Source organism: Calothrix sp. PCC 6303 (assembly GCF_000317435.1).
Lineage (GTDB): Bacteria > Cyanobacteriota > Cyanobacteriia > Cyanobacteriales > Nostocaceae > PCC-6303.
In genome coordinates this window covers 5,075,091-5,305,776 of the sequence record NC_019751.1, presented here as the reverse complement: position 1 = coordinate 5,305,776, position 230,686 = coordinate 5,075,091, and the positions used below count along the sequence as shown (strand labels likewise).

Sequence of the window (230,686 nt, the reverse complement as noted above, 5' to 3'; positions counted from 1 at the left end):
CCATTTCGGTGGCACCAGCACCAATGTTAATTACCAGGGTGTTACCCAATAAAGGATCTTCACTACTTCTAGCAGAACGCGCACCTTGACGATTAATAATTTTTAACTCTTCACCGTTAGCACCATCAAGCTCAGAAAGTAAACTAGCGATCGCTTCTTCGATGAAAAACACTTGTTGGGGGTGTTCGACTAATTTACTAATTAATAGGGCTTCGCGGACATTAAAGCGGTATTGCTCCAACCAACCGGATGGACAAGAGCAAATTACCCCAGCTAGGTTATCAATAATTTGCTGAAATTGATCTGGGGTTAAGCCGCTGGCAGATGCTGTTAAACCTAGGGTGGTACTATTGCGATCCGATTTTAAAGTTAGCAGCAATTTAGAAAGCGATCGCACCATCCAAACTAACGAGACAGTAGCAACTTCATTTGGTTGGAGTATTGGTGCTGTTTTTTGGTCAACTTTGCGATAGGGTAAGACTACGTTTAAATAGGGTTTCAGTTCGGCAGAAAATAGGCTGGGTTTGCTGGTATCTCCAACTTGGGTATTTTCGCTTGAGGAAGATGCGCTACTAGGTAGGTAAACCTCAGCAGGCAAACGGAACGAGCGCTTTGCCGCAACTTCCTGGTTAGGGGCTTCTACTGACCAAAATAGTGGATAAATTTCTGTTGTTGCCCGATTTAGTAATGTTGCCGAAATTCCGGTGGTACCTAAATCTAGCCCCAAATACCAAACTGACTTCAGGGTGCTAGGTGCAACTGGTGGGGGATTAGTTAAGCTAAAGTCTTCTAAGATTAACTGTGTATCAAGTGTATCCAGCGCATCCTCTTCTAAATCCTCAACAGATGGCTGGGTTTCCTCTAACTTTTGCTCCCCACTGAAATTACTTAAATCCTGCTCCAACTGCTCCAAATGTACATCATCGATATCAATATCCGGCATCCCAGCATCAATTTCTGCCGTTGCTTGGGACAATAAATCTTCCTCTGGGGAAGCTAAAATATAAGTTTCTGGGGAAGTTTCCGCTTCTATAATTGGTTCTAGGATTTCTGGAAGTAATTCTGCCAGGGATGTAATAATATCCTCACTATTAGCTGGTTCTAGTGGCTTAACAATGATTCTAGTGGGGGCGGCATCTGTTAACGCGATCGCATTCCAAGAATTTCCTATTTCTGCTGTATCTAATCCCGCTAAATCTTCTGCATTGGTACTTGGCTTTTGCTCCCAAGGATCTGGGAACGTTGCATCTTCGACAATACTAGGGTTATCTGAAAGGGTCTTTTCCTCTAAGATTTCAGAAGAAGCCTCGTTATTCACCAAGGTGTCTGTTTTAGCTATCGAATCAGCAACTACCTCACTAACAGCAATTTTAGCAGCAATATGAGCAACTTTTTGATCTTCACGAACTGCCAAATCCAACTGTTGTTCTAAAGTTGGTGTGGAAATCTCAGATATTTCTGTTTCGGGAACAATATCAGTGTCAAACAAACTTGCATACAATTTGTCTACTTCGTCGTTATTCTCTTGACTTAACTCTGTCAACAGTGCATCTAGATCTGACGTAATCCCTGAAGTTGATATATTTAAGTTGCTTTCTAAAGATTTCTCTACCGGGGTTGAGGTAGCCATTAATGACTTATCACTGTGATTTTGGTGGAGAATTTGCTGCCAATTCTGAATTAAACTTGTCAGCAATTCCTCTCCTTGCATTCCCTTATTGTGCATCCTCGCCAATGCTTCAGACAAAGAATCATGGTAAGTATGAATATTCCGCTGTAATGCCTCAAAAACTACATTCACACTGCCATCAAACGACCGCAATTTTTGATCCAACTCAGCTGCAAGACTTTTGATCTTTTCTAGTTCCTGCTGGGAAGGACTATCCCCAGAGACAATCGCTAAATCAGACTCCACAGGGGAAGTAATATATTGTTGTGGTAGTGGATTAGGTTGGGTTAGTTCAATTGTAGGGCTAATATTTCCCCCAACTCGATTCATCAATGCCTGTAAAAATTCAGAAATTACCTGTTCTTGGTTGGCTATTTGCTGCGCTAAAGAGTAATTATGTAATCGTTGTTGTTCTAAATGGCGAATCTCCTCCACAAGATTTTTTCTTTCTTGGAGTAATCCTTGGATTTCCATATGCAAAGGTTGCAGCACAGCAGCAAAATCAACACCTTCAGATGAGGGATGCGGCTGAGTCAACAATTGATTTTGAGATTCTTTTTCCGCTAAGTTGGTTAAAAAAGCCCGAATATTTTCTAAAATTCCTCTCTCTTCTTGTCCCTGATTCGATATTATCCTAGACAAGGGGTTGCCTTTGTTTGCTAACAAGCTATCAATATCAGCAATTAGTGTTTGAATTTCAGTTGCAGGAGGAGTCACTGTCATTTACCTAAGCTATAACTTTACAAAAACCTGGTTGTGGAACTGGTTACTTACAGGAGAATTAACGAGTCAGAAGTAAAAGGGCTGTTACTATGAGACTTTTAGATGAATGGTGCTGTACTTCATGTAATAAGTTATTTAATAATTTGGCTATGGGTTCCTAGCTTGAAAGGTTGATGCTGAATCAGTACTTAGTTAAGAAAGTTTAGCCTAACCAATCTAAAAATAGGGTACAGAGTAGAATATCATCCCCCGGAAATCTCAGCCGATTGACTCAAATAACGGTTCAAAATTGGACTGATAAAATCCCTGTTAGCCTTTAGACCTTAACTTTTAGCTATAGGTCTTAGAGTAAAGCTAACCGCACACACTATAAGTGAGACTTGCAATAAGGATATCTTGTTTTCTCAATTAGGGAAGCAAGAGAAGCAATATTTTCATCAGCGAAATAAGTTTTATCTAATTTTGTGATGTAATGTACATTTAGCTTGATCTTTGAAAATGTCTGTACTTTGATGTTTTAGGTTAAGTTTCCGGGGTCACAGGATCCTCGCAAGCTTTACGCTGAGAGAGTTTCTCACCTGTTGTTATGGATAACAGATCTAATTCAAAATTTTGCTATGGAAGATCGGTTGAACTCAGTCTCACCTGCCAATGCTATCCCCTGGATAATTTCAACTCCTTTTTTTCAAGGACTCCCAGAAACGGCAACCGAACTTGCCCTGAGCAATCTTGTTACCCGTTCTCATCCAGCTAATCAGGTAATTTTACTTGAAAATGATTGGGGCGGCTCACTATATTTTATTATCGAAGGCTGGGTCAAAATCCGTACTTATAATTTAGAAGGTAAAGAAGTAACACTAAATATTATTGGTAAGGGCGAATTATTTGGTGAAATGGCGGCGTTGGATGAAGTGCCTCGTTCAACCGATGTCATAACTTTGACAAATACGATTATTGCTAGTATTCCATCTCAAGATTTTGTCAATTTATTACACACTGAGCCAATGGCGGGTATGCGTTTGGCACAATTGATGGCGAGACGATTACGTCAAGTGAATCGTCGTTTGCGGTTGCGTGAATCTGATAGTCAGTCACGCGTGGCAGATGCTTTGATATTTTTAGCTGAAGGGCAAGGTAAAAAAGGCAATACGGGGACTGAAATTCCCAATTTGCCACATCGAGAGTTGAGTAGCTTGAGTGGATTGGCGCGGGAAACTGTCACCAGGGTTTTAACCAAGCTGGAGAAAAAAGGTTTGATTAAACGGGATCAAGATGTAGTTTGTATTCCCGATGTGTCGGCATTGGAACGGATGATAGTTTAGTTTAGATAAGGTTGGGATCGTTACATCTTACTTTGTTAGATTAATTACTATTGAAAATATGGGTATTTCATATACAACTTCTGATGAACCGGAAGACGAGAAAACAACTAAATCATCCACCACAGATTTACAAACACCCCATTTAAAGCCTGATGCACCACTAAGGATGGTGGAAACAGCTTTTTTGGCTAGTACTGCCAGTTTGATTTGGTTTATTAACTTTTATTTCCCTTTGGGTCCTGTGTTACGGGTGTTTTTTCCCGTTCCCATTGCTTTAGTATATTTACGCTGGGGAGTTAGGGCTGCGTGGATGTCGGCTGTTGTTTCCGGTTTGCTGTTAGCGGTATTGATGGGACCAATTCGCAGTCTTTTATTTGTGATGCCGTTTGGTTTTATGGGGGTGACGCTGGGTTCAACCTGGTATCGTCGTGTCCCTTGGCTGGTATCTATGAGTTTGGGGACGATACTGGGTACGGTGGGTGTGTTTTTTCGGGTTTGGTTGCTGTCAATCCTTGCTGGTGAAGACTTGTGGATTTATGTAATTAACCAAATGACGGATTTAATTGAGTGGGTATTTTTGAAGTTGGGAGTGTTGGCAAATCCCAGTTTATTGTGGATTCAGGTTGTAGCGATCGCGTTTATTATTTTTAACAATTTTATCTATTTATTTCTAGTCCATATCGCTGCATGGTTACTCCTAGATCGTTTGGGCAACCCAATTCCCCGTCCCCCGAAATGGGTACAGGTGATGATGGATTATGAGTGAAATCAGGGAGCAGGGGAAGGGGTAAGGGAGCAGGGGGCAGGGAGCAGGGGGAAGGGGAAGGGGGCAAAAATAGCGTTTGCTGGTATTTAGTATGAATAATGACCTAATTCGTGTTTATACCCAAGTATCTCAAGCTGAAGCATGGTTGAGGAAATATCAAGGGAAAAATCCAGTATTTGCTTGTATTTTTGGGTTTACGGAGACAGCATTAATACCGGGTATTTCTGCGGCTGGTTCCACTCCTGAAGCTCGGAAATACACAGCCTGTGCGGATGCGGAGTTTTTATATTTTGGTGTTGAGCATGAATTTAAGTATTATTTACCACCCTTGAATGCTGGGGCTTCTCCGGTATTTATCACCAGGGCAATTATAGAAGCACTAAATATTCCCATGTATTTATTTGATGCTGGCTCTTATGAGGAAGCAGGGAGCAGGGGGAAGGGAGCAGGGGAATATAGTCTTGGCTCTAATGGAGTAGCTGCGGTACCTATGATTGATTTGGGCGGGACTTCGGCTAAATGTCTGAGTTCTGGTATGGCGATGACAGTGGAGACGGTTCTGGGTTTATTTAGGCGGGGATTGGATTGGGGTGAAAAATTAGCTAACCAGAACCCTGATGCATATTTAGTTGTGGGTGAATGTGTTGTTGGTGGTACGACGACGGCTTTGGCGATTTTAACGGCTTTGGGAATTTCGGCTGCTGGAAAGGTAAATAGTAGTCATCCTGTTTGCAATCACCAACAAAAGTGGGAAGTTGTGGAGATGGGAATTGCTCGGATGCAAGCTAGGGGTATAGGGTTAGAGGGTGATCCCTTAGAAATTTTGGCGGCGTTAGGTGATCCCATGCAAGCGGTTGTGGCAGGAATGGCGATCGCATGTAGCCGCAAATGTGGAATTATGTTAGGTGGTGGAACACAAATGCTCGCTGTCTACGCTTTGATAAATGCGATCGCTAAATTCCACAACTTAGCTTGGCAACCGGAACAAATTGTCGTTGGTACCACCCGTTGGGTTGCTGAAGATCAAACTGGTGCTACGGTTGAATTGGCAAAGCTGTTAGAAGTTACCCCTCCTTTACTGGGTACTGGTTTAGATTTTACGCGATCGCGCTTCACGCAACTACAAGCTTATGAACAGGGTTTTGTCAAAGAAGGTGTTGGTGCTGGGGCGATTTCTATCGCCGCACACCTTAGTCACCAATGGCTACAGGATGATTTGTTAACCAATATTGAGTCATTGTTAGAGCGTTATTACACTCAGATTTCTATCGCAAATTAAATCATCAATAACACCATGTTCGGGCTTATCCAGCGATTTAATTATTTAGTAGCATCAGTTATTACAGTTACAGTCGGGATTTGACTCTTTACTGATAACTGTTCACTGTTAAATCGTAGAATTCATTCTTTTCAGCAATAATTGCTCTTCTAAAGCCGCAATCCGATTGTATGCGGCAGTCAATTGTGCTGTTAGTCTTTGAATTTGTATTTCTGGTGTTAATTGCTTTTCTCCCCCTTGGAAATTGCAATCAGAATAAACACCATCCGCAATGACATCCTTATGCTCTAAGTCTTGGCTTATACTGGTGCGTCTTTTTAATTGGTAGCTCATGATTTCACTCTGAATCAATAAAGTCTCACCTCCTTGGTTTGCTTCTTCGTTAGGCAACGACAAGGCTTGAGAAACTTTGCTGTCGAGTTGTTGAATAGCTTGGTAGAGAACTTCCAGCTTTTGACTCAAGATCGAGACTTGTTTTTGCAATGGTTCCATTTAAGACCCTCATGGGGTTGTTGTATTTATATGTTATGCAATCAATTGAAAACATTAAGCATACTTATGATTTTTTTAACTATTAGGATTTTTTGTTGAGATTCTACATGAAAATAATCTATTAGAAATATATCTAAATAATTAAGATTGTATTCACTTGCTAAATTCAGTAAATTATCCTGAAAATTAGCTTTAATCATGAATTTTTGCCACAATTTCTGGTTCTAACTCACTGATAAAAACAGTAGGACGTTTCACCTAGAATATCGACACAAAAAATGCTACGGTGAAGCACCTGTATAAAGTTTTTGCATCACATTACGGCGTAAATAAATAGACCATTATTTAACAAATATTTAGGCTTTAATTCCCATGCCTAGCGACGGCAGCATGTTTTGTGTCGGGAGGCACGTTTGCTTCCGTCGGATGAACCCGCAAACGTGCCTTGTTCAATCCCCGTCACAAAACATATTCATTACTCATTACTTATTTATTGCTTTCCCCCACTGCCTACTGCCTACTGCCTACTGCCTTCATTGCAATAACCAAAATCCGCTATATGTCATCCCAGAGTCATCTGGCTGAATTAGCAAGAAATGTAGTCCATGACTCTGTTGCTGACGAGATTGGTAATTTTTGGCAGCAATGGTAACTTCACTATCTTCAAAGGTGGCAATTACCCATCTATCTGCTAAACCTGCTTCTAGAATTAGACCGTCGGGTGCGCCGGCGATGTAGTTTAATGATACTGGCTGAACTTGCTTTAACCATCTGGCTATTTGCATCGATTGTCTGCCACCGTAAATAATGACACCAGGTATAGCTGTGGTTGATGCGATGCCCAGGTTGATTGGTTGGAGATAGTCAGGTATGTCCAGAATTGGGATTAAGCGATCGCTGAATTCATCCACGATACCACCAGCCGGGAAAGTTGCAAATTGCCACTTTTCACCCCAAAGTTTTTCGGGTAAAGGCATTGGTGGTAACTTTTCAACAGTAGTTGCATATTTCTCTGCTTGTAGCCATAGTTTTAATGCATCTGTTCGACGAGTTGCTTCCACTGAAATATTCAGATGACTAGCTGCTAGTTCCACCAAACTTAATGACTGAGGACGAAATACTTGAATTTTATCTGGCAATCTCTCATTACCAGCTAACTTAAATTGTGAAGTCAACCAAGTGGAATTAGCTTCCGATTGTGGACATGAAGCTTTATAGCGAAAGTCTCCATTTGCGTCACAAATAGACAAATTCCATATAATTTCGGTGGAGTTGCCGGAAAAACGATAGAAATCAACTTGCCAGATGAACATAATGCCAATTTACTTCAAAAAACTAATGTACATTTTAGATTTTAAATACATATACAAAACATACATTTAATAGGTTAAAAACTTTTTTTTGATGTAGCATTCACTTACTAAAAAAGGTTATTTTATTCTCATGTAACTGTATAAACAAAATAAATATTTCAAGAAATACTTATGATATACGGCATTTTTGGGAATAATATCCCTGTGAATAATTATGAATGCATGAAAATGAGTATGACTGACTTGTCAATTCAGATTCCCGATTACAAAATCAAAGAGCAGATTTATGGTAGCTTGAAAACTACTGTTTACCGAGGTATGCGTGAATATGATCAATTACCCGTAGTTCTGAAATTGATGAATCTGGAATATCCTAACTTCAGCGAGGTGATTCAGTTTCGTCATCAGTATACTATTGCCAAAAATCTGAATATTCCAGGCATTGTTAAGCCCTATACTTTAGAAGTATATGACAAAGGCTATATCATTGTCATGGAAGACTTTGGAGGTATTTCTCTAAATCAGTGGCAAAAACCAATATCTCTGAATGATTTTTTCAATTTTGCAATTCAAATTACAGAAATTCTTCAACAACTGCATCATCACAGAATTATTCATAAGGATATCAAACCTGCCAATATTATTGTTAATCCACAAACTCAAGAATTCAAATTAATTGACTTTAGTATTGCTTCACTACTACCAAGGGAAACTCAGCAACTACAAAATCCCAATATCCTTGAAGGTACACTGAGTTATATATCTCCTGAACAAACCGGAAGAATGAACCGGGGTATTGATTATCGGACTGATTTTTATAGTCTGGGTATTACATTTTATGAATTACTCACAGGCAATTTACCCTTTATGAGTAATGATCCAATGGAGTTGATTCATGCTCATATTGCAAAACTAGCTGTTAATCCTCATATTATCAATCCTGGTATTCCCCAAGCATTAGCGAATATTATTCAGAAGTTAATTGCCAAAAATGCTGAAAATCGCTACCAGAGCGCATCAGGGCTGAAATACGACTTAGAAACTTGCTTATTTCAGTATCAAAATACGGGTAAGATTACAAGCTTTGAATTAGGGTTGTATGACGTATGCGATCGCTTCTTAATTCCAGAGAAGCTATATGGACGAGAAAAGGAAATCGATACGATTTTAACAGCTTTTGAAAGAGTTAGTAGCGGCGAAACAGAGATGCTATTGGTAGCAGGGTTTTCCGGAATTGGTAAAACTGCTGTTGTGAATGAAGTTCATAAACCTATTGTCAAGCAAAAAGGATATTTCATTAAAGGTAAATATGACCAATTTCAGAGAAATATCCCTTTCTTTGCATTTGTTCAAGCTTTCCGTAGTTTGATTAAACAGTTATTAGGTGAAAGTGATATTCAACTAAAACGCTGGAAAACGGAGATTCTTCAAGCTGTAGGAGAAAATGGACAAATATTAATTGATGTAATTCCTGAATTAGAAAAAATTATTGGTAAACAACCCACATCTATGCAGTTGTCGGGTAACGCTGCTCAAAATCAGTTCAATTTACTATTTCAAAAATTTGTTCGGATTTTTAGTACTATTGAACACCCTTTAGTTATATTTTTAGATGATTTACAATGGGCAGATTCAGCATCTTTAAAATTACTAAAAATACTTGTGGAAGATATAGATTATTTATTAGTAATTGGTGCATACCGCGACCATGAAGTTTCTCCAACACATCCATTTATTGCCACAATTGATGATATTTATAAAACTGAAAAAATAGTGACGACAATTACTATCCAAGGTTTAAATACAGAGCATATAAATCAGTTAATTGTTGACACGATAAAATGCGAACCTGCTGCCGCTGGCTTATTGAGTAACCTAGTTTATCAAAAAACAAAGGGTAATCCATTTTTTGCCACACAGTTTCTCAAGTCTTTGTATGAAGATGGAAATATTTACTTAGAATTAGGAACCTGGCAATGTAACCTTGCTGAGGTAAAAAAATTAGCATTAACAGATGATGTAGTTGAATTCATGGCACTTCAACTACAGAAGTTACCAACGCCAACACAAAATGTCCTCAAATTAGCTGCCTGTATTGGCGCTCAATTCGATTTAGATACTTTAGCCCTTGTTAGTCAAAAATCTCCAGAAGATACTGCCACTGATTTATGGAAGGCTCTACAGGAAGGTTTGGTAATTCCCACTAATGATATTTATAAATTTTTTAGTAGTCTAGAAAACTTGGCTATGATTCCAAGTCAAGAAATTGATTTTAATCCAACTTATAAATTTTTACATGATCGAATTCAACAAGCTGCTTATTATTTAATCCCTGAAGCGGAAAAACTGATAACACATCTAAATATTGGTCAATTACTTTTGAGTAAAATTGATTTGATTGAGGATAAATTGTTTGATATAGTTAATCATCTTAATTTAGCAGTATCCTTAATTGTCGAAACAGATCGAAAGCTAGAATTGACTCGGCTTAACTTATCTGCGGCTAGGAAAGCAAAAGCATCTACAGCATATGCCAGTGCAGCGAATTATTTAAATTGCGGAATCAAAACTCTGCCAAAAAATTCCTGGGAAAGTCAATATGAATTAACCTTGGAACTATACCAAAATGCAGCAGAAATATTTTATTTATGTGGTAATTTTCAGGAATCAGATAAATTTATTCAAGTAGTTATTCAAAAAACTAGTTCAATTATAGAGCAAGTTAAGTCCTATGAGATTCAAATTCAATCTTATCTAGCTCAAAATAGACTTGAAGAAGCACTTAATATATCACTTTCGGTACTCAAATTATTAGATTTTAAGATTCCTAATAATCCCAATAAGGTTCAAACATTATTCTGTTTAGGTAAAACTAAATTGAGATTGATGGGTAAATCTCCACAGGTTCTTGCCAACTTACCAGATATGGATGATCCTAAACAACTGGCAATTATGAGAATTCTTACCAGTTCCCTATCAGCAGCATATATTAGTCGTCCGGAATTATTACCGCTGATTGTATTGAATATGGTTAATATTTCAATTACATATGGCAATTCATATCTATCATCTTTTGGGTATGCTTGGTATGGATTAATCCTTTGTGGTGTTTTGCAAGATATTAAAAATGGTTATCAATTTGGTAGGTTATCTTTAAAACTTCAGGAAAAATTTAATCATCCGGCAACCAAAACCAAGAATATATTTATGGTTTACACCTTTATTGAACATTGGTGTCAACCAGTTCAAAAAAATATTGATTTATTATTAGAATCATATCAACATGGAATTGAGTGGGGAGATTTAGAATACTCATCTTGGACAGCAGGAACAATCGTATTTAATCAGTTTTTTGGTGGCAAAGAATTATCTGATTTGGAACAACAGGCTAAATTTTATAATGCCAGTGTAGGACATTTTAAACAAAACAATGCACTCACTTATATTAAAATTTTCTATCAAGCTATCTTGAATTTGCAACAAGACTCTCCAGAACCATATCGACTAAAAGGAGTTATTTATGACCAAGATTTGCAAGTTCCTATTCAAATAGAATCAAAGGATGAATCTGGTTTGTTCTTCCTTTACTCTACTCAGGTATTTTTATGCTACTTATTTGGTGAATATAGGAATGCAATTGATAGTGAGAAATTAGGTAAGAAATATTTACCATCTGGTGCGGGGTTATTCCCAACAATTCAATTTTATTTTTATCCTTCATTGGCAGAATTAGCTTTATATGAAACCTGTTCAAAAGAAGAACAAAAACAATTTTTTACAGAAGTTAAAACTAGACAAAAGCAACTGAAAAAGTGGGCAGATCATTCTCCAAATAATTGTTTGCATAAGTGGTATTTGGTAGAAGCAGAGAGGTATAGAATTCTGGGTAAAAAAGAACAAGCGATCGCATGTTACGATCAAGCCACTAATTTAGCCAAACAACACCAGTTTAACCACGAAGAAGCCCTTGCCCAGGAACTTACTGCCAAATTTTATTTAGCATGGGGTAAGGAAAAAGTTGCTCAATCCTACATGCTAGATGCTTATTCTGCTTACAGTCTTTGGGGTTCCCAAGCTAAGATTAGAGACTTAGAAAAGCATTATCCTCAACTTTTGGCTCCGGTTTTACAACAACAATCTTTGATGTTGAGGGAAATTATTCCCAATCAAATCTACCATACCAACAGTAAAACTATATCTGCAAAATTAGGTCAAAAATTAGATTTGGCAACCGTAGTTAAAGCCTATCAAAGTCTCTCCAGTGAAATTGAACAAGAGAAATTACTCTCTACTTTGCTACTGGTGATGATTGAAAATGCAGGTGCTGATAAATGTGTACTGGTATTACCAAAAGATCAAGAGTGGGTAATTGAGGCAATTTCGCAGCTTGAAAAACCCACCATTTTAATGCAGTCAATTTCTTTAAACATAGGTGAAAATTTACCAATCTCGTTGGTTAATACCGTCAAAAATACCCTAAAAGCAATAGTAATTGAAGACGCTACAAGGGATCAATCATTAGCTGTCGATCCTTATATTATCAGTCAAAAATCTCAAAGCATCTTGTGTATGCCAATTTTAAATCAAGGTAAATTAATTGGCATTTTATATCTAGAGAATAGTCTCACGGCTGGAGTATTTACAAGCGATCGGCTAGAATTAATGAATCTTCTTTGTGCCCAAGCTGCAATAGTCTTGGAAAATGCCAAACTATATCAAGCTTTACAACAGGTTGAAATTGAACTCCGCAAGCAAACACAACAGCTAGAAAAAGCCTTACAAACTCAGCAACGCATAACAGCAACTTTAGAATCACAAAGAGAAGCAAGTTTTGATGGGATTTTAATAGTTGATGAAAATAGGAAAATCGTCTTCCACAATCAACTTTTTAGGGAGATTTTCCAAGTCCCAGATAAGATAATGCATACCTTTGATGATCACCAACTTTTACAGTATGTTATGGCACAAGCTGAAAACCCTGTAGCTTTTGTCACCAAAATTGAATATTTGTACCAAAACCCGGATTTGACAAGTCATGACGAGATAGCTTTAAAAGAAGGACGTACATTAGAGCGACGTTCTATGGGAGTGCGAACGACTTACGTCGGGGAAGCTTCGCCTGAAGGAAAAAACTATGGTAGAATCTGGTATTTCCGCGATATTAGCGAAGCAAAGCGCGACGAAGTTATTCGCAAAGAAACAGAAGTACTGCTGAAAAAACAAGCTGATGAATTACTTCAAGCTTTTCGAGAACTTCAACAAGCACAGGTACAACTAATTCAAAGTGAAAAAATGTCAGCATTGGGCAATCTTGTTGCAGGTATTGCCCATGAAATTAATAACCCAGTAGGTTTTTTGAGTGGTAACATTCAACCAGCTTTGGAATATATTCAAGATATATTTTCCTTAGTAGATTTATATCAGCAAAAGTATTCGGACTCTGATCCTGAAATTCAAGATAAAATTGAGGAAATTGATCTAGACTTTGTTCGTACTGATTTACCCAACATTATTAACTCCATGTACGAAGGTATCAGGAGAATTCAGGGAATAAGTACCAGTTTACGCACATTTTCCCGCGCTGATTGCGAACATCCAGTGGCTTATGATATTCATGATGGGATTGAAAGTACTATTTTAATCCTCAAACATCGTCTCAAGGCAAATGAATATCGACCAGAAATTCAAGTTATTTGTGAATATGGTGAATTACCGCAGATTAAATGCTTCGCTGGGCAATTGAATCAAGTATTTATGAACATTTTAGCAAACGCAATTGATGCTCTAGAAGAGTCCAACGGTGAGCGTAGTTTTGCAGATATTACTCACGAGCCTAACTATATTCACATTACAACAGCAATTAGTGAAGACTTTGAACAGGTAATGATCAATATTAAGGATAACGGTAAGGGAATGACACAAGAAGTGAAAGAACACATCTTTGAACATCTTTACACCACTAAAGGCGTTGGTAAAGGGACTGGATTGGGTTTAGCGATCGCATATCAAATTATTACCGAAAAACATGGTGGAACTATTGATGTGAAAACATCTCTGGGTGTGGGGACTGAGTTTACCATCGTGATTCCGATTCAGGCAAGTGTTAAAGAAGATTTTTAACGCAAAGTTACGCAGAGAGTAGCGCAGAGGAACGCAGAGTGTTTTTGAGGGATGGTTGGTTTCGTGTTTAAAGGGGTGTTATTGTTAGGGTGGAAGCTTTTATTGTGTTTTAGGGTTTGGTGTTATGCCGAAGCGCCTTCTTGTGGTTGAATCCCCTGGCAAAGTGAAGAAACTAAGCCAAATTTTGGGGAATGACTGGATTGTGCGGGCAAGTTGTGGACATATTCGGGAACTCAGTAATGATGGTGAGGATTCGCTGGGTTTTACCATGGATGGGGAAACTGTAAAATGTCGCTATATTCCTCGTGATCAACAAGCAAAGGAAAGAATTCAACAACTGAAGAATGCTGTGAGGCAGGTGAGTGAGGTTGTTTTAGCTACTGATCCGGATCGGGAAGGGGAAACAATTGCTTGGCATTTGCAGGAAGCTTTGGGTTTGAAAGCGCCGCAACGAGTGGTTTATACTGAGATAACTGACGCTGCCGTGCGGAATGCGATCGCACATCCCAGAAAATTGGATTTAGATTTGATTGGTGCTGGGTTATGTCGGGATTGTTTGGATAAGTTGGTTGGTTATAAGGGGAGTCCGTTGGTTTGGGCTTTGAATAATGGGGCTAAAAGTGTCGGACGTGTTCAGAGTGCCACCCTCCATCTAATTTGCCAGCGGGAACGGGAAATTTTGAAGTTTGTCCCCCAAGACTATTGGAGTGTCTGGGTGGACTACGCAGAGGGGTTTAGAGCCTTCTATCAGAGGATGCTAAATTCTGCCCAGGGTTCCCAGGAAGGAGATGGGGAAATTCACGATGATGCAGTCACCAAGAAAGTAGATGTGGCAGAATCAACCCGTGTACTTTCGGCAGCAGAAGCAGATAAATTGGTGGAAATTGCCAAAGCAAATCCCCACAAAATCATTCAATATGAGGGGAAAATCAGCAGTCGTCAACCTCCCCCAGCTTTTATTACTTCCACCCTTCAACAAGCTGCGGGTTCGCGGTTAAAGTTGGCTCCAGAGAAGACTATGCAGGTAGCACAGAAACTCTATGAGGCTGGTTTAATTACTTATATGCGGACAGATTCGGTGATGTTGAGTCCGGAGTTCTGTGATAGCGCTCGCAAGTGGTTGACAGAAAATGACCCGGAAAATGTCCCCCAAAAACTGGCGACACATCGCAGTAGTAAAACTGCTCAAGAAGCACATGAAGCAATTCGTCCCACAGATGTATTTCGTCCCTCCGCACAGTTGAGATTGGAATTAACTGGCGATGAATTCGACTTATATGTGATGATCTGGAAAAGAGCGATCGCATCCCAATGTCGTCCCGCACAACTCCGTAAAACTGTAGTAGTTATTCAATCGGGGGAAGTTCTCTGGCAAGCGAGAGGGCAAGTGGTGGAATTTTATGGGTATGCTAAATATTGGGCAAACATCAGCAAAGATACGATTTTACCGACTCTACACCAGGGACAGATTCTCACCTTAGTTGATGCCGGACATGAGAAAAAACAAACCCAACCACCCCCACGTTACAGCGAACCCAAATTAGTCCAGTTGATGGAACGCAAAGGAATTGGTCGTCCTAGTACCTATTCTCCCACCATTGCAACATTAAAAAAACGGGATTATGTGCAGTTAGTTAAGGAAAGCTTACAACCCACAACCCTGGGGATGGAAGTTGATGACTTTTTAGGCAAAGCATTACCCGACTTACTGGAAACCGAATTCACAGCAAACATGGAACAATCCTTAGACGCGATCGCATCCGGGAAACAACCCTGGCAAAAGTATCTCACCAATTGGCACCAAAGTTACTTTGCCCCAGCTTTAGCTAAAGCTAAAACTATTCCCATTACTGCATCTAGCATTCCCAAGTCTAATTTTACGGCACAGCGCAACTATGACAAATCCCGGACTCGCTGTCCCCAATGTCAAAATCACCTCGCCAAAATTCCCAGCACAAAGGTGAAAAAGAAGTACTTTCTCAAATGTGTCAGCGGTTGCGATAATGTGGTTCTATTTTGGAATGAATATAACAAAACCTGGCAAGCACCCAAAAGTCAAAGTAGTGCAACAACTAACCAAGCAGAAGTTAAAACACCAATAAATAATTCTGAGTCTCAGCCACCAGCAACCAAAAAAGTCAGAAAAACTGCAAAATCGGCAAAATCAAATACCAAAGATTTCACACATCCCTGTCCAGTTTGTCAGCAACCTTTGGAAGAATATGCATACACCAAAGATGGACAAGATAAAACCATGCTGCGCTGTTCAGATCCCAAATCTCGCAGTGATAGCAAACATAAGGAAGCAGTTTATTTTACGACTCAAAAAGGTTGGTGGAGTCCCAAGTTTGGCGAATTGAAGACGACAAAAGGTAAGTAAGAACTTATTAGAAATACGGTGATTGCTGATAAATAAAATACATATATTGGCAAGTTTAGTTTCTAAACCTCATTCATCATGAAAAGTGGAGTTTTGTCATTGCGTAGACGTGGAAACAAAGCAAACATGATTCAAAACCAAAATTTACCCTCCTCGTAAGGTGAAGTTGAGCGAATTTGGAAAACGCGAACTTACAGCAATTTTCCGGCAAATAGACCACACGTAGAGACGTTCCGGTGGAACGTCTAGATAAGGTTTTGGTATTAATGTGTGATTCCAATAGATTAAAATTATACGCAAGAGGAGGATGCGATTCGTCAGGAATTTTTGGAGAGTCAGGGGTTGTGGGTGATTAGATTCCGGAATCAAGAGGTTTTGGGGAATATTGATGGGGCGGTGAAAGAGATTGCGCGTTAGTTGGAACCCCACCCCGCTTGCGGGGTGGGCTATAGTTCTAATCCCCTAGCAGTGTCTCCTATTTCTCCAGCTAAATAAGCCATGTTGTTGAGCGTGGCAGCTTTCCCTTCCACATCGTTGATGGATTCTCTGATTTGCAACGATTGGTTATAAAGCGCGATCGCATCTTCAATTTCTCCCTGTTGTGCTTTTAATCCTGCAAGTTGGTGGAGGGTAGTTGCTTTCCCTTGCACATCATTGATGGAATCTGTGATTTGTAAGGATTGGTTGTAAAGTGCGATCGCATCTTCAATTTCTCCCTGTTGTGCTTTTAAACCTGCAAGTTGGTGGAGGGTAGCAGCTTTCCCTTGCACATCGTTGATGGATTCTTTGATTTGTAAGGATTGGTCGTAAAGTGCGATCGCATCTTCAATTTCTCCCTGTTGTGCTTTTAATCCTGCGATTTCGTGGAGGGTAGTAGCTTTCCCTTTCACATTGTTGATGGATTCTTTGATTTGTAAGGATTGGTTGTAAAGTGCGATCGCATCTTCAATTTCTCCCTGGGTTGCTTTTAATCCTGCAAGTGCGTGCAGTGTGGCAGCTTTCCCTTGGACATCATTGATGGATTCTGTGATTTGTAAGGATTGGTTGTAAAGTGCGATCGCTCCTTCAATATCTCCCTGGGTTGCTTTTAATCCTGCGATTGCGTGGAGGGTTGCGGCTTTTCCTCCCACATTGTTGATGGATTCATAGATTTGCAGGGATTGGTTGTAAAGCACGAACGCTCCTTCAATATCTCCCTGTTGCACTTTTAAACTAGCCATGTTGTGCAGGATTATGGCTTTTTTTATTAAATTATCCTCTGGGCTAAGTTCTAAGGCTGTTTGATAATGATTCATCGCATTCTCAACTAAACCTAAAGTATCTTCTGCTCTGGCAATAGTGGCTAAAATACGGTAATCTGACCCTAGTTGGAGAATTTCTCGACACAATTCCTCTGCTTCTACATAGCGATTATGACTCACCCAGCTATTCCCTATCTCATCCCCGACGGTGACGGCAATTTCTTTCTCTTCTGCCAACACCGCTAACCTGACGATTTCCCGCGATTGTTCTTCGTTGTAGGTATCTCCCGAATCTTCCCACCAGGTTTTATAAATACTCTGGGTTGCGGCTTTTTTGGTGCTTTGCCATTCCTCTGCTGTCAACACAGTTTGCAACAACGGCTCTAAAACCGTCGTCACGCGATATTCTGGCTGCTGTGTCGCGTAAACCGTGGCAGATTCCACGAGACTGAGACTGATTAACCGTCCCAACCAATTATTATGTAGAGACGCGAAATTTCGCGTCTCTTGCATGGAATTTTCGGAAAACGCCAAATCTTGCTGTAACGTGGGATTTTCGTTGGATGGGGGGTTTGGTCGATGAGACGCGATGTATCGCGTCTCTACATTTTGGATAATTGCGGATGTGACTGGTAATCGAAATACGCTCAACCGCGCTAAAAATTCCCTTTCCTCATCCTCCAACCCAGCCAAAAGCGTCTCAGCCAAAATATTCTCGCGAAATTCCTGCTGTTTCCCTTCCAATTTCACCAATAACTCATCCCCGGAAATATTTCCCAAAATTCCCGGTTGCCGCAATATATCCACCAACCACTTCAATAACCTCGGATTTCCGTCGGCAATTTTAATTATCCGATTTTTCTGTACCTGTTCCCTAACTCCCTCATCAAATTCACGATAAATCTTATCAATATCACTTTCACCCATCCCCGCTAATCTTTCCAAATGCAGATTATGCGCTGGTAAAGTCTCTTTTTCCAAATATCGACAAGTCACAATCAAGCGACTCTCTGCCTGATTTTCTGCCAAAGCCGCACAAATCGCCTCTAAAACCCGGTAAGCTTCCGTCGTCATCCGCAAACTACCATCTTTCACATTCGTTTTGGGAATATTCTGCTCGAAGTCATCCAAAACCAATAATAACGGCTTGTCTAATTCCTGCTCAATATGTTCAAAAAAGTTCTGTAATCGTCCTTGTAAACTCATTCCCGGCTCATTCAAAAGTGCCGGAACACCAGCAAATCGCTGATATTTACTCGCCAATTTCCCAATTAAACCTACCTCATCAACCACACCAACTAACACAACCCGCTCAAAATTCTCCCGTTGTGCTTGTACCCTTGTACATAACCTTGCTGCCAAAGAACTTTTACCCAATCCCCCCATCCCGGCAATAAATACCCCAGTCTCGTCGCTGGTTTCCCGCAATGCTCTTAAACACCTTTGTAAAGCGCGTCTACGTCCAACAAATTCCCCACGACTGGCAACTTTGACAATATTATTCTCATCCAAAAATTCCGATTCGGAAGCTGTAAATTTCAGCTTTTCCCGTTTCTTGGTAAACAACGATGTCACCAAACCGCCAATTTCCCGCGTATCGCGATAAACCCGCAGTAAATGCCCATCAGAACATTCCTGTGCGAGCATTTCCTGGTGTGCGGCAATTATCGCTTCCTCTATCGTCGCACCAGTTGCCAAAGCTTGATAAATCGCAGTTGCGGCAATAATACCCGTTGTATCATAAACCGGACGCGCCCAACCTAATACTACCGCAGCACCTTGTTTTACCAAAGCCTGTGCCATCGACGGAACAGTTCCCCCATCTGCCAATTGTCCGGTATGACATCCCGACAGGAAAATTACCCTGGGAAACTTTCTAGAATTACCTTTAACAAATGCTTTGCCCAAATCTTCCGCAGTCGTAAATACAACCTTGCCCAAATCATCCTCGGTAATAAAACAAGGTGTATTATCTTTGATTTTCTTACCTTTGGGTAGTAACTTTCCAAAAGCTTTTTCCGTATAAATCACCCCATGCCCAGTGAGATGAAATACATCAAAATAATCTTCAGGATACGATCGCACCAAGTTTTCCAATTCCTCAACAGAACCGCTTTCTTCCACCACCAAAGTCAGAGGTTGGTCTTTTGTCGCTTTGAGAATATTCGTCTCTTCCTGCTCAAAACCCAAAAGTGCAACACCAGGATGTTCTGGGGAAGTTGCCATAAACAACAACCGCAACGGACGATTTTGTGTTGCTAAAAAACTATTGTTGTTTCTAACAAGCGATCGCACGGGCAAAACACTGGCTTCTATCAGTAAGAACCGCGAACCATCGTGTAATAATTCCCAAGGTAAATGTGCCAACCCTAATGCCACTTTCTGAGTTTGTGGGTTTAATCCCTCTGCTTCACTAGTCTGAATTAAATCGAGATAAATTAGAGCTTGACTATCACTCTCCAAACCCCGACGCAACCAACCTTCCTTCCCATCGAACCATTGATACAATTCCCGTCCGATTTTCTTTAACTCTGCGGGTGCATCGAAATCTTTGGTATAATACTTTGCTTCACACAAATCAATCAACGTCCCTAGGGCTTCCGTATCCAAGCGACGATTACCGTAATTACAGCGCAGTTCAAAGGTTTGGTTTTGGCTTAGGGCAAAGGTGAAGGCTATGGACATAACATCAGCAAGTATATATCTAAGTCATCTTCACCGTATTATCACTTATTTCCGGAAAATGACTACTGTTTGAGCGATTCTCAAGGAATTTCAACTACAAAATTTTGATTCTGAACCTCGTCCGTCATGAAAAGTGGAGTTTTGTCATTGCGACGTTCTGCGTCTGAAAAAACCTCTATTCAAGATAAAGAAAAAAGACAAACAGAATCAGGTTGTTTCAAAAATATTTGATTTTTTGTTTGATTAAGGGTAAATAGACCACACGTAGAGACGTTCCGGTGGAACGTCTAGACAAGGTTTTGGTGTTTATGTGTGGTTCAAATAGATTAAAATTGCTGTAAGACTAAACTGTGCCAAGCTTTATGATATTTCTGAGACTTGCTAGCATAGCCTGAAAACTGGAATAGCGATCCAAATACACTAAATTTGTGTTAGCATTCACCTTAATCTCGGTTCTAGTGAGTATCATCCACTAGAGGTAACGGGGAAAGTCCGGTGTAAGTCCGGCGCTGTCCCGCAGCTGTAATCAAGGAAAAAAAGAAAAATATTAACCTTGTCAGTCAGAATGCCCGCCGATAAGTCAAAACAACCCAGCTAAATCTACGAGGTATAGATGAGCGCACATACAATTTTTGTTTGTACCACTTGTGCTAGTAAGTGGGAAAATGGTAATCGTGTCGGTGAAAGTGGTGGCGAAAAGCTGCTCAAACGCTTACAAGCAGATTATTTAAATCGTGAATCCAGCGCAGAATTCGTCATCCAAGCAGTGGAATGTATGAGTGCTTGTAGCCGTTCTTGTGTAGTTTCATTTGCTGCTCCTGGTAAAAATACGTATCTTTTCGGTGATATTTCCCCTGAATTAACTCCCGCAGAAGTTGATGGAGTATTTAGTTGTGCGACTAAATATTACCTACATCCAGAGGGTTTACTACCTTGGTCAGAACGTCCTGAGCCACTGAAAAAAGGTATCTTAGCAAGAATTCCATCAGTTTCAATTCCTCTCGAAGCTAATAATATTCAATTGGAACTGTGTAATTAATTACTTAGATTGAGTTGAGAAATCAAGCAACTTGATCTGAAACAGCTAAGAAGGTTCACACCTAGTTTATACAGACATGTTGGGGTGAATTGTTAGGGAGTCGGTAACGGCATGACCCAATATTTATGTAATAATGATTATCGTTATTTGTTGGCATCACCAATATTTGGTACTGTTTATTTCCTCCAAAGGAGAGTAATTGAATTGCCAAAAGAATTGAACTTTACCAATTTTTTGCTAATTGGTTATACAGCTTGGAAAGGTTTTTCTCAGCTAGGACGTGGGGCAGTTTTTTGCCATATTAGAAAAGTCGATTTACCCCGCATTCCTTTTTCTATTATCCGTGGGAAATATCACTGTGCAGATGAAATAGTCAGCACTCACTTTCTAGTGCAAACAGATCTCAAAGCTTATTTACATGAGTGGATGGTAGCATCAGAAACTATCGACCATATCTTAGAAGCAGTTGATACTTACAAACCTCAACAAGATGTGATTATCTTAGTTAAAGATGGTTCACAAATTGAAGTCAATATTTTACAAAACCCCCTCATGACACCATTAGAATGCTATCAGCAAGTACGCCAGCAATGGCATGAATTTTCTAGCTACGTAGAGTAAATAATTATACGCAAAGTATCAGTAGTCAAAAAATTAGAAATGTGTTACACATAGTTAATTTCAGGAACTAGACAAAAAAGATTCTCGTCACGTCGGTTAGAATCAATTCGCAATGCTAATCCTTGTACTGTTAGGAGATCTGAGTGAAACAAATATTCTCAAACTTGACAAAAAAACCTCTAGCATTTATATCTCTAGGTTCATTGTTAATGAGTGGAAAGATAGCTGTAGCTAGTGAGACAGTTAAGAATGTACAACCTGTAGAACGTCCAGATGCAACTGTCACACCAGTATCGGCAGAAAGTCAAAAAGCCTGTGTAAAACATACAAAACTCGGTAAGTTTTTCTGTGCTAACGCATCCCAATTATCTCACTTAAAGAAGGGTAATGTAGAAATCGATGCGGCTGATATGAATAATGAAAGTGCGCTGCTTGGTGTTACTGATGAAGAGAGTGATGCTGCTGTAGCAATGTTTGGTTGTGATTGTGTCGCTTCGATTAACTGTATACGTCGTCTGCGGAATAGCTTACCTTAGAAGATATTTTACTGAGTAATTTTGGGCTAATTAAAGATATAGGGTGTAACTAATTAAAGTATATATTGTAGGATATAAGGGTAGTAAACAAAGAGTTAAAAGTATAACTTAGTTTATTTACCTGTTGAACTATATCCTACATTTTGATTCCGACAAAATAAAATAACGCTCACTCAAAAGCAATTATTGTATTTTCTCAATCATAACTATATCCAAATTCTATGAATCGTCGTAAATTTCTGAATTTGTTCAGTATTAGCTTGTTTATCAATTTGTTCCCTATATTCGTTGCTGCAAGTTATGCAGCTAAACCCCAATCAAAAAAGAAGCCAACAAAATCTACAAATTGGATTTCCATCGGGACTGTTGCAGAATTAGATAAAGCAGGTCAATTATTCAAAGCTAAATCATCTTTGGGTGCGGTTTTAGTCGTTGGAACATCTAAAAGCAAAAATTTGATTGCGGTGAATCCAACTTGTACACACCTTGGTTGCAAAGTTGATTGGGAAGCAGAAGAAAAGATATTTTTATGCCCCTGTCATGCTTCCGAATTTACCACGACTGGAAAGGTTCAAAATGGACCAGCAACTAAACCATTGCCAACTTATAAAACCAAGATAGAAGGTAATAAGGTAATGGTGGGAGTTTGATGTCATGATTTTCCTAAATATCAACCATGCGTTGTTTACCACCCTAGGTATCGCATAATCCAACTAAAGCTAAATTTACTTAATCAGCACTGATTATTTGGGTTTTATATTATACATGTTTAATTTTGTCTTTAATAATAAGATAGAATTATTAAAAAATATTAAGGCTTAATTTTCATGAGTTGGTTGTTTCCTGCCCTAGGATTTATCATTGCATTATTAATACTGGGAATTGTAGTTTATTTATCCACATCTCGTCGTTACGAATCATCCAATACAGTCGCTAATTCCTACGACGAATGGACAGAAGACGGCATTTTAGAATTTTATTGGGGTGAACATATCCACTTAGGTCATTATGGTTCACCTCCACAACAAAAAGATTTTCTTGCCGCAAAATCTGACTTTGTACATGAAATGGTGCGTTGGGGTGGTTTGGATAAATTACCCCCCGGTACAACCGTTTTAGATGTTGGTTGTGGAATTGGGGGTAGTAGTCGAATTTTGGCGAGGGATTACGGGTTTGCTGTAACAGGTATCACCATTAGTCCCCAACAGGTTAAACGCGCTCAGGAATTGACTCCCCAAGGAGTTAGCGCTCAGTTTCAGGTAGATGATGCCATGGCACTTTCTTTCCCTGATGGCAGTTTTGATGTAGTTTGGTCGATTGAAGCTGGTCCCCACATGCCAGATAAAGCTGTTTTCGCCAAAGAACTGATGCGGGTCTTAAAGCCTGATGGATTGCTGGTTGTGGCTGATTGGAATCAAAGAGATGATCGCCAAATTCCTTTGAATTTTTGGGAAAAACCTGTGATGCAACAATTGTTGGATCAGTGGTCTCATCCTGCTTTTGCCAGTATTGAAGGTTTTTCTGAGCTTTTGGAAGAAACAGGATTAGTAAAGGGGAAAACAATTACAGCAGACTGGACAGAAGAAACACTTCCCTCATGGCTTGATTCTATTTGGCAGGGAATAGCTAGACCTAGTGGTTTAGTACGTTTCGGTGCATCTGGTTTCATTAAATCTTTGCGAGAAGTCCCGACCCTCATTTTGATGCGGTTAGCATTTGGTGCAGGTCTTTGCCGTTTTGGAATGTTCCGTGCTGTACGTGGATTTTCTGGTAAATAATTTGTCATGCATAAAGTCTGATTATTCTCCCAGCTTTATAATCTACACAAAGAAGAATCATCAAAAGTGGATAGAGGTGAGAGAATGTTTTTATTGGTACATCAAAAATTAAAAACTTGGTAGCTGTTAACGGATTTGAGGAAATTCCTTTTCCTCCTCTAAGTAAAGGCAAAGTATTGATATATATCCTTAATTAAGTCTCCAATCCTATTCACTAATCATAAAACTAAATGCAAAAATCAAAGTCTATTCAAGTTCCTAAACCGACTCGCTACCAAAATGCAGCGATAGATTACTATACAGGACTCACGGGTTCTTACTACCTCCACTATGGGTATTGGGAACCACTACCTTCTGTTGGAGAGGAATTGACTCTGACTAGGATGCGTGTAGCTCAAGAAGCTTACGCAGCTAAGGTTATGAGCGCTATTCCCCAGGGGATAAAAACTATACTTGATGTGGGTTGTGGGATTGGTGGTAATGCAATATACCTGACTGAAAGAGGTTTCCAAGTTGAAGGATTAGCACCTGATGCACTTCAAGAAGAAAGGTTTATTAAGAATACAAACGGTCAAGTACCTTTTTACTTAACCAGATTTGAAGATTTTCAACAAAACAAATCCTACGACTTAGTTCTGTTTAGTGAAAGCAGCCAATATATAGCTGTTGATGATTTGGCTCAAGGTGCGGCTCGTTTACTGGGTAGTGGGGGCTACCTATTAATTGCCGATATGATGCGGCTTGATGGTGATTATAAAGAAGGTATTTTCTCAAATTGTCATGTTGTTAGCGAACTCAAATTAGCTTTGGAAAAGGCTGGATTTGAATTAGTTAAAGATGAAGATATTTCTAAATCTATTGCACCAACTATAGATTTGTGTATTGATGTTTTCCAGACTTTTGGACTGACAACGATGAAATATATTGCTGAATTGGTAGCTATTGCTGTTCCACCATTACATGCGATTGGAAGTTGGGCATTTAAACGCTGGTTGGATAAACCAATTGTTGAGGGATTGGCAGCACGAGCTATTTTTGAAAAACATCTTTGTTATAAAATTCAGCTTTGGAGATTTGTCGGTGATTGAGCAAGATATAGCGGTTTTGCTGGAGTCGAACTCCGGTGAAACCAATTGATATTTTTTTAATTAAATTTAGTGATTTTAGTGAAACTTGGCAGTGTAGTTTGTGGTATACATAGGTAAGTAATGATTTTTATAATGGGAACTCGTCCCTTCATAAAAATTTTGGTCACACCCAATTATAAAATTCTTATATTCATATTTTCCCACATTGTGGCAACACAATTACAACAACCAAATATTTTTTCCAACAACGATTAAAAATTGAGACAGGATGATTCCCATCTCAACGTAATTACTGCGCTCTACAAAACTTGCGATCGCTATCATCTTCCGGGTCTTGCCAGGAATAGGCAAAGTGACTCACCCCACGCAACCGAGGGGCAAACTGTCGCAAAGCTTGCATTTGCACTTCCAAAGGAGGACGACCCTTAGCTGATTCTCCCCAATTACCAGCAATTGCTGGAATCACCTGAGTTTGTGATTTTGCCATACTCAAAACCCGTGCTACTTGCTGGGCAACGCAACCAGCATGACCACAATTAGCGTAGGACATCGCGTGCCATTCCATTGAACTAGGAAACCGATCCCAAGGCTGTAAGCGCGAATCATAACCCCGTCCCACAACTTGATTGCCATCGGGGAAAAAGACAACTCCACTGGGAATTCCTAACTGTTTTGCTGGGTTGCTTGCCATAGTGACAAAATCAATTATTCCTTGCATAGCATGTGCCACCGAAAGCTGCCATAAATCCCACTGCAATTGCGACTGCCGCAAATTAGCAGGTAAAATTGCTTTTTGACTCGGAATTACTCGACCCTGCCATAAAGGCTCGCTTTCCTGGGGATATAGCTGATCAACATCAGAAATATCAGCCTCAGAAATAAATCCCTTACTTAAAAAGCGGCGAATCAAATCTAATCCTTTATAGTTTTGCGCCCTTTTAAACAAAGCCTGCTGGGTAGCTTCGGTGTACAACCATAAATCAGTTACTTTCGTAGCAATGGAATCAGTACCACTTTGACGGGGATACCGGATGTAATCGAACAAGATTCCATCAGGACGACGACGGACTACTTCCTGCACTAAACGATAGTAGTCTGCTTTCGCTTCCGCGCTATAGGGATCGATAAATACCTGGTTTCCACCATCATTCACCACATATAAACTAGTTTGCCCTTTGCCGTTGCGCGCGATCGCACTTTCTTTTTCTCGCCGTTGAGCGTAGGAATAGCCGAAGTTAGCGGTATACATCCAAGCGTAAACTTTTAAACCCCTTTCTCGACCTTTTTGAATTCCAGCAGCCAGTAAATCGGCATTTTTAGCCTCTGGCATCTGTACCACAGAGGGCCAAGCCGTGGGATTATTAGCAGCAGGTAACATTACCCGCCCATCGTAGAAGGTTTCTAAATAAACGGCATTATAACCTTTACTCACGATTTGATCCATAATCCGATCGAGAGCACCTGGTTTGATATCACAAGGATATAATCGCAACCATACAGCTTGAACCTTTAACCAATTTCGGTTACGGCATTGTTGCACACCCTTTGCATGTTGAGCAACTTGTTCACGGTAGCGTACCTTTGCTTCTTTATTTCCTCGCATTGCCGATAATCGCAGCTTTTCTTTATTTTGAATCGCTGTAGATGATAACTGACAATAATCGTTAAGTTGGGCAACAGCAGGGCTAGCCCCTAAATAAGGTATCAATAAATTGCTGCTAAATACCACAGTTAGGAGGTATCGCCAAAAAAACATTGGTTTGGCAATATTCAATAGATGCTTAGGCATAGTTAAAAGTAGATTCCACTGAGATTCGCCATTCTCCAATTTCCAAAGATCAGATTTAGGGTGAGGCGGAAAAGATATAAAGTCAAGAATGGTAATCAGGACGACAAAATCCTAATTTCGGTTGCCGTAATTTAGTAATTCGGTTGATTTTGATGTCAAACTGTTCCGGAATCAGATTATTCCGGAAAATTTTAGGAGTATGCCTATGGTAAAATAGGAGCCTGGTTAAAGATTAATCAACAAGCTTTAAGTTGAATAATCGGATAAATTCCAACTTAAAATAGGTTTTTTGCCTGCAAAGACAAATAACTCATGAGATTTTTTAATATAAAATTTATCGATGGTAATAATAAATTCTTACTATGCATAAATACTGAAATTAAATTACTAAGTACACCTATAACTACATCAAACTTTATCCTTTGATTCATCGTCAAGGGTATTGTCCTCAATAAAATTCACCAACTCAGAGCAAGTCTAGTTGTCACACTTAGTAAGATGCCTGTTTGTCCTTAATTTTTGGGAAATTCAACACAAAACTAATCCCCAACTTGAGATAGCAGGGGATAGAGGGATTGTCCTTTATATCTGAATTTTTAAGACTTTGGACTAATATTAAATACTACCTAACATTAGCTTTGTCTAGATTTCTCTGACAAATCTCCATTTCCCAATGCCAAAAATTAATTAAGCACCACGTCGTAAAGCGGCTTCGACTTGGGCAAATTCTTGCTCTAATCTGTCTTTCAACTTTTGAGGTACGGGACGATTGGGGTATGAACTATAGTGTCCAGCAAGGGAATTAAGGGCTGTTCGCATAGTTGTGAAAGAACTCAGAGTACCGACTGAGTTACTACGTTGGTAGCGAGAGTAAAAGTCGTTAATTTTTTGACGTGCTTCCGATTGAATGGCTATTTTATTTTCTGCATCGTTGGGTAATTCTAAGGCGTTTCTTAAAGTACTGATGACTGTTAATGTATCTTGGCTATAGTCTCCCGATAGGCTACCAGGAGCGGAGGAACAACCCATTAAGCCGATGGCTACAACCAAAACCAAAGCAAGCAGACGTGACCAATAGCGCTTCATAATTATTGAGTGAAGAATACCTAAATCACCGTCTATCCTATCTTGGATTGGTATCACAGGGATCAATATTTAACAGTTAACTGTTGTTATCAAGGTTTCAAAGTTCTAATTCTTTTCTCCCCTACTTCCCCTGCTCCCTTCTCCCCATAAAGGGTATCACGTTGTTGATAGGGACGGTTGAGGGATGCGATCGCGTTTTCTAATTCTTCTACTTCCATACAGGTTCCACCTACTGCCCCTGCCATGGTACTAATATGTTCTTCCATCAAGGTACCACCAAGGTCATTACATCCCCAATTCAAGGCTGTTGTGGCTCCTTCTAATCCCAGTTTCACCCAACTTGGTTGATGGTTGGGGATATATTTTCCTAAATATATTCGGGCGATCGCTGTCAACAAAAGTGATGATTGTAACAACGGTTGGTCTCTGCCTACACGATTTCTCAGGACTTTGGGGGCTTCCTGCCCAACAAAGGGTAGCAAAATAAACTCGGTTATTCTGGCGGGATAGTTGTTTTTGATGGCAGTTTTTTGCAACTGGCGTAATTTTTCCAAATGCATAATTTGCTGTTCTGGGGTTTCAATATGTCCCGAAAGCATGGTGCTGGTGGTGGGGACACCTAATTTGTGGGCTATTTCAACGATTTCTAACCAGGTTGCTGAGTTGGTTTTTTCGGGACATAATATTTTTCTAACTTGATCATCTAATATTTCGGCGGCGGTTCCTGGCATGGAACCCAAACCAGCATCTTTTAGGGCTGTAATTACTTCTGTGTAACTAATACCATCTATTTTGGCGATAAATTGAATCTCTTGGGGAGAAAAAGCATGGAGATGGAGTTGGGGAGATGCTTGTTTAATGGTTTCCACCAACTTCAGATAGTAGGGTAAAGCTTGATTATCAATTAAAGCTTCGGGATTCAAACCACCTTGCATACAAATTTCCGTCGCACCTCTTTTTACAGCATCCGTGGCTTTTTCGAGAATTTGGTGCCAATCTAACCAATAGGCTCCTTCATCAGTGCGATCGCGTCGGAACGCGCAGAAGCTACAATGTTGGTTACAGATATTTGTAAAGTTGATATTCCGGTTGATGACGTAGGTGACAGTATCCCCAGCTTGCTGTTGCCGCAACTTATCAGCAGTCAAGCGAATTTTCTCGATTACATCGGCTTCATTCTGCTTCAATAAAGCTATCCCTTCGGCAGGTGACAAATCAACACCCAAGGCAGCATTTTCCAGAATTTGATCGATGGGGTTTGCAAGCAGCACAATGTCACCAAGTAATAACCATGATCTTCATTTTAGCGGAAACGCCAATTCCTCCCAAGGTGCAATACAAGATTACTTCTCGTCTGGCAACATAATTAATACAATTAAAGTGGCAACCAATATCTGTGGAGCTTGAGCAGTGGGACTATTCGATGATTTGAGTCGGTTTCTAGAAAATCGTTTGGAAGAGTTTCTTAAAAACAACCCACATTTGGAGTTGGAAGCACTGTTAGAACAGCTACGGGAGCAAGAAGGCGATACACTAAAGCTAATCGCTGACTTGAAAGTACAGGAGAAGCGATCGCAAGATGAAATTCTCGCTACTGCACAGGATATCCAAAGATGGCACGAACGTGTCCAAAAAGCCAAAAATGGCAATCGTCCCGATTTAGCCGCAGCAGCACAAGAAAGGGAAGCTGCTTTGCTACGTCAAGGAAATCAGCAATGGGGACAAATGCAGGGTATCAAAGAACGGATTCAACAAGCGAAGGAATTAGCCCAGAAAATTCAACTCAGACGACAGGAAGTTCAAACTAAAGCTACCGAAGCACAGGCAACACGTACCAAAAATCAGGCACAGCAAAAAATAGATAGCAATGGTTGGAACAGCCCTAGCAGCAATTATTCCAGCAATTTTGATGATTTGGAAGCAAAGTTTCAGCGTTGGGAAACTGAAGATGAACTGGAACAAATGAAGCGTAAAATGGGCAAATAGTCAATAGCTTACTGAGTAATTTCTGACTTTGACAGCACATTTTCCGACGAATGATCAAAATCAATCCCTTGATTTCCTTGAGTTGGTGCATCTAATTGTTGCCTTTGAGGTAAAATTTCGCCGACTATATTAGAACCAATCAAACGATTATAATTAGATGCAACAGCTAAGAAAGCACCACCTAAAATATAAATTGGTAAAGGTAGAGAAAAATCCTTAACCCAGTCAAAAAGCTCTGCCAGCGCAAATAAGATAAAAAAACAGGCAAGCCAAATTTTCATACTTTGATCCTTGAATTGAAAGCAACTCTACACACACTAGATAGATTGCATGATAATTGATGTTCGTCTAAACAACAATTTAGTCAGGCAGACGAGACATGTACCGTCTCTCTGCATTCTATTTCCTTAATTTCTCCTTAACCAAACATTAGCCATTTCCACTATTGAGCCAAATCCCCTAACAGCGTATACTCACGAAGTCAGAGAACCAACCGACACATTAATAATTAATTACACTTTGGGGACTAACCATGACAACTCCCGATACTGCATCACCACAACTCAACCCCGAAGAATGGGTGACAGATAGCAACGGTAGAGTTGCCCTGTCTATCCGCTTTCAGGGAGAAAGTCTTTTTAAAGAAGAATCTCCATTTCAAACTGTTGAAGTATTTAATACTCATGACAGAGGGAAAATGCTGACTATCGATCGCATGGTAATGTGTACAGAAGCTGATGAAGCTGCTTACCACGAGATGATTGTCCATGTGCCGATGCTCACTCACCCAAGTGTCAAAGATGTCTTAGTAATTGGTGCTGGTGATGGGGGAACAATTCGAGAATTGGTACTCCATGAGGAAATAGAAAAAATCACGATGGTGGAAATTGATGAAGCGGTGGTGCGTGCTTCTAAGTTATTTTTACCAACAATTTCCTCAGCTTTGGAGCATCCAAAATTAAACTTACTAATTGATGATGGGATTAAATATCTACAAAATGCGGCTGATGAGTCCTATGATTTAATAATTATCGATTCTTCTGACCCCGTGGGACCATCAGAGGGCTTATTTAGTAAGACATTTTATCAGGACGTATACCGCGCTTTACGTCCCGGTGGAGTTGTCACTATCCAAAGTGAATCACCAATTTTCCACCAACAGACGTTTGTGGAATTAAATAAATGTCTAAAGGAAGTTTTTGGTCAAGATTATGTACATTGCTACCTAGTATTTATCCCGATGTATCCTACAGGAATGTGGAGTTTAACTTACTGTTCCAAGCAGGGAGTACATCCAGTCAAGAATTTTGATTACAACAAAGCAGCACAATTTACTGAAGCTCACCAACTGCGCTATTACAATGCAGATATCCACCAAGCTGCTTTTGCCTTACCAACCCATATTAAAAAAATGCTCGAAGCTTAAATATTTGTATCGGGGGTTATCTCTCTTTCGCCATTCTTGGCAAACAAAAATCGTCGTTTATGCTCGTAACATTGATTTTTTCACAATAAATGTGGAAAGCAAAATTGTCAAAAGCCTGAGCGCGATTATTCTCTCCCAAGTTGACGAAAGAGGGTTAACCCAAAAGAAATTCAAACGAGTTTCAAAAATCAGACCTTTACATCCGTGCTAAAGCAGCAACCTTTTTTAGCTTATCTGCGTCCAGTCCTTCCAACTCTTCCAAATGTAACCAGCCATCTTTGAGTAATCCAGCAAAGACGAAGATGAGAGCGGAATATCTGTAGTCATATTTCCCATCAATTTCGTGTCTTCTAGCGCTCAAAAAATCATGCAAACGCCACATGTCTTCGATTTGCGCGATCGCACTACTGAAAGAACGCACTTCCAGTATCAAAGCATCTATTTCCCTAGCATAAGCTCTATCGAAAGCCGTCTTTGCTACTTCCTTTTCTGTCTCAGACCAATCAATTTCTGTCACTTGCATTATCTAATATTGTAAATCTATGGGTTGATATCAATTCACGCTGATTGTCTATGTAAATTTTGGCACCGACTCGAAAATGATGGAACACTCTTATTTATAGAATGCCCATCATTACTGTTTTATACTAAGAACGGTTAAAAGTTTAACTTTTAGAATAGCTATTAGCACTTAGCTATTAACTTTTGGCTAATAGCTAACCGCTCGGAGTATCCGTGAGTAGCAACAAAATACAGAATTTAAAATGACTGTTTCTGTAATTGCCTACTCATATCCAGGTTTTTAACGAGTCAGATTTAGTAACTCTTTAGGAGATGCCAATAAATCGATTGCCACAAAGAAAATCTTGTTATCTGGAGTTAGCAAAAATCTCCAAGCCATATTCATTCCTACACCAGCACCAAACCAAGGGGTTTGCACTTTACCAGTCACTTTGATTTGGGTATAGTTCTCATCTGCGGGTTCAATAATTCCCCGTTCTGGTAACAACTTCAAGTTTTGACATTCTTCGCGGAAGAAACGGAATACAGCTTCTTTCCCAACAATTGGTCTTTGGAAAGGAGGTTGCAAAGCACCATCGGCAGTAAACAATTCAATCAAGGCATCAAAATCATTGGCGTTCATGTTGTTCATGTAGCTCAACACAGTGGCATTGTCGATACCTTCGATTGTGACTTTGCTACGTTCACCAATTTCTTTAGGAACAACAACATCTTCAGAAACTCTCTCGTAACTACCCATCTTGTTGGGATCAAAGCCCATATCCAACACAGAGTTACGCAAAACTGTGATTTGTTGCCCTGCGTCTAAACCTCTAATTGCCTGTAATACTGCTGAAGCGTTAGCAGAAAGCTGATATCCTTCAGGAATTGGAGCAACAATTCCCTGTTCCATCCATTGTCCTAATTGATACCAGAAACCTAGTTTAATATTCGCAGACCACGTAGCATAGGTGCGGCAAACTGGTGTGTCAGCACGGTTTGCTAAATCACACATTGCCTGTGATTGTTCGGTAAAATTCATTTGGCGAATTTGGTTCATGGTGCCTTCGGCAAACTGCATGTTAGCAGCACCTGGTGCAGCGATGGTAATGGTTTTGCCCATTTCTAAGTAAGCAAACCAAATTAAAGCCAACTGGTCTTCTGCACTGAGTTGAACAAATCTGGCAATAGTTGCTGGCACTGCATCAGCAGATAGAGTATTTGGGAAAATACCACGGGCTGAATCAATGGTAAATGGCATAGCAGAGTCCTACCTTAAATGGATTTACGACTAGATACTAATTTAAGCCTAGTACTTTTGGGAACAAATAGTTTAACCAACCAACTTTTGGAGTTTAAACTTCAATACCAGTACTTAAATTATCACGTTTTATTAAGAAAAGTAAATAAAAATTCACAATATATCTCATAACCACCTGTAAAAATTAGTTATGGGTTCTCCCAATCCCTCATCTGACAGGGAAATAACTCATCAAGAAAAGATATATATCTTTACGGCTATTTTCAGGTAATATAGACCACACTGTAGGGGTTTAGCATTGCTAAACCAGGTTGATGTGGTTCAAATAGTTGAAAACTGCTGTAATGCAGGTTTGGCTAAATTTAGTGTCATTTTTTAATTTACGCAGGGTGTCCCAGTTTTTCGGCGTTGCTGATTTGATGTATGAAAACGATTTTGCGACTGGAGAAAACTTAAACCATCATTGCGTAAAGCCTACGGCATATAAGAAAAGCGTAGCGTCTCGTAGAGAGGGAGGAAGGACGTAGCAATCGCATAGACTTGTTCTAAGTTAAAAACCATGTGGTTGCTTCGCTCGCAATGACAGAATATTTAAAAAAGTGGGATGTTCCCTTATCCACTCAACTATTAGTGGTTCCTTCATCCTGAATTTCCACCAACAGACTATAAAAAGATTCCCAATTATCTGCTAATGTAATCGGCTCCCAAATTGATTCAATTACATTTCTCACAATTACAGTTTGCGGATTATAACGGTTGAGAGTTTTACCAACTTTTGCTAATTCATCAGGTGTCAAATTAGCCAAAATACGGTGATATATACCTGACCAATTGACAAATAATTCCGACAAACCAAAAGCCTTTTTGATTTCTGAATCAGCGAGAATTAAACCTGCATCATCACGCCATTGAATCGAAAAAGATTTAGCTATCTCAGCAAAAAAGTCATGATAACTAATGGGATAGGTTCTGAGTAATTGAAGAGTAGCAATTAATATCTCACCAGTTTCTTTTTGAGCAACGTTTTCTAAACCCAGCTTAGATAAAAATAATTTACGATATTGCAAATCATAATGTTCATCAAACTCCGCCAAAACAGTCTGCATCTGTTTTATTTCCATTACTGCTGACAAAGGTTGTTGCAACAATTCTAAATTTAACTTGCAAATTCCCGGTTGATTTGCATAGCTATAACGTCCATAATGATCAAAATAAGCTGCTGTAAATTCAGGGTCAAAGGTCGGAATAAAAGCATAGGGACCATAATCAAAACTTTCGCCAGTTATGGACATATTATCTGTATTTAACACAGCATGACAAAAACCAGCAGCCATCCACTGTGCAGCTAATTCAGCCACACGTTTAACTAACTCACCATAAAACAATAAATATTTTTCGGATTCTAACTTTAAATGGGGATAATAAACATCAATTACATGATTTAGCAATTTCCCAACTAAATCAGGACGTTTAATATGATTCAACCTTTCAAAAGTACCAAAACGGATATGTGAGCGATTCATCCGAATCATTACCGAAGAACGAGTTGGAGAAGGCTCATCCCCACGCCATAAATCCATCCCAGTCTCAATCAGACTCAAACAGCGAGATGTGTTTACCCCCATCCGATGTAAAATTTCAGCCGCCAAAACCTCCCGTACACCACCTTTGAGGGTTAGCATCCCATCACCACCACGAGAATAGGGTGTACGTCCCGAACCCTTTGTGCCAAAATCGTAGAGTTCGCCATCATTACCGCGAACCTGTCCGTACAGAAAGCCTCTACCATCTCCTAAAAACGGGTTGTATTCACCAAATTGATAGCCATGGTATCGTAGTGCCAAAAATGGCTCTCGTCCTTCAAATCTACCAAAAGCCTGGATAAAATGCTCATCACTGACATCTCCAGGGTTAAGTCCAAATCTGGGTAATAGTGCATCATTTCGCCAACGTAAGATCTGTCTAGGAAACTCTGCTGCTGGCACCTCGTCGTAGTATTCATCACCTAGTGATTCTAGGGCAGGTTCATATTTCAGGGAAAGAAGTGGGTTTTGAGAAGTTTCAGGCAAAGTCATTACGAGTGCAAGTTGATTTGTTATGTCACCATCCTACCTCTGGAGCTAGTAGTTGATCAAATTAAAGGTTAATGATTAATCATTGGTATCTGAATACATAAGTAAATAAGCAAAAATATTTACATTCATTCAAAGTAATGGGAAACATCTGTAATTTTTGTGTCCGCTATCCTTTGGGAACGGACTTATGCATAATTCCGCTGAGTCGCTTTGCAACATACCAAAGGCGAACGTTTAAGGCAATGAGATTGTGTAATTAATTTTGTTTGTTTACTTATCAGTTTGTCCTTTTATTCAATTCCAAAATAGACACTTAAACTAAACACATATCCAGTGTAATAACCTACTTTAGCCCAAGTGATTGCCGTCTGCTAATTATCAATTATTTCGGAGTAACATAATATGTTAGAAAGTTTAGAACCAGTTATCAACAGAAATGTTAAAAAATTGAACAATAAGCTGATTCACTTGAAGGAATTAGACAAAAGATGCGAATTTTTTGGCTCTGAATCCCACAAATATAAACTAAAACCCTGTCTATCTAAATTAGCAATACAACAATTTGAGGATCAGTATCAAGTTAAGTTACCAGATGACTATAGAGACTTCTTGCTAGAAGTTGGAAACGGCGGTGCTGGTCCAGGTTATGGTTTATTAGGTATAGAGATTAATTCTTTCGACAGCGAAAATCCAGAACTAAAATATTTATCTCAACCTTTTATATTGACTCACGAATGGAATGACTTAGATTTGATGCAAGCAAGTCACGAGGAAGGGAATCCAGTCTATTTTTATCCGAACTTTATTCAGGGAACTATACTTGTTGCTGAATATGGTTGTGGAGTTGAAGCAAGGTTAGTAATTACAGGTTCAGAACGCGGTAATATTTGGATTGATGACCGCACAAACGAAGCTGGTATTTATCCTCTTTCTCCCCATTGTGCAGCATTCTTTCATGATGATCCTGATATTGAAGCTGATTTGTATGAGTCTATTGAAGAGGTAAAAACAGCTTTGAGCTTCTATGATTGGTACAATGATTGGTTGAATCGCGGTATTAGTCAAGTAATTAGATTTGGATGAGATTTTATTTTAAATGTAGTGCTTCTCAGTTGATTTAAATACAATTCCTGGTGGAAGATGCTATGGGGTAAACGATTGTTTGCCCTGATGACTCTGATTTTGATTTCATCCAAGCGAGAAGCGCTATAGTGCCAAGCACCAAACCTGGATTGTGAGACTTGCGTAAGTTCTAATAAAATCTGATGCAGACAATGCCATAGGTTATACTATCTACAAATAGTGTCTAAAAATACCAACAAAAATATCATGTTCAGTATATCTAAGCTAATCAAAGCGAGTATCCTCTCCACCTTTATCTTTGGCAATGTTGCTAATATCTCCCCAGTCTTTGCACAATCAACGTCAGGGCAATCTAGCCAAGCGAAACAAGTTGATCGAAGATATAACCTGAGCTTTGAATATCGTGGTTGTCAGCGAGCTAATACAAGAGTAACTTGTGATGTTGTCGTTACCAACTTTAGTGATATCAACCGACAAGTTAGTTTTGGTGCTAGTTTCCCAGACTACCGAACAAATGTACTTGATTCTGCTGGCAACCTCTACACATCTAGTAGTATTCAAACAAATTCGTATCAGCAGGGTAAAGACAAAGCATTAATTAATTTAGCACCAGGCATTCCCACCAAACTGACTTTCAACTTTAGAATTCCGATACAAATAACTGAATTAACTGCTCTTGATTTGGGTTATCGTAATATCACCCAAATTGATACGTTTGGTAGAATTACAATTCCCAACATTGGTAATATTTCTACCACAACCGCTGCACAAAATAAATAACAAGTTTTTAAGGATTCAGCCTTCTCTGTTTACTCAGCGTTCGCTCATTTTTGACCCGAAAATTTAATTAACCCTTACAGGGGTTACAATCTAGTCTCTACAAGCAATTCCAGCATTTTGAGTTCAAACAAGGTTTTAGCCATTTTTATGGTTTATACCCTCTACGTCTTAAATAGATGCTTCTAGGAGCTTAATAAAAAGGTAATATTTATTACTTTGTATTCCCCGCTTACTTTAAAAACGTCCTTTTCCCTTTGAATTAAGGTTTTAATTTAATTTGGAGTTTAAAAATAAGCGAACGCAGAGTGTTTAGGTAACTGAGCCACTCCGTAGGGCTAATGCTATGGTGTTTTTCATTTGGATGAAATACAAATAAGGGCAAACAACCGTACTCCGAAACGGTGAATCTACATCCCTACGGTTTTATCGATACTAAACTAACCGCGATGCAAGAACCCAAGCAAAAGTTGAACGCCTTGCCGCTAAGTTAAGGAACTTGAATATTGATCCTGATAGCATTTGATCCGATTTGCTTGACACAAGGTTGATACAGAAATGAGTTTTTTTCTGGGTGTTTTTTGAATCTCCTTTTTTAACAGAATATGTAAATTTTCTTAAAGTGTTTCTAAATAACTTAACAAATCAGCCATTTCTTTTGTACTGGGTTGAAATTTTGGCATGGGTGGGGTCTCACCACTAATTACTTGGTGAATTAAAGCATACCGAGATTTGTGCTTAGAAACAGCTTGAAGGCTAGGACCAACTCGTCCTAAAGCTTCCATACCGTGGCAGCCAGCACAATTGATTTGAAATATGGCGTGTCCTTGAACTGTATCACCATCGAGGGATAAAACAGTTTTGACGTATGGATCGAAGGTACGAACCACACGCACGGTAAAAAAGCCCAAGAAAGTAGCAAGGACTATTACCAATACCACGACAATGAGTCGGGGGAGAAAAGTTTCTGGTGTGGTAATCCGGTTATCCAAAACGTCTGCTGTGAAATTAAGGTTTGCAAAAAAAGTTTTCATTTCCTACACATAGCTTAAAAGTTCTTGAAAATGTCCGCAAGTACAGACTTTTTTAAGAGTTCGGATCTAATGCCTAGAAACGTTATGGAAAGGGGTGTTGATTAATTATTTGGTATGATGGTGGGCAGAAAGAAATATTTCATGATTGCAACAAGGAGACTAGCTGTGATTGAACCTTTATTATGTGGCATTGTTTTGGGACTAATTCCCATCACCTTAGCTGGACTGTTTTATAAAGCTTATGTCCAATATAAGCGCGGTGATCAGTTAGGAATTTAGGAAACTAAGGTTTAGGAGTGGGAAATGCTGGTTTAGGAGTTATCGATGCATTCTTCTAAATTGGCAATTCCCAATTTCCTAATTGTGAGTTGGTCGGTAGAATGTTAAAGCTGTGTTTCCGTAAGTCTTTTCGCGGCAGATTTCCCAGGTATCCATGTTTAGTGCTTCCCACGATGATGGGTTATGTTCCACAGCAATTTCACCGTCTGGATGCAATAGTTGGTGAAGCGCGATCGCATTCAGGACTTGTTCGTATAAATTACTTGCATATGGTGGATCAAAATAGATCCGCTCAAATTGCTGTCCGCCAAGTTTTGGCAGATGCTGCAACACATCACCCCGTATAACTTGCAGTTTTTGCCCATCGTTGATAACTTGTTGCCAGTTTTGGCGAATTATCTCACAGGCTCGACCTGATTGCTCAATGCCAACAACTAAACTGGCTCCTCTACACAATGCCTCCGCACCCATTGAACCACTACCAGTACAGATATCGAGCCAGCGACACCCCGATATTTCACCCTGCCAAATATTAAACAATGCCTCTCTAACCCGTGCGCTAGTTGGTCGGGTTTCTTGCCCTGGTAAAGTTTTAATTAAACGATTGCCATATATTCTCACACTCATGCAGCCAGTTTTGGTTTGAGATTCTAGATTATGTTGGTGTTGTTTAAACTCAAAGACTTTAATTTTATCAAAGAAGCCATGAGGGGATATGTACAACAAAACGAGTTAGACAATCTTCAGATGAAATAACTCATGTTTTTCCCATTTTCAACCTACCACTATTCCCAAATTTGGATGGGTTATGTTAGCTGTGTACAAAATAAACTACAAAAAACTTAATCTAAAATCAAATCTTTGTTCATGCTGCAACTTCTGTCCATACTTGAGAGACAAAATTAGAGAGAATTTGCAATCCAATATTTGAGGATTTTTCAGGATGGAATTGAACAGCCATGAGATTATCACGAGCAATTGCAGCGGTAATGTTTTGACTACCATGGGTGACAGTTGCTGCTCGAATATCTAAATCTGTCGGTTCAACATAGTAAGAGTGAACGAAATAAACCCAAGGTTGTGGGGGTAAATGTTCCCACAGTGAACTTTTTGGCTGATGCAATTCCAATTGATTCCAACCCATGTGAGGAACAGTAATGCCAGGTTCGGGACGAAACCTTTTAACTTTTCCTTTAATAATTCCTAGTCCAGGTTCAGTTCCTTCCTCAGATGACTCGAAGAGAATTTGTAAACCTAAACAGACCCCTAAAAAGGGTTTGCCAGATGCGATCGCGTTTTTTATGGGTTGTTCTAAAGAACGCGATCGCAAATGCCGAACTGCCGGGTCAAATGAACCAACACCAGGTAGAACAACCGCGTCAGCCTGTTCTATTATCCTTGGAGAATCGGTAACTTTAGGAGTTGCCCCAGCTTTTTCCAGTCCTTTACAGACTGAGTGTAAATTTCCCATGTCGTAATCTACGACCGCAATTATTGCCATTGACGTGCTCCCTATAATTAAATTTATTATGGAAACTTTTCTATATTGTAATTAATATTTCTTATGACGAAAAGGTTTTTATTAACTTCTTTTGACACTTGGCTACAAAATCAGAAATCAAATTCTTCAGATGATCTATTAAAAGCAGTAAGTGAACTGAACTTTTTTCCCTATGATCTACATTTTTTGCGAAAATTACCAGTAGACATTCCCCAAGCTAGCCATGAAGTGATAGCCAAAATAGCTAAATTACACCCAGAATATATCCTTTGCTGTGGGATGGCAGCCACTCGAAGTAAGTTAAGTTTAGAAGCTAATGCACGTAGTAGTTCTGTTGTATGCCTGGATGAACCAGAAATAATTTTGTATCCAATTTTAGATTTGCAAAAATTAGTGCCAGATTCCGCCACAATTGAAATTAGTCATGACTGTGGAAAATTTGTTTGTGAAGGTCTTTATTATTCTGTATTAAATTACCTACTGCGAAGTCAAATAAATAGCCGCTGTATTTTTGTTCACGTTCCTATTTTGACAGAGGCAAATCTCCCCGGTATCCTCGAAGATTTTCTATTAGTTATTCGCCGAATGGCACTTTCATGAACTTTCCCCGTCTTGCTGATCAAATAAATATGCCGCGAAATATGTAAGTGTATGTCACCGTTCTTACTCGCTTTAGTAATTGCTCAAACCGCAGAAATCATTCAAACTCAAGAGGTGCGTCCCCTACCAGGAAAACTCGATAGTGTTCCTGTTTTCAATAGCAACAGTCCTGAAAAAGTCGTCACACCAGGGATATTACTCTCCACTTTCCCCAGTGGAGGCAAGAAAAACCCCAATGCACACCTCAACTTTGGTTTTCGTGGCAGATTTGATGTGTTTACTCACCATGTTTTTGCTGCACCCACACCCGAAGATCTCAAATCCCTTTATTTGGGTGTACTCCTCCACAACCCTGGTAAAACCCCCATCACAGTTAAGGTTCTCCAAGCTGCTACTTATTTGAGTCAACCAGATGCACCTTTTATTGAGCTTCCTAGCTTTGCTGCCAATCCCCAAGGTAATGTTTATGCTGGTCCTGGCAGTCGGGTGATGAATGAAATTCTCCGTCGGCAACGACAGGCTATTTTTCCTCGACAAATCGTGATTCCACCGGGACAAAGCCAAATGTTGTTAAATACTCCTATCCCGGTTCAAGGACTAACACCACCTTTGAATGGACGCTCTAGTTATGTACGTCTTCAAAGCAGTGGAAAAGTTTACGCTGCTAGTTTGGCAATGATGGCACCAATAAACGGGGATGGTAGTGAGCGTCCTCCTACTGTCGCTGAGTGGGAAGATATCTTGGAAAATGGCGATTTATCCGCTCCACGAGACAAAATCCCCACCCCAATAGAACAAAACAGCCCGAGAATTTACGGACGTGTAGCTGGTGTTGCTCAGGGTTCACGGTGGCGAAGCTTCATCACTGATAGCAATAAAGTTAAATATCTAACAATTCCCCAAGCAGGTCAGAGTTATTCCTATGGCATCAGTACCTTACATGGGGGGACATTGGGAACCAATCAAGTTCAGAGTGCGCCAATGCTTGCCCGTTACCCGGATACAGCGTATTTGGCACATGGTAATTATGGAGTTGAGTATAATCTCAAATTACCACTATATAATGATACATCGCAGTCCCAACAGGTAAGTGTATCGATTCAAACGCCCATTAAAGAAGATAAGTTGACCCAAGCAGGACTGCGTTTTCTTGCTAATCCAGTCAAATCAACATTTTTTAGAGGGACAGTTAGAATTGCTTATCGTGATCAAAAGGGGAAATTAAAGTCTAAATATATACATTTAGCTCAAAAACGCGGGCAGTCAGGGGAACCCCTAGCTAACTTTAATTTGCCAGCAGGAGGGAAAAAATTTGTAGAAGTGGATTTGATTTATCCCCCAGATGCAACACCACCCCAAGTGTTAACAGTGGCAACAGATGGGAAATAAAAGAGCCTACATATCGCATTTGTACAGCTCACCCATGGCATAATTCCTGTGATGAACCATCACACTTGGTCAGAATATAATGAGCGATCTACAAAATTTTCTGGATATTGCCACAGCAGCAGCTTTAGCTGGAGGTGAGATATTACAGAGTTACTTGGGTAAAGTTGAAAATGCGATCGCTCAAAAGGATCGTCCTGGTGATTTAGTCACGATTGCTGATAAAGCTGCCGAAGCTGTAATTCTGGATCATTTTCAGCGTCATCTTCCGGAACATGCAATCCTAGCTGAGGAATCGGGTGCTTTGGGTAATCAAACCAGTAAATACCTTTGGGCAATTGATCCTTTGGATGGAACGACAAATTTTGCTCACCAATACCCAGTTTTTGCTGTTTCCATTGGTTTATTAATTGATGGTGTCCCCCAAGTTGGAGTCATTTACAACCCTTGCCAAAATGAATTATTCCAAGCAGCGACAGGTTTAGGAGCAAAGCGAAATCAGCAATCCATCCAAGTTTCTCGAACATCACAGTTAGATCAAAGTCTACTGATAACTGGTTTTGCCTACGATAGACGTGAAACCACTGATAATAACTATGGGGAATTTTGTCATCTCACACACATAACTCAAGGTGTACGCCGTAGTGGTTCCGCTGCTCTCGATTTAGCTTATGTCGCCTGTGGTCGTATCGATGGTTACTGGGAACGAGGTCTTTCTCCTTGGGATATGGCGGCAGGTATTGTTATCGCTAGAGAAGCTGGAGGAAGAGTTACAGCTTACGATGGTAGTGATTTTCAAATGACATCTGGGCGAATTTTAGCTACCAATGGCTACATTCACGATTCCTTGAGCCAAGAGCTAATCAAGGTTACACCACTGACAGTACGGATAAATACTGGTAGTTAAACTTATAGCTATTTTAAAGAAGGGAAGTAAACTAGAAAGATTAATGGATACTTTTTTCTTTATGTCGTTATATGTCTTTAAAAATAGATCGCGGACTATTTAAATATGATTTCATAGATTATCACGCAATTTTGTGTGTTCCCGTGGATATAGATCCGAAAGAGCTTCGTAAACGGTATCTCAAAATTGCGCGACGTTTGCATCCAGATAGCCAGATATCTGCTGATGCACAGGAAAAACAATTGGCAAGCGATTTACTTTCTAAGTTAGTGAATCCCGCTTATGAAAAGCTTTCCCAAGAACGAATTCGATCTGAATATAATATTGTTTTGGCACAGATGGGTAAACGCCTAGTGCAAGAATCAGCTTCCATTGAATTAAACACCGAAGCTGCAAGGCAACTAGCTGCTGCACCCAATGTTGAACTTCTATATAAGAGCGCGATCGCTAAAGTTGCCCAAACCCAGTATGACAACTTATCCAAAGCCATCCCAATTATTGCCCATGTCAGTGAGTTAAATTTAGTGTATTTAATGCGAACTGCGGGAAAAAAATTTGCAGACTCTCAACTGACAAAATCTAATACTCAAAATACAAGTGCAAATACACAAGCTACGCCTCCACCAGTTCCCGAAACCCATGAAGAGTCAGTAGTATCCCAATATCTACGTCGCGCCCAAGAATTGATGACAAAGAATCAATTAGTACAAGCACGTATTGAATTACAGGATGCAATTAAGCTTTCTCCTAATAATAGTCGCTGTCATACCTTGATCGGAGTGGTCTATTTGAAGCAAAATCAAGTGACAATGGCAAAAGTACATTTTGATCGCGCCCTACAGTTAGACCCCAATGATCAAACTGCATCAGAAGGGAAACGTAAAATCGAACATGTTCTGGGAAATAAGCCTGGTGTTTCCAAGCAAACCGCTTCGGCAACTCCTGTGGCAAAACAACCAGATAAGTCCGAGGGTGGCGGTTTGTTTGGCGGTTTGTTTGGTGGAAAGAAAAAATAATTTATGGTTTACCAACCAGCAGCGGGAGCACGCGATTTGCTACCGCTCGATGTAGCTCAAAAAAGCTGGATTGAAGACAAGTTACAGCAAGTATTTCACCGTTGGGGTTATCACCGAATTATCACCTCTACTTTAGAGCGGATGGATACGCTGATGGCAGGGGGCGCAATTCAAAGCCGTACAGTCATTCAATTACAAAATTCTGAAGACGAAGAGTTAGGTTTACGTCCTGAACTGACCGCTTCCATCGCTCGTGCGGCTGTAACGCGGATGCCAAGTGCTAACTACCCTCATCGCTTATACTACAACGCTAATGTATTTAAGCGAACCCGTGAATCAAAACACAACCGTCAGCAAGAATTTTACCAATCAGGTGTAGAGTTACTTGGTGGTGGCGGTTTACTAGGTAACGCCGAAATTTTACACTTAGTCGCAGATTGTTTAAAAAATGTTGGCTTAAATGATTGGCAATTAATTTTAGGTGAAGCTGGAATTACGCGATCCCTTTTAGAAGCTTTCCCTAGTAATTTACGGTCTCAAGTCCTGAATGCGATCGCTCACCTAGACCGTATTGCGCTAGATAATCTAGCGCTAAATAACGAGCTACGACAACGAGCGCAAATCCTAATGGATTTACGTGGAGAGCCTCAGCAAGTGCTGCAAAAACTTCAACAGCTTAATCTCGATTCATCTCAGCATAAAGCTGTTGAAAATTTAAAGTCTTTAGTGGAATTACTCGCATCAGGCGAAAACATCCCGATTATTCTCGATCTGAGCCTAATTCAAACTATCGATTACTATACGGGTATAGTCTTTGAAGTTGTAAATACAACAGAAGGTAAAACACGAGTAATTGGGCGTGGAGGTAGATATGACAAGCTTTTATCACTCTATCATCCCCAATCAGAAAACATTACTGGTATTGGATTTGTCTTTTTAATCGACGATTTATATCAAGTAATATCAACATCATCCCAACTACCACAGGTAACACCCGCTACCAACTGGTTAGTAGTTCCAGAAAATACCCAAGTATATGCTGCTGCCTTTGCCTACAGTGCCAAATTACGCGACTCGACCCATCTAGTTCGCGTTGAAATAGATTTGGGAGAAAAAGACGAAGTAGATATTCGGAAATATGCACGCGATCGCAATATCAGCCAGATTGCTTGGATTCAGTCTGATGGGACTCCCAGAATTGAATCTCTATCCTGAATCAATAAAACTCAAACCTCTCGAAAAACTATCAAAGGGGAAATAGCAGTACTCACTTTCCGAGTAGACAGGTCGCTTACGTGTATTGTCTTACAACACAGTGGCTTATGTAGGGCTTGCTGTTCGCGCAGCGTTAGCTGTAAAAATCTTCTAGTGAGGGCAGGGAACTCTTAACAGGCAACAGTTTTACCCTTATTTTTTCCGTTCTTTTATACTCTAATCAATCTGAATGCAAGCTTTTTAAATCTCAAACCCTTATTTCCTTGCACTGTCCACCGAGAAAAAATCCCGAAAGTGTTGATACATAAATGTTTTATAGTTATTCAGCAAGCCCTATATAACTAGCAAACTAACACCCTATCAATACTTTCGGGCAAAGCATAACTAATTTCTGGAGATGTTCAATCAACATCAAACCCTCTTCATTAGGGTTTTCCACTCAAAATAATCGTCTAGCAAACAGGAAATTGAAAACATGCCACACACAATTGTGACAAATATCTGTGAAGGAATTGCAGATTGCGTAGATGCTTGCCCAGTAGCTTGTATTCATGACGGACCAGGAAAAAACACCAAAGGAACCGACTGGTATTGGATTGACTTCTCCACTTGTATAGACTGCGGCATTTGTTTACAGGTTTGTCCTGTGGAAAATGCAATTTTGCCGGAAGAACGACCTGATATGCAAAAAACCCCATCATAAAAAATCAACCTCCATAACTTCTACGACTACTAGTCTGACATCACCTCAAGCCTTGATATCAAAAGAATTAGGGGATTGGGAGAAAAAAAGTAAAAAAAGGGGTTGACAAGGAAATAGGCATAGGCTAAGTTAGATAGGTGCGAAACGGCAAACGCAACTGCCGAGCGCCAACCGAACCGAGAAAAAGTAATAGCTTGAAAAGAAAAGACAAATCCTCGTCAAAAAGATAATGAGAAGTCAAAAGGCAAAGCCTTGAGGACGAGAGATTCAGAAGCTTTGAAAGAAGAAAAAGAATTTCAGAAGAGCTAAACAAACGAATTTGATTTTGTTTTGAACAAAACGGAGAGTTTGATCCTGGCTCAGGATGAACGCTGGCGGTATGCTTAACACATGCAAGTCGAACGGGCACTTTAGGGTGTTAGTGGCGGACGGGTGAGTAACGCGTGAGAATCTAGCTCTAGGTCTAGGACAACCATTGGAAACGGTGGCTAATACTGGATGTGCCGGGAGGTAAAAGGCTTGCTGCCTAGAGAAGAGCTTGCGTCAGATTAGCTAGTAGGTGTGGTAAGAGCGCACCTAGGCGACGATCTGTAGCTGGTCTGAGAGGACGATCAGCCACACTGGAACTGAGACACGGTCCAGACTCCTACGGGAGGCAGCAGTGGGGAATTTTCCGCAATGGGCGAAAGCCTGACGGAGCAATACCGCGTGAGGGAGGAAGGCTCTTGGGTTGTAAACCTCTTTTCTCTAGGAAGATAATGACGGTACTAGAGGAATAAGCATCGGCTAACTCCGTGCCAGCAGCCGCGGTAATACGGAGGATGCAAGCGTTATCCGGAATGATTGGGCGTAAAGCGTCCGCAGGTGGTTTTAAAAGTCTGTTGTTAAAGCGTGAGGCTTAACCTCATAAGGGCAATGGAAACTATAAGACTAGAGTACGTTCGGGGCAAGGGGAATTCCCAGTGTAGCGGTGAAATGCGTAGAGATTGGGAAGAACACCGGTGGCGAAAGCGCCTTGCTAGGCCGTAACTGACACTGAGGGACGAAAGCTAGGGGAGCGAATGGGATTAGATACCCCAGTAGTCCTAGCCGTAAACGATGGATACTAGGCGTTGTCTGTATCGACCCGGACAGTGCCGTAGCTAACGCGTTAAGTATCCCGCCTGGGGAGTACGCACGCAAGTGTGAAACTCAAAGGAATTGACGGGGGCCCGCACAAGCGGTGGAGTATGTGGTTTAATTCGATGCAACGCGAAGAACCTTACCAGGGCTTGACATGTCCAGAATCTTGCTGAAAGGTGAGAGTGCCTTAGGGAGCTGGAACACAGGTGGTGCATGGCTGTCGTCAGCTCGTGTCGTGAGATGTTGGGTTAAGTCCCGCAACGAGCGCAACCCTCGTCCTTAGTTGCCATCATTAAGTTGGGAACTCTAGGGAGACTGCCGGTGACAAACCGGAGGAAGGTGGGGATGACGTCAAGTCAGCATGCCCCTTACGTCCTGGGCTACACACGTACTACAATGCTACAGACAATGGGAAGCTACACAGCGATGTGATGCGAAACTCAGAAACTGTGGCTCAGTTCAGATTGCAGGCTGCAACTCGCCTGCATGAAGGAGGAATCGCTAGTAATTGCAGGTCAGCATACTGCAGTGAATTCGTTCCCGGGCCTTGTACACACCGCCCGTCACACCATGGAAGCTGGTAGTGCCCGAAGTCGTTACCCTAACTGCTTGCAGAGGGGGATGCCTAAGGCGAGACTGGTGACTGGGGTGAAGTCGTAACAAGGTAGCCGTACCGGAAGGTGTGGCTGGATCACCTCCTTTTAGGGAGACCTACCCAACTTGAAGTGAATGAGGTTCAATGAATCTTCGGATGAATAGAGCCAGAGAATTCACATGAAGATGGTCATTCCTAGGTCGTTCGAGGAAAAAAGTCATATAATCTAATCAAGCTATTAACGGTATCGGTAAAAAACTAACCGAGATTGAAGTCAGCACCTAAGTTCATCAGTGACAAAGAACTAATGAATCGGAATGCTGAGTAATGACTCAGTAAAGAACCATGAAAACTGCATAATAGAAGCGAAAAAGGTAGGTAGTACGAGAAGCTTGAGAGCACTAAGGTGTGATTGAGTGAAATCGGAAACAGACAAAAGGTCAAAGGAATAAGGGCTGACGGTGGATACCTAGGCACGCAGAGGCGAAGAAGGACGTGGTTACCTACGAAAAGTTCCGGGGAGTTGGAAGCAAGCGTTGAGCCGGAAATGTCCGAATGGGGCAACCCAGAATACTGCCACCTGAATATATAGGGTGGAAAGAGCGAACCTAGCGAACTGAAACATCTTAGTAGCTAGAGGAAAAGAAATCAAAAGAGATTCCCAAAGTAGTGGTGAGCGAAATGGGAAGAGCCTAAACCAGAATGCTTGCATTGTGGGGTAGTGGGACAACGAGATGGAATCAGAAGGTTAGACGAAGCATTGAAAAGATGCACCAGAGAAAGTGAGAGTCTTGTAGTCGAAAGCTGAAAGATACTAGTTGAATCCCGAGTAGCATGGAGCACGAGAAATTCCATGTGAATCAGCGAGGACCACCTCGTAAGGCTAAATACTACTGCGTGACCGATAGAGAACAAGTACCGCGAGGGAAAGGTGAAAAGAACCCCGGGAGGGGAGTGAAAAAGAACATGAAACCGTCAGCTTACAAGCAGTGGGAGTCTGATTAAACGGATGACCGCGTGCCTGTTGAAGAATGAGCCGGCGACTTATAGGTACTGGTGGATTAAGCTATTAAGTAGCGAAGTCAAAGGGAAACCGAGTCTGAGAAGGGCGTTAATCAGTATTTATAGACCCGAACCCTGGCGATCTAACCATGTCCAGGATGAAGCTTGGGTAACACCAAGTGGAGGTCCGCACCGACTGATGTTGAAAAATCAGCGGATGAGGTGTGGTTAGGGGTGAAATGCCAATCGAGCCAGGAGCTAGCTGGTTCTCCCCGAAATGTGTTTAGGCGCAGCGGTTACGAATATAGCTTGGGGGTAAAGCACTGTTTCGGTGCGGGCTGGGAGACCGGTACCAAATCGAGACAAACTCAGAATACCAAGTGAACATGTAGCCAGTAAGACGGTGGGGGATAAGCTTCATCGTCAAGAGGGAAACAGCCCAGACCGCCAGCTAAGGTCCCCAAATCAACGTTAAGTGGCAAAGGAGGTGGGAGTGCACAGACAACCAGGAGGTTTGCCTAGAAGCAGCCACCCTTGAAAGAGTGCGTAATAGCTCACTGGTCAAGCGCTCCTGCGCCGAAAATGAATGGGACTAAACGTTGTACCGAAGCTGCGGACTTGTATTTAGGTATAAGTGGTAGGGGAGCGTTCTATAAGAAGAGAAGCATTAGCGGCAAGCAGGTGTGGATTTTATAGAAGTGAGAATGTCGGCTTGAGTAGCGCAAATATTGGTGAGAATCCAATACCCCGAAACCCCAAGGGTTCCAGAGGCAGGTTCGTCCACTCTGGGTTAGTCGGGTCCTAAGGCGAGGGCGAACGCCGTAGTCGATGGACAACGGGTGAATAATCCCGTACTAATTTATGTTTGTGCAGAGGGACGGAGAAGGTGAATGTCAGCCGGATGTTGGTTACCGGTTTAAGTGTCAAGGTGTTGAGAGACGGAGAAAACGTCTTGAGTTGAGGCATGAGTACGACCTGCTACGGCGGGGAAGTGGCATAATCTAGCTTCCAAGAAAAGCTCGGTGGCACGTTAAGCATAAATTACCCGTACCCGAAACCGACACAGGTGGGGAGGTTGAGTAAACTAAGGGGCGCGAGATAACTCTCTCTAAGGAACTCGGCAAAATGGCCCCGTAACTTCGGAAGAAGGGGTGCCCATAGCAATATGGGTCGCAGTGAAGAGATCCAGGCGACTGTTTACCAAAAACACAGGTCTCCGCGAAGTGTAATCACGAAGTATGGGGGCTGACGCCTGCCCAGTGCCGGAAGGTTAAGGAAGTTGGTCAGGGTAGAAATATTTGAAGCTGACGACTGAAGCCCCGGTGAACGGCGGCCGTAACTATAACGGTCCTAAGGTAGCGAAATTCCTTGTCGGGTAAGTTCCGACCCGCACGAAAGGCGTAACGATCTGGATGGTGTCTCGGAGAGAGACTCGGCGAAATAGGATTGTCTGTGAAGATACGGACTACCTGCACCTGGACAGAAAGACCCTATGAAGCTTTACTGTATCCTGGAATTGGGTCCGGGCTTGGCTTGCGCAGGATAGGTGGGAAGCGTAGAGTATATCCTTGTGGGGATATAGGAGCTAACGGTGAGATACCACTCTGGCGAAGCTAGGATTCTAACTGATGACCATAATCTGGTCAGAGGACATTTTCAGGTGGGCAGTTTGACTGGGGCGGTCGCCTCCCAAAAGGTAACGGAGGCGCGCAATGGTTCCCTCAGCACGGTTGGAAATCGTGCGGCGAGTGTAAAGGCAATAAGGGAGCTTGACTGCAAGAGATACATCTCGAGCAGGTACGAAAGTAGGTCTTAGTGATCCGACGGCGCAGAGTGGAATGGCCGTCGCTCAACGGATAAAAGTTACTCTAGGGATAACAGGCTGATCTCCCCCAAGAGTCCACATCGACGGGGAGGTTTGGCACCTCGATGTCGGCTCATCGCAACCTGGGGCGGAAGTACGTCCCAAGGGTTGGGCTGTTCGCCCATTAAAGCGGTACGTGAGCTGGGTTCAGAACGTCGTGAGACAGTTCGGTCCATATCCGGTGCAGGCGTTAGAATATTGAGAGGAGCCTTCCTTAGTACGAGAGGACCGGGAAGGACGCACCGCTGGTGTACCAGTTATCGTGCCAACGGTAAACGCTGGGTAGCTATGTGCGGAGTGGATAACCGCTGAAAGCATCTAAGTGGGAAGCCCACCTCAAGATGAGTATTCTTTTTACTTTAAGTAAGTAAGGTCACGGGAAGAACACCCGTTGATAGGCTCGAAGTCGAAGTTCAGTAATGGATGTAGCTCACGAGTACTAATAGACCGAGGCTTTGACCTTAACTAATTATTCGCTTCTATATGCAGTCTTCATGGTTTTTCCAAAACAGGAACAAAACCATACAGATTTCCTGGTGCTGATGGCGTGGTGGAACCACACTGAATCCATCCCGAACTCAGAGGTGAAACGCTACTGCGGCAACGATAGTTGGAGGGTTGCCTCCCGCCAAAATAGCTCGGCGCCAGGTCTATTTTTATGAGGTAAAGCTCTTATTATATATAATAAGAGCTTTATTTTTTATGCAGGGAATACAAGGTAATCAATATTATACCAATTTGAAAAAACAATGCGACAGATAGATATTTGTAGAGACGTAGCACTGCTACGTCTCTACTGTTTGATGTGTTGCAATCATTATTTGAATTGGTATTACCTTTTTATTAAGCTCCTAGAAGCATCTATTTAAGACGTAGAGGGGTATAAACCATAAAAATGGCTAAAACCTTGTTTCAACTCAAAATGCTGGAATTGTTTGTAGAGCCTGGATTGTAAGCCCTGTAAGGGTTAATTAAATTTTCGGGTCAAAAATGAGCGAACGCTGAGTATTTAATCAAGCCAGAAAGAATTATCGACTTGCTTTTTCAACTTGGGAAGGGAAGATTGGATAAAAGTTCCAATCCAAGTGGATATGGCTATACCAACTCACCAAAGCTGATTTAATTTATATTCGTCACTGTGCTAAAGACCGACTAAAACTATCTATAAATATGCATCATCGTTGGAGAATTGGTATAAACCTGCTCTATAGATTTAAAATTTAACTACAAGCTGAAATCTACAAGCTGCCAATATTTGTCAGTCCTAAAAGAATACCAGTACCAATAATATGACCAAAAGACATCGCAGCGATAAAAGCTGGAATACTAATTGGCAGTAATGGCATTTTCAATCCAACTTTTGGATTACTAATACGAAAAGATATTAGTAGAGATAAAAAGCAACAGGCGCTAATTATAATTGCAGTTGTTGGAGTCCAAGTAGGTGTTGCTGGAACGTTTGTGCTTACTGTTAAAAAAAATAATGAAACCAACTTTGAGTCTCCTTTGGGGAAAATAATTCAACTAAGAAAATTATAGAATGTATAATTATAAATTATATTATTTGTCAGATAAATTAAAGTTAATGTTAATACTGTGCAATTACTTGAAGCTTATATGAGAATTAAAATTTGTGGTATAAAATATCGTGACCAGGGAAAGTTTATTGTAGATATCGGTGCAACCGCACTGGGCTTTATTTGTGTTCCTCAATCGCCACGTTTTGTTAATGCTGAACAAATTAAATTAGTTACCGAAGTGATCCCCAAACACATTGATAAGATAGGAGTTTTTGCAAATTCATGTGTTGAAAATATTAGGAATGTGGTTATTAATTCCGATTTAACAGGTATTCAATTACATGGAGATGAATCAGTTGATTTCTGCATATCTTTGCGTGAAAGTTTACCAGGTATAGAAGTTATTAAAGCATTACGAATTCGTGAGATTGGTGATCTAGAAAAAGTAGCTATATATAAAGATTATGTAGATTATCTGCTATTAGATGCTTATGATGGACAGCAACTTGGTGGAACTGGAAAGACGATAGATTGGCAGATTTTAAAATACTTAGAGCCAGGAATTCTTTGGTTTCTAGCGGGGGGTTTAAGACCAAATAATATTGTTAAGGCTTTGATTGAGTTAAAACCTAGCGGAATCGATTTATCTAGTGGTGTAGAAAGTTCACCTGGTAATAAAGATTTAGAAAAAGTTACTCAACTATTTGAACAACTTTCTCAGGTGAACATCAGTAAGTGAGCAAGTCCTATTTATAGTGATGCTTAATAAAGGGAGTAATTACAATAGATTTTATCTTAGTGAAGTACACCCACCGACTAGGCTGTTGACTTTGATGAGACTTACCCATTTTTTATTGATACAGTTTTGGTGTCATCATCGATGAAGCAAATTAAAAAATCGCTATTAGGTATAATTGGCACGCAAAGCCTGTTGGCATTGAGTTTAATGACTATTTCAGGCGTTTTCAAGATACCTTTTTTTCCTGACGTGCCGTTTTTACTCAATAGCAAAAAATCATTTAAAGAACACCAGCGCTCGACATGATTGTCAGTTCGTCAACGACAGCTTGTTGGGGTAATAGTGCGGTATATAGAATTGATTGAGCAACAATTTCAGGGGTCAGCATATGTGAACGGTCAAAATTAGCTTTAACGGTGGGTGTATCCCACAGTTCGGTGTTAACTGAACCAGGACAAATTGCGGTGACACGAATACCGTGTTGACGTTCTTCTTGAGCAAGTGTTTGGGAAAGGGCAATTAATCCGGCTTTACTTACGCAGTAAGCCCCCCAATTTGCGAATGCTTGCTTTCCGGCAATGGAGACAATGTTGATAATTGTTCCTCCAGTAGGGTAGTCCTGTTTTAGAGAGGTTGCGCGAGCCTTACGGGAGGAAAGCCGTTCGCGCATTCCAGGTAATACACCCATGATGCACTGAAAAACACTAGTTAGATTTAGGTCAATTACTTGCTGCCAATCAGCTAAAGGAGTGTCGCACAATGCTCCTGTGTATCCGATGCCAGCATTATTGACTAGAATATCAATACCTCCAAAATCGGCTGCTACAGAACTTATCTGAGCTTCAACTTGACCAATATTACTTAAATCAACTGTATATACTTTTGCGTCTACTTCCGTGTGTTTTACGGTTTCAGCGACAGCCATTAACTTATCTGTGGAACGGCTAACTAAAGCGACGTCTATTCCGGCTTTTGCAAATGCCAAAGCCGTTGCTTTTCCAATTCCGCTAGTTGCCCCCGTAATTAAGGCACGTTGCTTGTACTCACCACTCATATGGTTTCCTTTTTTTGGCGGTTATTGGTAAATCAGGGGGTTAAAAGTTTGACTTTTCAACGTAATTAACCCGACCGAAGATAATGATAAAGAAATAGGGATTTTATTTCTAGCAACTGCTGTAGGGCATTGCCAAGAGCTAAAATCTTGGTTAAATTTGATAAAATTCTTTAGATTCAAAGAAATTGATTGGCTGAAAAAAAGACTGTTTGAAAACCGTCACGCCAAGTTTATCAAAGGTTGTGGGATTTCTATGGAAGCAGTTTTCCCGTAATTAGATAAGCTGTTAAGCGCCTAATTTGTATATCTAAAGCGGGCAAGACTTCGGCGTGAGCGCTCAGTCCTTACCTCCGGTACACTTCGTTCCGACAGGCTCAGGAAGCATCGAACGCTGTCTACACCATAAAGGTTATAGTTTTTGAATTTATATAATTTAGCTGCGTAGCAGCTTATCACTCAAGCAATGAAGTTAATCATTATGTTTAACAAAATGGAAAAATGCCTATGTTAGTTAGAGATTGTTATAAATCTTAACTAACTACAGGCAATTATAGCATTTCTATTGTGCGCTGAATATTTTCGCTGGGTGATTAATGGGTTACTTCACTAAAAACGCCGATGCGACGGAATTTTTCGTAGCGCATTTGTCTTAGTTCTTGGGGAGCATAGCGATTAAGCTGATCTAAGTTATCTAAGAGTGCTGCTTTGAGAGTTGCCGCAGCTTTGATGGGGTCGGAATGTGCTCCTCCTAGAGGTTCGGGTAAAATTTGGTCAATGATGCCGAGATTTTTGAGGTCGTGGGAGATGATTTTTAGAGCAACTGCGGCTTGGGGGGACTTTGCCGCATCTTTCCAGAGTATGGCTGCACAGGCTTCGGGTGTGGCGACTGTATAGACTGAGTGTTCAAACATCATCAATTTATCACCGACACCGATACCTAATGCACCACCTGAACCCCCTTCACCGATGACAGTGCAGATAATGGGGACATCAAGGCAAAACATCTCTCGGAGATTGTATGCGATCGCTTCTCCCTGTCCTTGGTATTCTGCCTCAACTCCCGACCAAGCACCAGGTGTATCAATAAAAGTAATGATTGGCATTCGGAATTTATTGGCATGTTCCATAAATCGTAATGCTTTACGATAGCCACCAGGAGAAGCCATACCAAAATTCCGAGCAATATTATCTTTAGTATCACGTCCCTTCTGATGACCCAACATTACCACGGGCTGACCGTTTAAACGACCGACACCACCAACTAGAGCCGGATCATCACCACCACAGCGATCGCCATGTAACTCCATCCATTCATCGCTAATCGCCTGGATATAGTCTAGAGTACTTGGTCGGCGGGGATGACGGGCAACTTGCAACCGTTGTGAAGGTGATAAACTACTAAAAATTTCCTCTCGCAGTTGCAAAGCGCGTGTTTCTAGTTGACGAATTTGACCAGATACATCAACATTGTTTTCCTCTGCTAGTTGACGAATTTGCTCAATACGGGTTGCTAGTTCGGCAAGAGGTTTTTCAAAATCAAGTAGTAGTGGTTTACGCTCGGTAGTTGCCATATTCAGGAAATTAGAATGTAGGGGGAATAGAGTATGGGAGTGTTAATAGATTAGGGTGTAGGGCTGAAAGTTGGGAACTGGGATAATTTAGGAATCATACCATTCCCTCTATCTTCATATCCCTATTTTCTACACCCGAATTATTTAAACTAAGAGTGGTCTAAAACCATGTTTCACCGAAGCCTGACCAATCTGCTCCATTTTCTCTACGGTAATCTGATTCCGCCCCCAAGAAAAGTTAGTGTACAACTTCTCAAATTCCAACAACATAGATTCTGCAAAACAAGCAAATAATTGACGAGCTGGAACATCCATGTTGACAATATTCATGATTCTCCAGTCGATATCCAAGGAATGTTCGACAATACCGCCATTGAGAACATTTATACCGGGATATTGCATCCTGGTGGCTAAATTCTTTGGATATCCTCCATCAATCAATAAACATGGCTGTCTAAGTGTGGATAGGTCGATTTCCATGCCTTTGGGCATACTTGCGACCCAAACAATAATATCAGCCTCTGGTAGTGCGTCAGCCAGATTCATGATCTTTCCGCGCCCAAGTTCAGCTTGTAAATTAATCAAGCGCTCGTGATTGCGGGCAATTAGTAAAAGCTCTTTCACGTCGGTTTTAGCATCAAGCCAACGACAAACGGCACTACCAATGTCTCCTGTAGCACCACATATGGCAACTGTTGCTTTTGATAGTTCAATTCCAAGTTGCTGTGATGCTTGTTCTACCTGGCGACAAATCACATAGGCTGTGTGGGTATTTCCCGTGGTAAAACGTTCAAATTCGAGTTTAATATTGCGGATTTCCCGAAATTGCTCTAAATTAAAGTTTTCAAAAATAATCGAGGAAAAGCCTCCCAGAGCGGTGATGTTGATGCCATTTTTTTGAGCATGTGCCATTGCGTTAAGAATCTTCCGGGTTGCAGCTTTGATCCTGCGAGTTGCTAGCATTTCGGGTAAAAAGCAAGATTCTACGTATCTGCCTTCGATTTTCTGTCCAGTGATACTTGTGACAGTAATGTTATCAACTATTTGGGGCGGGGCGCTACACCAAAAGTCAATACCTTGATCTGCGTATTCAGGGTAACCTAATTCTCTGGCTACAGATTGCGCGTGTTCTAAACTTGTGAGATGTCCGATGAGACCAAACATGAATTGTTAATTATCAGGCGTGTGCTTTAGCGAAGTGTAAAAATTAGTGGTCGCATAGTCTTGATCTGGACTTACGCAGTCGTGTTGACAACACAAGACTTTGATATTGCGTATAGTTGGACTTAAAATCAAGGGCTATGGGTTAAGACAATGACTCTGATTAAAAAGTCAGAAAGCAATTTCCAAGTTTCGGTTTTGCGTGACGATTGTATAAGTCCGATGTGGAAGTACCAAAAATTATTGGAGATAGATTTGCATCATAGTCATATTCTCCAATAACTTTTCAGTACCAAAGCCTTGTAATTTGACGACTAAGCTGCTCGAAGTCCATATGCTGATAAGCGCATGATTTCGCGGGTGTTGAAGCCAATATTACTTAATGCCTCACCGTATTGAATCATAAAGTCTTCCACTAAAGCATCTTTCTCCATTGCCAAAACTTCGGCATCATCGGCAACTTGATTGAGCATTTGCCAAACCAAGGGTAGATTTTGGCGATTTGCTTCCTCTAATTCTGCTTTTGCTGTTTCAAAGTTTGCTTGGAGCCAAACTTCTCCAAAATTTAGGTGCATATATTCTTCTTTGATGACTCCTTCAGTAATTTTACGCGCAAAGTCATCGGCGACAGGAATATAGATGTTGTATGCTGCGATCGCAAAACACTCAATAATCAAAGATTGAATCAGTAGGCAAGTTACCACTTTTCCTTCAGCAGCTGCATCTTGGAAGTTTTTGTGTAATCCGGCGAAAAATTCGCGGGCAAAACCCATATCTGGTGTCACTTTGAGGTTACGTCCACAAGCTTCAAAGCCCTTTTTATGACGGCTTTCCATTTTCGATAAACGTACTAGTTCATCCTTGCTGTCTGGTAGGAGTTCACCCAAGCTAATGTAATTTTCGTGTGCCTCTTGTTCTCCTTCAATAACTATTGCGTTAATACGGCTGTAAGCATCTTTGTAAATTTCACTGTTGAAATCTATTTTTAACTCTGCTTCTAGCTGCTGCATGATATATCACTCCCGAAGTGTCAGTCGTTATGGACGAAAAATGGTCAATAACACAACCGTGATCAAGCTAAAATTCTTGTTTTACAAGTCACTGTTATTCTTTGAGTATACTGAAATGCATTAAAGAATGCTTCCTACTCAAGACTCAGGAGTTAAAATTCAGAATTTTTCTAGTGGTTGTGCTTTAATTTAACTTAACAAGTCACTATGTTATAGATTAGCTGTTGCTGGTAGCCAATGCTCTAGTCAAATGACAACAATTGCTTGGAATCCTCCAAAACTATGACAAAACCAAGCTTAATTTCTCAAAACTCGAATCTATACGTCCTGGGAATATTACTATTCCTGATGGTGATGATAATGTTGCCATTAGTAGTAGTGTTATTCACTTCCTTGACACTACCTGGGACAGCTTCTAATTTTACATCCAAATCTGTGTGGACTCTTAGTAATTACCATGATGCATGGGAAAGGGGAAAGTTTCTTTTAGCATTTGGAAATTCGACTTTGGTAGCCCTAGCTGTAACAGCTTTGCAAATTGTGACATCTGCCCTAGCTGGATATGCTTTAGCCCGCCTGAAATTTCGTGGAAGACAAGCATTATTACTGATTGTATTAGCTACATTAGTTATTCCTTTTCAACTGTTGGTAATACCTATTTTTTTAGTTTTAAAATGGGGACACTTGATTAATACCTATGGGGCTTTAATTTTACCAACTGCGGTGAATGGTTTCGGCATTTTTTTACTACGGCAATATTTCCAGGGTGTTCCTGTGGAGTTGGAGGAGGCGGCAGCACTAGATGGTGCTAACCGACTGCAAATTCTTCTGAAAATTATGTTACCTTTATCGCGTCCAGCCTTGGTGACGCTATTTCTATTTACTTTTATTGGTGAATGGAATGATTTATTTAAGCCCTTGGTGTTTACCACAAGACCGGAATTACGCACAGTACAGTTGGCTTTGGCGGAGTTCCAGGAACAGTTTACGAATAATTGGTCGTTGATGATGGCGGCTGTGACAATTGCCACGGTTCCAGTAGTAGTACTTTTTTTAATTGGACAGCGACAGTTTATTCGGGGAATTGCGGCAACAGGAATTAAGAACTAGGGGAGTTTGATATCCCCGTAGGTTGTGGTTGCTAAGTTACTACTGGAACAGTGAAATGAAACTGGCTACCTTGATTTTTGCCACCGGATTCTGCCCAAATTTTACCGCCCCAACCGTTGACAATTTGCCGAGATATTGCTAGTCCTAATCCGGCTCCACCTGCGGTCCGTCTAAGGGCACCTTCTTCTTGATAGAAGCGGTCAAATACTATTTCTAGGCGTTTGGGTTCAATTCCTCTCCCGGTATCGCTAACTGTGACTTCCAGCATTTGCTGGCTGTATCGTTGGGCTTCAATAGTGATTTCTCCTGTGGCTGGTGTAAATTTGCAGGCATTATCAATTAGTTTGGCGAATACTTCCACTAACCAATCGCCATCAGCCCTAACCAAGGGTAAATCTTCTGGGACAAGGGCTGTAATTTTGGGTACATTGCCTGCGGCGGTGCGGGTACGTATGCGACTGAGGGCTAAATCGACACATTCTTGTAGTGGTAAAGATTCAGGATGCCATTCGATTCTGCCACTTTCCAGATTGGAGAGGATCAAAAAATCTTGAACGAGTTTTCGCATTCGTTCGGAGTCTCCCAGGGCTGTATCTAACATGACTTGGCGCAGTTCTAAGGGCATGTCTGGCTCTGTGGCAAGGCTCTCTAAACAAACTTGAATTGTGGATAGGGGGGTACGTAATTCATGTCCAGTGATAGCAATGAGGTTACTACGGGTGCGGTCTAGGGCTTCTAGTTGTTGGTTGAGATCTTCGAGGTTGGCAAAGGCTTCAGCTTGGATTAATGTGGTGCCAATTTGGGTTGCGATCGCTTTCACCAAATCTTGCTCTCCAGGATGCCAAAAGTGGGGTGATTCTCCACAATAATGGAGTTCAATTATTCCCAACAATCGCCCTTGAGAAAGCACTGGTTCCAGTAACCAGGAACGAATTCCCAGTTTTTCTACTAGTTTCCATAATCCGGGGGAGGTGATGACGCGACTATCGTTCATGGTGTCGGCGACACAAACCCCTTCATTTTGCAGAACAACTTCTTCAAACAGAGTATTATTCCCTAATTGCCAGGTTTGTCCCAAAATTGAGGTGACACCATCCGCCAAAAATTCATGCTCGATGGTGGCTTGTTCATCACTACCCTGGGCACGATAAATTACACAACGGCAAGCGCCTAAATGTTGTCCTAATTCTGCGGCTGCCACTTTGAGGACTTCTTGGGGATTAAGCGATCGCCTAATTGCTGTACTTATTGAATTTACTAGTCTTTCTTTGCGGGCTTGGGCGGCAATGGAACGATATGCTTTATGGAGTTTATACTGGCTTGCTTGTAAATATGTTACTAATCGCTGAACAAAGGGATCGGTATCAATATCGCAGGCAAATTCTCCCATCGGATTTAAAAGAGCTAACTTATCGAGTTTTTTCCCTTCTCCGATCCCAAATCGTTGTTTGACTAGAGCAACTTTATTTGCCAATTCTGGACGATAAATTAAAATTCGATTGAGTAATAAATCCGCTGCTTTCAAGCTGACACTTCGTTCTGAAGTCCAAACCCCTTCAAACCTCCGTGCTGTATCACTGTCTAGTATTGGACTTAACTCTCGTGGTTCATCCTTTTTAATTTGCGATCGCGGATACTCGTGACAAATTAAACAAGTGGCATAATTATTTGCCACAACTACTAGATGCCACTCCTGACTCAAGCCATCATCTGGTTCAAATGCTATTTTTTCATAGAATTCAGAGCTATTGACAAACTCAGTTTCTGGGGCAGATAAAACATATATCTGGCTACTAGACTGTGACAATCGCTGGTATCGATGCGCTTCCTGTCGATAAAAACGCTCGCGCTGAAAACTAGCTATGATTAACGGATCCTCTAACGTTGCTGCCAATACTTGATCTTCCATCGCGTGGGAGAGGGCAGTTAGAGAAGCCTTAAAATAGAGCTGGGGTCTCAGGTGGGGTAAGTTTTCCAGCAATTCACTCAGCAAAGAAATCGAAATGCTCATGAATATGATTTCGAGCGACAATCTAGGGGAAGTCCACGCTGCATTATGCGTTGTACCAATTAAATTCTCTCGGAAGCGATCGCTACTGGCGCAAGAGCGAGTTACAGTCAGGATCTCTCTGGTTTAGACTTAGCCTAACATTCCCCTGCGCTCCTTTGACCTAAAGCTTCAATCTTCTTGATTCTATTTTCACTGCGGTGGCTGTTTCAAGTCAAAATCAACTGGAAATATTAAGAAAATTTAAGCACTCCAATTTACCAGATTATGTGACTTATTGAGCGTAATCGAGTTTTTTAATGTCTTTTAAAGGCTACATCTGGATATGATTGCAGCCTGCCACTGATTAAAAACCCTACGTGTTAACTCTAGATTAAATGCTAAAAATATTACGTTCAAAAAATATTCTTTTCAAGTCTTGATCAAGCAAGTAGTATTTTCTCCACCCTCTTTAATAGTATTTAACTTTTCGTAATATAGCCTCAGTTATTTGTTGCGTTCTCCTTAATGTTATTATGTTGTTAATCTATAAACTTTCAAAAAACTAGAAACACGAAGCTTTAATTTCCTGAGTTAGTAACATCAACAGTTTGATATCTAACTGCGTTATCAACCTGAATCAAATAATTTTGGGCAAAATTGCTTACATCAAAATAAATAGTTCAAAAAGCTGTGACAACCATTAAAAAGATACCTCCGCCCGCTCTAATTACTGAGCATGATTAAGTTTTTTAATCGCAAAATCTAAATCCAAATCAAATCATTTAACTATATATTTCCTCGGATTGTTTGTAACTAAAACAGTGACAGAAACTTCGTCTACCTTGAAAACTGTAGTTTTCCATTAATACATTGAGTAGGCCTAGCCAGCCCTACGGGCTTATGCTAGTCTGCGACAAGCCGATTTGCGTCTACCTTACGACTCTCCGGGAAGCCGCTACGCGTCTACGTAATGAGGCATTTAAATCACTCAAAAAACTTCGGGTTTGATCATGGATAAGGTTTAACAGCAACAATCATCCAGTGGAATATGTAGGAATTTACCTTACCCAGGTGACACATGAAAATCGCCCAAATATCGCCAATCTGGGAGCGCGTACCTCCTTTACGTTATGGTGGGATTGAATTAGTTATTCAGTTACTCACAGATGAATTAGTTCGTCGAGGTCATGAAGTAACCCTATTTGCCTCCGGAGATTCCATCACATCAGCAAAGTTAAAACCATTCCACAAAAGTGCCGTCAGACTAGATCCAGATATCAAAGAACCATCTGTTTATGAACATATTTTACTGGCGGATGTTTACCAGCAGGCACATCATTTTGATATCATTCATTCACATGTTGGTTATCCGGCACTTTCCTATGCTAGCTTAGTCAAAACTCCCACCGTGCATACATTACATGGAGTTTTTTCTTCAGATAGCGAAAAAATTTATCGCCGATTTTCCTGGCAACCTTTCATCAGTATTAGTGAGTCACAACGTGAACCACGTTTGGGTTTAAATTATATCCATACAGCCTATAACGGCATTGATACATCTATTTACCACTTTCAAGCTGAACCAGAAGAACCAGCTTATTTGGCATTTGTGGGACGGATGTCTCCCGAAAAAGGACCATGGGAAGCCATCAAAATTTCCCAGGCAACAGGAATTCCCCTGAGAATGGCTGGTAAAATAGACACAATTGATCAGGAATATTGGAACGAAAAAGTAGCACCGCAGGTGGATGGCGATCGCGTAAAATATCTAGGGGAAGTTTCCCATGAAGAAAAGGTAGCCCTATTAGGTGGGGCAACTGCGACACTATTCCCCATCAGTTGGCGTGAACCCTTTGGTTTAGTGATGATTGAATCTATGGCAACGGGTACACCAGTAATTGCCATGGACTTGGGTTCAGTTCCAGAAGTGGTAGCACATGAAAAAACAGGGTTTATTTGTCATTCCTTGGAAAATATGATCGCTGCTGTTCCCAAGGTTATTAATCTTAAGCGTCAAACCTGTAGGGAATACGTCAATACTCGCTTCAGCATCAATTCCATGACTGATGAGTACGAAAAAGCCTACCAGATGGTTCTACGTTCGTAATTGATCCCAAGTTTCCAAATCCCCAATTTGTTGAAATAAGTTGGGGATCTGATCCTCGTGGATATTGTCTGCTATAATCATCAAGTTTGGCAAATAAAACCCTGATTCAAAAAAATAACACCTTAGCCAAGCTTCAATAAATACTCATCAAATATTGATATTTAATTGGATACATCAAAAATAATCCACATTTCTAACCTTGCTAATACTAAATCCAAATCGAGAATTTCTGAACTGAGTTAATAAATGTAGCCTTTGTTACTTACACTTCAACAGAGGATTTAGTTAAAATTAGTATTGCACCTGAAGGTTTATCAAACATTTTTCAATATCTCCAAATTTACATAAATTAAAAATCATATATGTAAATTATTTCCTAACCTTGATAAATAGTGACGGTTTTCCCCAGTGAACAAATTCAATTTATATGGCATCTTGTTTCCTGTTGATGCCAATTTCCTTAAGAAGAAAAATTAGACCTGTAGGTGGAATAATAGCGATGACACCGGATACCTTAACTACACCGGAAAAAATTGTGCTGGATGGAAAAACCTTTGTTCCCGCTGAACAGATACCGATTCCAGAGTGGCCCTGTGTTTTGAGTGAAAGACCTCAACCTGTGCTAACAGTTAAAGATGATGATTTATTTTTAATTACTGATACTTTAGGTAATATTGCTGGTTGCTCCATCAATGATGTCAATCCCAGTATGGGGCTATTCTGTGCTGATACCCGCTTCCTCAGCCGTTTAGAACTACAACTTGATGGACATTCACCCATATTATTAAGTAGCACAGCCGACAAAGGATTTTCACTATCTGTTCTCTGTACCAATCCCCGTATAGATGAACGTTTACCTGCTGACACGGTGGGAATTCGCCGCGAAGTGGTTTTAAATGGGGCATTATTTGAAGAAATAGAAGTATCCAATTACAGTACAACTACCCTCAGCTTTGAGTTAAGTTTGAGTTTTGATGCTGACTTTGTAGACTTATTTGAAGTCAGGGGTCATGGTAGAGATAAGCGAGGACGGTTACTACGTTTGGTGGAACCTCCGCAGGAAGAAACACCACATTTAGGTTTAGATACCACTCAGCATCAACAGCCAGAATACGTAGAAAAATCCCTAACCTTGGCTTATCAAGGTTTAGATGGTGCGGTAATGGAATCGAGAATCAAATTTCAGCACCGTCAACCTGATGATTTTCGGGGATATACAGCAATTTGGCGGTTAGAATTAGCTTCCCACGAAACCCAAAAGTTAGGCTACCGGATTAATATTTTAACTAATAATAAACTTAGTTCTACTGTAAATCCTCCAATTACACTGGTTCAAGCACGTTCAGCCGAATTGATGGAGGAAAGGGAATGGGGACAACAAATTACCCAAATTCGTTCAGATAAGAGTATATTTAATCGCGTAATTGAACGTGCTGAACAAGATATGTACTTGTTGCGGCAGTCATTTGGCAAACATCAAACTGTTTCTGCTGGGGTTCCTTGGTTTTCGACATTATTTGGGAGGGATTCGCTGATTACAGCTTCCCAAACCTTGATGTTAAATCCCAAAATCGCCAAAGAAACCTTAACTTTACTGGCATTGTACCAGGGTAAAAGTGAGGATGAATGGCGAGAAGAAGAACCAGGGAAAATTCTGCATGAATTGCGTTTGGGTGAATTGGCTCGTTGTCAAGAAATTCCCCATACTCCCTATTACGGTACAATTGATGCTACTCCACTGTGGTTAATGTTATATGCTGACTACTACAGTTGGACTCATGATGGTGAGACATTAGAGCAATTGTGGAATCATGCGATCGCGTCGATGGATTGGATTGATCGCACCATGGAAAAAACTGGCTACCTCAGCTATTTCCGCAAATCAAAGTTAGGTTTAGCTAACCAAGGCTGGAAGGATTCGGGAGACTGTATTGTTAACCGCAAAGGGGAATTAGCCAATGGTCCAGTATCATTGTGTGAAGTTCAGGCTTATGTCTATGCAGCAAAAATGCGGTTAGCAGAAATTGCCCGGATGAAAAAGCGCTTAGATTTAGCCGATAGATGGGTGGAGGAAGCGAAAAACCTCAAAGTCCGTTTTAACCGGGATTTTTGGATTGAAGATCAAGATTTCTGTGCTTTGGCTTTGGATGGAGAGGGAGAATTAGTTGACAGCATCACCTCAAATCCTGGACATTGCTTGCAATTAGGAATTTTCACCCCAGAAAAAGCTTACAGTGTTGCCGAACGTTTGCGGGCACCAGATATGTTTAATGGTTGGGGAATTCGTACCCTTAGCAGTTCATCCCCAGCTTATAACCCGATGGGATATCACATTGGTTCCGTATGGCCCCACGATAATGCAATAATTGCTATGGGATTGCGATCGCTTGGTTTAATTGATCAAGCACTGGAGGTATTCCAAGGTTTATTTGATATGACTAGCCTCCAACCTTACCAACGTCCACCAGAACTCCTTTGTGGTTACGAACGTAATGGAGATAATGCCCCCGTACAGTACCCTGTCGCATGTACTCCCCAAGCATGGGCAACTGGTAGCATTTTCCAACTTCTCCAAATGATGGTAAATTTAGTTCCCGATGCCCCCAATAATTGTCTTCGCATCATCGATCCAACTTTACCAGAATCCATTAACCGTTTATCGTTACACAATTTGCGTGTAGGTTCGACTATTCTCGATTTAGAATTTGAACGTTCAGGAAGTACCACAGCTTGTCGTGTCGCTAAAAAACGTGGCAACCTTCGTGTTGTAATTGAGGCTTAATTCAAGCCAAAGATAGCTAAAATAGTAAAATACCTCCTACATTTATGAAAACATTAGTAGGAGGTTGAAAAAATGTATTTTATGAATCTATGCATACAGCTATATACTAATTAGCCAAGACTTAAAAAGATTTCAACAAGTCTTGTAACCACTACTTCTAACTTACTATTCTTGAATTTCACCTCTACCACCTGGAGAAGCTTCAAAAATTGCATCCAACTGCTGACGCGCATCTTCAACATTAACTGAACGCATCACCAATAAAGGTTCCTTAATCAAATTTCCCGCACTATCCAACAGTTCTGGATGGGGTACAGATTGCCTCCTAGAACCAGCGTAAGCATAATTGCCTTGATTAGATCTAATTGGGTAAACTTGCTCACGATCAAAGCTAAACATGACTAAATTACGAATTAAATTCCCAACAGCGAAAAAAGCCAGAATTGTAAAAGCCAGAACGTAGAGTAAATGTAACATTATCTTATCTCCAGAAACAGTAAGTTTAAAAACTTTCTACTATGACGCTTGTAATATCAAAATAAACGTTGAATCCTTAATCCAAACCTATTCCAAAGCGGGAATACAAAAACAGAAGTCGATCTGTAAAGCTCATTCAACACTGCTTTAAAACACATGATCTACCTATTAATTGGATTTAGGGTGTCCGATGACGCGTTGCTACCTGCCAACATTCATGTACTAATTGGTGCCAAGGCATAAGCGTTGCCATCTCTATACCCACCTGTCCATCTGTGGCATTAAGTAGCATTTTTGCTGTGTTGACTTCTTCCTGCGCCTGTTTAACACGGGCTAACAAATCAAACTGCTGTTCCCTACTCATAAAACTCATCTCTTCGGTCGTCAGTAAATCATGCGATCGCCCAAACCAATACTGAAAGTCTTCCAACAAAGGTTGTAAAACTGTTTTCAGCAAATCCGAATCAGGTAAATTACAGTCCTGCATAAATGAGAAGCATACTTCTAAGTTTCTTCCTAATCTTAACGTTCTTTACGATTCTTAACATTTATTTTTAGCCATACTTCATATTTCTCAGGTATTTTGTATCTACATATACAAAACAATTATACAAATATTCATCCGGATTTGCATAGGACTGTAATGAATAAATTTTGGAGAATCATCTCATCTTCGGATTATCCACTTTAATCATGAGTTTGTATACAGTTCTAGATGATCCCTGGTTAGCAGCTAGGATTATTCATGTTATCTTTAACTTATCTTAAAAGTGGATACCAGCAATCTAAAATCTTCCTTAAGAAATAGTGATGTTTGTTTGTTGAGAGTGAGAAATTTGTAAACTTACACAACAAAAAGTGTTGAATTCTCAAAATTGATTAAACTTCACTTCATCAAAAACCAGCAGAAAATGGTGAAAAACCAATCATTCTGGTAATAAACACCAGATAAGAATGGTATTCCAAATGTTCCACTAATAGTTTGTCCCATTAATTCCGAAGGATGTAGAGACGGGAAATTTCGCGTTTCTGCAAAAGATTATTTGCGCCTTGATCTTTATATAATCTAGTGATAAAGTCTTGGGCGATTAGCGCAAGCCTGTCGTCTAATGGCGAGTCTATCAACCAAAAATCTCAGTTTCTTTAGACGTGAGAGTGTCAATTTGGTTATATTTTCTCTAAGATAAATCCAGCTAGCTAAACTAAATAATCACTTCGCCAACAGTTCAACAGCAAATGTCGCCAAACTCAACTTCCCAGCCATCAGAACAGGTTCAAAAAATTAACCTACCACGCTCCAGCGAATCTGAGGAACTCAAAAAGATTCGTCACACAGCTTCCCATGTTATGGCAATGGCAGTACAAAAGCTGTTTCCGAAGGTACAGGTGACAATTGGTCCCTGGATTGAGAATGGGTTTTATTATGATTTTGATAGTCCCGAAGCTTTTACCGAGAAGGACTTGAAAGCCATCTACAAAGAGATGATCAAAATCATCAATCGGAAATTACCCTTATTGCGGGAAGAGGTGAGTCGAGAAGAAGCAGAAACTCGAATCAAAGCAATTAATGAACCCTACAAGTTGGAAATTTTAGGGGATATCAAAACAGAACCCATCACAATTTATCATTTAGGCGATCAATGGTGGGATTTGTGTGCCGGACCCCATCTAGAAAACACCGGAGATTTAAACCCGAAAGCACTAGAATTGGAAAGTGTGGCGGGTGCCTATTGGCGTGGTGATGAAAATAAGGCACAATTACAACGGATCTATGCGACCGCTTGGGAAACTCCCGAACAATTAGCTGAATATAAACGACGTAAAGAAGAAGCCCAACGCCGTGACCATCGTAAACTCGGTAAAGAACTGGGATTATTTATATTTTCCGATTTGGTGGGACCAGGTTTACCCTTATGGACACCTAAAGGAACCTTACTGCGGAGTATTTTGGAGAACTTTCTCCAACAGGAACAACTGAAGCGGGGTTATTTACCAGTTGTGACTCCCCACATTGCCAAGGTTGATTTATTTAAAACATCGGGACATTGGCAGAAATATAAAGAAGATATGTTTCCCTTGATGGCAGAAAATGAAGAAGCTGCTGCTCAGGAAAACGGCTTTGTGATGAAGCCAATGAATTGTCCTTTCCATATCCAAATATATAAAAGTGAGCTACGCTCCTATCGGGAATTACCGATGCGGTTAGCAGAATTTGGGACAGTGTACCGTTACGAACAATCGGGAGAATTGGGTGGTTTAACTAGGGTGCGGGGCTTTACGGTGGATGATTCCCACCTCTTTGTAACTCCAGAACAGCTAGATAGTGAATTTTTGAGTGTAGTGGATTTGATTTTGTCGGTGTTCAAGAGCTTACAATTGAAGAACTTTAAAGCTCGTTTAAGCTTCCGTGACCCTAGCAGTGATAAGTATATCGGTTCCGATGAAGCTTGGGAAAAAGCCGAAGGTGCAATCCGTCGGGCTGTGGAAAAATTGGGAATGGAACATTTTGAAGGGATTGGGGAAGCTGCTTTTTATGGTCCCAAACTAGATTTTATCTTCCAGGATGCTTTAGAACGGGAATGGCAATTGGGAACAGTTCAAGTAGACTATAATTTACCAGAAAGATTCGATTTAGAATATGTAGCTGAAGATGGTTCGCGTCAGCGTCCAATTATGCTGCATCGTGCGCCGTTTGGTTCATTAGAAAGACTAATTGGGATTTTAATCGAAGAATACGCAGGTGATTTCCCCCTGTGGTTGGCACCATTGCAAGCGCGGTTATTACCAGTTGGCGATCAATTCCTCGATTTTGCCAAAGAGGCAGCGATGAAAATGAAAGCTGTGGGAATTAGGGCAGAAGTGGACACCAGCGGCGATCGCTTGGGTAAATTGATTCGGAATGCCGAAAAAGATAAAATCCCCGTGATGGCGGTTGTGGGTGCCAAAGAGGTGGAAACGGATACTTTGAGTATTCGGACTCGTGCATCTGGGGAACTGGGAAGCGTCCCCATCACGGAAATCATAGAGAAAATGAAAAATGCGATCGCATCTTTCGATAACCTCTAATATCAACAGCCTCTCTAGCATAAATAACCTCATTTATGCTAAAGTTGCAGATTGTGACTTTTTATTATAAAAATCATCTCAGAGGATCAGACTATGCAAAGAACTTTAGGCGGAACTTGCCGCAAAAGAAAAAGAACATCAGGTTTTCGCGCTCGGATGCGGACACCAGACGGTAGAAACGTCATTAGAGCTAGAAGAAGCAAAGGCAGACACCGTTTAAGCGTTTAGGTATACCCAAGCATGGCTTTGCCCAAGGCAAATCGACTCAAATCTCGGCAAGATTTCCAGGCAGTTTTCCGGGGAGGTACCCGTCGCCAGAGTCCCAATTTTACATTGAGGGCTTTACGTCCGCGTCACCGTTCCACTAGTGAATCACCAGAAAATGCCAGCATTGTAAGTTTACAGCCGACAGACAGAGCCAAGCTACCAACGAAAATCGGTATCTCCATTAGTACAAAAGTTAGTAAGCGGGCAGTAGTACGTAACCGAATCAAACGTAAAATTGCCGCAGCGTTGTATCAATTATTGGCAGAAATGCCTACGGGATGGCGGTTAGTAATAGTTGTTAAAACAATAGCAGCAGAACAAGAGTGCGTAAGCCAGCAATTTCTGCAAGAATTAAAGCAGTTGTTGGTACAAGCAGAGGTTTTAAATGGGCATTCGTGAAGAAGTTTATTATGAAGGTGGTCCCCATGTTGGGGATTTAATAACAAGCATACTGATAGGATTTACGGTATTAGGTATTCCTTTGGCAGTTGGATCAATAGTTCGAGCATTGTGGTTACGCTTCCGAATTACAGATCGTCGCATCTCCGTGACGGGTGGCTGGCAAGGACGCGATCGCAATGACGTAATATACTCCGAAATTGTCAAAGTCGTCACAGTCCCCCGTGGTTTTGGCTTGTGGGGAGATATGGTATTAACCCTCCGAAATGGAACCCGCATAGAAATGCGCTCAGTTCCCAAATTCCGCGAAGTCTACGACTATATCAACGAAAGGATTGCCGCAAAAAATCCGGCAAAAGTAGGCTTACAAAAATAACATCGGAGTTAGGAGTTATGTAAATTCATAACTCTTTTTCATACTCTGTGCGGCTATCCGTAGTCAAATACCGATTTCAGCAAATGCTGATTCAGATAAATTAGATTCAGAATTGGATTCTGCTTATTTGTAAACAGCTTCCTTTAAATTAAAAATAACTCAGGTTTAACTCAGGATCATGGATTTTGGAATCGGGTTTCTCTCGAACAACGTCATGCTACCGATTATTGACCTATTCTATAGCCTTGTACCGAGCTATGGATTAGCGATTGTAGCATTAACTTTGGTGATTAGGCTTGCCCTCTATCCGTTGAGTGCTGGCTCGATTCGCAACATGCGAAAAATGCGAATTGTCCAACCGCTAATGCAGAAGCGGATGCAGGAAATAAAAGAGCGGTATAAAGATGATCCGCCAAAGCAACAAGAAGAAATGATGAAAACGCAGCAAGAATTTGGTAATCCCTTGGCGGGTTGCCTACCATTAGTGCTGCAAATGCCCGTATTATTGGCTCTGTTTGCCACATTGCGAGGTTCACCCTTCGCAGGTGCAAACTACAGCGTTAACTTGCAAATTTTGCCAGGGGAACAAATTGAACAAATTCAACCCCAGGCTTTTGCGACTCCCCCCCAGAATATCTATATCGCCGAAAGCGATCGCGTGCAAGTCACAGCTATTCTCCCTGGCGGCAATAAACTAGCTGTCGGCGAAAAAACCAAAATCCAATACCAAACAATCAGCGGCAAACCCTTCCAAGAAGTGGCAGCCGAACACCCGGAAACCAAACTGGTTCCCACATGGAAAATCATGAAGGGTGAAGATCGGATTAAAATCGATGAACAAGGAAACATTGAGGCTTTGCAACCAGGTGATGTCACCATCCAAGGGACAATTCCCGGACTCGCAGCTGATCAAGGATTCCTATTTATCGATGCCCTTGGTAGAGTAGGAGCAATAGACCCCGATAAGACAGTTCACTGGGACATTGTAGCCATGGTGTTACTGTTTGGTATTTCCCTGTACGTGAGCCAAGCATTAAACGCCCAGGGTTCCACCAGCACCAATTCTCAGCAAGATACAGTTAACAAAATTACTCCGGTTTTGTTTTCGGGAATGTTTTTATTCTTCCCCTTACCAGCTGGGGTTTTGATGTACATGGTGATTGGCAACATCTTCCAAACACTGCAAACCTACATCCTTTCCCGTGAAGCTTTGCCAGAGGAACTACAAAAAATTGTTGATACTCAGGAAAAAGAAGAGGCTGCAACTACTAATACACAAAAAGCATTACCATTCGAGCCAAAAAGTTCCAAGAAAAAGACAGCAGGTTGAACATGAGTCAAATTGAACGCGGTCAACAGTGGTTAAAATCATTGTTGGAATTAACGGGAGTATCTACTGAAATTAAAGGGGAACTGGAAGCTAAAAACACCTCCGGTGGCAGTGATGCACCCGAAGGTGGTAGCTATTGGTTGACAATAGATGAAACCAAACTGACACCAGAACAAATCCAGATACTAATTGGTACTGATGGTTCAGTATTAGATGCAATGCAATATTTGGTTAATTCCACACTCAACCTCAACCAGGAACCCCAGCAGCAAGCCTCCTACACCATTGAATTAAATGGGTACCGCGTCAAGCGACAGGCGGAAATTCAAGCAATTGCTCAAAATGCTGCCGAACAAGTCCGAAATTATGGGCAACAAGTGGAGATAAAATCCCTTAGTTCTGCTGAACGTCGTCAAGTCCACACCTTTCTCAAGGAATTTACCGACTTAGAGACATTCAGCCAAGGAAAAGAACCACATCGTCATCTGATTGTGCGTCCAGCCGAAACACAGTGATTCCAAAATCCAAATTTGGTTGTTGAGACGCGAGGGAACGACTTATGTCGCGCAAGCTTCGCGTCTCAAATTATTATTAGGGTATATTCAGGATCTAAACCTCGTCTATTTTGAGAAGTATATTTCTAAGATTGTGGGTACGCTGCTAGTTTGTCACCAGCCATAAAACTCCACTTTTCATGATAGACGAGGTTTCATATACTTTTATTCAAATATTCAAACTTCTATGGAAGCAATTTATATTCCCCAACTCCTGACAGCACCTGAACGAACAGAGAAAGTTCAAGTTGAAGAATTTTTACCGGGCTTGGATACTTTAACACCAGTTCGCGGTGTGGTGCAGGTTAAGCATAGTGGAAATCACCTGCAAGTGTTTGCCCAAGCTGAAGCAATTATTACCTGTAGTTGTAATCGTTGTTTACAGCAATATAATCAGCGCCTGACAATTGATACTTCAGAAATTATTTGGTTAGACGATGAAGCCAATGAAGAGGATTTGCCCTTAGAAAGGGAAGTCATAGTTACGGATTTAGTGGAAACTTTACATCCTGATGGACACTTTCAACCTAGTGAATGGCTTTACGAACAGATGTGTTTGGCAATCCCCGTCAGACAACTTTGTACTCGTGATTGTCGAGGAATCCAAGTCAATACTGAAGCTGAAGAAACCGAAAGTGAAGAACAAAAACCAGTTGATAGTCGTTGGGCTAATTTAGCAGCTTTGAAAAAGAAAATTTCTAATTAGTTTTGCCAGAAAAACTATCCCAAAACACTCCTACTGCCTACTGCCTTCTTCAATTGTGGATGTGACAGCTTGAAAACTTCCTCTAATTATCTGCAACTTCTACCTTACATTCGTCCTCAGTGGCAAAGCATCATCAAAGGATTTATTGGTATTGTTGGTTATGTTTTAGCCACACTAACACTGATGTATTTGGTGCAAAAATTATCAGCACCATTTGGGCGCGGAGACGTTTATGCGATCGCGCAATTGGCTGGTATCCTAGGGGGAGTATTTTTAATTCGTGGTTTTTTTCAAGCAGTTCAAGATATCTACATGGCGAAAGCCGCACTACGTGTAGCTTTTAATGTCCGGAAACATCTGTATGCTCACCTACAAACCTTGAATTTAAGCTATTTTGAAACGGCGAAAGCTGGTGATTTATCTTACCGTGTAACTGAAGATGTAGACAGGGTTGGGGAAGCTGTCCATAAATTACTGCATGATTTCACACCCTGCGTATTGCAATTAATCGCAATCCCCATTTACATGGTTTATCTGAGTTGGCAGTTAACATTGGCAACTTTGGTAGTAGTACCAGTAATGTTGGTTGTTATCACTTGGTTTGGAGAAAAACTCCAAAAATATTCCCGTCGTAGTCAAAACCAAGTATCCGATTTATCCGCAATTTTAACCGAAATCTTCAGCGGGATTCGCATTGTTCAAGCCTTTACAGCCGAAGCTTACGAAATTGCCCGATTTAGTAAAGAAGCAGAAATAGCGATGGGTGCAAAATATGCGACAGAAAGACTCAAAGCTGTACAATTTCCCCTAATTGGTTTTCTTCAAGCTTTAAGCTTTTTGTTGCTGCTGTTTTTTGCTGCATGGCAAATTGCCGCAGGTAATCTCACTGTGGGGAAATTCTTTAGTTACCTTTCTGGTGCAGCATTATTAATCGATCCAGTTGGTCATGTCACCAACAACTATAATTTATTTAAAGAGGCTGAAGCATCAGTTGATCGAGTTTTTGAACTGTTGGCAATTCAACCCGCAGTAGATGAGAAGCCGAATGCGAAAGTTCTCCCGGTGGTAGAGGGAAAAGTAGAATATCATCGCGTCAGCTTTGGCTACAAAGCCGGAGAAACAATATTAAATCAGGTTAATGTACAGGTAATGCCGGGTGAAGTTATCGCCCTTGTGGGAGCTTCCGGAGCCGGAAAAACCACCTTTGTGAATTTACTACCACGCTTTTATGATACGACTTCCGGGGAAATATCAATTGATGGGGTTGATATCCGGGATGTCACATTAAATAGTTTACGCCGACAAATAGGCATCGTTCCCCAAGAAACTACCATGTTTTCGGGAACAATTGCTCAAAATATTGCTTTTGGGCAAACAGACTTTGACATGCAATCTGTAGAAACAGCCGCAAAAATTGCCAACGCACATCAATTTATTTCCCAACTTCCCGACAACTACTATACAGTGGTGGGAGAGAGGGGTGTAAACTTATCCGGTGGACAAAGACAAAGAATTGCCATTGCCCGTGCGGTACTATTGAATCCCAGAATTCTAATTTTAGATGAAGCTACATCAGCTTTAGATTCAGAATCAGAAGCATTAGTGCAAGAAGCATTAGAAAGGGTGATGGTGGGAAGAACAGTATTTGTCATTGCCCATAGACTTAGCACCGTGAGAAAATGCGATCGCATTCTGGTTTTAGAGAAGGGACAAGTTGTAGAATCGGGAACCCATGATGAACTGTTAGCACTACAACAGCGCTATGCCAGATTTTACACTCAGCAATTTAATAAATAAATTCAAGTTAAGTAGGTAGGTGGAAATAAACACAACTATGTAACGTAATGTAAATTGGCTTCAAACCCTTAACACTACTCACTATTCGCTACTCACTACTCACTCCCCAAAACGACGATTTTCAACACCCACCTACTTAGAATATCCTTGAGTGAATCCCCAGCTTTTGCAAAAGCCAGGGATTTTAACTAGCATTTTGAACTAATTATGCTGCGGCTAAACCGTTATGCCGTAATAAAGGTTCAGTACTGGGTTCACGTCCTCGGAAAGATTTGAAGACTTCCATGGGGTGTTTACTTCCACCTAATGCCAAAATAGTTTCGCGGTAGCGTTTACCTGTATCTTGGATGGCAGCCTCGTTTTCTAAACCGACTTCCTCAAAGGCTCCAAAAGCATCAGCACTGAGAACTTCCGCCCATTTATAGCTGTAGTAGCCAGCAGCATATCCACCAGCAAAAATGTGACCAAAAGCACATAGAAAAGCATTTTCAGGAATTGGCGGTAAAACAGTGGTTGCAGCAGCAATGCGATCGCATACTTGCTTTAATGTCTCTTTTCCACCAGGTTGGTAACGGGCATGTAGTTCGACATCTAAGGTGCTGAAATATACTTGACGCAACATTCCGGTACCGCTCATATAGTTTTTGGCAGCAACTAGTTTTTGATAGTATTCTTCTGGTAAACTTTCCCCTGTTTGGTAATGTTTTGCCATCCCCATCAAAGTTTGATGGTCATAACACCAGTTTTCCATAAATTGACTCGGTAATTCTACTGCATCCCATTCGACATTATTAATGCCAGCAGCACTACTGTAATCAACTTTGGTAAGCATATGATGTAAACCATGTCCAAATTCGTGGAACAGGGTTTCCACCTCGTAAAATGTCATCAAACTGGGTTTGTCATCAATAGGAGGAGTCTGATTACATACCAAATAGGCAACAGGTAAACGAGTAGTTACGGTGCCATTTTCGTGAATTTTTCCCCGGTTGACGCAGGTATCCATCCAAGCACCACCACGTTTTTCGGCGGGACGACTATAAGCATCGAGGTAAAAATAGGCGATGGGACTACCAGTTTCGTCAGCGATTTGGAAATAGCGGACATCTTCTTGCCAAATTGGGGCTGTTCCATCTGCGGGGGTGACAGTCACGCCAAACAACCGTTCCACCAAGCCAAATAAACCATCTAAAACTTGGGGAAGGGGAAAATAGGGGCGTAATTCTTCCTCTGTAAAGGCAAATTTTTCCTCTCGTTGACGTTCTGACCAAAAAGCAGTATCCCAGTGTTGGAGTTCGTTTGCTTCACTTGCCCCTTTACTAGCAGCAAAGGCTTTTAATTCTGCCAAGTCTTTTTCTGCCGCATCATAACTAACTTGGCGTAACTCTTCCAGTAGTTTATCAACAGATGCTACATTGGGAGCCATTTTAGTAGCGAGGCTAACTTCGGCGTAGTTGTTGTAACCCAGCAACTGGGCTAATTCTTGCCGTAATACTAAGGTACGTTCAATTATGGGGTTGTTGTCCAATTCTCCGGAGGAAGCACGGGTAATATAAGCCCTGTATAGCTTTTCCCGTAAATCTCGACGACGGCTATGTTGCATAAATGGTCCAAAGCTGGGAGCATCAAGGGTAATTACCCAGGAACCAGATTCTGGTGTTGCATTTTCATCTCCAGCCGCACGGGCAGCTTGTGCTGCTAAACTGAGTAAACTTTCTGGCAAACCGTCAATTTCAGCTTTTTCTGTTAGCTTCAAACTAAATGCTTTAGTAGCATCGAGAACATGGTTAGAAAATTTAGTAGCTAATTCTCCCAACTCCATTTGGATAGCGTTAAAACGTTCCTTAGCTTCCCCTTCCAAACCAACACCTGATAATTCGGCATCCCGGATGGAAGCTTCGATGATACGTTGTTGGGCAAGTTCTAATTTTCCCCAAGTGTCACTATTGTGAATTGCTTTGAAAGCCTTATAAATTGGTTGACTTTGACTGAGTTTATTAGAAAACTGAATTACCAAAGGTTGAACACTTTCGTAAGCTTCCCGTAACTCTGGGCTATTTTTCACACCCATCAGATGACCAATAATACCCCAACTCCAGGATAAGCGATCGCTAATTCGTTCTAACGGCTCTACTAAGTCTTGCCAAGTTGGTTTGATTTCTGTTTCTAGCTTCCTTAACTCGGCATCAAGTTCGCTAATTAAGTGATTAATAGCAGGTACAACATGTTCGGCTTTGATGTCTGCAAATGGTGGTAAACCGCTACCCTTTAATAATGGATTATAAGATGTATTCGCTGTAGTCATGAATTTGGTGTGCAAGAGAAAGATGAATTATGGCTATAGATTCGGTAATAACTTAGAACTAACGCACTATAAATATTACTTACAAAATATCCATTCTTTGAATATAGCGATAAACCTACTATTTGTGCTTTGGGCAGCGCTAAAAGAAGCAGGGGGCAGGGGAGTTAGGGGAGTAAGAAAAATAAAATCTGAATCAATTGGATAATTTATTTTCTGGAAGTCCCTAAAAATTTACGCACAATGCCTTCCTTTCCTAACTGAGTAAAATTTGCAGTGGGAAAAGTTATTTTTCAGGTACTTTAAGTAATGAGTAAATACCCATTACTCATTCCCCTGAATTATTCCGAAGCTTACAAATACTTTTGTAAAATCACTCCAAATTTCTCCTTAGTTTCGGGAGATACATTTTCCAAGCGAGTTAAAACAGCATATTTCAAAGCTGAATGTGCCTCTGATTCTACAGGATTTGCGCTCAATCTCCTCACCGCTTCCTGAATCGCTTTCTGAGCATTTACGGCATTTTTATGTAAATTTGCTACCACCATTTCCACCGTCACACTATCATGATCTGGGTGCCAGCAATCGTAATCTGTCACTAAAGCCATTGTGGCATAGGCAATTTCTGCTTCCCTAGCCAACTTAGCTTCTTGTAAATTTGTCATGCCAATAATAGTTGCCCCCCAACTCCGATACAGGTTAGACTCTGCCTTAGTGGAAAATGCGGGACCTTCCATACATACATAGGTACCACCACGATGTAAAGTGACATCCTCCAAATTCAAAGACGCGATCGCATCAGCCACCAAACCTGCTAAATTCGGACAAACTGGATCACCAAATGTAATATGTGCAACAATTCCCTCGCCGAAAAATGTGGAAATTCGGTTTCTAGTTCTATCAATAAATTGGTCTGGAACTACCATATCTAGGGGTTTTACTTCTGCTTTGAGGGAACCCACAGCACTCGCTGAGATAATATATTCCACACCCAGCTTTTTCATAGCATAGATGTTGGCACGAAACGGTAATTCTGTGGGAAGTAGAGTATGATTACGCCCATGTCTAGCTAAAAATACTACTTTTACGCCATCCAACTCACCGATAATAAATGCATCTGAAGGCTTACCAAATGGTGTTTCTATCTCCATTTCTTGGACATTCTTCAGGGCATCCATTTTGTATAGACCACTACCACCGATAATCCCAATTTTAATATCACTCATAATTTTCCCATTTCCCGTTAACTAGCCGAGAAGTATTGTAGCGGGAAATAGACTTACTCAAAAGGCTTCACCCGTAATTCTGGTAAGGTGAAAGAATTTTTTAGGTTTGCATAATACTTAAAACTATGGCTAATGCTTGAGAGATTAGTAACATCTCCGATTCTGATAATGCTCCCAACTTTCTCAATAATCTATTTTCAGAAACCGAACGTATTTGGAAAGTATCAACAGCGGAAATTTTAGCCAAATTATTTTCTGTACTAGGTTCTAATCTAACCATCCAAGTTCTGGCTGCAAAGTTATCTTTCCAATCCGTAACAGGTACAATCACTTTCAGGGGTAAAATACCGATCGCATCATCGTTAACTATTACGCATGGACGGGTTTTACTGATTTCTGTACCGACTGTGGGATTAAGATTTACTAACCAGATTTCACCTCTATGGATCATTTTTCTAGTTTAAATTTTTGTATCTGGATAATCATAAAAGTCCTCTCCCTCAATTTCCGAAAAAGCAATTAGTGAACTCCCAGCAGCATAATCTTGTATTGCTGTTTTAGCTGCTGCTGCTAAAACACGTTTTTGCTCATCTGTTGTCAGAGAATTTTGTTCTTGACTAATTATTTCCAGTGCAGTCTCTGCTATTTTTAAGCAGTCGCTTGTAGTTAATTTAGGTAGAGTGGTAAGAATTTCTTGGGTTTCCATAGTGTTATCAATAGTAAATTATTTTAATTATAGGGAAGATATGGCTGTATTTATGGCTTTGGTATGGTGGGAGAAATAGAGTTACTCAAAAGGCTTCACCCGTAATTACGGATGAAGCCTGATTTTTACTGGAGTTAGAGATGGCTTGAACTAAAAGTATTCTACCCTTGCATCAAAACCGCGATCGCGTAATTGTTTAGAAAGGCTTTCAGCGTCACCACGTTGACTAAAAGCCCCAGCATTCACATAATTACCTAACTTGGATGTACCAGGAATTGCACGGGGTACCAACTGCTGAATCCGGTTGAGGGTATCATTACTAAACATGGGGACAACTACCACATAGCGGTTAGTTGTGGAAGGATTGGGAATATTTGGTTTAGGAGCATTTGCAGTGGTTGTTAATGCTTGCCAAGTATTAAAATCTACAAAGCCTGTTGCCGCTAACCGAAAATACCGTTGAAATTGTCCTACAGCATCCCGCGTTCCCGCACCATAGTAACCGTCAATATTACCGTTATAGAATCCCCATTGATTCAGTCTTTGTTGAACTGTTGCAACCCGTTGACTACGTTCCCCTGGGCAAATTTCACCATTTGCTTGGGAACAACCATTCTTGCCATCGGAACTAAGTAAAGCTTGAGAAATTGCCCCTAAAGTTCTTGCATCAGCGACACCATTAGGAGGAAGTCCATAATTACTTTGGAAACGTGCTACAGCATCCTCAGTTACTTTGCCAAAATTTCCTGTTGAGTTTACCTTAAAGTAGCCTAATCGGCGTAAATCATCTTGGAGTTGACGCACCAAAGCACCGCTATCACCACGATTTAGGGCATTGGGAAGACTATCACCACCTGTACCAATTGGTTTTAAAGCTGCGCTAATAGTTCTGAGTGTTCTTGTTCCCGCAACTCCATCTGCGGAAATTCGATATGTCTGCTGAAAACGAATTACAGCTTGTTGAGTTAGGGTGCCAAAATTCCCATTGATGGGACCATTATAGAAGCGTAAGCTACGTAAATTTTGTTGAAGTTGGCTAACAGCTGCCCCTTTGCTACCAAATTGTAGAACACCACTACCTTTAACAGGGGGGTTGGTACGGCTTTGACATTGAGAATTCAACAGATTTTGTGTTCGTGTACCAATTTCACCATCCACCGCAAGTCCATTCTTTTGTTGATACCTGCGGACAGCAGCTTCAGTTAATGTGGCAAACTTGCCTGTAACTGGTCCGTTGTAGTAACCTAACTGTTTGAGACATCGTTGAGTAGTGGTAACATCCGCTCCAGTACTACCTAATTTTTGCAATGCGATCGCTTGTCCAGCTATATTCATAATTGCCAGCACTAAAGCCACTGGCAACAACTTCATCAAGGCAACACCAGAAAGTTTTTTCCAGTTCACTAGCTTATTTTCAACAACAGTAGCAGCCAAACCCGGATAAGTAGTAGAATTCATAATTTTTTGTCCAAAGTCCAAATGGATAGATTTATACCCTGTGGTAGTCTTGAGCCTCAAACCTGCGAAATTTATATGTATATTTAGCTGATGGAATTAAGAGCTTTCTCTTCTGAGTTTGTACTTACTCCACGGGTCAAATTGAGACATTTTAATTTATGTAACTTTTGTTCCACTATTTAGAATCAAACTTGCATAGTGAAATTCCGTAAATCTCCGAAAACTTTTTGACATTGGAACCGATTATCAGAACTATCATCCACAAACAATTGAATACCGAAATTTGTTTAGTATTTTAAGTGATTTTTACGCTGAGAGAAAGGTAAGACCAAGGTATTGCATAATACATATTTTGTTCTAAGTAGGGTCTGCTGAAAAAGTCTTCTAGTGGGGGTAGGGAACGGGGAACAGGCAACAGGGAACAGTTTTACCTTTATTTTTTCTGTTTTTTTGTATTCTAATAAATCTGAATGCAAGTTTTTTAAACCTCAAACCCTTATTTCCTTGCACTTTCCCCGCACAAAAAAGCCTGAAAGCATTGATAAATATATGTTTTATAGTTATTCAGCAAGCCCTAAGTAATTGCTGTTGCTTTAGCAATTACGACTCGAACTGCTAGGATAGAACGCAACTTGGTATCAAGAGAAAATAACGGGGTACTGGTGAAAGAATTACAGATTATTGATAGAGTTAGAAGCGAAATTGTGAAGATGGCACAAGATCCGCACTTCATTCACCATAAATGGTATGTCAAACACCATCTCAAGATAGTCGAACAAATTAGTTTAGAGCTTTGTCAAATCTACCAAGACGCAGATCAAGACTTGGTTTTGCTTCTTGTATGGATGCATGATTATGGGAAGATCACTAATCAATCAGCAACTAAATCAAAAGTTACAGGGGAAAGCTTCCTGATAGATGAAGGTGTTGGTATTGAATTAGCCCAGCAAGTAATGAATAATATAGAAGTAATAGATCGTAAAGATATTAGTGAGTTAAAATCGGCGACAGACGAAATTAAAATAGTTTCATCTGCCGATGGTGCATCTCACATGGTTGGTTCATTTTTCAGTATATATTGGTGGGAAAATAGCCATCTATCGATTGAAGAACTTCAAGCCAGAAATCTTCAGAAATTGCAGACTGATTGGGAAAAGAAAATAGTCTTACCTGAAGTCAAGCAAGCATTTGCAACCCACTATCAGTTCTTATTGAGTAATTTCCGACTTCCAACTTACCCAATATCAACCAAGATTTTACCACATTAATCAGTTATCACTTTAGTCGAATAATCGATCTTGGCGATCGCACTTTTGAACCAACGCTAGGAAAAAGGAAAGTGTGACTAAAATATTTGTCTCAATTGAACCAATCTTAACGCTGCTCTGCATCACCTTGATCATCTGTTTGATTGTTGTCATCACTTTGGCTATCATCTGGTTGCCCATCATCTTTTTTGGTATTACCAGCTTTCACCCAACCTTCTTTTTCACTACCTTCAATGCGAATTTTTTGCCAAACTTGATCGGCGCTTTCTTCAATTACAATAACTTTAGCGTCAAAACCAACTCCACCAACACTTTCCGCATCAGCACGGGGTTCAGCACGCAAACTCAAACCTTTAGACCAGGTTACACGAGCATTATATGCGTTAGCGGGTAACGCTTCTACTGTGGTTTCTGCTGTCGGGGTAGCAGTAGGTTTCGCAGCAGGGGTTTTAGTTGTATTTGCTTTTTTGCTAACTGCGGGTTTTGGCGGATTTTTAGCTGCTTTTTTAGCTAATTCCTCCTTATCATTGGCATAAATTGGCTTTGGGGGAGTAATTGCAGTTCGGTTGACAAAGTATAGGGCAGTTGCCAAACCACTCCCAGCTAAAATAGCGATCGCTAAAAAGATCCCCAGTATATATTTGATGATGTTGACAAACATGTTCTCAATCCCCGTTTTCCTAATCCTCGGTTTCTAGCCCCTAATTATAGCTGTCTGGTGGAGAAAATTATTAGTTCGGGATCACAAGCTTGTAGGTTGGACTACGTAAAGCTTCTCACTAGCGTAAGAATTGATCCTACATAGCTACATGTGAAATATTAAGACAGATGCTTATTTAAAACAAATTTACGTTGTTTCCACAATACAAAATTAGATATTAGTCGAGTAAATTAGGCTAATTATATATAAAAAATATCAGAACGAAAACAATGCTTGTATTTTTTATTCATGGTGTAGCCGAATCTAAAACCCACTTTGCAGATCCTCTAAAAACACTAATTAGGAAAGAGTTTTCCCAGAAAAATCTACCTTTGCCTTATTTCCATAGTGGTTTTCATGCTGATATTTTTAGACATCAAGGGACAGTATGGAATTTCGTTAGTCAAGACTTAGAATTAATTAAAAATGAAAGTCCACATATTAATTCGGATGAGATTTTTAGAGGTCAAGAATTTAGGCAAGGTTTTCTTTCTGCATTTGTAGGAGATGCACTTACTTATATGAACTCAGACAGAGGAGAAAAAATACGTAAATCAATCACAGAACATCTAGAAGATTATATAAATAATTATCCACAAGAAAAAGAACTTCATATAATTACTCATTCAATGGGGAGTATTATTTTCTGGGATATGCTTTTCTCCGATCGATTTAATTGTGATGACTCTGCTTATAAATTTCGTTCGATAATTGGGGAAAAAATCCAGTTAAAAAGTATTGCGACAATGGGTTCACCCATCCTATTATTTAATTTAATGTTAGATATTAAGCCAGAGATCATTAACGATAGAGTGGATGAGATTGTTGCAAAATATCCAAATGGAACTCTAAGATGGGTTAACATCATCCATGCTTCTGATTTAATCGCATATCCTATTGCTTCTAGCTTGAGAACGAATGAGCAATCTCGCCTATTGATTCAAGATAAATTCATTGCGACAGATGCAAATAATCTTGAAAAAATGATTCACAATTTGATTAAATCACCGGTTATCAAAGCTGCAACTGCGTCTATTCCTGATATCAGTCAAATTTTGTCTCTAGCAGCAGTTTCTCCCGCCGTTGCTGATGCTCATACTGGCTATTGGAACTGTAAACAAACGGCAGATATTCTTGTAAAAAATATTCTAGAATTTGAAGAAGAACTAATCAATATAGTTATTGCTAGACTACAAAAAGTTGCAGGCATGACAACTGCTTTACAAGGGATTAATAATACTTTAGAGAAAGTAATCCCCAACGCAGAAAATGTTTGGCAGTCAATTACAATCGGAGTTGATAAAGTAGTTGAAAATATTTATTTTTCAGATAAAAGTGGTATTTTGAGGCTACGCAATAATATTGCTCAAGTTCCTCATGTTAGCGTATACGACTATAAAAGCAATCCTAAATTCCGAGGCTATGTAGGTTTGATTCATGCAGAAGGCTTAATCAAAGAAATTAATTTTATTAAGCAAAATTATTGCAAGTAATTTATTGTAGCGACTGTCTTGACAGTCGCTACAATAAAATTAAAAACTTTGAATTTCAACATGGACGGAATTTAATTACTCTGTCGCCAATTATCCAAGGGACTATTTTTCGAGGCTAGTCTAGCACGTCCGGAGGCTGCCCATTCTTGGAGTTGTTGAATTTGTTCCTGTGCGGTTCTAGCTAAGGGGATAATTTGGCTAGCTGCCTCTAAAATATCATCGGTGGTGAAATCGCGGTTTTGGCTAAAGCCGATGTGCATAGCTTCAATTAGAGTTTGCTCAATTTCTGCACCAGAAAAATCGGGAGTCTCGTAGGCTAACCTATCTATATCGTAGTTTTTCAGGTTATGCGATCGCAATCGTGATAAATGTACTTCAAATATGGCTTTTCTTTCTACTTGGGTGGGTAAACCAATAAAGAATATTTCGTCAAATCTGCCTTTCCGTAACATTTCTGGTGGTAAAGCTTGAATATCATTTGCAGTTGCCACCACAAATACAGGTGAGGTTTTTTCCGCTAACCAAGTAATAAACGTCCCAAATACTCGGTTTGTAGTTCCCGCGTCACCTTTACTACCCAAACCAGCAAAGGATTTATCAATCTCATCAATCCACAATATACAGGGTGCCAAAGCTTCAGCAACTTGAATCATTTGCCTAGTGCGGGATTCTGATTCTCCCACCAACCCAGCGAACAATCTACCCACATCCAACCTTAATAAGGGAAGATGCCAATTGTGGGCTATAGCTTTGGCAGACAGAGATTTACCTGTACCCTGTATCCCCACCAAAAGTAACCCACGGGGATGGGGTAAACCGTATTGCCGAGCCTTCTCCGTGAACGAACCACCCCGACGTACCAACCAATCTTTGAGATTATCTAACCCACCAATATCAGAAATCTGTTCAGTTGCTGGGATAAAATCCAAAATTTGAGTTTGGCGGATAGTTTGGCGCTTTTCCTCCAACACCAAATCCACGTCTTCCGGTTGAATTTCGCCATGGGTAACAATTGCCTTTGCCAAAACTCGGCGAATCCTTTCCATACTCAACCCTTGGCAAGAACGGATCAAATCATCAAAAACTTTACCAGATAGTTTATTTGTTGTCCCCTGTAACAACCTTTCCACTTCCTGTTTAATTTCTCCCCCTGTAGGTAACGGGAACTCCATCACCGTCAGCACCTCAGTTAAATCATCAGGGATAGCTAAACGTGGTGACAACAAGACAATATTTTTCGGTTGGGATTTCAATAACTTCGCTAAATTCCGTAACTTCCGAGAAATCGCCACATCATCCAAAAATCGATGATAATCCCGCAAAATAAATACAGCCCCAGCAGTTGCCGGGATTTTTTCCACCAATTCCAAAGCCTGTAACGGGTTACGCTTGCCAAAACCCGCATCATTGGGGTTTCCTTGATACCCATCTACAAAATCCCAAGTATAAACAGAACGATTTCCTTGAAGTGCAGCCTCTTCCCGAATTGCCCCCTCTACTCGCTCCTCCTCATAGGTAGGAATATAGATTAAAGGATAACGCGATCGCATTAATAATTTAAACTCGTCACGGAATGCCATAGCTATATCTCCACACCTTCACCAATTAACCTCTCATAAAACAGCCTGTCGTGAATAGGGGTAAAAATATATTTTCTTCCTCTGCTATCTCTTTACCCAAATTTAAATTTCTCCTGTAACTACTGGGAATACTAGGAATAAGACTGTATACAATGTATCCCCCAACATCATGACTCCGGCTGATTTAAAAGCATATCTAGATAATCTTATCCGTAAAAACCTGCAAATTAGTACCATGATTTGGGGTGCCCCCGGCATCGGCAAGTCTAGTATTGTCAATCAAATCAGCCGTGAAAATGAGATTGATTTTGTCGATGTACGACTCTCACAACTTGCCCCCACAGATTTACGTGGTTTACCTGTGGCAGAGAACGGAATTTCCAAGTGGTTTCCCCCAGAGTTTCTTCCCCGCACTGGTAAAGGTATTTTATTCCTTGACGAATTAAATATGGCACCACCAGCAATGCAAGGAGTTGCCCAACAACTAATTTTAGATCGTCGTGTCGGCTCCTATATTGTCCCAGATGCTTGGTTTGTTTGGGCAGCAGGCAACCGCAAGGAAGATAGGGCAGCAGTATTTGATATGCCTGCACCTTTAGCTAATAGATTCCTACATTTGGAAGTACATGCCGATTTTGATAGCTTCAAAGCATATGCCTTAATCAAAGGACTACACGAACAAATTATCGCTTTTCTTTCCTTCCGTTCCACACTTTTACACAAACTAGACCCCCATCAACCAGCTTTCCCCACACCCCGTACCTGGGAAATGGCAAGTGCTTTACATCAAGTAGGGCTAGATATTTCTCCAGCAGTTGGTATTGGTGCAGCAGCAGAATTTACAGCTTTCATTAATTTATATGAAAATCTACCCAACTTAATGCCCATATTAGAAGGTAAAGGCGAGAAGGTTCCCTTCCCCACTGAACCTTCAGCAAAGTATGCCACAACTATTGGTTTAACCATGCGGGCAACAGATGCTAATCAAGCATACAACGCTTTTACTTGGTTAAATAAGCAGGCAACAGCAGAATGGGTAAAATTATTTGTCACTGATTTATTCAGATTGATGCGGAGTAAAGGACAAATGGGAGTTTTAGCAGTATTAATGAAAAAAGACCCCAATTTAGATAAATTTATCCAGGATTTACGCAAAGACTATGTACTTACTTCATTATCAAGTTAAGGAATGAGGATTAAATAAAGTGCAACAGTAGTACATAAATTGAGCGTAGGGTGTGTGACACCTTGAGCAATCATATACGCTGAATCAGGGTTTATGTACGGTGTCACGCACCAACAGTAATCCTATTTCAAATCACCCCAAATCCCAAGTTGATGGACGATAACCAAAAAATTATTAGTGATAGTATATTACGCCTCCAGCAAAAATCACCGTTTTTTGCCACTTTAGCCCTATTCACCCACTTTATCCCCACTGAAAAAATCAGTAGTGCTGCAACCAATGGTGAAAATGTTTTTTACAATCCCCAATACATACTTTCTTTGACTCCCAACCAACGAGATGGTTTGCTACTCCATGAAGTCTTGCACGCAGCACTCCTACATATACCCCGTCGAGGTGTACGTCATTCCTTACTGTGGAATTATGCAGCAGATATCGTCACCAACGGAATTATTATGCAACAAAATAACTGGGAATTACCACCAGGTGGCTTGCGTGATACCCAATTAGAAAATCTCAACGTTGAGGAAATTTATGAAATTCTCCTCAAAGATGTCAAAAAATATGAGATTCTTTGGGAAGATGCGAATGCAGATTTATTAGAAGGTGAAGGCAATAGCATTGGTGATGATAGTTTATCGACAGCACACAAAGCAGCTTTAGAAGCACATTGGCGTAACGCGCTACAACAAGCATCAGTAATTGCCAGTACATCTGGGCAAGGTAAAGTTGCGGCTGGAATCGAACGGGAATTGGGCATAGTCACTTCCCCTCAAGTCGATTGGCGCACCTATTTATGGCGCTATCTGGTACAGACTCCCACAGATTTTTCTGGCTTTGATCGTCGCTTCATTGGACAACAGCTATATTTGGAAACCTTGCAAGGTGAATCAGTTAATATCTACGTTGCGATTGATACTAGTGGTTCAGTGGATTATGAACAGTTACGGATATTTGTTGCCGAAGTTTACGGGATTTTGAGTGCTTATCCCCACTTAAGGTGTGAACTCTATTATGTTGATGCTGAAGCTTATGGACCCTATGAACTAACTCCAGATAGTATCATGCCTAAGCCCCAAGGTGGTGGTGGCACATCATTTGTACCATTTTTCCAGCGGGTAGCAGCAAATTGGTATGGACAAAATCCAGGAATATGTGTTTATTTAACTGATGGTTATGGTGAATTTCCATCACAAAAACCCGATTTGCCTGTGTTGTGGGTGGTGACACCAGGTGGTTTGCAGTTAGAAGAATTTCCTTTTGGGGAAGCGGTAAGGTTATTTAGTGTTTGATTTGGCAAAAGCAACGGTTGGATGGGTGTTAAATTCGTCTGCAAACATGGATTTGAAGATTTTCTCCGATTGTTGATGAGACAACATCTTTCCTGGTTTACCGAGAGACAAATAAGATGTAACAGAAAGACCTAAAATGGTGCTGACCACTTAGCCAGGTGGGAAATCTCAAGGCTTTATGGAACCTAAAACCAAAACCCTGGATTTTATCGACCTTTGTAGTTTAATGCTTGAACTTTAAGTGTAAAATCACTTACTAGCATAAGCCCGTAGGGCTGGATACGCCAAAACTACACTTCTCAAGATAAACGAGGTTTATATAAATATTTCAGCAATTCAACGCAGGTTACAGCAAAATATAGTGAGTATAATCGGTGACTGAAAAGACCAACATTTACAGTGAGAAGGTTTTTATGTCCGATCAATACACATTCCAAGTAACTAATAATACCGACTTAGCGATTACAGAGCTATGGGTTTCCCTTGATGATGAAGACTGGGCTGAATTTGAGTTGGGAGAATCAGGGATTCCATCAGGGGAGACAGCAACAATTGCTTGGGCTGAATACACAAATGATTCGCCTTGTGAATGGTATATATGTGCTACTTACGAAGATGAGTCAGAATCTGATTCAGCAGTCTTCAATTTCTGTGAGGAACCAGCTTTAGTATTTAGCTAATAGCGATTAGTTTCTATCAAAAACAATGTAGAGACGCGAGAGGCGATCGCACTCTTGATTTAGCGTCTCTACAAGCCTTATAGTCAAGTAGAACTTACGCACTGTACAAATCAATCGGCGGAATAATTCGTTCCTACCACTTTGCCATCTTTGAAGTAAACAGTCATAACTTCAGCATCGTAACGACCATCAGTTAGATCAAGATTATACTGTAGGCTCTGGTTTGGTGTCGCTAGAAAACGCTTCCCATTCAACTGATGATTCTCCGCATCATTCCTATTTTCGTTATGTAGTCTCCAGTCTGGTTGACGAAACTCTCCGCTTTTCGGAAAATGCTGGGTGAATAGCTGTTGAACCTTTTCAATTGTCATCCCATTATTAATATCGAGATAAAACTTTGTAAAAGGTTTAACAGGACTCAGAACTAAAAACTGTAGAGCTAAAATACTTAAATTAAAACCAAGAAAAAGCCACAACTCTTGTTTCCGCCGAGATAATAAGAATACCGGAAGAAGTAAGATTAAGGCTAAAAAAGCCATGACTAAGTAAAACTGCCAGAACAAGGAAGCAGCTAACTCGTAATCCAGTAAGAGTGCAAATATAAACAAAGCTATTAAAAAAACAACTTCGACAAACAGTTCGATCCGTTTACTGCGACGCTTAATATATTTCATGTTAGATTTCTACCGTGCTGGGTTGGTTCTTTGTGTTGTTTATATAGCAGTGGACATCTCAGTTAGGACATAAATACTTATCTCAGAGTTTGTCTAAAAGGTAACAAGGAACAGATAAATATACCAATAAAAATAGCTACAGCTATACTAACTCAGCGTTCGCTCATTTTTGACCCGAAAATTTAATTAACCCTTACAGGGCTTCCAATCTAGGCTTTACAAGCAATTCCAGTATTTTGAGTTGAAACAAGGTTTTAGCCATTTTTATGGTTTATACCCCTCTACGTCTTAAATAGATGCTTCTAGGAGCTTAATAAAAAGTAATATTTATTACCTTGTATTCCCTGCTTACTTAAAAAATGCTCTTTTCCCTTTGAATTAAGGCTTTAATTCAATTTGGAGTTTAAAAATAAGCGAACGCACAGTACTAAGTTACGTTCTGTCGCAGCAATTTCAGGATGATGAGTAAACGAAGCGGTTGGTGTGGGTGATGCTTCTAAGGGATGAGGATTAGTTTTGGTTACGACATTACCCGGATTTCAGTACGATCATGAATAATGTTACATACAATCTTCGTTTTTTACGTTCTCATTAGTCCATTTAAAGTGTCTGGACTAGTGCAACATCTATATGAATGCAATTTGATGTATGATCGTTTTCTTGTCGCATGGAGATGACATAATTAACCTCTGACAAAAAATAGTTATGATTTATATCTGTGTAAATTTGCTCTGTAATATCTTATCTAAAATCATTCATAAGATTAAATAAAAATACTTATTAAGCATGATAAAAACAAGTTAAATACCTAGTACTTTCACTTATAAAAAAATCCCTTTTCTTGATTTCCGTAGAACCACAAATGTCTTTTTCCTGAATGTGTGACACTTTAAAAGAGATACTATATCGCCGCGATTGACTCGATTTTGGCTATGGCTAACCTCTGTGAAGCTGGAAATTTAGCATTAATAATAGAAGAAGCGGCAAGTGCAACTACACTCCCGGAAAATGTGCTGGAGTTGGCACAAACAAACATTGAAATATCTCGAATTGTTGCCCAAAATACTTGTACACCACCACAATTATTAGGAGAATTAGCAGCAGCTAAAGATTATCAAGTTCGTCAAGCTGTTGTGAGTAATCCCAATACTCCCACAGATACATTATTTCAACTTGGTACCGAATTTCCTAGCGAATTATTAGAAAATCCAGTATTTACCTTACTATTTTTAGAAAATCTAGATTTATTGACTCAGATGCCGGAAGAAACGGCAGCTTGTCTATTGAAATTAGAATCAGTTCCGGATGAATTTATTCAGTGGGGTTTAAGTCGAAACCGTTTACTGATTTCCTTAGCTTTGGCAATGAATCCGAAAACTCCCAAGGATGATTTGGAAGCTATGGTAAATAGTCGTCATAGTAAGGTTGCTGCTGTGGCTAAGTTACATGTGCAACTAGCACCGAAAATGACTACAGGGTGGAAAAATGCTGTCTCTTCTGCACTGCGAAAGCGCAAGTTAACTGACGATTATTTGTATCATGAAATTTCCCAAGAGATAGTTTTATGGGAAATTGGGGCAATCTCAGAGTCTTTATTGGGGATTCTCGAAACAAATGTCCATACCCACATTGCCCGTAATCCTGATACACCAACTCACATCTTACAGTCACTCCTGGAAAATCTCAAACGGGTGACAAAAAACACCCGTCTGGCAGCTGCGGGGAATATTAATACTCCGGTATCTATTTTGGAGCAATTAGTGGGGGATAATGATCGACAAGTGCGCTTGGCAGCATTTTTAAATCCTCATACTCCAAGTCAGATTATTCAGCGTTGGTATAGTGAATCGGCTGCTGTGAATAACCCGCAAACTTCCGGCGAAAAACTCTGTGAACTGCTTCAAAGTCAGTGGTTGCCGATTCGTCGCGGTGTTGCTTTGCACCAAAATACACCAGTATCAATTCTGGAAAACTTATCCAAAGCTAAAGATTCTCAAGTGAGAATGGCTGTTGCTGAGAATAAAAAAACACCAAAGTACTTATTAGAAACACTAGCTTATGATCGCAGTATTGTGGTGCGGTATGCGATTGTGGAAAATCCGAATACTCCCTCTAGCATTATAGAAAAGTTATCTAGTTCTAAAAACCAGAATACCCGTGAACGTGCTGCCCTGAGTGGCAATGCTACACCGGAAATGCTGCAACAGTTAGCACAGGATTTCCATTACTATGTGCGACGTAATGTTGCGGCTAATCCAAAGACACCTGTAGCAGCTTTGGCACGATTAATGGATGATATAGATTATGTGCGATCGCATCTCGCCCGCAACCCTAATCTTAACGATGAAATTTTGACTCGTCTTGCCACGGATAAATATACAGAAGTTCGCGTCGCAGTGGCACAACATCCCAAAACCTCAGTATCTTTGTTGGCAAAGTTGGCTAGCGATACTGAAAAACGTGTACGTTGTGAAGTGGTGCGTAACCCCAATACACCAGAGGATATAATTACTCAGTTAGCAGATGATCCATCTGAATATATTCAGCATGAGGTGGAAAGGGCGAAAAAAGCAAGGAAGTTGCATGATATTCACAAAGAAGATAAGTTACAAACGAATCATGCAATTAAAGCTGCTTGTAGTTTAGATACACCGATAGAAAAACTCTTAGAATTAGCCCAAAGCAAAGATACTAGAATCTTGATTCCTGCTATTTCTAACTTGTGTCAAAAATTGACATTCAAAGCCGATATATCTACTACTATTTTGGAAGAATTAGCAGCCATCTCCCATGTGAACTTTTTTGAAAATGTTCTCTTGGAATTATATACCGCGATCGCTCGTCATCCAAATACACCTTCCCATACTTTAGAACAATTATCAAAACGTTCTAATGCTTCCCTCCGAAGGTTAATTATTGATAATCCTAATATTTCTGTTTCTCACCTCGAACAATTCCTCCAGGATAAAAGCCACGAAGTCAGACATGCAGCGCTACTTGCTTACAAACAGAAATCTCCCCAAATAACTACAGATTGCAACTTCCTCAAAGAATGGGAAACTATTACTAATCCCAATACCCCCATCCACAAGCTAATTGAACTCACGAGAAGTCAATGGATTTTGATCCGCGAAGCTTTGGCACAGTATACTAATTCCACTTTGATTTTAGAAATTCTTGCCAAGGATAAACTCAAAGTAATCAAAATAGCAGTTGCTAAAAATCCCCTAACTCCGCTAAATATTCTTGAAAAACTGGCTGAATGTCCTAATACTGATAAGCTACACCAAGCTGCTGTGAAAACTTTGATGGAACATTATCCACAGCAAGCAATTAAATTTATAGAAGGTTATATTAATGTTGATACGGTGCCAACTTTGGGAAGATTTTTAGTATTATCCCACCCCCTAACTTCCACTAATATGTTAATCAAACATTCCCGTTCGTTTTCTTGGTTGGAAAGGTACGCGATTAGCCAAAATCCCAACACCCCTAAATCTGTTTGTCAGCAACTAGCAGTGGATGCAAATTGGATTGTTCAGGCTGCTGCTAAAGCAAGTTTGGAAAATAAAACATGGGAGCATCCAACTTGATTTCTGCAAGCCGCACACTCGTGAGTTCAAGTCATGAGTTAGGCTCTCCATATTTCTATATTTAAATGATTGCATATTATGATAAAATTATTGTAAGCAATTATTTAAAATCAAAATGCAGAAAGCGTTTAAAATTGCACTTATTCCTAGCCACAACCAAGAAGTCTTAATTAACAAGACGATAGGTTGTGCTAGATTTGTGTACAACCGTTTTCTGGCATTAAGGAAAGAGTTATATGCGACTGAGCAGAAAACCTTAAATTACAATACTTGTAGCCAAGAGTTAACTCTTCTCAAGAAAGAGATTGAATGGTTAAAGGAAGTAGATAAATTTGCTCTGCAAAACTCGCTCAAAAATTTAGAGGCAGCGTACAAAAACTTTTTCACTGACTTGAAAAAGTCTAAAAAGAAGAAAGGTGTCGGCTTCCCCAAATTCAAAAAGAAGTACGGTTGCAAGCAATCTTACAAGACGAATCTTACCAATGGAAACATTCAAATTATAGAGAATCGTTTAAAACTCCCCAAATTAGGATGGATAAAGTTTTATAAATCACAAGATATTACTGGAAAGCTTGTCAACGTTACCGTTACTCGGACTTCTTCTGGTAAATATATTGCTAGTATCCTCTGTGAAACTGAGATAGAAAAATATCCGATTGGCACCCAAAATATTGGTTTAGACTTGGGGATTAAATCTTATCTGGTTACTAGCGAAGGTGAAGTTATAGAAAATCCTAAATATTATCGACTTCAATTAAAGAAGTTACGCAAAGCAAATAAAAAGTTATCCCGTAGTACAAAAGGTAGTAGCAATAGAGTCAAAGCGAAAATCAAGCTGGCTCGAATCTACGAACGGATTACCAATTTGAGAGATGACTTTCTGCACAAGTTGTCAACTCGTCTAATCAAGGAAAACAGTATTATCTGTATTGAAGATTTACGAGTCGTTAACATGGTAAAGAATCACAAACTAGCATTGAGTATTTCAGATGCTAGTTGGTCTAAATTTGTTACCATGTTGGAATATAAAGCTTTGTGGCATGACAGAGTTGTGCAGAAAGTTGGTACGTTTTATCCCTCATCTCAGACTTGTAACTGCTGCGGTTTGATCAACCCATTAGTTAAAGATTTAAAGTTACGTGAATGGTCTTGTCCTAGTTGCAATAGTTACAACTTAAGGGATAAAAACGCCTCACTTAATATATTAAGTGAGGGTTTAAGATTGCTAACCGCCGTCGGTACGCCGGAGGTTATAAAAAACGCCTGTGGAGAACTTGTAAGTCCTGAATTATTTCAGGCAGAGATCGTTGAAGCAGGAATCGCGTGACTTCCAGTCATGCGAAGTTCAATATAATTGGTTATAGCTAAAGTCATGCAGAAGATCACAGTTGTAGTTAAACCTAATTCTCATCGGCAAAAAATTGAAGAACTTGAGGATGGTAGCTTGAAAGTTTACCTTAAGTCTTCACCTGTGGATGGGAAGGCAAATAAGGAATTGATTCAAGTTTTAGCCGATAGATATAATGTTCCAAAATCTCATATTTTGATTAAATTGGGATTAGCTTCACGGCAAAAGGTTGTAGAAATTGATTTATAATTGGACATAAAAGAAGAGAGAGACATTCGGTTATAAATGTCTCTACAAATGTTATTTATTGTTCTATGGTTCGGTGATGTCAATATATCTTTTTTGTTCCTTTACCCTTACAATCCAACTATTAATTGCGGGGAAACCAGTTAAATCATAATCACCTTCTGGGGCAACATGGGTGTAGGCAAATAAAGCAATATCAGCGATTGAATACCTATCGTTGACAAAAAATAAGCGATTTTGGAGATGATCCTCCATTAATTGTAAAGCTAAGTAACCCTGTTTGTGTTTTTGAGCAATCGCGCTTTTATATTCTTCCCCTTTTTTCAAAGTCGAAATCCAAAATCGGGGTACAGCAATATAAGGTTCATGACTATATTGCTCAAAAAATAACCACTGTAAAACCTGAGCGCGGAAAAATCTATCATAAGGTAGATACTCTGTTCCTTCACTTAAGTATACTAGTATGGCGTTTGATTCTGCTAAGTATTTGCCTGGTTCAATTTCTAATAGGGGAATCTTGCCGTTAGGATTTTTACTCAAAAACTCAGGAGTACGTGTCGCACCTTGAGTAATATCAAGTTCTACTCTTTCAAATGGTGTCCCTAGTTGTGTTAATAAAAGACGTATTTTGTAGCCATTGCCTGAGTGTAAAAAATCGTACAAGCGTAGCGTTTCCATGCCAAAAAGAGATTAAGTATAGATTTTGTAAGTTACAATATTTGGTGACAAAAAACAAATAGATTTGTATAAATTTTAGCTATATTTTAAAGATATTTGACTTGATCAGCTGGACTGAAACCACAGCTTTAAGTAATCTCAAACATAAAACACTGCCATACCTAGAAAAAGCTAGAAAAAATTGGGATATCAGTAATAGTTAGCATCACAAGAGTTAGAGGTTTTAGTTTAGCTGAATAGGAATATGAAGTATTAATTATTTTAGGTATTTTGATGTTTTTGGAAGTTTACCGCAGAGAATTATAAAACAGCCTTAAGGAAAGCCAAAATTTTCTATCCAAAGGTTACGTTTTATGGCTAACTCAGTAATAATTGCCTCTGAGAGCGTTAAATTCTCCTATAGAATTCACTTGGGCTTTTCAAGCCTATCCTGAGACACACGCTAAAATGTAAAAGCAGCTTCAGCAATCATCAAGTAGCCAACAACACCATAATTATTAGATAATATGCCAAGAACTCAGAAAAACGATAACTTTGTTGATAAATCCTTTACCGTGATGGCAGATATTATCCTCAAAATTCTGCCAATAAAAAAAAGAGCTAAAGATGCTTTTGTTTACTATCGTGATGGGATGTCAGCACAAGCTGAAGGTGAATATGCCGAAGCTTTGGATAACTACAAGGAGGCTTTGGAGTTGGAGGAAGATCCTGTAGATCGAAGCTACACTTTATATAATATGGGTCTAATTTATGCTAGTAATGGTGATCATGAAAAAGCTTTAGACTTGTATCACCAGGCATTAGAATTAAACCCTCGTTATTCTTCAGCTTTGAATAATATTGCTGTTATCTATCATTACCAAGGGGAGAAAGCTAAGGAAGCAGGGGATTACGATGGTGGGGAAGCATTATTTGATCAAGCTACCGACTATTGGATTCGAGCGATTCGTTTAGCTCCCAATAATTATATTGAAGCTCAAAATTGGTTGAAAACTACAGGTAGAGCGCAAATTGATATTTTGATTTAATCAAATCTCTTACCCCAAACAGCTACGAAAAATCGCGGTTTTGATTGAAACCGCGATCGCATAATTTAAATGATTGGTAATAATCAGTAATAATCAATTATCGGGTTGATGGGGTGAGAGCAGAAAAATTATCCCATAAGTAATGGTGGGTTACGGACTATCGTCTGAACCCACCCTAGAAAGACTCAAATAATCCAGTTATCAAGTTTATTTGAAATCATCTTCAACCTGATAACTATTCACTGTTAACTGATTTAAGGTGCTAAAGCATTGCCACGAAGTAAGCTAGCAAGTGTTTTAGCGGTAATTTTCAGTTGGGTAATGGGATTTGCAGGGACAACTGTTTTGTACAGGTAACTATCAAAAGTTAACTTCTGGACATCCATGTCACTACACATTTCCACAAATGCTTCACGGGTAGCATCAGAACGATAGAAGACGTTTTGTAAGATATCCAATACCTTGTAAGTCAAACCGTACTTCTTATCCCAACGCTTAATATAAACCTTGAGATCTCTCTCGGTGGGGATTGTTTCACCCTTGTTGCTAAATTCTACTATTGCTTCAGCACACATCCGTCCTGACTTCGCCGCAAAGTAAATACCTTCACCTGAAGACTTAGTGACATAACCCGCAGCATCACCCACCAAAGCTACACGTCCAACTACACGACGAGGACGGGGATGTTCGGGGATGGGGTGTGCTTCCACCTTGATAATTTTACCACCTTCGAGCTTCTTAGCTGCGCGGGCGCGAATACCAGCTTGTAACTGTTTGATGCTAGCCTTGTGAACGTGCATCGTTCCAGTTCCCACAGCAACGTGGTCATATTTGGGGAATACCCATGCGTAGAAATCAGTAGAAACATCGTCACCGACGTACATTTCTGCTAAATCTTCGTAATACGCCATTTTAGCATCGGGAATCCGGATGCGTTCTTGGAACGCGATCGCGTAATTGTAATCCCCTGCATCAATTTCTTTGGCAATGCGGGAATTAGCCCCATCAGCACCAATGATTGCATCAACTTGGAGACTCTTGGCAATCCCTTGAGCGCCACTTTCAGTATGGTCTACATAGTGGATTGTGTAAGGATCAGTATCGTTAGTGGGAATATCTAGTTTATGAACAGTAGCATTTATTAAATTAGCACCTAATGCCGCCGCGCGATCGCGTAAGAAAGCATCAAGTACTTCCCGACGACACATACCGATATATTCATCTTCCTTTATTAGATTAATATCCACCTCGCGGTTCGAGGGTGAAATCATCTTCATTTTTCGCACACGACGATCGATGATATTCGCAGGTAGATCAAACTCTTCTACCATGCATAGAGGAATAGCACCACCGCAGGGTTTCGCATTATCCAGCTTCCGCTCAAATAGATAGGTCTCGATTCCAGCCTTTGCCAAGATTTCAGCAGCAGATGAACCAGCTGGACCTGAGCCAACAACAGCAACCCGAAGTGTCAAAGGTCTTCCCCCATTTCTGACATATTAACGAGAGCAATCCTACCATGGACTTTTGGTAGTTTTTGCGGTTTGCCATCACTATTGACGGGAATCGCAATATTCCTTAATTTTTCGATACAAAACCCTGTTGTTTATAGATTTTCATTTATGGGTAGTATTGACACTGAACACATTTCCTGTAACCAAAATAGTTTAAGTTTAGGAGACACAGAGCAGAGGGTGATGGAATTTTACATGTCCGAGTGCGTAAGTCTTGATCTGAATACAATTAGATGGAGACGTTTTAGGAATCGGTTTGTTCAAACATGCGATCGCTAAAATAGAAGATGTGTTGCAAATCATAGCAACATACTTAGTGATTATGTTTACCATTTAATATATTGGAAGCGATAGTTATGAATATCGGAGAAAAAGTAGATACACTCCAAGCCGAAATTGACCAAAAGAGGCAGGAAATCCGATCCGATCACTACTCAATGTCAATTGGAGAATTGATTAGTCTCTACCAACAAGAAGAAATAGAAATTCATCCAGAATTTCAGAGATTTTTTCGTTGGTCTGATTATCAAAAAACCAAATTAATCGAATCGATTCTATTAGGTATACCAATTCCACCCATTTTTGTGTCTCAACGAGAAGATGGTATTTGGGATGTAGTGGATGGATTACAAAGACTATCTACAATATATGAATTTGTAGGTATATTAAAAGATGAAAATGGCAAACAGGTTGTTCCCTTAGTTTTGCAAAAAACTGAATATTTGCCTTCGTTGACTAGTAAAATATGGGAAGATAAAGAACACCCAGATGGCTCTATCAAAGGGTTAACTCCAACTCAAAGATTATTAATTAAAAGAGCTAAAATAGATGTTAACATTCTACTAAAAGAAAGCGATACGTTTGCTAAATATGAACTTTTTCAAAGATTGAACACTGGAGGTTCCAGAGCCAATCCTCAAGAATTGAGAAACTGTATTTTAGTTAGTTTAAATCCAAAACTATATAGATGGATTAAACAGCTAAGTGCGGATGAAAATTTTCAGTCTTGTATTTCTTTAAGTGACAAAACACTGGAAGAACAGTATGACGTTGAAATTCTATGTCGATTTTTAGTGCTGCGAAATATCGATGAAAACGCTCTTAGTAAAATTCCTGATGTAGATACATTTTTTACAGACAAAATTCAAGAAATAGCTAACAATGATAATTTCGACATGGAAGAAGAAAAAGCTGCTTTTGAAAAAACATTCCAGCTTTTAGGTGAATGTATGGGTAACGACAGTTTTAGAAAATATGATGTTGCAAAACAAAAGTTTTCTGGAGGCTTTATGTTAGCCCCTTTTGAAGCAATTGCTCTGGGAATTGGCTATAACTATAAGCAATATAATGCAACTTGTTCAGATATAAAAAACAAGATTATAGAAATTTGGTCTAATCCAGAGTTTACATCTGCTTTTGGACGAGGAAAAGATGCAAAAGCTAGATTACCTCAGCTTATTCCTCTTGGTCGTAAACTCTTTGTCTCATGAAAATTCGCACGTTGGAACATTTAAATCAGCGTCTAACGGATGATTTAATCTGGAGACGAAAAGAGATATCCGACTTAAAAAGCTTGATAGAAACTAACAGTTTTAGACTTAGCAAACATAATGCTGTGTTACGTAGTGGAGTAACACTTTTATATGCTAATTGGGAAGGATATATTAAAACTGCTGCAACTAGTTATTTAGAATTTGTTGCCAGACAGCAATTAACCTGTGAGGAGCTAGCGATAAATTTTGTAGCCGTAGCAATGAAATTTAAACTCAAGGAGGCAAGTGAAACAAATAAGGCAACCATATTTACAGAAGTTGCCAATTTCATGTTGACTCAGACAAGTCAGAAAATTTCACTTCCTTATGAAGATGTAATTTCAACAAGTTCCAATTTATCTTCTGATATTTTGCGGGAAATTGTCTGTCTTCTGGGTTTGGACTATTCTTTTTATCAAACAAAGGAAGTTATCATTAACGAACAATTACTTAAACGCAGAAATGGAATTGCTCACGGTGAGTATTTATCACTTGATCGTGAAGAATATCAACAGTTGCATAATGAAATTTTGGGAATGATGGAAAATTTTCGTACTCAAGTTGAAAATAATGCTATCCAGAAATTATATTTACGCAATCCTTAGCAATGTGACTTTATTAAACAGGAAAAATCGACCCCAACTCTTAAAAAGCAAGAATTATTTAATTTACAAATTTATGAGTAAATATTATGGAAAAATCATTTTCAGAATCAGAGCAAATTAACCCTAAGCATCCTGGTGATAGTAAGTTCAGGATTGTAGCGATCGCATGTTCTGCGGGAGGGTTACAAGCAGTGAGTAAAGTCATCTCTGCTTTACCTGCCAATTTTCCTGTACCGATTGTGATCGTACAGCATCTTGACCCGAAACACCGCTCAATGATGGCGGATATTTTGAGTAGACGCACTAAGTTGCAGGTGAAACAAGCAGAGCAGGGAGAATTGATGAATCCTGGAACAATTTATATTGCTCCACCAAATTACCATTTATTGGTGACTAGTCAGGGTTCTGTGGAACTGACACAATCGGAGGTGATACATTTTGTGCGTCCATCTGCTGATGTGCTGTTTGAGTCAGTTGCAAATAGTTATGAATCGCAGGCTATTGCTGTAATTTTAACAGGAACAGGTGTGGATGGGGCAGTTGGGGTGAGGGAAATTAAGGAGAAGGGTGGAATTGTGATTGTGGAGGATAGTGAAACATCTGAATTTGATGGAATGCCTAAAGCAGCGATTAAAACAGGTATAGTAGATCAAGTTTTACCATTATCCGAAATTGCGAGAGCTTTAATTACCTTGGTAATGGGACATAAAGCTGATGGGGAATGAAGAAGATAAGGTATTTGAAACACTGTTAGATTACTTAAAATGGACAAGAGGTTTTGATTTTTCAGGTTATAAACGCTCTACTTTACAGCGACGCATCCGTAAACAAATGCAGTCGCGGGAAATTGAATCTTTTGGGGATTATTTGGATTATTTGGAAGTTCACCCAGAAGAGTTTATTGAGCTTTTAAATACAATTTTAATTAATGTCACTGGTTTTTTTCGTGATGCTTCCGCTTGGGATTATCTTCGCAATCAGTTAATACCCCAAATTATCAGTAACAAAGCAGCAAATGAACCAATTCGGGTGTGGAGTGCTGGTTGTGCTTCGGGAGAAGAAGCTTATACCCTAGCAATGATTTTGGCAGAAGCTTTGGGAGCTAGTGAGTTTCGTCAACGAGTTAAAATATATGCGACTGATGTGGATGAAGATGCTTTAACCCATGCTCGTTCTGCTAGTTATACCAAGCAAGCGATTAAATCTGTTCCTGTAGAGTTGCAAGAAAAATATTTTGAACCGATGGGAAATCGGCAAGTATTTCGGGTAGATTTGCGTCGAGTGGTAATTTTTGGTCGTCATGACTTAATGCAAGATGCTCCCATTTCCCGCTTAGATTTGTTGGTATGTCGTAACACCTTAATGTACTTCAATGCCGATGCTCAAGCAAGAATGTTGTCACGGTTTCATTTTGCCCTCAATCCTACAGGTTTTTTATTTTTGGGGAAAGCAGAGATGTTGCTTACCCACAGTAATTTATTTACACCTTTGAGTTTACAACATCGCATCTTTGCCAAAGTACCTAAGGTACATATACGCGATCGCTTACTTGGTTTAGGGCAAACTGGTGATGAGGAAGCTAGTAATCTTGTTGCTATGCATATGCAGTTGCGGGAAGCTGCCCTAAATTCCATGCCCATTGCCCAATTAGTGATAGATTGTACTGGGAACTTAGCGATCGCTAATTTAGCAGCAAGGTTAATGTTTGGTATCACTCTCCAAAATATTGGCAGTCCCCTGCGAGATTTAGAAATTTCCTACCGTCCCGTCGAATTGCGATCACGTATTGAACAAATATATAGTGATCGTCATACCATAATTATTTCTGATGTGGTTCGCAACCTCCCCGATGGCAGTATCCAATATTTGGATGTGCAACTCACACCCCTACAGGAAAATGGCGAAAATTTGCTCGGAGTGGGAATTGCCTTTAAAGATGTCACCAACTACCACAACCTGCAAACGGAATTGCAACGGGTAACTCAAGAACTGGAAACTGCTAACGAAGAATTGCAATCTAGTAACGAAGAACTAGAAACAACTAACGAGGAATTGCAATCCACCAACGAAGAACTAGAAACCACCAACGAGGAATTACAATCTACCAACGAAGAACTAGAAACAATGAACGAAGAACTCCACTCCACCAACGAAGAATTACAAACAATTAATGATGAGTTGCGAGAGCGTACCCAGGAACTCAACCAAATCAATGCTTTCCTCCAATCCATCCTCGCCAGCATTCAAGCTGGGGTAGTTGTAATTGACCCCCAATTTAACATCCTCAGTTGGAATCAAGAAACTGAAAACCTTTGGGGATTAAGAACCGAAGAAGTCAAAGGACAATCATTTTTTAATTTGGATATTGGTTTACCTGTGGGGGAACTACGGGAGGCAATCCGAACTTGTCTTGCTGGGAAGAATCACATACAGTTGGACATAGATGCCACCAATCGTCGGGGTCGAAGTTTTCGCTGTCGAGTCACCTGCAATCCCCTAATTGGCACCACAGGAGAGCGGCAGGGGGTTATCCTCGTTATGGAGGAAGCAGAATCATGAATAATATCACAGCGTTAGAGACAAAGCTCCAAAATGCTCAATTCAGAGTTGGTATCCTATCACAGAATACGAATCAGTTACTTCTAGAACCGGAATTACTCTCATCTGCTCTTGAAGAATTAGCAATAGTCTTAGAGGAACTTAATGTTCAACATGAGGAACTATTACAAACTCGCCAGGAATTGGAATTAGAACGGCAACATTATTGGGAATTATTTGAATTTGCTCCCGATGCCTACATAGTCACAGATACCCTAGGTGTGATTCAGCAAGCTAATCGTTTCGCTAGCGGATTCTTGGGGGTGCGAACAGATTTTTTGATTGGCAAACCATTGCTTGTTTTTGTTGGCAAGGCAGAGCGTACAGCCTTTCACAACCAACTTAGTCAGCCAGAAAAGTTACTCCAGTCTCAACATTGGCAGATCGAAATTCAACCCCGTCGCGGCGAAGCATTTCCAGCCGTGATTGCTGTTTCTGCTGTTTATGATACTCAAAAAAAACTAGTTGGTTGGCGTTGGCTATTACGTGACATTGCTGACTTACCACAATCGATGACAATTGTCAATTCTGTAGATTCGTCGCAGGAACTTCAGGAATTGCGTTCGCGCTACATTCAGACAATTTCCCATGAATTCCGCACACCAATGACTGTTGTCCAAACTTCAGTCGAGTTGCTAGAAAACTATGACGGAAAAATTAGCCGAGAGACGCGAGCTAGATGTTTTCAAGTCATCAGAACTGGAATTCAATCAATGCTGCGTTTGCTAGAACAAGTATCACTGTACAAAGCCGAATTAAGTCAACTCAAAGTTAATTCTAGCCAAATTAATTTACAGCAAGTTTGTGAAAATGCGATCGCACTGCATCAACCCAAAGGCGATGATTTACATACTTTGGAATTAAATTGTCACCTAACTGAATCTTGGGTTAACTTAGATGCAACAATGCTACATATTATTTTAGATAATCTGCTTAATAATGCCATCACATATTCACCCAAAGGTGGAGTAATCCAACTTAACTTACATCAGCAAAATCACCAAATTGTCCTCGAAGTCAAAGATCAAGGTATTGGTATTCCTACCGAAGACTTACCCAGACTCTACGAACCATTTCATCGAGCCAAAAATGTCGTCAACTTCCTACCTGGTATTGGCTTTGGTTTAGCAATTGTCAAAAAAATAGTGGATTTGTTAGAAGGTGCGATCGCTATCGACAGTAAACTGGGTGTTGGTACCACTGTAACTATCACCCTCCCCCTATAAAATCCTTCAAAATCAATTACTTTAGCAATAATTGAGCTATGCTTTGAGAAATCTTAAATCCGGGATTATGTTCCAACCAAAAGAATTCACCCACTGGATTTACTTCTAGAAAATAATACTTACCATCTGGAGTTAAGATAATATCAATAGCTCCATAATTCAAGCCAAAATATCTCATTAATTGTAGTAACTTAGTTTCCACATCTTCCGGCAATTGATATTCTTGCCAAGAATTGATTAAGGCTAAACCTTTTTTCCGCCAATCACTTTCAGCCTCTTTCATCACCTGTGAATCCACTGCGGCTGTAAATATCTGATTTCCAACTATAGTTACTCGTAACTCTAAAGCTTTAGGAATATTCTCTTGAAAAGTCATGGGACAGAACTGCAAACCGTCCAAGTTTTCTAAATCTTCTCGTGTCACCGGATTAGTAAAAACTACCTGATCCTCACCTTTGCTATTATAAATAGCAAAAGACGATAGAGTTTTTGTCACAATTTGATAATTACATTCAGCGGCAAACTTCCTCACAGTAGCAGGATTATTACTAATCAGAGTTCGGGGAATATTTAAACCAAAATCCCGTGCGACTTGAAGTTGTAACTGCTTATTTTCAGCCCGACGGACATTCTCCAAAGGATCTAAATGAAACCCGCGAATACTTGCCAACATCCCTTGGAAAGTAGCGCGGGATTCTCCCAGGGAAGCGTCACGAAGTTGAGAATTCATGGTTTCCGGGATTTTGGCACCTATAGCCACACGACGATACCAAACAGCAGAAACCTCATTTAAATCAACATGGTGATTACCATCAGTAATTACGTGACGTTCCTCTTTGCCACCATAATACACATCAAGGTGGATTTCAGTGGGAAAGCGATCGCTATTGAAGCGGAAACAGCTTTTTCCACCATAAGCGATAATCGCGTCCATTACACGATCAATACATTGGTTGTCTTGACTGTGGGTAATAATTAAAATCGTCATTTGCTATTTGATGTAAGGAGAACCATAACCGAATTGAGGAAATGGTAAGTTGGTAGAGAATTTGGGCATATCAAAAGGACTTTTAGGTTGTTCTGTAGAATATCCGCCATCTGCTGTATCGCTATCAGAAGGATAAGCCATAGTGACAACTTGACCATTTCCACCAGAAATCTCATTTAGTTCCTCAATCGACATATCCTCAGCTTGATTTTCCAAGTAGCGGACAAAAAATGGAAGTACTTGCTTCTCGGTTGACATAAAATTTACCTCTATATATTTTTAGTTTATTGACTAGTTACTTGCTTTCATAGAAAGCCGTGTTTTCTAGCACTATGTTTAGTCATAGGGGTAGTTATATTTTTTTATGCAAATATAGAGTTTTCCACTCCAGTAATAAGCTGTTAAGCGCCTACTTTGTATATTTAAAGCGGGCAAGATGCCCGCACCACAAAGGTTATAATTTCTGAATTTATAGGATTTAGCTGCGTAGCAGCTTACCAATTTGAAAAAATACGAGAGATACTTTACCGCTACAGCATATATCTGGCAGAGGTTCCAACCCTTTTTTTGATTGTTATCACTGGACAAATCCAAATTTTCCCAAAAAACTTTTCCCAACTGTGCATAAACCAACCCAGGCAAACCTAAAGCTGAGTGAGAGGGCAAAACCCCATAAAAAATAACTAAAATTCAAGGATTACTAACGATGAACTTCCGCAAATTAACTACTTCTTTATTAGCTGCAACAACTTTATTAGCTTCTGCACTTCCCGCTAATGCTGGTCCTTTTGATGGTGTTTCTGGTGGTGTTTTTAAACCCGGTGCAGTTTCTCCCGCTGGCAATGTTACACCAAGTAATTCCCCTGCACCAGTTGGTAACAGCGAAGTTCAAGGTTTAGGAGATCATCAATCTTGGGTTGACCCCAAAGTTTTGGCAAAAGATCCCCGCGCACTTTGTACTGATGTTGGTTTAGGTAACAACACCCGTAGCAGCGCTAGTAAGATTGCCCTTGCCAATTCTACCAGTACTCGTTCTAATTCCAGCAAAAGCCACAATGATGGTGGTGGAGGGGGTGCAAGCTTTTTAGGAATTGGTATTAGTGGTAGCGGTTCTAGTCAAGGTAGTCAAAATAGTAGTAATTCTAAAGATACTCGGAATAATACTAATGAGGAAAGGAGCAGCAATTCTTCTACCGTAGTTCAAGGCAGAAATTGTGATGCTTTTGTAAATTCAGCGGCTGCAAGAGATATGAATTATCAAGATAATTTGACCCGCCGTTATGAAATTAAAACTGGTCGTCGTGGACAACAAGTTAATCAACTTTTAGAGGATAAATCTAATCAAAAATAATTGTATCAGCTATTTAGGGTGTGTCAGTGGTAGGTTGACACACCGTTTTTTCAGAGTTTGCTTGGATACATTCAACATTAATAGAAGTTCCACCCCGAATAAAAATTCCCGGTGGAACGCCTCTACTGTTGTAAATTACTTGATTGATAGGATTTAAAATGAAAGTCGAAAAAATTACCCAGTTATTCACTATTAATCTCGTTATTTATATATCTGTTTTATCTCCAGTTTTAGCTCAAACATCTAATGCCAACTCATCAAGAAATTACAATTCAAAATCACCAATTTTTCCTTATCTAATCGAAAATCCCAATGCTGGTAATTCTCTAATTAGAATCCGTTGTCTTTCTACACAAAGACAACTAACTAGAGAAACCCAGCGACGGATAATTAGGGATACTTTATTGCGACCAGAGACTCAAAATACGGTGACAATAGAAATTGAGGGAAATTGTCATCACATAGCAGTTCCTGAATACCAGCAATTTGATGATTTTGCTCCTGATGACTATTGGTTAACTCGTCCTGGTTCGGGATGGGATTGGAAATTGCGACGGTGAATAAGGATTTTTCAATACTTAAATACATAAAAAGCAAATATTATTTGTATAATTAATTACTTTTTGTGGATAAATTATCTAAATCTGCAAAACTAATTTTTATATATCAAACTACTAGCCGGAATGACACACTAATGTGACAATAGACTGTACTCCGTAGAGACACAAAAACAATCATGACAATGCATTCTACTCTTCAACGTGCATTCGCTATTCGCCGCGCACTAAAAGTAATCAGCGGTTTAAATAATTTTGATGCATCTAGCGTTAGCGCGATCGCTAAAGCTGCCGAACTCGGTGGTGCAACGTTTGTTGATATCGCTGCCGATCCGGAATTAGTCAAATTAGTTAAAAGCTTGATTAATTTACCTGTTTGTGTATCAGCAGTTGAACCACGGAAATTTGTGGAAGCTGTGGCAGCAGGTGCCGATTTAATTGAAATTGGTAATTTTGATTCATTTTATGCCCAAGGCAGACGATTTGAGGCAGAAGAAGTATTAGCGCTAACTGTCCAAACTCGCGCTTTAGTTCCTGAAATTACTTTGTCGGTAACGGTTCCCCATATTCTAACTTTGGATAAACAAGTTGAATTAGCCGAAGAATTGGTAAAAGTTGGGGCTGATATTATTCAAACTGAAGGTGGTACCAGCAGTCATCCAACACATTCTGGTACTTTGGGAATGATTGAAAAAGCAGCACCAACAGTTGCCGCAGCTTACGAGATTTCCCGCGCAGTATCGGTTCCTGTGCTCTGTGCTTCGGGTATTTCCAGTGTAACTGCTCCCATTGCCACCGCAGCGGGTGCAGCAGGTGTGGGTGTTGGTTCTGCCATTAACCAACTCAACAGCGAAATTGCCATGATTGCCGCAGTTCGCGGTTTGGTTGAAGCTTTAGCAACCAGCAATACTTCTTCCCATAACTTTGCTTAATTTTTGAATTCCAGAACCCTGACTTCTAAATAAGTCGGGGTTCTGAGGGACTTGCTTTTTAATAAAGTACCAATCTAAACGTAGTAGTCTGTCAACTTTATTTTGACGGTTATGTACACATCTAAAATCCTGTAGAGACGTACCACTGCTACGTCTCTACAACTGTCATTTTGCTCTTGACAGACTAGTCGTTATCATCGGTGCGTGACGCTACAAATACTAATCACTCCACAATTATGTTGTCGTAGCGTCACACACCCTACATCTTGAGGTTTAACTCAAAGAATCTTTCAGTGCATAAATTACCTGTTCCTGCTGTTCTTCACTCAGTTCAGGAAACATGGGTAAAGATAATACTTCGTGACTAATTTGCTCAGAAACAGGAAGTTGTCCAGGTTCGTAGTTCAAATTGGCGTAAACTGGCTGTAAATGTAATGGCATTGGATAGTAAACCATTGTATTTACACCAAGTTCTTGTAATTTTTGCCGTAACCAATCCCGTTTCCCATCCAAAACGCGGATTGTGTACTGATTCCATACACCTTTACCCTTGGATAATTCTTGGGGGATGATGATACCGGGGATCTGAGATAAAGGGCTATGGTAGCGTGATGCGATCGCTCTCCGCTGCTGATTCCACATATCTAAATATTTCAGCTTGATTTGTAAAATTGCTGCCTGAATCGCATCTAAGCGACTATTTACACCTACTGCTTCGTAATAATACTGGTTTGATTGACCATGATTTTTAATCACTCGCATCATTGCCGCCAATTCTGGGTCGTTTGTAGTAATTGCACCTCCATCACCACAGCCGCCTAAATTCTTTGTTGGGTAAAAACTAAAACATCCAACATGACCAATACTACCTACTTTTTTCCTTCCCCAAGTTGCCCCGGTTGATTGGGCACAATCTTCAATCACAAAAATATTTTTAGCTGTAGCTAATTCCATCAGGGAATCCATATCTACAGGTTGCCCAAATAAATGTACTGGAATTACGGCTCTAGTTTTCGGTGTAATTGCGGCTGCTAACTGTCTTAAATCAAGATTGTATGTACCAGGATTAATATCGATAAATACGGGTTTTGCCCCCACAGCACTAATTACTTCCGAAGTGGCAATAAAGGTAAAAGGTGTGGTTATAACCTCATCCCCGGCACCAATTTCCAAAGCACGTAAAGCCAGATAAAGGGCATCAGTCCCAGAATTGCAGGCGATACAATTTGATACACGATGATACGCTGCAAACTGCTGTTCAAAACCTTCAATTACAGGTCCACCAATGTAGCGTCCGGAGGCTAATACATCCAGCACAGCAGCACTAATTTCGGCTTCCATACTGGCATATTGCAATTTATTATCAAAAGCAGGGATCGAATTTAGACTTGGCACCATGGTTTTGGTTAAGTAGGAAGTAAATGTGGATAGGAATTCTTAACTGATTAAATTTTTAATCAAAAAAGCTGACTGAGACTGTTGTCCGCAATACGCTTTGATGAGAGTTTTTACTGAGTTATTTTACAAAGGGCGATCATCTTGGCATTGCCAAAGATAATATATCAACACAAGATCTAATTTAGATCACATCAGTTCCCGGTGGTTTGTGTTGATGAGGTAAATTAATGCCAGAAGGAATTATCAAGTTAGATTTTATTGATTTGGCTGCTGCTGTCGCTTTGATAGCTATAACCATTGGTTTATCTGCCTGGGAAAGGTTGGGAATCGAGTTTAACCTGCTGATAGCAACGGGAAGAACAATCCTCCAATTAATGGTTTTAGGGTATATTTTAGAATTTATTTTTGCTTTAAATAGTCCTGTTGCAGTTTTCGCAATTTTAATTATCATACTGACAATTAGCGCGATCGCACTTCGCAACCGCATCGCTCCCAAGCTACCTTTATTGTTACCCTTGGTGTGGGGTGCGATGTTGGTGAGTACACTGTTAACCCTGGGATACATCAACTTGCTGATTCTTCAACCTGAACCGTGGTTTGCACCGAGGTATTTGATTCCTTTGGGGGGAATCATTTTAGCAAGTTCCATGAATGTCGCAGCAATTGCCGGGGAACGTTTGGTAAAAACTATTGATTCGAGTCACCTAGAAATTGAAACCCACCTCAGTTTGGGTGCAACCCCCCAACAAGCAGTAGCTAAATATCGTCAAGAAGCCATCAAAGCCGCAATGTCACCGACAATTAATCAAATGATGCTAGTGGGGATGGTGACACTACCAGGGGTATTTTCTGGGCAGTTGCTGGGGGGTGTGAAAGCAGAAGAAGCCGCATCCTATCAGGTTATTATTCTGTGCGCGATCGCATTCGCCAATTTATTGACTACAATCTTGCTAACACGGGGATTATCACGTCAATTTTTTAACAATGTGGCACAGCTAATTTAACCTAAGTAAGTCGGCAGAAATAAACAGAACTATATAACGGAATGTAAATAAACTTTAAACCTTTACCCCTACTGTCTTGTCCTGATGACAATTTTCAATGTCCAACCTGCTTACACCAAATTTTACCCTGTAGAGACGAGACATGTCACGTCTCTCTTTATTGATTAGTTAATTTATTGATTAATTCATCTACCTTGATTTATGCATTCTTCAAAACCCAATTCACTATCACGTCGTCAATTTCTACTTACATCCGCAACAGTTACTAGTACGATTATCGGCACAGATATTATTAATAAATTAGCATTTGCCCAAGCCCCTGCCATTATTACATCCGAAAAAAATCGCCCTCAAATTTCCTACGGTGTCATGAGTGGTGATGTTAATAGTAACTCTGCGGTGATTTGGAGTCGTAGTGATAGACCTGCCAAAATGATTGTGGAATATTCACTTGATGAATCATTTAGGAAAGTAAAGCGGTTTTTTGGGAGTAACGCCTTAACAAATACTGATTTTACAGCACGGGCAAATCTCAAAAATTTACCCCAGGGACGACAATTTTTTTATCGAGTAATTTTTGAAGATCTCAATCATAGTAATATTCAAAGTGTTCCTTATTTAGGTAAATTTCAAACTATAGGGAATAATAAAAAAGATCTCAAAAAAGATATATACTTTGCCTGGTCAGGTGATACAGCAGGGCAAGGATGGGGTATTAATCCTGAATTTGGAGGCATGAAAATCTATGAGACTATTCGCAAACTAAAACCAGATTTTTTCATTCACTCCGGCGATTATATCTATGCTGATGTACCAATTAGTTCAGAAGTAAAACTAGATGATGGGACTATTTGGAAAAACATCACCACAGCCGAAAAATCAAAGGTTGCCGAAACTATAGCAGAATTTCGTGGGAATTATATCTATAATTTGCTAGATGAAAATGTCAGACGCTTTAATGCTGAAATTCCCCAATTAGTGCAATGGGATGACCACGAAGTCAGAAATAATTGGTATCCAACCCAAATAATTGCAGATGACGAACGTTATCAAGTTAAAGATATTTCACTATTAGCTAAAAGAGCTAAACAAGCTTTTTTAGAATATACGCCGATTCAGCTAAATTCTCAACAACAACCTATTTATCGGAGTTTTGATTATGGAAAAAACTTAGAAGTCTTAATGCTAGATCAACGTAGTTATCGAGGAGCCAATTCAGCTAATCGCCAAACTACTGCTAGTGCCGAAACAGCATTTATGGGCAACTCTCAAATTAAATGGTTGAAAAACAAATTATTAAATTCCACTGCAACATGGAAAATAATTGCCAGCGATATGCCACTAGGTTTAATTGTTGGAGATGGCAAAGATAAATTTGAAAATTCTGCAAATGGGGATGGAATTCCTTTAGGAAGAGAATTAGAAATTGCTGACTTACTGCGATTTATTAAACAAAAAAACATTAAAAATATTGTTTGGTTAACAGCCGATGTACACTATGCAGCAGCACATTACTATGACCCGAATCAGGCACAGTTTCAAGATTTTAAACCCTTTTGGGAATTCGTAGCGGGACCTTTGAATTCTGGAACATTCGGACCAAATAAATTAGATAATACATTTGGTCCCCAGGTTAAGTTTAATAGTGTTCCGGCAGATATGAAACAAAACCAACCACCATCAGCAGGTTTGCAATTTTTTGGCACAGTCAAAATTGATGCTAATACAAAAGTGATGACGGTGACATTACTTAATTTAGGTGGAGAAAAATTGTATAGTGTCAATTTGCCACCGGAAAACTCAGCACTTACGCAATGACTAGGAATTTACGTCATTGCGACGTAAGGTAGACACAAAACGGCTTATCACAAGCCTACGGTGTTAAACTACACTCTTCCAATCAAACTACTTACTCCTCGTACTCCGTGTCAATCTCCACATCTAGGGTATCTTCGTCAATCCGCACATACAAAATATTCGGACGGCAACATACTTGACAATCTTCGACATATTTTTGCTGAGAACCAGCGCTAATATCGATAAAAGTTGTATTTTCCTCACCACAAAAGGCACAATAGTATTCTGCTGTTGTTTGCATCTTGATTAATCGCGGGACTTATTTAAGGATGTTCTTTGATAGTATTAGATCCCTGAATTCTCAAAGAAGTAGGGGATCTGGGTATGACATTTAAACTACTGAATATTCAAACTGGCTTGTAGCTTCAGCTAAATGCTTCAATAGTGTAGACTGTGGTAGCGCTCCTTGTAAATGATTCCACGGCAAAATTTGGTCGTGGGCAAAATTATCATAAACGTAGAAATCTAAGCTAGGAATTTTCCCTTTTAATTCTTTAAATGCTCGTTTATAGCTGCCTAGAGAATCTCCAAAGTCTCTGGTTAGGAGTAACAACTGAGAAAGTCGCCTATCTCCACGGGATAGTAATGTTTGAATAATTGACCAATTATAGCTTTCGGGGCGAAAATCGATTCCTTTGGGTTGCAAATTCTTTTGTAAAAATTGTAAGCGTTTCTCAGCTTGTTTATTCACTCCAAACCATTGGAAAGGTGTATGTGCTTTGGGGACAAAAGTGCTACAGCCAAAGGTTAATCTAAGTCCCGGTGCAGCTTTTTTCATCTGCATCATCATGGCTACAGTTTGCTCTAAATCTTCTGTTTCCTCGCCAGGAATTCCCACCATGCCATAGAGTTTTAAGCCAGATAAACCGCCAACTTTGGCATTAATTCCCGCCTGGATGATATCTGCTTGTTCTAATTTCTTATTAACTATTTTTCTCACCCTTTCTGAACCACTTTCTACGGCAATTGTCAAGGATTTTGTATCACGTTTAGCTAAGGTTCTAGCTAATTCTTCGGTGACGGTATTTGTTCTCACAGAAGCAATACTCAAACGCACATGATCGTATTTCGGCTGGTTGATATATGCCAATAAATCGGAAAATTCTGGGTGTTGTGTCACCGATGCACCCAATAATCCTAAGCGATTTGTCACCTGTAAACCGCGTTCAATTGCCGGAATTAATGAATCTTCTAAACTTGCAGTTCTAAAAGGTAAAGTGAGATAACTTGCTAAACAAAAACGGCACATTTCCGGGCAACTTCTCACCACTTCCACCATAAAGATATTTTCCCAAGCGGCTTTTTCGGTGACAACAGTAGAAGCTGAGAGGGTGTTACCGCGATAGGTTTGTTTTTGGACGGTTGCAGGGATTTCGGAACTAACAGGTTGAATAGATTTAATGGCACCATCTAAACTGTGATATTCCACTCTATATAAACTGGGAATATAGATTCCGGGTACCTGTGCAAGTGCTTTTAATTTGGTTTCGCGGTTGGCATTTCTGACTGCTTGATATGCATCAATAAAATTACCCAGAAGATTTTCCCCATCTCCTAAAAGAATCACATCAAAAAAATTCGCATAGGGTTCAGGATTTGCGGTGAGAACTGGACCCCCACCAAAAACTAAGGGATGATTATCAGTGCGGGAGTTTGCTTGAATGGGAACATGTAAAGATTCCAACAGATTCAAAATATTCACATAATCTAATTCCCAAGAAACCGAAAAACCTAAAATTTCTGGTTCCCTCGGTAGTGGTTCATGGATATCGGTAAATAACCGACTAACTTGTAAATCCTCTCGCATGACTAAAGTTGCCCATACCACTTGGTATCCCAGGCTAGTAATCCCCACTGTGTACTCATTGGGGAAGGCAAAAATTAGGGGAACTGCGTCATGTTTGGGGGTAGCAGGTTGGAAAAGTAGGGACTCGTTAGCGAATACGGATGATGTCATGCAAGTTGTAACTGGTGTGGGAATACGGAGAAGAAAATTAAGCAATATTTTTGTTCTATTTCTATTATCTAATGCTTGATTGCGATCGCACTGGGAAAATAATGCCCTAGAATCTTTTTTTTCCAGGGTACCGAGATTTTGATAAGTTAATACGTATATTCAAACTGAATGCGATCGCATAAACCACAGATGACGTTGAGTTACCAGAAAGAAGCCATTGCAGCCCACGGTGGGCAATTGATAAACCGCATTGCTACCCCCGCACAACGGGACGAATTTCTCTCAAAGGCTGATTATCTCCCCCGTGTTCACCTTGATGAACGTGCAGTATCTGATTTGGAAATGATTGCTATTGGTGCTTTTAGCCCCTTAACAGGCTTTATGAACCAAGCCGATTATAACGGTGTGGTGGCTGATATGCACCTCGCTAATGGTGTTGCATGGTCAATTCCTGTAACTTTATCGGTATCAACAGATGTGGCAGCATCTCTAAAAGAGGGTAGTCTAATTCGCCTTGATAATTCTCAAGGTGATTATATCGGCGTATTGGAACTGACTGAGAAATACACATACGACAAAAAGCGGGAAGCAATTAATGTCTACCGCACCGAAGATGATAACCACCCCGGTGTCAAAGTTGTTTATAACCAAGGTGATGTCTATCTAGCTGGTGATATCTGGTTACTGCAACGACAACCTCACCCCCTATTCCCCAATTATCAAATTGATCCGGCTGCATCACGCCAAATGTTCGCCGAAAAAGGTTGGAAAACAATTGTTGGTTTCCAAACCCGCAACCCCATCCACCGCGCCCATGAGTATATCCAAAAATGTGCCATGGAAACCGTTGATGGTTTATTTCTACACCCATTGGTGGGGGCAACGAAAGAAGATGATATTCCAGCAGATGTGCGGATGCGCTGCTATGAAGTTCTTTTAGAAAACCATTATCCGAAGGATCGGGTAATTTTAGCAATTAACCCGGCGGCAATGCGCTATGCTGGTCCGCGAGAAGCAATTTTCCATGCTTTAGTTCGCAAAAATTATGGCTGTACCCATTTTATTGTCGGACGAGATCATGCGGGTGTTGGCGATTATTATGGAACCTATGACGCGCAATATATCTTTGATGAGTTTAAACCAGGGGAATTGGGTATCACTCCCATGATGTTTGAACATGCTTTTTACTGTCTCCGCAGTAAGCAAATGGCAACATCTAAAACTAGCCCCAGTACCCCCGCTGAAAGGGTACATCTTTCGGGTACTAAGGTAAGGGAAATGTTGCGTCGCGGTGAATTACCACCTCCAGAGTTTTCCCGTCCCGAAGTTGCGGCTGAGTTGGCAAGGGCAATGCAAAATCAGTTAACAGTTAGCAGTTAATAGTTATCATGGTTGCGCTTTTTTGATTTAATCTTGGCTTTACCACATAGCTTGGAAGGTGAAGTCAGAAGTCAAGAATTCTTTATGCATGACTTTTCTGCAAGGCTGCTGTACTCTGTTAAATCAGTAGAACAGTAAACAGTTATCAGGGTTTAAGTCGGAGTCGGTGACTTCGACACATCACTCTTAGAGGTGACACCCTGATTCCCAATACAGGGCTTTGTAATCTTTGTGCTGATAACTGTTTACTGATAACTGTTTACTGATAACTGATTCCTGATAATTTTATGAAGCGGCGAACTTTCATCCGTCGTGTTGGTTCGATTTTAACGGTTTTGGGGGTAGCTGAAGCTAATTGGCTAACCCCGAAAAGTCCTTATTATCAAGCCTTAGCACAATCGAATCCTCGTAAGTTGGCTTTGCTAGTTGGGATTAATCAATACCCAGGAAATTCTTCCTTGAGTGGTTGTTTGACGGATGTGGAATTACAACGTCAACTTTTGATAAACCGATTCGGATTTGAATCCCGCAATATCTTGACTTTGACAGATGATCAAGCCTCACGCCAATCTTTAGAAGATGCATTTTTAGAGCATTTTGTCAAGCAAGTAAAAGTTGGAGATACGGTTTTTTTCCATTTTAGTGGTTATGGAAGTCGAGTAAAGTCAGAAAATGTCATAGTTCCAGTTGATGGGAACCTTGGCAACTATATTTTAGAAGATACATTGCTTTTGATGTTGCGATCGCTGCCGACAAATAACGTTGTAGCGACGTTGGATACCAGTTATAATCTACCAGAGCAGGAACTACCTGTCAGTACAGTTACCCGCTCATTAGCTGCTGCCACAAACCCCATTAATAACATACCAGCAGAAATTGAATTTCAAAATCAATTTATAGCAAATCCCAGAAATCAACAATCCATCCTAGTAATTAAAGCTGGAAAACACCAGCAACCATCCACAGAGTTACAGATGTCTGGTTTGAGTGCCGGATTATTTACCTATGCTTTGACACAGCATTTGTGGGAAAGCACCCCAGCAACCACCATCCAAACCAGTTTACGCCGAGTTGAAAATTCCCTACAACTTTTAGGAAGTCAGCAACAACCAACTTTGTGGACTCAGAATCAGCAGCGTCCTTTAATTACTGATTATTTACCCAGCATTACTGTAAGTGCAGAAGGTTCCATCATTGCCAGCGAAGAAGATGGGAAAACCTGGCAACTATGGTTAGGGGGAATCCCCGCACATATTTTGGAGTATTACGGCATTAATTCTCAATTTCAGGTAGTTAGCAAAGATGGTAATTATGTCACTGATCTAATTATGCGATCGCGTAATGGTTTAATTGCCAAAGCCCAAATTAATCCAACCGACACCACATTACCCCAAATTGGGCAACTGCTGCGGGAATCAATTAGAGTTTTACCCCGAAATATCAGTTTGACAATAGCATTAGATCGCAGTTTAGATCGAGTTGAACGAGTTGATGCCACAAGTTCCTTTGCTAACATTTCCCGTGTATCCAACGTCAAAACTGGTGAACAACCTGGAGATTATATCTTGGGTAAATTGTCCCCAGTCAAACCAGAAGCATCCCCAAGTAGTAACTTAATATCCATCTCTACCCCCTATGGATTATATTCCCTGGGAGGCGAATTGATTCCCAACACCGATGGCGAAGCGGGGGAAGCAGTCAAAATCGCCGTACAAAGGTTGGTACCAAAACTACAAACCTTACTAGCAGCCAAATTATGGCAACTTACCGACAATCAAATATCTTCCGGATTGCCAATTAAAGTTAGCTTAGAAATGCTAAACGGAGTATCACCCAAAGTACTAATGCAGCGGGAAACCCAGCGAATCCAAAGCAGTGAAACCGAAAAACCCTGCTTTACTATCCCCATTGGTAGCCGTATTCAATACCGGATTGAGAACAAATGCGATCGCACTCTCTATTTAATGCTACTAGGTTTAGATAGCCTTAAAAATCCCTTCATCCTATACCCTGGACAGCAAACCACCGATACCACCCCAGCAACCTTAAGAAATCTCACCATCGAACCCGGTTCCAGCATTACAGTACCACAGACAGCCCCAGGATTTGACTGGGTGATGCAGGGACTTACCAATTTATGGCAAACTCAACTGATTTTTAGTACCGCACCTTTCACCCAAAGCATTACTACCTTAGCAACTACAAAGCTACCACCAACTCAACAACAAAGGATTATTCCTTTATCTAATCCTTGCGAAGTTTCCCAAGCAATTTTACAAGATTTGCATAATGCTAATGTGCAAAATAAAGAAACAGGTGATAATTACATTTTGAATGTCAATAATTGGGCTAGTTTAGGTTTTATATTCCAAGTTCTGTAAATAAACCCTCAATAAAACATATCCCTCTCTAAATTAGAAAGGGATAAGTACAAATTAAAAATGTATAAATTAAGGGGAGTTTTTAAATTGGGTTTTGAAAAATTATGAGTCTAGGTTGGGTTACAAATAAAGTCTCCACGCACGTAACCAGTTTGGTTGCGGAATGTGATTTGATACCAGTAAAAGCGCCCACGTCTCACTATATTTGATACACTTACTACAGCACCACTAGGAACTTGATAAACTCTACGAAAATTAGTTCCAGGACCACTACGCATATTCAGATCATCTCCATCTCTCGTACAAATTTCAGCAGTACCGGACTGACTAACTAATGTTCCTTCATGAAATTGAAGAGAATTATTAGCAATCAAATTTTGTTTGGAGATAGAAGGTGTAGCACTTGCAGGGAGGGCAGAACTTAGAATCACAGCACTTGCCATCAAAACTTTAAAAAGTTGAGATTTAGACATTATTTATGATGCTCCTAAAAAAAATTAAAAAGACGAAATTTAAAGCAAATTATTGAGCTTGATATTAGGAGATTAAAATCAATTTGTGTAACGAAATCGAAAGGTTTAATCTCATTTTTCAAGTTAAATCATGTCTTGCTCTTACATCTACTTTAAAATTATTTTATGCAGGAGAGTTCAGAGATAATACTTATTTTTCCCAGAAATAAAAATTTGGTAAATTTTAGTCATTACCTAGCTTGCGAACCGTAAGTTGGAGGCACGACGTAGCATAGCTACACCTTTCTTGAATGCCGTAGGCTATACGCAAAGGTTTCGATTATTTTACATTTTGTTACATAGATTTAAAAGATAGGAGAAACAGAAGAACTATTACTACTGTTTCCTATCTTCCGATTATTTTTATTCTGCTAGAATCGAGCTTAAAGTCCTGGTTTCCCAAAGAAGGCGATCGCTTGAATTCTCAGAAGTCGATTCTATCGTTGCTGGACTATTCACATGGGTTGCCGTTGTCACTGCCGAATTTATGTGAGGAGATGGAGATTGGTGCAAGGCAATCAACTGTGCCAAAACTTTCTTAAGTTGAGTCCGGGGGACAATTTCATCCACAAAACCGTGTTTCAACAAGTCTTCAGCAGTTTGAAATTCTTCCGGTAATTTTTCCCGCAATGTTTGCTCGATCACTCGCCGACCTGCAAAGCCAATGGTTGCTCTAGGTTCTGCAATAATGATATCACCCAACATTGCAAAACTGGCAGTTACACCGCCTGTGGTGGGATTTGTCAAAACTGGAATATACAATAATCTTTGATCACGGTGAAGCTGTAATGCTGCGGATATCTTCGCCATCTGCATCAGAGATAGCATCCCTTCCTGCATCCGCGCTCCTCCAGATGTACAAATAATTACTACAGCATGTTGTCGCTGGGTGGCTTTTTCAATCATCCTGGTGAGCTTTTCACCCACAACTGAACCCATACTGGCACCAATAAAGCGAAAATCCATTACACCCAGCGCTACGGGTAAACCGTTGATTTCACCTAAACCAGTTTTTACTGCATCCGTCAAACCAGTTTTTTCCTGTGTCTCCTTTAACCTATCAATATAAGGTTTGCGATCGCGGAATTGCAAAGGATCGGTGGGACGCAAATGTTCATCCATCGGAACCCAAGTATTCGCATCTATCAACTGACGGATTCTTTCATCACTATCTACCCGATTATGATGTCCACACTCACTACAAACCATCTGATTTGCCAGTAAATCCTTAGCGTATGCCAAAACTCCACACTTAGAGCATTTATGCCAAAGTCCATCGGCGATTTCCCTTTCTTGCTGACGTTCCAAAGTTGTCGATCCAGATTTACGTCGATTTGCAAACCAATCTAGTAGAGATTTTAAACCGCGTGATTCTTCGTTGTTTGCCATGTTTTTCTTATGCTGATGGGTAGTATCTTGAAAATAGGTCAAGCCTATGGTGGTTTGTCCCTGGTTTATTGTCCTGTGTATATAAATGATGACAAATGACGACGAATATTTACCAAATAAATAATCAATTCATCCCCAAATTTGTCTTGTTATTAATTCAGACCATATTTTTGCACCTTTGGTTGCTAAGTTAATAAAAATATATAAACAAGTCTAGGTGTCAATAATTAACCACTAGGAGCAAATTTAACTAGTGTAAAACTGGGTAAAACAGTATGCAATTCAAATTTGTAGAGAAAAATAAATTACCAATGTTTAATACAGGTTCTTAAATATTTTTGTGTACATAGTTGATTATGGCTCCTGAAATATATACTTTTGTTCTTAAAGTCAATGTATTCAATCAAATTATGACACCGTAGGGGATTAAAAATATATAAACTGGGTTGATTTTGACTCAATTTCGCTTCGTGATGAACAGGAAAAGCAAACCCATGAGATGATACTAACAAAATCTTAAAAATTCATGGGGTAATCAAATTTACAAATTCTCCAAGTGTAATATATGAGATTTTCCAACATCAATCCAAAGAAAAACTAATCCATAACCATTTAAATTAATACCATGGTTTAGAATGTGCCTTCAAAGTTAAATTATTTGTAATCCTTTTCTAGCTTCCTCAGCTAACGAGGAAACAATTGGAGGTAACTAGATAAAATTACCTCACCAACAAAAATAGTCATAACTGAACCCAGTGCTAGATAAGGTCCAAATGGCATTTTCTGTCCTAGTTTGTGCTGAGATAGACTGATGGCGGCACCACCTACGACAACTCCGGCAACACAAGCTAGTAAGCTGGCAACCAATAATAACTTCCACCCTAACCAAGCACCCATCATCGCAGCTAGCTTGGCATCACCTCCACCCATCGCAGCCTTACCCAGTAAGATAGAACCAAAGAATGCGATCGCATCAAACAACCACAACCCTAAAACAGCACCAACTATTCCCATCATCAAATGACTTGCCAAATTAGCCCAACTATGGTTTGGAACAAAACCCAGCAACATTTGAAAAACCAATCCTAAAACCAAACCAGACTTCGTTAACGGATTTGGTAAAGTCATTGTATCGAAGTCAATGAGCGAAAGAGCGAGTAACCAACTACAAAAAGCCCAATATCCCAAAGTTTGTAGCGAAAATTGGAATATTGCGAAAATTACCAAAAAAATTAACCCTGTCACTCCTTCTACGACTGGGTAACGCATTGATATTTTACTTTTGCAAAAGCGGCAACGTCCTCGTAGCCACAACCACCCCAACACAGGTACATTATCGTAGGCTTTAAGTTGATTCAGACAATGGGGACAGCGAGAAGGTGGAAACAACACCGACAACCCTGCTGGCAACCTATAAACCACAACATTAATAAAACTACCAATAGAGGCACCCAAGGCAAATACAATTGCACTTGCTGAAAATAAGATCAAAAATTCCATAGATCAATCTATCAACTTGATTGAACAAGACATAGAGACATAGATGTCCACCATGTCAATGCTGCCAAAAACACCTTTTTATCAGGATCAATTTTCCCGCAGCATCACTACAAGTTAACAAAATATTTGAAAAAATCTAGTCTTTCCTATTTTCTGAACCTAATAAACACAGGATTCAATTTGGTTCAACGGTACAAAGCATTCATCTGGCAACAAAGCTGGATGATGAATAAAAATTACCTTTCCACGATAATTAACTCGGTTAATTGCCACACCTGAAGCATTTCCAGTCACTTCTGGGTGTACTTCACAATATGTATGGTAAATCAACCCAGCAGCTTGGATGAGGGCAGGATCAATCAAAGCTGGCTGGTTACGATTGTAACTCTGTTCGGTTTGTCCTTGTTTTAAAGCGTACACTAGTTACTTTTTTTGATGTATGGGTTTATATTCCAGGCTGAAAATCAGTTATCAGTAAACAGTTACCAGTTATCAGTTGTCATGCCATGCAGCTTGAAGTAAGCGTAAATTTTAGCAGGTACATTAATCACTGTTCGCTGTTCCCTGTTCACTGTTTTACTTCTTCAAGGGTTTTAATCAATGCATCGCCCATGGCGCGGCAACCTAAAAGGCTCATTCCAGAAGACATAATATCTCCTGTACGCAAGCCATTCTGTAAAACCTGTGACACTCCGTTTTCAATGTAGTCAGCGGCGGCAGGCTGGTTTAAACCATACCTTAGCATCATGGCTGCACTTAAAACCTGTGCCAAAGGATTCGCCTTATCTTCTCCAGCAATATCTGGGGCTGAACCGTGAACAGGTTCAAACACACCCAAGCCGGAAGAACCTAGACTAGCAGATGGTAGCATCCCAATACTACCTGTTAACATAGCGGCAGCATCCGAAAGAATATCACCAAAAAGGTTTCCTGTGACAATCGTGTCGAATTGTTTAGGAGCGCGTACCAACTGCATAGCTGCATTATCCACATATAAGTGAGAAAGTTCAACATCTGGATATTCTTTAGCTAGTTCGGTAATCCGACTTCGCCACAGTTGAGATACATCCAAAACATTTGCTTTATCTACAGAACAGAGTTTACTACCGCGTTTACGCGCCGCTTCAAAAGCAACATGTGCAATTCTGTCAATTTCGGACTCCGAGTAAACCATTGTGTTAACACCGCGTTTCTCGCCCGTTTCGGAAGCGAAAATACCCCTAGGTTTACCAAAGTAAATTCCCCCCGTCAGTTCCCGTACCACCAAGATATCCACACCTTCGACAACTTCCCGCTTCAAAGTAGAAGCATCAATTAGTTGGGGAATAATTTTCGCGGGACGCAAATTTGCAAATAGTTCCAATCCAGCCCGAAGCCCTAATAAACCAGCTTCGGGACGTTGATTTGGGGGTAGATGATCCCATTTGTAACCACCAATAGCAGCTAGTAACACAGCATCACTATTACGGCACATTTCTAAACTATCAGCAGGTAGAGGTTCCCCAGTTAAATCAATTGCAGCACCACCAACAGGGGCTTCTTGGAAGGTAAAATCAATATCAAACTTTTTGCCGACGACTTTCAGCACATCCACCGCAACATTCATAATTTCGGGTCCGATGCCATCGCCTGGTAGAAGTGTAATGCGGTATTGCTGTGCCATAGCCCTGTTTAAATTAATTTTCTGATTTTTAACGATTACATATCATACCTAGAATTGGTATCAGTGGTTTGTTTATTTGTGAAATCTTGTTTGTGGTACCGATTTTAAATCTCATCCATCATGAAAAGTGGAGTTTTGTGATTGCGATGTAAGGTAGGCAGCTTCTCGCACAGTAGCATAAGCCAGTAGGGCTGGCTACGCCTACTCAGAATCTTAAGTTACAAACTACGGTTATCAAAATCACCCCTACTGCCCACTGCCTTCTTCAATACCATTACTTATTTTTAAAGCCAGGATTGATTAAACTAGTTAAGATGTGATCTTCCCATTTACCATTAATCATCAAGTAGTCTCTGGCATAGCCCTCTACAACAAAACCTAATTTTCTAAGTAAATTACCACTGCGGCGATTGTGCGGCATGTAGTTTGCCATGATGCGGTGAAAATTGAGATTTTGAAAAACATAGATAATAGCAATTTCCATTGCTTCTTGCATGTAGCCTTTTCCCTGTTCAGATTCTGCAAGACTGTAGCCGACTGTGCAATATTGGGCAACACCGCGAACAAAGTTACTAAAATTGATAACTCCAATTATGCGGTTGGGGTTGTTGCGAGAAAAAATGCACAGTCTCATGGAACTTCCATTCATAAAACCCCGCGAATTTACCTCTACCTGCAATTGCCAATATTCCTCGGTGAGAAAATTCCTTGTCCATGCAGGGTAAAAGGGGGTAAAAAAGCTACGATTTTCGGTGTAGTAGGAAATTATTAGGGGTATATCATCCATAGTCGCCATGCGAATGATTAAGCGATCGCTTTTAATGAGCGGCAGTTGCAAATGCATAGACTACTGGATGACTACTGTCTTCGATTGCGACTTTTGATTGTCTCACTTTTTGGGTGACACTGTAAATGTAAGACCCAACAAAATTTTGATAATCTTAATTAAATATCTTTTCGTGCCAAAATACCCCAAAATATAGTACGCGTCACTATTGATCCAGATTACAAGGAAGGCACAAACATGACAGTACGCTACGATTGGCAGGAGGCAGAAATCAGTGCAATCTACAATACACCTTTGCTGGAACTAGTTTATCGAGCGGCTAGTGTGCATCGTCAATATCATAATTCTCAGCAAATCCAAGTTTGTAAGCTAATTTCCATCAAAACTGGGGGTTGTCCTGAAGATTGTGGTTACTGCGCCCAATCTTCCCATTATCAAACAGAAGTCAAGCCCCAAGCACTGTTAGAAAAGGAAACAGTACTTAATATTGCCCAACAGGCAAAAGCTAGCGGTGTTAGTCGTGTTTGTATGGGTGCAGCTTGGCGAGAAGTGCGGGATAATTCCCAATTCGATCGAGTTTTAGATATGGTCAAAGATGTTACTTCTATGGGTTTGGAAGTATGCTGTACCTTGGGAATGTTAAATGAGTCCCAAGCCAAGCGGTTAGAAGATGCTGGACTTTATGCCTATAACCATAATCTAGATACTTCCCGCGAACATTACAGCACAATTATTACTACTCGTACTTACGACGATCGCCTCAACACCATCAATAATGTGCGTCAAACCAAAGTTACAGTCTGTTCCGGGGGGATTTTAGGCTTAGGGGAGACAGAACGCGATCGCATATCCATGTTACACACCCTTTCTCAGCTAAATCCGCACCCGGAATCGGTTCCCATTAATATTCTTTCTCAAGTTGAAGGGACACCATTAGAAAAACAACCCGATGTTTCCGTATGGGAAATCATTCGTGCGATCGCAACAGCCAGAATCGTCATGCCAGCGGCTGACATTCGCCTCAGTGCAGGCAGGGCAGAGTTGTCACAAATTGAACAGGCTTTTTGTTTTATGGCGGGGGCAAACTCCATATTTTCCAGTGATGATGGGCATATGCTGACTGTCACTACCCCTTGCCCTGGTTACGATTCTGACAAAGAACTATTAAGTTTACTGGGCTTAGAAAACCGTCCTCCATTCCTCAATCAACGCTCGAATAAAGGGGTAATCTTGAATAACTAGATTCGCAAACCTCAGTGACGATCTAATTAGATCGTCACTAAATCAAGGAAAAATTTTCACATGGGAAGCTTGCGCGACGTAAGTTGTTCGCATGTATGCTCCCACCATTATCACACCACCGTTGAACTTTTTAGCATCACCCAACGTTTCCAATTCTGTAACCGCTGCTTGTTTTTCAAAACTCTCGACTAAATTGGAAGCATCGAGATAGAGAAAATTTTATGATATTTCCAAAACTAAGTTTTTTGACAGCGATACTAACCCTTATTATTACCGCTCAACCTGTATTACAACCAATTGCAACCGCAGATCAACCACCTATTTACACTAGTCAACAAATTGCAACAAATAAACTACCAAAAAATGTATTCCTGCTGATTCAAAAAGATATTCAAAAACGCTTTCGTGTATCTCCAAAAACTTTACAACTTAGTAACGCTAAACCTTCCACTTGGGATGGTTGTTTGGGTTTAGCAAAACCAGATAGATTCTGCACGCAAATTGCAATTTCCGGTTGGCAAGTAATTGTCTCTAATAAAAGTCAAAATCGTTTTTGGGTTTACCATACCAACGAAAATGGACAACAATTAGCCTACAACACCACAGCAAGTTTACCTCGCAATGCAAAAATTCCCACACCTGGTTTTGTAGATAAAAAGAATATTGTTCCTACTTCCAGTGATTCTGTGATTTTTCAATCAGCACAAACTACCGGGAATTCACGAGGATATTATGCTTGGGAATTAACCTCAGATGGAGTTGTGACACGTCGTCTAATTACCCCAAATCCTGGGAAAGCAGAAAAAATTAAACAATTAAGTCAGCAACAAGTGAAGCAATTTGTAGAGACTCTCAACAAAAATTCCTTCTCTCATTTTAATGGTTTAGGTTATTTGAACATGAATGCAGTGGCAGCGGATGCAGTAAGTTACCAGTTGTCTTATGGCGGAATCATTACAGAATATACAGATACCAGTTCTGATCAATTACCAACTAAATTGAATCGTGTGATATCAGCTTGGGACAAGTTGATACAAACAGCAAATTAAATCACATTATTTTCACGAATCAAATAGGATTACTATAGGAATCCTATTTGAATATTGTTGCCGTAGCCTGCGCTCCGTGCTTACAAAAACCAGTACAGTTTCTACTCACTACTCCCTCACCCCAACAGATAGATTCAAAAACCAAACCGGATTCCTATATATTGGTTTCGTATTGCTGGGAAATAATTTCCCAAAATGTATTCATTTCTTAAAGTCTTTTCATGAATTGAATCAAAACCTCTTTGGTTTGCTTATCAACAACACATTCTTCTGCTGAATACTTCGAGATATCATAAATTGACGAAAAACAGTCTCTGATTTCCTGAAATCTTTCTTTGATACTTTTGCCTACAAATCGATCGGGATAGCCTTCAATTTTAAATTTGAGTTTAAAAGGTAGCTGGACTACATTTACCGTAAAATCAAGTTTCCCATTTATATCTTCTGTGTGTCCAGCAAAAAATACACTAACATTATTTCCCGTAGCTTGGTTAAAATTTATGGCGGTAAGTGTAACTAATTTAGGCATTATAGAAAACCATAAAGTAGATTCTTTGAGAATTTCTGAGCTAACCGAACATCTTTGAAAGTCTTCTATTTCAGGAAAGCGTTTTATATTGGCAATCAGATCGCTTTTGTTGGTTTTAAAATTGTATGTACACTGCTGGATAGACATATCTAGATTGAGCAAGGCATTGGGTACACAACTGTCGATAAAACCATATTTACCTAAATCATCGATTTCTTTATCATTGGGAGAAAAAAATAGAGATAAGTCAATATTTAAATTACTGTCTCCATTTTTATAGTTAAGATATCTCCAATTTTCATCAAGTGAAATGCTTCCATACATACAACCTTCAACTAGGTTAAGCAAATATTTTTTTTCGAGATAAGTGAACTGCAACATGACAAAATATTTTTTTATTTAGTATTGACTCGTTAATATTGAAGATTGTGGGATTGCTTCGTCGTTCCTCCTCGCTAGCGGGGAGGGTTAGGGTGGGGTTCTTGATTTTTCTGCGAAGTTAGGTCATTGCGACGTAAGGTAAACGCGTAAAGCATTACTTTTTCATTGCTTCCGCAAAATTAGCCTCGGCGTGTGAAGATTTACTTATGTGATAATCGATATAAGTATTTTGGGAGTTGCAAAGATGGCTTGGGTAGCGGGTGATCAATTGCAAGGTGGTAAATATACTATTGAAAAAGAGTTGGGAAGGGGACGCTTTGGGATCACCTATTTGGTAAAAAATAGGAATGGCGATCGCGTAGTCGTTAAAATATTAAATTATGACCTGCTCAGATCCCTTACTCAGCAGGAACGCGAACGTTTGGAGACGATGTTTTGGCAGGAAGCGGTAAAACTTACTCGATGTAAACATAAGCATATTGTACAGGTTGCAGAACCCTTCAAGGAAGGAGAGCATTGGTGTCTGATAATGGAGTATGTGGACGGGGTGAGTTTGGCTGACCGTCGTCAACAAATACTTTCAGAATCAGAAGCACTACGCTATATTCAGCAAATTGGGGAAGCTTTGATAGTTGTGCATGAGAATCGGTTGATTCATAGGGATGTACATCCAGGAAATATCTTCTTGCGGGTGCGAGATGGACAGCCTGAAGCGGTGCTAATCGACTTTGGTTTAGCTCTGGATTTTGACCATATTTTAACCACAAACCGAACCAAGGAAACTTCTGAGGGATTTACACCCCCTGAGCTTTACGCTAAAAGTATACCAAGTGGGGCTTATAGCGATATTTATTCTTTGGCAGCTACTTTATATGTGCTTTTAACTGGAAAAACACCTGTCAGTGCGTTGAAACGTAAGATTGACAACGCTCGTTTAGTCGCTCCGAAAGACTTTAATCCTCAAATAAGCGATCGCGTAAACCAAGCAATCCTAACTGGTATGAAGCTAGATCCAAAAAAGCGATCGCAGTCAGTGCGGGAATGGCTTGATTTATTGGGTTTGAATGGCGAAACTCCCACGCCTGTATCAACTCTAACACCGAAGGTCAATTCAAATTGGGAGCAAAAAATACAGTTATGGGGAGTGATTGTAGCTGCGATCGCAGCTATAGGAGGCTTACTTGCAGGTGTGGGTGCCGTGATGGATAAATTAAAACCCTCTCTGTCTCCAAGCCCAACTTCAGTGTCTCCAAGTCCACAATCTAGTAAAATTCCGTAGAATTAGCTAAACTTTCATCATAATACTGAATTAAGACTTACGTAATTGTAATGAGAACACTAGATTTTGAGATTGCTTCCTTACGTCGCAATGACGTAAATTCGTGGTCATTGCGTAAGTCCTGTGAATATTATGTGATTTGGAGCTATTCATGCCTTGGATAAAGGGACAACTATTACAAGGTGGTAAATATGTAATTGAGGATGTCCTGGGACAAGGGGGATTCGGGATTACTTACAAAGCATTGCATGTTGATCTAAACCAGACAGTTGTAATCAAGACACCAAATGAATATCTCAGCCATGATCCAGATTATGACAAGTACATAGAGCGGTTTATCCAAGAAGGGCAGATACTAGCACGCTTGTCTCAAGACCCCCATCCCCACATTGTCCGAGTAATTGACTTGTTTAAAGAAGGTGCTATTCACTGCTTGGTGATGGATTTTGTACCGGGAGAAGACTTGTTTAAGTTAGTGAGACGTAGGGGTGCATTGCCAGAAGCAGAGATTGTACCCTGTATCCGCCAAATTGGCGAAGCTTTAGCGGTGGTACATCAAGCAAAGCTAGTACATCGGGATGCCCACCCCGGAAATATCGTGCTGCGAAATAATGGCAAAGCGGTTTTGATTGATTTTGGCATTGCCAAAGAACTTGTGCCTAAAACTTTAAGTTCAACTGGTAATGCAGGTAATCAGGGATTTGCGCCATACGAGCAGATGACTAGGGGTAGTCGAGAGCCAATGGTTGATGTTTATTGTCTGGCTGCCACGCTCTATTATGCAATCACAGGTGAACGCCCTACAACTTCTCTGGCTCGCAAGCTAGACAATACTTACCTGACTCCTCCTAAACAAATTAATCCAAGGATGAGTGACAGATTAAATCAAGCAATTCTCAAGGGTATGGCGCTAGAGGCAAAAGATCGCCCTCAATCTATGCAGCAATTGTTGGAATTGTTAGAAGCGCCAGCAGTCGTATCTCCACCGTCCGTTGAGCCAGATTATCGAAAAACAGTAATGGCTCCACCATCTGTTGATCCAGTTTATCGAAAAGAAGTTTTTCGTTCCAAAGCCAAGCCAGAATCAGTGGGGATTCCAGATAAACCACCTACTACATCACCTAGAACTATTCCCTGGGGTTGGTTAGCTGCTTTATTTTTAATTTACCTATTGGCAAGTTATTTTTTAGCCGCACATAAGGCTCCGTATATGGCTTGGGCTGTGACTGGGGCTGGGGTTGTGACTGCGGCTGTGATTAGGGCTTGGGTTGTAGCTGTGGATGGGGCTTGGTTTTGGGCTGGGGTTGGGGCTATGGCTGTGGCTATAGCTGTGGCTGTGGCTGTGATTAGGGCTTGGGCTGTAGCTGTGGATGGGGCTGTAGCTGTGGATGGGGCTGTAGCTGTGGATGGGGCTGTAGCTGTGGATGGGGCTTGGGCTGTAGCTGCGGCTGTGGCTTGGGCTTGGGCTGGGGCTTGGGATGAATTACAACTGGAGTTTAGCAAGGTTCATACTTTTCTAATTTTAGCTAGCACTTCTAGTCTAGGCTTGGGTTTAGGATGGTTGGGATATAGGATTTTTAATCCAGGTTCGTAGCTTTATCATCTCAAACTTACTAGCAAAAGATTTTGTAGCTGTTCTATTAACCTACTTTTCAAAGCCAGATTTATTGATTTTCTCAGTAATTATCAACTTGGCAGAACGCGAGTTGTATTAACCTACTTTTCAAAGCCAAATTTATCAACTTTCTCAGCAATTCTCAACTTCGCAGAACGCGATCGCATGTTCTCTACAATCTCGTCTTCACGGGCAATTATTGGTTTTTTGGTAATTACTCTTAAACTTGACGTTTCGCGTAAAGTATGCTTAACAATGCGATCTTCTAAACTGTGAAAACTAATCACCGCAATTTTACCACCAGTCACCAAAGCTTGGGGTGCCTTCTCTAAAAACGTTTCCAGCACCTTCAATTCATCATTTACAGCAATTCGCAACGCTTGAAACACACGGGTAGCTGGGTGAATTCTGGCATAGCGATACTTGGGTGGAACAGCAGACGCGATCGCATCCGCCAACTGAGTGGTAGTTTGAAAGGGTCGCCTCTCAATTACCCTTCTAATAATCCGGCGTGACAACCTTTCCTCACCATACTTAAAGCAAATTTCCACTAAATCTGCTTCACTCCAGAAATTAACAATATCTGCTGCTGTTAAATCCTGTTCTTGGTTCATCCGCATATCCAAATTTGCGGCATTGCGAAAACTAAAACCTCTCTCAGCACAATCGAGATGGTAGGAACTGACACCCAAGTCGGCAATTATTCCATCAAATGTATCCACCGGGAAATTATACGCTGAGAAATTGGCATGAATGAACTGTACCTGTTCTCCAAACTCAGCCAAATTTTCAGCTGCTGCCTTTAAAGCATCTTGATCTTGATCTATTGCCGTTAATTTTACATCTTTTGCCGCTGCCAAAATCAAGCGACTATGACCACCACCACCCACAGTCGCATCTAAATAATTACCACCAGGACATACCCCTAAACCTTCAATTAATTCTCTGCTTAAAACAGGAGTATGTAAAAATGTGGGTGCATCTGGGTTGAGTGGTGTTTGTGAATCATTTTGCATGAGTTGAAATCGCGGCTCAAAACTTTGATAGGAAAATATCTATTTCTTCCTTAAGGTATCAAAATGCCGAAAAACTAACTCAATAATTTATGAAAATTATTGGGTCATAATTAAAAGTGCTTCTGTGGATACCATTTGTGCGGTGAAGCGATCGTATGTAGGCTGAGTGGAGGCTTCGCTCAACCTCTATCTCTCAGCTGGTTAAGCGAAGCGATGCACTGAGCTTGTTGAAGTGTCGAAACCAACGACAGCAGTATATTTATTCCTGTAAATCATCTAAGCGATCGCGTACTGGTGCCATTGATAAATTACGCGAAGCCTCCACAACCTTAAATCGTTCACATCAGCGATTACCAATGCATAAACTGACTAATTATCTCAAACGCCCTTGTACAATAAAAAGATGAAGCGTATAACTTGCACATCACGCCTGTTAAGATGCCTCTGGCGAACCAAAAATTCATCTTTGGTAAGCTATGAGTCAACGAAGAGGCAGATACGGAGCAGGAAAAAGGGGAGGAGAATCTAGACTGATTCAAAATACCCAATGGGGCTTAATACCTATGGCTTCCCTACAGGGCAAAAAGTAGAAAGCTATCCCCCCGCTCCCTGCTGCTTTGCTTCTTTAGTATTCACAAAGGGGAGATAACTTAGTTCATGGCAAGAATTGAAACCAGAACCGAACCCATGGTTCTCAATATGGGACCCCATCACCCCTCAATGCACGGGGTTTTGCGTCTCATCGTCACCCTGGATGGGGAAGACTGTATTGATTGCGAACCAGTCATCGGTTATCTGCACCGGGGAATGGAAAAAATCGCCGAAAACCGTTCCACCGTCATGTACGTCCCCTACGTCAGTCGCTGGGACTACGCAGCGGGGATGTTTAACGAAGCTGTCACCGTCAATGCCACAGAAAAAGTAGCTGGTGTCACCGTTCCCAAACGTGCCAGTTACATCCGCGTCATCATGCTGGAATTGAACCGCATCGCCAATCACCTGTTGTGGTTTGGTCCTTTCCTCGCTGACGTTGGCGCTCAAACTCCCTTTTTCTATCAATTCCGGGAACGGGAAATGATTTATGACCTGTGGGAAGCCGCAACAGGCTACCGTATGGTCAATAATAACTACTTCCGTGTTGGTGGTGTCGCTGCTGATTTACCCTACGGTTGGATTGAAAAATGCTTGGACTTCTGTGACTATTTCTTACCAAAAGTAGACGAGTATGAAAAATTAGTCACTAATAACCCCATTTTCCGCCGCCGCATCGAAGGTTTGGGAACCATTAGCCGCGACGAAGCCATCAACTGGGGACTTTCTGGTCCCATGTTGCGTGCTTCCGGAGTTAAATGGGATCTACGCAAAGTCGATCATTATGAATGTTACGATGACTTTGATTGGGATGTGCAATGGGAAACAGTTGGCGACTGTTTAGCCCGCTATCAGGTGCGGATGCGGGAAATGCGCGAATCTGTGAAGATTTTGCGTCAAGCCATCAAGGGACTTCCTGGTGGTCCTTACGAAAACTTGGAAGCAAAGCGAATCATGGCGGGTCCCAAATCAGAGTGGGATGCTTTCGATTATCAATTTGTCGCCAAAAAAGTTTCTCCCACCTTCAAAATTCCTAAAGGTGAAATTTATTCACGGGTAGAAAGTGGGAAAGGCGAATTGGGAATTTACCTTGTTGGTGATGATAATGTCTTCCCTTGGCGCTGGAAAATCCGTGCTGCTGACTTCAACAATTTGCAAATTCTCCCCCACATACTCAAAGGGGCAAAGGTAGCAGATATTGTGGTGATTCTCGGTAGTATTGATGTGATTATGGGTTCAGTTGACCGATAATTCAACTAAATTTAATTATGGAAATAGTTCCCATCTTAAATGTGGGGACTATTTTTTTGGTATGCGATCGCGGTAGACTTCAAACCTCATTAATTAGAATCGATGTGAATCGGAAACACAGTATAACAATTTGTTAACCGCTTTGATTGTCTGCTAATCCCTGCTTTCTGGCTACAGGAATAAACTAGCTGAAGAGGAAACCTCTACTGTGAAGTTGCGTCATAGGAAAGTAATCCCGACATCTACCCTATTCAATTTCAAAGCAACAGCAGCCAGAATCCTTACTTTCTGCTAAATTACGAATTCTGACTTGCTGTGTAAATAGTGTATTCAAAACTCCTGTAAAAAGAGAGCAAGATTTGGTTATGATAAGGAGGCTATCTTTTCTGCGTTGCAGATTACAAAACCCTCCCCATATCCAAAGGAAATATCACTATGCTGACTTTAAAAATAGTTGTTTATGTAGTTGTTGCCTTCTTCGTGTCTCTGTTTATATTTGGATTCTTGTCAAATGATCCCGCTCGTAACCCCGGTCGCCGTGATTTCGAGTAAGGTTATAATTGACTCCACAGACCAAACCTTAAATTAAGAGTCACGAAACTCTCATTGGGTGGCTTGTTACAAGCTAGGCAAAAGTAAAAGTCGGAAGTTTGACTTCGGACACGTTCGCATAACTAAAGCCTTAATAGCTGTAGGTTTTAGGTGCAAGAATGAGTTATGTCAGCCTTTCCGACTTTCAATTGACTGTTTATTAGCTTGTTTGCGCGCTGAATATGCTTTATCCAACTTTGCCACCGACTCTGCCTGCTGTTGCGAATATTTCTACACCTTCATCGACTGTTGGCACTTCAACTCATAGGGAACCTTCTCAAGGAAGCGACACACAGCAAAATCTGGCTTCTAGTACAAATGAGATAAAGCTAGTTTTGTCTCCTCTAAAGTCTCTACACTCTGCTAAAGCGATACCAAATTTGGGGGAATCGCAAAGTAACAAAAACATGGCTGCTAAGGGTATCGTTTCTAGCCCCAAAAGCACCACCAACAATGTATCTAATCATCAATCAAATATAGTTCAGAGTCAGGTACCTAGTGATTATCAATCCCCAGAATTTTCGCCCCTCAGTGTAAATCATGAGGCAAAATTATTAGGGGAAACACAAAGTATTGGGTATCAAGATAAATCTATTAGTAAGCTGGAACATCAGGAGACTGAATCAGAAAGTTCTCCTGTCATGCTGAAAGAGCCAATTTTTCAATCTTTGAATACGGGTAATCAACCTGATAATAAAAATACTGCTTCGCAGCCCCAACAGCAACCAGTCATCATTAACTTTAATTCTGGTAACTCTAATTCTGGGAGCGGGGAGCAAAAATCGCCTCAACCTTCGACAATAGAATTTAAGACTAGAAGTCAAGTTCCTGCTCCCACAATACCTACACCTTTTGATCCGAGTCAAGCTCAACCACAAGTACCTACAACTCAACCCGCACCAAATCCAACTTCAACTCCAGCACCAACTCAAACACCTGAAAACAAGCGCATTGTAGAAGTATTAGCCGATCGTCAGGAGTATGATGAAGTTAGAAGGGTGGTGACAGCGCAAGGTAATGTGATTGTTCGTTTTGATGGTTCAATTGTCAGCGCAGACCGTTTACAGGTAAGTTTAGATAACTTGATCGCAGTAGGTGACGGGAATGTCGTCTTAACTAGAGGTGATCAAGTTTTACAAGGGCAAAAATTCACCTACAATTTTATTCAGGATGACGGTCAACTAGAACAGGGTAGGGGGGAAATTTTTATTCCTACAGCGGGGACTGACTTATCCTTTACACCTGGGGGTACTTCGGCAGCAGCAGGAGTACAGTCTCAGGCATTAAGCGATCGCATTGGCAAAAATCAGCCTGCTTCTAATGTTAGTAGTCCTGGGGGAATTAATATTAACCTTGGTGGTAGCGTGGATGCAACGAATATCGCTACACCAAAACAGGGGGGGCAAGTTCGTCGAATCAGATTTGAAGCTGCAAAAATCGACTTTTATCCCCGTGGTTTCCAAGCAAGGGATGTCAGATTGACAAATGACCCTTTTTCTCCACCAGAATTAGAACTACGTGCAGACAAAGTAACGTTGACAAGGGAAAGTCCCCTCAGAGATAGTATTAAGACGCGGGGACAACGTTTAGTTTTTGACAGACGGACTTCATTAGGAATCCCCAAAAATCAGCAAATTATCGATCGTCGTGAACGTGACGCAACTCCAGCAATTGCTAATATTTCCTTTGATGGAGATAAGCGGGGAGGTATATTTTTAGAACGAAAGTTCCAACCAATTAATACCGAAACCACGCAACTGAGTTTAACACCACAGTTTTTTGCCCAAAAAGCAGTTACAAATCCTGGCAACTTTGCCTCATTATTTGGTTTTAAGGGTAACTTTAGTGCGGTTTTAAGTCCAAAATCCAACATTGAAGCTACCGCAACCCTTGATAGCTTAGACTTATCCCAGGTTGAAGAAAATTTAAGGGCTGGTTTACGCTTCAGACAAGCATTGGGTGATACAAACCCCCACATTTTAAACCTAGAATACATCTACCGCGATCGCTTGTACAATGGAACCCTTGGTTTTCAAAGGGTACAAAGTAGTTTAGGTGGAGTTGTTCTCTCTCCAGTTATTCCCCTAGGCAAAAGTGGTGTTAATTTAACATACCAAGCTGGTGCCCAATTAATTGATGCACGTACAGATCGCTTAGATTTATTAGATGTTGGTCGGGAGAATGATCGCATATATTTAGGTCGTTTTCAAGCAAACGCCAAACTTTTTGGTGGAATTCCACTTTGGCAAGGTAAAGCGTTACCTAGTACCGCTACCGAAGGACTACGTTATACACCAAATCCAGTAGTTCCCTATTTAAGAGGTTTTGGGGAATTAAACGGCACGAGTACCTACTACACTACTGGTGATACTCAAAATACTTTATTTGCCACTGTAGGTTTAGAAGGACAAATAGGTCATTTTTCTAAACCAGTTTTTGATTACACAGGTTTTCGTGTCAGTTACTCCCAAGGTATAAATAGTGGTCTATCACCATTCTTGTTCGATCGTTCGGTGGATAATAGAGTCATAAATCTGGGTTTGATTCAGCAAATTTATGGTCCTTTTCGTTTAGGTTTCCAAACATCGGTTAATTTAGATAATGGTCGCAGCAGTAGCACCGAATATTCCTTGGAATATAGTCGTCGGACTTATGGGATAGTTTTACGCTATAACCCTGTATTAGAATTGGGTGGGATTAGTTTTCGGATTAGCGATTTTAATTGGACTGGTGGAAGCGATCCTTTCTCAGATAAAACCGAAGTTAGACCAGTGGTTGGTGGTGTGGAACAAAGAAGGTAGTTTGCGTTTCACTTTCAAAAACTCTCAGACCGTATTTATACAGCACTTCTGCTTTGAATGAAATATAAATCAGGGCAAACAACCGTTGATTCCTGCATGAGGGTAAACAACCGTTGATTCCTACTTATGTGTTGCAATGATTTTTTGAATTGGGATTAGCCTTTTGGTTGGCAACACGTAAACTTGCTTTTTTGCCTAGATGGTTATAACCCCTCATTTAGGTAAAAAACCCGAGTAAATTTGCAAGTTAGTTTAATATACTTAATTATGCCTGTTAAAAAAATACTCTGATTTGAGTTGTCACAAAAACAACAAAGCTACTCACAACCCTAAAAATCTGATGAAGTAAATATTATTGTCTTCCGCTTTTTGCACTAAACTTGACCAAATTAGAATTATGCAGATCCTAATCTATTCCTACAATTATTATCCAGAACCGATTGGGATTGCTCCTTTGATGACTGAATTGGCTGAAGGATTAGTACAAAAAGGTCATGCCGTCAGGGTAATTACGGGAATGCCAAATTACCCGGAGCGGAAAATATACGCTGATTACCAGGGTAAATGGTACGTCAAGGAAGAGATTAATGGTGTGACGGTTCAACGTTGTTTTTTGAGGATTCGCTCCCAACCAAATCTCCTAGATCGCTTACTATTGGAATTAAGTTTTGTCCTGAGCAGTCTTCCCCAAGCTCTGAATGGTTGGCGACCAGATATCATTTTGGTGACAGTACCACCATTGTTTGTCACATTACCTGCGAGTTTCTTGGGCTGGTTTTATGCTTGTCCAGTGGTGTTGAATGTGCAAGACATTTTGCATGAAGCGGCTGGAAGAATGGGATTAATCAAAAGTAAATTAATGGTAAATTTGCTGAAACTGGTTGAGAAATTTGCATACAAAAAAGCTAGTCATATAAGTGTAATTACAGATGAGTTTGTGAATAACTTGTTAGTAAAAGGCGTATTGCAGGAAAAAATTACTTGTATTCCCAACTGGGTAAACGTGGATTTTGTGTACCCTTTGCCCAAAGAAAATAATGGTTTTCGGATAGCACACAAGTTAGAAAATAAATTTGTGGTGATGTATTCAGGAAATATTGCTTTGACTCAAGGATTAGAAACAGCGATCGCATCGGCGATGAAACTGGCTCATATTCCGGATATCATCTTTGTGATCGTGGGTGAAACCAAAGCTTTGGAACAGTTAGATAAGTATTGTCAGCAGTACCAAGTGAATAATGTTTTACTGCTACCACTACAACCACGGAAAAATCTTCCAGAAATGCTAGCAGCAGCAGACATTAGCTTAGTTCTCCAAAAGCGTCATGTTCTCTGCTTTAATATGCCTTCTAAAATACCTTTACTTTTAGCCAGTGGTCGTCCTATTATTGCATCTGTTCCCGGTTGCGGAACAGCCGCAAAAGCAATTCAGGAGAGTGGAGGGGGGATTGTGGTGGAACCAGAATCACCAATGGCTTTGGCTGATGCTGTATTAAAGCTATATTATGAACCTTGCGAAATGATGACTTTAGGGGAAAAGGGACGCAGATTTGCTGTGGAAAGGTATTCTGGAGAGAATGCGATCGCGCAATACGAAAATTTGTTTTCCCAAGCTATAGTCAATCGAGTTGCAAATTTGGATTCGGTTCCAGATTCTTAGACTATGACTAGATCCCCGACTTCTTCAAGGATGCCACCTAAGCTGATGTGTAGCTAAATTATATAAGTCAAAAACACAGAATGATTGTAGTGTGGGCAGCGTTCGATGTTTCCTGAGCCTATCGGAACGAAGTCTACCGGAGGTAAAGTAGCGCTCACGCCGAAGTTCTGCCCGCTTCTTATATACAAATTAGATGCGTTGCAGTCCATACACTACCCCTGTTAAGGTGTACCAAGAATGTACTAGCTAGAAGTCCTATTCTTACGTTACACACCCCATCGCTTAACCCTAAAATCGATCGCAAACATTATTTTTTTGCTATCAGATTTTAATTGTCGCAAGCTGAAACCTTTGTTTTTAGGTTGCAAAAAACTTCACCTTAACAGGGGTAGTCCATACACCTACATCTACAAAAAGGTGGACAAATTGAGTATTTCTTCCTCAATCTGAAGCTACAGGCAAAATTGCTCTAAATTCGATAAACTACTTTGGGGTAGCCGTGTGACAGAAAAAGTAATATCTCTACTTATTTTCTGTTCACTGTAAATTGGGAAAAACTAATATCCCAAGAAAATACCCAAAAATCACTAACCTCAGATTTATTGGTTGATGCTGCAATTTAAGTATTCTTCGGTGATTGATGCACCTGTCGAAGTCGTTTGGAAATTCCACGAACGTCCTGATGTGTTAAAGTTACTCACCCCTCCTTGGCAACCTATCCAAGTAATTCGTCGTGAGGGTGGGTTGAAAGTTGGAGCTATTACAGAGTTTAGGTTGTTTCTTGGACTAATTCCCCTAACTTGGCTAGCGAAACATACTGAGTATGAAGAGTACCATTTGTTTGTAGATCAGCAAATTTCTGGACCATTTGAATATTGGCAGCATCGGCATATTTTTGAGTCGCAAGCAGGTAAAACCCGTTTAACTGATCATATTTCCTTTGCGATGCCTGGTGGTGATGCTGTGGAAATTGTGAGTGGTTGGTTAGTACAAGCGCAACTTGATGGGATGTTTCGTCATAGGCATGAGGTAACGAAACGAGAGTGTGAATTAAGTTATGCGACTTAACACAAACATTATTTAAAATAACCTTTCGTTAAAGAAAATATGAGCGTTTAGGACATGTAGTTGTTCTAGACGCTTTTTTTTACGATACTAATTTAATCTTTTCATCAGTTAAAATACTGGATTTTTAAATTCTCTCGAATTTTCTGGTTCGTAATATTACTTAAAAAAATAAAAATGCTTGATCAAATAAAAATTATTGTGGCGACTGTTGGAATACTAGCTTCACAATCTCCGATTTATCCGGCAAAAATAGCCGCGTCTACCCCACAATCACAATCAACAGAGGGAATTTGCCCAGGACAAAATTCTTCACCTCGACGTAGTTTTGAAACTAATAAATACCAAGCTTATATCTGCTTGGGAGATAGTAAGAATCCACTGGGTTATTATGTGCGTGTAACAAAAAGTGATCATGTGAAAATTACAGTACCTTTAACCCGAAAAAACGGTGATAGTTATCTGGCAATGAGGGGTGAGGTGGGTTATGTAGTTTCACCTTATGAACTGGTTGTGTTGAAGCATGGACGTGTGGTGGTGCAGGAGAGTGTGCGTAATGCAGCATCCGCTGATGGCAAATCCATCACCCAGGTATGTCCCGAAGGAGAAAATGTGATGAATGAAGCACTGACTCGGAGTTTCATTGTTTATATTTGCGGTAATAATAGCCCTTTGAATTATATTGCGATCGCACGTAGCAACAACAACCGAACTATCGTTCCCTTAAATAACTCTAAATCTCAAGGAGAGGTTTCTAAGGATAAATACATTGCAATTCAAGGGGGTACCAGTTATACCCTAACTCGTGATGTGTTGCGAGTCTCTCAAAATGGGCAAATTTTGATTAAAGAAAAGGTATTACGCTGGAATTAACATTTAATGTAGAAGCTATATCTGTGGGTATCGCTGGAATCTTCTTCGTTAAAGTATTCGGATGTGTTTAAGGGTTGAAATAAATAAGGCTTAAACTGGTTAATACTTTTGCAGCTATTGAGAGGGAAAGGTTTTTTGTCTGGGACATCATCCCAGCCAATTACCAATATTCCCCCCACTCGCAAACTTTCAAAACAAGCTGAAAATGCCTTTTCTACATCTTCTCTATCATTCAAACCCCAACCAAAAACTCCGTTGCAGATAATTCCATCTAATTGACTCGGTTTGAAGTGTAGATTCAAATTAGTTAGAGAATCAGTGACGTGTTTTTTCGATCCGTAAATCGCTTTCATCGGATTATAGTCAATTGTCCAGTAGTCTTTTTCTAAAAACCACTTTCGATAGTGTTTTGTATAGGAACCACAGCCTACAAATAGAATTCTATATAAACTAGAGTTTTCAATAAAATATGGTATGATCTTTTGCTCTAGTATGTATCTTTCCTGATTAACTATAGGAATTTCTCTATCCGTAAAAGTCTGAAGCAATATCATAATTTTTCGGAATAATGTTTGCTGATTTGTCAACATACTCTTCAATTTACTAATATTAGATTTGATTTGCAAATTTATTCTAGTAATTATATGTAAAAAAGCTTGTATTATAGATCACAAACTACACTGATAAGCAAACAAAAATACATGTGAATTTGACAGTATCTCAGTGTCTCCACAGGAATTGTAGCCTGTGTCTAAACTCAAAATAACAGCTTGCTAAGTATCCCGATCGCTTTACACTGGGGAGAAAGTCAATTTTCATCCCCAAACTATCATGTCCCAAATCTCTGATTCCCAGTTTCGCACCGAACGCGATTCTATGGGGGAAAAGCAAATACCAAATGATGTTTATTATGGTATTCAAACTTTACGTGCTGTTGAGAACTTTGCAATTAGCGGGATTCAGCCTTTACCTACCTATGTAGATGCTTGCATATATATTAAAAAGGCAACAGCGATTGCCAATGCAGAATTAGGTTGCATTTCTGAAGATATCAGTCAGGGAATTATCCAAGCTGCTGATGAAATTTTAGCAGGAGAACTCCGCAATCAATTTGTTGTAGATGTATATCAAGCTGGTGCGGGGACTTCTCACCACATGAATGTGAATGAAGTGCTAGCAAATCGCGCTTTAGAAATTTTGGGTTACACAAAGGGTGATTATCAACGAATAAATCCCAATGATCATGTTAACTATGGACAATCTACCAATGATGTCATCCCTACAGCCATCAGAATTGGTGGATTATTGGCATTAACTCACACTTTACATCCAGCTTTAGAAAATGCCATCTTTGCCATGACTGCCAAAGCTGACGAATTTCAAGATATTGTCAAATCGGGGAGAACTCACCTTCAAGATGCTGTACCTGTACGGTTGGGTGATAGTTTCCGCGCTTGGGCACAAATCTTAACAGATCACCAAAACCGAATCTATACTGCTTCCGGGGACTTAATGGTGTTGGGTTTGGGGGGAAGTGCAGCAGGTACGGGTTTGAACACTCATCCCCAATACCGCGATCGCGTGGTAGATATATTAGGAGAGTTAATTAATTGTCCCTTAGAACCTGCACCCCATCTGATGGCAGCAATGCAAAGTATGGCACCCTTTGTGAACGTTTCTGGTGCTTTACGCAACTTGGCTCAAGATTTAGTCAAAATCTCCCACGATTTACGGTTGATGGATTCTGGTCCCAAAACTGGATTCAAAGAGATTCAACTACCACCTGTACAGCCCGGTTCCTCAATTATGCCAGGTAAATACAACCCCGTGATGGCAGAAATGACATCGATGGTTTGTTTTCAAGTTATGGGATACGATAACGCGATCGCACTTGCAGCGCAAGCCGGACAATTGGAACTCAATGTCATGATGCCTCTAATTGCCTATAACCTAATTCACAGTATCGAAATCCTCGGCAATACGATTTCAGGCTTGACAAACAAATGTATTAAAGATATCTTTGCATATCCGGATAAATGCTTGGCATATGCGGAAGGTAGTTTGGCATTAGTTACAGCCCTAAATACCCATATTGGCTACCTGAATGCCGCTGCTGTCGCCAAGGAATCTTTAGAAACAGGTAAATCTTTACGACAGATTGTGTTAGAAAAGAAACTGATGAGCGAAACTAAACTAGCAGAGGTTCTCAACTTGGAGCAAATGAGCCAAATATTACCCCTTCGTTCCTCATCAGATCAAACTTAACAAAACTTAACCCAAATGGACACATCAGAAACTGTATCAGTGTCCACTGAAGTCTGAGATTGACAGATTTATTATTTAGGCTAATACGGAGACAGGGTGATATTTTGATCACCTGACTCCCAAATTCCAAATTTCAACTTTTCACACCTAAACTCAACAAACCCAAAATGTCATCCTCTGTCAGTTTAATTCGTGCAACTTCCTATGAATCTGAAGCACTACGAGAATCCCTAGAGACACTCTTAGAACCTTTAGGAGGAATTACAGCATTCGTCAAACCAGGAAACCGAGTTCTCCTCAAGCCGAATTTACTGACAGGAGCGCGTCCTACTAAAGAATGTACCACGCGCCCAGAGTTGGTATATGCAGTAGCACAGATGGTAATAGCAGCTGGTGGTAAGCCTTTTTTGGGAGATAGCCCAGCATTTGGGAGTGCGATGGGAGTAGCGATCGCAAACGGCTACAAACCCATAATAGACGAACTTCAACTACCAATTATTGATTTTCACGGTCAACGCTACCAAACCATCAACGCCGAATTTACGCATCTATTGCTGTCTAAAGAAGCAATGGAAGCTGATGTAATCATAAATTTACCAAAAGTTAAATCCCATGTGCAACTAGTAGTCACCTTAGGTACAAAAAATCTATTTGGCTGTGTTCCCGGTAAAATGAAAGCCTGGTGGCACATGGAAGCTGGAAAAGATGTCAACCGCTTCGGAAACATGCTAGTGGAAACAGCACGCTCCATCGATCCAGATTTAACCATCATTGATGGTATCATCGCCCATCAAGGCAACGGACCAAGTAACGGAGAACCCCGTCATCTCGGCGTTTTAGGCGCATCTACAGATGTATTTGCCCTGGATAGAGCGATGGTAGAAATACTCAATGTTCCCCCAGAAGAAGTTCCCACAGTCGCTGCATCAATGCGGTTGGGATTGTTAGGAAACCTGACAGATATTCATTTCCCCCATTTACGTCCAGATTTATTACAAATAGACGATTGGCAACTACCCGATAAGTATATGCCCATCGACTTTGGAATGCCCCGTGTAATCAAATCCACCTTCAAACATATTTACATTCGCTTTATCAAAGAACGCATTAAAGCATATGGGAAAGGTTGATATTCGAGATCCCTTTCAAAGGGGTTGAGGCTTCGCCAAGCCAACGACGATACTGGCATGGCTAACTCACAAAGCAACGCACCAAAGGCGAACTGCTTAACGCAATAACGAATTTTGGATCATTTATTTTTTGGAACACTCCTAAGGTAAGCAACCAGAAGTTCCATGAACAACATTTAATTGAAGTTTAGCTATAGATTCTGCCGCAAGTGCAAATTTTGTTACAGCATTTTTAGGATTGAGTAGACTAAGCTAATCATACCCTCCGATTGCTTAACCAGACCGCCCTTATCTAGAGGCGGTTTTTTTCGTTCCTATTTCAACTATAACTAATTAGAGATCTCACAAAGTCTGATTTCTCACGCTTCAAGTTACCTATACATAAAATATTTATTTATCAATGCTTTCAGGGTTTTTTATGCAGGTAAAGTGCAAGGAAACAAGGGTTTTAGGTTAAAAAAACTTGCATTCAGATTTATTGGAGTACAAAAAAACAGAAAAAATAAAGGTAAAACTGTTAAGAGTTCCCTACCCCCACTAGAGGACTTTTACAGCTAACGTTGCGCTACGCGTTTCTTGGATGCCCGAAAGGGCTATACAGCAAACCCTAAGTATTGACCAATGATTGCTTGATGGTACAGAACTACTAAATTTATTTATGAGATAACTAATTTAGGAACCTTGCCAATATTGCGAATTGTACTGAACATAATTTTTATTCAAGCAAATTAATTAATTATTATTGGTTAACTTCAACAATTTATGTCTTTAGATAGATTGCTATTTGTATAATTAAATGATGTTTATAACAACAACTCTATAGAAGCATTCATCTGATAAATTAAACATCTCACCATAGCTTAACAGAGATTGAGAATAAACATCCAAGTTAGTCTTTACTAATACCAATCTTGAGATAAGGTAAAAGCTGTTCAAATCATCCTCCAGTTATTTTTAGCCAAGGATAATTAATCAGCTTGTAGCAAATAATGTGAGATTTAATATCAGCATCTGATATCAGATAGCAAAATAATTAACGGAATACAATCTGAATCGGCTTAATTTTCAAGAAAATTTAACTATTTTTATTTTTAGCTTAAAGCCTATACCTCACTACAATTAACGTCAAATACTATTTGAGTAAAACTACGGATACAGTCAGGTGGGTACGAATAATTATTCCGTAATTATGCTGTTTTTGATAGGTGTAAAAGAATATATATAAATTCTGTAAGTCCTTACAGTTAAAGCCTCAGCAAATTTAAATTGAACTCAACTTGCTATATTTTATTTCCCAATTGAAATAAAACTTATTTAGTTCACCTCAATTTTTAGCTAATGAGCTATGGCAGCCTATTATGGATTGATTGAAACCGATATATCTCGATACTGATGTAACAAGTATTGATTCAGAAGTGTGAATAATTACATTTATATTGTATCAATTGATTCAGATGTAATCCAAATCACAATTCTTGTTATAAAAATTTAAAAAAAATCTCATGAATAGAACAAAATAGTTAAATAAGTAGCTACAATAGGAAGACAACTTTCTAATTGAAAGTTAAATTTGAGAGATTCAGTGCAGAGTTTTTATTTTCGTATGAATTCAAATAGCCAGTCAGCAAATACCGATACATCTTCCCATCGTTTTGCAGATATTGTGGGAACAATTATCGCCATGTTAACGCTGACTTTACCCTTGTTCGTTATTGCTCATTATTCTGCAAATACTGTTGAAAATACTAATCAGCAACCAATTACCTATAACTTGCGAAGAGATATAGACTAATTTGATTTGAAGAGTTTAATAATTCAAACTGGTACAAAAATGTGAAATAGCAAAACTTAATAATTAACTAAGGAAAGAGGAAGGAAAAAGAAATGTTCGTTCCTCTTTGTTTATTTTGTATGTCTTGAGTAACACGGAACACCGGAAAATAAATTATCCCACAGGCAAAATTAGCCTATAGGGGCGCAATGGCGTGACTACGTAGCAATACCAATTTGAAAAAAGAATGCGATCGCGTCAAACAACGAGGTAAGGTAGATGCAGAGGGGCTTGTCGTTCCCCAAAGGGGTTGCCGTTCACGTAGGCGAAGCTAGTATGCCCGTAAGGGCTTAGGCTAGACTAGCAATCTCAGGATCCGGAAAACTAGAATTCTCAAAATAGACAAACTTTAAATCACAAATACTTGAGAAAATGTGGATTGATGTGCAGATTGATCCTAAAATCTTACACGGGAGACAAATTTGCTTCTCCCATTGTAGGATTGTGAGATTTTTGGAGTTTTGTTGTGGATTTATCCCGTATTCCTGCCCAGCCCAAGCCAGGTATAATCAATGTTCTGATTGAAATTACAGGCGGGAGCAAAAATAAATATGAATTTGACAAAGATCTAAATGCATTCGCCCTCGACCGAGTGCTATACTCATCTGTCAAATATCCCTATGACTATGGATTTGTGCCGAATACATTAGCAGATGACGGCGATCCTTTGGATGGAATGGTAATTATGGATGAGCCAACCTTTCCAGGATGCGTGATTGCTGCTAGACCAATTGGTATGCTAGAGATGATTGACGGAGGCGATCGTGATGAAAAAATTCTTTGCGTGCCCGCAAAGGATCCACGTTATGCTGATGTAAAGACTCTCAAAGACTTACCACAGCACCGTTTGGATGAAATCGCCGAGTTTTTCCGCTCTTACAAAAATTTGGAAAAGAAGGTGACTGAAATTCTTGGTTGGCAGGATGTGGATAAAGTGCAACCATTGGTAGACCAGTGTATTGCAGCTTTCAAATAATTTTCAAGAATTTTCAAGAATTTTTAAATTATTTTTCATCAAGGGAAATCGATTAAAAATCATCCCATCGTTAGGGTAGAATACCCTGCACTTAGGCTGTTGACTCTGCGCTTTTTTCGCAGTTAAATTTTCATGCAATGTCTCTGATATGGCTTGTTCCTTGTCTTAGGCAAGGGTTACAGGGCTAGAAATTCTCCTTCTACTATGTGATAACAGGCAGTGGGGTTACTCAAGCTCAGGGCTCCCAGGTAGAACCAGGGAATTAGAAGCTGAATGAAAAATGTATGAATAATAACTATGAAAATTCCATCCAAGTCAACAGTCTATGCCACATCCTTAACTGCAATTTTTGATTCCGGACTCTCAACTAGTTAAATTATCATTCATACTTGATGTGAGAAGTTAATTGTGGCTTCTGATATCTAAAACCCTAACTCTTTCAGAAATGCAGCGTACGCTCCTTCTTAGTAAAATTCACAACTGTACCCTCACAGGGGCAAACCTACAATATGTGGGTAGTATTAGCATTGATGTGTTACTGATGGAAAAAGCTGGTATTTTGGCTTTTGAGCAGGTACAAGTCGTAAACAACATGAACGGTGAGCGTTTTGTTACATATGCAATTCCAGCAGCAGCCAACTCTGGGATAATTGAGTTAAATGGGGCAGCAGCACGTTTAGGCATTCCAGGCGATCGCTTGATTATAATGACATACGGGCAACTTGTAAGTGATGAGTTACTTAATTACTCACCAACAGTTGTTATCGTAGATGAAAAGAACCAAATCTTAGAAGTTCGTCGTTATGATGACTTGCTCAGTCAGACTAAAATGTAATAAAAATGTCAAACTTTGACCCATCAGTACCGCAAACCTACCAACCTCCCACTGATCCCCACAAGTTGTCAAACCAAGACAAAGATTTTGTCGTGCAATTTTGGGGAGTACGGGGTTTAATCGCTACCCCAGGTAGTAATACCAGCCGATATGGGGGAAATACCGCCTGCGTTGAGATTTACGTTGCCGGGAAACGCTTAATTTTTGATGGTGGTACAGGTTTGCGCTGTTTGGGTAAAGAATGGGAAAAGCGACAAACTACACTGGAAGCACATTTATTTTTCACCAATTCCCAGTCAAATCGACTTCAGGGTTTTCCGTTTTTTGCACCAGCTTTTATTGGGGATAATACTTTTCATATTTATGGAATTGCTGCAACAAATGGAGCATCAATTAAACAATGTCTTGGGGATCAGATGCTGCAACCCAATTTTCCTTTTCCTCTACAGATTATGCAGTCGGAATTGCAGTTTTATAATTTGCTCCCTAATCAAGCCCTCAAAATTGATGATGTGACAATTACAACAGCATTAATTAATCAAAATCAAAAATCACTGGGATACCGCGTAAGTTGGCAAGATTTCAACATTGCTTATGTAACAGATTTATCTGCATGTAGTGATGAGTCAGAAATTGCAGATATTTCTAAGTTAATTGCAGGTGTGGATTTATTAATTGCTAACGCAGCTTACACAGCGCTAACTCCTCGCAGTCAACAGGAAACCGAATTTTATTGGCAAACTGCTGTTGATTTGGCAAGTACCGTAGGGGTGAAGCGATTGATTGTTTCCCACCACCACCCAGACGATCGAGATGAATTATTAGATAAAATGCAAATAGAATTAAAAGCTGCCTTCCCAAATGCATTACTTGCCTATGAGGGTTTGTCGTTGGTTGTGGGGGAAATGTAATTTAGGCTCAACAACTTTGCAGACGCTCCTCAGAAATTAAATGCCAGAAACTTTTGCAACTACAGGGACTATCGCCGCTATTGCCACTGCTATTGTGCCTCAACAAGGTAGTGTGGGAATTGTGCGGTTATCAGGAATGGAAGCTGTAAATATTGCCACTAAGTTATTTCAGACCCCAGGAAAGCAGATTTGGGAAAGTCACCGGATTCTCTACGGGTATATCCGTCATCCCCAAACCCAAGTTGTGGTGGATGAAGCGCTGTTATTGTTGATGAAAGCACCTCGTTCCTATACCCGTGAAGATGTGGTGGAATTCCACTGCCATGGGGGAATTATGGCTGTGCAGCACGTACTAAAATTGTGCTTGGAAGGTGGCGCTCGTCTCGCACAGCCAGGTGAATTTACGCTACGAGCCTTTTTAAATGGACGCATAGATTTATCACAGGCTGAGAGCATTGCTGACTTGGTGGGGGCAAAATCTCCCCAAGCTGCTCAAACAGCTTTGGCTGGGTTGCAGGGAAAACTTGCTCAACCAATTCGAGAGTTGCGTAGTCGATGTTTAGATCTTTTGGCAGAAATTGAAGCAAGAATTGATTTTGAAGATGATTTACCACCGTTAGATTACAAGTATGTCATGGCGGAGTTTGCTGCAATTACGGCGGCAATCAATGGGATTCTGGCAACAGCAGATCGGGGAGAATTGCTGAGAACAGGTTTGAAAGTGGCAATTGTGGGTCGTCCGAATGTGGGAAAATCCAGTTTATTGAATGCTTGGAGCCGAAGCGATCGCGCAATCGTTACACCCCTACCAGGAACTACCCGCGATGTGGTGGAATCACAATTGGTGGTGGGGGGAATTCCGATTCAGGTGTTGGATACAGCTGGGATTCGGGAAACCGACGATACAGTAGAGAAAATTGGAGTTATGCGATCGCAAAAAGCAGCGGACTCCGCAGATTTGGTGCTATTAACTATTGATGCTTCCCAAGGTTGGACAGTGGAGGATGGGGAAATTTACACCAAGGTAAACCACCGTCCCCTAATTTTGGTAATTAATAAAATCGACTTAGCATTACCGGAAAATGTCAATTATCCCCCAGAAATTCAAGATACTGTCGAAACTGCCGCAGCTGTAAATAAAGGAATTGACGCTTTGGAAATAGCAATTTTAAAGAAGGTACAGTTAGGAAAAGTTCAAGCCGCAGATTTGGATTTTGCTATTAACCAACGTCAAGCAGCAGCATTAGTTAAAGCTCAAATATCTTTGCAACAAACACAGGTGACTATTGAGCAGAATTTGCCCCTGGATTTTTGGACTATTGATTTACGAGATGCCATTTATGCATTGGGAGAAATAACTGGGGAAGAGGTGACAGAATCAGTTTTAGAGCGGATTTTTGCCCGGTTTTGTATTGGCAAATAAATTTGCTAATAAATACTACATCGCAGATTTTACAGCAAATTCTATTTACAGCTATTTTCAGGTAAATACACCATACTATACGGGTTTAGCAATGAACTTTACCTCTACTACTGATGTAGTTCAATTAGATGAAAACTGCTGTAATAATTTTGCGATTTGTTGATTAATAATAGAAACATCAAATCTTTTGCTGGCATTTTGTTTAGCGCTGATTGCTAGTTGATTAGTAGTATCTGGGTTTTCAACACAGCTTGTTATGACTTGTGCGAGTTCTTCCGGTTCTCCGGGTGTGACTAAAAAGCCATCTATACCAGGTTCAATTAATTCTACTGCTCCACCTGCTTTGGCTGCAATCACAGGTTTAGCAGATAGCATTGCTTCTACTATCACTCTACCAAAGGGTTCGGGGGCTGTAGATGTGTGGGCAATCAGATTACATGCTGCCATTAATTGGGGAATATCATCACGAAATCCTAAAAATTTGACTCTATTTTCTAAACCGAGTTTTGCAACTTGTTGGTGTAATTTATCAACATAATCTTTCTCCCCAAATAAGGCATCACCAACTAAAAGAATGATGACTTGTGGAGGTGATTTAACTAAGGCTTCTATGAGTATATGTTGTCCTTTCCATGGTGAAAGACGGCTGAAGTGTCCCACGACAAATTTATCTGTAATTTCTAAGTTGTCGCGTAATGTATTAGTTTCAAATGGGTCAATTTGATATAGTTGTGAGTCAAAGCCGTTGTATACGACTTCGGTAAGTTTGGGATTACCTCCAGCAGCAATAAATGCATCTTTACTTGCTAGGGAATTAGCAATAATTAATGATGCGAATTTATTTGCTAAATTCACCGCAATCATTCGGTTAGTTTTGCTAAAGTGTGCGGGAGAAAGAATATCATGGAGATGATAAACTAAAGGGCGACGACTAATAAAACTTGCTAAAGCACCAACAACTAAAGCTTTTTGGGTGTTGGCATAAATTAAATCATAGTTACGGGCGATTTTGGCAACTTTTTGGATTAATGGTAAAAGCTGGGTGATACTTCCTAAACCCTGTGCTAAGTTGCTTTCTTTGCGAACTTGAATTTGATTGTTAGTTAAAATTTCAACAGGAATTTGATTTTCTTCTAGGAGATTTTTGAAGGAACCATCAGCGAACAAACCAACCAGACAATTATCTTGATATGGTTTAGCAATGTCTATTAGGCATAATTCGGCACCTCCTGGTTTACCGCTTTGATCTAAGAAGAATATTTTCATTGTTAGTTGATTGCCGTAGTAAAGTTTGTTTTAACAGTTTGTCTGTATATTGTGAATTATATCAACGAGAAATATGGGAAAATTTTGCTAGTAAAAATTAAAAAAAGGGGAACACAATTATTTCAAAATAGCTTGTCATTTTTTCATATATCAGATATCAAGTAATATTTAAAGAGGTATAAATCCAAATTTTAAACAACCTGTTAACTGACCAGAACGCCATGCTAATACTTTGATCCATTCTGCCATAGTTTCTTTATTGCGAACTTTGAAACGTAATAGTTCTAGAATGAAGACGATTGGTACTTTAATGAAAGTTTTCCACGACATTAGTTGTTTTGGCAAGGGATAATTATGGCGTTTTTTATACAACAGAGCTTCGTAAATACCGACTTTCCAAGCGTGGTCGCAAATCGCTTTGAAGTCTTTTCGTAAACGATAATGAACTATGGCATCAGGGATTTCACAGACATGATGTCCAGCTTCTTGAAGCCGCCAAGCATAATCAATATCTTCAATCATGAGGAACCCTTCGTCAAATCCACCAATCTTTTCGTGGAGCGATCGCTTAACTCCCATATTACTACTAATCACGACTGGTAAGTAGGGATGGTCAAAAGTAACACCTGTAGTTTCGGGGAGTCCGTGATTTTTAAGGGTAACTTGATCATTTAACTTGATGTTATTATTCCGACCAGCAACAAATTCATACTGAACAAGCGCCATCCCCATAGCTGCAACCCAACCAGGTGCAACTTGATCATCTGCATCACAAAATGCTAATGATTCACTATACGCGGCTTTTGCTCCCAAATTTCGAGCATAGGAGGGTCCCGCTTTAGCAGATGCATCGACGATACGGAAATTAGCAATTCTGTGTTGATATCGTTGTGCGATCGCAATTGTGTTATCTGTAGAACCATTGTCTGCAACAATTACTTCCCAAGGTTCTAGCCATTGCTGATTAGCTAAGGCTTCTAATTGTACAGCAATCGTATCTTCTGCGTTGAAGCATGGCACAATTACACTTAGTTTCATTCAAAATCCACCCTTGCTCTTGAACATTTACAAGATTCTTAATCTTGATTGTAGATAAATCTAGCAGAGTTATAAATAATCTGAAAAAAGAATAATCCTGTATTTTTTGAAAATTAATTATATTTCACCCACAACCCTTTTATTCTAAAGAGCTAGCATTAGAATGTCTTCATATCTAGCTTGAAAAAGTGAGTAGGGAATAATCAAAATTTCTCAAAGCTATAGTTGTAAGTTCCAGATTACAGCTAATAGCCTTTTCAGTTGTTCTAAGCAAGTAGGCATAAATAAAACATAGACGCGGTAGACACGGAGTGACTTCTGTAAGTGCGGCTTCTCGCAGAGTATTATATAAATAACTGTCAATTCAACTAAAAGCCTTACCTCAAGTTCCTACTACCTTGTTATAACGAGAATTTTCAACACCAATCTTCAAAACCAACTTACTTAGTGTACGAAATTCATGTTGACTACTTACTCAAAAGAACAGTTCTGACTTGTTGAGCTATTTTATCCCAATTAAAATTGGTGGTGGTGTAATCTCTACATTCGCTGCGGGAAGGTATATTGATTTTACCTAATAATGCATCTTCGAGAGTTTGCGCGATCGCGTTTTCACTCCGAGAACTAGTAATTAATTCGGGTGAAAATTGTTGTACGATTTCTGGCATTCCCCCAACTGGTGTACAAATCACCGGAGTTCCGGAAGCTAAGGATTCAACTAATGCTAATCCAAATCCTTCAAATGCTTGACTAGGCATGACACTGAAGTCTGCTGCTTGATATGCTATGGGTAAATCTTCATCGGGAAGAAAACCGATAAATTTGACGTTATTTTCCAATCCCAACTCTTTGGTTTGTTGTTGTAATGCTGCTTCTAAAGGTCCACGTCCGCCGATTGCTAGCCAAACATCGGGTATCCTAGGTTTAATTAAAGCGATCGCATTGAGTAATTTATCGATTCCCACACGGTTTACCAAACGACGAGAAGTAAAAAGAATGGGACGATCTAAAGGAAAGTTTAACCTGCTGCGGGCTTCTTGTGCTGATAAACGGGGGGCAAATTTTTGGGTATCCACACCACCAGGGATGACATGAATTTTCTCTTCGGGAATTTCATACTGTTGGTGGAGAATTTTACCAAAAGCTTGGCTTAAAACAATAAAGCGATCGCATTTTTGATATGTTCTTTTTTCAACCAACCACTTTTTGAAAAAATTACTCAGTTTTTGTTGATTAACTTCTTGCTCACTTTCCGATACCCAAGGACCATGAAAATTGAAGGTAATTGGCACATCTTTGGGCAAAATATCCATAATTGGGAAGCTATAAAGTGCAAAATGCAAATTTATCGCATCAGGCTTTTCCCCTCTTGTTTTACGAAAGTTATTTCTACATGACCAAAATCGCTGTAAAATACTGTCGTTTGCAGATGCTAAGTTTGTTAACTTGATTGGGTAATTTGATTCAACTTCGGGTAAATCAATTCCACACAACTCAACCCGGTCGTGATTTGCTGCTAATGTATGAGTTAAATCGTATACATAACGTTCTAATCCACCTGGAGTCTTGGGAAACCAACCCAAACCCATACATAGGATAGAAGCAGATTTTTCTAATTGTTCTTTAGCAGTGCTTTCGATCAAATATAGTTCCTTCGATTCAACATTCGCTTCCATTGCTTGCAATCACTTTGTGTTTCACTCCACAAACATTGTACACAGCTTTTATAGCCTTACCGGACTACTCAATTAATGGCTATAGCCATTTTGATTATTTATAGTAACATTTATTTTTTCCCTCTATTAAAGCTATTTCCAGGTAAATACACCATGCTGTAGTAGTTTAGCATTGCGCTTTACAACCATGTTTGATGTCTTGCAAATAGGTAAAAATTACTGGAATAAGAGAATATTTCAAAAGTCCTGTTCTTGGCGTTAAAGCCTTATGGATCGGCTTTTCCGTAGTATAGGTGTTCCCAGAGGCTAAAAGCTAGTGTTCCCCACTTTTCAGCGCTAAAGGGTATATCTAAGTGCCTAAAATCATAGCCAAACACTTTTCAAGCACCCTTTAGGGGAATCATTAAAATCTTGAAAAAATGATGTAATGTTTATAAATTTTAGATAAATCTGCCATAGGTAATATATGTTTTTGCTAGTTTACATAGGGATATAGATATTTTGTAGATTCTTCCACTGGAAAATATCAAAACCAGACAGTTGATAAAAATACTATTTAAATACCTACGGAATGTGAATATAAAACTAGACTCATTCATCAATATATCTCGCTGTCGCCAAATTGTTACAGCATTTTTCAGATATTTAAATATCAAAAATAGGGTTTTAGCAATGCTAAACCCCCACAAGATAGGGAATTTACTAAAAAATAGCCGTAAATTGATATCGTCATTTTTTTGCGGATTACTATTATCTATTTTCGTAGCTGCATGTTTTACGCCCAGTGGAGTATCTGCAATTACCTATAAAACTTCCTGGATTGGTAATAGCTTCGGTGCAGACAATAAATGGGTACAAATCCGAGTCATGGGAATGCATGTGGCAGCGGATGGAACTGTTTATACCAATAGTGATTGGGATGAAGCAGGTAGGGAAGTGGGATTTTATCGAGATGGGAAGGTAGTCGGAAAAGCCGAGGATTTACATGGTTGGGGACGTTCGGGTGGTGTTGCGATCGCAGCCGACGCTAAATATATATACTTGTCAATGAAACATGATCGAGTCGGGAATGCACCGAAGGATGAAGATTATCCACCCGATAAAGTAAATTGGCATTGTGTACGACGTTACGATTTATCGGGTAAACCTGCACCATTTCCTGGCGGCAGAGGTCACGACAAGAGTATGCTCATTGTGAGCGAGAAGAACGAAGTTACCGGGATTGCAGTCGCCTCAACTGAGATGTATGTCAGTGAAGGTGGTGCAAACAAGGTTTATGTGTATGATAAAAATACAATGAAACTGCTGCGTAGCTTTGCGGTTCCCAATCCTCAAGAAATTGCCATTGACAAAAAAGCAGAACTATGGGTAGCTCAAGGGAAAAAAGGTGCGACCCCAGGAAAAGTTTTACATTACACCAAAGATGGTAAACAATTATCTGGAACCATAAATGAAGCTTTGGAACCCAGTGCGATCGCATTCGATAACCAAGGTAGACTTTTGGTTGCTGACAACAGCCAACGTCAACAGATTTTAATTTACAACATCAGCAATAAACCCAGCTTAGTATCAACCTTGGGTGTCAAAGGTGGAGTTTTTAGCGGTACCCCTGGTGAAGTTGGTGATTTGAAGTTTTCTGGCATCACCGGAGTGGGAAGCGATCGCAATGGTAATATATACGTTGCCAATAATGGTTTTAATAGTTCGGGTACAGACATCCGGAAATTTTCCCCCGCTGGAAAAATGCAATGGCGTTTACTAGGGTTGCATTTCCTGGATAATGCAGATGTTGATCCTAGTAGCGACGGTTCCAGCGTCTTCACTAAAGAAGAACGGTTTGTGATGGATTACAGCAAACCCCCAGGACAACAGTGGAAATATCAAGGTTACACCCTCAACCCCTTTAAATATCCCCAAGATCCTCGCTTAACTAGACCGTATGATGCCACAGTTATGCGGCGCATCCAAGGAAAACAATTGATGTTCCTCAACGACATGTATGGTGGAAGTCTACTAGTTTATCGCTTCAACAAAGCCACAGATGGAGAAATTGCCATACCATCTACTTGGTTTGTGGGTTCCCGTGAAAATAACAAACCTGCAATTGACGGGAATTATCCCCCCTCCCAACCTGCATCTGGGGAGTGGATTTGGCGAGATCAAAATGGCAACGGTACTTTTGAAGCCAACGAATACGATCGTAGTCAAGACCATCCCTATATTGGCGGTTGGTGGGTCGATAGTAAAGGGGATATTTGGAAAGCTTTACGAACTCAAGATGGTGTCGGTATTCGTCGCTACCGCTTTGGTGGATTTGACAAATATGGGAACCCCATTTACAGCTACAAAGCTATGGAAAAACAGAAACATCCTAGTATGTTTACTGATTTACGACGTATCGAATATTTTCCCGAAACCGACACGATGTATCTATCGGGATTTACCAAAGAAACACCAGCCATTAACCAAGATTATTCTAAGTCCATTGGTTCAGAAATTGCCCGTTTCGACAACTGGAGTAAAGGTAATCGTAACCCTAGTTGGCGGATTGTTTTACCAACAGATAGCAGCGCACCACCAGAAGTTCTCCCCCCAGCAGCGATGAGTGTAGCGGGAGATTATGTATTTGTGACAACAGTGAAAACTTGGGAAGTGTATGTTTACGAGACTAAAACTGGAAAACTAGTACAGAAATTAAAACCAGGTACAGAAGTTTCTGGGGAACTAGGTTGGGTAGATATTGCCTATGGAATTCGCGCTTTCCGTCGTTCTAATGGTGAATATTTGGTTTTTGTGGAGGAAGATTTTAAAGGTAAAGTGATTATGTATCAGTTGAAAAAATAATCTAATTAATATCCCCTAAATCTATGGCTTCTCTGGTTTAGGGGTATTCTTATGCAGTGTGTTTAAGCTATTTTCAGTTAAATAGAGCACATTGTAGGGGTTTACTATTGCTAAACCAGGTTGACGTTGTTCAAATAGGTGAAAACGGCTGTAAGCTTAATCTTTGCTGAAGTATTTACAAAATCCCGTTAAATCTTAAAAGTTTTTAGCTTGATGTGTGACGGAATCGAATTTCCAACGCTTTTCATATGCCGTTACTCCATACAAATTAAATGTCACAACTGGTTCATTTCCTAATGCTTCAATGCAGTGGATAGCATCGGGAGTAAAACCAATAATATCACCGGGAACCAAAATTTTTTCCCCGATACATTCAATACGATTGGGATATTTTAATGTGGGAACTTTTCGCCAAAATTTATTTTTTTCCTGTCCACCCACAACAGCCACAATTCCCCAAGTTGCATGATTATGGATAGGCGAAATATTTCCAGGGAGCCAAGCAACCATCTGGATAGTTAAAGGAAACTCATACTCATCATACAGGAATTCGACAGACCAACCAGGGTCAATTGGTGGTTCGCTAAACTCCATTTGTAGCCAATAGGAACTAGCTAATAATTTCCGTACCAGTGGCATAATTGCCTGAATGCGAAGACAATCATCGGTTATTGTATCAAGTATGTCTTCCAATTCCGTGAGAAATCGGTATAAGCGATAGGGTTTTTCTGGTAAAGCAAGTTCCTCCAGGTTTAAGGCAATATAGTCACCACTATCATTTACTAGCCAGTCTTGAGAATGCATACCATTTGTAGAAATCGCCATTATTTTCCCGTAAAGCACCATCTATAGAATATGACGAATGATAAAGGCGATCGGATTTATAATAGTTGTTTAAGATACGCGATCGCACAAAGTGATTGCCAAGGGTATCCCATAGCTGTGATTGATACTAACTCTGGGTTACAGATATATTAATATTTTCGAGAATGACTTACGTATTGTCCGTGGATATTGACTATATAGGGAATTAGGTAAGTTACAGCAGCAGAAATCCAGCGTTCACGAGACATTTCTCCTTTAGCAAAAGCTGAACCGTGATTGATAATAAATAGGATAGAACCAACCACAACAGAGACTTTTAATGCTGTTGGCACCATATTTCGGTCGAAAAGACATAAGCAAAATTCCTTAAGAGTTTTCATCTAATTAATGTTTCACAGAAGCATTTCCATGAATTTTTACTACTACCCTATCAATTATATTTTGATAGTTGTATACAAATCCACAATTCTGTAGAGACGTAGCACTGCTACGTCTTTACAACCATCATTTTCATCTTTTACAAATTCTATTTTTTAGGGTTTGTGGAAACAAAGTTTAAATATGTGAACTTTGCATCACCACTTTTCCCGTTGGACGAGGAACCCTTGCATCTGTTTCTAATGTCACAACTAACCCAGAAAACTGTGGGTGTGTAAATTCTTGGTACATTTGATTTGTAAATGGTAATTCATAGGAAGCTGTTCCCCAGGAATAGGGTTTGACTTGACCGCAAGGTAATTTTTTGTCAGCAATAACTGTCCATAATACATAAACTTGCCCGGGGGGTGGAGCAGGAAGATTTTGGAAAATCATCACCGCTTTTTGTTTTTGGGAATTAATAACTATACTTCCCGAAGTGTTATCTGTAATGTTATTTTTAGAATTATTATTAGAGCTAGCTGCTTCAAAAGTATATAATCGCGTTTGGGAATTTTGCAGCATATTTTTGACCACTTGAGCTTGGGTAAAATCCTGGCGTAATTTTTGATTATCTGCGGTGACAACACCTAAATTTTGCCGCAAGCGATAGTTATCTATCCCTAAAATGACAACAAATAAAGCAGCAATACTACCAGCAATTTTTGTCCATCGTCGAGATGCTTTCGGTGTTATTAAGTTATCAGTTTGCTGAATTGGAATATCATTTATATTAGATTGTTGAGTTGTGATTACTTCGGCTTCCGAGAGAATTTTACTTAACAAATTAGCAGGTGGTTCTACCTCGACAAAACCATCTACAACCTGTCGTAAAACTTCCTGCAAATCCTCAACTTCGGCAATTAATTCGGGATGTTCATCAAGTAATAACCGAAATTCTTCAGCTTCTTCTGGGGAAAGGTCATCCACAACAAATCCCGCAGCTAGATTTTTTATATATTCAGAATCAAAAGATTTATTCATATATTAATATATCTGCATCGAGTAAAATCCGTTTGAGTTTTAATAATCCTTGACGGGTGTTAGTTTTGACTGTACCCAGGGGAATATCTAGTTGTTTAGCGATTTCCGATTGACTCAAACCCTGGTTATAAGCTAATTCGATGACCTGACGTTGCTTTTCTGGGAGTTCAGAAAGCGCGTGATTAACTCTTTGCGATCGCTCTGTGAAACTAGCTTGCTCCACAGGTGTTGGTTCTGGTGTTTTGTCATTGCTCATTTTTCCTACTTTTTCCACAAGCTTTAGTTGTCTAGTGCGATCGCGTAGTTTGTCGATGGCACGCGATCGCGTTATCGTGATTAAGTAGCGGACAAAAAAGCGACAATCGGGATTAGTAGATGCTTTTCGCCACAATGTCAAAAATATTTCCTGGGTTAAATCCTCAGCTTCCTGGGGATTTGCCAAAATCTTCAGTGCTAATCCATACACCAAACGACCGTGACGATTAAACAAAACACTTAATGCCGCAGCATCGCCATTTTTAAGTGCCACAAACAAAGCTTCATCCGTCACATCGGTAAGCCCTGTTAAATTCGACTGGGATTGTTTAGGCTCCATGCGATTTTTAACCCATGTCTAAACTAATACAGTCGTCCGTTTTGCATATTTCTTCTGTCATCACCTCGCTCCACAATGCACACAGAGATCTTTTTGCTTAAAAAAGCCGTATATATAATATGACGACTGAGGGAAGCGATCGGATTTAGTTTTCGATGGGGAGGGGGATGTAGGTTATAATTCAATACGGTTCAGTTAAGGCTCGAATAGCTGTAAAATAGGCATTGTTTCCAAAAATGGAAATCAAGTACGGTGCATCTTAAAGAATTCTCATTACTGTCTCCCAAGATACAAAGTACGGAGATATTCAAAGCGATAGAGGTAGCGATTCCAGCAACTTCAATCGAACAAGCGATAAGCCTACGGCATGGCTTCGCTTACCGCTAAAACTAAAGTCGAAGAGGAACGTCATCGCTCGTTACCAGCACAGCTTGTAGTTTGCTTAATAATAGCAATGAGCCTGTGGTCGAGAGATTCAATGCGGGATGTACTAAAAAATCTTATTGATGGTCTTTCAGAGGCATGGGTAAAAATTGGTAAATATTGGCGTATCCCATGTAAATCAGCTATAACGCAAGCCAGACAACGACTAGGAGCAGGGGTGATGAGACAGTTGTTTCATCAGTTAGTGCAACCAATGGCAACTAGCGAAACAGTAGGAGCTTTTTTAAATGGATTACGAATCGTAGTAATTGATGGAACCTGCTTAGATATTCCAGATAGCGATGAAAATGCAAGGGTTTTTGGTCGTCCTGGTAGTCGTCCTGGTACGCGAGCTGCATTTCCCAAAGTTAGATTAGTGATTTTGGTAGAGGCAGGAACACATCTAATTTTCGATGCACTAATGTGCCCATATAAGATTGGAGAGCGAGTCAGGTCACTAAAACTATTACGTTCGGTAACATCTGGAATGTTGTTAATGTGGGATAGGGGTTTGCATTCCTACGCAATGGTACAAACAACGGTAAGTAAAGGTTGTGAGTATTTAGGAAGAATTCCTGCCAATGTTAAATTTTTAAACGAAGAAGCTTTAGACGATGGCTCGTATTTAAGTTATATTTATCCATCTGGCAAATTAAGAAAAAAAGGTTTTGAGCCAATACAAGTACGAGTCATTGAGTACACAATTGAAAATCCTGACAATCTAGAAGAACCAATTAAATATCGTTTAATTACGAGCTTATTGGACATTGAAAAATTAAGTGCCCATTTGCTAGCTTCTGAGTATCATCAACGTTGGGAAGTTGAAAATACGATTGATGAACTCAAGGTACATCTTTTGGGACGCAAAACTCATATTCGTTCTCAAAAACCACGGGAGGTGGTGCAAGAAGTTTACGGTTTGTTACTGGGACATTGGGCTATTCGGTTATTAATTTTTCAAGCTGCAAGCAACGCAAATGTTTCACCCTTACGTCTAAGTTTCACAGGAACATTACGAGTTGTTCGTCGTGCCCTTCCCAAATTTCAGCGCTTGCAACCACAAGAACTGCCTTTTTTTTTAGTTGGTTAACTATGGAGATTCTTGACCAACTTTTACCTGAAAGGGTTCATAGAAACAACCCAAGGGTTGTCAAAAAGCCTGTATCAAAATTTCGCTCGAAAAAGGTTAAACACAGAGGTACTGGAACAATAACCAATCCTCCTGTGTTTGTTATTTCAAGCACTGCATAGCCTTAACTGAACCGTATTGGGTTATAATTTGCCAAGCTGAGTCATCACCATTTGTAGATTTTGGCATCAACTTAATTAATGCCCTGAGTACCTTATTTATCAAGGTTGTATCCGGTGGTAGCTAGCGATCGCTTTTCTCAAAGATGTTTAATGTTGCCCATCACCCTCCACATCATAACCGATCAAATCTTAGCGATCGGTGTGCATGGGCGTTGCTCCCGGTTGTATCTCAAAGAGCATACAAAACTCTAAACCTGCGGACAGGAGGAGTTTCGCTATCTAAATAATCTTCAAATAACTGACGACTCAAGCCTAAGCGCTCAAACTGCTCTAGGTCAGACTTAGTGAGCGGATAAGGCATTTTTCCAGGAGGATCAGATTTCTCTCGACCTCTTGCTATGACAAGCAATTGACCTGATGGTGCTACAAAACTACTGATTTTCAAGATGGCAGCAGAACGTAACTCAGGTGGGAGAACTTGAAGCGTATAGGATTCTAAAACAAAGTCAAAACTCTGAAACCAAGTATTGGGTGGATTGAGCAAATCTACCATCTGGTAGGACACTTGAGAATTATGGAAACGACGCTTACACTCTGAAATTGCGGTTGATGAGATGTCAAATGCCATAACATCAAAGCCTTGTTCAGCCAAGAATTCGGCATCATCTCCGTAACCACAACCTACCGTAAGTGCCGTTTTTCCTTTGCCTGATAAATCCTGTTGTATGAACCAATCAACTAAATTTGGGTTTGGAGCTAAATCAGCCCAAGGGACATCAGCATAATTGTTTCCAGCTTCAGCATAGAGTACCTCAAACCACCCTGTGACATCTATGCGGTCTAGGAATTCTGACGCTAATTGTTGTGCACGTTGACGAGACATTTTATTTGCCCGGACTTTCCATATAGTTCTGTTTAATCTCCCCAATTTCAGTATTATACCGAATCTTTCCTTTATATTAGGTGACGACTGAGGGAGGCGATCGGATTTAGTGTTAGATGGAGATATTTGATTTTAAAGAAACTTAATAATTAATTGGGATGGGCGTGGGGTAAATTCGTCAACGTTTCCTTTGCTAATTCAAGAACAGCGATCGCTACTGTAAATCTGTAAATCAATGACTTTCCAGATGCCGAGAAAGTTTAGATGCTCCAGCGAGAAAAGCCGCTTTTGTACCTAATACATAACGCTCCCCTCTATACCAACGAATAATATCAAAAACATCAAATACCAGACAAATAGTCAGGGAAAGGACTAATGCCACAGCCCAAAGGTAAAGATAAGGTGAATTGATAAATAGAATTTTTGACCCTACCCAATTCGTCAAAAGACGAAGCTCTGCATAGGTCAATAGTGGTATCCAAGGAATTAGGTGTCCAATTCCCAACAAACGAACCAATCCGGAGTATCGATAAGCAATCAAGACAAGAAGTATGATGGTCGGAGGTAAACTTAGCAATGTGTACTGTCCTAGGGGTTCATCTAGAAAAAACACTGAGTTTAACAGAACTAAATTTAACCAGAAAAGCCAAATCTTCACCCAGGTTTTCATGGCAAGCCAAGAATAGCCAATCAGTTTCCATCGGTTTCTAATCATTTCAGTGATTTAGTCAAGTAGGTTGACTAAATAGTAAATCTCCTTGACTAAAATATCAAGTACTTGTACTATTTTTTTATGGAGCAGCAAAAAGCTATTGAAAAATTTCAGGCATTTGTGGCAAATGAGGGAGATACCTTGCTAAGGCTTCTGACTAAGGCTGAACAGGTTATCGCTCAAAAGACGCTTGCTCAAGTCAGAAATCTAGGGTATGACAATATTTCCCTAGCTGAACTTCGTGTAATGCAACAGTTATGCCTCTCAGGGATGCGGATGACAGAACTTGCAGAGCAAACCAAGTTATCAAAGCAAGCAATTGGTCAATTAATTGATTCCTTGGAAAAGAAAGCATTCTTAGTTAAATTACCAGACCCTAGCGATAGACGTGCCAAGACGATCGCTTATACGGATCGAGGCTATCAATTAATAATAGATGCGATTGATGCAACCTTCATTGTTGAAAATGAAGTTTCTAAATTGCTTAAACAAGAAGCCCATCAATGCTTGAAAAGAAGTCTCCTGACCTTGAACGAGGAGTTCACAAAAGATACTTAACTAGCAAAACTTTAACGCGAAGAAAAAAGTTTGAATTTAATTAAATCCAATTCCCACCCTCAGTCGTCTTAGTAAGTAGATGCACCACTATTGACTATTCTTGTGGCAGCATACCGCCATTAAACACTTTCAGCTTGACGACAGGAAGACTTTTATGCATAAACACGCGAATTTGTTGCTCAAAATTTGTCTGAGCAGCCTAGTTTTGACTGCATCTATGGTTGTAACAACCTCAACTAGTATCTCTGCAACTGAAGCTCAATCATCAATTACCAAGATTGCTCAAGGGAATCCCTGTGCTGGGAAAAATCCCTGTGCAGGTAAAGTGAAATCTGTGGGGGGACCTCTGGCTAAGGAACTTCAGGGTAAACCTGTAGTGGTGGATGTATATGCTACTTGGTGCGCTGGTTGCAAAAATATTGCTCCTACTCTATCGCAGTTGAAACAGGAATATTCTGGTAAGGTAAATTTTGTAGTCTTGGATGTGACTGATAAAGGTAAGCTCAAACAGACGGAAGCAGCAGCGCAAAGACTGGGTTTAGGTAAATTTCTAGAAGCTAACAAGAGTAAAACAAGTACAGTGGCTATTGTTGACCCTGCAACTGGAAACATTTTAGCTATGTATAAAAATAATGCGAATAAAGCTGACTATACCAAAATCCTGAACGCTGCTGTGGCGAAAAAGTAGGTCAAAAGTAGTGGGAGCGTCTCGCTCCCTGGTGCTACAGGATTGGCGATCGCCTTTTATCACATACACTTTTATTTATCAAGGTTGTATCCGGTGGTAGCTAGCGATCGCTTTTCTCAAAGATGTTTAACGGTTCAAATCACCGGCACGCCTAAATTGTTCGCACTCACCGACCAAATTTTAGTTGTCCGGTGCATTTGAGTTGTTCGACGGCACAGTTGCCCGTGCCGCCGGATCAGCTTGACGTTGCGACAACGAGCCGAAGTCCAACATCGAGAGCGTCAAGGCTCCTCAAGTGCCCATAGCGGTCGTCCCACAATCCGCTGTCCAAATCGCGAGATACTTCGGAAACAACGCGATCGACAACGCTGGTTGACATGCGAGCAAAACCAGATGTCGCCGCTCGTGCGTTCGCATTGAGCACACGCTCCGGGTGAGCCCAGAACGAACCGAGCATCCAATCAGGTGTATCGCACGGAATCGGTACCTTATCGATTCGCACGTCACCGCCAAGCCATTCCGCGAGTTGTTCCAGAGGCGGGAAGATTCGGAGATCCAGCGCAGCTACTTCCGGCAAGTAATCTGCCATCAGCCACATTGCAGCACTGATGGTCGCATCATAGGTCAAGATTACAACGGCTCCTCGCGCCACACGTCGAAGCTCGCGGACACCTTTCTCACGTTCCTTATCCCAATGGTGAACGGTAAGTACTGCCATTGCCGCGTCTACAGAGCGATCACGAAGAGGAATGCTGTCCGCAGACGCACGGATCGCAGGGACAAGATTGTGCGAGCGCTGCGCTGCCATCACATCGCTGGGTTCAATTGCAATCACGAAGCGATCCGTCGGCTCGTACGCACCAGTACCAGCACCGACGTTGACAACCGTCTGAGCATTGGCTAAAGCCGCGTGTATCTGCGCTCGGAAGCGAGGATCCTCGCGCCGGGTCTGGGAATAGCCGTGTCCAATTGTATCGTAGCGAGCCATAGATTCTCTTAAGCAGTCACGAGAATTGATTCAAAAGAATGTCTGTCGAACTATTTATTATATCGAACGCTTCCATATAATCCCCTTCAACAAGGTACTTATACCGAACTATTCTGTTTAACTCCCCCAATTGCGCTATTATACCGAATCTTTCCTTATAAACAACCTTTTTAAGTGGATTATACAGAACAATTCCGTATAAATCCCCCCGTAGGGTTATTCAAAAGAACAATTCCGTATAAACCCCCTATTTGCTTGGTTAAACGGAATTTTCGTGGAATTAAATCCGATCTCGTTTCTTGTTCGTCTTAGTAAATAGATGCAATTCGAGTTATCTCGGACAAACATTTTGCCATACAACCATTAAGAAGCAATCATGTTCAAAAATAACAAATTTTTACTCAGTCTACTGTGTTTAAGTAGCCTGGTTTTGACCGTATCATGCAGCACCACAAAATCAGATAATATTTCCCAAAATCAAGCTGCACCATCGACTACAGAAATTGCTCAAGCTGACCCATGTGCTGGGAAAAAAGACCCCTGTGCAGGAAAATTAACCTCCGTTGGAGCGCCTTTAGCTAAAGAACTTCAAGGTAAACCAGTTTTAGTAGATGTATATGCAACCTGGTGTCCTGGTTGTAAAAATATTGCTCCCACCTTGTCGCAATTGAAACAAGAATATTCCGGCAAGGTGAATTTTGTAGTTTTAGATGTCACCGATAAAGCTAAGGTTCAAGAGACACAAGCTCAAGCTGAAAAACTGGGTTTAGGTAAATTTCTTGAGGCTAATCAGAGTAAAACTAGCACAGTAGCTATTGTTGACCCGGCAACTGGCAATATTTTAACCATGTTTAAAAATAATCCTAACAAAGCAGATTACACCAAAATCCTCGACACCGCTCTAGCTAAAAATTAACAATATTAGGGGGTCTAATTCCCGTGCTTCTATAACCAGCGTGTTTTCTGTCGGGGTTAAATCCCCGTTACAAAACACACTCATTACTTATTACTTATTACTCATTACTTTTTTTAATCTCTATCTCTTCATCACGGATAATTTCATGAAACCAATACCCCAATCTTCCCCAGAGCGAAACCCTTCCCGACGTTTTCCAATCTCGAAAAAATGGCTAGTTTACGGTGGATTGGGATTACTATCACTAATTCTAGTTCTCACCCTTGGATCTGTAATTAGTCAACCCATTGAGCGAGTAATTTCCATTGTGGAAAACCGCTACCAACAATGGTTTGATAAACAGGATACCGCCAATCCCTTTGTCTTGCTACCATTGGCTTTTGCAGGAGGCGCGATCGCATCCGTGTCTCCTTGTATTCTCGCACTTTTACCTGTCAATCTCAGCTATATCGGTACACTCAATATCAAATCCCGTTGGGATGCTTTCACTAAAGCTGGTTTGTTCGTTTTGGGTGCGGTGACTATTTTAAGTCTATTTGGTTTGGTGTCTTCCTTTGCGGGAACTGTAATGGTGGAGTACCGAGGCTATATCAATATAGTAGTGGGCTTAATTATGGCTGTGATGGGGTTGTGGTTGATGGGTGTGGTGAATATACCCTTACCGCAGATGAATGTAAATCTTCCGAAAGCGGGACCTTATGGAGTCGGTTTAACCTTTGCATTGGTGAGTTCTCCTTGTGCAAGTCCAGTATTATTCGCGGTGTTAGCATCAGCAGCAGCTACGGGTTCCCAGGTATTGGGTACGCTGACAATGATTAGTTATGCGCTTGGTTATACCTTGTTGATTTTTCTGGCAAGTTTATTTACGGGATTAGCAAAACAAAGTCGTAGTTTGTTGAATCATTCCGAGGGTATTATTCGTTTTGGTAGTGTCGCGCTGATTTTAACTGGGGTGTATTACCTATTTACGGGGACTCAGTGGTTTTTAGGAAGTTAGATATTGAAACTTTTATACCAGATGTAGCATTGCTACACCTGGTATATTTTTCCATAACTATTTAGTCTATCAATTTTATTTTGACGGTTGTGTACAAATCCATAATTGCGTAGAGACGTAGCAATGCTACGTCTCTACAACCGTCATTTTTATCTTGACAGACTACTATCTCTAATTTCCTGAGAACTTGATTAAAAATTAGGGAACATTTACCACATATGGTGATGCAATTGCTGGTGCTGCACCAGAACTCACCAATCCTTGGTAAACAAAAGCTGCAACCTCAGCACGGGTAGCTGGACGGGTGGGGTTGAGTTGTTTGACGGTGGGGTAGTTAACGACAAGTCCCCTTGCAGTTGCAGATGCGATCGCTAGATTGGCATAACTGGGAATTTGAGCCGCATCACTATAATAAGAAAGAAGATTCGCTCTAGCAGTGCTTAAACCCAAACCGTTTGCTAAAGCTACTAATGCTTGAACTCTAGGAATTTGTTGTTGAGGTTTAAAGGTCTTATCTGGATATCCAGCAATAAACCCACCACGGGAAACTGTTTGAATCACCGCAAAAGCCCAAAAATCACTCTTAACATCAGTAAATGCTATTGCTGGATTTTTTGGTGCAGGATTAAAAGCTTTGGCAATAATTGCCGCAAATTGAGCGCGGGTAACGGGTTCATCTGGCTTAAAACGACCATCAGGGAACCCAGCAATGATATTTCTACTGGCTAAGGCTTCGATGTAACCTTTTGCCCAGTAATTAGCAGTAATATCACTGAAGCTACCACTGCCTTGCGGTGGATCAACTTGAGCGATAACTAGATTAATTTTTCCAGATACGCGCTTCGGATCAATATCATTTCCAACAGCAGTGATGGTTTGTTCTTTGGTTGCATTGAGAACATCAAAGAATGTTTTGGTATTTTTTGTGCCGTTGTTCCGAATTAGGTTTTTGCCAGGATCAGCTTCAGTACCTAAATTTGGTTCAGCGGTTTGAATTGCTACTAAACCATGATCGCGGCTATCTTGGATGACATTATTCCGTAACATGGGTTTAGCGCTACCAGTCACAACCACTCCTCCATTATTTTGAAGAATCTGGTTATCAGCAATCATTGGTGCAGCAGTTTCACTAACTGCGATGCCAAAACCAGTATTTTGGAATGTATTTCCCCGAACTTCACCCGTAGATTGTTTGGCAATGGAAATACCGTTACCTAGATTGAGAACAAAAATATTATTGTTTACTTTGGGATTACCTGTACCTGTAACAAACACACCGTCACGGACACTATTGGTAAATGTGTTGTTAGCAATTACTGTATTTGTAGACTCTAGCCATATTCCTGTACCCCGTTGGTTTGGGTTGGTGACAGTCACACCGCTAATGGTGGCATTATTTTGACCCAAAATTGTAATATTTTGTTGGGCAAAAGTTCGACTAGTGTAAGAACCACCACCAGTAATTAAAATTCCCTGTCCTTTCGCTTCGTCATTTCCCCGTAATGTGACTCCAGATTTTAAATCTAGGGGGAAAGTTTCACCGCTTGCGGTGCTGTAATTACCAGGTAATAGTTGAATAACTGTACCTGATTGTGCTTGTTTGAGGGCAAAGCTAATTGTTTTCAGTGGTGCAGCTTCAGTTGTTCCTGCACCAGCTGCATCATTGCCGCTGGTGGGATTAACGTAAATTATGGTACCAGTTGCGGGAGCTTGGGCTGTAATATTTTGAGTGGTTTTGATTTGAATATCAGTTCTTGCATTTACCTGGACTGGTGTCAATACTGAGCCACTAGAGACTAATAGTGTTACAGCTAAACCTGCTGAGAATGAACGAAAACCTTTGTACTGATTATTTTGTAAACCCTGACGTTTCATGTTTCTAAGTACTTGTAATGTGCTAAATAGGAGTATGTTTGATATAGTTTCATTTGCAGCTGGTGTGCTGTCAAATTTATGCCAAACTATACCAGATGATGTATACCAGATCAGCACAGTTTCGGAGATTAATTTTATAATTGCGATGATTGGAAATATGGAAACTTAATTTATGGTTGTGTCGTCGTAAACCGTTTTCACCATAAATCTCAGAATGATTTTCAGAAATTGCATAGTTAAACCCGAAATTAATTATGCGGTACGCAGAACCCTTGTAAAGACGCGATATATCGCGTCTCTACATTCTTATCGGAGATAACTCCAATAAATCTGAATACAAGCTTTTTAAACCTCAAACCCTTATTTCCTTGCACTTTCCCCGGATAAAAAATCCCGAAAGTGTTGATAAATAAATGTTTTATAGTTATTCAGCAAGCCCTAATTAGCAAAGCCTAATTTTTTTTGTTGTCACCAGAGAAACGGATGAATTCAGCGATCGCAGCAATGAACGCGGATACTATAATTAAGATGACGCTGAGGGCATTAATATCTGGTTTTACCCCGGTTCTAATTCGGCTGAAGATTTCCATGGGTAAAGTTCCTGAACCGCTACCGGATGTAAAGCTGGCAATCAAGAAGTCATCGAGACTCAGAATAAAAGATAGCAGACACCCGGCAACAATGGCGGGCATGAGTTGGGGTAATAGGACTAAAATGAAAGACTGTGTAGGTGTTGCCCCCAAATCTAATGCAGCTTCCTCGATATGGGAATCTAAACCTGTAAGTCGAGATGAGACAATTAAACCAATGTAAGCAATGCAAAAAACAACATGTGCGGCAATAATTGTCCAGATGCTGAGGGGAATCGCAAAGGCTGCCAGAAAGACTAAAGTGGAAACAGCGATCGCTATATCAGGAATAATCAATGGTAGATAGGAAATACCCACATATACACCTTTAAAAGGAAAGCGATACCGTGATAAACCCACTGCCATTAATGTTCCTAACACCGCAGATATTCCCACAGCAGTCACGGCAACAATGAGGCTATTTTTTAAAGCGAATAAAATCCGTTCATCTTGGAATAACTTTCGGTACCATTCCAGCGTGAAACCTTCCCAACCACTACTATAGGGTGACTTGTTAAAGCTGTAAAAACCAAGCACCAGAATGGGTAAATACATCAACATCAGCATTACCGAGGAAAACATAGCTTGCCATGCCATTACACGCGGTTTCTTGATAGATGATTTTGGAGATGAGGATATGGTATTCACATTTTTAACCAGTTATCAGTTATCAGTTATCAATTACCAGTTATCAGTTCACTGATTTAATTTTAGCTTTGAATCAAATTCGTTCATAGCATATATCAAGAATCAAGTCAATTAAACCTTGTAGGTATATTAAGAGCAAATATTTAAAATTTTTTGATTTACTAATATTAATAAGCTTAGACGCATTTAAATGACATTAACAGAATTTCCTTTATTTTTTACCTTCCTAGTCCAATTAATAATTAATTCCCCTTCGTTCAAAAGTTTATTTACTATTTTTTCTAGTTCTTCTTGTGTTTCAAATTCTCGATGAGCTATATATTCTTTAGCAGAATGCCACACTAATTCTATTAAATTATAGTCAGGACTATAAGCAGGTAAAAATTCCAACTTTATATTAGGTAATTCTGATTCTATTTTTTCTAAAAACTCTTGCTTTTTATGAAAGCTTGCGTTATCTAAAATTATGATTATCTTTGGACCTTCGCTGTGAAATTTTTGCGGTTCATTACCTTGAAACTCCCATTCTTTACGTATTTGCTCATTCAAACAAATTAACTGGTTATAAAATGTTTCCGAATTTCCTTTTTTTATCACAAAACATATTCTTCTTTTATCCCCATATCTTAATCCTCCCATGATATTTACTCTTCCTCTTCTCCTCTTTCCTTTTATTTTTTTTCTCTTCCCTTTTTTAGTCCAACATCTTCTTCTTATCACTCTTAAGCTAAAACCGCACTCATCCCAAAACCATACCTGAAGTGCATTTGGGCTCTCTTGCGCTAATCTCAAATAGTCTAATAATTTTTCTTTGAACTCTTCTCTTTTTTTTTATCTTGTTTCTCTTCTAAACTATATTTTCCCCAAATATATACATATTTTTCTTGTGATAGTATTCTGCTTACTTGCGATTTACTCAGTTTTATTCCTGTTTCTTTCTCTAGATGCTCTGATAATCTTTTCCCTGTCCACCTCCCAAATTCATACCCGAATTCTTTCGGTTCTTTATCTATAATTTTTAACAAACGCTCTATATATTCTTTACTCGCTTTGCTGTAATTACCTTTTGCTCTTCCATCTTCTAGTGTTTCTAAATTATTTGGATCTCCATGAACGCACCAGTAAGCTACTCTTCTTAGGGAGCATCCTACAAACTCGGCTATCTTCTCATACGTCTTTCCATCATTCAAAAGCAACAACATTAAAGCTCTTTCTCTTATCTTCGGATTTTCTTCCGTCTTTACTGCCTGTTGTAGATTTTTCTTTTCTGTTGATGATAGATGACCCTTCGCTGGCATTTCGGCTTATTATCTAAATTTGCTGCTTTTATTTTATGTCATCTAGATGCGTTTTAGCTTAGTTATGTTTTTAATAGGTATTCCCTTAGAATAATCACAGCACCGAAATAAGTTACCGCAATATCTAATCAGCAACAATCAAGTTGCTAAATTTGCCGTAAGTTGTGATCTCTGTTTAGCATCTCTTGAGATTTTATGACATTATCAAAATTTAATATCAATGCTTGCTGTTTAAGTCTGGCTACTATCGTTAATATGTGCGATATTCAGCCACTCAAAGCGCAGTTGGCAATAGAAGCAGATTTAACAAACCAATTAACAAACCAATTACAAGCCCAAGTTACTCCAGTTTTGCCTCCACAGCAAGATAATAAACCACCCTCTACCCAACCTTTACCACAACCGCTACCAACTCCGCTACCACCACCCGATGAGTTGTTATTGCCACCTAATGCCGAACCGACTCCCCCAGAAGTTAATCCCGATATAAATGTCCCAGATACGATCCAGGTTGATCAGTTTATAGTTACGGGTAGTACAGTTTTTAGTGCCGCAGATTTTGAGAAAGTTACCGCACCTTTTACAAAAAAACCTTTAACTCTGCCAGAATTATTTCAAGTTCGTTCGGCAATTACAAAGCTATATGTTGATAAAGGATACATCACAAGTGGTGCCTATATTCCCTCTCAATCACTCAAAGGTGGTACAGTCGAAATCAAGGTAGTAGAGGGTCAGGTAGAAGAGATTAAAGTTACTGGTTTAAAACGCCTCAATCCCCAGTATATTCGCAGTCGTGTTAGACTAGCAGCAGGCAGACCTTTAAATCGCGATCGCTTACTACAAGGATTGCAGGTTTTACAAACAAATCCTCAAGTTAGTAACCTTTCTGCCGAACTTTCTACCGGAACAACCCCTGGTGGTAGTGTTTTGGAAGTCAAGGTATTAGAAGCAAAAACCTTTAATACTCAGTTAACGTTAGATAATGGACGTTCTCCCAGCGTCGGTAGTTTTCGTCGTGAAGTTAGAATCAGAGAAGGCAATTTATCAGGATTTGGAGACAGTGCAAGTGTTAGTTATCTAAATACTGATGGTAGCGACGTTTGGGATTTTAGCTACAGTTTACCCATCAATGCGAAAAACGGTACTCTGGCATTTAGTTATGGAACCTCAGATAATGACATTATCGAAAAACCATTTAACCAGCTAGATATTACTTCCTACTCCAGATATTATGAAGTAGCCCTACGTCAACCAATTGTTCAAAAACCCCGCGAAGAATTTGCCCTAGGTTTTGCCTTTACCCAGCGGGAAAGCAAAGCTAGTTTATTCAACGGTGAAGTACCCTTTCCAGGGACTGGAACTGATGAAAACGGTAGAACTAGCGTCACAGCACTGAGGTTCACTCAAGAGTGGACACAACGTGATAGTCGCCAAGTATTGGCAGCGCGATCGCAGTTTAGCATCGGGCTTGATGCTTTCAACTCCACCATTAATAAATCTTCTCCTGATAGTAGCTTTTTGGCATGGAGAGGACAAGCCCAATTGGTTAGTTTACTTGCACCCGATACACTTTTCTTGGTACGTGGTGATTTGCAATTTGCTGATAGACAATTACTTGCTATTGAACAGTACAGTTTGGGAGGAATTCAAAGTGTGCGCGGCTACCGTCAAGATGCCCTATTAACAGATAATGGGTTTTTAGCTAGTACCGAAGTACGTTTACCAATTTGGAGACAACGCAAATCTAAGTTAGTTTTACAGTTGGTTCCCTTCCTGGATTTTGGTACCGTATGGAATCAAGGCAAAAATCCGGATCCTAAACCTAATACATTAGTGTCTACAGGATTAGGTCTAAGATTTCAGTTAGGTGATAATCTCAATGCCCAATTAGATTACGGTATTCCTTTGGTTTCAATAGAATCTAAGAAAAACAACTGGCAGGAAAATGGTTTATATTTCTCGCTGACTTATAGTCCATTTTAACCTTTAACCACGTTTGCGGCAGCCTGTTTTAGTTGGAGGCAGCATGTTTGTGGGGGAAACTTCCCCCACAAACATCCCTTGTGTAAATTCCCATTACAAAATAGATTTATTACTCATTACTTATTTCTTAATCAGATGTAGATACCCTTAAGAAGGTACTTATGAATAACGAATTTGTAAAATTAAGCGATCTTTTGTGGTAGGTGGTTTAACTCTATGCAAACAAGATGGATCTTCCATAAAGCCGTAACCAGCTTTACCTATCAAATACATTTGTTGCCATCTACTATAATGCTTAAAGACAACTTCTTCTTCCTGAATATTAGAATTTAAGAGCATTGAAATAGGTTTATTTTTATGAGAACCTGGTAATAATACATGCACTCCAGATTCAATATTCATCACATCTGTAATATAAAAACTTGCAGTGACAAAGTTCATTCCTGCAACATCATAATGCCAGTTAGTGGGAGGATATAACTGCTGAATTTTATCTTCACTTTCAGGAACAACAAAACTCCAAGTTAAATGTTGAGTGATTTTGCTTGGATAGTAACCAAGAAAGTTGCTAGCAACTTGAATTAGTTCATTGTTATGTGTGACTTGTCTAATTTCGGGGCAGGTATGAATATCTGCCACTAATCCGCGATAAATGTAGTTAGAGTCTAGTTTTTTGTTATCAATATCCTTAACATAAAAAGTATGCTCATTTTTAGGTTCTACACAAGGATTAGTTGTTGCAAAATTATAGATTGCATCAACAATATTCTGATTTAGTAAAGATTTTAGTGGATAAATCGCGGTAGAACTTAATTCCCGCTGACATTCTTTTTGATCTATTGAGGTAGAAAATATTTGGCTTTGATAATCTACTAGCTTTGCTGGATATAGACTTTGGAATACTTTTTGAGTTTGACTATATAGATGGCGAACTGTTCTAAATCTACCTAGCTTCTGAAATTTCTGAGATGAAGTACGTTTCAAGAAATCAGTATTACTAGCTATGCTTACCATCGTATTTTGTTCCGTTAACTGTGTTCTTACTTATTAAGATGTCACAGTTACTTAGTGAGTAACATCGCTAATCTTACTCGTCTTAGTTATGAATATACAATATTGTAAACGATTCCTTTAAGCAAAAACTAGAGAATTACTCAATTTAACCAGATGATTTATACATCTTGACTTTGATATACTGTTTTTTAGTAATTTTATATCAGAAATTATAGCTAAATATGATTTAATTCATAATTTTGTGAAAATAAATACTATTTTGCGTTATATATTTTGACTTTGCATTCAAAGATACTAAGACTCACGCAACTAAGATGACTTTATCGTATAATTTTGATGCTGTAAGCAGATTTGAATCTAGAAATCAAAACTATAACATCAAGCACCAAGCAACGATAATCAAATTTACATGAGCCGTGAATATCAGCAAGCTCTAATTAGTAAATTAACACCAAGTTTCAATCACTTTACCTGTTAATTTTTGTCCATACCAATAGCTATTTGCTGCAAGTGTCTGGAGATTTCTAGGTTCAACTTTCCAGGTTTGATGAGGATTAAATAAAACTAATTCAGCAGCTTTTCCAGAGGTAATAGTATTTAACTGTTGTTGTACACAATTTGCAGGACGACTACTTAAAGCTTGCCATAATTCTAAAGCAGTGAATTCTCCAGTTTCCACGAGGTTTTGCCACAACAAAGGTAAAGCTAACTCGTACCCTATCGCTCCGGGTGGTGCGTCCGCAAAAGCTACAGTTTTTTCCTCATAAGTATAGGGTGTATGCTCAATAGCGATCGCATCTATGATCCCATCCTTAATTCCTCGACGCAATGCTAACATATCACTGCTATTTCCCAGGGGTGGTTCTAAATGCAAGCTAGGATGATAACTTTTTAAGGCTTTACTATCCAATAATAAATGCATCCATGTGGTACTTGCTGTGACTGCTAAACCCCGCGATTTCGCATCAGCAATTAATTCCACTCCCCGCGCTGTCGATACCCGCATAATGTGTATAGGTGTACCCATGGTTGCCACTAATTCTAATAATGCGGAAATTGCTGAGGTCTCACAGCTATATGGTATTAATGGCAACCCAAATCTTATTGCGTCACTACCTTCTCGCATCATCCCATTAGCGTGTAAGTGATGATCACAGCACCAAAAGGCTACAGGTTTACTCAAAGGTTTTAGGTATTCTAAAATACGTCGCACCATACCTAAATTTGTCAACGGCTTACCATCTGCAAACCCAACAATTCCCGCTTCAGCTAATTCGGCAAACTCAGTAATTTTTTGTCCTTCCACACCATGAGTTAATGCACCCCAAAGATAGATATTTGGCAGATTTTGCCCAATATCTCGACTTTTTTGGTGAATTTGAGCAATAGATGCCGGATTATCGAGAGCGGGAGAAGTATCGGGTAAAAGACAAATCCGGGTAAAACCGCCAGCTTTAGCCGATTGCATCAAGGATACCAAAGTTTCCCGCTCTTCAAACCCAGGTTCCCCAGAATGACTATACAAATCCACCAAACCATTACCTAGCACCAAACCGCGACAATCACGAACTAAGGTATCTGGTGATAATTCTAGAGGGGAGATAGACGCAATAATTTGATAATTTCCCGACTCATTCAGCAGTACATCCGTTACTTCATCAGTTTGGGAAACCGAGTCAATTACTCGCACCTGTTGTAAAAGTTCCATATAAATCAGTTATCAGTTAGCAGTTATCAGTTATCAGTTACCAGTTACCAGTTATCAGTTAGCGGATTTATTATTACAATTAGAATTGTTAGACTCCATTGTGCATTTTTCCAAAGTACAAATACAAATCTTTAACCTAGCCATAGAGTCACATATCTTATCTCTACAAGCTTTGAGGTAAATCAGGTGTACATACCCCGACAACTGATAACTGATTACTGTTAACTGATTTATAACGCTCCAGCTGCGGTTTTATCAAATACACCACCACCCAAATGTGCAGTAATGTTCATAGCTTGCAGCACTGGCAACCCATCCAACCCATTAGGATAATCAATCACGCTGACTGCACCATTACCTTGACGAAAATTCCAAAAGTTTTCTGCTGGTAATCCCAGAATTTGACAAAGTAAAGATTTATTTGTGGCATCGTGGGCAACAACTAAACCAATTTGCAGTTGCTTATCTAGTCCAGTACTAACTATTTTCCGCCATGCGATCGCGCTTCGTTCCCAAACCTGTTGCAAATTTTCACCTTCTGGCATTTGCACCTCAGCGGGAATCGTTCTCCAACGTTCTAATTCTCCAGGAAACTCCTGTTCAATCTCCTTCTCAAACTTACCTTCCCACAATCCGTGACTAATTTCTCGCAAACCATCATCAACTTCCAGTGAAATATCAGAATGTGGCTGTAAAATAATCTCCGCAGTTTCTTTTGGACGCGACATTGAACTACTAATAGCAAAGTCGATTTTCACATCTTTGAGAAATTCTCCAGCTTTTTGCGCTTGCTGTCTACCATTATCATTCAGGGGAATATCAATTTGTCCTTGAAACTTTCCTTGACGGTTCCACTCAGTTTCACCATGACGCACCAACAGCAATCTTACACCTTGGTGTCCAGGACGTACCGATGGGAAAATTTCCCCCATATGCTGAGTTTGGTTCAAAGATTCCAACTGCACCGTATCATCCAAACCACCCGCAAAATTGAGGATACTCACACCACAATTTGATTGTTGCAACGAATGATAGCGATTGGCAGACACACCCAAAGCAGTACTAATTAAGGCTCTGTTAATCCCATTATGTCCCACCACCAAGATAGTTTCACCTGGGTGGCGCTCCAAAATTTCCTGCCAAAAATCCCTAGCTTGTCCATACAAAGCTAAAACTGGAAAATATTCCCGATTTTCAACCTCCATCACCAGTTTTTCTGGTTCTTCATGCCAAATTCGATAATCTTCGGGATAATTCTCTTTGACATCACTGGTAAGTAAACCTTCCCATGTTCGCAAATCAATTTCCATCAACTTGTCACTAGTGGAAAAACTAGCACTGTCTCCAGAGTTCGCAATAATCTCACGATGAATAATTTCAGCAGTTTCCTTTGCCCGTTGTAAAGGGCTACAGTAAATCGCTTGAAAAGGAATATTTTTCAGGATATTACCAACTTTATTGGCATCGTTCCTACCCTTTTCAGTTAGCGTTGAAGCATTACTACGTCCTTGGATTCGCCTTTGCGTATTGTAGGTGCTTTCTCCGTGGCGCACTATGATGACACGAGTCATCCTTATTTTCCCCCATCTATCTAAAGGATTAATATTACTGCAAAACGTCCGCAGATTTTCGCTAGCGGAATCAAGGGAAATTCTGGTTTACTGAATATTATCTGCGGAAATAGCTTCAAATCCGACATCCCAAGAAATTATAAATCCTTTGCAGTCCTTTGGGGATAGGACTTAGCAATGCAATTGTGCATAAAAATTGTTGATGGTTGTCTATATATCAATAACCTAGTACAGCACGGCAGAAATAAACCTACCATTGCAACCAGCCAAAAAGCTTGTTTTATTGGCTTGATTGCTTAGGTTCCTCCTGCCTTAACGTAGTAGTCTGTTTTAGTTTTTGAGTTGGTTTGTCTCTTCAATTAATCATCAGGAGATAGAAATGTCTGACGAAAACAATCAAAATCATGATAGCTTCCAAAATCTCAATGATCTAAATTTATCTAATTTGTGGTGGCACGGTGGATATGATTGGACTTCATTGGTTAAACAAGAAATCTACCACGAACCCCACGAGCCAGAAAAATCAAATGCCAAAATTCAGGCAAAGGAATCAAAGAGTCAAAAACTTTTTTTTAGCTTGTTAATTGTACTTGGTTTACTAAGCGCTACAATGATCGCCAAGCTCAACCAAGTGACTCAAACAGTTCAAGAAGTAGGTAAAAATCTGGCGAAAGAAGTAATTTATCAACAGCATCGGTAAACTGAGGCTGATAGGTAAGTAGGTGGGTATTGAAAATTGTCGTTATGACAGCGCAAAGATTTGGGGTGCCTGTGCCTCCCAAATAATTTGTAAAAAGGCTTTGAATCAAGTTTACGGTTTGTTACATAGTACTCTGCGAGAAGCCGCACTTACAGAAGTCACTCCGTGCCTACCGCGTCTATGTTTTATTTATGCCTACCTACTTAAGGGCGTGATTACAGAAGTCGCCTCATGTCTACTTTGTTTGACTTTCTAAGTTACCAAGATCCAGTTGTAACTGTACTCCATCATTGCCATTAACTGATTGTGCAGGTTGTAATAAAATTGGTGTATTGGGTAAAGTCAGTGTTTCACTATAACCCACTGGCTTAGTTGTTTGTCTCGGATTGTTGTTACTATTGGTAATGCCAAAGAAATTATTAAAATCTGCCTGAGCATCTCGATTATTAATTCCTGTTAAAGAATCACCCGATTTTACCTCTGATGACGATTGCGCTGTAACGGGATTTTGGAAACCAAATAAAGCTGCTGATATACCGAGAATGGTAAACGCGAAGCTTACGCGATGGAAGTTGTTCGCTTTCATGGTTAAAGGTGAGTATTTTCTCAGCTGATTTGACTTGACAATATTATATACTTCTGAAATTTGACTGGTGGTTTTTGTAATATTATTGCATTGTAATTTTTGATACTTTTATTCGTTTATACCAAAACGGTAGCCTTTTCCGTAGACGCTATAAATTAATTGCGTCTGTTCACCAACTTCAATTTTCCGTCGTAACAACCGAATTAGTGCCGCAATTACGTTACTGCTGGGTTGTTCTTCCTCTTGCCACAGATGCTGCATAATTTGGGTGTGAGTTAGTAAATTCCCAAGGTTTTCCATGAAATATTGCAATAGTTGGGTTTCTTTTTGGGAAAGTTCAATTATTCTTGCTTGACGATAGGCAACTTGATTTTCGATATCTAGTTCTAAGTCTGCTACCTTGATCCGATTTGTTGAATTAGCTGCTGTTTGGGTTGGAGAACGTCGTAATAATGCCCGAACTCTTGCCAGTAGTTCCCGTAGTTCAAATGGTTTAACTAAGTAATCATCGGCACCAGCATCTAATCCCTGTACTCGATCATCAAGGGTGTCTTTAGCTGTTAAAAATAATACAGGTGTAGCTTTACCTTGTTGCCGCAGTTCTTGACAAATTTCCAATCCAGTTTTCTCTGGTAACATCCAATCGAGAATTAATAGATCATAGGTAGTATTTTTTGCCATTTGACTCCCATTTTCCCCGTCATAGGCAGCATCGACGGTGTAACCTTCACGTATTAATAAACGACTCAGGGGATCTGTTAGTTCGGTTTCATCATCTACTAAAAGAATTCGCATCGGAGTTTGAGATTGAAGATTTTACGATGAATTATAGATCCTCCAGATCCCCCACTTCTTGAAGGGGATCTGTAAAGACTAGCGATGAAAGAAAACTATGATTAAGGGAAGTAAGGCAAAAAGAAATTGATTCCAAGCCGGGTAATGAAGTTTTTGTTTGGTTTCTAGGGTTTCTTGTGGGGAAAGTAAAGCTTCGATGCGTTGTTCAAGACGCTGAACTCCGTAGGAATTCACTGCTGCACAGCACATATCTGATGTGACAGGTGGGTTACTGGCAACTAACAGTAGTGATTCGGCTAAGAGTAGGGGATCGACTTGAGAAGTTGCGTAAGCATCAGCGCGGAGTTCACGCAAGTCTACAAGTTCTTGCCAGAGGATGTTGGTATTGGGTAGCCAAGCTGTAAATTTGCGAACCCAACCTAGCCAAAAGAACCAAAATGTATCTCGGTAATAGTGGTGTCCTTGTTCGTGTGCCAGGACGGTTTCTAATTGTTCTGCGGAAAGGGATTTAATGAGTCCTTGGCTGATAACTAGTTCAGGTTGCCAAAAGCCGATTTGACCAGCAAATAATGCGCCAGTTGTCAAGAGGCGAATTTTTTGATCTGCTAGTTGAATTTGGGGATTGTTTCGGGCTGATTGTACAGATATCCAACCTTTGTAGGCTAGGTAGATGCCAAATAAAATTGAGGTGAGGAGATAGCAAAGGGCGAAAACATAGCTAAATTTGCCTGTGTGCCAAGTTCCCATCATGTCTTGGCTACCCATACACAAAAGCGCGATCGCGTTGGAGAATAAAAGCAGTGGTGGAAAGAGAAATAGAAATAGCGATCGCTGCCAGCGAGAAACCCAACAAATTCGATGGTTGGTAGTTTGAGGGATATTTTCTAAGGATCTCACGCACCACGCGATCGCTATCACTACGACAATCATCAACATGTGCATTATTGTTTTTCCTCCCTGGCTTGACGTGCTGCTTGAATCCGATTAGCAATTGCCTGAATTTGATCACTTGCTGATTCATCAAGGCTATCAGCAAAGGCGGCAATCACATCCGGATTACCCACCGCTAAAAATCTTTGTAACTGTTCGTGCGCCCTAATTATATCTGCTTGTTGCTTGGTTAACATGGTTCGCCAGTAGAAAGCGCGTCCTTTTTTATCGCAAGCTAGCCAACCTTTATCTGTGAGACGACGCAATACGGTAGTTACAGAAGTATAAGCTAACTCTCGGTTAGGATCTGCCAAAATGCGATCGTGTACGTCTTTAACTGTCACCGAACCCAGTTCCCAAACTATATTCAAAATTTCTGCTTCTAAAGGACCTAGTGATAACTGCTTAGGGCGATATTCGGGTAAAGGTGCCATAGGTATTTTGTATTTTGGTTTTTGTGCTGGACGAATGCATATTATCTAGTTAGGCATTGGTAGCCAAAAACTACTCTAAAATTTTGTGTCTCAGATCTAGAATACATCTTCAGCGTTATTCCCAATCAGAGATTACTATCTCAGGTATTTGAAAATATTATTTCTTAAAATATTTGTTTAACTGAGGGCTGTAAATATCATTCTAATTACCAATGCTAAACATAGATATAAGTCTGTCCTTCTCTGAGATTACAGCTTGATAATCCCTTTGATAAGTTACTTTGCTCACAATCTAACAAATCATGGGCAGTGAAGCTATATATCAAGCATATTAATTTCATTGGAAAATTGATCTCGGTTGGTCACATCAACACGGGTAGAATGTAATTCGACTATTAAATTTAGTGTATTCAAAACGTGAAACTATTTGTTTTTCATACCCCGGAACTTACTCCTAGCAATCAAACACCTGATTGTGCGATCGCAGTTGATGTCTTACGGGCAACTAGTACAATGGCGACGGTTTTAGCTGCTGGGGGCGAAGCTGTGCAGGTTTTCAGCGATTTGGAACAGTTGATGCAAGTTAGCGAAAGTTGGGCTGGTGATAAACGATTGCGGGCTGGGGAACGTGGTGGGGCAAGGGTTCCTGGTTTTGATTTGGGTAATTCTCCCCTAGATTGCAGTTCGGAATTGGTAGGGGGAAAACGCTTGTTTATTAGTACAACTAATGGAACTCGAACTTTACAATGTATTCAAGCCGCAAATAGTGTTTTAACTGGCGCATTTGTCAACCGTGCCGCTGTTGTTAATTATGTGTTAAAAACTAAACCAGAAACAGTGTGGATTGTGGGTTCTGGTTGGGAAGGAAGTTATTCTTTGGAAGATACCGCTTGTGCTGGTGCGATCGCACATGGTATTTCTCAGCAATTAGACCAACCTCTAGTTAAGCTAGCTGGTAACGATGAAATGATTAGTGCGATCGCGCTTTACCAACAATGGCAAAATGATATCCTCGGACTTTTACATCATGCTAGTCATGGACAACGGTTGTTACGCCTAGATTGCCATGAGGATTTAAAATATTGTTCACAACTTGATACTTTAGATGTCTTGCCAATTCAGACAGAGCCTGGTGTTCTGAAGAAATTTTAATTAGCGGTTTCCTTCAAAATCCCACAGTTAGAGACGTTCCGGTGGAACGTCTTTATTTTCAATTTTTTAAATTTCAAATTCTACATCACTTGTCTATTAGAAACCTTAAACCCAACAAACTCGCCACAACTATCGTTGGTAATAAAACTAAAATTAAAGCATTACTAGCAGTTCCCGGAATCACAAAATCTTCTGTACCATATTTTATCAACAATGACAATACCGCAGAGAGTAAAATTACTTTTAAAACTAATCCAGTTTGACCGTTCATAAAATTAAATTCGCTAAAAGTACGGCTATACGCATATCGGGTGTGGGGTAGGTACGAAAACCCTCCTAACAAAGAATCCCTACAATGAGAACAAGTTTACAAACGTTTACATTGTGAAGTTCTAGCAACTAACACAACTAACAGCGAGGATATATAAGTGCCAGTTGAAACTAATAACAAAAAGCCAATGAAGTCGCCAAAAATCAGACAATTTGGTGGCAGTTTACTAATTTTACTATCAATATTATTAGTTCTGAATTTAGTTATCCCCAGTTTTTCAGGTCCAAAATTACCACAGGTTCCCTACAGCGACTTTATTAGCCAAGTGCAAGCAGGTAAAGTAGATAAGGCAATTGTGGGAAGCGATCGCATTCAGTACTCAATGCCGATTAAAACTGAAGATGGGCAAGATAGTCAACAGGTTTTCCAAACTACACCCGTCGCTATCGACTTAGATTTACCTAAAATTCTCCGCGACAACAAAGTGGAATTTGCTGCACCACCTCCAAGTCAAAATGGTTGGATTGGTACTTTGTTGAGTTGGGTAATACCTCCATTAATTTTCTTTGGAATTTGGGGATTTATTAGTCGTCAAGGTGGGGGTCCTGCTGCGTTAACAGTAGGCAAAAGTAAAGCTAGAATCTATTCAGAAGGTAGCACTGGTGTGAAATTCACCGACGTTGCAGGTGTAGATGAAGCTAAAGTTGAGTTAGAAGAAGTTGTAGACTTCCTCAAAAACGCTGATAAATATACCCGTCTTGGTGCGAAAATTCCTAAAGGTGCTTTATTAGTAGGACCTCCTGGAACTGGTAAGACTTTGTTAGCAAAAGCGATCGCAGGTGAAGCTGGAGTCCCATTCTTTAGTATCTCAGGTTCTGAGTTTATTGAGTTGTTCGTTGGTGTTGGTGCTGCGAGAGTTCGTGATTTGTTTGAACAAGCAAAACAGCAAGCACCCTGTATCGTCTTCATTGATGAGTTAGACGCACTCGGTAAATCGCGGGGTGGTAACAGTGGTTTCAGTGGTGGTAATGATGAACGGGAACAAACCCTGAATCAATTACTCACAGAAATGGATGGTTTTGATGCCAACACCGGTGTAATTATTATCGCAGCAACCAACCGTCCTGAAGTTCTAGATCCCGCCCTACGTCGTCCTGGACGCTTTGATAGACAAGTGGTTGTGGATCGTCCTGACAAAATTGGACGTGATGCCATACTGAGAGTTCATGCTCGTGCAGTCAAATTAGATACTGATGTTGACTTAACTACAATTGCCGCTAGAACTCCCGGTTTTGCAGGTGCAGACTTAGCCAACTTAGTTAACGAAGCAGCTTTGTTAGCAGCTAGGAAAAACAGTGATACTGTGAAAATGGCAGACTTTAACGAAGCCATCGAAAGAGTAGTAGCTGGTTTAGAAAAGCGATCGCGTGTTCTCAATGAAGTTGAAAAGAAAACCGTTGCTTACCATGAAGTTGGTCATGCTATCATCGGTACTTTGATGCCGGGAGCCGGAAAGGTTGAGAAAATATCTATCGTGCCTCGTGGTGTCGGTGCATTAGGTTATACACTACAAATGCCAGAGGAAGATCGCTTCTTAATGGTTGAAGATGAAATTCGCGGACGTATTGCCACACTTTTAGGTGGACGTTCAGCAGAAGAAGTCATCTTTGGTAAAGTCTCTACTGGTGCTAGCGATGACATTCAAAAAGCAACCGATTTAGCAGAGCGTTATGTCACACTTTACGGTATGAGTGACGAACTTGGTCCCGTCGCATTTGAAAAGAGTCAACAGCAATTCATTGAAGGTTATGGAAATCCCCGTCGTTCAATTAGTCCCAAAGTTGCTGAACAAATCGACTACGAAGTTAAAAAATTAGTTGATAATGCCCATCATATCGCCTTGACTATTCTCCAACAAAACCGCGACCTTTTGGAAACAACCGCACAAGAACTGTTGAATCGGGAAGTACTTGAAGGTGAAGAACTGCGGGGTAAGCTAAATCAAGCAGTTTCACCCACAGAATTTCCAGAATGGTTACGCAGCGGCAAAATCTCCGATGAACAACCCTTGATGCAAACCCTGTTGAATTAAATTATTGATTTGATTTTACATGCGAAGCTTGCACAACGTAAGTTCTTCACATAACTGCCAAAATCTAATATGCATGGTACCCTGAGCGAAGCCGAAGGGTACCATTTCTCACTACACTATCTCAATCCACTTAGAGAAGTCCTTGGCATAATTACCAAGAGAAAGCAAGTTAATCTCACTATCATTATGAGCTACCAGTCTGTCTGATGGCGTATTATATCCCCAATCTGCTAAAAACAATTTAACATCACTTAAATCAGGTTGAGCTTTCACTGACTGCAAAGTTTTTAATCTATCTTCAATAAACCAAATATTCTTATCTGTCTGCTCTCCATTATTTTGAATTTCTCGTAATATTTGAGATTTAGGACGTTTCAATTCCTTCCCAAAAATACATTCACGAGGAATATTAATTCCTTCTTTCTCTAACAATTTATGTGCAAATCGTCCTTCCTTAGTTGTAACTATATATAATTTTATATTACTTGAAATCATATCCTGAATTTTTTCAACCACACCTGGGTAAAATCTGTGTAAACTCATCCAGTCTTCTAAATCATGTTTAATCCACTCATCACGAATACCATCCAACTTCACCGCCAAATCTTGAGAATTAAGATCATTTTCTCTTAAAATCCTTTGTGTAATATTTACCCAATCTTTAAGTATTACCTCCTCTGATAGTTTTTCCGTTAATGCCTTAATTAATACTGGCATTTCCCAACCCGTCTCAATTACAGGTCTAAGACTATAAAAACCTGATGCTAAATCATCAGATGGAATCTTTTTATCAGGTATCCAAATTTGACAATAGGTTCTCCATGCTACCTCAAAATACTCAACCATGCCATCACAAATCACACCATCAAAATCAGATGCAAGAATTGTTGGAATTTCAAATACCATGAGTAGGAACCTTTAGTTAAAATAATTTCAAGCTTTAATAAACGTTGAGAGCGATCTGGAAAATTTTTCTCAAAGCCATTGTACTATTAGCCTGTACTAAAAAATAGGCTCTGAGACATTAGTTAACCTGATGTCTTACCATAATAGTAAACTACATTATCAAACACAATTGTCATTCATTAAAATCTTGATAAATCCTCGTAAAGTTAGTCAATAACTTCAACTATTTATCAACTTCCTTTAATCAAACTATTTTAACTTATTCTCAATACCTAAATTTCCCTGTAAACCACCAGTATGTACTAAAAGTAAACGACATCTACTAAAATACCCTTTTTTAATTAAATCTATAACTCCATAAAACATTTTAGCTGTATAAATATAATCAAGGGGAATGTTATGTATTTGTTCAAATTCCTGCTTAAAATTGACTAAATTTTGATTGACTTTCCCATAGCCACCAAAATGATAATCAGACATCAATTCAATATGCCCAGGTAAAGTCTTTTGCCCTTGTAAATATAATTGCATGAGCTTTTCAATTTCTAACTTTAAAAAACCTCCATTTTTGAGCACAGGAAAACCAATTACACGCTGACTTTTCCCTAGTGAAAGAGCAATACCTGTAAGAGTTGTAGCAGTCCCACAAGCTAAACAAACAACATCAAAATCCATATCAGAGTCGATGATTTCCGTACAGCCTCTAACCCCATTTAAATTACATCCACCTTCAGGAATAAAAAATGCATCTTCAAAAGATTTTTTTAAATTTTCTTGTATTAATTCTGTAGACTTTTGTTTATAAGCTTGTCTATCCAAATATATTAAATCCATGCCTTTTTTTACAGCAAAGCTGAGTGTCTGATTCAAAGGTTTATTTTCTTCACCTCTAATTATGCCAATGGTTTTAAATCCAAACAAATTCCCGGCTGCGGCTGTCGCATAAATATGATTTGAATAAGCACCACCAAAAGTAACTATTGTCGTAGAACTTGTGTCTTTAGCTTCTGCGAGATTATATTTTAATTTAAACCACTTATTCCCATTAATAAAAGGATGAATTACATCAAGACGTAATACATAAATATCTACTTGAAAAGAGTTTGCAACTTTACTCTCAATTTTTTGAATAATTGGTCTGCTAAAATAACTTAACTGTTGATCAGTAACGATACTCTTCATAATAATTATAAAAAAATAAATTCATAAAACTAAATATACATAATTCTAATTATTACTTATGTGATGACTGCGAATTTATGTGATTTATTTGAGAGTGGCAAACTAGGCAAATGCCCTTGAAAGTCTATTTCTGAGTTTTCTTTTGTAAATCCCTTAGTAATATTTCGATTACGTAATACTAATTTTATAATCCATCGTAAGTTCCACAATATACAAATTTATCCCACATAAATTTATTAGTGACTTATAAAACATTTTCTTAGTCAGTCCCAGAAAATAAATATAATATTCATTAATATCTCCAATTCCTAAGATCAGTGTCCAATAACCTACAAGAAACCCACATTAACCGCGCCCGTGCTAGTCTTCGTCAGTCGTTGTCGTGGTACGGTAATTTCATTAAGCCGGGACAAGTTAATGTCAGTACAGAGTTAGCACATTTAATAAAGTCTGATCTAGAAAGCCTTAACGCTGCACTTCAAAAATTAGAGCAAAATATAATTAGGATTGCAGCCTTTGGGCTAGTGAGTAGGGGAAAGTCTGCGGTTTTAAACGCTTTATGTGGGCAAAAGACCTTACAAACAGGACCCTTAAATGGTGTTACACAGTACCCACGTTCAATCCGTTGGCATTCCAGCGATAAAGTGGAAGTTGAACTGATTGACACTCCTGGATTAGACGAAATTGCTGGAGAATACCGAGATAAAATGGCGCGAGACGTTGCTAATCAAGCAGATTTGATTCTTTTCGTCGTCTCAGGAGACATAACTAATACTGAGTATCAAGCTCTCAAAGACCTGCGAAAATCTCACAAGCCATTAATTTTAGTCTTTAACAAAATTGACCTATACCCCGATACAGATCGCATATCTATACAGAATAATTTACAACGATTAAGTGCAGAAAATACTTTAGACGAACCATTAAAACTTGACCAAGTAGTCATGGTAGCAGCTGAACCGGCTCCTATGGAAGTGCGAATAGAGTATTCTGATGGGCGAGTCGATTATGAGTGGGAAACACCGCTACCACAAATTGATGAACTACGACGGGCTGTCCTAGATATTCTCAATCGTGAGGGCAGATCATTATTAGCCCTCAATGCTTTGATACAAGCGCGTCAAGTAGAAGCAATAATTGCCCAAAAACTCATTACTCACCATAACGAAGCAGCAGAAAAATTAATTTTGCAGTTTGCCAAATACAAAGCCTTGATAATTAGCTTAAATCCTATTGGTGTAATTGATATTGTGGCAGGAACAATAGCTGATTTGCTGCTGATCCGTTCTTTGGCAAAACTATATGGTTTGCCAGTTACAAGCTACGAAGCTGGAAAAATTCTTCAGAAAATCCTCTTGAGTTCCGGTAGTTTGCTGCTTACAGAGGTAGGAACATCTTTAATAATAGGTTTGGAAAAAAGTAGTTCAGCCATCGGATTTGGAGAGAACTTCAACAATATAGGCGGTTTTATCGGAACAGCGATCGCCCAAGGGGGAGTTGCCAGTTACGGAACCTACTCCATCGGCAAATCTGCCCAAGCCTATCTTCTAAACGGCTCTACCTGGGGGCAATTTGGCGTTAGCACTATCATCGAAGAGATACTGATTCAGCTTCCCAAACATAGAATCCCAAAAGAATTAGGGGATTGGGAGAAAAAAGTAAAAAAAGGGGTTGACAAGGAAATAGGCATAGGCTAAGTTAGATAGGTGCGAAACGGCAAACGCAACTGCCGAGCGCCAACCGAACCGAGAAAAAGTAATAGCTTGAAAAGAAAAGACAAATCCTCGTCAAAAAGATAATGAGAAGTCAAAAGGCAAAGCCTTGAGGACGAGAGATTCAGAAGCTTTGAAAGAAGAAAAAGAATTTCAGAAGAGCTAAACAAACGAATTTGATTTTGTTTTGAACAAAACGGAGAGTTTGATCCTGGCTCAGGATGAACGCTGGCGGTATGCTTAACACATGCAAGTCGAACGGGCACTTTAGGGTGTTAGTGGCGGACGGGTGAGTAACGCGTGAGAATCTAGCTCTAGGTCTAGGACAACCATTGGAAACGGTGGCTAATACTGGATGTGCCGGGAGGTAAAAGGCTTGCTGCCTAGAGAAGAGCTTGCGTCAGATTAGCTAGTAGGTGTGGTAAGAGCGCACCTAGGCGACGATCTGTAGCTGGTCTGAGAGGACGATCAGCCACACTGGAACTGAGACACGGTCCAGACTCCTACGGGAGGCAGCAGTGGGGAATTTTCCGCAATGGGCGAAAGCCTGACGGAGCAATACCGCGTGAGGGAGGAAGGCTCTTGGGTTGTAAACCTCTTTTCTCTAGGAAGATAATGACGGTACTAGAGGAATAAGCATCGGCTAACTCCGTGCCAGCAGCCGCGGTAATACGGAGGATGCAAGCGTTATCCGGAATGATTGGGCGTAAAGCGTCCGCAGGTGGTTTTAAAAGTCTGTTGTTAAAGCGTGAGGCTTAACCTCATAAGGGCAATGGAAACTATAAGACTAGAGTACGTTCGGGGCAAGGGGAATTCCCAGTGTAGCGGTGAAATGCGTAGAGATTGGGAAGAACACCGGTGGCGAAAGCGCCTTGCTAGGCCGTAACTGACACTGAGGGACGAAAGCTAGGGGAGCGAATGGGATTAGATACCCCAGTAGTCCTAGCCGTAAACGATGGATACTAGGCGTTGTCTGTATCGACCCGGACAGTGCCGTAGCTAACGCGTTAAGTATCCCGCCTGGGGAGTACGCACGCAAGTGTGAAACTCAAAGGAATTGACGGGGGCCCGCACAAGCGGTGGAGTATGTGGTTTAATTCGATGCAACGCGAAGAACCTTACCAGGGCTTGACATGTCCAGAATCTTGCTGAAAGGTGAGAGTGCCTTAGGGAGCTGGAACACAGGTGGTGCATGGCTGTCGTCAGCTCGTGTCGTGAGATGTTGGGTTAAGTCCCGCAACGAGCGCAACCCTCGTCCTTAGTTGCCATCATTAAGTTGGGAACTCTAGGGAGACTGCCGGTGACAAACCGGAGGAAGGTGGGGATGACGTCAAGTCAGCATGCCCCTTACGTCCTGGGCTACACACGTACTACAATGCTACAGACAATGGGAAGCTACACAGCGATGTGATGCGAAACTCAGAAACTGTGGCTCAGTTCAGATTGCAGGCTGCAACTCGCCTGCATGAAGGAGGAATCGCTAGTAATTGCAGGTCAGCATACTGCAGTGAATTCGTTCCCGGGCCTTGTACACACCGCCCGTCACACCATGGAAGCTGGTAGTGCCCGAAGTCGTTACCCTAACTGCTTGCAGAGGGGGATGCCTAAGGCGAGACTGGTGACTGGGGTGAAGTCGTAACAAGGTAGCCGTACCGGAAGGTGTGGCTGGATCACCTCCTTTTAGGGAGACCTACCCAACTTGAAGTGAATGAGGTTCAATGAATCTTCGGATGAATAGAGCCAGAGAATTCACATGAAGATGGTCATTCCTAGGTCGTTCGAGGAAAAAGTCATATAATCTAATCAAGCTATTAACGGTATCGGTAAAAAACTAACCGAGATTGAAGTCAGCACCTAAGTTCATCAGTGACAAAGAACTAATGAATCGGAATGCTGAGTAATGACTCAGTAAAGAACCATGAAAACTGCATAATAGAAGCGAAAAAGGTAGGTAGTACGAGAAGCTTGAGAGCGCGCAAGTGTGATTGAGTGAAATCGGAAACAGACAAAAGGTCAAAGGAATAAGGGCTGACGGTGGATACCTAGGCACGCAGAGGCGAAGAAGGACGTGGTTACCTACGAAAAGTTCCGGGGAGTTGGAAGCAAGCGTTGAGCCGGAAATGTCCGAATGGGGCAACCCAGAATACTGCCACCTGAATATATAGGGTGGAAAGAGCGAACCTAGCGAACTGAAACATCTTAGTAGCTAGAGGAAAAGAAATCAAAAGAGATTCCCAAAGTAGTGGTGAGCGAAATGGGAAGAGCCTAAACCAGAATGCTTGCATTGTGGGGTAGTGGGACAACGAGATGGAATCGGAAGGTTAGACGAAGCATTGAAAAGATGCACCAGAGAAAGTGAGAGTCTTGTAGTCGAAAGCTGAAAGATACTAGTTGAATCCCGAGTAGCATGGAGCACGAGAAATTCCATGTGAATCAGCGAGGACCACCTCGTAAGGCTAAATACTACTGCGTGACCGATAGAGAACAAGTACCGCGAGGGAAAGGTGAAAAGAACCCCGGGAGGGGAGTGAAAAAGAACATGAAACCGTCAGCTTACAAGCAGTGGGAGTCTGATTAAACGGATGACCGCGTGCCTGTTGAAGAATGAGCCGGCGACTTATAGGTACTGGTGGATTAAGCTATTAAGTAGCGAAGTCAAAGGGAAACCGAGTCTGAGAAGGGCGTTAATCAGTATTTATAGACCCGAACCCTGGCGATCTAACCATGTCCAGGATGAAGCTTGGGTAACACCAAGTGGAGGTCCGCACCGACTGATGTTGAAAAATCAGCGGATGAGGTGTGGTTAGGGGTGAAATGCCAATCGAGCCAGGAGCTAGCTGGTTCTCCCCGAAATGTGTTTAGGCGCAGCGGTTACGAATATAGCTTGGGGGTAAAGCACTGTTTCGGTGCGGGCTGGGAGACCGGTACCAAATCGAGACAAACTCAGAATACCAAGTGAACATGTAGCCAGTAAGACGGTGGGGGATAAGCTTCATCGTCAAGAGGGAAACAGCCCAGACCGCCAGCTAAGGTCCCCAAATCAACGTTAAGTGGCAAAGGAGGTGGGAGTGCACAGACAACCAGGAGGTTTGCCTAGAAGCAGCCACCCTTGAAAGAGTGCGTAATAGCTCACTGGTCAAGCGCTCCTGCGCCGAAAATGAATGGGACTAAACGTTGTACCGAAGCTGCGGACTTGTATTTAGGTATAAGTGGTAGGGGAGCGTTCTATAAGAAGAGAAGCATTAGCGGCAAGCAGGTGTGGATTTTATAGAAGTGAGAATGTCGGCTTGAGTAGCGCAAATATTGGTGAGAATCCAATACCCCGAAACCCCAAGGGTTCCAGAGGCAGGTTCGTCCACTCTGGGTTAGTCGGGTCCTAAGGCGAGGGCGAACGCCGTAGTCGATGGACAACGGGTGAATAATCCCGTACTAATTTATGTTTGTGCAGAGGGACGGAGAAGGTGAATGTCAGCCGGATGTTGGTTACCGGTTTAAGTGTCAAGGTGTTGAGAGACGGAGAAAACGTCTTGAGTTGAGGCATGAGTACGACCTGCTACGGCGGGGAAGTGGCATAATCTAGCTTCCAAGAAAAGCTCGGTGGCACGTTAAGCATAAATTACCCGTACCCGAAACCGACACAGGTGGGGAGGTTGAGTAAACTAAGGGGCGCGAGATAACTCTCTCTAAGGAACTCGGCAAAATGGCCCCGTAACTTCGGAAGAAGGGGTGCCCATAGCAATATGGGTCGCAGTGAAGAGATCCAGGCGACTGTTTACCAAAAACACAGGTCTCCGCGAAGTGTAATCACGAAGTATGGGGGCTGACGCCTGCCCAGTGCCGGAAGGTTAAGGAAGTTGGTCAGGGTAGAAATATTTGAAGCTGACGACTGAAGCCCCGGTGAACGGCGGCCGTAACTATAACGGTCCTAAGGTAGCGAAATTCCTTGTCGGGTAAGTTCCGACCCGCACGAAAGGCGTAACGATCTGGATGGTGTCTCGGAGAGAGACTCGGCGAAATAGGATTGTCTGTGAAGATACGGACTACCTGCACCTGGACAGAAAGACCCTATGAAGCTTTACTGTATCCTGGAATTGGGTCCGGGCTTGGCTTGCGCAGGATAGGTGGGAAGCGTAGAGTATATCCTTGTGGGGATATAGGAGCTAACGGTGAGATACCACTCTGGCGAAGCTAGGATTCTAACTGATGACCATAATCTGGTCAGAGGACATTTTCAGGTGGGCAGTTTGACTGGGGCGGTCGCCTCCCAAAAGGTAACGGAGGCGCGCAATGGTTCCCTCAGCACGGTTGGAAATCGTGCGGCGAGTGTAAAGGCAATAAGGGAGCTTGACTGCAAGAGATACATCTCGAGCAGGTACGAAAGTAGGTCTTAGTGATCCGACGGCGCAGAGTGGAATGGCCGTCGCTCAACGGATAAAAGTTACTCTAGGGATAACAGGCTGATCTCCCCCAAGAGTCCACATCGACGGGGAGGTTTGGCACCTCGATGTCGGCTCATCGCAACCTGGGGCGGAAGTACGTCCCAAGGGTTGGGCTGTTCGCCCATTAAAGCGGTACGTGAGCTGGGTTCAGAACGTCGTGAGACAGTTCGGTCCATATCCGGTGCAGGCGTTAGAATATTGAGAGGAGCCTTCCTTAGTACGAGAGGACCGGGAAGGACGCACCGCTGGTGTACCAGTTATCGTGCCAACGGTAAACGCTGGGTAGCTATGTGCGGAGTGGATAACCGCTGAAAGCATCTAAGTGGGAAGCCCACCTCAAGATGAGTATTCTTTTTACTTTAAGTAAGTAAGGTCACGGGAAGAACACCCGTTGATAGGCTCGAAGTCGAAGTTCAGTAATGGATGTAGCTCACGAGTACTAATAGACCGAGGCTTTGACCTTAACTAATTATTCGCTTCTATATGCAGTCTTCATGGTTTTTCCAAAACAGGAACAAAACCATACAGATTTCCTGGTGCTGATGGCGTGGTGGAACCACACTGAATCCATCCCGAACTCAGAGGTGAAACGCTACTGCGGCAACGATAGTTGGAGGGTTGCCTCCCGCCAAAATAGCTCGGCGCCAGGTCTATTCTTTTCCAAAGCCCCTTCCTATACACATCATAGGAGGGGGCTTTGCTTTTCTATGCTTTTTATTCTCTTGCCTTCCCTAACTTCTGGGCGTTCGCTCATTTTTGACCCGAAAATTTAATTAACCAGGTATCTCTCTATTTTTTTGTATGCGATAGCGCCAGCGCTGTTTCTTGGATGCCAGAATGGCTTTTGTCAGTTCGCAATGTTGCTGAGACTGATTTAGTCTAAACTCCAGTTCAAAAATCAGTTCAAAGTTCTTTGCTAAGATTGGATTTTGTCCCTGTTTTCGGTACATAGTTACAAACAGCACGCTTTAGTACTTATGGTCAGGGTGATGCAAGGATTTTGGGCTATCATACCGTCTTCTCTTGCACATGAATATACTTCTAGGGTCATTAAAACTAAGCGATCGCACTCTTGAGATTAAACCACAGACACTTAAGGCAGAGTGCAGTCAATATTACGAATGTGTCTTCGCGCTACGCGATCGCGTAATCATCCTGCCACGGGTTTCTTCAATTACACTTAAAGTTATCCGTTTCCCTAACCAATGCAAACTCGTCAAAACTATAAATGTGATAGCTATAATTAGCAAAGGTTGCTTACCCAATAATTCCTCCACACCCTTAGTTAATAAATGATCGGGTTGAGTAATAAAATCCCAAGTATTGAAACGTAAAAAGCGTCCCCAGTAAATACCAACTGCGCTCAAAGCATGGATAATCAATTCAGTTGTTAGTACCCATTCACCTTTCCCCCGCTGTTCTAGATAATAGCCAAGATTAATCAGTGAAATTACGTAAGCTTCAAATCCCGCAGAAATTACCAATATATAAAGGGGAATTACAACTAAAGTAATCATCCACACCGAATTTATCGTGCGGATATCATCAATTAAATGGATGACATCAGTCAATAAGTAGGGTGCATTGGGCAAAAAACCTATAAATGCTAAAAATCCCAACCACCAAGCAAATCTATTTCCGCTACGACTTCGTAACATCCAAATCATCAATGGTAAAATTACCAAAGTTGAAAATAGTAACAACTTGAGAAATGAGATGGAAAGTACTGCTGAAATTAAAAAGTATGAAAGAGTGCGAATGTATTTTTGATTTTCCGGTAAGCAAGCAAAAAGAGCCAAAAAGCCTAGGCACCAAGCCCAACCATTTCCCCGTCTACTGCGAAACAGCCACACGCTTAGAACTAAAGGTATAAAGGCTAGGAATAAGTTCCAAGTCATCCAACTTTCGTTTATTTGTAAAACTTGTATTACTCTGGCTAACAATTCGATTAGTTCCTCTTTCATAAATTATTCCTTAATTAGACTAAATCAAAAAATATTATTCTTCACCACCTTGAGGTAGCTTCAATCAAGTATGCAATCTAGAAGTTATTTTCCTATGACGAAGATATATATTTTTTGTGTCTTTGTGAAAACCAAAGCTATTTATGGCAGCCTATGGCTGCTGAGAGTGCCAAATATTCCCATAACAGCAAGGGGTTAATAATTTTTCGATGTTAACACAACTTTGAGAGATCCACAGAATGATTGGTCCAAAAGCTGTCATTGTGTAAAGCCCTTTGGGTATACAAGAAACGCGGAGCGTGTCTGCTAACCTGCGGGAACCCTAAAAGCGAACGGACTTATGCTTCATCGTTTCGCTCCATACCACTACCTGGAAGTAAACTACAGCGCTTCCGGCTATTATGCCATATAGCTTTTCTCCTTGCCCCTCTCGTATCATTGCTTTCAGCTTTTAGAATGTACCCCATAGCTGCTGCAAGTGCTGTATGCAATGACAATTGGGCATTTGTTTTTGTGGAGGTCTCTTATGCGATGTAATATTTACAGGATGAGCGATCGCATAACCGATGGAAGTAAATATAGCGCTTCTTTACATCAATACAAAAATACTAGGTATTTATCACTGGCTACATATCCCATATACTTTAGAGTGATCTATTAAATAAACTTTTATTAAGTGGGGATTAGGGATGTACATAGTGCAAATTGCCTCAGAATGCGCTCCTGTAATCAAAGCAGGGGGGTTAGGTGATGTAGTGTATGGACTCAGCAGGGAATTAGAAAATCAAGGACACTGTGTTGAGCTAATCCTGCCCATGTATGATTGTATGCGCTACGACCACATCTGGGGAATTCACGATGCCTACAAAGACTTGTGGGTACCCTGGTATGATGGGCAAATTCATTGCTCAGTTTACTGTGGTTGGGTACATGGCAGGGTGTGTTTTTTTATTGAGGCACATTCAGAAGATAATTTCTTCCATCGTGGTTGTTATTACGGTTGTGATGATGACAATATGCGCTTTGCCTTTTTTAGCAAAGCAGCTTTACAGTTTTTGCAACAAAGTAACAAATGTCCTGATGTAATTCACTGTCACGACTGGCAAACTGGTTTAATTCCGGTGATGCTATACGAAATGTATAAATATCACGGTATGGAGTATCAGCGAATTTGCTACACCATCCACAACTTTAAGCATCAAGGAATTTGTGGTAACGAAGTTTTAAAGGCAACAGGTTTAAATCGTCCAGAATATTATTTCCAATACGACAAAGTACGGGATAATTTTAATGGCTTTGCCCTAAATATGATGAAAGGTGGCATTGTTTATTCTAATGCTGTGACAACTGTTTCTCCACACCATGCATGGGAAGCTTTACATACCGAAATTAATTGTGGTTTGGGACATACTTTAGATATTCATCAAGGCAAGTTCCAAGGTGTTCTCAATGGAATTGATTTTGAATTTTGGAGTCCGGATGTTGATAAATATATACCCAATAACTATACAACAGAAGATTTTGAGCAAAAAGCCTATAACAAAAAAGCATTACGGGAAAGATTGAATTTAGATGATAGCAATAAACCTTTAATTGCGTATATTGGGCGTTTAGATGCTCAAAAAGGTGTCCATTTAGTTCACCATGCAATTTACCACGCACTGGAAAGACAAGCACAATTTGTCCTCTTAGGTGCAGCAACTGAACCCAGTATTCACAGTTGGTTTGCCCATGAAAAGAAATTTTTAGCTGATGATCCCGACGTGCATATTGAACTTGGTTTTAATGAGGAATTATCCCATCTGATCTACGCTGCTGCGGATATGATTGTTGTTCCGAGTAATTATGAACCCTGCGGTTTAACACAAATGATTGGTTTAAAATACGGTACAGTACCAATTGTTAGAGGCGTAGGGGGGTTAGTAAATACTGTGTTTGATTGGGATTATGATACGATGCATACCCCGGAAGAACGTAATGGTTTTGTGTTTTTTGAAACCGATAATTATGCTTTAGAATCTGCTATGGGTAGGGCAATTGATTTATATAATCTCAGTCCCGAACTATTCTGCAATTTAGCAATTCAAGGGATGAAATGCGATAATTCTTGGAAGTATCCGGCGGAAGATTATGTGGAAATTTATGAGACTATTCGTCATAAACATAACTGATTAATTTAGAATTAATCATGAGATGAAAATTTAGACCCCCGACTTCTTAAAGGATGCCATTGGCGAATTGGGGGTAACACCTAGTAGATCAAGACAGTAGTGAGTATGCAGTAGGCAGTGAGGGAAAGCCATTTATTACTGCGCCTTTCATCCTCAAATAATGGTCTAGTTGTTTACGCGATGCTGCACTAGGCAAGACCCCTTATTCGCCAATGGCATCATTCAACAAGTGGGGGATCTAAAACTTCAATGTTCACATGACAGATTCTGTACTTAACTATACTTTTGATCGCTCCCCAGTGTAAAAAGCTAGCAAATCATTAAGATTTAGTTAGATCATCAACACGAAACATTCTTATTAAATCATCAGGAGTATTTATTAACCTTGTCTAAAGCTGATTGTCAATATAATTACCATAACTTTACAAAGTCAAGATTTGCTCACAAAAAAAGTATAAAAAATTAGCAACTTTGGATGAAGACAGTGAACAATACCCATAGCTAGAACTGGAATTTTTCCCAAACACGCCAAACATCTTATGCAGCCTATTCGCACTTTTAACGTTTCACCATCATTACCAGAACGCTTAGAACCGTTACGGAAACTAGCGTACAACCTTCATTGGGACTGGAATGCTGAATCAAAAGACTTATTTCGCCGTTTAGATCCAGATTTGTGGGAGTCAAGTCACCACAATCCGGTGGCAATGCTTGGTACCATTAGCCAAGATCGGCTCACTGAAGTTGTGGAAGATGAGGGCTTTCTCGCTCAAATGGGACGTGCAGCGCAACAGCTAGAAGATTATCTTCAAGAACGGACTTGGTTTCAAAAGCAACGCACTGGTAAGCCTAAAGAATATTATGCTTATTTCTCCGCTGAATTTGGTTTAACTGATTGTTTACCCATCTACTCAGGTGGTTTGGGGGTTCTAGCTGGTGATCACCTCAAATCAGCTAGCGACCTGGGTTTACCATTATTAGGTGTCGGTTTACTGTATCAACAAGGTTACTTTGCCCAATACCTCAACGCTGATGGTTGGCAACAAGAACGCTACATCAACAACGATTTTCATAACATGCCGTTGCACCTCGAACGCAACGCAGATGGTTCAGAACTACGCATTGAGGTTGATTACCCAGGACGTAAGGTATATGCTCGTGTGTGGCGCGTTCAAGTAGGTTCGGTACCCCTCTACATGATGGATACCAATATCGAACCAAACAACGCCTATGATCAAGATATTACCGACCAATTGTATGGTGGTGATACCGACATGCGGATTCACCAAGAAATTATGTTGGGAATTGGTGGTGTGCGCTTGCTGAAGGCACTAGGATACGAAGTTACCGCGTACCATATGAACGAGGGACACGCCGCATTTTCTGCCCTTGAACGTACTCGCATCCTGATTCAAGAAAAAGGTTTGAGTTATGCTACTGCTAAACAGTTAGTAATCTCTTCCAATATCTTTACAACCCATACTCCCGTACCCGCAGGGATCGATCTATTTTCCCCCGATAAGGTTTTACACTACCTGGGTTACTATGGAAACATATTCGGATTATCCCCAGAGCAATTCTTAGAATTGGGCAGAGATAATCCTGAAGATGATGCTTCTGCCTTTAGTATGGCGGTTTTGGCATTGAAGATGGCAACCTTCTCCAATGGAGTTGCCCAGCTACATGGCGTAGTTTCCCGTGACATGTTCCAGGGTTTATGGAAAGATGTTCCTGTAGAAGAAGTTCCCATCGGTGCCATTACTAACGGTGTTCATGCCCGTAGTTGTGTATCCAAATCGACCCAGGAACTGTACGATCGCTATTTAGGACCAAACTGGTCATCAGTAGGAGTTGATAGTCCTTTGTGGGAACGCATGGATGCAATTCCCGATGAAGAATTGTGGCGGAACCATGAAAGATGTCGCCTAGATATGATTCTATATGTACGGGAACACCTAGTGAAGCATTTACGCGATCGCGGTGCCTCTTCATCGGTAGTTGCTCAAGCACAGGAAGTTCTTGATCCTAAAGTTTTCACCATCGGTTTTGCCCGTCGTTTTGCTACCTACAAACGGGCAACATTGTGGATGCGGGATATCGAAAGAATCAGAAAAATTTTACTGGCAAACAAAGACAGAAAAGTTCAATTTGTGATTGCTGGAAAAGCACACCCTAAAGATATCCCCGGTAAAGAATTGATTCAGGAAATCAACCACTTTATCCGCGAACAAGGTTTAGAAAAACAAATTGTTTTCGTTCCCAACTACGACATCCACATTTCCCGGTTAATGGTGGCAGGATGCGACATCTGGTTAAATACACCACGTCGTCCCCGTGAAGCTTCCGGAACTAGCGGAATGAAAGCTGCAATGAACGGTTTGCCTAACTTAAGTGTCTTAGATGGTTGGTGGGATGAAGCCGATTTTGTCCGCACAGGTTGGGCAATTGGACATGGAGAAATGTACGATGATGAGACATATCAAGATGAAATCGAAGCCAACGCGCTGTACGATTTACTAGAAAAAGAAGTAGTTCCCCTATTTTACGATCGTGATGCTGATGGTTTACCTCGGCATTGGATTGCTAAAATGAAAGATGCAATTCGCTTAAATTGTCCCTTCTTCAACACAGCGAGAATGGTGGGAGAGTACGCAGAACGCGCTTACTTCCACGCCAGCGATCGCTATCATACTCTAACTAGCGAAAACTACGCTCCAGCCAAAGAACTAGCTGAGTGGAAAAATAAACTTAGCCAAAATTGGTACAATCTCAAAATCAAAGATATCAACGTCTCATCTGATAGTGATATTAAGGTTAACCAGACTGTCACCGTCCAAGCTAAAATCGACTTAGCAACATTAACCAAGGATGATGTACAGGTAGAATTATACCAAGGTGCCATCGATGCCAGTGGTGAAATCGTCAACGGCGAATCTGTAGTCATGGAAAACCAAGGTATCGACTCCCATGGTTTAAGCACTTACACCGCAGATGTAGTCTATGATACATCAGGCTTGCAGGGCTTATCTCTGCGAGTATTACCCAAACACAAATACTTATCCAGTGCTTACGAACCCCGGCTAATTGTTTGGGCACATTAATAATTCAGTATTACTGAGATTTTGAGGACAGGCTGTAAATGCCTGTCCTATTTTTTGGGAAAATCCACAACTATGGCTCTAAAAAAACTAAAACACGTAAATAATCAGGTACTATTGTTTGGGATTTAATCAAATAAGGTATCCATGTTTACCACTCGTAAATTTATTCTTATAATTCCTGTCAGTTTCATATTTCTAATTACAAGTTGCAACGATAGTAAAGTTACACAATGCGAGCGACTAATTAGGCAGGTGAATGCAGGAACAACGCTGCTGGAAAAAAATAAAGGTTCGCAGGTGACAACAAGCAGGAAGCTTGCTCAGGATTTACAGGATGTCACGAAAAAAACCGAGGAACTGAATTTCCAAGACCCAAAATTAAAAGATTATCAAACCAAATTTATCACAGTATTTGGAACCCTAAGTCAAAATATTGCGAAAGCCTCTAAAGCATTAGGTTCTGCAAAAACAGCACAACCTTCTGTAGATGGAAGAGCAACCATCCAAAAAGCAAAGGATGAAATCGACTCGTCTTTGCAAAAAGCTTCAGTTGCAGCAAAACAGGCAGATTCCATGGCAACGGAATTAAATAAATACTGTAGTCAACCCGAATAGATAAGTACGTGGGTGTTGAAAAGTATCGTTATAACGAGGCAGTAGGCAGTTGGGGTAAGCGCAAACATTTGGGGTAGTTGTGCAGAAGAATTTGAGTTGAATTTATAGATCATTACCGAAAAATTCGGGATATACAGCTACGCCGTTCGACGACGGCTTTAAAGTAATGAGTAAGGAATAAGAAAATAATTTTTAATCTTCACTTATTACTTGTTACTTTACTTGAGTATAATTTCATCCAAAATAAATCATATATAGGACTCATATTTTATTTATGAAATACACCCTGCATATACTTAAACTTTTAAGTGCAAAGCACAGGCTGCGCCAACAATGATCAAATCGGATTTCTATATCCCATTGCTAAAAAGCCCCTCTGCCTCTTATTTAATTGGTATTTATATCCCCGATTAATAATAGCTGGGGTTTTTGTTGGCTATTTTTTGATTTTTATGAAAATATCGTAGAAAAAATTAACATGATAAAATCGAATGATTAACTATAATTTATTGTCCATAGAGAACATATTAAAACCAAGGGTTTACAAGTTAAAAAGTATCCGAAGAAATAGCAAAATCTAATACAAGTTGACTTTTGCAAAATAACAAATTCCATACAACTTTACAAAAATAATTATGAGCAAAATAAAGGAAGAAAAAAACGGCTGAAGATTAGTCCTCGGAGATAAACAATGGTAGTCCTCACAGAGAACATTCAACGTCGATTAACTATACAAACTGTTGAGATTGCACCAAACACAACAGCAATCCGCTCCTTAGATTGGGACCGCGATCGCTTTGACATTGAATTTGGCTTGCAAAATGGTACAACTTACAATTCCTATCTAATTAAAGGCGATCGTATTGCCTTGGTGGATACTTCCCACGGCAAATTCCGCGACCTATATTTAGAAACCCTAAAAACACTTGTTAACCCCAAGGCAATTGATTACATCATCGTCAGCCACACTGAACCCGATCACAGTGGGTTGGTAGAGGATGTATTACAACTGGCACCAAGGGCTACCGTTTTAGCCTCCAAGGTGGCGTTACAATTTCTAGAAAACCTGGTACATGACCCCTTTTCTAAGCGGATTGTCAAGTCTGGGGACAAGGTAGACTTAGGTGACGGACATGTAATTGAGTTTGTCAGTGCGCCAAATCTTCACTGGCCCGATACAATATTTAGTTTCGACCAGAAAACAAAAGCTCTCTATACTTGCGATGCTTTTGGGATGCACTATTGTAGTGACGACACCTTTGATGTGGATTTGGAAGCAATCGAACCAGATTTTCGATTTTACTACGATTGCTTGATGGGACCAAATGCGCGATCGCTAATTAACGCGATGAAGAAAATGGGCGAACTTGGCGACATCAAAATGATTGCCAATGGACATGGACCCCTACTTTACCATCACTTAGACTTTTTGCGGGAACGTTACCAAAATTGGAGTCAAATCCAAGCCAAGGCAGAAACCACTGTTGGCTTGTTTTATGTAGCAGATTACGGATATAGCGATCGCTTGGCTCATTCCATCTCCCACGGTATCTTGAAAACAGGTATCGGTGTAGAAGTGATGGATATCACCACAGCTGATGTCCAAGAAATTCAAGAACTCGCCGGACGTGCTTCTGGAATCGTCATCGGAATGCCTCCTAGCAGCAACATCTCAGCCCAAGCAGGTATTAGTTCCCTCCTAGCTGTCGCCAAAGATAAGCAGTTTGTGGGTTTATTTGAAGCTTTTGGTGGTGATGATGAACCAATTGATAGTCTCCGTCAAAAATTCACATCACAGGGTATCAAAGAAGGTTTCTCTGCCATCAAAATTAGAGAAACACCCAACCCTGACACCTATCAATTGTGTGAAGAGGCAGGAACCGATTTAGGACAAAGACTCGTCCGCGAACGTAACATCAAGCAGGTAAAATCCCTTGATGTAAATATGGAAAAAGCCCTAGGTCGGATTAGTAGTGGACTTTACATCATTACTAGTCAGAAAGACGGTAATAGAAGCGCTATGTTAGCATCTTGGGTTGCCCAAGCCAGCTTACAACCTCTTGGTTTTACCATCGCGATTGCTAAAGACCGAGCAATTGAATCTTTCATGCAAGTTGGTGACAAATTTGTCCTCAACGCCTTAGAAGAAGGTAACTACAAAGAACTCAAACGTCACTTCCTCAAGCGCTTATTACCCGGTGCCGACCGCTTTGGAGATGTCAAGACCCAAACCGCTAAAAATGGCTGTCCGATCCTCACAGATGCCTTAGCATACATGGAATGTGAAATTATCGACAGCATGGAATGTAGTGACCATTGGATTTTGTACTGTACCGTTCAAGATGGTCGTGTTTCTAAGCCTGATGGTGTCACCGCTGTTCGTCACCGCAAGGTTGGTAATTACTACTAAATGGTCTGATAAGGGAAGAATTGGGGCAGGGAGTAGGGAGAAAAGGCTCCTTTCAAGGCAGGACTAACGCAATCACTACGCAGTTACGTCATTGCGACGCAAGGAAGCAATCTCAAAGTCTTGTTTTCATGTCCCAAGGGGACAGGCTAAAAGCCTTTCTTGTAGCTTGCTTCCCGCAGGGTATGCCCAAAGGGCGTTATATTGCCTAAGCTCCCCCTACCTCCCCTGCTCCCCTGCTCTCCCTACCTCCCTACCTCCCTACCTCCCTACCTCCCTACCTCCCTGCCTCTTCATCCAAACTATCTCATCTCTTCACCCAAAATCACTATGACCGATCAACATCCTCGTGACGTGCAAGTGTTACCAATTGCCACTAATACGACAGTTTTACGGGCACGCAGTTGGACAAGACAACGATTTGAAATTGAGTATGCACTTTCTCGTGGAACTACGGCGAATTCCTATGTAATTCGTGGGGATAAAACGGCGATTATTGATCCACCTTCGGAAACTTTTACAGATATATATAAAGAAGCCCTACGTCGCTGTTTGGAGTTAACCACAATTGATTACGTGGTGATTGGTCACTTTAGTCCCAACCGGATGGCGACAATGAGGGCATTATTAGAAATTGCCCCCGAATTAACCTTTGTGACTTCGGTGCCAGGTGCTGCACATTTACGGGCTGCTTTCTCAAACCAAGAGTTGAAAATTCTCACCATGCGGGGGAAAGAAACCCTCGATTTGGGTAAAGGTCATGTGTTGAATTTTATTCCTACACCTAGTCCACGTTGGACTGAAGGACTTTGCACCTACGATCAACAAACCCAAATTCTTTATACAGATAAATTATTTAGTGCCCATGTTTGTGGGGATGATATTTTTGATGAGGATTGGGACAGCTTCAAAGAAGATCAGCGCTATTATTACGATAGCGTCATGGCTCCCAATGCAAACCACATCAAAGCGGCTTTGGAGAAAATATCCGATTACCAAGTCCGGATGTATGCAGTAGGTCATGGTCCTTTGGTACGCTATGGTTTGATGGAGTTGACCAAATCCTATGGAGAATGGAGTCGTTCCCAAGCTGAACGGGAAATAAAAGTAGCTTTGTTATATGCTTCCGCTTACGGGAATACGGCGACTTTAGCACAAGCGATCGCACTCGGACTGACAAAGGGTGGTGTGGCAGTCGAATTAATTAATTGCGAATTTGCCGAACCTGATGATATTAAGAATGCAGTTGAAAGATGCGAGGGTTTTATTATTGGTTCCCCAACTATTGGGGGTCATGCACCTACTCCCATACACACAGCGTTAGGAACAGTGTTATCGGTTGGCAATAATAATAAGTTGGCGGGTGTATTTGGTTCCTATGGTTGGAGTGGTGAAGCCTTTGATTTAATTGAAGGTAAACTCAAAGAAGCCGGATACAAATTTGGATTTGAAACCATCCGCGCTCGCTTCAAACCATCTGATAAAACCTTGAAGGAATGTGAAGAAGCAGCTACAGACTTCGCTCAAATTCTCCGCAAAGCCAGGAAACTCCGCTTACCTCAACCTGCTGCAAATTCCATGGAACAAGCTGTGGGACGGATTGTAGGTTCAGTTTGTGTCATCACCACCAAACAAGGTGATATCTCCGCAGCGATGATGGGTGCTTGGGTATCTCAAGCGACGTTTAATCCCCCTGGAATTACAATAGCGATCGCTAAAGAGCGGGCAATCGAGAATTTGCTTTATCCTGGTTCTAAGTTTGTGCTAAATATTTTGGCAGAAAACAATCACCAAGAGTACATGAAGCACTTCCGGAAACAGTTTGCCCCTGGAGAAGAACGCTTTGATGGCTTTGAAACTGCCCTCAATGATGATGGTTGTGTGATTCTCATGGACGCGATCGCATATTTGGAATGTTGTGTCGCTAAACGGATGGAATGTGGCGATCATTGGGTAATTTACTCAACTATCAACAACGGTAAACTACTTCAACCCCATGCTACAACTGCTGTTCATTACCGTAAATCTGGTACTTATTACTAAGTTCCAGGTAGAAATTTAGTGTTTGTAAAGACGTTCCCATGGAGCGTCTTTACTATATTTCGTAGTTCCTGCTCTAATGCGATCGCACTACGTCGCGCAGTCTTATAACTGCCTGGTTATCAAGGGCATCGCGCTCGATATTGTAGGTTGATGATAGTTTACTGGTAGAATCATACCTATTATGTATGATGACACTTGCCGATTCCTAGCCGAACACTTCTCAGCCGACTTCGCTAGTTGGCTGTTGGGGAAATCCGTCACTCTGGCAGAACTCCAACCCTCTGAACTCTCCCTTGACCCAATTCGCGCTGATGCTCTGATTTTTCTAGAGTCAGATGAAGAAATTTTGCATATTGAGTTTCAAACACTTCCTAAAAACAATATCCCATTCCGTGTTCTGGATTATCGTGTGCGAGCCTATCGAAGAGATCCAACCAAACCGATGCGACAAGTTGTCATTTACCTGAAGCAGACTTCATCGCCCTTGGTTTATCAAACCAGTTTTACAATGGAACGTACCCACCACGAATTTGAGGTAATTCGTTTGTGGGAGCAACCTGCATCGCTCTTCCTACAATATCCTGGGCTGATTCCCTTTGCGGCTCTGGGACAAAGCGAAAATGCTGAAGAAACGTTACGTCAAGCGGCTCAAAGAGTGGAACAGATAAAAGATCCCCAGACTCAAGCTAATTTGTTAGCGGCATCAGGAATTTTAGCTGGGTTACAATTAGATCAGGAAGTGATTTATCGCATATTGCGGAAGGACATCATGCAAGAATCGACTGTGTATCGCTCTATCCTGGCAGAAGGTGAAGTAAAAAAACAAAGGGAAATCGCGCTCAATTTCTTACGAGATGGTTTATCCGTTGAAGCGGTTGCTCATGGAACGGGGTTATCAATCGAAGAAGTCCAACAACTTCAGCAACAACTCAACTAGCTTCTGCAAGTTTGAGTTTATTGTCCTCTGGACATAGCATTGTAGTTTAGCCAAATATGGTCGCATATCTCAAAAAATGGAATGGCATTGAATTCAGAGTTAAAGAGGGTTTCAGAACACATGCTTGCACTTGGCTTGGGTGCTTTAGCCCATGCAAATTGGCATGCAAACTATATGAGTATTGAGAACAGTAAATGGCCTGAGCTTTCAGTTTTGCAAGCAGCTCATGCAGCGGAGATATTAATCAAAGCACGTATAGCCGAGGAGCATCCCTTGCTTATTTTCGAGCAGCTTCCTCGCTCTAAGGTGACTGACAATTTTTTAGAGATGAAGCACTTATTTGAAAGTGCTAGAACTATTCAATACTCAGAATTGCCCGAACGGCTATGGGCGACTACTGGTATGAAACTAGAAAACTTAGAAAAGTATAAATCATTCGGTAGGCTGAGGAATTCTATACAACATTTTGCACCACCACCAGAAATCGATTTCAGTGGAGAAACGATTAATTTCATATTTGAGGTAATAGATCCATTCATTAATACTTGCTGGAGCTTATATGCAATCGACTATAACGAAGACATTGACCGTCATATTTATCTGATTGAGGGATTGGTCGAACGTGGGATTAAATTTCTGATCTCTCCTAACTGTGTAAAACAGCTAAAGCATGTGGACTTTGATTGGCCAAAAAATAATCGAGAGTATGAACAAGAAATGAAGAAAAGGCTTGCGCTTATGGGGTTCATTGAACAAAATAGTAGACATTCATAAATTGTTTGTTGTTCAAACGGCAGCCTATTGCTAGAACTGCATCCCAATTAGTCACTGCTTGCAAAAGCGCTATTTGTAATTCCTCAGCATTCTCAAGATTCAGGTTTAGGGCTGATTTAAAAACGCGAGCTTTATGTTTTCCTTGCGGATGTTCTGGATTGAGACAGTAACCACTGATCTTGTCCACTTCGACTATAGCGCGTTCGGGATTAGGTAATTTCATTCCCTGTTGAGTTTCTCATCATTGTTTAACATTGAGTTCAGAATATAATTTATCAAAAGCTAAAAACAAAATTATCAAAAATCCCTCTCCTAGCTGGAAAGGGACAAATTTTGGCTAAAAATTCAGAAAAAGATCAAAACTCTCCACCTAAAGCATCAACACATCGCTCACATAACAATGGATCATCCTTTGATTCCCCCACATGGGTAGAATAATTCCAACATCTGTCACATTTTGCCCCTTCAGCATCCACTACGCCAATTCCCCAGTTTTCACCAACGGAATTATATTTCAATCCGTCAATTTTTTGAGATGAATCTAGTAGTTCAACTTGGGAAGTAATAAACAAATATCGCAATTCATCGATACCGTTGCTATTTTCTTCCAGTGTTTTGACTTGTTGCCGTAATTCGCTATCGGCTATATACAGTAACACCTTCGCTTCCAAAGAAGAACCAATACTTTTATCAACCCGTGCTTGTTCCAACACCTTGTTGACATCGTTACGAAGTTCCCGTAGTTTCTCCCAGAAGGTGGCGATTTCGGGATTTTGCCATTTTGCATCCAAATTCACCCAACCTGCTTCAAACACCGATTTATAAGGTGTTTTGTAGGGTAAAAATTGCCAGATGTCTTCAGCTAAGTGACAGAGAACAGGCGCGATCGCACGAGTCAAATTCTCCAGTGCCAGGTACAATACTGTTTGGGTGCTGCGACGGCGGAAACCTTCGGGGGTGCTGATATACAGCCGATCTTTGGCGATGTCGATGTAGAAGCTGGATAAATCCACCACGCAGAAGTTTTGCACTGTTTGGAAGAAGCGGAAGAATTGGAAGCTTTCAAAGGCTTCTGTAACTTCGTTAAATACCTCCGTCATTCGGTGTAGCATGTATTTATCGACTGCGGGTAATTTGTCGTAGGGAACTGCGTCTTTTTCGGGGTCGAAGTCGTGTAGATTTCCCAGTAAAACCCGCGCTGTGTTGCGAATTTTCCCGCGAATGTCTCCTAGTTGTTTGAGAACATTTTTACCGATGCGTTGGTCGTTGGTGTAATCTACTGAAGAGACCCATAACCGCAACACGTCTGCACCGTAGGGTGGTTCTTCTTTCTGATTTTTTCCACCTTCGATGACGACGTTGGGATCTAGAACATTTCCCAAGGATTTACTCATTTTGAAGCCTTTTTCATCCAGAGTAAAGCCGTGGGTTAAGACGGTTTTATAGGGGGCGCAATCGTTGACAGCTACACTAGTAAGTAAACTCGATTGGAACCAACCGCGATGTTGGTCTGAGCCTTCCAAATATATATCTACTGGGTACTTTGATAACTCTTGACGCTGTTTAACTACTGAAGCCCAAGAAGAACCCGAATCAAACCACACATCCATCGTATCAAAGCCTTGACGATATCTGCGTCCATTATTGCGGTACTGTTCGGGTAGCAATTCTTCTACAGACATTTCCCACCAAGCATTAGAACCTTTTTCAGCAAAGATATCCCGAATATGGTTGATGGTTTCTTCTGTCATTAAAACTTCGTTGGTTTCCTCATCGTAAAATACGGGGATTGGTACACCCCAATTACGCTGCCGAGAAATACACCAGTCCGAGCGATCGCTTACCATGGGAGTTATTCTATTTTCTCCCTGTGGTGGTATCCAACGTACTTGGGCAATTGCATCCAAAGCGCGATCGCGGAATCCCTCAACTGAGGCAAACCACTGCTCTGTTGCTCTAAAAATCGTCGGTTTTTTAGTTCGCCAATCGTAGGGATATTTGTGTTGATAGGGTTCTTCTTTAAGTAAAGCACCAGCAGCTAACATGGCATCCAAAACTGCTTGGTTGCCGTCACCGAGGACATTTAACCCCGCAAATTGTCCTGCTTCCTCTGTAAAGTTGCCACCATCATCCACAGGGGAAAGAATTGGTAAGCCATATTTTTGTCCGGTGATGTAGTCTTCTTGACCATGACCTGGGGCAGTATGAACTAATCCTGTACCGCTCTCTGTGGTTATATAATCGCCGCCAATGACGATGGGACTCTCACGCTCAAATAGGGGATGTTTGTATGTTGAATGTTCTAAATCTTTCCCTTTAACTGTGGTTTTTACGGTTAATTCCACATTGAATTTTTCGGCTAGAGAATCTATTAAATCCTTCGCCACAATCAGGTATTTGCTGGAGACGTTCCACTGTGTATCTGCATTCGAGGCAACTTGACCTACTTCCACAACAGAATAATCCAAATCTGGATTCACCGCCACAGCCAAATTCGCCGGAATTGTCCAGGGTGTCGTCGTCCAAATCGCTACACCCAAACTTGGTAAATATTCCCCTAAAGCTGACTTTGCACCATCCGCCAAACTCACCATTGGGAAGGCTGCATACATACTTCTCGAAGTATGTCCCTCTGGATATTCTAACTCAGCTTCAGCCAAAGCCGTCCGCGAACTGGGACTCCAATTTACAGGTTTCAAGCCGCGATAGATATACCCTTTCAAAAACATCTGCCCAAAAACATCGATCTGGGCTGCTTCATATTCCGGTGTCAGCGTGAGATATGGATGTTCCCAATCACCCCAAACACCGTATCTTTTAAAGCCTTTGCGTTGCCCTTCAACTGCTTCCAGGGCAAATTCATGAGCTTTTTGACGTAACTTCAACGGGGTTAATTCTTGACGTTCTGCCTGCTTCATATTTTGCAGAACCTTCAACTCAATCGGCAATCCGTGGCAATCCCAACCGGGTACATAACGTACCTTCCGACCTTGCATGAGTTGGTAACGGTTAATAATATCTTTAAGGATTTTATTTAAAGCATGACCAATATGCAGTGAACCATTTGCGTAGGGTGGTCCATCATGGAGTATAAATACATCGCCTGGATTTTCTTGAGAAAGGCGAGCGTAGATTTTATTTTCTGCCCAAAATCTTTGTATTTCTGGCTCACGCTTGACAGCGTTCGCCCGCATATCGAATTTTGTTTTGGGTAAATTTACTGTATCTTTGTAACTTTTAGCTTCTGTCACTGCTCTGATGGGTTAATGAATATGAGGTCAGATTTTCACTATTATCGTTGGAAATGTGGAGAGTAGGAGATTTTGTAATGGGAATAATCATGTTTGGATTACCAAAATGTTTGTAGTATGAGTGTAGCATTAAAAGCGCGATCGCGTTGACCAAAAAAACTAGATTATATCTATCTTAAAAAAAGAATCCCAGCAACCATTGATTTGTCCCAAAGATAATTTGAATTGTTATTACAGCAGTTTTCACCTATTTGAACCACATCAGCCCATTAGACGGCGGTTTCAACTATTGGCGGGCGTGGGATTAGGGAAAATCTAGGGAATTCAATACTTCTGTTTACACCGTAGCCTCTTAAATCTACCGAAAGCAACCGAAGAGAAAGTTCGGGAATTTTATTTTCAGCATTATCAACAGAAAACAGATACTTCTCACCAGCTTTTGCCATGCCGCGATATATTTAGAGAGACAGTAAGTAGTCGAACAAAGGACAGAAATCAGCAACCGTGCAGATAACATTTTTAGGGACTAGCTCTGGTGTACCCACGCGATCGCGTAACGTTTCAAGTGTAGCTCTACGATTACCTCAACGAGCAGAAATGTGGTTATTCGACTGTGGTGAAGGCACCCAACATCAAATTTTACACAGTGACCTCAAGGTTAGCCAACTATCCCGAATCTTTATCACTCACATGCATGGCGACCATATTTTTGGTTTAATGGGGTTGCTGGCTAGCTGTGGCTTGGCTGGGAATGTGGATCGTGTTGATATCTACGGTCCAGCAGGGTTAAACGAATATCTTCAAGCTTGTTCCCGTTATTCCCACACTCATTTCTCTTACCCTGTTAAAGTTCATACAGTTAAACCCGGTGTAATCTACGAAGACGCAGAATTTACAGTTAGCTGCGCCCAACTGCACCACAGAATTCCCGCCTTTGGCTACCGCATCGCCGAGAAAGACCGTGCAGGGCGGTTTGACATTGAAAAAGCCCAAGCATTAGAAATTCCCCCTGGTAGAGTTTATGGTCAACTCAAACGGGGTGAAACTGTCACCCTCCCCGATGGACGCACCATCAACGGTAGCGAATTATGCGGACCAACTGAAATCGGGCGTAAATTTGCCTATTGTACCGACACCGTATATTGCGATGGGGCAGTAGAACTTGCCCGCGATGCCGATGTGGTAATTCATGAAGCCACATTTGCCCATCAAGATGCTGAGATGGCTTTTCAACGCTTACACTCAACCAGCACGATGGCTGCTCAAACCGCACTGACAGCGGGGGCACATCGATTGATTATGACCCATTTCAGCCCCCGTTATGCCCCTGGAAACTCAGTAGAATTGAAAGATTTACTCAAAGAAGCCAGAGCCATTTTTCCTAACACCGAAATGGCATACGACTTCATGATGTATGAAGTTCCTCGCAGACGCGATCAGCAATTGGTGACAAGCAAAAGTTAGTACATCAATTATGATGAGTCGCGGATTTATAGCGCTTCTTAGTTGACAGGAGTTACGCAATCACTACGCAGTTACGTCATTGTAAAAAAAATGTATGTGACCAATTACCCGACCCGCCCTATCGGGCACCCTCCCCGCAAGCGTGCAATGTACACACAAGTATCGAATTCCCCAGATTTTCTATAATTCCACACCCGCCAACGGTTGAAACCCACCGCAGTCGCTACAACGGGGGGAACCCCCGCAACGCGCTGCTCGCTGTCTAATAGCTAAAGTCATCTACAAGATGACTGAATATTTTTGGTTTTTAGTCCATTGAAATGGACTTGTGCTGTGAGACTGGGATTTTCAATCCCAGGCGGAGTGAGGGATTTACCGATTTTCAAATTGGTATAAAATTTATAATTTTTTCCTGACTGATAGATTTTTGTTACCGGATGGGTAACATAAGAACAATTCCCTAACAATCGCTTTATAAACTAACCTACGAAACCAATACATTACTGCAAAGTGAATGTAAAGATATGGCACATTTTAGTTTTGTCGGATATAAATTGAATTATTCGTTGAGGAATTTTAACTTCCGGACAATTCTGAAAAAAACATAGTAAAACAAAATTTATCATTCAATATCTAGATATTTAACTTCTTGAAGAAGGCGGATATCTAGAAAATTTTCAGCGGTATGAATTGAGCCTGGTAAACATATTATCAGGTTAAACTCACGTTGTAAAAACATTAAATAATTAGTATAAAATCCCTTAACAGGAAAGCAGCTATGTCTCGAAAAAGTGAGTTAGTCAAAGTCATCCAAAATTTATTCCAAAAACTTCGCTCTCACTCTCCCTCCACAATTCGAGAGCAACGTTACTGGCTAATACGAACTTTTCTAATTAATCAAAAGAATTCTAATTGGGCAAACTCTGGTTTTGTTTTACCAACGGTTGCAATGGTGGCTTTGGTAGTTGTTTTACTCACCACCGCAATTTTATTTCGTTCTTTTGAACGGTCTAAAAATGCAGGTAATGTCAGGCTTAACGAAACCGTGATGAATGCGGCTTTACCTGCTATTGATCGAGCTGCGGCAAAATTGGAACAGTTATTTAATGACCCTTCACTACCACGTTCAACACCATCAGATGTGGCGCTGTATGATGTTATTAAAAATAATAAGAAATACAATTTAGGTGATGAAGTTCGTTTAAAGTTAGCAAAAGATATTAATGGTGGCACAATAGCCACTGATACAACTAATTTACAGAATGATGAAACTCTAAATACTGCCTGGAAATATCCTGTAGATACAAATAACGATGGTAAATTTGATACTTATACACTTTATGCGATTTACTTCCGTAGTCCTACTAGAAATACTGCGACGAATCAATTTAATCGTGCCAGAAACCCACTAGAAGCCCGAACTCCACCGATGGATAAAAGTCAAATTGGTGGTGCTTGCGGAGCAGCTATTGGTACTAGTGCAAGTTTGATTGGTGATTCTGATTGGTACAAATCATCTGGAAGACTGTCTAAAAGCTTTTTTGTTTATACAGTTAATATTCCCATAGAAAATACAACAGGACTTGATACGAATAGATATCAAATATACAAAGGTAACAAAGGATTTTCTGCATTAGAGTATCAACAAGATCGAGAAAGGATTCCTGTTAATAGTAAAGCCGTATGGTTTGAGAATGATTTAGAAATTACTCCTGGTAGCGCACTGTACTTAAATGGTGCAGTTCACACCAATGCTAACTTGCTAGCTAGTGGACAATATAATGATAATGATATTATTTTCCGTCAAGTTAGTAGTCAAAATTCCTGTTTTTATGAGCAAGAAAATGCCAAGATAACAATTGGCGGAAACTTCGGCACGGGAAACGTTTCCCAAGGAACAACTGCTCCCAACAAGACAATTAAAATCGATAGATTTTTAGGTTATAAAGCTACACCAGGAACCAACTCCATCGGTGGGTCAACTACTGAAAAATCAACAACATTAACTGGTGGTAACGTAATTGGTCATAATGATGCTGCTTACGATAGACGCATCAGCAAAATGAAAAATGAAGCTTTGAGCTTGTGTACTGCTTGTGATACCGCCACTACAGTCGCTGCTCTCACAACCGCAGTTAATGGAAAGGATGATAGATACCCTAAAGAAGTTCTAGATAACTATAGAACACGGGTGGCTCAAAGCACAGGTATTGATAGGGACGCAGCTTACGATATTCTAGGTGAAGAACTTGAGCTATACGTCAGGAATCGTACTATGCGGGTGCCCTTTGCGATAGTATCCCAAGCCATACCTACTGATGCTCAAGCATTAGGTACATACGCAACAGGTAACGTGTTTTCAGGGACTGGAATTATAGATGTGCCTGCGGAGTGGAGAGACATAAGCACCACAAATACAGGATTAACACTCGCTCTTGATAAGTTATCTGCAACCGAACCAACAACGCAGAAAGAAAGCGGAAAAGAAACACTTCCAGGCGATCGCATTCTTCTTGGAAATAACTTAGCTGCTTACTGGAAAAATAGTAGTGGTCAGTACATAACTGGTGAAAAAGCCCGTCAACAAGTGGATGATGGAACCACTAAATGGAATGCACCTAGCGGGACTGATAAAGCCCGTACCCGTGCTACTCAGATTCAACCACAACTCAACTTAGGGGTGACAGATCGTAACGACTTTTGGGAGCAAAAAGCTGCTGAAGACAAAGATGCAACCAATCCGCTTGCAAATGTTGGTGGTTTACGTGTAGTAACTGGTGCAGGTATATATGTAGATGATGATGGGGTTACACGTACAGGAGATACTCCAAGCTATACACGTAGTACCAACTCTTTCTTGCCATCACCAAAGGATACTTTTGCCCCAGGTGTCCTTCCTGCTAATGAAATTCCTGGGGAAACTGGTCTTGATACTAATTTTGTTGATACCAGCACTGCTCAGACAGTTGCAGGCAGAGTTCCAAAACCAGCCCAATATAGAAATGCTGGAACTACTCAACAAAGCAATATAGTGGTTTGGTCGGATGCGATGCCAATGAGTAGTCCTAATCCTACCGACACCAGGAAGGGTGATCTATTAATGCGGGCAACGGCTGTTTACCACTACAAAAATAACGCCACCAATGTTGTTAGTCAGCAGCCTATCGCCTGTGTTAGCAGCTACTATGATCCCACCAATGAAACTACTGCAAAGAATTCGACAAGCCCTACAACCTTACCTGATGGTGGCTTGGGGACTAATCCACAAGGAAGATCCAATAATGGAGTAACCTATGGCTTTCCTGGTCGAACTAGTATTACAACTTACTTAAATACCCTCAAGCGTCAAGCCAGATTAGTTTTTCCCAACGGACGTATCGTTAATGAACCATTGCGAAATGCAATGCAGAAATATACAAGTAGCACTTTCACTAACTTTACCTATGCAGATTATTCGGCAGTTGATACTGCGTTATGCTCACTTGCAATTCTGAATGGAGCATCTCCAAATAATTCTACAATTGCTCATGGAGCAATTAGAGAAAGAGCATTTTTAGACTCTAGAGAAGTTAAGACAGTTCAGAATTCAGTTGACTACCAAGACAGTACAAAACAAGGGCAATACGACCTGGAATTAGAACAACGTCAGCCTTTAGAGATGCGCGTTACTGAAATAGATATGGGCTATCTTGCTGGAAGAACTTACAGCACAGCTGAATATTTATTGCCAAAGAGTGGGATTGTCTACGCGACTCGTGATGATGCACTGCAAGATTTAAGTTATGCCACCATCGATACGAATGCAAATCGCCTTACAAATTCCAGACAATTAGAACGAATTAAATTATTTAGTCAAACTGACTTTAAGCTAGACCCAACTCGTCGTCCAAGTGGTATCCGACTAATCAATGGAAGTAATTTGGCAAGGGGCGGAGCAAACTCAACAACTTACGATCAGGCAGAAAAAGGCTTAATCTTAGTTAGTAACCTACCTGTGTATGTAAAAGGTGATTTCAACCTTCATAGGACTAGTTCAACTGCTACAACTCAAATTGAAGAATTTACACAGAAAGTAACTGACACGTCTGATAGTAAATTTTATGGCGATCGCACAACCCCTGATAGTAACTTTGGTTGTCGTCCAGGAAGAACCGGATGTCCAGCAACAGGTGGCGATCTCTGGCGACCATCGACAATTATTGCTGATAGTATCACTTTGTTGAGTGGCAACACTCTTACAACTGGTTTCCAGGATGGTTTTCGTAATCATGGCGATTACGATCTAAGAAATAATGCTCTTACGCTTCCTCCTAGTTCGTCTATCCCTACATTGGTAAATAATTTTGTTACTACATTTGATTGGGTTCATACTACTGGGTATCCAAAAGCTGCATATAAAACATCGTACTTAGCAAATGGTGTAACACCAATTCAACGTAGAGCAGCATTTGGTGAATACTTGATGGAGATTTGCGATCAACCAATTGCCTCGCAATGCGATCAAAATAATCCTGACCATTGGTCTGTTTTTCTTACTAATGGAGTGAAAAAGAAAGCATCAGAGATAATAACCAAAGATATCGATGATATTAATGGGAATAGTTCTTTAATACGACTTATTTCTGGTACAACTGCAAAACCACCAGACACAGGTTATGAGCGTTATCCACGTCGAGTGGCTTTTTCAAGAATATTGACTCCTGGTACTACCATTAACAATTTACAACTGGATGGTACGCTTCCAATCCCACTTGGAATTAGATCAGGTGTAGTTACGGAGACTAAATACAGCGACTTTGCCAATACAAAGCCAACACCAACACCACTAACACCAACCGCATTATGGTTTAGAACCACTCATACTCCCGCCTCACCCACAACCAATCCAGACTATGCCACTGATAAGCCATTATTTATTCAAGCTCAAGCTCCAAGCCTTCAAGGACAGCCGCTCCTAGCACCAGTTTTACAAATATATAGTCCAGAAGGGTCCCCCGCAGTTACCACAGGCAGAACTGCCACATTACCTGTAGGAGGTGGTACTGTACTAATTCAAAGCCAATGGGTACAACGAGCATTAGATACTACTTTCAACTCAGCATTTGTTGGGGGTAACGCTCCTAGTCGTCCAGAAGAAGAATCTGCTGGTTTACATAACTTTGTAAGATTTTTGGAAAATTGGGATAGTCGAACAGCTTTTATCAGCGGTAGTTTTATTCAGTTTAAACGCAGTTCTTATTCCACTGCACCGTTTGCGTCTATCTTAGTTTCCAGAGCTAACTCCCAAAGCAGTAATACTCTTACTACTACTGGTTCTGCTCCCAGCAATAACATCAGTATTTTCGACTTCCGTTTTAACGTCTATAAAACTAATAAAGGAGCTCCAGAGGGTACATTACCTTATTACACACCTCCTACAAGGGTCTGGGGTTTTGATGTGGCATTACTATCACAGCTACCTGACTTGTTTGCTCAACGATTTACAACTCCTGCTGTCGGCGCACCTTCGGAGTTTTTCCGGGAAGTGGGTAAAGATGATCCGTGGGTAAGCACTTTGTTATGTGCAAAAGAATTACCAACATCAACTAGTACAACCTGGTCAAAAGATGCGGTTCCAGCTAGTTATCGTCCTGCAAGTTGTCCAACTGGCAATTATCCATAATAAGGTGCTGTTTACTGAGGTTGAATGAGGCAAAATAATGAATCGCAAGCAATTAAATCAACACATTAAATTAGCAATTAAGTGGAGAAAATTCAAATCTGCGGAAGATTGTCAGTCTGGTTTTACAATCATTGAGTCTTTGATTGCCCTGGTAGTAGTGGCTATTCTCATGAGTGCGATCGCCCCTGTAATTGTCCTATCTGTTGCGACTCGTGTGCAATCGAAAAGGGTAGAGTCAGGAACACAAGCAGCTAGAGCATACCTTGATGGAGTTAGAGCTGGATCTATTGATGCACCAAAACACTTTAAACAATTAACAGAAGTAAATTCAACTACTAAAGTATATACCTCACAACGATTAGGTTTTGCTCAGGTTGCGGCTCCGAATGCTACTTTACCTAACTGTACTTCACCAACTAAGGGTTATTGTGCAGACACGGCTACTTCTAGTTTGTATTGCATAGATTTAGATGGCGGAGGTTGCACTAGCACTAGTAATAAAGACTTTATTCTACAAGCATTTCGTAGTAGCCCAAATGCTACTGCTGACGATCCAGATAAAGGTTATTTACTGGGAGTGAGAGTTTATAGAGCAGGTGGCTTTAAAGGAACAGGAACAACTCTCAAAACTCAGCAAGGTGGTTCTAAATCATCTACTTTTACAGGTGGTTTAGGCGATCGTCAAGCACCTGTATTTGAAACAGCTACAGAAATAGCTTCTAAAGCTACCAAATATCAAGATTACTGCGATCGTTTTGGTGGTTGTCAGCAGTAAAGCATTGATCGGTGATTTAGTGTTTTTGTATGCAAATAAAACAATGTTTAATATAAGGAAAATAGCTTGATGAAATATATACTGGCATATCTTCTCAAAATAAAAATACAGTCTAATCATAAAGAACAACAACAGGGTTTTACTCTGATTGAATTATTGGTCGCAATGATTTTAGCTGTTTTGGTGATCACACCCTTACTAACTTTCATGATCAATATTCTAGATACAGATCGCAGGGAACAGGCAAAAGCATCTTCCGAGCAAGAAGTTCAAGCAGCGGTAGATTATATTGCCAGGGATATGGAACAAGCAGTGTATATCTATGATGCAGATGGTATTTACGGTAAAACTGACGCAACTGATGCAACAAAAAGTATTAGGGGAATACTTAACCAGCTACCTACTCCAACTGAAACAACAAAAGTCCCTGTACTTGTTTTTTGGAAGCGTTACTTTTTAGGTAAAGATCAAAATGTGACAGTTGGAACCCAAAACAAGCGAGCTGGTTGTTTGGTGACACTTTCTGCTAGTGTGTGCAATGAGCAAGATTACATGCTTTATTCTTTAGTCGCATACTATTTAGTAAAAGATAATAGTGCTACTTGGAATTCCACGACTGCGAGAATTGAGCGATGGGAAATCAGAGATGGTATACGAGATTTAAGTGGTACGATTACTCGTTCTGAAACAATTAATACAAGTACACAAACTGTCAGGTACCTTCTAGCCCCTAGTTCTGGTTTTATGCCCTTCAATTTATCTTTAGAAGGTGATTTAAAGAAGAAATTAGGTACTTGGGTAAAACATTCAGATCCTTATGAAACTAGAGGAACAAGACCTACTCTGATAGATTTTGTAGATCAGACTACTATTGCTGATGGAGGAACAGGAATAGCACCAACTTGCGCTAGCGATGAGCAACAAGTTCCTCGCTATACTTCAACACCCGCAGCTTTACAAACTGGGAGTTTTTATGCTTGCGTTAACTCTAGTAAATATGTAGCAAGAGTATTTATTAGAGGTAATGCAAAAGCGAGATTTGAATCCGGTGCTAAATATAATTCTGAGAATTCTGAATATTTTCCTAAAGCAAGTATTAAAATAAAAGGTCGTGGCTTTTTGGGTGCTGAGTAATCTGGAAAAATATGGTAAATCAAATGTTATTAATTAATTTACAAAATTACCACATAAATAAGTTATTTTATTCTAATAAAAAATACTTCTTAAAAAACAAAGGTTCAATTAAACTTGATTCTCAATCATCTGGTGGATTCACTTTATTAGAGGTACTAGTCACGGTATTAATCATTGGTATTCTCTCAGCTATTGCGGCACCTAGTTGGCTAGCTTTCACAGATAGACAAAGAATAAATAAAGTGAATGATGAGGTTTTTGGAGGAATACAGGAAGCACAACGAGAAGCAAAAAAAACTAAGCGTAGCTATAGCGTTTGGTTTCGTGAAAGTAGTGGGAATGCAGAGTATAGTATTATGCCAACTAAAAAACCTGATAATACTGATTATGCTGCCACAGATATTACTGCATGGAAACCTCTGGGAGGGGAAGTTGGGGTAAAATCTAGAAAATTTTTATTACGAACAAACATGACAGCTAATAATACTGCTGGTCTTGTTACAACATCTAATAGCCTAGCAACAGCAAGAAAAATTACCTTTGATTATTTAGGTCTTTTATCTGAGGCAAATCTAGGAACAGCACCAACTGGTTCTGATGATCCACCAGGTTTACGGATTGTTGTTGCTATTCCCGATACTCCAAATTCTACTACCCCTGGTACAACTAAACGCTGTGTAATTGTCCAAACGCTTTTGGGTGGAATGCGAACAGCAAAGGACTCAGCGTGCAATAGTTAATTTCCACAACCAACTAGTTCAAAAAGATCAGTCATAATACTGAACATAAAACCTAGTATTAAGATTCAAAATTGATCTGTAAGATCGACTTTATCCATTTAAAAATAATGAATATTGATTTCACCGTCGCTGTGCCAACTTACAACGGCGAGAAACGCTTGCCAGAACTATTAGAAAGACTAAAAAATCAAATTAATACTGAAAATTTAACTTGGGAAATAATTATTGTTGATAATAACAGTACTGATAATACTGCTAAATTGGTCAAATCCTATCAAGAAAATTGGCAATTTCCTTATCAACTCAAATATTTACTAGAAACTAAGCAAGGTGCAGCCCATGCTCGTAAGTTGGCTGTTGCACAAGCAAAAGGCAAATTTATTGGGTTTCTGGATGATGATAATTACCCAGAATCTAATTGGGTTGCTAATGCTTATATTTTTGGGGAAAAATATCCCCAAGCGGGGGCTTTTGCTAGTCAAATACACCCAAATTGGGAAGTTAATCCCCCTGATAATTTTCAACGAATTACTCCATTTTTAGCAATTACTGAACGTGGAGATATGCCGCTATTATATGATCCTAAGGCTAATCTTTTACCTCCTTCGGCTGGTTTAGTTATACGTCAACAGGCTTGGTTGGAGAGTGTTCCAGAAACACAAATTTTAATTGGTAGAGTAGGTGGTAATATGCTAGCTGGGGAAGATTTAGAAATGCTTGCTTATATTCAAAAAGCAGGTTGGGAAATCTGGTATAACCCTGAGATGGAAATTTATCACCAAATTCCTCAATGGCGTTTACAAAGAGATTATTTAATTCCTTTTTTCCGAGGGATTGGTTTAAGTCGCTACGTAACTCGAATGGCAAGAATTAAACCTTGGATGAGACCATTTTTATCTCTTGCTTATATGGTGAATGATCTCAAAAGAGTGATTTTACATCTGATTAAATATCGCTGGCAGGTCAAAAGTGAGTTGGTTGCAGCTTGTGAACTGGAGCTATTTGTTAACAGTTTTATTAGTCCTTTTTATCTTTGGAAACGTGGGTATTTGAAGTGATAAGCCAAGCCCGTGCTGCGCGAACAGACTGAAGTCTGGGGCTACAGGTACAAAGCCTGCCTACGCAGGCTAATAAATAGTGTTTTTACGAAAGTGAGATGCTCCCTAGGGAACTCTTAACAAAGAACATACCCTTATTTTTTCCATTTTTTTACTAAAATAAATCTGAATGCAAGTTTTTTAAACCTCAAAACCTTATTTACTTGCATTTTCCCCGGATAAAAAATAGCGAAAGTGTTGATAAATAAATGTTTTATAGTTATTCAGCAAGTCCTAGGTAATTAATAAATTGTTCTGGAACTAATCTGTATTCTCCAGATTTAAAGCTGTTTATATTTACCCAAACTGCGGTTTTCTGGCGTTTACCTTCGGAAAAATTGATTGTTTCCAGTTCGTAGAATTTAGGGTCAACAAAATCGCATTCGTATACCTGAAAAATCTCATGTCCAGGTTTACCATTGAAGGTAAAGATATTTTCTAAACAGCCGATATAGCGAATATTTTTTAACTCTGCTTGAATTTCTTCTTGAAATTCCCGCTCTAAAGCTATTAAGCTAGTTTCACCAAAGTCTACACCGCCACCCATGGCACGATAAAAGGTGGTTTCTTTAACTGGATCGTATCCTTTGGAGACAAAAATTCTATCTCCATCACGGATTATTCCTAAAACTACAACCCGAATTTCGCCTTCTTTATGCATTTGATAATTAATTATTAGTTAGGATTTTCTCAAAAAGTCTTCTCGTGTGGGTAGGTGTAGCTAAGTAGATGGTTAGAAATAAACACAACTTCTTAAAAACTATTTTTGGCGGCTTCCGCCTCCAAAAAAGTTTCCGCTATGTAGCAGAGTATAAATTTACCTTAAACCCTTAAAACTACTCACTACTCACTATTCCCTACTCACTTCCCACAACCTACTTAAACTTGGGGATTTACCATCCTCCGGAAAACTGCTGCATGTCTACGCAATGACAAAACTGTACTTTTCGTGATGGAGGAGTTTTAATTGTCGTAATTATCGTATATGGATTCTGGACGGCTGTCGCTATCTTCAATTGACCAATCTGAGTTTTCACCACCAATAATTAATTCTTCGATGGTGACGTATTCTTGACTTAATTGGGTTAAAGCATTGATTAAAACGTCAAGCGCGATCGCATCCGAGGTTCCAAGGTCAAACCAGCATCTAGCCCATTCTCCCTCATACTCAAATCTTCCCATATTATGCATCAAAGCTTTGAGACTCTGCTGATACCCTTGTTGATAATAGTCCATGTAACTAAGTTCTAGCCCTGTATCCTGTACCTGCAAGTTTTCGGCATTAAAAGCACCCAACTTACCCAGGTAAAACCAAGAGTCAAAAGCTTCCTCAACGAACTGTTTTTCCCGTTGTGAAGGAACGTTACTAAATCTTAGCCAAATCCAGACATCGAAGGGATTTATCTCGCGGAACTGTACCAGCATTTCGGTTCATTATTACGACTGTGATCAATTATGTAGTTTTTGGCTCGCAACTAAACAAAAATATCACAAATACTAACTGGTTGTGCAATATTGAAAATGTATCCTTTTCTAAAACACTCATCCATGGGTATTGAGTAGGTGTCAAATGATGAGAAAATATTAAGTTAAAGATCATAAAACTTTAAATTTGCGCGTCATGGCTGAGATTCAATTTTCCAAAGGTATTACAGAAGAAGTTATTCCCGATGTCCGCTTAACGCGATCGCGTTCTGGTGAAAGTGGCACAGCTACGTTCTTTTTTCAAAATCCTAGAGCATTAGATGCTACCAGTACCGAAGAAATTACCGGGATGTACATGATTGATGAGGAGGGTGAAATTGTCACCCGCGAGGTTAAGGGCAAATTTGTGAATGGGAAGGCTGACGCTCTTGAAGCATTACATATCATGAAGTCTGTTGAAGAATGGGATCGTTTTATGCGTTTTATGGAGCGCTATGCCGAACAGAATGGTTTAGACTTAGACCAATAGTAAACGTAGTCAACATACTTCTAAGTTATGGGTTAGGAATTTCATTCCTAACTCCCCGCATATGGAACATCTTCCTCACCCAGATACCTCAACAATCAGCCTCAACTGTGGGGCAATTACCATCAGCGATACACGCACAACAGAAACAGATAAAAGCGGTAAATTAATTCAAGAATACCTCAGTCGTGATAGCCATAAAATTATGGCTTACATGATTTTGCCAGATGAACCAGCGCAAATTAAAAGTCAGATTCAGCAACTTTCCCAGCATCCAGGTATTGATGTCATCATCCTCAATGGTGGCACAGGTATTGCCCCCAGAGATACCACCTATGATGTAATTGAGCAACTCTTAGAAAAAACCTTACCCGGTTTTGGTGAACTCTTCAGATTTCTAAGTTATCAAGAAATTGCTTCCCGCGCGATCGCATCTCGTGCAACAGCTGGGATTTACCGTCAAAAACTAATTTTTTCCCTTCCTGGTTCTAGCAATGCCGTCAGTTTAGCGATGGAAAAGCTGATATTGCCGGAAATCGTCCATTTGGTGAAGCAGATGAAGGGATAGTATTCGAGTCAAAGCGAAGAACAAGCTGGCTGGTATCTATGGAAGCATTAGCAATTTAAGAGACGATTTTCTGCACAAACTCTCGACTCGTTTAATTAAAGAAAACTGTATCATCTGTATCAAAGATTTGCGACTTGCTAATATGCTCAAAAACCATAAACTCGATTTAACAATCATCTCTGAATTTTTACTCAAAATAGATGATGATATATATGGATTTAGGTTTTTTATAAGCTGAATAATAAACAAAAAGATTTGATCAAAACTATCTATAGCTATCGGCAAATACTTAATTTTCAGGAATACCGGAACTTACCCAGAATTCATAAATAACCAGGAATATCACTGACGTTAGTTGTGGAAAAAAGAACTAGACTTATATTTACCGTCAGATAAAAGTGCAAGGAGACGGGAGCATCTACTTTTAAAAAAATGAATCGAGTTTCATCTCCGTCTTGGCATCAAGTTCGCGCAGAGTTTCAAAATATTTGGGGTTATGAAGATTTTCGTTCACCTCAAGGAGAAATTATTCGTTGCTTATTAGCACGAAAAGATGCACTGGTACTCATGCCAACTGGTGGAGGAAAATCGATTTGTTTTCAGCTGCCAGCTTTACTCCAAACTGGATTGACGCTGGTGGTTTCCCCATTGGTTGCGTTGATGGAAAATCAAGTGCAGGAATTGCGTGAGAAAAAATTACCTGCCGCACTTTTACATAGTCAATTAACTTCGCCACAAAGACGAGAAGTTTTACAGAAATTAGAACAACAAAAGCTGAGATTACTATACTTATCACCGGAAACTTTACTAAGTCCACCTGTTTGGGAAAAGTTAATCCAACCGCAGCTAATTATTAACGCTATTATCCTAGATGAAGCTCATTGTTTGGTGCAGTGGGGCGATAGTTTTCGTTCGGCATACCGCAGATTAGGAGCAGTCCGTAAAGCTTTACTTGCAACCAAGCCAGTAGGAACAAAAATTAGCGTTGCGGCTTTTACTGCCACTGCCGAGCCTGCGGCTCAAAAGGTGATTCAAGAAGTATTAGAATTGCAACAGCCAGAAATTTTTAGTTTAAATTTATATCGTCCTAATTTGAATCCCCGTGTCCAAGTAATTTGGACACCTCAAGCAAGAAAACATAAGTTAATCAAGTTTATTCAAAGTCAAAAAAATCAATCTGGATTAGTTTATGTGCGAACAAGAAGCGATAGCGATAATTTAGCTATCTGGTTATCGGAAAAAGGATTAAATGTCAGTCCTTATCATGCAGGTTTAGATGCTGAGGAACGTCGAAAAATTGAGAGTAAATGGTTGAATGGAACACTACAATTTGTGGTATGTACAAATGCCTTTGGAATGGGTATTAATAAACCTGATGTTCGCTGGGTAGTACATTTTCATCCGCCGTCATTACTATCAGAATATGTTCAAGAAATTGGACGTGCTGGTAGGGATGGAAAATCAGCAGATTTATTAATGTTAGTGAGTGAACCGACTGGATGGTTGGATTCGGGAGATAAACAAAGACAGGAATTTTTTAGTAATCAGATATATCAACAGCAGCGAGAAGCGGAACAATTGGCGAAAAAATTACCTAAAAAAGGGGAAATTACCGCAGTGATGAAACAGTTCCCCAATAGTGCAAATAGTCTTTCATTACTACACCGGGATGGGTTGTTGAAATGGGTTGATCCTTTTAATTATGTGATGATTCAAGGTGGAAGAAAGCCGGAAAATATTCAGGAACATTCAGCTAAAAAAATGCGTAAATATTTTTATACTAAAACTTGCCGCTGGCAATTTTTGCTGAGTGCTTTTGGTTTTGAGAAGGAATTAGGTGGGTTTTGTGGACATTGCGATCGCTGTCGGCGCTAAATAACCTAAAATACTATTTGCTCATGGTTCAAAAATAATTAACAAATAAAATAAAATAAAATAAAAAGAGAGACGCGATATATCGCGTCTCTACAACGTTTCGGGTTTTATTTATGAACGTTATTTCCCGAAAATCTATCCAAATAATAACTAAATCTGCTGTAAAAACCGCAAATCGCTACTATATAACCGACGAATATCATCAATTTGATGCAGTACCATGGCAAAACGTTCTACACCGAAACCCGCAGCAAAACCAGTGTAAACTTCAGGATCGTAACCCACATTTTTTAATACGTTGGGGTCAACCATTCCACAACCCATCACTTCCAACCAGCGCCCATTCCATTGTAAATCGACTTCTGCGGAAGGTTCAGTAAAGGGAAAATAACTAGCGCGAAAACGAATTGGCAAATCGCCAAACATTTCCTGTAAAAATACCTTAATCGTCCCTTTGAGGTCGGTAAAAGTCAATCCCTCATCAATAGCTAAAAGCTCAATTTGATGGAATACAGCTGAGTGGGTAGCATCAACAGTATCACGACGATAAACGCGACCGGGAGCAACAACCCGTACCGGGGGTTCATCCGCTTCCATGTAACGAATTTGTACCGAGGAAGTGTGAGTCCGCAGGAGATTTCCATCACTGAGATAGAAAGTATCCTGCATATCCCGTGCTGGGTGATCTGGGGGTGTATTTAGTGCTTCAAAGTTATAATAGTCACTTTCCATTTCTGGACCTTGAGCTACTGTGTATCCTAGCCCGACAAATATGTCTAATGCGCGGTCAACAATGCCATTGAGGGGGTGAACACGACCTTGAGGACGAAAAACACCAGGCATAGACACATCTAGGGTTTCTGCCTCTAGCTGGGCGCGGATTTTGACCGATTCTAAACTGGTGCGTTGGCGTTCGAGACTAGTTTGAATAGCCTCTTTGACTGTATTAGCGATCGCTCCAATTTTCGGCTTCTCTTCTGGCGGGAGTTTGCCCATCATTCCTAAAATTACAGAAAGTTGACCCTTTTTACCCAGGTAACTTAAGCGTAATTCTTCCAAACGTTCCAGCGAATCCGCTTCGGCGATGGCATTTTCTCCATCATGACGCAGTGCTTCTAGTTGAGCCTCAAGATTACTAAGACTGTTGCTCATGCTTGTTGATTATCAATTAATATTCAAAACTACTACAGCAACAGTGATTTTCCTGACTGTTTACTATGTTTTCCAGTTTAAATGCTCTTGGTTAATTTCTGACAATGGGGAACAGGGAACAGTGAACAGTATTTTTGTGAGTATTTTGACGTTAATTTAGGCAGATAGAAGGTATTGGGCTTTATGTTATGACTATTTAGGCGATACTGTTGTAGTCAATTTAGTTACAAGCTGTTGTATACAGACTGTTGATAAATTCCGCACTTTTATCTTACTTAACTTAAACTTAACTCACCGATGAAACTACTAATTAGTAACGATGATGGGGTTTTTGCCTTGGGTATCCGCACCCTTGCCAACACTTTAGCACAGGCAGGTCACGAAGTTACCGTGGTTTGTCCAGATAGAGAGCGTTCAGCTACGGGACATGGATTAACTTTACACCAACCAATTCGGGCGGAAATTGTGGAATCAATTTTCCATCCCCAAATTAAAGCTTGGGCTTGTGACGGTACACCCTCAGATTGTGTCAAGCTGGCGCTGTGGGCATTATTGGATACACCTCCTGATTTGGTGCTTTCAGGAATTAATCATGGTGCTAATCTGGGTACAGAAATTCTTTATTCTGGTACTGTATCCGCAGCAATGGAAGGGGTAATTGAAGGTATTCCCGCAATTGCTTTCAGTTTGGCTAGTCACACTGTGACAGAATTTCAACCTGCTGCAAATTTTGCTCAAACCTTAGTGGCAAAATTAACCGAAAAACCCCTAACTGATTTGATGTTATTGAATGTGAATATTCCGCCCGTAGGATCTGAGGAAATTTGCGGAGTGAAGCTTACACGTCAAGGGGTACGGCGTTATGTTGATGTGTTTAACAAACGGATCGATCCTCGTGGTAAAACTTATTACTGGCTTACTGGAGAGGTGCTAGAAGATGTGGAACCACCAGAAACGTTGGAATTACCAAAGAATGTGCCAATTGATGTACATGCAATTCGAGACAACTATATCAGTATTACGCCGTTACAATATAATTTGACCTACTCCAAAGGTTTGAGTCAATTAAGTAGTTTGGATTTTTAATCACCAAAGGGAATTAAGATTTTTAACTTACTCCCAGAAGTTGGTAATACTGTAAGTGTGAATCGTTCCTTGTAGCATATATCACTAACTGTAGTTATTCTGAAGATAGATATTAATTTGAGATAAATCTCTGGGTAGTATCTTCTAGAGTAGGGGCATCAAAAAAACTAAGTTATAAATTTAGGAGAAGTTGTTAACATTGTTTCATTATTTTTCCAGCATTCGCACTAAATCGACAAAGAGGCAATAATGAGCTTACACCCTTGCCTTTTGTACCACCAGTTACTTAGGCTTGATTTGTGAGAAATATTGCAAATGATGTGAAGTTTTTCTCACAAACACGATTATCTGTGATTCCGTCTGAATTGAAGTAAATATACTTCTAAAAAATTGTATTGTTCGCCCGCTTAATCTTTGCTAGTCAAGACGCATGTTTAGGATAGAAAACCAGTTCAATGTAAATTTTTGGGGAGTTCGCGGCAGTATCCCCTGTCCGGGTTCAAACACTGTACGTTACGGTGGAAATACCCCTTGCGTTGAGATGCAAGTGGGCGGCAACCATTTAGTTTTCGATGGTGGTACAGGACTCCATGTTTTGGGACAATCGATGCTCAAAAAAATGCCAGCATCAGCTCATATATTTTTTACCCATTCCCACTGGGATCATATGCAGGGTTTTCCCTTTTTCTCGCCAGGATTTGTAAAAGGGAATCACTTCTTTATCTATGGTGCGATCGCACCTGACGGATCAACCGTGGAACAGCGTCTGAATGACCAAATGTTACACCCAAATTTTCCTGTTCCTTTGCAAATTATGCAAGCAGATTTGGATTTTTGTGATGTAACTCCAGGAGAATCCATCAAAATCGATGATATTGTCGTGGAGACAGCACCCCTTAACCATCCTGGGGAAGCTGTGGGCTACCGTGTCAACTGGCGAGGTGGTGCTGCTACATATATTACCGATACAGAGCATTACGCTGACAGAATGGACGAAAATGTTCTTTGGTTAGCGCGAAATGCCGATGTTTTAATTTACGATTCCACCTATACCGATGAAGAGTACCATTCCCCCAATTCCCCAAAAATTGGCTGGGGACACTCAACCTGGCAAGAAGCAGTGAAAATTGCCCAAGCTGCCAACGTTAAAAATTTAGTCATATTTCATCATGATCCAGCCCATGATGATGATTTTTTAGATAATGTCGGTAGACAAGCAAAAGAAAAATTCTCAGGTGCAATGATGGCAAAGGAAGGAATGGTGATACCTGTAGAAGTTTCAGCCCCACTATCAAGAGAAATTTCTGTTAACTAGCACTATTTCAAAGCTTGAGAATAGAAGCAGTTGGGAATTTTAGATTAGATTGGAGATTGAGAGCTGTAAAAGTTTTTGGGTCAAAGTCAAGGGTCGGCAAATAAAAATTACGCTTTTGACTATGAACTATCTGACTATTGACTTAGCTCAATAAACCTCAAATCCCCAAATCGACGTGCTAAATCTGTCTCAAAACGGGTGTTCTGTGTGGGTTACATCTTCGACTGAACTGGCTTTAACACCGAATGCGATCGCCCTTGGTAAATTTGATGGTGTCCATCGAGGTCATCAGCAGGTTATCCAACCGATTATCAAAGCATCTGGAGTGGAAGGAACAGAAAGTCACTCCACAGTCGTCACCTTCAACCCACATCCGCAGGAATTTTTTAGCGGTACACCCCGCGCATTACTCACACCCCTTGACGAAAAAGTGCAGAAACTGCGATCGCTTGGAGTTGAACAATTAATCCTCCTCCCTTTTGATCGGGAATTATGCGCCCTTAGTCCTCAAGAATTTGTTGAAAAAATTCTCATTAATCAACTTCAAGCCACCCAGATTAGCGTTGGTGAGGATTTTTGCTTCGGTTCTCAACGTAGTGGTACGGCTTTGGATCTACAAGCGATCGCATCCAAGTACAATATCCCTGTCACCGTATCCCCTCTCCAAACCTACGATAGCACCATCCCCGCAGAAGATACCCGCATCAGCACCTCGGTGATCCGCCAACTCCTCGAACTCGGCGACATTCAAAGGGCAAATCGACTGCTTGGTTATTCTTACACCCTCATTGGTACAGTCATCCAGGGAAAACAAATCGGCAGAACTATCGATTTTCCTACCGCTAACCTGCAACTACCTTCAGATAAATTTCTCCCTCGTAAAGGAGTTTATGCTGTCCGTGTTTATCAATTTATTGAGACATCTGATACAACTCAACATATTGGTTTTGGGGTGATGAATATTGGTAATCGCCCCACGGTCAACGGTGTTCAAACAACGACTGAAGTACATCTACTTGACTGGTCAGGTGATCTATACGACCAAAAACTCACAATAGAACTCCAAGATTTTCTCCGCCCCGAACGCAAATTTCCTTCCCTAGCAGATCTCAAAACCCAAATTCAACAGGATGCTCAAAACGCTAAAACATTTTTTCACATCTAAGTGTTCGTTTTCTCAACTTGCGGGAACACTAAACACAGGACTCAAGAAGTAAAGCTAGGGCACGGCATCTGTCGCGCCCTTACCTAATTTTACCAGTTATCAGTTACCAGTTATCAGTTCAAGCTACTTTGAACCTAGTGTAGTTTTTATCAAGTATATTATTTCACCCCTGTTCACTGTTCTCTGTTCCCTGATTTAGCAGACGTTATTCATTATTGCCGGCAGAAATATGAGAGAAAAAATTGCAGCTTTAACCGAAAATCTTGCTCTTACCATCGTCGGTAAAAGTGAAGCAATACGTCTGGTAATGGTTGCCCTTTTCGGGGGGGGTCATGCACTTCTCGAAGATGTTCCCGGTGTTGGTAAAACTCTCTTGGCAAAATCCTTAGCACGTTCGATAGATGGGAAATTTCAGCGGATTCAATGTACCCCCGACCTCTTACCAACAGATATCACAGGTACAAATATTTGGAACCCCAAAAACGGGGAATTTCTCTTTCTTTCTGGTCCAGTATTCACAAATATTCTCCTTGCTGACGAAATCAACCGTGCCACACCTCGCACCCAATCAGCACTCCTGGAAGTCATGGAAGAATATCAAGTCACAATTGATGGTATTTCTCGCCCTGTTTCCTCGCCTTTTTTTGTAATTGCCACCCAAAACCCCATCGAATACCAGGGTACGTTTCCCCTTCCAGAAGCACAGATGGACAGATTTATGCTGTCTTTAAGTTTGGGTTATCCCAGCATTGACGAAGAATTACAAATGTTGCAACGCCAACAAAACGATCAGGTAATCTCTAACTTAGAGCCTTGCATTACACTCCATGAAGTGGAACAAATTCGCCAAGCATGTAAACAAGTTAAAGTTGATACTTCTCTCCAACAGTACATGCTGGAATTAGTGCGGGCAACTAGACAAGATGAAGAAATTATGCTGGGAGTTAGTCCACGGGGAACCGCATCACTACAACGGGCAACTCAAGCACTAGCTTTCATTTCTGGACGTGATTATGCCATCCCTGATGATGTGAAATTTTTAGCACCCCATGTTTTGTGTCACCGGATGATTCCCATCAGTGGACGTAGAAGCAGAACTGTTATGGAACGAATATTAAGGGCTGTTTTCATACCTTAGACTCGTTGGTAGCGGATGCGTAAGCATCCCGCTTTTTGAATCCCCAGGCTTCTAGCCTACGGGGAAGAGTGCAAAACTGGGATGCTCTGTTTTGTTTAGCTACTTGCTTACTAAACTAATTGGACTTTCCAGAGATAGGACATAAACACTACTTTGAGGAATTTGGACAACGCGAGTATTTTCAGCGGAACGTAAACCAGAAACTAAGCCGATGGCGCTTCCTAGCATTGCACCTCTGTCAAATTTTTCTGGATCTCCATTACTTACAGCACCCAAGGCACTACCACCAATTCTTCCCCAAATGGAGCCGTTTTCTACAGCTTTATCATTGGCACGTTTGTGGGTAATTGTAGTGCCTGGAATCATTTGACTTGAGGCTTTAATTTTTACAATTCGACCTTTAACTACTAAAGATTGAGCAATAATTTGTACACCACCTTTAGTTGGTTTCAAAACAATAGAAACAGGTGTATTTTCGGGAACTACAACGTTACCTCGACTATCTTGAATTGCTTGTGAAAGTGGAACAGTTAAAGGGAATTCTTGCTTTTGTCCAGCATCAACTGTTATCGGTGCAGGGAAGGAAATAATAATTGCTACATCCTGAGGAATTGTCACATCTTGGCTAATTGCTTGAGTTACGGGTTCAGCAACGGGAGTAGTTTGGGCAATGCTAGGTAAGGTGACGGCATTAAGTAAAGAAATAGAAGTAACAAGAGTAAATAATATTTGCTTTTTCATAATAAAAATTTCCCGGAAAGTTTCAGATTTGTTTCTCTTCACTTACCTGTATGTTTGTCTTGACTCCTTTATGCAAGAAATCATCAAAACCTAAAATCCTATCCACCGAATCAAGCTAAAAATAACTGCACTCAATCCTGCACTAGCTGGAAGTGTAATTACCCAAGCGGCAGCAATCCCTTTGAGAGTGGAAAATTGAATTGACTTGAAATCTTTGACTAAACCAATACCCACAACCCCCCCAACCAAAGCATGGGAAGTGGAAACAGGCAAACCAAAACGGGAAGCGAGTAAAATTGTGGTTGCGGTTGCCAATTCTGCACAAAAGCCACTACTGGGTTGTAAAGTAATGATGCTTTCGCCGATGGTGGCAATTACTTTTTTACCGAGAATTG

Annotated in this window: 184 protein-coding genes, 6 rRNA genes, 3 pseudogenes and 1 riboswitch (2 of these 194 only partly in view); of the genes and pseudogenes, 115 read left to right on the top strand and 78 right to left on the bottom strand. The window is 40.4% G+C overall.

All coding sequences use genetic code 11. The features are described from left to right. On the bottom strand, positions 1 to 2,392 hold the 5' portion of the coding sequence (locus CAL6303_RS21500; protein ID WP_015199939.1) for a hypothetical protein. 1,112 nt of this gene lie to the left of the window's left edge; only the first 2,392 of its 3,504 coding nucleotides appear in the window; the start codon lies at positions 2,390 to 2,392; its stop codon lies off the left edge, out of view. A 617-nt stretch (positions 2,393 to 3,009) separates the two neighbouring features. Between CAL6303_RS21500 and CAL6303_RS21495 the strand changes: the two genes are divergently transcribed. The 3 genes from CAL6303_RS21495 to cobT all read left to right on the top strand — a co-directional run bounded on the left by CAL6303_RS21495 (position 3,010) and on the right by cobT (position 5,759). Continuing rightward, positions 3,010 to 3,714: a Crp/Fnr family transcriptional regulator gene (locus CAL6303_RS21495; RefSeq protein ID WP_015199938.1), complete on the top strand. Its 705-nt coding sequence runs from the start codon at positions 3,010 to 3,012 to the stop codon at positions 3,712 to 3,714. Between the two features lie 58 nt (positions 3,715 to 3,772). Next, on the top strand, positions 3,773 to 4,480 hold the full coding sequence (locus CAL6303_RS21490) for a DUF2232 domain-containing protein (RefSeq protein ID WP_015199937.1): 708 nt from the start codon (positions 3,773 to 3,775) through the stop codon (positions 4,478 to 4,480). A 91-nt stretch (positions 4,481 to 4,571) separates the two neighbouring features. Next, positions 4,572 to 5,759 carry a nicotinate mononucleotide-dependent phosphoribosyltransferase CobT gene (cobT, locus tag CAL6303_RS21485; protein ID WP_015199936.1) on the top strand — a complete coding sequence of 396 codons (1,188 nt, stop codon included), beginning with the start codon at positions 4,572 to 4,574 and terminating at the stop codon, positions 5,757 to 5,759. A 108-nt stretch (positions 5,760 to 5,867) separates the two neighbouring features. On the opposite strand, the gene CAL6303_RS21480 is transcribed toward cobT, so the two are convergent. Together CAL6303_RS21480 and CAL6303_RS21475 are read right to left on the bottom strand one after the other, a co-directional pair. Next, positions 5,868 to 6,251, bottom strand: a complete 384-nt coding sequence (locus CAL6303_RS21480; RefSeq protein ID WP_015199935.1) for a hypothetical protein — start codon at positions 6,249 to 6,251, stop codon at positions 5,868 to 5,870. Positions 6,252 to 6,784: 533 nt separating this feature from the next. Next, positions 6,785 to 7,564, bottom strand: a complete 780-nt coding sequence (locus tag CAL6303_RS21475) for a Tab2/Atab2 family RNA-binding protein (RefSeq protein WP_015199933.1) — start codon at positions 7,562 to 7,564, stop codon at positions 6,785 to 6,787. 171 nt (positions 7,565 to 7,735) lie between these two features. Here CAL6303_RS21475 and CAL6303_RS21470 point away from each other — a divergent pair, with 171 nt between their 5' ends. The 3 genes and pseudogenes from CAL6303_RS21470 to CAL6303_RS31765 all read left to right on the top strand — a co-directional run. After that, positions 7,736 to 13,684 (top strand): AAA family ATPase, encoded by a 5,949-nt coding sequence (locus tag CAL6303_RS21470; protein WP_015199932.1) that lies wholly within the window; start codon positions 7,736 to 7,738, stop codon positions 13,682 to 13,684. 124 nt (positions 13,685 to 13,808) lie between these two features. Then, positions 13,809 to 16,064, top strand: a complete 2,256-nt coding sequence (topA, locus tag CAL6303_RS21465) for a type I DNA topoisomerase (protein ID WP_015199931.1) — start codon at positions 13,809 to 13,811, stop codon at positions 16,062 to 16,064. 306 nt (positions 16,065 to 16,370) lie between these two features. Then, a pseudogene (locus CAL6303_RS31765) lies at positions 16,371 to 16,481 on the top strand (DUF559 domain-containing protein); the annotation flags it as partial. A gap of 29 nt (positions 16,482 to 16,510) precedes the next feature. Here the strand turns inward: CAL6303_RS31765 and CAL6303_RS21460 are convergent. Further along, positions 16,511 to 19,990 carry a tetratricopeptide repeat protein gene (locus CAL6303_RS21460; protein WP_015199930.1) on the bottom strand — a complete coding sequence of 1,160 codons (3,480 nt, stop codon included), beginning with the start codon at positions 19,988 to 19,990 and terminating at the stop codon, positions 16,511 to 16,513. A gap of 433 nt (positions 19,991 to 20,423) precedes the next feature. Beyond that, positions 20,424 to 20,582: riboswitch (cobalamin riboswitch) on the top strand. A 21-nt stretch (positions 20,583 to 20,603) separates the two neighbouring features. Between CAL6303_RS21460 and CAL6303_RS21455 the strand changes: the two genes are divergently transcribed. The 6 genes from CAL6303_RS21455 (at position 20,604) to CAL6303_RS21430 (ending at position 25,052) form a co-directional block, all read left to right on the top strand. Beyond that, on the top strand, positions 20,604 to 21,029 hold the full coding sequence (locus CAL6303_RS21455; protein ID WP_015199928.1) for a DUF1636 domain-containing protein: 426 nt from the start codon (positions 20,604 to 20,606) through the stop codon (positions 21,027 to 21,029). Between the two features lie 111 nt (positions 21,030 to 21,140). Beyond that, a complete protein-coding gene (locus CAL6303_RS21450; protein ID WP_015199927.1) occupies positions 21,141 to 21,650 on the top strand; it encodes a hypothetical protein in 510 nt (169 codons plus the stop codon). 209 nt (positions 21,651 to 21,859) lie between these two features. After that, positions 21,860 to 22,186 (top strand): hypothetical protein, encoded by a 327-nt coding sequence (locus CAL6303_RS21445; RefSeq protein WP_238993723.1) that lies wholly within the window; start codon positions 21,860 to 21,862, stop codon positions 22,184 to 22,186. A 221-nt stretch (positions 22,187 to 22,407) separates the two neighbouring features. Next, positions 22,408 to 22,836: a ubiquinol-cytochrome c reductase iron-sulfur subunit gene (locus tag CAL6303_RS21440; RefSeq protein ID WP_015199925.1), complete on the top strand. Its 429-nt coding sequence runs from the start codon at positions 22,408 to 22,410 to the stop codon at positions 22,834 to 22,836. A gap of 177 nt (positions 22,837 to 23,013) precedes the next feature. Next, positions 23,014 to 23,964, top strand: a complete 951-nt coding sequence (locus CAL6303_RS21435) for a methyltransferase domain-containing protein (RefSeq protein WP_015199924.1) — start codon at positions 23,014 to 23,016, stop codon at positions 23,962 to 23,964. A 230-nt stretch (positions 23,965 to 24,194) separates the two neighbouring features. Continuing rightward, the gene (locus CAL6303_RS21430; protein ID WP_015199923.1) at positions 24,195 to 25,052 is read left to right on the top strand and encodes a class I SAM-dependent methyltransferase; all 858 of its coding nucleotides are present in this window, start codon (positions 24,195 to 24,197) and stop codon (positions 25,050 to 25,052) included. A gap of 289 nt (positions 25,053 to 25,341) precedes the next feature. Here the strand turns inward: CAL6303_RS21430 and CAL6303_RS21425 are convergent, their stop codons facing one another. The 3 genes from CAL6303_RS21425 to cofH form a co-directional block, all read right to left on the bottom strand. Then, on the bottom strand, positions 25,342 to 26,841 hold the full coding sequence (locus CAL6303_RS21425) for a family 10 glycosylhydrolase (RefSeq protein WP_015199922.1): 1,500 nt from the start codon (positions 26,839 to 26,841) through the stop codon (positions 25,342 to 25,344). A gap of 687 nt (positions 26,842 to 27,528) precedes the next feature. Beyond that, positions 27,529 to 27,927: a photosystem II protein Psb27 gene (gene psb27 / locus CAL6303_RS21420; protein WP_015199921.1), complete on the bottom strand. Its 399-nt coding sequence runs from the start codon at positions 27,925 to 27,927 to the stop codon at positions 27,529 to 27,531. Between the two features lie 89 nt (positions 27,928 to 28,016). Next, on the bottom strand, positions 28,017 to 29,198 hold the full coding sequence (gene cofH / locus CAL6303_RS21415; protein WP_015199920.1) for a 7,8-didemethyl-8-hydroxy-5-deazariboflavin synthase subunit CofH: 1,182 nt from the start codon (positions 29,196 to 29,198) through the stop codon (positions 28,017 to 28,019). Between the two features lie 139 nt (positions 29,199 to 29,337). On the opposite strand from cofH, the gene CAL6303_RS21410 reads away from it, so the two are divergent. Then, positions 29,338 to 29,913: a TIGR04376 family protein gene (locus CAL6303_RS21410; protein ID WP_015199919.1), complete on the top strand. Its 576-nt coding sequence runs from the start codon at positions 29,338 to 29,340 to the stop codon at positions 29,911 to 29,913. Positions 29,914 to 29,921: 8 nt separating this feature from the next. Here the strand turns inward: CAL6303_RS21410 and CAL6303_RS21405 are convergent, their stop codons facing one another. Further along, positions 29,922 to 30,194: a hypothetical protein gene (locus CAL6303_RS21405; protein WP_015199918.1), complete on the bottom strand. Its 273-nt coding sequence runs from the start codon at positions 30,192 to 30,194 to the stop codon at positions 29,922 to 29,924. Positions 30,195 to 30,445: 251 nt separating this feature from the next. Between CAL6303_RS21405 and speE the strand changes: the two genes are divergently transcribed. Beyond that, positions 30,446 to 31,339, top strand: a complete 894-nt coding sequence (gene speE / locus CAL6303_RS21400; RefSeq protein WP_015199917.1) for a polyamine aminopropyltransferase — start codon at positions 30,446 to 30,448, stop codon at positions 31,337 to 31,339. Between the two features lie 196 nt (positions 31,340 to 31,535). Here speE and CAL6303_RS21395 read toward each other — a convergent pair whose 3' ends face one another. The 3 genes from CAL6303_RS21395 to CAL6303_RS21385 all read right to left on the bottom strand — a co-directional run bounded on the left by CAL6303_RS21395 (position 31,536) and on the right by CAL6303_RS21385 (position 35,176). Continuing rightward, positions 31,536 to 31,862 (bottom strand): hypothetical protein, encoded by a 327-nt coding sequence (locus CAL6303_RS21395; protein ID WP_015199916.1) that lies wholly within the window; start codon positions 31,860 to 31,862, stop codon positions 31,536 to 31,538. Positions 31,863 to 32,141: 279 nt separating this feature from the next. Beyond that, positions 32,142 to 33,101 (bottom strand): orange carotenoid-binding protein, encoded by a 960-nt coding sequence (locus CAL6303_RS21390; RefSeq protein WP_015199915.1) that lies wholly within the window; start codon positions 33,099 to 33,101, stop codon positions 32,142 to 32,144. Positions 33,102 to 33,721: 620 nt separating this feature from the next. Continuing rightward, positions 33,722 to 35,176, bottom strand: coding sequence for a protein adenylyltransferase SelO (locus tag CAL6303_RS21385; RefSeq protein ID WP_015199914.1), 1,455 nt, complete (start codon positions 35,174 to 35,176; stop codon positions 33,722 to 33,724). Between the two features lie 402 nt (positions 35,177 to 35,578). Here CAL6303_RS21385 and CAL6303_RS21380 point away from each other — a divergent pair, with 402 nt between their 5' ends. Next, positions 35,579 to 36,259 (top strand): SMI1/KNR4 family protein, encoded by a 681-nt coding sequence (locus CAL6303_RS21380; protein ID WP_015199913.1) that lies wholly within the window; start codon positions 35,579 to 35,581, stop codon positions 36,257 to 36,259. A gap of 246 nt (positions 36,260 to 36,505) precedes the next feature. Then, on the top strand, positions 36,506 to 37,039 hold the full coding sequence (locus tag CAL6303_RS21375; RefSeq protein ID WP_015199912.1) for a hypothetical protein: 534 nt from the start codon (positions 36,506 to 36,508) through the stop codon (positions 37,037 to 37,039). A gap of 614 nt (positions 37,040 to 37,653) precedes the next feature. Here CAL6303_RS21375 and CAL6303_RS21370 read toward each other — a convergent pair. Further along, on the bottom strand, positions 37,654 to 38,028 hold the full coding sequence (locus tag CAL6303_RS21370) for a c-type cytochrome (RefSeq protein ID WP_041740835.1): 375 nt from the start codon (positions 38,026 to 38,028) through the stop codon (positions 37,654 to 37,656). Positions 38,029 to 38,235: 207 nt separating this feature from the next. Between CAL6303_RS21370 and petG the strand changes: the two genes are divergently transcribed. Then, positions 38,236 to 38,349 (top strand): cytochrome b6-f complex subunit V, encoded by a 114-nt coding sequence (petG, locus tag CAL6303_RS21365; protein WP_041740834.1) that lies wholly within the window; start codon positions 38,236 to 38,238, stop codon positions 38,347 to 38,349. A gap of 78 nt (positions 38,350 to 38,427) precedes the next feature. Here the strand turns inward: petG and rsmD are convergent, their stop codons facing one another. Together rsmD and hisH are read right to left on the bottom strand one after the other, a co-directional pair. Continuing rightward, positions 38,428 to 38,976, bottom strand: coding sequence for a 16S rRNA (guanine(966)-N(2))-methyltransferase RsmD (rsmD, locus tag CAL6303_RS21360; RefSeq protein ID WP_015199909.1), 549 nt, complete (start codon positions 38,974 to 38,976; stop codon positions 38,428 to 38,430). 238 nt (positions 38,977 to 39,214) lie between these two features. Continuing rightward, positions 39,215 to 39,850 carry an imidazole glycerol phosphate synthase subunit HisH gene (hisH, locus tag CAL6303_RS21355; RefSeq protein ID WP_015199908.1) on the bottom strand — a complete coding sequence of 212 codons (636 nt, stop codon included), beginning with the start codon at positions 39,848 to 39,850 and terminating at the stop codon, positions 39,215 to 39,217. A gap of 63 nt (positions 39,851 to 39,913) precedes the next feature. Here hisH and CAL6303_RS21350 point away from each other — a divergent pair, with 63 nt between their 5' ends. The 9 genes from CAL6303_RS21350 (at position 39,914) to rrf (CAL6303_RS21310) (ending at position 50,910) form a co-directional block, all read left to right on the top strand. After that, complete coding sequence (locus tag CAL6303_RS21350; RefSeq protein ID WP_015199907.1) at positions 39,914 to 40,450, top strand: hypothetical protein; 537 nt, start codon at positions 39,914 to 39,916, stop codon at positions 40,448 to 40,450. A 51-nt stretch (positions 40,451 to 40,501) separates the two neighbouring features. Further along, positions 40,502 to 41,839, top strand: a complete 1,338-nt coding sequence (locus tag CAL6303_RS21345; protein ID WP_015199906.1) for a DUF3370 domain-containing protein — start codon at positions 40,502 to 40,504, stop codon at positions 41,837 to 41,839. A 79-nt stretch (positions 41,840 to 41,918) separates the two neighbouring features. Beyond that, on the top strand, positions 41,919 to 42,743 hold the full coding sequence (locus CAL6303_RS21340) for an inositol monophosphatase family protein (protein WP_015199905.1): 825 nt from the start codon (positions 41,919 to 41,921) through the stop codon (positions 42,741 to 42,743). A gap of 71 nt (positions 42,744 to 42,814) precedes the next feature. Further along, on the top strand, positions 42,815 to 43,759 hold the full coding sequence (locus CAL6303_RS21335) for a J domain-containing protein (RefSeq protein ID WP_015199904.1): 945 nt from the start codon (positions 42,815 to 42,817) through the stop codon (positions 43,757 to 43,759). Between the two features lie 3 nt (positions 43,760 to 43,762). Continuing rightward, a complete protein-coding gene (locus tag CAL6303_RS21330; RefSeq protein ID WP_015199903.1) occupies positions 43,763 to 44,974 on the top strand; it encodes an ATP phosphoribosyltransferase regulatory subunit in 1,212 nt (403 codons plus the stop codon). 475 nt (positions 44,975 to 45,449) lie between these two features. Further along, positions 45,450 to 45,677, top strand: a complete 228-nt coding sequence (locus tag CAL6303_RS21325) for an indolepyruvate ferredoxin oxidoreductase subunit alpha (protein WP_015199902.1) — start codon at positions 45,450 to 45,452, stop codon at positions 45,675 to 45,677. 336 nt (positions 45,678 to 46,013) lie between these two features. Next, positions 46,014 to 47,501 (top strand): 16S ribosomal RNA (locus CAL6303_RS21320). 331 nt (positions 47,502 to 47,832) lie between these two features. Further along, a 23S ribosomal RNA gene (locus CAL6303_RS21315) occupies positions 47,833 to 50,723 on the top strand. Between the two features lie 69 nt (positions 50,724 to 50,792). Continuing rightward, positions 50,793 to 50,910, top strand: a 5S ribosomal RNA gene (gene rrf / locus CAL6303_RS21310). Together the 16S, 23S and 5S rRNA genes form the textbook arrangement of a ribosomal RNA operon. A gap of 588 nt (positions 50,911 to 51,498) precedes the next feature. On the opposite strand, the gene psaK is transcribed toward rrf (CAL6303_RS21310), so the two are convergent. Then, entirely contained in the window at positions 51,499 to 51,753 is a 255-nt protein-coding gene (gene psaK, locus CAL6303_RS21305) for a photosystem I reaction center subunit PsaK (RefSeq protein WP_041739836.1), read from the bottom strand. Positions 51,754 to 51,877: 124 nt separating this feature from the next. On the opposite strand from psaK, the gene CAL6303_RS21300 reads away from it, so the two are divergent. Then, positions 51,878 to 52,519, top strand: a complete 642-nt coding sequence (locus tag CAL6303_RS21300; protein WP_041740833.1) for a phosphoribosylanthranilate isomerase — start codon at positions 51,878 to 51,880, stop codon at positions 52,517 to 52,519. 280 nt (positions 52,520 to 52,799) lie between these two features. Here CAL6303_RS21300 and CAL6303_RS21295 read toward each other — a convergent pair whose 3' ends face one another. The 4 genes from CAL6303_RS21295 to CAL6303_RS21280 form a co-directional block, all read right to left on the bottom strand. Further along, complete coding sequence (locus CAL6303_RS21295; RefSeq protein WP_015199900.1) at positions 52,800 to 53,573, bottom strand: SDR family oxidoreductase; 774 nt, start codon at positions 53,571 to 53,573, stop codon at positions 52,800 to 52,802. Positions 53,574 to 54,163: 590 nt separating this feature from the next. Next, positions 54,164 to 55,144 (bottom strand): acetyl-CoA carboxylase carboxyltransferase subunit alpha, encoded by a 981-nt coding sequence (locus tag CAL6303_RS21290; RefSeq protein WP_015199899.1) that lies wholly within the window; start codon positions 55,142 to 55,144, stop codon positions 54,164 to 54,166. Positions 55,145 to 55,288: 144 nt separating this feature from the next. Further along, entirely contained in the window at positions 55,289 to 56,308 is a 1,020-nt protein-coding gene (locus tag CAL6303_RS21285) for a long-chain acyl-[acyl-carrier-protein] reductase (RefSeq protein ID WP_015199898.1), read from the bottom strand. 311 nt (positions 56,309 to 56,619) lie between these two features. Beyond that, positions 56,620 to 57,315: an aldehyde oxygenase (deformylating) gene (locus CAL6303_RS21280; RefSeq protein ID WP_015199897.1), complete on the bottom strand. Its 696-nt coding sequence runs from the start codon at positions 57,313 to 57,315 to the stop codon at positions 56,620 to 56,622. A gap of 282 nt (positions 57,316 to 57,597) precedes the next feature. Between CAL6303_RS21280 and CAL6303_RS21275 the strand changes: the two genes are divergently transcribed. After that, entirely contained in the window at positions 57,598 to 58,425 is an 828-nt protein-coding gene (locus tag CAL6303_RS21275; protein ID WP_015199896.1) for a carbohydrate ABC transporter permease, read from the top strand. Between the two features lie 31 nt (positions 58,426 to 58,456). Here CAL6303_RS21275 and CAL6303_RS21270 read toward each other — a convergent pair whose 3' ends face one another. Beyond that, a complete protein-coding gene (locus CAL6303_RS21270; RefSeq protein ID WP_015199895.1) occupies positions 58,457 to 60,436 on the bottom strand; it encodes a DICT sensory domain-containing protein in 1,980 nt (659 codons plus the stop codon). Between CAL6303_RS21270 and CAL6303_RS31550 the strand changes: the two genes are divergently transcribed. From CAL6303_RS31550 to CAL6303_RS21260, 3 genes are all read left to right on the top strand, one after another. Then, entirely contained in the window at positions 60,435 to 60,563 is a 129-nt protein-coding gene (locus CAL6303_RS31550) for a hypothetical protein (protein ID WP_255348434.1), read from the top strand. The genes CAL6303_RS21270 and CAL6303_RS31550 overlap by 2 nt on opposite strands. Before the next feature lie 930 nt (positions 60,564 to 61,493). Beyond that, a complete protein-coding gene (locus CAL6303_RS21265) occupies positions 61,494 to 62,522 on the top strand; it encodes a glycosyltransferase family 4 protein (protein ID WP_015199894.1) in 1,029 nt (342 codons plus the stop codon). Positions 62,523 to 63,021: 499 nt separating this feature from the next. Next, positions 63,022 to 65,304 carry an amylo-alpha-1,6-glucosidase gene (locus CAL6303_RS21260; RefSeq protein WP_041739833.1) on the top strand — a complete coding sequence of 761 codons (2,283 nt, stop codon included), beginning with the start codon at positions 63,022 to 63,024 and terminating at the stop codon, positions 65,302 to 65,304. A gap of 165 nt (positions 65,305 to 65,469) precedes the next feature. Here the strand turns inward: CAL6303_RS21260 and CAL6303_RS21255 are convergent, their stop codons facing one another. Then, positions 65,470 to 65,781, bottom strand: coding sequence for a DUF2973 domain-containing protein (locus CAL6303_RS21255; RefSeq protein WP_015199892.1), 312 nt, complete (start codon positions 65,779 to 65,781; stop codon positions 65,470 to 65,472). A 178-nt stretch (positions 65,782 to 65,959) separates the two neighbouring features. Next, positions 65,960 to 66,268 (bottom strand): DUF2605 domain-containing protein, encoded by a 309-nt coding sequence (locus tag CAL6303_RS21250; RefSeq protein WP_015199891.1) that lies wholly within the window; start codon positions 66,266 to 66,268, stop codon positions 65,960 to 65,962. Positions 66,269 to 67,017: 749 nt separating this feature from the next. On the opposite strand from CAL6303_RS21250, the gene thrS reads away from it, so the two are divergent. The 8 genes from thrS to CAL6303_RS21215 all read left to right on the top strand — a co-directional run bounded on the left by thrS (position 67,018) and on the right by CAL6303_RS21215 (position 74,276). Continuing rightward, positions 67,018 to 68,847 carry a threonine--tRNA ligase gene (thrS, locus tag CAL6303_RS21245; RefSeq protein WP_015199890.1) on the top strand — a complete coding sequence of 610 codons (1,830 nt, stop codon included), beginning with the start codon at positions 67,018 to 67,020 and terminating at the stop codon, positions 68,845 to 68,847. Positions 68,848 to 68,940: 93 nt separating this feature from the next. Then, positions 68,941 to 69,075 (top strand): 50S ribosomal protein L34, encoded by a 135-nt coding sequence (rpmH, locus tag CAL6303_RS29465; protein ID WP_015199889.1) that lies wholly within the window; start codon positions 68,941 to 68,943, stop codon positions 69,073 to 69,075. A 12-nt stretch (positions 69,076 to 69,087) separates the two neighbouring features. Next, entirely contained in the window at positions 69,088 to 69,513 is a 426-nt protein-coding gene (gene rnpA / locus CAL6303_RS21240) for a ribonuclease P protein component (protein WP_015199888.1), read from the top strand. Continuing rightward, positions 69,500 to 69,889 carry a PH domain-containing protein gene (locus CAL6303_RS21235; protein WP_015199887.1) on the top strand — a complete coding sequence of 130 codons (390 nt, stop codon included), beginning with the start codon at positions 69,500 to 69,502 and terminating at the stop codon, positions 69,887 to 69,889. Before rnpA ends, CAL6303_RS21235 begins: the two co-directional genes overlap by 14 nt. Positions 69,890 to 70,067: 178 nt before the next feature. Continuing rightward, the gene (gene yidC / locus CAL6303_RS21230; RefSeq protein ID WP_015199886.1) at positions 70,068 to 71,219 is read left to right on the top strand and encodes a membrane protein insertase YidC; all 1,152 of its coding nucleotides are present in this window, start codon (positions 70,068 to 70,070) and stop codon (positions 71,217 to 71,219) included. A 2-nt stretch (positions 71,220 to 71,221) separates the two neighbouring features. Further along, positions 71,222 to 71,734, top strand: coding sequence for a protein jag (locus CAL6303_RS21225; protein WP_015199885.1), 513 nt, complete (start codon positions 71,222 to 71,224; stop codon positions 71,732 to 71,734). A gap of 226 nt (positions 71,735 to 71,960) precedes the next feature. After that, positions 71,961 to 72,479 carry a YceD family protein gene (locus CAL6303_RS21220; RefSeq protein WP_015199884.1) on the top strand — a complete coding sequence of 173 codons (519 nt, stop codon included), beginning with the start codon at positions 71,961 to 71,963 and terminating at the stop codon, positions 72,477 to 72,479. A 69-nt stretch (positions 72,480 to 72,548) separates the two neighbouring features. Continuing rightward, a complete protein-coding gene (locus CAL6303_RS21215; RefSeq protein WP_015199883.1) occupies positions 72,549 to 74,276 on the top strand; it encodes an ABC transporter ATP-binding protein in 1,728 nt (575 codons plus the stop codon). Positions 74,277 to 74,481: 205 nt separating this feature from the next. Here the strand turns inward: CAL6303_RS21215 and CAL6303_RS21210 are convergent, their stop codons facing one another. The 5 genes from CAL6303_RS21210 to CAL6303_RS21185 all read right to left on the bottom strand — a co-directional run bounded on the left by CAL6303_RS21210 (position 74,482) and on the right by CAL6303_RS21185 (position 79,968). After that, positions 74,482 to 76,581, bottom strand: coding sequence for a M3 family metallopeptidase (locus tag CAL6303_RS21210; protein WP_015199882.1), 2,100 nt, complete (start codon positions 76,579 to 76,581; stop codon positions 74,482 to 74,484). Between the two features lie 350 nt (positions 76,582 to 76,931). Next, positions 76,932 to 77,804 (bottom strand): S-methyl-5'-thioadenosine phosphorylase, encoded by an 873-nt coding sequence (locus CAL6303_RS21200; protein ID WP_015199881.1) that lies wholly within the window; start codon positions 77,802 to 77,804, stop codon positions 76,932 to 76,934. Positions 77,805 to 77,904: 100 nt separating this feature from the next. Next, the gene (locus tag CAL6303_RS21195; RefSeq protein ID WP_041740832.1) at positions 77,905 to 78,252 is read right to left on the bottom strand and encodes a type II toxin-antitoxin system PemK/MazF family toxin; all 348 of its coding nucleotides are present in this window, start codon (positions 78,250 to 78,252) and stop codon (positions 77,905 to 77,907) included. Positions 78,253 to 78,264: 12 nt separating this feature from the next. After that, positions 78,265 to 78,510 (bottom strand): hypothetical protein, encoded by a 246-nt coding sequence (locus tag CAL6303_RS21190; RefSeq protein WP_015199879.1) that lies wholly within the window; start codon positions 78,508 to 78,510, stop codon positions 78,265 to 78,267. Between the two features lie 150 nt (positions 78,511 to 78,660). Then, positions 78,661 to 79,968 (bottom strand): peptidoglycan-binding protein, encoded by a 1,308-nt coding sequence (locus CAL6303_RS21185; RefSeq protein WP_015199878.1) that lies wholly within the window; start codon positions 79,966 to 79,968, stop codon positions 78,661 to 78,663. A gap of 662 nt (positions 79,969 to 80,630) precedes the next feature. Between CAL6303_RS21185 and CAL6303_RS21180 the strand changes: the two genes are divergently transcribed. Then, positions 80,631 to 81,236, top strand: a complete 606-nt coding sequence (locus tag CAL6303_RS21180; RefSeq protein WP_015199877.1) for an HD domain-containing protein — start codon at positions 80,631 to 80,633, stop codon at positions 81,234 to 81,236. 106 nt (positions 81,237 to 81,342) lie between these two features. On the opposite strand, the gene CAL6303_RS21175 is transcribed toward CAL6303_RS21180, so the two are convergent. Continuing rightward, positions 81,343 to 81,897, bottom strand: a complete 555-nt coding sequence (locus tag CAL6303_RS21175) for an SH3 domain-containing protein (RefSeq protein WP_015199876.1) — start codon at positions 81,895 to 81,897, stop codon at positions 81,343 to 81,345. 269 nt (positions 81,898 to 82,166) lie between these two features. Between CAL6303_RS21175 and CAL6303_RS21170 the strand changes: the two genes are divergently transcribed. Beyond that, on the top strand, positions 82,167 to 83,429 hold the full coding sequence (locus CAL6303_RS21170; RefSeq protein ID WP_015199875.1) for a hypothetical protein: 1,263 nt from the start codon (positions 82,167 to 82,169) through the stop codon (positions 83,427 to 83,429). Positions 83,430 to 83,500: 71 nt separating this feature from the next. On the opposite strand, the gene CAL6303_RS21165 is transcribed toward CAL6303_RS21170, so the two are convergent. Then, positions 83,501 to 85,009, bottom strand: coding sequence for an AAA family ATPase (locus tag CAL6303_RS21165; RefSeq protein ID WP_015199874.1), 1,509 nt, complete (start codon positions 85,007 to 85,009; stop codon positions 83,501 to 83,503). Between the two features lie 169 nt (positions 85,010 to 85,178). Here CAL6303_RS21165 and CAL6303_RS21160 point away from each other — a divergent pair, with 169 nt between their 5' ends. The 3 genes from CAL6303_RS21160 (at position 85,179) to CAL6303_RS21150 (ending at position 88,167) form a co-directional block, all read left to right on the top strand. Beyond that, complete coding sequence (locus tag CAL6303_RS21160; protein WP_015199873.1) at positions 85,179 to 86,195, top strand: ATP-binding protein; 1,017 nt, start codon at positions 85,179 to 85,181, stop codon at positions 86,193 to 86,195. A gap of 152 nt (positions 86,196 to 86,347) precedes the next feature. After that, entirely contained in the window at positions 86,348 to 87,487 is a 1,140-nt protein-coding gene (locus CAL6303_RS21155; RefSeq protein WP_015199872.1) for a DUF2201 family putative metallopeptidase, read from the top strand. Positions 87,488 to 87,900: 413 nt separating this feature from the next. Continuing rightward, positions 87,901 to 88,167, top strand: coding sequence for a hypothetical protein (locus CAL6303_RS21150; RefSeq protein ID WP_015199871.1), 267 nt, complete (start codon positions 87,901 to 87,903; stop codon positions 88,165 to 88,167). A gap of 110 nt (positions 88,168 to 88,277) precedes the next feature. Here CAL6303_RS21150 and CAL6303_RS21145 read toward each other — a convergent pair whose 3' ends face one another. Beyond that, positions 88,278 to 88,841 (bottom strand): hypothetical protein, encoded by a 564-nt coding sequence (locus CAL6303_RS21145; protein WP_015199870.1) that lies wholly within the window; start codon positions 88,839 to 88,841, stop codon positions 88,278 to 88,280. Between the two features lie 932 nt (positions 88,842 to 89,773). Here CAL6303_RS21145 and CAL6303_RS21140 point away from each other — a divergent pair. From CAL6303_RS21140 to CAL6303_RS21130, 3 genes are all read left to right on the top strand, one after another. Continuing rightward, a complete protein-coding gene (locus CAL6303_RS21140) occupies positions 89,774 to 92,434 on the top strand; it encodes a hypothetical protein (RefSeq protein WP_015199869.1) in 2,661 nt (886 codons plus the stop codon). 115 nt (positions 92,435 to 92,549) lie between these two features. Further along, positions 92,550 to 93,761 (top strand): IS200/IS605 family element RNA-guided endonuclease TnpB, encoded by a 1,212-nt coding sequence (gene tnpB / locus CAL6303_RS21135; protein WP_015198555.1) that lies wholly within the window; start codon positions 92,550 to 92,552, stop codon positions 93,759 to 93,761. 45 nt (positions 93,762 to 93,806) lie between these two features. Continuing rightward, a complete protein-coding gene (locus tag CAL6303_RS21130; RefSeq protein WP_015199868.1) occupies positions 93,807 to 94,031 on the top strand; it encodes a DUF167 domain-containing protein in 225 nt (74 codons plus the stop codon). A gap of 63 nt (positions 94,032 to 94,094) precedes the next feature. Here CAL6303_RS21130 and CAL6303_RS21125 read toward each other — a convergent pair whose 3' ends face one another. Beyond that, entirely contained in the window at positions 94,095 to 94,706 is a 612-nt protein-coding gene (locus CAL6303_RS21125; RefSeq protein WP_015199867.1) for a glutathione S-transferase family protein, read from the bottom strand. Positions 94,707 to 95,212: 506 nt separating this feature from the next. Between CAL6303_RS21125 and CAL6303_RS21120 the strand changes: the two genes are divergently transcribed. After that, positions 95,213 to 95,734 carry a photosystem I assembly protein Ycf3 gene (locus tag CAL6303_RS21120; RefSeq protein WP_015199866.1) on the top strand — a complete coding sequence of 174 codons (522 nt, stop codon included), beginning with the start codon at positions 95,213 to 95,215 and terminating at the stop codon, positions 95,732 to 95,734. Positions 95,735 to 95,988: 254 nt separating this feature from the next. Here CAL6303_RS21120 and chlP read toward each other — a convergent pair whose 3' ends face one another. After that, on the bottom strand, positions 95,989 to 97,209 hold the full coding sequence (chlP, locus tag CAL6303_RS21115) for a geranylgeranyl reductase (RefSeq protein ID WP_015199865.1): 1,221 nt from the start codon (positions 97,207 to 97,209) through the stop codon (positions 95,989 to 95,991). 395 nt (positions 97,210 to 97,604) lie between these two features. Here chlP and CAL6303_RS21110 point away from each other — a divergent pair, with 395 nt between their 5' ends. From CAL6303_RS21110 to CAL6303_RS21090, 5 genes are all read left to right on the top strand, one after another. Next, positions 97,605 to 98,738 (top strand): DUF262 domain-containing protein, encoded by a 1,134-nt coding sequence (locus CAL6303_RS21110; protein ID WP_015199864.1) that lies wholly within the window; start codon positions 97,605 to 97,607, stop codon positions 98,736 to 98,738. Then, positions 98,735 to 99,385: an MAE_28990/MAE_18760 family HEPN-like nuclease gene (locus CAL6303_RS21105; protein ID WP_015199863.1), complete on the top strand. Its 651-nt coding sequence runs from the start codon at positions 98,735 to 98,737 to the stop codon at positions 99,383 to 99,385. Before CAL6303_RS21110 ends, CAL6303_RS21105 begins: the two co-directional genes overlap by 4 nt. An 86-nt stretch (positions 99,386 to 99,471) precedes the next feature. Continuing rightward, positions 99,472 to 100,110, top strand: a complete 639-nt coding sequence (locus tag CAL6303_RS21100; protein WP_015199862.1) for a chemotaxis protein CheB — start codon at positions 99,472 to 99,474, stop codon at positions 100,108 to 100,110. Continuing rightward, the gene (locus CAL6303_RS21095; RefSeq protein WP_015199861.1) at positions 100,100 to 101,944 is read left to right on the top strand and encodes a CheR family methyltransferase; all 1,845 of its coding nucleotides are present in this window, start codon (positions 100,100 to 100,102) and stop codon (positions 101,942 to 101,944) included. The genes CAL6303_RS21100 and CAL6303_RS21095 overlap by 11 nt, the downstream gene beginning before the upstream one ends. Beyond that, positions 101,941 to 103,209: a PAS domain-containing sensor histidine kinase gene (locus tag CAL6303_RS21090; RefSeq protein ID WP_015199860.1), complete on the top strand. Its 1,269-nt coding sequence runs from the start codon at positions 101,941 to 101,943 to the stop codon at positions 103,207 to 103,209. Before CAL6303_RS21095 ends, CAL6303_RS21090 begins: the two co-directional genes overlap by 4 nt. Before the next feature lie 16 nt (positions 103,210 to 103,225). Here the strand turns inward: CAL6303_RS21090 and CAL6303_RS21085 are convergent, their stop codons facing one another. Further along, entirely contained in the window at positions 103,226 to 104,197 is a 972-nt protein-coding gene (locus tag CAL6303_RS21085) for an MvdD family ATP-grasp ribosomal peptide maturase (protein ID WP_015199859.1), read from the bottom strand. A 3-nt stretch (positions 104,198 to 104,200) separates the two neighbouring features. Beyond that, positions 104,201 to 104,455: a microviridin/marinostatin family tricyclic proteinase inhibitor gene (locus CAL6303_RS21080; protein ID WP_015199858.1), complete on the bottom strand. Its 255-nt coding sequence runs from the start codon at positions 104,453 to 104,455 to the stop codon at positions 104,201 to 104,203. Between the two features lie 448 nt (positions 104,456 to 104,903). Here CAL6303_RS21080 and CAL6303_RS21075 point away from each other — a divergent pair, with 448 nt between their 5' ends. The 3 genes from CAL6303_RS21075 to CAL6303_RS21065 all read left to right on the top strand — a co-directional run bounded on the left by CAL6303_RS21075 (position 104,904) and on the right by CAL6303_RS21065 (position 107,037). Beyond that, positions 104,904 to 105,548: a hypothetical protein gene (locus CAL6303_RS21075; protein ID WP_015199857.1), complete on the top strand. Its 645-nt coding sequence runs from the start codon at positions 104,904 to 104,906 to the stop codon at positions 105,546 to 105,548. Positions 105,549 to 105,706: 158 nt separating this feature from the next. Further along, a complete protein-coding gene (locus tag CAL6303_RS21070; RefSeq protein WP_015199856.1) occupies positions 105,707 to 106,108 on the top strand; it encodes a hypothetical protein in 402 nt (133 codons plus the stop codon). A gap of 176 nt (positions 106,109 to 106,284) precedes the next feature. Further along, positions 106,285 to 107,037: a DUF561 domain-containing protein gene (locus tag CAL6303_RS21065; RefSeq protein WP_015199855.1), complete on the top strand. Its 753-nt coding sequence runs from the start codon at positions 106,285 to 106,287 to the stop codon at positions 107,035 to 107,037. 273 nt (positions 107,038 to 107,310) lie between these two features. Here CAL6303_RS21065 and CAL6303_RS21060 read toward each other — a convergent pair whose 3' ends face one another. Continuing rightward, positions 107,311 to 108,435 (bottom strand): DegT/DnrJ/EryC1/StrS family aminotransferase, encoded by a 1,125-nt coding sequence (locus tag CAL6303_RS21060; RefSeq protein ID WP_015199854.1) that lies wholly within the window; start codon positions 108,433 to 108,435, stop codon positions 107,311 to 107,313. A gap of 227 nt (positions 108,436 to 108,662) precedes the next feature. Between CAL6303_RS21060 and CAL6303_RS21055 the strand changes: the two genes are divergently transcribed. After that, complete coding sequence (locus CAL6303_RS21055) at positions 108,663 to 109,439, top strand: ABC transporter permease (protein ID WP_015199853.1); 777 nt, start codon at positions 108,663 to 108,665, stop codon at positions 109,437 to 109,439. Between the two features lie 201 nt (positions 109,440 to 109,640). Further along, complete coding sequence (locus CAL6303_RS21050) at positions 109,641 to 111,257, top strand: alkaline phosphatase D family protein (RefSeq protein WP_015199852.1); 1,617 nt, start codon at positions 109,641 to 109,643, stop codon at positions 111,255 to 111,257. Between the two features lie 91 nt (positions 111,258 to 111,348). Here CAL6303_RS21050 and CAL6303_RS21045 read toward each other — a convergent pair whose 3' ends face one another. Together CAL6303_RS21045 and CAL6303_RS21040 are read right to left on the bottom strand one after the other, a co-directional pair. Beyond that, complete coding sequence (locus tag CAL6303_RS21045) at positions 111,349 to 111,537, bottom strand: CPXCG motif-containing cysteine-rich protein (RefSeq protein ID WP_015199851.1); 189 nt, start codon at positions 111,535 to 111,537, stop codon at positions 111,349 to 111,351. Between the two features lie 90 nt (positions 111,538 to 111,627). After that, entirely contained in the window at positions 111,628 to 113,253 is a 1,626-nt protein-coding gene (locus tag CAL6303_RS21040) for a B12-binding domain-containing radical SAM protein (protein ID WP_015199850.1), read from the bottom strand. 195 nt (positions 113,254 to 113,448) lie between these two features. Here CAL6303_RS21040 and sat point away from each other — a divergent pair, with 195 nt between their 5' ends. Both sat and CAL6303_RS21030 read left to right on the top strand, forming a co-directional pair. Beyond that, a complete protein-coding gene (gene sat, locus CAL6303_RS21035; RefSeq protein WP_041740830.1) occupies positions 113,449 to 114,633 on the top strand; it encodes a sulfate adenylyltransferase in 1,185 nt (394 codons plus the stop codon). Positions 114,634 to 114,920: 287 nt separating this feature from the next. Beyond that, positions 114,921 to 117,014 (top strand): caspase family protein, encoded by a 2,094-nt coding sequence (locus tag CAL6303_RS21030; RefSeq protein ID WP_015199848.1) that lies wholly within the window; start codon positions 114,921 to 114,923, stop codon positions 117,012 to 117,014. Between the two features lie 110 nt (positions 117,015 to 117,124). Here the strand turns inward: CAL6303_RS21030 and CAL6303_RS28650 are convergent, their stop codons facing one another. The 6 genes from CAL6303_RS28650 to CAL6303_RS21000 all read right to left on the bottom strand — a co-directional run bounded on the left by CAL6303_RS28650 (position 117,125) and on the right by CAL6303_RS21000 (position 122,922). After that, complete coding sequence (locus CAL6303_RS28650; RefSeq protein ID WP_015199847.1) at positions 117,125 to 117,487, bottom strand: SH3 domain-containing protein; 363 nt, start codon at positions 117,485 to 117,487, stop codon at positions 117,125 to 117,127. A 402-nt stretch (positions 117,488 to 117,889) separates the two neighbouring features. Then, positions 117,890 to 118,915: an acetyl-CoA carboxylase, carboxyltransferase subunit beta gene (gene accD / locus CAL6303_RS21020; RefSeq protein WP_015199846.1), complete on the bottom strand. Its 1,026-nt coding sequence runs from the start codon at positions 118,913 to 118,915 to the stop codon at positions 117,890 to 117,892. 684 nt (positions 118,916 to 119,599) lie between these two features. Beyond that, positions 119,600 to 120,415, bottom strand: coding sequence for a prepilin peptidase (locus tag CAL6303_RS21015; protein ID WP_015199845.1), 816 nt, complete (start codon positions 120,413 to 120,415; stop codon positions 119,600 to 119,602). Between the two features lie 159 nt (positions 120,416 to 120,574). Continuing rightward, complete coding sequence (locus CAL6303_RS21010; protein ID WP_015199844.1) at positions 120,575 to 120,835, bottom strand: hypothetical protein; 261 nt, start codon at positions 120,833 to 120,835, stop codon at positions 120,575 to 120,577. A 148-nt stretch (positions 120,836 to 120,983) separates the two neighbouring features. Then, positions 120,984 to 122,078 carry a 3-isopropylmalate dehydrogenase gene (gene leuB, locus CAL6303_RS21005; RefSeq protein ID WP_015199843.1) on the bottom strand — a complete coding sequence of 365 codons (1,095 nt, stop codon included), beginning with the start codon at positions 122,076 to 122,078 and terminating at the stop codon, positions 120,984 to 120,986. 274 nt (positions 122,079 to 122,352) lie between these two features. Further along, the gene (locus tag CAL6303_RS21000) at positions 122,353 to 122,922 is read right to left on the bottom strand and encodes a GNAT family N-acetyltransferase (RefSeq protein ID WP_015199842.1); all 570 of its coding nucleotides are present in this window, start codon (positions 122,920 to 122,922) and stop codon (positions 122,353 to 122,355) included. Positions 122,923 to 123,102: 180 nt separating this feature from the next. On the opposite strand from CAL6303_RS21000, the gene bioB reads away from it, so the two are divergent. Continuing rightward, positions 123,103 to 124,107, top strand: coding sequence for a biotin synthase BioB (bioB, locus tag CAL6303_RS20995; RefSeq protein WP_015199841.1), 1,005 nt, complete (start codon positions 123,103 to 123,105; stop codon positions 124,105 to 124,107). Positions 124,108 to 124,328: 221 nt separating this feature from the next. After that, on the top strand, positions 124,329 to 125,156 hold the full coding sequence (locus CAL6303_RS20990; protein ID WP_015199840.1) for a hypothetical protein: 828 nt from the start codon (positions 124,329 to 124,331) through the stop codon (positions 125,154 to 125,156). Positions 125,157 to 125,364: 208 nt separating this feature from the next. Here the strand turns inward: CAL6303_RS20990 and CAL6303_RS20985 are convergent, their stop codons facing one another. After that, complete coding sequence (locus CAL6303_RS20985) at positions 125,365 to 126,066, bottom strand: hypothetical protein (RefSeq protein WP_015199839.1); 702 nt, start codon at positions 126,064 to 126,066, stop codon at positions 125,365 to 125,367. A gap of 244 nt (positions 126,067 to 126,310) precedes the next feature. Here CAL6303_RS20985 and CAL6303_RS20980 point away from each other — a divergent pair, with 244 nt between their 5' ends. Together CAL6303_RS20980 and CAL6303_RS20975 are read left to right on the top strand one after the other, a co-directional pair. After that, entirely contained in the window at positions 126,311 to 127,345 is a 1,035-nt protein-coding gene (locus CAL6303_RS20980; protein WP_015199838.1) for a serine/threonine protein kinase, read from the top strand. A 151-nt stretch (positions 127,346 to 127,496) separates the two neighbouring features. Then, positions 127,497 to 128,939: a serine/threonine protein kinase gene (locus CAL6303_RS20975; protein WP_015199837.1), complete on the top strand. Its 1,443-nt coding sequence runs from the start codon at positions 127,497 to 127,499 to the stop codon at positions 128,937 to 128,939. A gap of 122 nt (positions 128,940 to 129,061) precedes the next feature. On the opposite strand, the gene rsmH is transcribed toward CAL6303_RS20975, so the two are convergent. Further along, positions 129,062 to 129,976: a 16S rRNA (cytosine(1402)-N(4))-methyltransferase RsmH gene (rsmH, locus tag CAL6303_RS20970; protein ID WP_015199836.1), complete on the bottom strand. Its 915-nt coding sequence runs from the start codon at positions 129,974 to 129,976 to the stop codon at positions 129,062 to 129,064. Positions 129,977 to 130,200: 224 nt separating this feature from the next. Here rsmH and CAL6303_RS30460 point away from each other — a divergent pair, with 224 nt between their 5' ends. The 7 genes from CAL6303_RS30460 to CAL6303_RS20945 all read left to right on the top strand — a co-directional run bounded on the left by CAL6303_RS30460 (position 130,201) and on the right by CAL6303_RS20945 (position 138,808). Continuing rightward, positions 130,201 to 130,383, top strand: coding sequence for a hypothetical protein (locus CAL6303_RS30460; RefSeq protein WP_158333172.1), 183 nt, complete (start codon positions 130,201 to 130,203; stop codon positions 130,381 to 130,383). 250 nt (positions 130,384 to 130,633) lie between these two features. After that, positions 130,634 to 131,818, top strand: a complete 1,185-nt coding sequence (locus CAL6303_RS20965) for an NAD(P)H-quinone oxidoreductase subunit H (RefSeq protein ID WP_015199835.1) — start codon at positions 130,634 to 130,636, stop codon at positions 131,816 to 131,818. Between the two features lie 435 nt (positions 131,819 to 132,253). Continuing rightward, the gene (locus tag CAL6303_RS29460; protein ID WP_015199834.1) at positions 132,254 to 132,370 is read left to right on the top strand and encodes a photosystem II reaction center protein I; all 117 of its coding nucleotides are present in this window, start codon (positions 132,254 to 132,256) and stop codon (positions 132,368 to 132,370) included. A 221-nt stretch (positions 132,371 to 132,591) separates the two neighbouring features. Beyond that, on the top strand, positions 132,592 to 135,210 hold the full coding sequence (locus CAL6303_RS20960) for a DUF3769 domain-containing protein (RefSeq protein WP_015199833.1): 2,619 nt from the start codon (positions 132,592 to 132,594) through the stop codon (positions 135,208 to 135,210). A gap of 397 nt (positions 135,211 to 135,607) precedes the next feature. Beyond that, positions 135,608 to 136,870: a glycosyltransferase family 4 protein gene (locus CAL6303_RS20955; RefSeq protein WP_015199832.1), complete on the top strand. Its 1,263-nt coding sequence runs from the start codon at positions 135,608 to 135,610 to the stop codon at positions 136,868 to 136,870. A gap of 609 nt (positions 136,871 to 137,479) precedes the next feature. After that, the gene (locus CAL6303_RS20950) at positions 137,480 to 137,938 is read left to right on the top strand and encodes an SRPBCC family protein (RefSeq protein ID WP_015199831.1); all 459 of its coding nucleotides are present in this window, start codon (positions 137,480 to 137,482) and stop codon (positions 137,936 to 137,938) included. A 174-nt stretch (positions 137,939 to 138,112) separates the two neighbouring features. Then, positions 138,113 to 138,808, top strand: coding sequence for a hypothetical protein (locus CAL6303_RS20945; RefSeq protein WP_015199830.1), 696 nt, complete (start codon positions 138,113 to 138,115; stop codon positions 138,806 to 138,808). Here the strand turns inward: CAL6303_RS20945 and CAL6303_RS20940 are convergent. After that, on the bottom strand, positions 138,805 to 139,362 hold the full coding sequence (locus tag CAL6303_RS20940) for a methyltransferase domain-containing protein (RefSeq protein WP_238993722.1): 558 nt from the start codon (positions 139,360 to 139,362) through the stop codon (positions 138,805 to 138,807). The two genes, CAL6303_RS20945 and CAL6303_RS20940, sit on opposite strands and share 4 nt — an antisense overlap. A 277-nt stretch (positions 139,363 to 139,639) precedes the next feature. Between CAL6303_RS20940 and CAL6303_RS20935 the strand changes: the two genes are divergently transcribed. From CAL6303_RS20935 to mnmE, 7 genes are all read left to right on the top strand, one after another. Then, positions 139,640 to 141,073, top strand: coding sequence for an aspartate ammonia-lyase (locus tag CAL6303_RS20935; RefSeq protein ID WP_015199828.1), 1,434 nt, complete (start codon positions 139,640 to 139,642; stop codon positions 141,071 to 141,073). Between the two features lie 167 nt (positions 141,074 to 141,240). Then, entirely contained in the window at positions 141,241 to 142,203 is a 963-nt protein-coding gene (locus CAL6303_RS20930; protein WP_015199827.1) for a DUF362 domain-containing protein, read from the top strand. Between the two features lie 1,603 nt (positions 142,204 to 143,806). Further along, the gene (locus tag CAL6303_RS20925; protein ID WP_041739822.1) at positions 143,807 to 143,995 is read left to right on the top strand and encodes a hypothetical protein; all 189 of its coding nucleotides are present in this window, start codon (positions 143,807 to 143,809) and stop codon (positions 143,993 to 143,995) included. Between the two features lie 505 nt (positions 143,996 to 144,500). Further along, a complete protein-coding gene (locus CAL6303_RS20920; RefSeq protein ID WP_015199825.1) occupies positions 144,501 to 145,010 on the top strand; it encodes an inorganic diphosphatase in 510 nt (169 codons plus the stop codon). 445 nt (positions 145,011 to 145,455) lie between these two features. Beyond that, complete coding sequence (gene panD / locus CAL6303_RS20915) at positions 145,456 to 145,845, top strand: aspartate 1-decarboxylase (RefSeq protein WP_015199824.1); 390 nt, start codon at positions 145,456 to 145,458, stop codon at positions 145,843 to 145,845. 5 nt (positions 145,846 to 145,850) lie between these two features. Continuing rightward, a complete protein-coding gene (locus CAL6303_RS20910) occupies positions 145,851 to 146,756 on the top strand; it encodes an MBL fold metallo-hydrolase (protein ID WP_015199823.1) in 906 nt (301 codons plus the stop codon). 40 nt (positions 146,757 to 146,796) lie between these two features. Beyond that, complete coding sequence (gene mnmE, locus CAL6303_RS20905; RefSeq protein ID WP_015199822.1) at positions 146,797 to 148,179, top strand: tRNA uridine-5-carboxymethylaminomethyl(34) synthesis GTPase MnmE; 1,383 nt, start codon at positions 146,797 to 146,799, stop codon at positions 148,177 to 148,179. Between the two features lie 120 nt (positions 148,180 to 148,299). Here mnmE and CAL6303_RS20900 read toward each other — a convergent pair whose 3' ends face one another. From CAL6303_RS20900 to CAL6303_RS20890, 3 genes are all read right to left on the bottom strand, one after another. Further along, positions 148,300 to 149,445: a glycosyltransferase family 4 protein gene (locus tag CAL6303_RS20900; RefSeq protein ID WP_015199821.1), complete on the bottom strand. Its 1,146-nt coding sequence runs from the start codon at positions 149,443 to 149,445 to the stop codon at positions 148,300 to 148,302. Positions 149,446 to 149,613: 168 nt separating this feature from the next. Beyond that, the gene (locus CAL6303_RS20895; RefSeq protein ID WP_015199820.1) at positions 149,614 to 150,483 is read right to left on the bottom strand and encodes a glycosyltransferase; all 870 of its coding nucleotides are present in this window, start codon (positions 150,481 to 150,483) and stop codon (positions 149,614 to 149,616) included. A 467-nt stretch (positions 150,484 to 150,950) separates the two neighbouring features. Further along, positions 150,951 to 152,072 (bottom strand): glycosyltransferase family 4 protein, encoded by a 1,122-nt coding sequence (locus CAL6303_RS20890; RefSeq protein ID WP_144051141.1) that lies wholly within the window; start codon positions 152,070 to 152,072, stop codon positions 150,951 to 150,953. Between the two features lie 759 nt (positions 152,073 to 152,831). Here CAL6303_RS20890 and CAL6303_RS20885 point away from each other — a divergent pair. Beyond that, positions 152,832 to 155,003, top strand: coding sequence for an NHL repeat containing protein (locus CAL6303_RS20885; RefSeq protein ID WP_015199818.1), 2,172 nt, complete (start codon positions 152,832 to 152,834; stop codon positions 155,001 to 155,003). A 195-nt stretch (positions 155,004 to 155,198) separates the two neighbouring features. On the opposite strand, the gene CAL6303_RS20880 is transcribed toward CAL6303_RS20885, so the two are convergent. Further along, positions 155,199 to 155,828 carry a hypothetical protein gene (locus CAL6303_RS20880; protein WP_015199817.1) on the bottom strand — a complete coding sequence of 210 codons (630 nt, stop codon included), beginning with the start codon at positions 155,826 to 155,828 and terminating at the stop codon, positions 155,199 to 155,201. A 30-nt stretch (positions 155,829 to 155,858) separates the two neighbouring features. Here CAL6303_RS20880 and CAL6303_RS31545 point away from each other — a divergent pair, with 30 nt between their 5' ends. Continuing rightward, positions 155,859 to 155,981: a hypothetical protein gene (locus CAL6303_RS31545; protein WP_255348433.1), complete on the top strand. Its 123-nt coding sequence runs from the start codon at positions 155,859 to 155,861 to the stop codon at positions 155,979 to 155,981. On the opposite strand, the gene nrtS is transcribed toward CAL6303_RS31545, so the two are convergent. The 3 genes from nrtS to CAL6303_RS20865 form a co-directional block, all read right to left on the bottom strand. Continuing rightward, positions 155,978 to 156,208, bottom strand: a complete 231-nt coding sequence (nrtS, locus tag CAL6303_RS20875) for a nitrate/nitrite transporter NrtS (protein WP_015199816.1) — start codon at positions 156,206 to 156,208, stop codon at positions 155,978 to 155,980. The genes CAL6303_RS31545 and nrtS overlap by 4 nt on opposite strands. 175 nt (positions 156,209 to 156,383) lie before the next feature. Beyond that, positions 156,384 to 157,229, bottom strand: a complete 846-nt coding sequence (locus CAL6303_RS20870) for an anti-sigma factor (RefSeq protein WP_015199815.1) — start codon at positions 157,227 to 157,229, stop codon at positions 156,384 to 156,386. Continuing rightward, positions 157,222 to 157,824 carry a sigma-70 family RNA polymerase sigma factor gene (locus CAL6303_RS20865; RefSeq protein WP_015199814.1) on the bottom strand — a complete coding sequence of 201 codons (603 nt, stop codon included), beginning with the start codon at positions 157,822 to 157,824 and terminating at the stop codon, positions 157,222 to 157,224. Before CAL6303_RS20865 ends, CAL6303_RS20870 begins: the two co-directional genes overlap by 8 nt. A gap of 354 nt (positions 157,825 to 158,178) precedes the next feature. On the opposite strand from CAL6303_RS20865, the pseudogene CAL6303_RS20860 reads away from it, so the two are divergent. After that, a pseudogene (locus tag CAL6303_RS20860) lies at positions 158,179 to 159,337 on the top strand (IS4 family transposase). 390 nt (positions 159,338 to 159,727) lie between these two features. Here the strand turns inward: CAL6303_RS20860 and CAL6303_RS20855 are convergent. Both CAL6303_RS20855 and CAL6303_RS20850 read right to left on the bottom strand, forming a co-directional pair. Further along, complete coding sequence (locus CAL6303_RS20855; protein ID WP_015199813.1) at positions 159,728 to 160,381, bottom strand: class I SAM-dependent methyltransferase; 654 nt, start codon at positions 160,379 to 160,381, stop codon at positions 159,728 to 159,730. A gap of 232 nt (positions 160,382 to 160,613) precedes the next feature. Continuing rightward, positions 160,614 to 161,096, bottom strand: a complete 483-nt coding sequence (locus CAL6303_RS20850; RefSeq protein ID WP_015199812.1) for a hypothetical protein — start codon at positions 161,094 to 161,096, stop codon at positions 160,614 to 160,616. Between the two features lie 78 nt (positions 161,097 to 161,174). Between CAL6303_RS20850 and CAL6303_RS28645 the strand changes: the two genes are divergently transcribed. Together CAL6303_RS28645 and CAL6303_RS20840 are read left to right on the top strand one after the other, a co-directional pair. Beyond that, positions 161,175 to 161,651 (top strand): MarR family winged helix-turn-helix transcriptional regulator, encoded by a 477-nt coding sequence (locus CAL6303_RS28645; RefSeq protein WP_015199811.1) that lies wholly within the window; start codon positions 161,175 to 161,177, stop codon positions 161,649 to 161,651. A 154-nt stretch (positions 161,652 to 161,805) separates the two neighbouring features. Then, a complete protein-coding gene (locus CAL6303_RS20840) occupies positions 161,806 to 162,339 on the top strand; it encodes a TlpA family protein disulfide reductase (protein WP_015199810.1) in 534 nt (177 codons plus the stop codon). Positions 162,340 to 162,574: 235 nt separating this feature from the next. On the opposite strand, the gene CAL6303_RS20835 is transcribed toward CAL6303_RS20840, so the two are convergent. Further along, on the bottom strand, positions 162,575 to 163,327 hold the full coding sequence (locus tag CAL6303_RS20835) for a class I SAM-dependent methyltransferase (protein WP_015199809.1): 753 nt from the start codon (positions 163,325 to 163,327) through the stop codon (positions 162,575 to 162,577). 376 nt (positions 163,328 to 163,703) lie between these two features. Between CAL6303_RS20835 and CAL6303_RS20830 the strand changes: the two genes are divergently transcribed. Both CAL6303_RS20830 and CAL6303_RS20825 read left to right on the top strand, forming a co-directional pair. Next, positions 163,704 to 164,243: a TlpA family protein disulfide reductase gene (locus CAL6303_RS20830; protein WP_015199808.1), complete on the top strand. Its 540-nt coding sequence runs from the start codon at positions 163,704 to 163,706 to the stop codon at positions 164,241 to 164,243. Between the two features lie 145 nt (positions 164,244 to 164,388). Next, positions 164,389 to 165,240, top strand: a complete 852-nt coding sequence (locus tag CAL6303_RS20825; RefSeq protein WP_015199807.1) for a cytochrome c biogenesis CcdA family protein — start codon at positions 164,389 to 164,391, stop codon at positions 165,238 to 165,240. Between the two features lie 198 nt (positions 165,241 to 165,438). On the opposite strand, the gene CAL6303_RS20820 is transcribed toward CAL6303_RS20825, so the two are convergent. From CAL6303_RS20820 to CAL6303_RS29455, 3 genes and pseudogenes are all read right to left on the bottom strand, one after another. Further along, the gene (locus tag CAL6303_RS20820; RefSeq protein ID WP_015199806.1) at positions 165,439 to 167,115 is read right to left on the bottom strand and encodes a DUF1565 domain-containing protein; all 1,677 of its coding nucleotides are present in this window, start codon (positions 167,113 to 167,115) and stop codon (positions 165,439 to 165,441) included. Between the two features lie 452 nt (positions 167,116 to 167,567). Continuing rightward, the gene (locus CAL6303_RS20815) at positions 167,568 to 168,341 is read right to left on the bottom strand and encodes an ABC transporter permease (RefSeq protein ID WP_015199805.1); all 774 of its coding nucleotides are present in this window, start codon (positions 168,339 to 168,341) and stop codon (positions 167,568 to 167,570) included. 237 nt (positions 168,342 to 168,578) lie between these two features. Next, a pseudogene (locus CAL6303_RS29455) lies at positions 168,579 to 169,690 on the bottom strand (IS630 family transposase). Positions 169,691 to 169,885: 195 nt separating this feature from the next. Between CAL6303_RS29455 and CAL6303_RS20800 the strand changes: the two are divergent. After that, positions 169,886 to 171,673: a ShlB/FhaC/HecB family hemolysin secretion/activation protein gene (locus CAL6303_RS20800; protein ID WP_015199804.1), complete on the top strand. Its 1,788-nt coding sequence runs from the start codon at positions 169,886 to 169,888 to the stop codon at positions 171,671 to 171,673. A 159-nt stretch (positions 171,674 to 171,832) separates the two neighbouring features. Here CAL6303_RS20800 and CAL6303_RS20795 read toward each other — a convergent pair whose 3' ends face one another. From CAL6303_RS20795 to CAL6303_RS20785, 3 genes are all read right to left on the bottom strand, one after another. Continuing rightward, positions 171,833 to 172,687 carry a hypothetical protein gene (locus CAL6303_RS20795; RefSeq protein ID WP_015199803.1) on the bottom strand — a complete coding sequence of 285 codons (855 nt, stop codon included), beginning with the start codon at positions 172,685 to 172,687 and terminating at the stop codon, positions 171,833 to 171,835. 445 nt (positions 172,688 to 173,132) lie between these two features. Beyond that, a complete protein-coding gene (locus CAL6303_RS20790; protein WP_085953331.1) occupies positions 173,133 to 174,401 on the bottom strand; it encodes a dihydroorotase in 1,269 nt (422 codons plus the stop codon). Between the two features lie 224 nt (positions 174,402 to 174,625). After that, positions 174,626 to 175,966, bottom strand: a complete 1,341-nt coding sequence (locus CAL6303_RS20785) for a histidine phosphatase family protein (RefSeq protein ID WP_015199801.1) — start codon at positions 175,964 to 175,966, stop codon at positions 174,626 to 174,628. A gap of 177 nt (positions 175,967 to 176,143) precedes the next feature. Here CAL6303_RS20785 and CAL6303_RS31540 point away from each other — a divergent pair, with 177 nt between their 5' ends. Next, positions 176,144 to 176,266 (top strand): hypothetical protein, encoded by a 123-nt coding sequence (locus CAL6303_RS31540; RefSeq protein ID WP_255348432.1) that lies wholly within the window; start codon positions 176,144 to 176,146, stop codon positions 176,264 to 176,266. 79 nt (positions 176,267 to 176,345) lie between these two features. Beyond that, positions 176,346 to 176,666 (top strand): hypothetical protein, encoded by a 321-nt coding sequence (locus tag CAL6303_RS20780; RefSeq protein WP_015199800.1) that lies wholly within the window; start codon positions 176,346 to 176,348, stop codon positions 176,664 to 176,666. 235 nt (positions 176,667 to 176,901) lie between these two features. Here CAL6303_RS20780 and CAL6303_RS20775 read toward each other — a convergent pair whose 3' ends face one another. The 4 genes from CAL6303_RS20775 to CAL6303_RS20760 form a co-directional block, all read right to left on the bottom strand. After that, positions 176,902 to 177,252, bottom strand: coding sequence for a hypothetical protein (locus tag CAL6303_RS20775; RefSeq protein ID WP_015199798.1), 351 nt, complete (start codon positions 177,250 to 177,252; stop codon positions 176,902 to 176,904). A gap of 108 nt (positions 177,253 to 177,360) precedes the next feature. Next, a complete protein-coding gene (gene rppA, locus CAL6303_RS20770; protein WP_015199797.1) occupies positions 177,361 to 178,047 on the bottom strand; it encodes a two-component system response regulator RppA in 687 nt (228 codons plus the stop codon). Between the two features lie 78 nt (positions 178,048 to 178,125). Next, complete coding sequence (locus tag CAL6303_RS20765; protein WP_015199796.1) at positions 178,126 to 178,989, bottom strand: M56 family metallopeptidase; 864 nt, start codon at positions 178,987 to 178,989, stop codon at positions 178,126 to 178,128. Beyond that, positions 178,989 to 179,411: a BlaI/MecI/CopY family transcriptional regulator gene (locus CAL6303_RS20760; RefSeq protein WP_015199795.1), complete on the bottom strand. Its 423-nt coding sequence runs from the start codon at positions 179,409 to 179,411 to the stop codon at positions 178,989 to 178,991. Before CAL6303_RS20760 ends, CAL6303_RS20765 begins: the two co-directional genes overlap by 1 nt. Positions 179,412 to 179,828: 417 nt before the next feature. Here CAL6303_RS20760 and CAL6303_RS20755 point away from each other — a divergent pair, with 417 nt between their 5' ends. Continuing rightward, entirely contained in the window at positions 179,829 to 180,563 is a 735-nt protein-coding gene (locus CAL6303_RS20755) for a 2-phosphosulfolactate phosphatase family protein (protein WP_015199794.1), read from the top strand. Between the two features lie 85 nt (positions 180,564 to 180,648). Here the strand turns inward: CAL6303_RS20755 and CAL6303_RS29450 are convergent, their stop codons facing one another. Next, positions 180,649 to 180,834: a hypothetical protein gene (locus CAL6303_RS29450; RefSeq protein ID WP_083866333.1), complete on the bottom strand. Its 186-nt coding sequence runs from the start codon at positions 180,832 to 180,834 to the stop codon at positions 180,649 to 180,651. A 157-nt stretch (positions 180,835 to 180,991) separates the two neighbouring features. On the opposite strand from CAL6303_RS29450, the gene ftsH reads away from it, so the two are divergent. After that, positions 180,992 to 182,926, top strand: coding sequence for an ATP-dependent zinc metalloprotease FtsH (gene ftsH / locus CAL6303_RS20745; protein ID WP_015199792.1), 1,935 nt, complete (start codon positions 180,992 to 180,994; stop codon positions 182,924 to 182,926). 111 nt (positions 182,927 to 183,037) lie between these two features. On the opposite strand, the gene CAL6303_RS20740 is transcribed toward ftsH, so the two are convergent. Further along, positions 183,038 to 183,832, bottom strand: a complete 795-nt coding sequence (locus tag CAL6303_RS20740; RefSeq protein WP_015199791.1) for an HAD family hydrolase — start codon at positions 183,830 to 183,832, stop codon at positions 183,038 to 183,040. Between the two features lie 249 nt (positions 183,833 to 184,081). After that, positions 184,082 to 185,014, bottom strand: a complete 933-nt coding sequence (locus CAL6303_RS20735) for a 1-aminocyclopropane-1-carboxylate deaminase/D-cysteine desulfhydrase (protein WP_015199790.1) — start codon at positions 185,012 to 185,014, stop codon at positions 184,082 to 184,084. A gap of 317 nt (positions 185,015 to 185,331) precedes the next feature. Between CAL6303_RS20735 and CAL6303_RS20730 the strand changes: the two genes are divergently transcribed. The 4 genes from CAL6303_RS20730 (at position 185,332) to rrf (CAL6303_RS20715) (ending at position 191,815) form a co-directional block, all read left to right on the top strand. Then, entirely contained in the window at positions 185,332 to 186,711 is a 1,380-nt protein-coding gene (locus tag CAL6303_RS20730; RefSeq protein ID WP_015199789.1) for a GTP-binding protein, read from the top strand. Positions 186,712 to 186,919: 208 nt separating this feature from the next. Next, positions 186,920 to 188,407: ribosomal RNA gene (locus CAL6303_RS20725) — 16S ribosomal RNA — on the top strand. Between the two features lie 330 nt (positions 188,408 to 188,737). After that, positions 188,738 to 191,628: ribosomal RNA gene (locus CAL6303_RS20720) — 23S ribosomal RNA — on the top strand. Positions 191,629 to 191,697: 69 nt separating this feature from the next. After that, positions 191,698 to 191,815, top strand: a 5S ribosomal RNA gene (rrf, locus tag CAL6303_RS20715). Between the two features lie 465 nt (positions 191,816 to 192,280). On the opposite strand, the gene CAL6303_RS20710 is transcribed toward rrf (CAL6303_RS20715), so the two are convergent. Then, complete coding sequence (locus CAL6303_RS20710; RefSeq protein ID WP_415748908.1) at positions 192,281 to 192,901, bottom strand: DUF1361 domain-containing protein; 621 nt, start codon at positions 192,899 to 192,901, stop codon at positions 192,281 to 192,283. Between the two features lie 917 nt (positions 192,902 to 193,818). Here CAL6303_RS20710 and glgA point away from each other — a divergent pair. The 7 genes from glgA to CAL6303_RS20675 all read left to right on the top strand — a co-directional run bounded on the left by glgA (position 193,819) and on the right by CAL6303_RS20675 (position 205,177). Continuing rightward, positions 193,819 to 195,300 (top strand): glycogen synthase GlgA, encoded by a 1,482-nt coding sequence (gene glgA, locus CAL6303_RS20705; protein WP_015199786.1) that lies wholly within the window; start codon positions 193,819 to 193,821, stop codon positions 195,298 to 195,300. A 539-nt stretch (positions 195,301 to 195,839) separates the two neighbouring features. Further along, positions 195,840 to 198,401, top strand: coding sequence for an alpha-glucan family phosphorylase (gene glgP, locus CAL6303_RS20700; RefSeq protein ID WP_015199785.1), 2,562 nt, complete (start codon positions 195,840 to 195,842; stop codon positions 198,399 to 198,401). A gap of 144 nt (positions 198,402 to 198,545) precedes the next feature. Further along, on the top strand, positions 198,546 to 199,016 hold the full coding sequence (locus CAL6303_RS20695) for a hypothetical protein (RefSeq protein ID WP_015199784.1): 471 nt from the start codon (positions 198,546 to 198,548) through the stop codon (positions 199,014 to 199,016). Between the two features lie 691 nt (positions 199,017 to 199,707). After that, complete coding sequence (locus tag CAL6303_RS20690) at positions 199,708 to 201,426, top strand: diflavin flavoprotein (RefSeq protein ID WP_015199783.1); 1,719 nt, start codon at positions 199,708 to 199,710, stop codon at positions 201,424 to 201,426. 327 nt (positions 201,427 to 201,753) lie between these two features. Next, positions 201,754 to 203,466: a diflavin flavoprotein gene (locus CAL6303_RS20685; RefSeq protein ID WP_015199782.1), complete on the top strand. Its 1,713-nt coding sequence runs from the start codon at positions 201,754 to 201,756 to the stop codon at positions 203,464 to 203,466. A 181-nt stretch (positions 203,467 to 203,647) separates the two neighbouring features. Beyond that, entirely contained in the window at positions 203,648 to 204,403 is a 756-nt protein-coding gene (locus tag CAL6303_RS20680) for an Rpn family recombination-promoting nuclease/putative transposase (RefSeq protein WP_015199781.1), read from the top strand. An 81-nt stretch (positions 204,404 to 204,484) separates the two neighbouring features. Further along, the gene (locus CAL6303_RS20675) at positions 204,485 to 205,177 is read left to right on the top strand and encodes a hypothetical protein (protein ID WP_144051070.1); all 693 of its coding nucleotides are present in this window, start codon (positions 204,485 to 204,487) and stop codon (positions 205,175 to 205,177) included. On the opposite strand, the gene CAL6303_RS20670 is transcribed toward CAL6303_RS20675, so the two are convergent. The 3 genes from CAL6303_RS20670 to CAL6303_RS30455 all read right to left on the bottom strand — a co-directional run bounded on the left by CAL6303_RS20670 (position 205,149) and on the right by CAL6303_RS30455 (position 208,874). Then, positions 205,149 to 205,400: a DUF6883 domain-containing protein gene (locus tag CAL6303_RS20670; protein WP_015199779.1), complete on the bottom strand. Its 252-nt coding sequence runs from the start codon at positions 205,398 to 205,400 to the stop codon at positions 205,149 to 205,151. The two genes, CAL6303_RS20675 and CAL6303_RS20670, sit on opposite strands and share 29 nt — an antisense overlap. 133 nt (positions 205,401 to 205,533) lie before the next feature. Further along, positions 205,534 to 208,428 (bottom strand): isoleucine--tRNA ligase, encoded by a 2,895-nt coding sequence (gene ileS / locus CAL6303_RS20665; protein WP_015199778.1) that lies wholly within the window; start codon positions 208,426 to 208,428, stop codon positions 205,534 to 205,536. Positions 208,429 to 208,697: 269 nt separating this feature from the next. Beyond that, positions 208,698 to 208,874: a hypothetical protein gene (locus CAL6303_RS30455; RefSeq protein WP_015199777.1), complete on the bottom strand. Its 177-nt coding sequence runs from the start codon at positions 208,872 to 208,874 to the stop codon at positions 208,698 to 208,700. Between the two features lie 58 nt (positions 208,875 to 208,932). Here CAL6303_RS30455 and CAL6303_RS20660 point away from each other — a divergent pair, with 58 nt between their 5' ends. From CAL6303_RS20660 to hpsE, 6 genes are all read left to right on the top strand, one after another. Then, on the top strand, positions 208,933 to 209,892 hold the full coding sequence (locus CAL6303_RS20660) for a ribonuclease Z (RefSeq protein ID WP_015199776.1): 960 nt from the start codon (positions 208,933 to 208,935) through the stop codon (positions 209,890 to 209,892). Between the two features lie 778 nt (positions 209,893 to 210,670). Next, on the top strand, positions 210,671 to 215,554 hold the full coding sequence (gene hpsA / locus CAL6303_RS20655) for a hormogonium polysaccharide biosynthesis protein HpsA (protein ID WP_015199775.1): 4,884 nt from the start codon (positions 210,671 to 210,673) through the stop codon (positions 215,552 to 215,554). Between the two features lie 37 nt (positions 215,555 to 215,591). Next, on the top strand, positions 215,592 to 216,329 hold the full coding sequence (hpsB, locus tag CAL6303_RS20650; RefSeq protein ID WP_015199774.1) for a hormogonium polysaccharide secretion pseudopilin HpsB: 738 nt from the start codon (positions 215,592 to 215,594) through the stop codon (positions 216,327 to 216,329). Between the two features lie 69 nt (positions 216,330 to 216,398). After that, positions 216,399 to 217,463: a hormogonium polysaccharide secretion pseudopilin HpsC gene (gene hpsC, locus CAL6303_RS20645; RefSeq protein WP_015199773.1), complete on the top strand. Its 1,065-nt coding sequence runs from the start codon at positions 216,399 to 216,401 to the stop codon at positions 217,461 to 217,463. 11 nt (positions 217,464 to 217,474) lie between these two features. Then, entirely contained in the window at positions 217,475 to 218,203 is a 729-nt protein-coding gene (locus CAL6303_RS20640; RefSeq protein WP_015199772.1) for a Tfp pilus assembly protein FimT/FimU, read from the top strand. A gap of 107 nt (positions 218,204 to 218,310) precedes the next feature. Beyond that, the gene (hpsE, locus tag CAL6303_RS20635) at positions 218,311 to 219,261 is read left to right on the top strand and encodes a hormogonium polysaccharide biosynthesis glycosyltransferase HpsE (protein ID WP_015199771.1); all 951 of its coding nucleotides are present in this window, start codon (positions 218,311 to 218,313) and stop codon (positions 219,259 to 219,261) included. A gap of 259 nt (positions 219,262 to 219,520) precedes the next feature. On the opposite strand, the gene CAL6303_RS20630 is transcribed toward hpsE, so the two are convergent. After that, complete coding sequence (locus CAL6303_RS20630) at positions 219,521 to 219,961, bottom strand: NUDIX hydrolase (protein WP_015199770.1); 441 nt, start codon at positions 219,959 to 219,961, stop codon at positions 219,521 to 219,523. 302 nt (positions 219,962 to 220,263) lie between these two features. After that, positions 220,264 to 220,725 (bottom strand): DUF3531 family protein, encoded by a 462-nt coding sequence (locus tag CAL6303_RS20625; protein ID WP_015199769.1) that lies wholly within the window; start codon positions 220,723 to 220,725, stop codon positions 220,264 to 220,266. Positions 220,726 to 220,921: 196 nt separating this feature from the next. On the opposite strand from CAL6303_RS20625, the gene psb28 reads away from it, so the two are divergent. From psb28 to CAL6303_RS20610, 4 genes are all read left to right on the top strand, one after another. After that, positions 220,922 to 221,254 (top strand): photosystem II reaction center protein Psb28, encoded by a 333-nt coding sequence (psb28, locus tag CAL6303_RS20620; protein WP_015199768.1) that lies wholly within the window; start codon positions 220,922 to 220,924, stop codon positions 221,252 to 221,254. Between the two features lie 61 nt (positions 221,255 to 221,315). Continuing rightward, positions 221,316 to 221,819, top strand: coding sequence for a molybdenum cofactor biosynthesis protein B (locus CAL6303_RS20615; RefSeq protein ID WP_015199767.1), 504 nt, complete (start codon positions 221,316 to 221,318; stop codon positions 221,817 to 221,819). 1 nt (position 221,820) lies between these two features. Then, positions 221,821 to 222,057 carry a transposase gene (locus CAL6303_RS29445; protein WP_083866332.1) on the top strand — a complete coding sequence of 79 codons (237 nt, stop codon included), beginning with the start codon at positions 221,821 to 221,823 and terminating at the stop codon, positions 222,055 to 222,057. 194 nt (positions 222,058 to 222,251) lie between these two features. Next, positions 222,252 to 223,694: a RecQ family ATP-dependent DNA helicase gene (locus CAL6303_RS20610; RefSeq protein WP_015199766.1), complete on the top strand. Its 1,443-nt coding sequence runs from the start codon at positions 222,252 to 222,254 to the stop codon at positions 223,692 to 223,694. A gap of 150 nt (positions 223,695 to 223,844) precedes the next feature. Here the strand turns inward: CAL6303_RS20610 and pheS are convergent, their stop codons facing one another. Then, positions 223,845 to 224,846, bottom strand: a complete 1,002-nt coding sequence (pheS, locus tag CAL6303_RS20605; RefSeq protein WP_015199765.1) for a phenylalanine--tRNA ligase subunit alpha — start codon at positions 224,844 to 224,846, stop codon at positions 223,845 to 223,847. 297 nt (positions 224,847 to 225,143) lie between these two features. Here pheS and surE point away from each other — a divergent pair, with 297 nt between their 5' ends. The 4 genes from surE to CAL6303_RS20585 all read left to right on the top strand — a co-directional run bounded on the left by surE (position 225,144) and on the right by CAL6303_RS20585 (position 229,550). Beyond that, the gene (surE, locus tag CAL6303_RS20600; protein WP_015199764.1) at positions 225,144 to 225,932 is read left to right on the top strand and encodes a 5'/3'-nucleotidase SurE; all 789 of its coding nucleotides are present in this window, start codon (positions 225,144 to 225,146) and stop codon (positions 225,930 to 225,932) included. Between the two features lie 430 nt (positions 225,933 to 226,362). Then, the gene (locus CAL6303_RS20595; RefSeq protein WP_015199763.1) at positions 226,363 to 227,247 is read left to right on the top strand and encodes an MBL fold metallo-hydrolase; all 885 of its coding nucleotides are present in this window, start codon (positions 226,363 to 226,365) and stop codon (positions 227,245 to 227,247) included. Between the two features lie 175 nt (positions 227,248 to 227,422). Next, entirely contained in the window at positions 227,423 to 228,412 is a 990-nt protein-coding gene (locus CAL6303_RS20590) for a bifunctional riboflavin kinase/FAD synthetase (protein WP_015199762.1), read from the top strand. Positions 228,413 to 228,641: 229 nt separating this feature from the next. After that, the gene (locus tag CAL6303_RS20585; protein WP_015199761.1) at positions 228,642 to 229,550 is read left to right on the top strand and encodes an AAA family ATPase; all 909 of its coding nucleotides are present in this window, start codon (positions 228,642 to 228,644) and stop codon (positions 229,548 to 229,550) included. 99 nt (positions 229,551 to 229,649) lie between these two features. Here CAL6303_RS20585 and CAL6303_RS20580 read toward each other — a convergent pair whose 3' ends face one another. After that, the gene (locus CAL6303_RS20580; protein WP_015199760.1) at positions 229,650 to 230,291 is read right to left on the bottom strand and encodes a hypothetical protein; all 642 of its coding nucleotides are present in this window, start codon (positions 230,289 to 230,291) and stop codon (positions 229,650 to 229,652) included. A 90-nt stretch (positions 230,292 to 230,381) separates the two neighbouring features. Further along, on the bottom strand, positions 230,382 to 230,686 hold the final stretch of the coding sequence (locus CAL6303_RS20575) for an inorganic phosphate transporter (protein WP_015199759.1). It continues 961 nt past the right edge of the window; 305 of the gene's 1,266 nt are visible here — the last part of the coding sequence; the start codon falls outside the window, past its right edge; the stop codon is at positions 230,382 to 230,384.

Coding starts and splice junctions, on each gene's coding strand:
- rnpA (WP_015199888.1), top strand. CDS start 69,088: ATGGCTTTGCCCAAGGCAAATCGACTCAAATCTCGGCAAGATTTCCAG.
- CAL6303_RS31540 (WP_255348432.1), top strand. CDS start 176,144: ATGCAATTGTGCATAAAAATTGTTGATGGTTGTCTATATATCAATAAC.
- CAL6303_RS20855 (WP_015199813.1), bottom strand. CDS start 160,381: ATGTCTCGTCAACGTGCACAACAATTAGCGTCAGAATTCCTAGACCGC.
- CAL6303_RS31550 (WP_255348434.1), top strand. CDS start 60,435: ATGAATATGATTTCGAGCGACAATCTAGGGGAAGTCCACGCTGCATTA.
- CAL6303_RS21470 (WP_015199932.1), top strand. CDS start 7,736: ATGATATACGGCATTTTTGGGAATAATATCCCTGTGAATAATTATGAA.
- CAL6303_RS21285 (WP_015199898.1), bottom strand. CDS start 56,308: ATGTTTGGTCTCATCGGACATCTCACAAGTTTAGAACACGCGCAATCT.
- CAL6303_RS20820 (WP_015199806.1), bottom strand. CDS start 167,115: ATGAAACGTCAGGGTTTACAAAATAATCAGTACAAAGGTTTTCGTTCA.
- CAL6303_RS20945 (WP_015199830.1), top strand. CDS start 138,113: ATGCTTGATCAAATAAAAATTATTGTGGCGACTGTTGGAATACTAGCT.
- CAL6303_RS20695 (WP_015199784.1), top strand. CDS start 198,546: ATGTTTACCACTCGTAAATTTATTCTTATAATTCCTGTCAGTTTCATA.
- CAL6303_RS20680 (WP_015199781.1), top strand. CDS start 203,648: ATGTATGATGACACTTGCCGATTCCTAGCCGAACACTTCTCAGCCGAC.
- leuB (WP_015199843.1), bottom strand. CDS start 122,078: ATGGCACAGCAATACCGCATTACACTTCTACCAGGCGATGGCATCGGA.
- CAL6303_RS20850 (WP_015199812.1), bottom strand. CDS start 161,096: ATGATTAGAAACCGATGGAAACTGATTGGCTATTCTTGGCTTGCCATG.
- psb27 (WP_015199921.1), bottom strand. CDS start 27,927: ATGAAGCGCTATTGGTCACGTCTGCTTGCTTTGGTTTTGGTTGTAGCC.
- CAL6303_RS20795 (WP_015199803.1), bottom strand. CDS start 172,687: ATGGTAAGCATAGCTAGTAATACTGATTTCTTGAAACGTACTTCATCT.
- yidC (WP_015199886.1), top strand. CDS start 70,068: ATGGATTTTGGAATCGGGTTTCTCTCGAACAACGTCATGCTACCGATT.
- CAL6303_RS29450 (WP_083866333.1), bottom strand. CDS start 180,834: ATGAACGGTCAAACTGGATTAGTTTTAAAAGTAATTTTACTCTCTGCG.
- CAL6303_RS20955 (WP_015199832.1), top strand. CDS start 135,608: ATGCAGATCCTAATCTATTCCTACAATTATTATCCAGAACCGATTGGG.
- CAL6303_RS21380 (WP_015199913.1), top strand. CDS start 35,579: ATGTTAGAAAGTTTAGAACCAGTTATCAACAGAAATGTTAAAAAATTG.
- CAL6303_RS21150 (WP_015199871.1), top strand. CDS start 87,901: ATGTCCGATCAATACACATTCCAAGTAACTAATAATACCGACTTAGCG.
- CAL6303_RS21200 (WP_015199881.1), bottom strand. CDS start 77,804: ATGAGTGATATTAAAATTGGGATTATCGGTGGTAGTGGTCTATACAAA.
- CAL6303_RS21210 (WP_015199882.1), bottom strand. CDS start 76,581: ATGACTACAGCGAATACATCTTATAATCCATTATTAAAGGGTAGCGGT.
- CAL6303_RS20880 (WP_015199817.1), bottom strand. CDS start 155,828: ATGGCGATTTCTACAAATGGTATGCATTCTCAAGACTGGCTAGTAAAT.
- CAL6303_RS21435 (WP_015199924.1), top strand. CDS start 23,014: ATGAGTTGGTTGTTTCCTGCCCTAGGATTTATCATTGCATTATTAATA.
- CAL6303_RS20910 (WP_015199823.1), top strand. CDS start 145,851: ATGTCAAACTTTGACCCATCAGTACCGCAAACCTACCAACCTCCCACT.
- CAL6303_RS21085 (WP_015199859.1), bottom strand. CDS start 104,197: ATGACGATTTTAATTATTACCCACAGTCAAGACAACCAATGTATTGAT.
- CAL6303_RS21490 (WP_015199937.1), top strand. CDS start 3,773: ATGGGTATTTCATATACAACTTCTGATGAACCGGAAGACGAGAAAACA.
- CAL6303_RS21160 (WP_015199873.1), top strand. CDS start 85,179: ATGACTCCGGCTGATTTAAAAGCATATCTAGATAATCTTATCCGTAAA.
- CAL6303_RS21225 (WP_015199885.1), top strand. CDS start 71,222: ATGAGTCAAATTGAACGCGGTCAACAGTGGTTAAAATCATTGTTGGAA.
- CAL6303_RS20615 (WP_015199767.1), top strand. CDS start 221,316: ATGGAACATCTTCCTCACCCAGATACCTCAACAATCAGCCTCAACTGT.
- CAL6303_RS28645 (WP_015199811.1), top strand. CDS start 161,175: ATGGAGCAGCAAAAAGCTATTGAAAAATTTCAGGCATTTGTGGCAAAT.
- CAL6303_RS21295 (WP_015199900.1), bottom strand. CDS start 53,573: ATGAGTGGTGAGTACAAGCAACGTGCCTTAATTACGGGGGCAACTAGC.
- CAL6303_RS21235 (WP_015199887.1), top strand. CDS start 69,500: ATGGGCATTCGTGAAGAAGTTTATTATGAAGGTGGTCCCCATGTTGGG.
- CAL6303_RS20900 (WP_015199821.1), bottom strand. CDS start 149,445: ATGAAAATATTCTTCTTAGATCAAAGCGGTAAACCAGGAGGTGCCGAA.
- panD (WP_015199824.1), top strand. CDS start 145,456: ATGCAGCGTACGCTCCTTCTTAGTAAAATTCACAACTGTACCCTCACA.
- CAL6303_RS21375 (WP_015199912.1), top strand. CDS start 36,506: ATGTTCAGTATATCTAAGCTAATCAAAGCGAGTATCCTCTCCACCTTT.
- CAL6303_RS21165 (WP_015199874.1), bottom strand. CDS start 85,009: ATGGCATTCCGTGACGAGTTTAAATTATTAATGCGATCGCGTTATCCT.
- CAL6303_RS20595 (WP_015199763.1), top strand. CDS start 226,363: ATGTTTAGGATAGAAAACCAGTTCAATGTAAATTTTTGGGGAGTTCGC.
- CAL6303_RS21250 (WP_015199891.1), bottom strand. CDS start 66,268: ATGCAGGACTGTAATTTACCTGATTCGGATTTGCTGAAAACAGTTTTA.
- surE (WP_015199764.1), top strand. CDS start 225,144: ATGAAACTACTAATTAGTAACGATGATGGGGTTTTTGCCTTGGGTATC.
- CAL6303_RS20740 (WP_015199791.1), bottom strand. CDS start 183,832: ATGGTATTTGAAATTCCAACAATTCTTGCATCTGATTTTGATGGTGTG.
- CAL6303_RS21045 (WP_015199851.1), bottom strand. CDS start 111,537: ATGCAAACAACAGCAGAATACTATTGTGCCTTTTGTGGTGAGGAAAAT.
- pheS (WP_015199765.1), bottom strand. CDS start 224,846: ATGAGCAACAGTCTTAGTAATCTTGAGGCTCAACTAGAAGCACTGCGT.
- cobT (WP_015199936.1), top strand. CDS start 4,572: ATGAATAATGACCTAATTCGTGTTTATACCCAAGTATCTCAAGCTGAA.
- CAL6303_RS20965 (WP_015199835.1), top strand. CDS start 130,634: ATGGCAAGAATTGAAACCAGAACCGAACCCATGGTTCTCAATATGGGA.
- CAL6303_RS21335 (WP_015199904.1), top strand. CDS start 42,815: ATGTCTTTAAAAATAGATCGCGGACTATTTAAATATGATTTCATAGAT.
- CAL6303_RS21110 (WP_015199864.1), top strand. CDS start 97,605: ATGAATATCGGAGAAAAAGTAGATACACTCCAAGCCGAAATTGACCAA.
- CAL6303_RS21040 (WP_015199850.1), bottom strand. CDS start 113,253: ATGACATCATCCGTATTCGCTAACGAGTCCCTACTTTTCCAACCTGCT.
- CAL6303_RS20815 (WP_015199805.1), bottom strand. CDS start 168,341: ATGGCATGGCAAGCTATGTTTTCCTCGGTAATGCTGATGTTGATGTAT.
- CAL6303_RS21280 (WP_015199897.1), bottom strand. CDS start 57,315: ATGCAGCAGCTAGAAGCAGAGTTAAAAATAGATTTCAACAGTGAAATT.
- CAL6303_RS21495 (WP_015199938.1), top strand. CDS start 3,010: ATGGAAGATCGGTTGAACTCAGTCTCACCTGCCAATGCTATCCCCTGG.
- CAL6303_RS21130 (WP_015199868.1), top strand. CDS start 93,807: ATGCAGAAGATCACAGTTGTAGTTAAACCTAATTCTCATCGGCAAAAA.
- CAL6303_RS21460 (WP_015199930.1), bottom strand. CDS start 19,990: ATGTCCATAGCCTTCACCTTTGCCCTAAGCCAAAACCAAACCTTTGAA.
- thrS (WP_015199890.1), top strand. CDS start 67,018: ATGTCGCCAAACTCAACTTCCCAGCCATCAGAACAGGTTCAAAAAATT.
- hpsB (WP_015199774.1), top strand. CDS start 215,592: ATGAATCGCAAGCAATTAAATCAACACATTAAATTAGCAATTAAGTGG.
- hpsC (WP_015199773.1), top strand. CDS start 216,399: ATGAAATATATACTGGCATATCTTCTCAAAATAAAAATACAGTCTAAT.
- CAL6303_RS21175 (WP_015199876.1), bottom strand. CDS start 81,897: ATGTTTGTCAACATCATCAAATATATACTGGGGATCTTTTTAGCGATC.
- rppA (WP_015199797.1), bottom strand. CDS start 178,047: ATGCGAATTCTTTTAGTAGATGATGAAACCGAACTAACAGATCCCCTG.
- CAL6303_RS21105 (WP_015199863.1), top strand. CDS start 98,735: ATGAAAATTCGCACGTTGGAACATTTAAATCAGCGTCTAACGGATGAT.
- CAL6303_RS21265 (WP_015199894.1), top strand. CDS start 61,494: ATGAAAATCGCCCAAATATCGCCAATCTGGGAGCGCGTACCTCCTTTA.
- CAL6303_RS20930 (WP_015199827.1), top strand. CDS start 141,241: ATGTCATCCTCTGTCAGTTTAATTCGTGCAACTTCCTATGAATCTGAA.
- CAL6303_RS21430 (WP_015199923.1), top strand. CDS start 24,195: ATGCAAAAATCAAAGTCTATTCAAGTTCCTAAACCGACTCGCTACCAA.
- CAL6303_RS20865 (WP_015199814.1), bottom strand. CDS start 157,824: ATGGAGCCTAAACAATCCCAGTCGAATTTAACAGGGCTTACCGATGTG.
- bioB (WP_015199841.1), top strand. CDS start 123,103: ATGACAGTACGCTACGATTGGCAGGAGGCAGAAATCAGTGCAATCTAC.
- CAL6303_RS20950 (WP_015199831.1), top strand. CDS start 137,480: ATGCTGCAATTTAAGTATTCTTCGGTGATTGATGCACCTGTCGAAGTC.
- CAL6303_RS20685 (WP_015199782.1), top strand. CDS start 201,754: ATGACCGATCAACATCCTCGTGACGTGCAAGTGTTACCAATTGCCACT.
- CAL6303_RS20775 (WP_015199798.1), bottom strand. CDS start 177,252: ATGAAAGCGAACAACTTCCATCGCGTAAGCTTCGCGTTTACCATTCTC.
- CAL6303_RS21055 (WP_015199853.1), top strand. CDS start 108,663: ATGCCAGAAGGAATTATCAAGTTAGATTTTATTGATTTGGCTGCTGCT.
- rsmD (WP_015199909.1), bottom strand. CDS start 38,976: ATGAGTGTGAGAATATATGGCAATCGTTTAATTAAAACTTTACCAGGG.
- CAL6303_RS21405 (WP_015199918.1), bottom strand. CDS start 30,194: ATGAAAATTTGGCTTGCCTGTTTTTTTATCTTATTTGCGCTGGCAGAG.
- CAL6303_RS21155 (WP_015199872.1), top strand. CDS start 86,348: ATGGACGATAACCAAAAAATTATTAGTGATAGTATATTACGCCTCCAG.
- CAL6303_RS21120 (WP_015199866.1), top strand. CDS start 95,213: ATGCCAAGAACTCAGAAAAACGATAACTTTGTTGATAAATCCTTTACC.
- CAL6303_RS20800 (WP_015199804.1), top strand. CDS start 169,886: ATGACATTATCAAAATTTAATATCAATGCTTGCTGTTTAAGTCTGGCT.
- CAL6303_RS20580 (WP_015199760.1), bottom strand. CDS start 230,291: ATGAAAAAGCAAATATTATTTACTCTTGTTACTTCTATTTCTTTACTT.
- CAL6303_RS20825 (WP_015199807.1), top strand. CDS start 164,389: ATGAAACCAATACCCCAATCTTCCCCAGAGCGAAACCCTTCCCGACGT.
- CAL6303_RS21255 (WP_015199892.1), bottom strand. CDS start 65,781: ATGTTACATTTACTCTACGTTCTGGCTTTTACAATTCTGGCTTTTTTC.
- CAL6303_RS20960 (WP_015199833.1), top strand. CDS start 132,592: ATGCTTTATCCAACTTTGCCACCGACTCTGCCTGCTGTTGCGAATATT.
- CAL6303_RS20890 (WP_144051141.1), bottom strand. CDS start 152,072: ATGGGTTTGGGTTGGTTTCCCAAGACTCCAGGTGGATTAGAACGTTAT.
- glgA (WP_015199786.1), top strand. CDS start 193,819: ATGTACATAGTGCAAATTGCCTCAGAATGCGCTCCTGTAATCAAAGCA.
- glgP (WP_015199785.1), top strand. CDS start 195,840: ATGCAGCCTATTCGCACTTTTAACGTTTCACCATCATTACCAGAACGC.
- CAL6303_RS21270 (WP_015199895.1), bottom strand. CDS start 60,436: ATGAGCATTTCGATTTCTTTGCTGAGTGAATTGCTGGAAAACTTACCC.
- CAL6303_RS21345 (WP_015199906.1), top strand. CDS start 40,502: ATGTCACCGTTCTTACTCGCTTTAGTAATTGCTCAAACCGCAGAAATC.
- CAL6303_RS21170 (WP_015199875.1), top strand. CDS start 82,167: ATGCTTGTATTTTTTATTCATGGTGTAGCCGAATCTAAAACCCACTTT.
- topA (WP_015199931.1), top strand. CDS start 13,809: ATGCCGAAGCGCCTTCTTGTGGTTGAATCCCCTGGCAAAGTGAAGAAA.
- CAL6303_RS21090 (WP_015199860.1), top strand. CDS start 101,941: ATGAATAATATCACAGCGTTAGAGACAAAGCTCCAAAATGCTCAATTC.
- CAL6303_RS21185 (WP_015199878.1), bottom strand. CDS start 79,968: ATGAATTCTACTACTTATCCGGGTTTGGCTGCTACTGTTGTTGAAAAT.
- CAL6303_RS21050 (WP_015199852.1), top strand. CDS start 109,641: ATGCATTCTTCAAAACCCAATTCACTATCACGTCGTCAATTTCTACTT.
- CAL6303_RS21445 (WP_238993723.1), top strand. CDS start 21,860: ATGAGTGGAAAGATAGCTGTAGCTAGTGAGACAGTTAAGAATGTACAA.
- tnpB (WP_015198555.1), top strand. CDS start 92,550: ATGCAGAAAGCGTTTAAAATTGCACTTATTCCTAGCCACAACCAAGAA.
- CAL6303_RS20830 (WP_015199808.1), top strand. CDS start 163,704: ATGTTCAAAAATAACAAATTTTTACTCAGTCTACTGTGTTTAAGTAGC.
- CAL6303_RS20690 (WP_015199783.1), top strand. CDS start 199,708: ATGGTAGTCCTCACAGAGAACATTCAACGTCGATTAACTATACAAACT.
- rsmH (WP_015199836.1), bottom strand. CDS start 129,976: ATGCAAAATGATTCACAAACACCACTCAACCCAGATGCACCCACATTT.
- CAL6303_RS20975 (WP_015199837.1), top strand. CDS start 127,497: ATGCCTTGGATAAAGGGACAACTATTACAAGGTGGTAAATATGTAATT.
- psb28 (WP_015199768.1), top strand. CDS start 220,922: ATGGCTGAGATTCAATTTTCCAAAGGTATTACAGAAGAAGTTATTCCC.
- CAL6303_RS21190 (WP_015199879.1), bottom strand. CDS start 78,510: ATGGAAACCCAAGAAATTCTTACCACTCTACCTAAATTAACTACAAGC.
- CAL6303_RS21080 (WP_015199858.1), bottom strand. CDS start 104,455: ATGTCAACCGAGAAGCAAGTACTTCCATTTTTTGTCCGCTACTTGGAA.
- CAL6303_RS21000 (WP_015199842.1), bottom strand. CDS start 122,922: ATGCATTTGCAACTGCCGCTCATTAAAAGCGATCGCTTAATCATTCGC.
- CAL6303_RS20785 (WP_015199801.1), bottom strand. CDS start 175,966: ATGACTCGTGTCATCATAGTGCGCCACGGAGAAAGCACCTACAATACG.
- hpsE (WP_015199771.1), top strand. CDS start 218,311: ATGAATATTGATTTCACCGTCGCTGTGCCAACTTACAACGGCGAGAAA.
- CAL6303_RS21325 (WP_015199902.1), top strand. CDS start 45,450: ATGCCACACACAATTGTGACAAATATCTGTGAAGGAATTGCAGATTGC.
- CAL6303_RS21480 (WP_015199935.1), bottom strand. CDS start 6,251: ATGGAACCATTGCAAAAACAAGTCTCGATCTTGAGTCAAAAGCTGGAA.
- CAL6303_RS20640 (WP_015199772.1), top strand. CDS start 217,475: ATGGTAAATCAAATGTTATTAATTAATTTACAAAATTACCACATAAAT.
- CAL6303_RS21095 (WP_015199861.1), top strand. CDS start 100,100: ATGGGGAATGAAGAAGATAAGGTATTTGAAACACTGTTAGATTACTTA.
- CAL6303_RS21125 (WP_015199867.1), bottom strand. CDS start 94,706: ATGGAAACGCTACGCTTGTACGATTTTTTACACTCAGGCAATGGCTAC.
- CAL6303_RS21015 (WP_015199845.1), bottom strand. CDS start 120,415: ATGGAATTTTTGATCTTATTTTCAGCAAGTGCAATTGTATTTGCCTTG.
- CAL6303_RS20765 (WP_015199796.1), bottom strand. CDS start 178,989: ATGCACATGTTGATGATTGTCGTAGTGATAGCGATCGCGTGGTGCGTG.
- CAL6303_RS20625 (WP_015199769.1), bottom strand. CDS start 220,725: ATGCTGGTACAGTTCCGCGAGATAAATCCCTTCGATGTCTGGATTTGG.
- hisH (WP_015199908.1), bottom strand. CDS start 39,850: ATGGCAATAATTGCGGTCGTAGATTACGACATGGGAAATTTACACTCA.
- CAL6303_RS20840 (WP_015199810.1), top strand. CDS start 161,806: ATGCATAAACACGCGAATTTGTTGCTCAAAATTTGTCTGAGCAGCCTA.
- CAL6303_RS20735 (WP_015199790.1), bottom strand. CDS start 185,014: ATGAAGAGTATCGTTACTGATCAACAGTTAAGTTATTTTAGCAGACCA.
- mnmE (WP_015199822.1), top strand. CDS start 146,797: ATGCCAGAAACTTTTGCAACTACAGGGACTATCGCCGCTATTGCCACT.
- speE (WP_015199917.1), top strand. CDS start 30,446: ATGACAACTCCCGATACTGCATCACCACAACTCAACCCCGAAGAATGG.
- CAL6303_RS21425 (WP_015199922.1), bottom strand. CDS start 26,841: ATGCCTAAGCATCTATTGAATATTGCCAAACCAATGTTTTTTTGGCGA.
- CAL6303_RS21330 (WP_015199903.1), top strand. CDS start 43,763: ATGGTTTACCAACCAGCAGCGGGAGCACGCGATTTGCTACCGCTCGAT.
- hpsA (WP_015199775.1), top strand. CDS start 210,671: ATGTCTCGAAAAAGTGAGTTAGTCAAAGTCATCCAAAATTTATTCCAA.
- CAL6303_RS20780 (WP_015199800.1), top strand. CDS start 176,346: ATGTCTGACGAAAACAATCAAAATCATGATAGCTTCCAAAATCTCAAT.
- CAL6303_RS21070 (WP_015199856.1), top strand. CDS start 105,707: ATGAAAGTCGAAAAAATTACCCAGTTATTCACTATTAATCTCGTTATT.
- CAL6303_RS21275 (WP_015199896.1), top strand. CDS start 57,598: ATGACAAAACCAAGCTTAATTTCTCAAAACTCGAATCTATACGTCCTG.
- CAL6303_RS21390 (WP_015199915.1), bottom strand. CDS start 33,101: ATGCCATTTACCATTGATTCAGCCCGTGGTATTTTCCCAAATACTCTA.
- CAL6303_RS21140 (WP_015199869.1), top strand. CDS start 89,774: ATGGCTAACCTCTGTGAAGCTGGAAATTTAGCATTAATAATAGAAGAA.
- CAL6303_RS20610 (WP_015199766.1), top strand. CDS start 222,252: ATGAATCGAGTTTCATCTCCGTCTTGGCATCAAGTTCGCGCAGAGTTT.
- CAL6303_RS21340 (WP_015199905.1), top strand. CDS start 41,919: ATGAGCGATCTACAAAATTTTCTGGATATTGCCACAGCAGCAGCTTTA.
- CAL6303_RS21385 (WP_015199914.1), bottom strand. CDS start 35,176: ATGACTTTGCCTGAAACTTCTCAAAACCCACTTCTTTCCCTGAAATAT.
- CAL6303_RS20935 (WP_015199828.1), top strand. CDS start 139,640: ATGTCCCAAATCTCTGATTCCCAGTTTCGCACCGAACGCGATTCTATG.
- CAL6303_RS20925 (WP_041739822.1), top strand. CDS start 143,807: ATGAATTCAAATAGCCAGTCAGCAAATACCGATACATCTTCCCATCGT.
- CAL6303_RS21220 (WP_015199884.1), top strand. CDS start 71,961: ATGGAAGCAATTTATATTCCCCAACTCCTGACAGCACCTGAACGAACA.
- nrtS (WP_015199816.1), bottom strand. CDS start 156,208: ATGAAAACTCTTAAGGAATTTTGCTTATGTCTTTTCGACCGAAATATG.
- CAL6303_RS21145 (WP_015199870.1), bottom strand. CDS start 88,841: ATGAAATATATTAAGCGTCGCAGTAAACGGATCGAACTGTTTGTCGAA.
- CAL6303_RS21060 (WP_015199854.1), bottom strand. CDS start 108,435: ATGGTGCCAAGTCTAAATTCGATCCCTGCTTTTGATAATAAATTGCAA.
- CAL6303_RS20630 (WP_015199770.1), bottom strand. CDS start 219,961: ATGCATAAAGAAGGCGAAATTCGGGTTGTAGTTTTAGGAATAATCCGT.
- CAL6303_RS21030 (WP_015199848.1), top strand. CDS start 114,921: ATGAAGCGGCGAACTTTCATCCGTCGTGTTGGTTCGATTTTAACGGTT.
- CAL6303_RS21300 (WP_041740833.1), top strand. CDS start 51,878: ATGAGAATTAAAATTTGTGGTATAAAATATCGTGACCAGGGAAAGTTT.
- CAL6303_RS21475 (WP_015199933.1), bottom strand. CDS start 7,564: ATGTTCATCTGGCAAGTTGATTTCTATCGTTTTTCCGGCAACTCCACC.
- CAL6303_RS21100 (WP_015199862.1), top strand. CDS start 99,472: ATGGAAAAATCATTTTCAGAATCAGAGCAAATTAACCCTAAGCATCCT.
- CAL6303_RS20895 (WP_015199820.1), bottom strand. CDS start 150,483: ATGAAACTAAGTGTAATTGTGCCATGCTTCAACGCAGAAGATACGATT.
- CAL6303_RS21450 (WP_015199927.1), top strand. CDS start 21,141: ATGACCCAATATTTATGTAATAATGATTATCGTTATTTGTTGGCATCA.
- CAL6303_RS31545 (WP_255348433.1), top strand. CDS start 155,859: ATGACGAATGATAAAGGCGATCGGATTTATAATAGTTGTTTAAGATAC.
- CAL6303_RS21350 (WP_015199907.1), top strand. CDS start 39,914: ATGACGAAAAGGTTTTTATTAACTTCTTTTGACACTTGGCTACAAAAT.
- CAL6303_RS29460 (WP_015199834.1), top strand. CDS start 132,254: ATGCTGACTTTAAAAATAGTTGTTTATGTAGTTGTTGCCTTCTTCGTG.
- CAL6303_RS20940 (WP_238993722.1), bottom strand. CDS start 139,362: ATGATATTGCTTCAGACTTTTACGGATAGAGAAATTCCTATAGTTAAT.
- CAL6303_RS20835 (WP_015199809.1), bottom strand. CDS start 163,327: ATGGCTCGCTACGATACAATTGGACACGGCTATTCCCAGACCCGGCGC.
- accD (WP_015199846.1), bottom strand. CDS start 118,915: ATGGCAAACAACGAAGAATCACGCGGTTTAAAATCTCTACTAGATTGG.
- CAL6303_RS20675 (WP_144051070.1), top strand. CDS start 204,485: ATGGCATTGAATTCAGAGTTAAAGAGGGTTTCAGAACACATGCTTGCA.
- CAL6303_RS20985 (WP_015199839.1), bottom strand. CDS start 126,066: ATGTTGCAGTTCACTTATCTCGAAAAAAAATATTTGCTTAACCTAGTT.
- CAL6303_RS20980 (WP_015199838.1), top strand. CDS start 126,311: ATGGCTTGGGTAGCGGGTGATCAATTGCAAGGTGGTAAATATACTATT.
- CAL6303_RS20885 (WP_015199818.1), top strand. CDS start 152,832: ATGCTAAACCCCCACAAGATAGGGAATTTACTAAAAAATAGCCGTAAA.
- CAL6303_RS20990 (WP_015199840.1), top strand. CDS start 124,329: ATGATATTTCCAAAACTAAGTTTTTTGACAGCGATACTAACCCTTATT.
- CAL6303_RS20760 (WP_015199795.1), bottom strand. CDS start 179,411: ATGGCACCTTTACCCGAATATCGCCCTAAGCAGTTATCACTAGGTCCT.
- rpmH (WP_015199889.1), top strand. CDS start 68,941: ATGCAAAGAACTTTAGGCGGAACTTGCCGCAAAAGAAAAAGAACATCA.
- CAL6303_RS20670 (WP_015199779.1), bottom strand. CDS start 205,400: ATGAAATTACCTAATCCCGAACGCGCTATAGTCGAAGTGGACAAGATC.
- CAL6303_RS30455 (WP_015199777.1), bottom strand. CDS start 208,874: ATGGCAAAAGCTGGTGAGAAGTATCTGTTTTCTGTTGATAATGCTGAA.
- CAL6303_RS21065 (WP_015199855.1), top strand. CDS start 106,285: ATGACAATGCATTCTACTCTTCAACGTGCATTCGCTATTCGCCGCGCA.
- CAL6303_RS21260 (WP_041739833.1), top strand. CDS start 63,022: ATGACACCGGATACCTTAACTACACCGGAAAAAATTGTGCTGGATGGA.
- CAL6303_RS20585 (WP_015199761.1), top strand. CDS start 228,642: ATGAGAGAAAAAATTGCAGCTTTAACCGAAAATCTTGCTCTTACCATC.
- CAL6303_RS21455 (WP_015199928.1), top strand. CDS start 20,604: ATGAGCGCACATACAATTTTTGTTTGTACCACTTGTGCTAGTAAGTGG.
- CAL6303_RS21440 (WP_015199925.1), top strand. CDS start 22,408: ATGAATCGTCGTAAATTTCTGAATTTGTTCAGTATTAGCTTGTTTATC.
- CAL6303_RS21290 (WP_015199899.1), bottom strand. CDS start 55,144: ATGGCAACTACCGAGCGTAAACCACTACTACTTGATTTTGAAAAACCT.
- CAL6303_RS28650 (WP_015199847.1), bottom strand. CDS start 117,487: ATGTCTAAATCTCAACTTTTTAAAGTTTTGATGGCAAGTGCTGTGATT.
- CAL6303_RS21075 (WP_015199857.1), top strand. CDS start 104,904: ATGAACTTCCGCAAATTAACTACTTCTTTATTAGCTGCAACAACTTTA.
- CAL6303_RS21395 (WP_015199916.1), bottom strand. CDS start 31,862: ATGCAAGTGACAGAAATTGATTGGTCTGAGACAGAAAAGGAAGTAGCA.
- CAL6303_RS20870 (WP_015199815.1), bottom strand. CDS start 157,229: ATGAATAAATCTTTTGATTCTGAATATATAAAAAATCTAGCTGCGGGA.